Raw genomic sequence first — 228,792 nt, forward strand, 5'->3', positions numbered from 1 at the left:
GACTCCCTGGGGCCACCCTGCCACCAGCTCGATTTCGACACGGAGCTGGCTCACTACGAGCACGCGCTGGCGAAGCTCGCCGACCATCCCTGGATCGACGGGGAGCGGATCGTGCTTCTCAGCAACAGCCTGGGGACCAAGCTGGTAGCCCTGCTGGCCAGTCGCAGTGAGCCGGCCGGGGTGATCACCACCTCGGGGGGAGGCCTCAGCTACTTTGAACGCATGCTCAACTTTGACCGCCACGCGCTCTCTCATCCCGACCGGGATCCAGAAGCGGCGCACGACATACTCATGGCGCAGATACCGTTCCAGGTGGCCTACCTGCTAGAGGGGCTCGAGCCGGAAGCAATCGTTGTCGAGCAACCGCAACTGGACGGCGTCTGGGAGACGATCGCCCACACCGGCAACGGTCACCATTACGGGCGGCCTTACAGCTACCATCAGCAGGCCGCGAACAAGAACTTTCTCGGTGCCTGGGCTCGCGTGGATGCACCGATCCTGGTTAATTTCAACGAATTCGACCAGTTCGAGGTGCTGCGTGGCGCCGAACTCATTGTCGCGACCGTGAATCGCCTGCGCCCCGGGACGGCCACCCTGGCCGTTCATCCACGACTCGGCCACAGCTTCTACCGCTATGCCTCCCAGGCCGATGCCTACCGGTGGAAGGGGGGCGAGGACGGACACGCGGTGGCCCTCGCTACCATCCTGGACTGGCTTGGCGCCCTGTGGCTGAGCGCGGCGGAGCCGTCGGCGTTTCGGGAATAGAGCACCCCGCAGAGGTTGACCTGCAGCCCGGCTTTCCTGCGCGGACACCAATAACCCGGCTTCGTTGAGGCAGGCTCCCGGTCTGGGAGGGCGCACTCGCGACAGCCACAGCCTGTACTATGGCGCAGGGTAGTGGCGATAGGTTGACCTCGGGTGCGCCGCAGGCCATCTTTCACGAGTCGAACGACCCGATGGAGAGGAGTGCCTGTCATTATGTGCGTCTTGCTGATGCGTTTTCGGCACTGAGGCCGTGGATGCCCATACCCAGGTGGCACTCCTCCGGGAGCGCATGCAGGCATCCATCGTTGGCCAGGAAACGGTCGTCGAGCGGCTCATCATCGGCCTGCTGGCCAACGGCAACCTGCTCGTGGAAGGATTGCCGGGCCTTGCCAAGACCCGCGCGATCAAGGCCCTGGCAAGGAATATCGAGGCGGATTTCAGCCGTATCCAGTTCACGCCGGATCTCCTGCCCTCGGATGTGACCGGTACCGAGGTCTACTACCAGGCAGATGGCGGCGGCAGCTTCCGTTTCGAGCCCGGCCCGATCTTTGCCAACATCGTCCTCGGTGACGAGATCAACCGCGCCCCCGCGAAGGTGCAGGCGGCGATGCTCGAGGCCATGGAAGAGCGGCAGGTCACGGTGGCGGGCACCACGCACCGTATGCCGCGGCTGTTCATGGTGATGGCGACGCAGAACCCCGTCGAGCAGGAGGGCACCTACCCGCTGCCGGAAGCGCAGCTGGACCGCTTCCTCATGCACGTGAACATCGGCTACCCGCCGGTCGAGGACGAGGTCGCCATCGTCGACCTCGTGCGCCGCGAGGAGGCCGAGGCGCAGCGTGCCTCGGACGCAGCGGCCGCAACGGAGGGCCGGGCGGCCGACGGGGCAGCGGACCCCGCAGGGCGAATCCCCCAGCAGGCCGTGTTCGACGCGCGGCGCGAAATCGCGGCGATTCGGGTTCCCGATGCCATCAAGCGCTACGTTGCCGATCTCGTTTACGCCACGAGAACCCCGGCAAGATTCAGCGAAGACCTGGCCAAGTGGATTGACGTCGGCGGCAGCCCGCGCGCGTCCATCGCCCTCGATCGCTGCAGCCGCGTGCATGCCTGGCTCCAGGCCCGGGACTACGTCGACCCGGAAGACGTGCGCGCCGTCGTGCACGACTGCCTCCGCCACCGGTTGGGCCTGTCCTATGCCGCCGAGGGTGAGGGGGTGCTGGCCGACCAGGTCATCGACGAAGTGATTGCCAGGGTGGCACTCCCCTGAGTTTTCACCCGTCGTGAGCACCGAGCAGCGCCCGGCCATGGAACAAGACCACCGCATCCACGTCTCCCTGGCGCACCTGCGCAGCCTGGAAGCTGCCGCGGCGGGCCTCAGTTTTCTTCCCCGCCAGCCTGCGGGCAGCGTGCTCAGCGGCCGCCACGCGTCGCGCTTGCGCGGGCGCGGTCTCAACTTCGAAGAGATGCGCAACTATCTACCCGGTGACGACGTGCGTTCCATCGACTGGAAGGCCACTGCCCGCACCGGGTCCGCCCACGTTCGAGTGTTCACCGAGGAGCGCGACCGGCCCGCGCTGCTGGTGGTGGATCAGCGCATGGCCATGTTCTTCGGCTCACAGCTGAACATGAAGTCCGTGACCGCGGCGGAGGCGGCGGCAATCAGTGCCTTCCGCATCCTCGGCGCCGGGGACCGCGTGGGCGGTATCGTGTTCAATGACGAGGCGGTGCGGGTCGTGGCGCCACGGCGCAGCCGTCGCTCGGTCTTCGCGTTGCTCGAGGCGATCAGTGCGATGAACAACGAGCTGCACGCGGAGCGGCAGGTGAGGCATCGCCCCGGTCAGCTCAACGCCGCCCTGGACCGCGCCGCGCGCACCGCGGGGCACGACCACCTGGTCCTGGTGTTCTCCGATTTCGACGGTATCGATGACGACACGGAGCGCCGCCTGCGCTCCCTGGCCGCGCACAACGACGTGCTGCTGCTGCTCGTTCATGATCCGCAGGCCCTGCGCGAGTTCCCCGCCGTGAAGCAGGTCGTGGGCAACGTGCGGGCCCAGGCCGAGGTGGATTTTTCCACGCCGGGTGTTCGCGAAGCCGTCAGCGGCTATACCCGCCGGCGGCTGGCGGACATTCACCGCTGGCAGGACCACATCGACCTCTCCGTGCTGCCGCTCAGCGCCGGCGAAGACACGCTGCAGCAGCTGCGCCAGCAGCTCCGGCAGCACGCGCCGCGACGGCGTTCGCGGTGAACGGGCGTTTCGAGGGGCTCAGCCTGCCGCAGCTGGCGCAGCTCCTCAGCGGGCTCGCAGAGCCGCCCGCCGTCAGCATGCTACCGGCGACCGTCGGCTGGCGCATCGTGGCGCTCTGGGCGCTTGCCATTGCCTTCCTCGCCGCCGTCCATGGCGTCCTGCGCTGGCGCCGCAACCGCTACCGGCGCGAGGCGGAGGCCGCGCTCGACCGCATCGCCCGGCGGCTGCCCTCGGACCCGGACGCCATCGCCGCCGTCGGCGTCGTGTTGAAACGCACCGCGATGACGGCTTACGCGCGGGACGAGGTCGCGTCCCTGCATGGCAGTGCCTGGGCGGACTTTCTCTGCCGGCGGGCGCCCGGTGACCCGGTGGTGGCCGCTTCGGCGGCGCAGCTTGCGGTCGTGTCCTACCAGCCCGTCGAGGACAGCGCAGCGGTCATGGAAGCCGCCCGCCGCTGGGTCAGGCACCACCATGCTTGAGCTGGCGCAGCCCTGGGCGCTCCTCTGCCTGCCGCTCCCGCTACTGGTGTTACTGCTGGTGCCGCCGAAGCGCAACCGCGTTGCAGCGCTGCGTATTCCTTTCTTTGAGCAGGTCGTCCGCGTCGCCGGTGCCACAGCGGGGGAGGGTTCCGTGATACTCAGGCGCAATCGCTGGCAGCTGCTGCTGGCCGTGCTGTGCTGGTTGCTGCTCGTGCTGGCGCTTGCCCGCCCGGAACGTATCGGCGAGCCGATCACCCGGACGGAGGCGGCGCGTGACATCATGCTGGCCATCGACCTCTCCGGCTCCATGGACTACCGCGACTTCCCCGACGGCCGCGATGCGGCCGTCTCCCGCTTCGAGGCCGTGCAGCGTGTCGTTAGCGAGTTCATCGCCGCCCGCGAGCACGACCGCATCGGCCTCATCGTGTTCGGGGACCGGGCCTATATCCAACTGCCCTTCACCCGGGACCTGTCCACGGCGCTGCAGCTCGTGAAGCTCATGGAAGTCGGCATGGCCGGCGTGCAGACGGCACTCGGCGACGCGATCGGACTCGCCATCCACGCTTTTGAAAGCAGCGAGGTCGACCACCGCCTGCTGATCCTGCTGACCGACGGCAACGACACGGTCAGCAAGATGACACCGGTGAACGCAGCCGGCATCGCTGCTGCCGAAGCGATCACCATCTACACCATCGGTATCGGCGACAGCGAGGCCAGCGGCGAAGACCGCGTCGATTTCGGGGTGCTTACGGAGCTGGCCGAGCGCACCGGTGGCCGCTTCTTCAATGCCGAGGATGAAACCGCACTGGGCTCCGTCTATGCGCGCATCGACGAGCTCGCCGTGGCGGACGTGCGCAGCGAGAGCTGGCGTCCGCGCACGTCCGTGGGGCACTGGCTCACGGGTCTCGCGCTTCTTCTCCTGCTTGCCGGCTATGGGATGCTCCTGCTGCGCGGTCCGCACCGGGAGACTGCACGGTGATCGAGGCGTTCCACTTCCTGAGACCGCTCTGGCTGCTCTCGCTGCCGCTGATCCTGCTTGTCTGGTGGCTCGTGCGGCGGCGGGATGGACGTTCCACGCGCGGCGCAGCGTTTCTCGCGCCGCACCTGCGGGAAGCGTTGACCATCGACCGCGATGCAACCGCTCGCCTGCGTGCTATCGACGGCGTCGCGCTGGTCATGCTCTGTCTCGCGGTGGCGACTGCAGGGCCAAGCTGGACGCAGCAGCTGAGCCCCTGGTTCCGGGAGGCCGCGCCCCTCGTGGTTGCCGTCGAAGTATCGGATAGCATGCGCAGCAATGAGCTGTTGCCCACCCGGCTCGACCGGGCGCGCTACGAGGTGCTCGACGTGGTCGAGGCGAGGACCGGGTCGCGCACCGCGCTGATCGTCTACGCGGGCAGTGCCCACGTGGTCATGCCACCCACCAACGACGCGGCGGTGCTCAAGACCTTCCTCGAAAGCCTGGACCCGGCCATCATGCCGGTACCCGGCAACAGCGCCGCCGCGGTGCTGCCGGTCGCCGCCCGTCTGCTCGGCGAGGACGGCGCCCGCTCCACCATCCTCTTCGTGAACGATGGCTTCGATAACAGCGCGATTCCTGCGCTGGCGCGTTTCTCCGAAGCGGCGGGTGCACCGGGCCTGGTGACGCTCGTCGTCGGCCGGGACGAGGGCGGAGTCGCGCTGCTCCCGGACGGGTCCCCGGCACTGGGGCCGACCGGCGCGAGGGTGGATACCCGTATCGATCCGGGCCCGCTGCGGCGCGCCGAACGTGAGGCACGTGTCCCGGTAGTGCGGGCGACGGCGGACGCTGCAGACACGCGGGCGCTGCTCAGGCACATCGCATCGCAGCAGCTGGCGGCCAGGGACCCGGATGCGCGCTGGGAAGACCGGGGATGGCTTGCCCTGTGGCCGGCGCTGCTGCTGTCCCTGCTCTGGTTTCGCCGTGGCTGGACCATGCGATGGTGACCGGAGCGCGTGCCAGTTCCCTGCTGCGCAGGCCCGCCGCGCAGGTCGGGCTGCTGAGCCTGCTTGCCTTGTTGGCCTTGCTTCGCGAGGCGAGCGGTGTCCAGGCCTTCGCTGATCTCTGGCTGACGCGGGACCAGCAGGGCGCCCTGGCCTTTACCGGTCGCGAGTACCTGGCAGCCCTCGAGCGTTTCGAGGACCCGGCCTGGCAGGGTGTAGCGGCCTATCGCGCGGGCAAGTACGAGGCCGCGGCGGCGGCCTTCGGCAGGCTGCCCACGGCAGAGGGTTTCTACAACCGCGGCGATGCGCTCTTCAAGGGACGTGACTACCGCGGGGCGGTAATGGCTTTCGAACAGGCGGTGGCCATGGCACCGGCGTGGCAAGAGGCCGGCGAGAACCTCGCCCTGGCCCGCTGGACCGTGGACTATATCGAGCGTCAGCGGGAGCAGAGCGACACCGGCGACGAGTCGGAGCTGAGTGCCGATGACCTCGCCTTCGATAACGAGGAGGATCGCGGCAAGACCATCGAGATCACCCGCGACAGCACCATCGAGCAGCAGTCTGCCGAGAAGTGGATGCGAACGGTGGACACGCGTACCGCAGACTTCCTGCGCACCCGCTTCCGGATCGAGCTTGCGCGCCGGGAGCTAGAGCAATGAGCCGGCCCCTGGCGCTGCTAGTCCTGCTATGTGCGTCCCCCCTGGCAGCCCAGGTCGACCCGATCGTGCGTCTCGAGGTCAGGCCCGATGCCGTACGCGTGGGTGAGGCCCTGGCGCTGCGGGTTACCGTGCTGGTGCCGACCTGGTTCCCCCGGCCGCCGCTCTACCCGGATTTCGAAGTGGCCAACGCCATTACCCGTCTGCCGCCGGACAGCTCCTACCCGACCAGCGAACGTATCGACGGCGAGAGCTGGTCGGGGATCGTAAGGGAGTACCGGATCTATCCGCTGGCCGCCGGCAGCTACCGGATCGATGGCGCGAGCATGCGGGTCACCTATGCCAGCCCGGGGGCCGAGCCGCTGGTGCGCGACGTGGCGCTGCCACCGGTTGTTTTTCGCGGCACCGTACCGGCGGGCGCAGAAGCCCTGGATCCCTACCTGGCGGGACGGGAGCTGAAACTCTCGCTGGACGTGCAGCGCGAGGAGGGCGCGGAGGGAGACCTGGCGGTGGGTGATGCGGTCGTCCTCAGCTACACGGCGGCCCTGGACGGCCTGCCATCGATGTTCCTGCCGCCCCTCGCGCCGGCCCTCGATGCCCCGGTCGGTGCGGGCACGGTCTCGGTCTACGCGGATGCCGCGCGCTTCGAGGATGGCGATCCACTCGCGACCCGTAGCGAGCGGGTCACGATCGTGTTCCAGGCAGGTGGTGAGTTCACCGTGCCCGCGGTGGCTATCGACTACTGGGATACGCAGGCGGGGGCAGTGCGCACCGCGAGGACCGAAGCGCTTAAGTTCACGGTCTCGGGGCCGGCTCAGCCCGCAGCCGCCGTCGGGGACGCGGTGGCGGATCGGCGGCCCTGGCAGGCCGTGGTGCTGGCTGCTGTTCTGGTTGCCCTGCTTGCGATCACGGGCCGTGTCCTGCTGCCGCGCTCTCGCCAGTGGGCCCTGGCGTGGCGGGAACCCGAGCCGCGCGCTTTCCGGGAACTCCGTCGCACCCTGCGTTCCGACGATGAAGAACAGCACTACGCCGCCCTGCAGCGATGGCTTGCCAGTCTCGACCCGGGCTTATCCCCGAGGGCCTTCGCCCGGGCCTGGGGTGACCAGGGGCTTGGCGAAGCGGTCGATGCGCTGAGCGCTCACTGTTTCGGTGGAGCGGGAGATGCGCCGGATCCGCGCCGCCTCGCCCACGGCCTCGGAAAGGCGCGGCGGCGCTACCACCACGCCCGCCGCCGCCGACGCGGCGGAGCGATCGTGCCGCTTAATCCCTGAATGCGAAGCGCGCGTAGTTAGATTGGCATGTCACCAGCCGATACCGCACGCTTGCTCCTGCTGTCCTCGCTCTGGGGCTTTTCCTTCATCTTCATGCGTGTGGCGGTGCCGGAGTTCGGGCCGGTCAGCCTCATCGGTGTGCGCATGGGGCTGGGCGCGCTGCTGCTCCTGCCGCTCCTGGCCAGTCGCGAGCATCTTCGCCTGCTTCGCGCCAACGCGCGGCCGCTGGTGATTCTCGGCCTGGCTACCGCCGCGCTGCCGTACTCGCTGCTGGCCTTCGCCACCGTGGGCCTGGAAGCGGGCTTCACGTCGTTGATCAACGCCGCCACCCCGATTGCGACGGCGCTCATCGGCATGGCGTTCTTTGCCACGCCGATACTGCGCGCGCAGATCATCGGCCTCACGCTGGCGCTGGCGGGCGTCGGTGTCCTGTCGTTCGGGCGACTCGACTTCGAGGCGGGGGGTGACGGCTGGTTCATCCTCGCCGCCCTGGCCGCCACGGTCTGCTACGGCTTCGGCGGCAATTACTCGCGCACGCACCTGGCTCACCTGCCCAGCCGCGTGCTCGCTGCGGGGAGTTGTGCCGTCGCGGCGTTAGCGCTGCTGGTCCCGAGTATCCTGCTCTGGCCCGCCGCGCCGGTGAGTCCGCTGGCGTGGGGCTCGGCGCTGGGGCTGGCAGCCCTCAGCACGGCGGCGGCGCTGCTGCTCTACTTCAGCCTGCTTTCCAGCGCTGGTGCAACGGCAACGTTGACGGTGACCATGCTGGTGCCGGTCAGCGCACTCGCCTGGGGGGTGCTGCTGCTCGGGGAGACACTCTCCGTGCAGGTGATTGCCGGCATGATCGCGACGCTCCTGGGCACGGCGATCGCGACCGGTGTGCTGCGGCTGCGGCGGCGACGGACCCTCTCATCCTGAGGCCGGCCGCTCCCAGTTAATCAACCGGTGAGGCTGTCCACGAGTTCGCGGGCCATCCACGGCGCGGTAGAGTACTTCCCGGTATCCACCGAGAGGTAGGTGTCGTGGCGCTCGATGCCGTAGCGCCAGCGCTGGTGAAGGGTGGCAGAGGGGTCGGACAGCTTGCCCTTTCCGCCGGCAAACACCCAACCGCCGGCTACTTCGAACGATTCCGTCGCAGCGGGAAGCGACTGGGTCCAGGGCACCAGCGCGCCGAGTTGCCGGAAGACTTCGGCGGCGAGGTCCTTTTCGGCGGGCAACGATTCCGCGGTGATGGCCGGTGGTTCCAGGCCTGAGCCCTCGGCCACCAGGCCGGCGGGATACCAGGACAGGTAGAAATCGCGCCCGTTGTAGTTCTTTACATCGCCGAAGGGACCGGTCGCGATCACCGCGCAGGGCCCGCTGACAGGTAATCGCGTGCGCAGGAAGAGGGCCAGGCGATAGCGGTGCGTCCAGGGTGGAACCGGTTCCAGGCCGACCGTGCGGTCGATGACCGGCCTGCCTTCCCACAGCGCGTTGACGACGTGGCTGAAGGGGCCGAGCACGCCGTCCGCCGTGCTCACCTTCCAGGGCCCCTGCAGTGAGCCTCCGGTGGGCTCGACGGCAAGCACGCGGGTGTTCGTCAGCATCTCCAGTGCGTCTTCGGCGGCAACGGCAGCGGTGAAGCGGTCCGCGACCCAGCGCGTCTGCACGGAGCGCTCCGGGACACGAAAGCCTGCGAGAATCTCGCCGGCACCGCTCACCTCGGCCAGTTCCCCCGGCTGCAGGCGCTCCGCACCGGTCCGGGAGACATCGACGAGGTAGCGAACGGCCGCCGGGTGGCTGCGCACGAGGTCGCTGACCCGATGCAGGTAGGCTTCCATGGCCGGCGCATCGACGACCGAGTCGCGGTGGCAGAGATAGATGTCGTCGCCCGTCGAGATCACGGGCTCCAGGCTGCAGTCGAGCATTTCCTCGACCAGCGGCCGAAACCAGAGGCCGCCTTCGATCATGTGTGCCGCCGTGCGCAGCCCCGGATCCGCGCTGTACATGTAGCCGAGGTGGATCTTGCCTTCGTTCCACCGGCTCGCAGCGCTGAACGGACCCGGGGCGGCATCGACCAGTGTCACAGCGACCCCGCGGCGGGCGAGCCGCAGCGCGACGCTGCAGCCCATGATCCCGGCACCCAGCACGGCGATCCGCTTCCTTCGACTCACGGCCCGCCGTTCTCGTCGGAGAAGTAGGACGCCGGATCATACGGTTCGCTGGCGACGACCAGCAGAACCGACCCGGGCACGGCGTAGCGTTGCTCGGCCCAGATGCCCGGGCCGATCAGCAGGGCCGGTCCGTCTGCTTGCAGTGTCAGTGACGCGGAGCGACCCGTCGCGGCAAGCCGCACGGCAATACGGCCCGCGATGCAAAGCAGCAACTGCTCCCCACGACGGTGCCCGTGCCCGCCACGGCGCGCCCCCGCGGGGACGCCGGCTACGGTGAACAGGCGCCGGGGCGTGAACGGTAGCGCCGGGAAATCGAGCGGTGTGAGTGTGCCACGCTCATCAACCGAGCGAACGATATCGAGCAGGCGGGCTCTGCCGTCGAACCACTCCGTGACCGGTCCGGTGTTGTGCCCTGTCATGGGCGAAATGGCGCCTTAACGGGTGTCGGCGGAGAAGACGGGGGGGCTTCCACGGGCTTACCTCGGCAAGTTCGCCCGCGAGTATAGCGTTGCACCGCAGCGCGGGCGAACCGCCCCGGCGTTGCGTTGCGCAACGACCGGGGGCTGGTTTTGTTTCTAGCGCCGGCGGCGGTGCCGGACAGACGGTCAGCCCGCGCGCTTCTCGAATTCGAGCTCCGGGAAGCCCTCGTTCGCGGACTCGTCCAGCTTGTCGTAGTAGTAGTTGGCACCGCCGAAGTAGATGAGCACGCGCGGCGGCTTGGTCTCGAGGTTCGCGCCCATCATCCACGAGTGCACCTTGTCGCCCTCGTTCATGAGCGTGGCCATGTGCACCTCGGCCACGTGCTTCGACCACTCTTCCTCGGCCTCGGGCTTCGGGATGCAGACGTCGTAACCCTCGCTTTCCATCTTTTTGATGCAGTTCGTGATCCAGATCGCGTTCTGCTCGATGGAGGTCGGCAGGTTGGCGAAGGGGGCCTGCGGGCCGGTAATGACAAACATGTTCGGGAAGTCCGCCACGCAGACGCCCATGATCGACTTCGAGGTCTCCTGCCACTTCTCGGCCAGGGTCTGGCCGCTCACGCCGCGAATCGGGAAGGCCTCGAGGGCACCGGTGTAGGCGCTGAAGCCGGTGGCGAGGACGATGATGTCGAACTCGTACTCGTTCTTCGTGGTGCGCACGCCCTTCTCGGTGATCTCGACGATCGGCTCGCCCTCGTCGCGGATGTCCACCAGGTGCACGTCGTCGCGGTCAAAGCACTCGAGGTAGCCGTGGTCCAGCGGCGGGCGCTTGGCGAACAGCGGGTAGTCGTCGATCTTCGGCACCAGGATGTCGGCGACCTTCGGATCCTTGATGCGCTCGCGCATCTTGCGGATGATGAACTCGGAGGCCATGCGGTTTGCCTCCGGGTCGGCGAGCAGGTCCTCGAAGGTTTCGAAAACCCAGCGGAAGCTGCCTTTCCACTTCTCCTCGAAGATACGCTCGCGCTCCTCCGGCGGGGTCTCCACGGCGAGACGGCCCTCGGCGGTGTCGAAGGCCATGCCGAAGACGTGGTTACGGCACTTGGCGACGATCTCGTCGTAGTTCGCCTTGATCTCTTTCTCCCATTCTTCCGTCATCGGGGCCTGCATGGCCGGCATGATGAAATTCGGCGTGCGATGGAAGACGGTCAGGCTCTCGGCCCTGTCGCACATGGCCGGGACCATCTGCACGGTGGTCGCGCCGGCGCCGATGATGCCGATGCGCTTGCCTTCCCACTCGAGGTCTTCGGGCCAGCGCGCAGAGTGGAAGAGGGGGCCCTGGAAGCGGTCCATGCCGTCGATCTTCGGGATCACCGGCTGGGAGATCATGCCCATGGCGCTGATGAAGTACTTGCAGGTGTAGGTCTTGCCGTCAGCGGTGGTGAGCTTCCACAGGTTGCTGTCCTGCTGGTAGGACGCGTCGACGATCTCCGTGTTGAGCTGGATGTCCGGCCACATGTCGCACTTGTCGCAGACGAAACGGAAGTAGCTCTGGGTTTCCTTCCAGTCCGGGTAGCGGCGGGTCCACTTCCACTCCTGCAGCAGTTCCGGGGAGAAGGTCAGGCAGTAGTAGTAGCTCTCGCTGTCGGTCATGGCGCCGGGGTAGCGGTTCCAGGTCCAGGTTCCACCAACGTCGTCGGCCTTGTCGAAGACACGGATGGACAGCCCGGCCTCCCGGATGTAGTGAATTAGCGCAAGGCCGGCGAAGCCAGCGCCGATGGCGATGACATCGAAGTCGGGTTTCTGCGGGGTCGTCATGGCTGTGTTCCTCGTCTTATAGCTATTCGTGACGGCCTTCGTGATGGCCGTTGTGATGATCGCTTGCTGTGTCGCCGCTGCGCGCCCGCTGCGGGCTCCCGAGACCTTCGGGAGTATACTTGCTAGACACAAACAAGCAAGTTTTCAGCCGCTCCCGGGGGCCGGTGCAGCGGCCCTGTGCGACCGCCTCGGTCAATTCTTAACTTTATTCAAAAACAAGCGCAAGGCATTGCACCAGATCATTAAACCAGCCCTGTCATCCGGACGGCACGCCAGACGCTGTTGAGCTCCCGGGCAGTTCCGCCAGTGCCTCGAGGACCCGCCGCATGTCCGCGGCGCTGCCGATGGTGAAGCGGATCGCGTCGGCGAGCCGGGGGTGCGGCAGGCGCCGGGCCACGATGCCGTCCGCGAGCAGCGCCGCCCAGGCTTCGTCCACGGAGTGGAAGGTCGCGGTGACGAAGTTGGTCGCGCTCGGCCTGACGCGCGCAACGCACGGCAGCCCCGCCAGCGCCGTGGCGAACCCGTCGCGCTCTGCCGCCAGCTGGTCCACCTCGCGGCGCATGCGGGCGATGCCTTCGTCCGAGAGGGCATGCAACGCAAGCTGCGCGCAGGGGTCGGCGAGCGGGTAGGGCGCGACAATCTTGCGCATGGTGTCCATGACGGCGGCGCCCGCGAGCAGGAAACCCACGTGAACACCCGCGAGCCCGAAGGCCTTGGACAGCGTGCGCACGACCACGAGGTGCTCGTTCCCGGCCAGGAGCGGTATCGCGCTGCGGTCGGGGCAGAACTCGATGTAGGCCTCGTCGACCACGACCAGGGCGCGACCGGCGAAGTGGGCGATGACGGCCTCCAGGTCCTCGGGGTCCAGGGCGTTGCCGGTGGGGTTATTCGGGTGGCAGAGGAATACCACGCGGACGTCGTCCACGGCGCGGATGGCGTCGACGTCGAGGCGGTCGTCAGCGGCCAGGGGGACATCGACGACGCCCGCCTCCTGCACCTGCGCGCAGATCTCGTACATGCCGTAGGTCGGGCCGCAGAGGAGGATGCGGTCGCGGCCGGCCCGGCAGTAGCCGCGCACGAGCAGGTCGATGGCCTCGTCGGCACCGCGCAGGGCGAGCACCTGGTCCGGCGCAAGGCCGGCATAGCGCGCATAGGCCGCGTGTACCTCGCCGGGACCCCGGTCGGGGTAGCGGTGGTACTCCGACACGTCCATGGCCATGGGCTCGCGCGGGAACGGGGACTCGTTGGCATTGAGCCACACGTCACCGCTGCCGCCGATGCGGCGTGCCGACTGGTAGGGCGTGAGGTCCGCGAGGTGCGGGCAGGCGAGATCGTGCTTGGGCATGGGTCAATCCGGGAGCAGGTGGCCGAGGATAATGAAATGAGGCAGGGCGAGCACCGTGCGCACCGGTAAGGCGCCGGGGAGCTGCGCGATGCGGGTCTCGCTAGTCGAGCGCAGGAGCGGGGCGCCGATCTCCGACGGGTAGATCACCCGGGTAACGGAGATACCCGCGATGCCGTCAGTCATGGGCTGCGATGGCGCGGCGGATGGCGTCGGCGGTGAAGCGGGCGCGGAAGTCGAGCATTGCCCGGCCGAGCGCCACGGTGTCGGCGAGCGGTTCGAGGGAAACGCCGTTGATGCTGGCAAGCCCCGCGTCCACGCGCTCGTCGAAGCGCACCTGCGCCGGGTCCGTGACCATCATCATGGCCGTCACCCAGATGTCGTCGTGGTAGCCATCGTGCCGCGTCTCGCGCACGCCGAGGGTCTCGCGGGTGTACTCCTCGGTGGCCGTCCAGCCCGGGTCGTAGTACTCGCGTACGAAGTGGATCGCGGTGCCGCTGCCGGCCCAGGCGGCGCCGAGCCGTTTGGCGACGGCGGCCATGCCGGCCTGGTTGCCGCCGCTGTCGCCGATGAGCACGATGTGCCGGAAGCCCGCCTGTTTCAGGCTGCGCGCGATGTCTGTCAGCAGCGCCTCGTAGGTGGCCGGCGCCAGGCTGATGGTGCCCGGGAAGCGCATGGCGCCCTCCGGCGGTTCGATGCGGCCCTCGGGAACGAACTTCACGATGGGTGCGCAGAGGGTATTGCCGAGAGCTTCGGCGATTGCCGGGCAGCTGGCCTCGAGGATGAGGTTGTGCTTCCCCGTGGCGAGGTAGGGACCGTTCTCCTCGATGCCGCCGGTGGGGATGATCACTGTGTCCGTACCCGCGGCAATGCGGTCGCGGATCTCCATCCAGGTCAGTTCTTCCAGCCACGGCGAGTCGCCCGCGGCGATGGGGCGCGGCGCTGCCAGGGCCGCTGCCAGGGCGTCGCGCTGGCCCGCCTCGGCTGCGGCCGTGGCTGCTGCGACGGCCAGGCCGGCGGCGAGCGCCAGCACGCCGGCCATGGCGGTGGTCAAGCGGGCAGCAAAGCGCGCAGCGAGGGGGCGGGGTGGCGGGTGAAGACGGTGCAAGGTCGAAGGCTCATCGCGGTACGGTCGGGAGCGCGCAGCATACTACTGATCGGTGGCGCCTCGCCAAGCGGCACCGGCCGGTGCGTATTGACAGGCGGGGGCTGACGAAGCCTAATGCGGCAACTCCCGCAGCACCCGCGATGAACTGACGTCGTGCCGGTGTCAGTCAACCGGTTTGTTCGAAGAGGTCAGTCCAAGCCCGTGTTTCCAAGCCTTCTCCGCTTCCTTTTCCGCTCCGTCTGCCGTTTTCTCCGCCCGCTGGTCATGGTCTCCATCCCCGCGCTCGCGGGCGCGGCCACGGCGGCGCCCGATGCAGTGGAGCGGGGGCGCTACCTTGTCACCGCGGGGAACTGCGCGAGCTGTCACACGGCCGTCGCCGGTGCCTTCATGGCCGGCGGAGTGGCCTTCGAGACACCGTTCGGCACGCTGTATTCCACCAACATCACGCCGGACCCGGCAACGGGTATCGGCAGCTGGAGTGAGGCGGACTTCCGCGCCGCCATGCGCCACGGCGTGCGACCGGACGGCGAGCATCTCTACCCCGCCTTTCCGTACACGGCCTACACCCGGCTCACCGACGACGACCTCGCGGCAATCTGGGCCTACCTGCGCGCGGTACCACCGGTAGCGAGTGCGCCGCCGCAGAATGCTCTTGCCTTTCCCTTCGACCAGCGGCCGCTGCTCGCGGCCTGGAAGCTGCTCTACCACGAGCCGGGGCCCCTCGAGCCCGACCCGGGCCGCTCCGACGCGTGGAACCGGGGCGCCTACCTCGTCGAGGCCCTGGGCCACTGCAGCGCCTGCCACTCGCCGCGCAACCGGCTCGGCGCCGAGCAGGCCGAACTGCGCCACGCGGGTGGCGAATACCTCGACCGGGTGCCGGGCGGCGACTTCCGGCCCTGGTATGCGCCCAACCTCACCGCGCACCCCCGGGGTCTCGCGCTCTGGGACCACGCGGACCTGGTCGATTACCTCGCCACCGGGCGCAATGCGTTCCTCGAGGCCTTCGGCCCGATGAACGAGGTCATCATGAACAGTACCCGCTACCTCGACGCCGCGGACATCGACGCCATGGCCACCTACCTGAAAGCGTTGCCCGAAGCGGGCGGCGGTGCAGCTGCAGAAGCACCCGGCGAGGAACTCATGGGGCGCGGCCGTTCGCTCTACAACCTGCATTGCGGCACATGCCACCTGCCCTCCGGCGAGGGCGACCCCGAGATGGCGCCGCGCCTGAACCGCGGCAGCCTGGTGGTGCAGGCGGAGAACCCCGCGTCGCTGATCAACGTCGTGCTTTACGGTCCGGAGGTGGCCGGTGCGGATCCCGCCCGGCAATGGCTGAAGCCCATGAAGGCCTATCGCTATCTCCTCGACGACGAGGAAGTGGCGGCGGTGGCGACCTACATCCGCAATGCCTGGGACAATACCGCCGGCGTTGTCTCCCCGGCACGGGTTGAGCGACAGCGCCTGGTGAGTGCAGGAGGGCGATGATGGCAATGACAGGCAGGAGAAAGCGGGGCGGCTGTGGCCGCGGCTTGCATGCCGCGGTACTGGGCCTGCTCGGGGCGCTGGTACTGCTCGCCGGCTGCAGCGAGGGCGGCGACAGGGCGATGCCGGACAGCGGCTCCGCCCAGCGCGCGCGGCTGCTGACCGCCGAGCAGTACCGGAACAGCATCGCCACGGTGTTCGGCGCGGATATCGCCGACAGCGTGCTCTCGCCGATGCCCCCGCTGTCGCGAACCGCGGGGCTGCGCGCAAACGGCGCCGCCGCCGTCGGGCTCACCTCTGACCAGCTTTCGCAGATCCAGCGTTCCGCGGCCGCCATCGCCGCGAGGGTCGTTGACGAGACACACCGCGGCTTCCTCCTGCCCTGTCGCCCGGCGGATGCGGGCGCCGCCGATGCGGCCTGCGCCCGGATGTTCCTGCGCGAGGCCGGGCGGCTGCTGCAGCGCCGTCCCCTGGCGGACGAGCGCCTCGCGGCGCTGGTCGACGGTGCCGGTCGCGCGGCGGAGGAAACCGGGGAGTTCTACACCGGGCTTGCCCTCGCCCTCGAGGCTTTGCTGATCAGCCCGGAATTCCTTTTCATCGCCGATCGCAGCGAGCCTGACCCGGCGCGGCCGGGCGGGCAGCGCCTGGACGGCTATGCGCTCGCGTCGCGGCTCAGCTTCTTCCTGTGGAATGGCCCGCCGGATGATGCGCTCCTGCAGGCCGCGGCCAGCGGTGCGCTGCACAGCGAGGAAGGCCTGAGGCAGGCGGTGGAGCGCATGCTGGCCAGCAGTCGCCTCGAGACCGGCATGCGTGCCTTCTTCGACGACATGCTCGCCTTTGACGCCTTCGACAGCCTGGCCAAGGATCCGATGGTCTACCCGCGGGTGACCGGTTCCACGCTGGCGCAGGCCCGGGAGCAGACGCTGCGCACGATCATCGACCACGTACTGGTGCGCGACCTCGACTACCGCGACCTGTTCACCACCCGGCGCACCTTCCTGTCGCCGGCGCTGGCCGTGGTCTACGGCCTGCCGGCGCAGCCCGGCTGGACGCCCCACGAGTTCAGCGCGGACAGCCCGCGCATCGGCCTGCTCACCCAGGTGAGCTTCCTCGCCGTGCACTCCCACGCGGTCCGCTCCTCGCCGACGCAGCGCGGCAAGGCGCTGCGCGAGGAGCTGCTGTGCCAGAAGGTGCCCGATCCGCCGCCGAACGTGGACTTCTCCGCGCTGGAGGAAAATGAGCACGCGAAGACCGCGCGGGAGCGGCTCGACGCCCACAACAGCAACCCCTCCTGCGCCGGCTGCCACCTGGTCACCGATCCAATGGGCCTGGCCCTCGAGCACTTCGACGGCGCCGGCCAGTACCGGGCAACGGAGAACGGCGCGGCGCTGGATACGGCGGGCGAACTCGACGGCGTGTTCTACGACGGGGTCGAGGGTCTGGCCGAAGCGCTGCGCAACCATCCCAAGCTGCCGGCCTGCCTGGTGGACCGGGTCTACGCCTGGGGCACCGGGGGCCCGGCTTCGCCGGTCCACGACCGCGCAACGCTGGCCTGGCTCGAGGACCGTTTCGCCGAGGGCGGCTACCGGCTGCGCGGGCTCCTCGAGACGCTGGCGACCAGCCCGGCTTTCCGCACGCTCCGGCCCGCTGCGGAACCTGTTAAGCTGCCGCGTGAGCCGCCGCCGACGGCACCGGCGCGGATCACCGAGGCACAGCTGGCATTGAGGGATACGGGGGCAACCCGATGAGCAAATTCACGCGGCGGCGCTTCCTGCGCGGCGTACTGGGCGGCGGTGCGGTCACCGTGGGCCTGCCGCTCCTCAACTGTTTCCTCAACGAGAACGGTTCGGCGCTGGCCAGCGGGCTGCCGGTCCCGCAGCGCTTCGGCACCTGGTCCTGGGGCCTTGGCATGAGCGCACCGGTGTTCGTACCGAAGCGCACCGGTCCCTCCTTCGACCTGCCGGAAGAGATTGCCGCGCTGGCACCGGTGCAGCAGCACATCAACCTGTACACGAATTTCCACGTGTTCCGCGACGACGCGCCGAACCTCTGCCACCACTCGGGCTGGGTCGTCCTGCGCTCCGGCAGCGCCCCCATGACCCGGGAAAACCGTCCCGGGGAGACCCTGGACGTGACCATCGCGCGCAAGCTCGGCAACGCCACGCGCTTTCGCAGCCTGAGCGCGACGGCGACCGGCGACGTCCGCGACAGCTTCAGCTACGAGGGCGGCAACTCGGTGAATGCCCCCGAGTGGTCGCCGCTGCGCTTCTACGAGCGCCTCTTCGGCACGGGCTTCCAGGACCCGAACGCCGAGACGTTCACGCCGGACCCGAGAGTGCTGGTACGCAAGAGTGTGCTCTCGGCCGTACGCGAGGACGCGAAGGCCCTGGAGAAGTCCCTCGGCGCGGAAGACCGGGTCCGCCTCGACCAGTATTTCACCGGCCTGCGCGACCTCGAGCGCCGCTTCGATCTGCAGCTGACCCGGCCGGAACCGCGGGAGGCCTGCGTGGTCGTGGACCCGCCGCCGGAGCTGCCCGCCGGTCTCGACGCGGACCTGGTCGCGCGACGGCACCGCATGCTCGGCGAGCTGATGCTCATGGCCGTGGCCTGCGACCAGACGCGGGTATTCAACATGTTCTACGCGTCGGCCTTCTCGGCTACCACGCGGCCTGGCTATGACAAGCCCCACCACACGGCGACGCACGAAGAGGCGGTCGACCCGGCCCTCGGCTACCAGCCGAACACCTCCTGGTTTACCCGCCGGGCGATGGAGGAGTGGGCCTGGTTCGTCGACGCCCTGGCCAGCTTCCGCGAGGGCGATGGCACGCTGCTCGACAACACCTTCGTCTACGCGACCACGGACCAGTCCTACGCCAAGATCCACTCCATCGAGGGCATCCCGATGTTCAGCGCGGGCACCGCCGGCGGCCGCGTGCGCACGGGCCTGCACATCGACGGCGGCGGCACCCCCGGCTGCCGCCTCGGCTACACTGCGCAGCGCCTTATGGGCGTCGACATCGACAGCTGGGGCACCAAGAGCAACACGACGGCCAGCGAGATCGGTGACATCCTTGTCTGAGTGGGGTTCCCGCGGCCGTCGGGCCGCGCTCTCCCTGGTCGCCGCGTTCGCTTTCGGCGCCAGCCTGCCCGGTGTCGCGGGTGAGGAGAATGCCCGGTCCTGGCGCGAAGTGCCGATGCCGCCGGGCTTCCAGGTCATCGTCAGCGAACTGGAGGGGCCGGTGTTCGCCGACGCCGACGGCCGCACGCTCTATGAGTGGCCTCAGCACGTGCTGCGCAACGGTTATAGCGGCGAGGCGCCGGGGACACCCGGCTGCTACGACGAGCCCACCACGGTGACGGCGGGCCTGATGAGCCCCTACCCGGCGGGCATTCCGCTGCCCGAGCTCGATACGCGCCCCGCCTGCACGGACCTCTGGCCACCGGTGCTGGCTGAAGAGGATGCCGAGCCCGTGGGCGAGTGGACGATCCTCGAACGCCGCGACGGCGCGCTTCAGTGGGCCTACGAGGAGCAGCCGCTGTATACGTCCGCCCGCGATCGCCGTCCGGGCGATGTGCTCGGCGGCACCCGCCGGCGCTACCAGCGCGACGACCCGGCCTACCGCGTCCCCGTGGGGCCGCCGCCGGCGCTGCCGCCGGGCTTCGCCGTCAAGGCCACCAGCGTGGGCCGCATGTTGACCACGGCGAGCAACGACGCCGTCTACGCCTACGCGGAGGACGACGCGGAAGCCTCGGCCTGCCGGGGCGCCTGCCTGCAGCGCTGGGCGCCGGTGACGGCCCCCGCGCTCGCCGCCGCGCAGGGCGACTGGACGCTCCTCGAGCGCTCACCCGGGGTGCGCCAGTGGGTGTTCCGCGGCCAGCCGCTGTACACCCACCGCCTCGACCGCCATTCCTGGTCCCAGCAGGGTAGTGACGTGCCCGGCTGGAGCAATGTCTTCCTGCAGCCCGCACCGGCCTGGCCGGCGGGCTTCACGGTGCAGGCGACGCTCGCCGGCAACGTCCTCGCCGATCGCGAGGGCAGGACGATCTATGTCTACTACTGCGCCGACGACTCGGCGGACCAGCTCGCCTGCGACCACCCGGTGGACACGCAGGTGTACCGCCTCGCCATGTGCGGTGGCGGCGATCCGCAGCGCTGCCTCGCGCACTGGCCCTACGTGCTCGCAGGCGAGGGACAAGAGAGCCCCAACCGCACCTGGACCATCGTCACCATCGACCCGCGCACGGGCCGCTTTGCCGCGGACGATGCCCCCGGCGCGCTTCGCGTCTGGGCCTACCGCGACCGCCCCGTCTACACCTTCGGCGGCGATGAGCGCCCCGGCGACGTCGCCGGCGGCGGGACCGGGGAATGGCGCGGCATGCGCAACGGCCTGCGCGCCTTCTGGCTGAGGGACGATTACATGCAGGGGATTCTCTGATGCAGCGCACGAGAGCCCTGGCCAGCGCGCTGCTGCTTGCCGCTGGCGGCGCCGCCGCGGAGGCGCCGCCCGGGGGCGAGGTCGGTTACGTCTTCACGGACCTGTTCTGGTCCGTGTACCAGACCGGGGATGCCAGCGAGTGTCCGCAGGGCTTCAACGACGGGCCGCGGGAGCAGTTCGCCGCACTGTACCCCGAGCCCGCCAGGCTCGATGTAGCGACGACGCAGCTCGCCCAGGAGATCGCCACCTGGCACCCGACGACGGAGCCCGAGGGCTTTCCGTTCTATACGGTGGAAGGGCCCTATGCCTACGGCCTCGACCTCGACGGGAAGACCAGTCCCGATGACTTCGAACACCCGGACGGGACTCCCGGTATCGACAACGCCGTCTACCGGGCCGTGGGTTGCATCATCGGCTTTCGCGGCCCCGACGGCGTGGAGCACATTTTCCAGAGCAAGGCCATCAAGGACGAGGCCTACAACCGGATGATGATCAACCTCACCGGCGTCGACAGCCTGGCGGACGACGACAGCGTCACCGTGACCGTCTACCGCGGCCGCGACGAGCTGCTGACCGATGCCACCGGCGAGAACATCATGCCCGGCGGCACGCAGCGCGTGGACCGCCGCTGGGGCGAGCCGCTGATCCGCGAGACATCCGGGCGCATCGAGGGCGGCATACTGACCACCGAACCCATCGGCGAGCTGGTGATCCCCTGGCAGAACCTGCAGGTGCCCTCGATCCACCGCATCCGCGACGCGCGCTTCGAGCTGCGCCTCGACAGCACCGGCGCCGAGGGGCTGCTCGCCGGCTACGCGGACGTCGACACGTGGTACTACCAGCTCATCCGCAATGACTCCACGCACCACCTCGCCAACGGGCAGATTTCGGCTATTTCCCTCTACAAGGCCCTGCGCCGTCTCGCCGACGCCCACCCCGACCCGGGCAGCGGCGAGAACACGGCGATCTCCACGGCGCTGGATGTGCGCATGACGCAGGTTTACATCGTCGACGAGGCGTCGCAGGCGGCATCGCCGTGAAAGCCCTCCTGATGGCTATGGGAATACTGTCCCTGGCATCGATGTTCGGCTCCGCCGCCACGGCGGAGGAGGGACTGGTTACCCTGCAGAGCGTCCATCCCGTCCCGCTGACCGTCGACCGGCTGGAGCGGGCCTTGAAGAACCAGGGCTTCACGATCTTTGCCCGGATCGACCACGGTGCCGGCGCCGAGCGGGTCGCGATGGCCCTGCCGGCGAGCGAGCTGCTCATTTTCGGCAAACCCGCCGCCGGCACGGTGCTGATGCAGGCGACCCCCGCAGCGGGCATCGACCTGCCGCTGAAGTACCTGGTCTGGGCGGACGCGGGCGGCGGCGTCACCGTCGGCTGGAACGACCCGCTGTGGCTCGCCGAATGCCACGGCATCGATCTGACCATGCCGCTCCTCGAAAAGATGCGGGGTAACCTGGAACGTATCGCGAGCGAGGCTGCCCGCTAGCTGGGAAACGGGCGAGTGGTGCCGCGCCTAGCGACCGGGCCGAATTGCCGTTTCCGACGCGAGCGGACGGTCATGGTGGTTAACCTCCAAAAAGTACCGCATGCATTGTCCGCCCAGGAACCAACGTAAAGCCACCAGTGAGCAAGAGCGCCAGTAGATAGAGTCGGAACCATCGATCTCTGGTGCGCGTTAACGTTGCCGCGTCGAACGGCGCTTATCGAATAGGTCAGCGTCGCAAGTACCAGAATCGACAGCACGTGGATGATTGAGAATGGCCCCCACCAGCGGAACTCGTGAACCCAGAAGCTTGAGACGGACACTACAACCATCGCACTGACCCAAGCGTACCCGAGCCACCGATGACATAGGGTGCCCTTTTGCCCCATAAGTTGGATCGCGCCCATTGCCATCGCAAGGATGGCGATGAGCGCATGGAGGGAGATTACAAGACCGTCACTCCACAGTGCCTGCCAGTTCATGTTGCTACTTTCTGTCGATGGTCGATAGCGGACGCGTTGGCTCAGACTGCGTCAGCGTCTGCTTCCCACCCACTACGGTCACTCGCCGCAGCGCTTCCATCCCCGAAATTGAGGAAAGGTCCAGCGGGCTCGCCTATGCCTCGGCGTCAGGTGTCGGTTGCGCTCAAGAGAAGTGCGATATGGATCGATTCAGAATGTGAGGAGAAGGGCCATAGCCAGCGACCTGGAGGATGATGACGAGAGGTGTGAGACGCGGGTGAAGTCTCGCTGTTGCAAAGTAGGATCGGTTCCGCCTATCCGATCATTGCAGACCCGCGCCTCCTCGCTGCGAGACTCGCGCCGAAGATACCAATTGCGAACAGGCCCACCGTAGCAGGGGTGGGTACCGACGAACTTTCTGCAACTATCAGTGAAACCGGTGGGAGGTTTTGCAGAACGCGCAGTCCGTTAGATTCGCTGAGCCCGGTATAGCTTCCCGGCACGAAGTCGGCAAAAGAACTACCTGGTAGAACGTAGTCACCGTTCAGGTCGGACAAATCGAGCTCCCCCATCAGGCCGGTTTCGCATTCCGCCACCGGTGACACAGGGCCTGCCAAGTTGAAGCCGAGCAATGATTGCAGGTTGCTGGGACTAAACGAAGTCGAATCGTCGCGGTAAAAAAAATTATTGGCGGGGCATCCGTCAAGCGACAGGCCCGCCGGTGGAGACCCAGTTATACCTGCGAATTCCGCTGGAAGAAATGAATCCCTACTAGGGTCACCGATGACAAAAAACCAGGGCGGCAGCACAGAATCGGATGCATCCACGGTACCCTCAGCGGAGATATTCATATTCACAACGCCGCCGACCCCCTCGGTCAGCGTGACAATGATGTTTGCTCTCGCGGTTTGGTCATGCGCGCCAAACAAGCAGGCGAGAACCAGGGCAATGATTCGTGTGCTCATGCTCAATCGCTCCTCTAAACCATTGAGCGCATGTCAGGCAAAATGTAGACCCTTAGAAAATTAGAATAGAAAAAACAGCTACCTACAGAAGATTGACCGAGAATGCTTCACCTACACTGTAAAGAAGTCTGACTTTGGCCGAAAACGGTCGTCGTGAAGGTGCAGTCAGCGTTACCGCGGAAACGTTTCTAGAAATCACTTTAGCTCTGCCGCTTTGGAATTGTGGAGTTTTGCTGACTCTAGAAACCCTCTCTGGCTTTTGCCAGCATTTCGTCGCAACGATGGACTACCCCGTATAGCTAGTTTGGCGTGCCAGCCGCGCGCGAAGCGCGAATCCGGTGCCGCTGTGCTGATCCAGGTGTTTCGGGGCGAAGCGAAGATAGCATCGTAGGATAGAGACTGGCGCAGTGATCTGGGCTGGAACTCAACGGCTGCGTGATCGCTCCCGAGCCGAGGCGAAGAGTCGACGGCCCTTGTGCCGGTTATTGACAGGGTGCCGTCACTGGCTATCTTCAAAATAACGTCGAGAGGCGCGTCGCATGCGCAGTCGCCGACGGACGTATAGCGAAAAAGGGCATAGCCATCGAAAGGTGGTGGCGCAAAGTAACCGGCCTAAGGGCGAGACCTACGGCAGCGGTACCACCCGCATATACGGGGGACAGACCATGAAACTTTTTCCAGCGATTTATCCCGGTGCGCGGCTGTTCGCACGCGCCGTAGCCGCGTTCTTTCTTGCCGGCGCTTCAATCCTGGCCACGGCTCCTGTCGCGCACGCCGACGCGGGGCAATGCGCGACGGCTACCGCCTGGTCCGAACTCGAGTTTGGCGCGGCGCGCGACGAGGCCCGGATGCTGCTGGCGCAGGCGACGGAACTTTCGATCACCCCGCGCAAGGCCGTCGCCACGCCGCAGGCCCGGCCTGCGCAAATGCAGCAGCTCTCCAACCCGGCGAAGGCGGAGATCGACGCGGTCCGGCGGCAGGCGTCGTCGATGCTTGCCTCGAGTTCCTCCTTGGAGGCAGCCATGCGCGACGCCCGTGTCGCGCTGCAGAATGTCGCCAGCTACGCGGGCAGTGACGGCGAGGAGATGAACAGGCTGCTCGCCGAGGTGGATGCCGCCGGAGAGGCCCTGTTCAAGTCCATGCAGGTGGCGGGCAACCCGGGTGAGGTGCAATCGACCGAGGCCTTCGAGTGCAACAAGGACCGGCGCCAGTGCAAGGCGGACTGCGAGGCGGAGAAGGGCAAGAAGTGTTGCTGCGGCTGCGGTATGACCTACATCGCCTGCGTCCTGCTTTGACCGCCCGGCTTATGGCGAGAGGACTCATGGCCGGGCTGTGCCCGTGGCGGTCAGAGTTCCAGGATCGCGTGCACCCCGAAGACGTTGCCGCCGTGCCTGTCCCAGCGCTTGAGGGCATAGCGTTCGTAGAACGGTGACAGGCGCAGCGCACCGAGCTGGAACTCGACGCCCACCTGGTCGCGCGCGTCGAACAGTCGCCGGCCACCGGGGAAGGCCAGGCGAGGCTGCAGGCGGATCCAGGCGACCGCGTTGTCGGCCAGCCGGTGCCGGAAACCGGCGATCAGCCGGTAGCGCCAGTGGTCGTCGATGGCAGAGCCGCTGAAGGCGCGGTACTCGAGGCGGTGTGCAAGGGAGAAGCCTTCTCCCTTGAACAGGGACTGCTGGGCGCTGACCCGGTTTTCCCGGGTGAGGCGCAGATCGGCGCGGCGGTAGGCGAGCGTGAATGCGCCGACCCGGCGCGACAGCCGCGCATGCCAGGTGCCTTCGGCGCGGCGGTACATGGCCGTCCAGGGCCCTTTCTCCAGGTAACCGTTGTACTCGTTGACGGTCGGCTCGGCGCTGGCCGGCAGAACGGTGCACAGCAGCAGGCCGCCGATTGCTGTCAGGAAACGTCGCATGCAGGGCCGATCGTACCGGAATGGTGGGCGTCGCTGCCACGACCCCCGGCGGCGTGCGACACTAGCGCCGGAGCAGGGGAGCGGGAGCAGGCGCGTGTCCGCCACGACAGACAGGGAATTCATGAGCCGGGCGCTGGCCCTTGCGGAAGCGGCGGCCGCTGCGGGCGAGGTCCCCATCGGTGCCGTGCTGGTCAGCGGCGGCGAGATCGTCGGCGAGGGCGCCAACAGCGTGATCGGCAGCCGCGACCCGACGGCCCATGCAGAGGTGAATGCGCTGCGCGCCGCCGGGGTGCGCCTCGGCAACTATCGTCTGCCCGGCAGCGTGCTCTACGTGACCCTCGAGCCCTGCACCATGTGCGTGGGCGCGCTCGTGCACGCCCGGGTGGCGGAACTCGTTTTCGCGGCCCTGGAGCCGCGCGCGGGCGCAGTGTGCAGCACCGCGCGACTCCTCGACGCCGGTCACTACAATCATCGCGTGAGCTGGCGCCAGGGCCCCCTGGCCGACGCCAGCGGCGAACTGTTGCGCAGCTTCTTCCGCGCCCGGCGCGCCTAGAGCGCTCGCAGCGCCCGACCGCGCAGCTGCTCGGGCAGCAGGGGGCTCACCTCGAGGGGCGGCGCAGGCCGGTTCTCGGCGATGAAGCGCCACTGCAGCACGCTGTAGTAGTGGCGGATGTTCTGCACGTAGCGCACGGCCTCACGGCCCCGGGCGTAACTGTGGCGCACGGAGCTGTAGAACACGCGCTGCTCCAGCTTGGGCAGGTGGGCCATCACGTCCCGCCACTGGTGCGGGTCGCCGCCCGCGCGCTCCGTGAGCACGCGGGCATCCTCGAGGTGTCCCATGCCGATGTTGTAGGCGGCGAGGGCCAGCCAGGTGCGGTCCGGTTCGGCGATATCGCCGGGCAGCCGGCGGCGCAGGTTCTTGAAGTAGCGCGCGCCGCCGCGCAGGCTCTGTAGCGGGTCCCTGCGGTCGGGCACGCCGAGGTCGCGGGCGGTGGCGCGGGTCAGCATCATCATCCCGCGGACGCCGGTCGGCGAAATGGCCTCCGGGTCCCAGTGCGACTCCTGGTAGGCCATGGCGGCGAGCAGGGCCCAGTCGAGCTGGTGCTCCCGGGCCACCTGTTCGATCGCCTCCCGGTAGGCCGGCAGCCGGCTGGTGATATTGGCAACGAAGGTCTGCGAGCCGGCGCGGGTGAGTGCGTTGACCTGGCCGAGGTGCGCCTCGCGCAGTGCCGCCAGCGTGCCCCCGCGCTCCAGGCGCTCGAAGAACTCGTCCAGCCGCTCGAGGAGCACGTCGTTCTTCGCGCCCGGGGCGAGATACCAGACCATGTCCTGCTCGGCAGCGAGGTCGAAGGCGACGGCCAGCTGCGGCAGCAGGTGCCGCTGGATGGCGAATTCCACCGAGTCCACCACCGCGGCACCGGCATTGCCCCGGTCCACCTGGCGCAGGAGTTCCAGCGGGTCTGCCCCGTCGATGCTGCGGACGCGCAGGCCGGGGAGGTCGTCCGCCTTGCGTCGCGCGAGGAGTCGACCGTGGCTCGAGCCCGCGAGCACCACGACGTCGAGCCCCTCGAGATCCTCGATGCCCTGGGGTCGCGCCGAGCCGGTGCGGTAGATCACCTGGGGACGCTGCTCGTGGTACGGGGCGGAAGTGGGAAAGGCGGCGGCGCGCTCCGGGGTCAGCGTGAGCCCGGCGCCGGCGATGTCGGCCTCGCCCCGGCGCAGGGCGGTGAACAGCCCGTCCAGGCTGAACACGGGTACCACGACCAGCTCCACACCGAGTTCCTGCGCGAAGCGCCGGGCCAGGTCGTACTCGTAACCGGCCGCCTCGCCGCGCTCGCGGTAGTAGGTCGTGGGCCCGTTCCGGGTCACGAAGCGCAGCTCCCCGCGCTCGCGGATTGCCTCCAGGCTGTCCACCGGACGCCCGCAGCCGCCGGCGAGGACGAGCAGGGCGAGGAGGGCGGCGAGGGCGGGGCGCGTCAGCATGGCCCTAGTTTAAACGCACCGGTACACTACGCGCCCCTACTCGTACCCCGGGAGCCCGAGTCCCCATGCTGATCCTGCCCGGCCCGCCGGCCCTGTCCGCCTTCCGACTCGCCAAGCTCGCGGAGCGCCTCGAGGCCGTGGACCCCGCCATCCGGCTGACCGGCGCGCGCTACGTGCACTTTGCGCAGCTGCAGGGTCCCCTCGCCGACGGGCAGCGCGCGGTCCTGGACAGCCTGCTGGCCTACGACGGGGTCGCGCCGGATCCCGCCGGCGACCTGGCGGCGGCACCGGGCGAGACCCTGCTGCTCGCCGTGCCGCGCCCGGGGACGATCTCGCCCTGGGCCAGCAAGGCGACGGACATCGCCCGCCATTGCGGCCTCGAAGCCCTGCACCGGGTGGAGCGCGGTGTCGCCTACACGCTCCTGCTGCCGGCAGAGTTGACGGACGCGCAAGGCGCGGCCGCCCGCGCGCTGCTGTTCGACCGCATGACGCAGACGCTGCTCGACGACCCGGCCGCGGCCACGGCCCTCTTCGCCGAGGCCACGCCGCGACCGATGGCACGGGTCGACGTGCTCGGCGCCGGCCGCGCCGCCCTCGAGGCGGCGGATCGCGAGCTCGGCCTCGCCCTGGCCGAGGACGAGATCGACTACCTTATCGACAGCTTCCGCGACCTCGGCCGCAATCCCAGCGACGTGGAACTGATGATGTTCGCCCAGGCCAACAGCGAGCATTGCCGGCACAAGATCTTCAATGCGAGCTGGACCGTGGACGGCGCGGTGCAGCCGCATTCCCTCTTCGACATGATCCGCAATACCTACCGCCAGGGCGGGGAGAACGTGCTCTCGGCCTACGCGGACAATGCCGCGGTGGTCACCGGCAGCCGCGGCGGCCGCTTCTACCCGGCACCGGACAGCGGTGAATACGGCGCCCACGAGCAGGAGATCCACCTGCTCATGAAGGTCGAGACGCACAACCATCCGACGGCGATCGCGCCGTTTCCCGGTGCGGGCACGGGCGCCGGCGGGGAGATTCGCGACGAGGGCGCCGTGGGCCGCGGTTCGAAGCCCAAGGCGGGCCTCACCGGCTTCACGGTCTCCAACCTCGAGCTGCCGACGCTGCCGCAGCCCTGGGAACATGGCTACGGCCGCCCGGGGCGGATCGCGTCGGCGCTCGACATCATGCTGGAAGGGCCCATCGGCGGCGCCGCCTTCAACAACGAGTTCGGCCGGCCGAACCTCTGCGGCTACTTCCGCAGCTTCGAGCTGGCCGTGGACGGGGGGGTACGCGGCTACCACAAGCCGATCATGATCGCCGGCGGCTACGGGAATATCGCACCGGAGCATGTCGAGAAGGGCAGCTTCGAGCCGGGCGCAAAGCTGGTGGTGCTTGGCGGGCCGGCCATGCTCATCGGTCTCGGCGGCGGGGCGGCCTCGTCAATGGCCTCGGGCACGGGCCAGGAAGACCTGGACTTCGCCTCGGTACAGCGCCAGAACCCGGAGATGGAACGGCGCTGCCAGGAGGTCATCGACCGCTGCTGGCAGCTGGGGGAGGCGAATCCGATTGCCTTCATCCACGATGTGGGCGCCGGCGGCCTGTCCAATGCGCTCCCGGAACTGGTCAAGGACGGCGGCCGCGGCGGTGCCTTCAACCTGCGCGCCGTGCCCTCGGATGAACCCGGCATGTCGCCGCTGGAACTCTGGTGCAACGAGAGCCAGGAGCGCTACGTGCTCGCGGTGGCAAGTGGCGACCTCGACCGCTTCGCCGCTATCTGCGGGCGCGAGCGCTGCCCCTTCGCCGTGGTCGGCGAAGCGACGGCGGCGCAGCACCTGGCGGTGGAAGACCCGCACTTCGGCAACGCGCCCGTGGACCTGCCCATGGCGCTGCTCTTCGGCAAGCCGCCGCGCATGCACCGGGAGACGGCGCGGCCGCCGGCGCGACCGGCGCAGCCGGTACCGGCCGTGTCCCCCGCCGAGGCGCTGGAGCGGGTGCTGCAGCTGCCGACGGTGGCCAGCAAGCAGTTCCTCATCACCATCGGCGACCGCAGCATCACCGGCCTCGTCTGCCGCGACCAGCTCGTCGGCCCCTGGCAGGTGCCGGTGGCGGATTGCGCGGTGACGGCCGTGACCTTCGACGGCGACCGAGGCGAGGCCATGGCCATGGGCGAGCGAACGCCCCTGGCCCTGCTGGACGGTCCGGCCTCCGGGCGCATGGCCGTGGCCGAGGCGATCACCAACATCTGCGCGGCACCGATCAACACGCTCGCCGATGTGAAGCTCTCGGCGAACTGGATGTGTGCCGCGGGTGTCGGCCACGAAGATGCCATCCTGTTCGACACGGTACGGGCTGTCGGCATGGAGTTCTGCCCGGCCCTGGGCCTCACCATCCCGGTGGGCAAAGATTCCATGTCCATGCGCACGGCCTGGGAAGAAGACGGCGAGGCACGCGCGGTCACCGCGCCCGTGTCGCTCATCGTGTCCGCCTTCGCCCCGGTGACGGACGTGCATCGGGTCGCCACGCCGCAGCTCGACCCGGCGGCGGATGCCGTGCTGCTGCTCCTCGATCTCGGCCGCGGCGCCGGCCGCCTCGGCGGCTCCGCGCTGTGCCAGGTCTACGGCGGCCTCGGCGATGCCCCCGCGGACATCGACCGCCCGGGCGACCTGGCCGGCCTCTTTGCCCTGGTGCAGTGGGGCCTCGCCCGCGGTGACCTGCTCGCCTACCACGACCGCTCCGACGGCGGTGTCATTACCACGCTGCTGGAGATGGCCTTTGCCGGCCGCTGCGGCCTCGCCGTCGACCTCCCGGCGGCGCCGTCCGCGCTGGCGGCGCTGTTCAGCGAGGAGGCCGGCGCGGTGCTGCAGGTCCCCCGGGACGCGATCCCTGCCTGGCGGGAGCAGGCCGAGGCGCTGGGGATCGCGCCGTGCCTGGCAGAGATCGGTCACGCGGTGCCCGGCGATGCGATCACCGTGGCGCTGGGCGGCGAGCCGGTGCTCGACGACCGCCGGTCCCGCCTGCAGGCGCTCTGGGCCTCGACCAGCCACGCCCTGCAAAGGCTGCGCGACAATCCCGAGTGCGCCGACGAGGAGTTCGCCCGCATCACCGCCGAGGACCCGGGCCTCCACGCGGAACTCGCTTTCGACCCCGCAGAGGACGTGACGGCGCCCTTCGTGGCGACCGGTGAGCGGCCGCGGGTGGCGGTACTGCGGGAGCAGGGCGTCAACGGCCAGGTGGAGATGGCGGCGGCCTTCCACCGCGCCGGCTTCGCCGCCGTGGACGTGCACATGAGTGACCTCGCGGAAGGGCGTCATGACCTCGCCCGCTTCGATGGCCTCGTGGCCTGCGGGGGGTTCTCCTACGGCGACGTGCTCGGCGCCGGCGAGGGTTGGGCAAAGGGCATCCGCTACAACGACGACCTGCGCGAGGCCTTCGCCACCTTTTTCGCCCGCGGCGACAGTTTCACCCTGGGGGTGTGCAACGGCTGCCAGATGCTGTCGACGCTGCGCGAGCTGGTCCCCGGCGCGGCGCACTGGCCGCGCTTCCTTCGCAACCGCAGTGAACGGTTCGAGGCGCGCCTGGCGCTGGTGCGCGTGGAAGCCTCCCCGTCGCTGTTCCTGGCCGGCATGGCCGGCTCGCGGCTGCCGGTGGCCGTGGCCCACGGTGAGGGCCGCGCGGCCTTTGCCTCCGACGCGGACCGCGAGGCCTGCGAGGCCGAGGGGCTGGTCGCCCTGCGCTACCTCGAGAACGACGGCAGCGTGGCCGAGCGCTACCCGGCGAACCCCAACGGCTCGCCCGCCGGCATCACCGGCCTCAGCAGCGCCGACGGCCGCGCCACGATCATGATGCCGCACCCGGAGCGGGTGCTGCGCGGCGTGAATTTCTCCTGGGCGCCGCGGGAGTGGGGCGACGACGGGCCCTGGCTGCGGCTGTTCCGCAACGCGCGGGCCTGGCTGGGCTGACAGTGCCGCCCTTGTGACTGCGGCGCCGTGCTCTATAATGGCGCCTTTTTTCCGCCGGGCGCGTTTCCCGCGCCCGCGAACCGGGCCCGACGATGCTGAATAAATACCCCCTGTGGAAATACCTCCTGGTGCTGGGCGTCGTGTGCCTCGGGCTGCTCTATGCCGCGCCGAACCTGTACACGCCGGACCCGGCGCTGCAGATCACCGGTGAGAGCAGTGCCCAGGTCATCGACGAGGCGACCCTGCGCCGGGCGACGGACGCGCTTGAAGAGGCGGGCATAGACCACTTTGGGGAAGAAGTCGACGCGGACGGCCGCAACGCCCTGATACGCCTGCGCGACCGCGACGCGCAGCTGCGGGCCCAGGCGCGGGTGGCCCGGGCCCTGGGCGACGGTTTCATTATCGCCCTCAATCTCGCACCGACGACGCCGGACTGGCTGCTCGCCGTTGGCGCGCAGCCCATGAAGCTCGGCCTCGATCTCTCCGGCGGTGTGCACTTCAAGCTCGAGGTCGACGTGGAAGCTGCCGTCGAGCGCCGCATGGAGTACTACTACAGCGCCATTCGCCGCGCCCTCCGCGAAGAGCGCATCCGCGGCCGGGTGACGCTCGCCGGCGACCGCCGCGTGGCACTCGAGTTCCGTAGCGAGGAAGACCGGGAGGCGGCCCGCAGCATCGTCGCCGACAAGCACCCGGAACTGCTCCTCGACCGCATCGACGAGGAGGGCAGCTGGCGCCTCCACGCCGACATGACCGATGTCAGCGTCGACGAGATCATCGACTACGCCGTGAGCCAGAACCTGACCACCCTGCGCAACCGGGTCAACGAGCTCGGCGTTTCCGAACCGCTCGTGCAGCGCCAGGGCCGCGCACGTATCGTCGTGGAACTGCCCGGTATCCAGGACACGGCGGAGGCCAAGCGGATTCTCGGCAAGGTCGCCAACCTCGAGTTCCGCCTGGTGGCCGGCCCGGATGCGCCGGCGGCGGAGAAGCAGCGCTTCGAGTACCGCAGCGAGGCGCGCGCCGGTGCCTACGAGTGGCTGGAGCGCGACATCATCATCACTGGCGAGCGCGTGTCGAACGCCCAGGCCAGCTTTGACCAGAACGGCCAGCCCAACGTGCAGATCAGCCTCGACAGCGAGGGCGGCACGCTCATGAACCGGGCCACGCGCGACAACGTCAAGCGGCGCATGGGCGTGCTGTTCATCGAGCGCAAGTACCGCACCCGCTACGAGGAACAGGCGTACGGCAGCGAGGTGCCGGTGAAGGTCCCCTACGACGAGAAGAAGCTGCTCACCGCCCCGGTGATCCAGCAGGCGCTCGGCGCGCAGTTCCAGATCACCGGGCTCGACAGCCCCATGGAGGCCTCGGAACTGGCGCTCATGCTGCGCGCCGGCGCCCTGGCCGCGCCGATCACCTTCGTGGAGGAGCGCACCGTGGGCCCGTCTCTCGGTGCCGAGAACATCCGCCTGGGCGTGAAGTCCGTGCAGGTGGGCCTGGCACTGGTCGTGGTCTTCATGGTGCTCTACTACCGGGTCTTCGGCCTGTGCGCCGTGGTGGCACTGTCGGCGAACCTCATGCTGCTGGTGGCCTTCATGTCGCTCATCGGTGCCACCCTGACGCTGCCGGGTATCGCCGGTATCGTGCTGACCGTCGGTATGGCGGTGGATGCCAACGTGCTGATCTTCGCGCGCATCCGCGAGGAGTTGCGTGAGGGGAGAGCACCGCAGATGGCGATCCACACGGGCTTCGAGCGCGCGGTGTCGACCATCCTCGACGCCAACATCACCACGCTCATCGTCGCCGTGATCCTCTACGCCGTAGGCACGGGCCCGATCAAGGGCTTCGCGGTGACCCTGTCCATCGGCATCCTGACCTCCATGTTCACGGCGATCATGGGGACCCGGGCGCTGGTCAACCTGATCTACGGGGGGCGGCGGCTGCGCCACCTCGCCATTGGCAAGGACATCGTGCAGGGGGACGCGGCATGAAGGTATTCAACTTCATGGGCTGGCGCCTGGCGGCGGTGGTCTTTTCGGCCGTGCTGCTGGTGACGGCCATCGGTTCGCTGGCGGTGCGCCAGCTCGAGTGGGGTCTCGATTTCACCGGGGGTACGCTGGTCGAGGTGCACTACGGCGACAGCGCCGACCTCGACGCGATCCGTGACACGCTGGACAGCGGTGGTTACGAGGGCGCGACGGTGGTCAGCTTCGGTACCGACCAGGACGTGCTCATCCGCCTGCCCTCGGGCTTCAGCGATGCAGACGGTGCCGCCGTGCTGGCCGTGCTGAACGAGGCCTCGGAGGCGAGCGTGGAACTGCGCCGCACGGAGTTCATCGGCCCGCAGGTGGGCGAGGAACTGCGCGAGCAGGGCGGGCTGGCCATGCTGCTGGCCCTCGGCCTGGTAATGCTCTACATCGGCTTCCGCTTCCAGCTCAAGTTCGCCGTGGGGGCCGTCGCCGCGCTGGTGCACGACGTGCTCATCACCCTGGGCTTCTTCTCCGTGCTGGGGCTGGAGTTCGACCTCACGGTGCTCGCGGCCCTGCTGGCGGTGATCGGCTACTCGCTCAACGACACCATCGTCGTGGCGGATCGCATCCGCGAGAACTTCCGCAAGCTGCGCCGGGCCGAGCCGGTGGAGGTGATCAACATCTCCCTCTCCGAGACCCTGGGCCGGACCCTGGTCACTTCGCTGACGACCCTGCTGGTGCTGGCGTCGCTGGCGATCTTCGGCGGCGAGATGATCCACGGCTTCGCCGTGGCGCTCATCGTCGGGGTGCTCATCGGTACCTATTCGTCGATCTACGTGTCCGCGACCACCCTGCTGCTCATGGGTGTCAGCAAGGAAGACCTGATGATCCCGGTAAAGGAAGGGGCGGAACAGGACGACCTGGTGCCCTGAGGCGGGCAGCCCCGCCGCACACGCCTACCGGCGCGCGCCCGCCAGCGGCCGCGCCGCCTGCAGCACCGCCTTGAAGCATTTCGGGTTGCCGCAGGCGATGTTCCCGCTCTCCAGGTAGTTCTCGGACCCGTCCAGGTCCGCCACCAGGCCGCCGGCCTCGCGCACCAGCAGGCTGCCAGCGGCCATGTCCCAGCGCGCCAGTCCGATCTCCCAGAACGCGTCGAGGCGCCCGGCGGCGACATAGGCGAGGTCCAGCGAGGCGGCGCCGGCGCGGCGGATCCCCGCACACTTCGCGGCGAGCACGGCCAGCGTTTTCGAGTAGGTGGCCAGGTGCTGGTCGCAGTGGCCGCGGAAGGGGATGCCGGTGCCGAGGAGGGCGCCTTCGAGGCTGTCGTACCTGCTCACCCGCATGCGGTGGCCATTGAGCTGTGCCCCGCGGCCGCGGGAAGCGGTGTACTCTTCCCGGCGCACCGGGTCGAGGACCACGGCGTGTTGCACCTTGCCGCGGTGCAGGCAGGCGATGGACACCGCGTAGTGCGGAATGCCGCGAAGGAAGTTGGTCGTGCCGTCCAGCGGATCGATCACCCACTGGTACTCGGCGTCCGGGTCACCAACGAGCCCGGACTCCTCACCGAGGAAGGCGTGGCCCGGGTAGGCCCGCTTGAGCTGCTCGACGATGATCTCCTCCGCGCGCTCGTCCACCTCGGACACGAAGTCGTTGGCGTCCTTGGCGCGCACCTGCAGGCGATCGAGGTCGTCGGAGGCGCGCAGGATGTGCTCGCCGGCCCGGCGCGCGGCGCGCAGGGCGATGTTGATCATGGGTTCCATGGTGCTTCCCGGTGGATGCTGTTTCCCGGCGGGTGCCCGGCCACGGGCGCTTCGCACGGGCCGTCGGGCGCGGAGTATAACAGAGGGCGGCGGCGCTCTGGTAAACTGGCGGGTCAACAGCCGGTCAGCAACGATCACTTACCCACTGCGACTTACCCAGGGAGGCCCCGTGCGGCCCGAGCTCATCGACATCGTCCTCGTGAACACCTCGCATCCCGGCAACATCGGAGCCGTGGCCCGGGCGATGAAGAACATGGGTCTGTCCCGCCTGACCCTGGTGGCGCCGCGACAGTTCCCCCATGACATGGCCACCTCCCGGGCCACGCACGCGGTGGACCTGCTGGAGGCGGCGCGCGTCGTCCCCGACATCGACAGCGCCATCGGTGAGGCCCAGTTCGTGGTGGGCACCAGCGCCCGCGGTCGGCGCATTCCCTGGCCCGTGCAGGATCCGCGGCGCTGCGCCGCTCGCATGGGGGCGGCCTCGGACGCCGGCCAGCGCGTGGCCGTGCTCTTCGGGCGCGAGGACCGCGGGCTCAGCAATGACGAGCTGAACCGCTGCAACCTGCACCTGCACATCCCCTCCGACGAGGCTTACACCTCCCTGAACCTCGCCATGGCGGTGCAGATCGTCTGCTACGAGCTGCGCATGCTCGCCGTGGGCGATGCGCTGCCGGCGGCCGAGACCGCCGAGTGGGATACGCCCTTCAGCACCCAGGTGAACATGGAGCGCTTCTATGCCCACCTCGAGGCGACGCTCGGCGCCATCGGTTTCCTCAACCCGGCGGCGCCGCGGCAGCTCATGCCGCGGCTGCGACGGCTCTTCGGGCGGGTGCGCCTCGACGAGATGGAGCTGAACATTCTCCGCGGTATTCTCACCGCCACCGACGAGCAGGTGGAGCGCGCCGGCGGCCCCGTTTTCGGGGAACCGCGCACCGGGAGCGAGCCGTGAAGAAACCGATCTACTTCGACTACCTGGCGACCACCCCGGTGGACCCGCGCGTGGCGGAGGCCATGGCAGAGTGCCTGACCCTGGACGGCACCTTCGGCAACCCGGCGTCCCGCTCCCACCGCTACGGCTGGGAAGCGGAGATGCGCGTCGAGAACGCCCGCCGAGACGTCGCCGAGCTGATCGGGGCGGACCCCCGGGAAATCGTCTGGACCTCCGGCGCCACCGAGTCCGATAACCTCGCCATCAAGGGGGTGCTGCGTGCCGCCGACGAGCGCGGGCACATCGTCACCTCGGCCATCGAGCACAAGGCCGTGCTCGATACCTGCCGCCACCTCGAGTCCCGCGGCGTGGCGGTCACCTACCTCGCCCCCGGCCCTGACGGGCTCATCGACCCGGCGGCGGTGGCCGCGGCGCTGCGTGACGACACGCGGCTGGTCACGATCATGCACGCCAACAACGAGATCGGCACCGTCAACGACATCGCCGCCATCGGTGCGGTCGCCAGGGAAGCGGGCGTGCCCTTCCACGTCGATGCCGCGCAGAGCGCCGGCAAGCTGCCCCTGGACGTCGGCGAACTGCCCGTGGATCTGCTGTCCCTCTCCGCGCACAAGTTCTACGGCCCGAAGGGCGCCGGCGCCCTCTACGTGCGCCGGCAGGCGCGGCTTGCGCTGGTGCCGCAGATGCACGGCGGCGGCCACGAGCGCGGAATGCGCGCCGGCACCCTGGCCACGCACCAGCTCGTGGGCATGGGCACGGCGGCGGCCCTGGCCCGGGCCGCGCTGGCGGAAGAGGCGGAGCGGCTCACGAGCCTCCGCGAGCGCCTGCGCGAGGGCCTCGAGGCCATCGGCGACGTCACCTTGAACGGCCACCCGACGGACCGCCTGCCGGGCGCCCTCAACGTGGCCATCGGCGGCGTGGAAGGGGAGACCCTGCTCCTGTCCCTCAAGGACCTGGCCCTGTCCACGGGCTCGGCCTGCACCTCTGCCAGCGTGGAACCTTCCTACGTGCTGCGCGCCCTCGGACTCCCGGACGAGCTGGCCCACAGCTCCCTGCGCTTCGGCCTCGGCCGCTTTACCACCGCCGAGGAGGTCGAGCACGCCATCGCGCAGGTCGCGGCGAGCGTCCACGCACTGCGCCCTGCGGCGGCAGTCAATCCCTGAAAGGGCCACAAGTCCGTGAAAGTAGCTCCCTGAAGGTAGCTGAAACGGACAGGCAGGCAGCGTATAATGCGCGCGCCCGGGCGGGCCCTCTGAGAGGCCGCGTCCAAGACCATTCTTTAGCTGGAGAACCCTGATGGCCGTTGAACGCACCCTTTCCATCGTCAAGCCCGATGCTGTCGGCAAGAACGTGATCGGCAAGATCTATAGCCGTTTCGAAGACGCCGGCCTGACGATCGTCGCGGCGAAAATGCTGCGCCTCTCGGAAGCGGTGGCCGGCGGCTTTTACGCCGAGCACAAGGAGCGCCCTTTCTACAAGGATCTCGTCGCCTTCATGACCTCCGGCCCGGTGGTCGTCCAGGTCCTCGAGGGTGAGGACGCCATCGCGAAGAACCGCGAGCTGATGGGCGCCACCAACCCGCAGGAGGCCGACGCCGGCACGATCCGCGCCGATTTCGCCCAGTCCATCGACGCCAACGCGGTGCACGGCTCCGACTCCCCGGCCTCGGCCGAACGCGAGATCGCCTACTTCTTCGCGGCCAGCGAAATCTGCCCGCGGGACTGACCGGGAGCGAGCGGAGATAGCCGTGACCGCCGTCATCGCCAGCAGCGCCAGCGAGCGCGACGCGCAGGCCGGGAAGGTGAACCTTCTCGGCATGCCGCGCCCGTGGCTGGAGTCCTGGTTCGAGGAGATCGGCGAGAAGAAATTCCGCGCCCAGCAGCTCCTCAAGTGGATGCACCACGAGGGTGTGACCGACTTCGATGCGATGACCAACCTGTCGAGGGCGCTGCGCGACAAGCTGGCGGCCATCGCCGAGGTGCGCCCGCCCGAGGTGGCGAGCCAGAGCGACTCCACTGACGGCACCCGCAAGTGGCTGGTGCGCGTCGACGGCGGGGCACTCGTGGAGACCGTGCTCATCCCCGACGGCGACCGGGCGACGCTCTGCGTTTCCTCGCAGGTCGGCTGCAGCCTGGACTGCAAGTTCTGCTCCACCGGCAAGCAGGGGTTCCAGCGCAACCTCTCGGCGGCGGAGATCGTCGGCCAGCTCTGGCTGGCGATTGCCTCCTACGACGCCTTCAAGGCCGGCAAGGACCGCGTGGTCACCAACGTGGTGTTCATGGGCATGGGCGAGCCGCTGCTCAACTTCGAGAACGTCGTCGCGGCCATGAACCTGATGATGGACGATTTCGGCTACGGCATCTCCAAGCGCCGGGTGACCCTGAGCACCTCCGGGGTGCTGCCGGCGCTGGACGAGCTGCACCGCTACACGGATGCGAGCCTGGCCATCTCCCTGCACGCGCCGAACGACGCGCTGCGCAGCCGCATCGTACCGATCAACAAGCGCTACCCGGTGGCCGACCTGCTCGCCAGCGCGAAGCGCTACATCGACGCGCAGACGGACCGCAAGCGCGTGGTCACCATCGAGTACACGCTGCTGGCGGGCGTGAACGACCAGCCCGAGCACGCCCGGGAGCTGGTGGAACTGCTCGCCGACTACCCGTGCAAGGTCAACCTCATTCCCTTCAACCCGTTCCCCAACAGCGGCTTCGAGCGCCCGAGCGGCAATGCCGTGTCGCGCTTCTGGAAGGTGCTGGTGGACGCGGGGCTGCGGGTCACGGTGCGCACGACCCGCGGCGACGATATCGACGCCGCCTGCGGCCAGCTGGTCGGGCAGGTCGCCGACCGCACGCGCCGCAACGAGCGCTACCGCCGTTCCGCGGCGATCGGGAACGCGCTCTGATGGCCCGCCGCGCCCTGCTGGCCCGCCGCGCCCTGCTGGCCCTGGCTCTCGGTGCCCTGCTCGCCGGCTGTATCACCGAGCGCGGGAGCGTCTACACCAATCCGCCGTCGCCGGAGGAGGCGATGCGCCAGCGGGTCGAGCTGGCGCGCTCCTACATCGGCCAGGGTAACTGGGAGGACGCCAAGCGCAATCTCAAGATCGCCGTGGAACTCGACGACCGCGAGCCGGAGATCTACGAGGCCTTCGCGCTCGTCTACCAGAGCACCGGCGAGTTCGAGCTGGCGGAGGAGAACTACCGCGAGGCCATCAGCCTGGACCGGGATTTCTCCCGGGCCCGCAACAACTACGCTGCGTTCCTGTTCGGCCAGGAGCGCTACGCCGAGGCCGAGACACAGCTCGAACGGGTGGTGCTGGACACGCTGTACGAGGCCCGGCCCCAGGCCTTCGTCAACCTCGGGCTGTGCCGCCGGGCCCTCGACAAGCCGGAGCTCGCCGAGCAGGCCTTCGCCCGGGCCCTGGCCATGGACCGGGGCAACCGTATCGCGCTCCTGGAGCTCGCGCAGCTGCGCCTCGACGCGGGGGATTACGCGGGCGCCAGTGACTACTATACTGGGTACCGGGCGGCGGTTCGCCGGCAGAGCGCGCGCGGCCTGTGGCTCGGCATCCGCCTGGCGCAGGCGACGGGTGACCGCGACGCCGAGGGCAGCTACGCCCTGGCGCTGCGAAACCTCTACCCGGACTCGCAGGAATACGCCGCCTGGCAGCGCCAGCAGACCGAGGCGGGCGCACCCTGAGGACCGGCCCCCGGGGCCGATGCAAGGGTAGATGAAGGCAGCAGCAGTCGAGGCAAAGTCATGAGCCACAGTTCCCCGATCAAGCGTCGCAAGAGCCGGCAGATCCACGTCGGCAAGGTAGCCGTCGGAGGCGATGCACCGATCAGCGTGCAGAGCATGACCAACACGGAAACCTGTGACGTCGCCGCCACGGTTGCGCAGGTACAGGCCATTGCCGACGCCGGCGCCGACATCGTCCGCGTCTCCGTACCGAGCATGGAGGCCGCCGAAGCTTTCAAGCAGATCCGCGCCCGGGTCGATGTGCCCCTCGTGGCGGACATCCACTTCGACCACCGCATCGCCCTGAAGGTCGCCGAGTACGGTGTCGACTGCCTGCGCATCAACCCCGGCAACATCGGTCGGGACGACAAGGTGCGCGAGGTGATCGCCTGTGCCCGGGACCGCGGCATCCCCATCCGCATCGGCGTCAACGCGGGCTCGCTCGGCAAGGACCTGCAGCGCAAGTACGGCGAGCCTACGGCCGAGGCGCTGGTCGAGTCGGCGATGCGCCACGTCGACATCCTCGACAAGCACGACTACCCGGACTTCAAGGTCAGCGTGAAGGCCTCGGAAGTCTTCATGGCCGTCGCCGCCTACCGGCTGCTGGCGAAGGAGATCGACCAGCCCCTGCACCTCGGCATTACCGAGGCGGGCGGCCTGCGCGGCGGCACCGTGAAGTCCGCCGTGGGCCTGGGCATGCTGCTCTACGAGGGCATCGGCGACACGATCCGCATTTCCCTGGCGGCGGACCCGGTGGAGGAAGTGAAAGTCGGCTTCGAGATCCTGAAGAGCCTCAAGCTGCGCACCAACGGCATCAACTTCATCGCCTGCCCGAGCTGCTCGCGGCAGAACTTCGACGTCATCGGCACCATGAACTCGCTCGAGCAGCGCCTCGAGGACGTGCGCACGCCGATGGACGTGGCTGTGATCGGCTGCATCGTCAACGGTCCCGGCGAGGCCCGGGAGGCGGATGTGGGTCTCACCGGCGCCACGCCGAACAATCTCATCTACGTCGGCGGCGAGCCGGACCACAAGGTCAGCAACGCCGACTTCATCGACCACCTCGAGCAGGTCATCCGCGAGCGCGCGGCGAAGATCGAGGCGGAGCGTGCCCGGCAGGAAGAGGAAGTCATCCTCAAGAGCACCGGGTGAGCGCCGCCGGCACCACGCAGGACACACCATGAACCCCATTCGCGCGATCCGCGGGATGAACGACATCCTGCCTGACGAGGCTTTGCAGTGGCGGGAGGTCGAGGAGACCGCTGCTCGTCTGCTGGCGAGCTACGGCTACGGCGAGCTGCGGCTGCCGCTGGTGGAGCAGACGGACCTGTTCAGCCGCTCCATCGGCGAGGTCACGGATATCGTCGAGAAGGAGATGTACAGCTTTGAGGACCGCCACGGCGACAGCCTGTCGCTGCGCCCGGAGGGCACTGCCGGCTGCGTGCGCGCGGCGATCCAGCAGAACCTGCTCGGCACCCCCTGCCGGCTCTGGTACGGCGGCCCCATGTTCCGCTATGAGCGGCCGCAGAAGGGGCGCCAGCGCCAGTTTCACCAGGTCGGCGCCGAGGCCTTCGGCTTCGCCGGCCCGGATATCGACGCGGAGCTGATCGCGCTGTGCGCGCGGCTCTGGCGCCTGCTCGGCATCGAAGGTGCGGTGCGCCTCGAGCTCAATTCCATCGGCTCGCCGGCAGCGCGCGGTTCCTACCGGGAAGCCCTCGTCGCCTACCTGGCGGGACACCGCGAGGCGCTCGATGCCGACAGCCAGCGCCGGCTGGAGACCAACCCGCTGCGCATCCTCGACAGCAAGGACCCGGGTACCCGGGCGGTGCTCGACGGCGCCCCCTCCCTGGCCGACCATCTCGACGACGAGTCGGCGGCGGATTTCGACCGCCTGGGGTCCCTGCTGGATGCAGCGGGCATCCCTTTCGTGCACAATCCGCGTCTCGTGCGGGGCCTCGACTACTACAACAAGACCGTTTTCGAGTGGGTCACGGAGGCGCTGGGCGCCCAGGGCACGGTCTGTGCCGGTGGCCGCTACGACGGCCTGGTGGCGCAGCTCGGCGGCAGGGCGACGCCCGGCGTCGGCTTCGCCATGGGCCTCGAGCGGCTCGTGCTGCTGCGCGCGGAGCTCGGTGTGGCCGCGCCCGCCGCCGCGCCGGACGTGTACGTGGTCGCCGTGGGCGACGCCGCGGAACGGACCGCCCTCGCCGAGAGCGAGCGGCTGCGCGATGCGCTGCCGGCAGCCCGCATCCTGCGCCACGCGGGGGGCGGCAGCTTCAAGAGCCAGATGAAGAAGGCCGACAAGAGCGGCGCCCCGGTGGCGCTGGTCTGGGGCGAGGACGAGGTCGCCGCGGGCGAGGTGGTCCTGAAGCCCCTGCGCGGCGGCGAGCAGCGCCGCCTGCCGCTGGCGGCGGTAGCCCCCGCGCTGGCCGAGATAATGACGCAAGGACACTGACGTGGAAAGTTACCGGACGGAAGAAGAACAGCTCGAGGCACTCAAGCGCTGGTGGAAGGAGAACGGCACGAGCACCCTGGTGTCGATCCTCCTCGCCGTGGCCGTCGCCTTCGGCTGGCAGGGCTGGCAGGCCCGGCAGCAGGCCCGGGCCGAGGCCGCCTCGAACCTGTTCCAGCAGTTCCTCGAGACGCTGGGCGCCGCGGAGCAGGGCGGCAGCGCCGCCGAGGCGGAGGAAATCGCGACCCGTATCGCCACCGAGTACGACGGCACCGCCTACGCGCGCTTCGCGGAGCTGCACCTCGCGCGGCTGCACGTGATCCTGGGTGATCTCGGCGCGGCGGAAGCAGCACTGCGCACCGTGCTCGCCGAGACTTCTGCAGGGGAGGACCTGCACCGCGTTGCCAGGCTGCGCCTGGGCCGGGTGCTCGCCGCCCGCGGCGATACCGAGGGCGCGCTCGAACTGCTGGCCGACGATGCCGACAACCCCTACGCGGGGGCCTACGCCATGGCCCGGGGCGACGTGCTCCTCGCCGCCGGCCGCGACAGCGAAGCCGCCGCCGCTTACCGCAAGGCCGAAACCCTCGCCGATCCGGACCGGCCGCTGCCGGGACTCACGGAGAAACTCGACTACCTGGCGCCGCAGCCGCCCACGGCGGGAGTGCAGGGATGAGCGCGACACTGCGCGCCGCCTGGCTGATCGCGCTGCTGCCGTTGTTCGCCGGCTGCAGCACCATCGGCGACTGGTTCGACTGGAGTGAGGAGGAGGACCCGCGCAAGCCCGCCGAGCTTATCGATATCGACACGCGGGTCACGGTCGACCGGCTCTGGTCCGTTTCCGTCGGTGACGGGCAGGGCAAGGGCCTCTACAAGCTGCAGCCGGTGCTCGCGGGCGACATGATCTACGCCGCCTCCGTGGACGGCCAGGTGCGTGCCGTGGAGCGCAACCGCGGCCGAACGCGCTGGAAGGAAAACGTCGAGAACGGCCTTTCCGGAGGCGTGGGCTACTACGATGGCAACCTCTACCTCGGCAGTGCCGACGGCGAGGTGCTGCGCCTCGATGCCGGCGACGGCAGCGTGCGCTGGTCCGCCCGGCTCACCGGCGAGGTGCTCGCCCCGCCGCAGGGCGACGGGCAGGTCGTGGTCGCCCAGACCTACGACGGCAAGCTCCACGGCCTGGATCACGACACCGGGGAGCGGCTCTGGAGCTACGACAGCAACGTGCCGGTGCTGACCATCCGCGGCACCAGCACGCCGATCCTGCGCGACGGCACGGTCTACGCCGGCTTCGCCAACGGCCGGGTACTGGCCTTCGACGCCCTCACCGGGGCGGTCACCTGGGAGGCCCGCGTGGCCATCGCCCAGGGACGCTCCGAGATCGAGCGCATCGTCGACGTGGACGGCACCATGGCGATCCAGGGCACCGAGCTCTACGCCGCCAGCTACCAGGGACGGGTGACCGCGCTCGATATCCGCAGCGGCCGCAAGCTCTGGCAGCGCAACCTGTCTTCTTTCTCCGGTGTGTCCCAGGGCTTCGGCAACGTTTACGTGGCGGATGACGATGGCACCATCACCGCCTACCTCCGCAACGGCCAGGGGGTGCGCTGGGAACAGCCCGCGCTCGGCTTCCGCGAGCTGTCGCGGCCGACGCCGGTCAGCTCCTACCTGGCCGTGACCGATTACCAGGGCTACCTGCACCTCCTCTCCCAGGTCGACGGCGAGTTCGTCGGCCGCACCCGCGTCGATGGTGACGGCGCGCGCGCGGACATGCTCGCCGACGGCAACGTGCTCTACGTGTACGGCAATAGCGGCAAGCTCGTGGCCTACGAGATCACCCCCAGGGACTGATGCCCCATGCTCCCGGTCATCGCCCTGGTCGGCCGCCCGAATGTGGGCAAGTCGACCCTCTTCAACCAGCTCACGCGCAGCCGTGACGCGCTGGTCGCCGACCTGCCGGGGCTGACCCGGGACCGCAAGTACGGCGAGGGGCGCAGCGACGACCACCGCTTCATCGTCATCGACACCGGCGGCATCAGCGGCGACGAGGCCGGCATCGATGTCGCCATGGCCAGCCAGTCCCTGGCGGCCATCGAGGAGGCGGACCGGGTACTCCTCCTGGTCGACGCCCGGGCGGGGCTCGCTGCCGACGACGAGCAGCTGGTGCGTGAACTGCGCCGTCGCGGCAAGCCCTTCGACCTCGTGGTGAACAAGGTCGACGGCCTCGATCCGGAGGTGGCCGCCAGCGACTTCTACCGCCTCGGCCTCGAGCACTTCTATCGCATCGCCGCCAGCCACGGGCGCGGCGTGCGGGCGCTCATCGAGGCCGTCCTCGCCGATTTCCCGCCAGGCGAAGCGCCGGCGGACAGCGAAGAGGACCGCGTGCGTGTCGCCGTCGTGGGGCGGCCGAACGTCGGCAAGAGCACGCTCGTCAACCGGCTCCTCGGCGAGGAGCGGGTCGTGGTCTACGACCAGCCGGGCACAACCCGGGACAGCGTCTTCATCGACTTCGAGCGCGACGGCGCTCCCTACACCCTGATCGATACCGCGGGCGTGCGCCGACGCAAGAACGTGCGCGAGGTCGTGGAAAAGTTCTCCATCGTCAAGACGCTGCAGGCGATCGACCAGGCCAACGTCGTGGTGCTGCTCATGGACGGCAGCGAGGGGCTCGTCGACCAGGACCTTCACCTGCTGGGGCACTGCATCGAGGCCGGACGCGCCCTGGTGCTCGCCGTGAACAAGTGGGACGGGCTCGAGCCCGAGCAGCGCGAGCGGATGAAGAGCGAGCTCGAGCGCCGGCTGCGCTTTGTCGACTATGCCGAGACCCACTTCATCTCGGCGCTGCACGGCTCCGGTGTCGGGCTGCTCTTCGCTTCGATCGACGCCGCCTACGAGGCGGCCACCCGGCCGCTGTCGACGAGCCGGCTCACGCGCATCCTGCAGGATGCGCTCGCGGACCACCCGCCGCCGGTGGTCGCCGGCCGGCGCAGCAAGCTGCGCTACGCCCATGCCGGCGGTCGCAATCCGCCGGTCATCGTCATTCACGGCAACGGTACGGACAACATCCCCGCCAGCTATCGGCGCTACCTCGAGAAGACCTTCGCCCGCGCCCTTTCCCTGAGCGGCACGCCCGTGCGCGTGGAGCTGCGCTCCGGCGAAAACCCCTATGCCGGCCGCCGCAACACGCTGTCGAAACGCCAGGTGGACCGCAAGCGCCGGCTCATGGCCCACGTGAAAAAGGACAAGAAGCGCCGGCAGCGCAAGAAAGACCGCTGAGCCATGGCACGGCCGGATCTCGACAGCCCGGAGCAGATTGCCGCCTTCGTCGACCGCTTCTACCAGCGTCTCCTCGCCGACCCGCAGCTCAGGCCCATCTTCATCGATGCCGCCGGCATTGACCTGCCGACGCACCTGCCGCGGATCCGCGCCTACTGGCGCAAGATGCTCCTCGGCGACCCGGGTTATCGCCGCCATACCATGAACATCCACCGTGTCGTGCATGGGCGCCGGCCCTTCACGCCGGCAGACTTCGAGCGCTGGCTGGCGCTGTTCACGGCGACGCTCGACGGGGGCTTTGCCGGGCCTTTCAGCGAGCGTGCCCGGCGTTTGGCGACCCGCATTGCGGCCAATATGCAGGCCGGCCTCGAAGCGCCCTGCGACGAACGGCGGGCGGTGCGCGACGAGTGACCGCAGGGGGCCTCCGCCAGCCGCAAGCGGGTGCTATAGTCCCCTATAACACCCACGCAGGAAGGATTGCGGACATGTTTTTCCCTCATCGCAACCGCCGCTTCGGCGGCGACAGCGGGCTCCTCGCCGGCGCGGCGCTCTTTGTCGCCTGCGCCCTGGCGAGTGTGCTCTGGGCCCGGGTAGCCCACGCCGGTGACCTGGAAACGCTGCGCGTGGAGAACCTGCCCATGAGCCGGGTCACCGTGCGCGGCGCGGTCGATGTGGAGATCAGCCAGGGTGAACCCGCCCAGCTGCTCATGCGCGGCCCGGCGGAGCAGCTGGCACTGCGCCCCTTCATCGCCCGGGAGAAGCTCCTGGTGCTCGGGGACAGCGAGCAGGGCCGCCGGGCCGACGTGAGCGATGTGCGCTACAAGCTCATCCTGCCGTCGATCGAAGCCCTGCACATGGCCGGCAGCGGCACCGTGTATGTCCGTCCGCTGGTCGTCGATGACCTGCAGGTGCTGCTGGAGGGCTCAGGCGACCTGCGGCTCTACGGCATCGACGCCAGTGGCCACGCGCTGCGGCTCGATCTCAATGGCTCCGGCGATCTCGAGGTCGCGGAACTCTCCGCGGGGTCGTTGAAGCTCTCCCTTGCCGGGTCCGGCGACATGAGCCTCGGCGCGGTCGAGGTGGAAGGCAGCATCGACCTGGTGCTCAAGGGGTCCGGCGACATCACTGCCCGGGAGCGCGGCAGGGCGGGCGACGTGGAGCTGGCCATCGTCGGTTCCGGCGACATCGATTTCCGGCGCATCGACACCGTGGACGCGGAGATGAACATCGTCGGCTCCGGCGATGCGCGCATCGGCGAGGTGCAGACCCTGGATGTGACGGTGCTGGGCAGCGGGGACGTTCACTACCGCGGCAAGCCAGATATCAGCACGACGATCCTCGGCTCGGGCCGGCTGCACGACAGCGACGACTGAGGGCCGACGCAGCCATGGAATGGAACGACGCCCAGCCGATCTACCGCCAGCTTCGCGACCTCGTGATGCAGCGGGTGCTGGACGGGTCGTTCCCCGAAGGCGAGTCGATTCCCTCCGTGCGCCAGGTCGCCGCCGAGTACCGGATCAACCATATCACCGTGAGCAAGGCCTACCAGGAACTGGTCGACATGGGCCTGCTGGAAAAGCGCCGCGGGCTGGGGATGTTCGTCCGCTCCGGGGCCCAGGCGGCGCTTTCCAGCGATGAGAAGCGCCGTTTCCTGGACGAGGAGGTGCCCGCCCTCGCGGCCCGGGCGCGCACCCTGGGCGTGGCCATCAACACCATCGTGGAGCGCCTGCAGGACGCGGGCGGGGAGCAGCATGTCACACATCATTGAAGCAAGAGGCCTCCGGCGGACCTTCGGCGATATCCTCGCCCTCGACGGCGTCGACCTCGCCCTGGACAGCGGCAGCGTCGTCGGGCTTATCGGCCCGAACGGTGCCGGCAAGACCACGCTCCTCCGGGCCCTGCTCGGCCTCACGGGCTGCGACGGGGAACTCCGGGTCCTCGGCAGCGACCCGCTCGCGGAGCACGCCCGGCTCATGCAGAACGTCAGCTTCATCGCCGATACCGCGGTGCTGCCGCGCTGGATGCGCGTGGAGGAGCTCCTCGACTACGTCCGCGGCGTGCACCCGAACTTCGACCGCGACCAGGCGGAACGTTTCCTGGCCACGACGGAGGTGACCCCGCGCCGCCGTGTCCGCGACCTGTCCAAGGGCATGACGGTGCAGCTGCACCTCGCCCTCGTCATGGCCATCGACGCCCGCCTGCTGGTGCTCGACGAACCGACACTGGGGCTGGACATCCTCTACCGGCGCCGCTTCTACGAGCAGTTGCTCAACGACTACTTCGACGAGGAGCGCACGATCATCATCTCGACGCACCAGGTGGAGGAGGTCGAGCACATCCTCACCCACGTGGTGTTCATCAATCACGGCCGCCTGGTGCTCACGGAAGCCACGGCGCGCCTCGAGGAACGTTTCGTGGAGCTGCACGCTGTCGGCGAGGCGGTGGCGCGCGCCGAGGCCATCCCCCACGTGGGCAAGCGCAGCATCCTGGGCGGGAAGGCGTTCATCTACGAGGATGTGGACCGCAGCCTGGTCGCGCCCCTCGGCGAGTGCCGCACCCCTGCCGTGGCAGACCTGTTCATGGCGAAGGTAGGAGGCTGAGCCGGTGACCGCGAGAACACCCCCCAACACCCTGTTCACCCTGCTGCAGCGGGAAATGCGCGAGTACCGCGCCTCGCTGCTGTGGACACCGGTGACCATCGCCGCGAGCCTGGTGGTGCTGCTCAGCGTCAGCGTCTTTCTCGCCGACCGGATCAGCGTGTTCGGCGAGGCTTTCATGCAGGTGCTGGAGCATGAGCGCAGTGACGGTTCCCTGAACATTTCCATCAGCGTGGGCGAGGATGAAGTCACCGTGTACCGGCGCGGCGAGCTGGACGAGCGACTCGGGCCGCCGCTGGATCTGCCGGTGAGCGAGCCCGAGGCGCCGCCACCCCCGGAAGCCTGGAACTTCTCCCGGGACTGGACCTTCAGCCCGCCTCGCGCGGCGGATGCGGAAGCGGCGTCGGCCCCGGTTCCGGAAGACCTGGGCGGCCTGAGCCCGTTGCTGAACGTCGTACATTACATCCTGGTGCTGGTGCTGTTCTTCACCACGGCTAACTACCTGCTGGGCACGCTGTTCGACGACCGCAAGGACCGCAGTATCCTGTTCTGGCGGTCGATGCCGGTCTCCGAGTGGCAGACCGTGCTGTCGAAGTTCGCGGTGGTGGTCGTGGTCGCGCCGGGCGTCGTCTTCATCGTCAGCTTCGTGCTGCAGGTGCTGACCCTCGCGCTGGCCGCGGTGCTCGCCTGGCGCCTGGATCTGCCCACGGAGAAGCTCTTCGAGGGCCTCGCCCTCGGCCGTCTGGCCCTGAACCAGTTCGGCGGCTGGGTGCTCACGGCCCTGTGGCTGGCACCGATCTGGGCCTGGCTGATGCTGGCCTCGGCGGCGGCGCGGCGCTCGCCGTTCCTGCTCGCCGTGACGCCGGTCGTCGCCCTCGCTATCGGTGAGGCGCTGCTCTTCGGCAGCACCTATGTGATCGGCACCGTGGTGGACCACCTGCCCAAGCTGGTGGCCGACGTCGAAGCCGACCCGGGTTCAGCGGGGCTCTACCTGTTCGGGCCGAACTGGCGCGCCGTGGACCTGCCCAGCATGGGCGCCGGCCTGGTCGCCGCCGGTCTGCTGCTGACCGGCGCGGTCTGGCTGCGCCGGCACCGCTGGGAGATCTAGCCTGCCGGGCATGCGCCCTCAGAAGTGCACGCCCTTCATGAGGGCGGCGAGGGCGACCTGCTCGTTGGAGACCCGCACCTCTTCCGGTTTCTTCTCGCCCCGGGCCGCGGCGGAGTCGCCGAACATGCGGAACACCGTGTTCATGATCACCTCGGTCACGTGGGGCATGAGGGCGTTCATCACCTGCAGCGAGATGCCGAGGCGCGTCGCGATGCGCTTCGGCTTCTTGATCACGGCCTCGGCGACCATGTCCGCCGCCTCCTCGGGCGAGATGATGGGCATGGAGTTGTAGACCTCCGTCGCGGCGATCATCGGCGTGCGCACCAGCGGCATATTGATGGTCGTGAAGCGCACGTTGCGGTCCGAGAACTCGACCGCGGCCGCCCGGGTCCAGGCGTCGAGGGCGCTCTTTGAGGCGACGTAGGCGGAGAAGCGCGGCGCCGGCATGAGGGCGCTGATGGAGGAGATGTTGATCACCTGGCCGCTGCGGCGCTCCAGCATGGATGGCGCCAGCCCCATGATCAGCCGGATCGCGCCGAAGTAGTTGAGCTGCATGGTGCGCTCGAAGTCGTGGAAGCGGTCGAAGGACAGCTCCAGGGAGCGGCGGATCGAGCGCCCCGCGTTGTTGATGAGCACGTCGATCGCGCCGTGCGCCTCGAGCACCTCCTGCACCAGCCGGTCCACGTCTTCCATCAGCGACACGTCGGCCGTGTGCATCGATGCCCGCCCGCCGGCCAGCTCGATCTCGGCAACGGTTTCCTCGAGCTTCTCCAGGGTGCGGGCCACCAGGATCACGTGTGCGCCGGCGTCCGCGAGGCGCAGCGCCGTGGCCTTGCCGATGCCCGAGGAGGCGCCGGTGATCAGCACGTTGCGGCCGCTGACGTTGCCTTCCAGCGAATGGTCCACGAACAGGTCCGGGTCCAGGTTGCGCTCCCAGTAATCCCAGATCCTCGGTGCGTAGTCGCGCAGGGACGGCACGCTGATGCCGCTGCCCTTGAGCGCGCGCTCCGCATCCCGGTTGTCGTAGCGCGTGGGGTAGTTGAGGAACAGGGTGATCGACTCGGGCAGGCCCAGGTCGTCGAGGATGGTGCGAGTCACGCGCTTGACCGGCGGCAGGTTGCTGAGCGTGTCGCGCACGGTGCGCGGCACGAAGGCAAACATGCGGCTGTCGAGGCGCATGCTGAAGTTCGGGGCATGCCCGGCCTTGGCGAAAATGTTCATCAGCTCACCGAGGGAGTAGTGCTCCGGATCCGTGAGGTGAAAGCAGCGCTCGTCGAGCCCCTCGCGGTGGGCGATGTGGTCCATGGCGTCGGCCACGTAGTCGACGGGGACGATGTTGAACTTGCCGCCCTCCAGGCCCACCAGCGGAACCCAGGGCGGCAGCGCCCGGCGCAGCTTCTGCAGCAGCTTGAAGACGTAGTAGATACCGTCGATCTTGTCGATCTCGCCGGTGGTCGAGTCGCCGACGACCATGCCGGGCCGGTAGATGCGCCAGGGGATGTCGCAATCCAGGCGCACGATACCCTCGGACTCGTGCTTGGTGGCGAAGTAGGGGTGTTCAATGGCCTCGGCCTCCTCGAACATGTCCTCGCGGAAGGTGCCGCGGTAGAGGCCCCCCGCGGCGATGGAGCTCACGTGCTCGAAACAGCCGGCCTCCAGCGCGCTTGCCAGCTGCACCGCGTTGCGGGTGCCCTCGATGTTGGTGGCCACCTGCGAGGCGGCGTCGGCGGAGAGGTCGTAGATCGCCGCGAGGTGGAAGAAGTGGTCGATGCGCCCGCGGAGCTGAGCGATGAGGTCCTTGTCTACGCCGAGCATGGGCTCGCGCAGGTCGCCGGTTACCGGTACCAGCCGGTCAGCCTGGTCGCCGGCGGCCTCGCGCAGCGCGTCGAAGCGCGCGCGGGAACCTTCCCGGGTTAGAATGTAGAGCGTTCCCTCGCGGCGGAGGAGCCGCTGGACGAGGTGCGTGCCGATGAAGCCGGTACCACCGGTGATGAAGTACGCCATGAGCTTGTCCTTATTCGTTGGCGAGCGTGGAGTTTGCTGACTTTCGAGCAGTCTAGCGGGTCGACGGCGGACCACAAGGCGCCGCGGCAGTCATTTTCCAAATGAATAGCAAAAATCAAAAACATCTATTTCATTTATGAGGGGCCAGTCCCTAGACTGCGTCCATCGAGCCGGCCGACCGGCCACCGATCTTCCATCACAACCAGTCGAGGGTTTCCCATGGCGACTCACCAGGAAAAGACAGCTGACTTTGCCGCTCTCTGCAAGGAGCAGGGGGGCACCTGGCGCAACATCAACCCGGAGTTCGCGGCGCGCATGGCGCTGCAGAACCGCTTCCGCACGGGCCTGGACATCGCGCGTTACACTGCGGGCATCATGCGCCGCGACATGGCCGAGTACGACGCCGACACCAGCCAGTACACGCAGTCCCTGGGCTGCTGGCACGGCTTCATCGGCCAGCAGAAGCTGATCGCCATCAAGAAGCACCACGGCAGCACGAGCAAGCGCTACCTGTACCTCTCCGGCTGGATGATTGCCGCCCTGCGCAGCGAGTTCGGCCCGCTGCCGGACCAGTCCATGCACGAGAAGACTTCCGTGCCCGCCCTGATCGAGGAGCTTTACACCTTCCTCAAGCAGGCGGACGCCCGCGAACTCAACCATCTCTTCCGCGCGCTCGACGAGGCCCGCAACGCCGGTGACCAGGTCGCCGAGCAGCGCGCCCTGGACGCGATCAACAACTTCGAGACGCACGTCGTGCCGATCATCGCCGACATCGACGCCGGTTTCGGCAACGAGGAGGCAACCTACCTGCTGGCCAAGAAGATGATCGAGGCCGGCGCCTGCGCCATCCAGATCGAGAACCAGGTGTCCGACGCCAAGCAGTGCGGCCACCAGGACGGCAAGGTCACGGTTCCCCACGAGGACTTCCTCGCCAAGATCAATGCCGTGCGCTACGCGTTCCTCGAGCTCGGCGTCGATGACGGCGTGATCGTCGCCCGCACCGACTCCCTGGGCGCCGGCCTGACGCAGAAGATCCCGGTATCCCGCGAGCCCGGCGACCTCGCCTCGCAGTACAACGCCTTCCTCGAGACCGAGGAAGTGAGCAGTGCTGACGACGTGAACGAGGGCGACGTGGTCATCAAGCAGGACGGCAGGCTGGTGCGTCCGGTGCGCCTGCCCAACGGCCTGTACCGCTTCAAGCCCGGTACCGGGGAAGCGCGGGTCGTCCTCGACTGCGTGACCAGCCTGCAGAACGGCGCGGACCTGCTCTGGATCGAGACCGAGAAGCCGCACGTCGGCCAGATCGGCGCCATGGTGAACGAGATTCGCCAGCACGTGCCCGATGCCAAGCTCGTCTACAACAACTCGCCGTCCTTCAACTGGACCCTGAACTTCCGCCAGCAGGTCTTCGACGCCTGGCAGGAAGAGGGCCGCGACCTGGCTGCCTATGACCGCGACAAGCTCATGAGCGCCGAGTACGACGACTCCGAGCTGGCGGCACAGGCCGACGAGTGGGTGAAGAACTTCCAGGCCGATGCCTCGCGGGAAGCGGGTATCTTCCACCACCTGATCACCCTGCCGACCTACCACACGGCGGCCCTGTCCACGGACAACCTCGCCCAGGGCTACTTCGGCGAGGAGGGCATGCTGGCCTACGTCCAGGGGGTGCAGCGCAAGGAGATCCGCCAGGGCATCGCGTGCGTCAAGCACCAGGACATGGCCGGCTCCAACATCGGCGACGACCACAAGGAGTACTTCTCCGGCGAGGGCGCGCTCAAGGCCGGTGGCAAGGACAACACCATGAACCAGTTCGGCTGAGGAATACCGCGCGCCGCCCGGCGCGCAGTGTCCCCCGAGGGCGGCTCCGTGCCGCCCTTTTTTTTGGTATACACTGGGCAACTCCCGGTCGAGCCCTGCGCCCATGACGCCGCTGCAGCTCCTCATCGTCCTGCTGCCCACCGTGGGAACGCTGGCCATGCTGTTCGCCGCGGCCTTTGCCTTCAGCGGGCCGCGCGTTCCCGGGCGGCGCACCTTCGGGGTCTTCGCCCTGCTGGTCGGCACCTGGAGCGGCTTCGCCACCCTCGAGCACCTCGCCCCGGGCTTCGAACTGAAGCAGCTGTTCGGCCGCGCCCTCTATCTTGGCTGCGCGACCTGCCCGGTAGCCTGGCTGGTCTTCGCCGCGCGCTACACGGGCTATGACCGCTGGCTCGGGCGCGCGCAGCTCGCTGCCCTGCTGGCGCTGCCCCTGCTGACCATCGCGCTGGCGGCCACGAACCCGCAGCATGGCTGGCTCTGGGCGAAGGTCTGGCTGGAGAGCGGTCCGGTGCCGAACCTTGGCATCGAGCACGGCTGGTGGTTCACCTGGGTACACGTGCCCTACAGCTACCTGCTCTTCGGCCTCGGGCTGGTGCTCCTGGTCAGCCGTTTCTTCAGCGACCTGGCGGCCTACCGCGCCCAGATCATCGGTGTGGTCGCCAGCGCGCTGTGCGTGATGTTCTTCAACGTTGCCTATACCCAGGGCGGTTTTACCCTCTACGGCCTCGAGCCGTCACCGCTCCTGCTCCCGGTGTTCACCGCCGGCATCGGCTGGTCCCTGTTCCGCGGCCTCCTCGGGTCCTCACCGCTGTCCTACCGGGAGATCTTCATGGCCGCGGGGGAGGGGGTGGTGATGCTCGACCGCGAGGACCGCATTATCGATATCAATCCGGCGGCGGAGGCGCTTTCCGCGCTGGCCCGGCCGCTCGAGCAGGGCCTTGCAGCGGCCTTCCCCTTCCTGCCCGTTTCGGAGCTCGAGGTCGGCGGCAGGCCCCTGGACGTGCGCGTGGAAGGGCTGGTGCTGAGCGTGCACCGGGTGCCACTGCGCGGGCCCGGCGACGGCCCCGCGGGTTCCGCCGTACTGCTGCGGGACGTGACCGCCGAGTGGCGTGAGCGCGACAACCTCGAATCCCTCGCCAGCCGCGACGGCCTGACCCAGGTGCTCAACCGCCGCGCCTTCCTGGAGCTGGTGTACGAGCGGCTGGACGGGCGGGAGGGCGAGTGGCCACTGGCGCTCCTGTTCCTCGACCTCGACGCTTTCAAGGCGGTCAACGACCGCCACGGCCACGCGGCGGGCGACGAGGTCCTGCGCGAAACCGCGCGCCGGGTGCAGGCGGTGCTGCGCCCCGGCGACGTGGTGGGGCGCATCGGCGGCGACGAGTTCGCGGTGCTGCTGGATCGCGCCGACGGCGCGGTGGCGCAGCGCCTCGCCGGACGCCTGGAGGGCGTGATGGTCGAACCCTACCGCGGGCCGGACTGGCAGCTCGTCGTGGGGGCGAGTATCGGCTGGGCGGTCTACCCGGCGGATGGCAAGGATGCCGCCGCGCTCCTCGATGCCGCCGACGGTCGCATGTATGCGGTGAAGCGGGAGCGGCGGCAGGGCCGGGAAGCGACGACGCCCGCCTAGCTGGCCAGCGGCGCCTAGAAAGCCCAGTTCAGCTGCAGCGACGGGCCGTAAAGTTCCGCATCGAAGCGTTGCTCCCGGCCGCCGCCGGGCTTGCGGCTGATGTCCACGGCAGTGGCCTGGTAGCCGAGGGAGACGCTGCTGCTTTCGCCGAGGCGGCAGCGCAGCCTGGCATGTGCATAGGCGAAGCTGCCGTCGTAGTCATCCACGTTTGCACTCAGCCAGCCCACCGTCAGGTCCGCACCGAAACGATCGTTGAAGGAATAGCTGCCGCGGGCGCGGAAGTTGGGCACCGGCGCCAGCAGCTCGTCGGACGCGGTGGCGAAGGTCGTCGTTTCGTTGCCGGCGGTCACCAGGCCCTCGAAGGTCGCGCCGAGTTTCAGCGTGTGGATGCCGCCCCCGACCTGCAGTTCCGCCCGCGGCGACTGGTGGACGGCGTAGAGCACGTCGAGGGCGTAGGTATCGATTTGCAGCGTGCTGTCCACAAGCGCGCCGGCGGTGAATTCAACGCCGTCGTAGTTGAAATCCTTCGTCGCGCCCACGCGGCCCGAGTCCTGGTACTGGTAGGCGAAGGCGTTCAGCTGCCAGCGCTCCCGGAAGCGCCAGCTGTACTCGGCGAACCAGGAGTCGTGATCGCCGTCGACGTTCAGATCCTCGAGTTTGATTTCCGAGGGCGGCAGCTGCGCCACGCTGGCCAGCACCCGGGACTCCGCAGACTGCCGCGTGGCACCGATCATGAACTCGTGGGTACCGCGGGGATAGGGGCTTTCCGCAGCGGCGGTTGCGGCGGACGCGAACAGGGCCGCGCCCGTGACCAGCTTGATAACCGTGTTGTGCATGGCTTTTTCCGTCGCCTTCAGGTGCGAACGCTCATTATTGTGCGCGGATTAAAGCACCCCTCCCGGTGTCCGTCTATCCGGAACTTGCCAGCATCGGCTGGCGGACAGTGCGCTTTCTGCAATACTGTAGCGGCGGGCGCTGTTGCCCGCTCACTCCGGAGATTATCGATCATGAATGCTGCCAAGCTGTCCCTCGCTGTAGTCGTTACCGCGCTTGTTGCCCTGCCGGCCGCCGCCCAGGACATGAAAAAAATGATGGACGCGGTCGATGAGAAGAAGGCCATGGAGTCCGTCGATACGGACAAGATGAAGGACGCCGTGAGTACCGACGGCGTGGATTACGAGAAGGCCGCCGAGGCTGTCGATGTCGACAAGGCGAAAGAGTCTGTGGACATGGACAAGATGAAGGACGCGATGACCTCCAAGGGCGACTGAGGTCGTATCAAGCGCCGAAAGGAGCGTCGATGGACGGTGGCGGGGCGGTGAACCACTGCGCCCCCGTCGCCGTCACGTGGAAGTGATCCTCCAGCCGCACCCCGAATTCTCCCGGCACGCAGATCATCGGCTCGTTGCTGAAGCACATGCCGGGGTCCAGCGGCGTCCCGTTGCCGGGGACGAGATAGGGTGACTCGTGGATGTCGAGGCCGATGCCGTGCCCGGTGCGGTGCGGAAGGCCCGGCAGCCGGTAGCCGGGGCCCAGGCCGGCTTCCTCGATGACCGCCCGTGCGGCGGCATCCACCGCGCCACAGGGTGCGCCGGGGCGGGCCGCGTCGAAGGCTGCCTGCTGTGCCGCCTGCTCGAGGTTCCAGATTTCCCTCTGCCGCGCCGAGGGTTCGCCGAAGACGTAGCTGCGGGTGATGTCCGACAGGTAGCCGTGCACCTCGCAGCCCGTGTCGATGAGCACCATGTCACCCTCCTCGAGCACCTTGGGCCGGGCGACGCCGTGCGGAAAGGCGCTGTCGGGCCCGAACAATACGATGCAGAAGGTCGAGCCGCCGGTGCCCGCGGTTCGATGGGCCGCGTGAATGAAGGCCTCGACTTCCGCCGTCGTGATGCCCGGTGTCAGCATGCGGGCGGTGTGCCGGTGCACGTCCAGGGTAATGTCCTTGGCGCGCTGCATGAGCGCGAGCTCAGCGGCACTCTTGCGCTCGCGGCAGCCGGCCACCACCGGTGCGCCGTTGCTGAGCTCGAGGGACGGCGGCAGGGCGCCGCGCACCCCATCGACCAGGAAGAATGGCGCCGCGGGGTCCATGGCGAGCCGGCCCTCGCGCACGCCGCCAGCCTCGAGCACCGTGGCCAGCAACTGGTAGGGACACTCGTGTTCTTCCCAGCCGTGAATCTCCCCCTCGAGTACCAGGTAGCCCGCCAGCGTGCCGCGTTCGAACGCTGGGGCGAGATAGTGGAGCTCGCCGCCCGCCGTTAGCAGGGCGCCGACGAGCCGCTCGCTCGGTGACCAGCGCGTGCCGGTGAAGTAGCGCAGGCTGCTGCCCGCGTTGAGATAGAGGGCCGCGTGGCCCTGCTCGCGGAGCAGAGTGGCTGCCTTCTCGAGCCGGGAGCGGTATTCGGCCTCAGCGATGGGCTCGGCCCCGGCGGTACGGTCGCCGCCTGCCCGCAGCGCCTCGAGTTCCGTTGCCGCGTCGCTGCCGCCCACACCTGCTGTCATGGTTTTCTCCCGGGTTGCCAAAAGGTATCGAAGAATTCGCGAAGGGGCCGATCATAGCATCCGCGGCCGGTTCCCCGCCCTCGCGCACGCACTTATACTGGCGGTTCCAGGGAGGAATCGACATGCGCTGGGATGAAATCGACCGCCAGGTCTGCTCCGTCGCGCGGGCGCTGTCCGTGGTGGGGGAGCGCTGGACTCTGCTGATCCTGCGCGATGCCTTTTTCGGCACGCGCCGCTTCGATCAGTTCCAGGCCAGCCTCGGCATCACGCGACACCGGCTCTCGGAGCGGCTGGGCAAGCTCGTGGACCACGGCGTGCTGCGGCGCGTCCGCTACAGCGAGCGGCCGCCGCGCTACGAGTACCGGCTGACGCGCAAGGGGCTCGCGCTTTACCCCGTCCTGATGACCCTCGGCAACTGGGGCGATGACTGGATGGACCGGGGTGAGGGCGCACCGGTGGTGTACGTGCACAACGCCTGCGGCAAGCAGACCCGGCCGCTGCTCACCTGCAGCGAGTGCGGGGAGCCCCTGCGGCCCGAGGGCGTCCTCCCGGAAGTCGGGCCCGCCCTCGCGCTGCACGTCCCCGAGGCACAGGAGGGAGACCGGGAACTGCCGGCTTTCCCGCTGCTGTCGAGGGAGCCGGCGGTCGACTAGACTTCGTGTTCACGAAAGCGTAAGGGGAGGGGTGATCCCATGGCTGAAGCCGCCAACAACATCGTCATGAACAGCGACAACCCGGAGGCGATGGTTCCCGGTGGAGACCGGGACCCGGCCACGGAGCGCCTGACGCGCAAGCAGCGCCTGGCTGCCGCATTGCGGCTGTTCGGCAAGTTCGGCTTCGACGAGGGCGTTGCCGGCCACATCACGGTGCGTGACCCGGAGCACCTGGACCAGTTCTGGGTGAACCCCATGGGCCGTTCCTTCAAGCAGATGTGTGTTTCGGACCTCCTGCGCGTGGACCACGAGGGCAACGTCGTGGAAGGGGACGGGCTGCTCAACGGGGCGGCGTTCACGATTCACTCGCGCATCCACATGGCCAACCCGCATATCACCGCCGCGGCCCACTCGCACTCGCTCTACGGCAAGGCTTTCGCGACCCTTGGCCGCAAGCTCGAGCCGCTGACCCAGGACGCCTGTGCCTTCTACGAGGACCACGCGGTACTCGAGAGCTTCACCGGCGTGGTGCTCGACAGCGGGGAGGGCGACCGGATCGCCGAGCTGGTGAACCACCACAAGGCGCTGATCCTGCAGAACCACGGCCTGCTAACTGTCGGGGCCTCCGTCGACGAGGCCGCCTGGTGGTACGTCACCATGGAGCGCAGCTGCCAGGCGCAGCTGCTTGCCGAGGCCGCCGGCACACCGAAGCCGATTCCCCACGAGTATGCCGTAAAGACGCGGGAAACCGTGGGCAGCGCGCTGGCCGGCTGGTTCAGCTTCCAGCCGCTTTACGACGTGATCGTGGCGGAGCAGCCGGAGTTGCTGGACTGAGACTGAATTTCATTCAAAGTCAGTCGTTTACGCACGAAAGCTGTTAAATAGTTACAGGGTTTCTACGCACGGCGGCGGGCTCCCATCGCTACACTTGGGGGTAACAACTAGAACCATCTCCATAGAGAGGAGCCCGCAATGAAAAACCTGAAGCTTACGGCGCTGGCCGTGGCCGTTTCCGCAGCGCTGCCGCAGTTCGCCAGCGCCCAGCTCGAGGAAGTCCTGGTCACCGCGACCAAGCGCGAGTCGACGGTGCAGGACCTGCCGTTCTCCATCAACGCCCAGTCCGAGGAGGCCATCGAGCGCAACAACGTGTTCACGCTCGAGGACCTGTCGCGCAACGTCGCCGGCCTGACCATCCAGAACCTCGGCCCGGGCCAGAGCCAGGTCGCCATCCGCGGCGTCTCCGCCGGCCAGATCGTGCGCGACCAGCCGGGCGTGAAGGAGCAGGTCGGCGTCTACCTCGACGAGACCGTGATCTCCCTGTCCCTGTTCACCCCGGACCTGGACCTGTTCGACCTGAATCGCGTCGAGACCCTGCGCGGCCCGCAGGGCACGCTGTTCGGCTCCGGCTCCGTGGGCGGCACCGTGCGCTTCATCACCAACCAGCCCGATATCGAGGGCGGCACCTACGGCAAGATCGAAGCCAACCTGAACACGGTGACCGACGGCGAGGAGGGCGGCCACCTGAAGGGCGCTATCAACCTGCCGATCTCCGACACCGTGGCCATCCGCGCCGTGGCCTACGGCACCGAGTACGCCGGCTTCATCGACGCCTTGCGCGAGGGCCTGCCCAAGCAGGAAGACGTCAACAGCGGTGGCCGCTACGGCGGTCGCATCGCCCTGGCCTGGCAGCCCACGGACAACCTGCGCATCACCCCGCGGGTCGTCTACCAGGAGATCACCGCCGACGGCTTCAACCGCCAGGAGGCGTTCAACCTCTTCGCCAACCCGTATACGACGACGCGGCCGGCCATCCAGCTCGGCGAGCGCGAGCAGTACCTGCTGCTCGAGGAAGAGTTCGAGGACGAGACCCTCATCGCCGACCTGGTGGTCGAGTGGAACCTCGACAACCTCTCGCTGACCTACGCCGGCAGCTACACGGAACGCGACATCCTGGTCAGCCGGGACGCCAGCGCGCTCACCGGCTCGGTCTCCATCGACCTGGGCTTCGGCGAGTCCGCCGCGCTGATTCCCTCGAACCTGCGCGACACGACGGACCTCGAGCAGATCACCCACGAGTTCCGCATCGCATCGAACTACGACGGCCCGCTGAACTGGGTCGGAGGCGTGTTCTATTCGGACATCAAGCGCTTCTATGCCCAGCGCCTGCCCACGCCGGGTTACGACCAGGTCACGGATATCGTGCTCGGCGATGGCACCGCCGAGTCGCTGCGCAACGGCTTCCCGCCGGACTCGCCCTTCAACTCGGACCTGCCCTACGACATCGAGCAGATCGCCCTCTTCGGTGAGGTCGATTACCAGGTCACCGAGCGCCTCAAGCTGACCGCGGGTGCCCGCTGGTACGACTTCGAGGAAGAGCGCGACATCCTCCAGGGCGGCCTGTTCTCGAGCCTCGCGGACCAGACCGACGACACGGCTTCCGACGGCATCAACCCGCGCTTCATGGCGAGCTACGACCTGAACGACACGGTTACCGTGAACGCGCAGGCCTCCCAGGGCTTCCGCCTCGGCGGCGTCAACGACCCGCTGAACGTGCCGCTCTGCGACCCGGGTGACCTCAACACCTTCGGGTCGTTCCAGGCCTACGACGACGAGACCCTGTGGAACTACGAGCTGGGCTTCAAGTCCATGGTCGGCAGCCTGCAGTTCAACGCCGCCGTGTTCTATACGGACATCGAGGACCTGCAGGTGACCCTCGACGCCGGTTCCTGTTCCTCGCGGATCTCCTTCAACGTGCCGGAGGCATACACCATGGGCGCCGAGTGGGAGCTCTCCAGCTACCTCACGGAAAGCTTCCTGTTGACCTTCAATGGCAGCTACATCGAGGCCGAGTTCGACTCCACGGTGACCGACAGCGCCGGCAACATTCTCGGCGGCGTCGAGGAAGGCAACCGGCTGCCGTCGGTCCCCGAGCTGCAGCTCTCGGCCTCGGCGACCTATACCTTCCCCGGCGGCCTGTTCGGCTCGGACGAGTTCTACCTGAACGCGCTGGTACAGCACGTGGGCGAGCGCTACACGCAACCTTCGGACCAGGTGCCCGGTGCCGGCGATTTCGTCTCCGGCCTGCCCTTTGGCGGCGCCACGGGGACGGAAGTGACCAGCCTCGACCTGGAGCTCGACGCCTACGAGATCGTCAACTTCAGCGCCGGCATGGTCTGGGACACGCTGGAAGCAGTGGTCTTCCTGAACAACGCCTTTGACGAGAACGCGGACCTGTCCTTCGACCGCGAGCGCGGCGGCCGCGCCCGCCTCGGCTTCCGCACCAACACGCCGCGCATGCTCGGCGTGACCCTGCGCAAGTCCTTCTAGGACTTCACCGGCGCAGCCAGGAACCGCGGCCCACGGGTCGCGGTTTTTTTTGCCGGGCCCGGGGAGCTTTCCGGCGGTCGGTCCCGAGCCGGGGATTGACGCGGTGATTTTCCTTGCCTATGGTTGCCCCGTTGTTTGAACTTATTTCAAAAACACCATGTTTTTCACAACAACGATAAAGAGGTATCCCATGGCCCGCATTGCCAGAAGCAAGTATTTACAACCCAAGACGCTTGCCGCCGCCCTGTCCGCAGCGCTGCCGGTCCTGGCCGGCCATGCGGGGGCGCAGGTCCTTGAGGAGGTCGTCGTCACTTCCCAGAAACGCGCCACGAGCCTTGATGTTCAGCAGATCCCTACCGCGATATCTGTGTACAGCGGTGCAACACTGGAACAGGCCTTTGCGGTCGACCTCACGGATGTCGGCCGCTACGCCCCCAACGTCCAGCTGAACGACGCGGGCACCTACCCGGGTTTTGCCAACTTCTTCATTCGCGGCGTCGGCGTGAGCAACACGACCCGCTCCCAGGACCCGGCCGTCGGTGCGTTCTTTGACGGCATCTACGTGGGCTTCGGCCCGAGTTCCATTGCTGCGGCGTTTGACTTTGAGTCAGTGGAAGTACTGAGGGGCCCCCAGGGAACCCTGTTCGGCAAGAACGTGACCGGGGGGGCAGTCTCCGTAACCAGCCGCCGGCCCGGCACTGAGTTCGGCGGCTACGCCAGCGCCCAGCTCGCCAACTACGACAGCATCCAGCTCACCGGTGCGGTCGATCTGCCGCTCACCGACGACCTGGCGCTTCGCCTTGCGGGCACGAGCCGCTCCCGGGATGGTTACTGGAAGAACCAGTACACGGACCAGACCAAGCCGGAGCAGGATATCGATATCCTTCGCCCCGTGCTGCGCTGGGATGCCACGGACCGACTCACGCTGAACCTCATCGGTGAGTACTACCGCAGCCGCAGTGGGTCGTCTGCGTCGCAGAATCTCGACAGCCGCATCGATCCGCGGGTAGCGGGGCCGGCTGTCGTGCAGAGCGTGTTCGGCTACACACCGCCCGGTGACAAGTACGACATTCAGCACGACCTGCAGGGCTACCTCGACGCCGAAACGCGTATGCTGGTGCTCGATGCCAGCTACCAGGCCGATCACGGCGTCTTTACGCTGGTGACCGGTGCGCGGGACGTACGTTACGACACGTCGACCGACTTCGACGGCTCGCCCTTCCCGGTCTTCCACTTCCCCGACAACCGCGAGAAGCAGGAGCAGTTTTCCGTCGAGGCGCGCTATGCTTCCAGTTTCTCTGACCGTTTCGAATTCACCGCTGGCCTGTTCTACTTTACCCAGGAATACGACATCGGTGAGCGCCGGGAGTTCTTCATCGGCGGTACCCCGGAGTCGCCAACGCTGCTGCAGCAGGTAGGGCTGGGCCTGACCGACGACGAATCGCTCGCAGCATTCGGTGAGCTCAGCTGGTACCTCAGTGATCGCTGGACCCTGCTGCTCGGCGGTCGTATTACCGATGAGACGAAGGAGGTCACTTTCTGCCCCTTCAGTGCCGATCCGGCGGTCTATGCCAGCCTGGACATGAACGACTGCGCAAACCCCGTCAACGACGACGAGAACTGGACCAGTTTCTCGCCGCGCGTGGGTATCGATGTCGAGCTGTCGGAGGACATCATGGCCTATGCCAGCTGGTCCACCGGGTTCCGTTCCGGGTCCTACAATATCCGCGCCCGGGTCCCCGAGGCGATCGGCCCGGTCGACGAGGAGGAGGTCATCACCTGGGAGGCGGGTATCAAGTCAACGCTGCTCGGTGGCCGGCTGCGGTTCAACGCGGCCGTATTCCTCAGCGAGTACGACGATATCCAGCGCACCATCTCGGACACGGTTATCATCGACGGCAATCCGCAGGTCACCCAGGTACTGCGAAACGCTGCGCAGGCGACCATCTCCGGCGTCGAGATCGAGACGTCGATGCTGCTGAGCGAGTCGCTCACGGCGGACTTCTCGCTGGGTTACCTCGACGCGGAGTACGATGAGTTTCCGGGCATCGATGCCGACCGCAACGGGGTTTACGAGCCGGAAATCGACGATGCGGCCGCGGAGAACCTCGAGTTCGAGCGTGTACCCGAGTTCGAGTTCACCGCGACGCTGCAGCACAGCATGCCGCTGGCGGGCGACAGCATGCTGCGCTCGCGGGTTTCCTACCAGTGGCGCGATGAGCACTTCGTCGACACGCTGAACAGCCCGAGTATCGCCGTGGACGCTTACGGGTTGCTGGACGCCAGCGTAACCTATGAGCGCCTCGCAGCCGGCTGGTCCGTCTCGCTCTTCGGGCGGAACCTGTCCGACGAGGAGTTCCACGACTTCGGCTTCGACGGCGGCACGCACCGGGCCGTGTGGGGCGGTGTGCCGCGCACCTACGGCGTGGAACTGCGGGTCGATTTCTAGCAGGCGACGACCGTTGCAATCCGTTCTCGTCATCGGTGCGACCGGGGACCAGGGCGCGGCACAGGTTGCCGCGCTCCGGTCCGCGGGCTATCGCACCGCCGGCGCCACGAGGGATGCCACCCGCTCGTGCCTGCCCTGCGGAACGCCGGCGGTACCGCTTGATCTTAATGATCCCGCCTCGCTTGGCAGCGCCCTTGCCGGCTTCGATACTGTTTTCCTTAATCTTCCCTCGGCCTCGTTCTCCGATCCGGCCGTCGTTATCGACGGCTTCCGGCATTTCCTCCGGGCGGCCGAGGGGACCGGGGTCGCCCGGGTGCTCTTCAACGCCAGCCTGTATGTCGGCGATGAAGCGAAGGGTTACCCGGCGCATGACACGCGCTATCAGATCGTTGAGGAGTTGCTCGCTTCCCGGGTCGCCGCGTCAGCAGTCTGCCCGGTCATCTTCATCGAGAACCTCATGCGGGGATGGGCCCTGCCGGTGCTCCGGGAGCGTCGCGTGCTGAGCTATCCCCACGCGGAGGAGTTGCCGGTGAGCTGGATCAGTCTGCAGGATGTTGCCCGGCTCATGGTTGCCTTTGCGGAGGACCGGAGCACGATCGGCCGGAAGTTCATCGTCGGCGGCCCGGAGGCTTTGCGGGGGCCTGAGACAGCCGCGGCACTCACTTGTGCCTGGGGGGAGACCGTTCGTTTCGAAAGCCTGCCGGTCGAGGCCTTCGCGCGGGAGATGGGATCGCTGTTCGGTGGCGGAGAGCGCTCTGCCTCGGAGCGGATCACCGCAGACCTCGCCGCGATCTACCGCTGGTATAACGAGGCCCGGCCCTCCCCGTTCACCGTTGATATGGAAGCCCTGCAGGCGCGCTACAGGATCTCCCTCACCACGGTGTATCAGTGGGGGCTTGAGCACCGCCTGCTGGCCTGAACGGCTTACGCCTCGAGCAGTTCCTCCCGCAGCCGCTCGGCCAGCACATGCTTCTGGATCTTGGTCGCTGACATGGGCCACTCAGTGACGAAGCGCACGTGCCTGGGAATCTTGAAGGAGGCGATCTGTCCGCGGCAGTAGTCGATGAGTTCCTCCGCGCTCAGGCTCGCGCCTTCGCGGAGTTGCACGAACGCCGCCGCGACTTCCCCGAGCCGGTCATCGGGGGCGCCGACGACCTGGGCGAGGTGTATGGCCGGGTGGGTGCCCAGCCAGTTCTCGAGTTCAAGCGGCGACACATTCTCGCCACCGATCTTCAATAGGTCCTTCAGGCGGCCGTGGTAGGCGACCTGGCCGGCCTTCGTCAGGCTGCAAAGATCACCGGTGCGGAACCAGTCGTCGTCAGTGAAGGCTTCGGCGGTGCGCACCGGGTCGCGGTAGTAACCCTCGAGCAGTGAGAAGCCACGGACCTGCATCTCGCCTCGCTGTCCCGCTGGCAGCACCGCGCCCGTCTCCGGGTCTACCACGCGCAGCTTTACCCCGGGGTAGGGCCGGCCACAGGTCGTGGCCCGGGTCTCGTCGTCCTCGTCTGCGGCGCCGTGGCAGCAGATGCCCGAGGCCTCGGTCATGCCGTAGGCGCTGATATGAAGGGCGCCGGGGAGCGCGCGCATATTGGCGCGCAGGGCCTCCGGCGGTGCGACGTTATTGATCAGCCGCACAGAGCCGAGGCGCCCGGCGTCAAAGTCCGGGTGCGCGAGCAGGTCCGCCATGATGGCCGGGAACGCCGGGTAGAGAATGGTCGGCCGGTGCCGGTACAGCTGCTCGAGCGCCGGGCCGGCCTCGAAGTGCGCCTCGGCGAGGTAGCCACCGCCGGCGCCGACCATGGCCAGCAGCGGCAGGATCGAGGCCATGTGGAAGAGGGGCAGGGGGTTCCACTGCAGGTCTTCCGCCGTGATCTCCAGCCGGTCGCGCATGGCCAGCGCATTGCGCACGAGCGCCTCGTGGCAGAGCAGGCAGCCCTTGGGCCGCGAGGTGGTGCCGGAGGTATACATCATCAGGCAGGCCTCGCGCAGGCATACCTCCCGCCGGCGCTGGTCTATGGCAGCGCTGTCCACGGCCTCGCCGAGGGCGCCAGCCGTCGCTGAGGGCAGGCATCCGGCGCGTTCACCGTCGCCCAGGAGGATCACGGCGCGCAGGGCCGGCGCGGCATCGGCGGTGAGGGCGCGCGGATCCCGGGCCGCGGTGAGGGCCCCGTCCAGGGCGGCGTCGATCAACGCCGGGAAGTCCGTGGGCGTCCCTTCCGCGCCGGTGTACAGCAGGGTGAGATCAGCATGGCCGAGCACGTAGCGCAGCTCATCGACCCGGTAGCGCGCATTGAGGAGCACGGCCACGGTACCGGCGAGGGCGCAGCCGAACAGCTGCTCGACGACTTCGGGCCGGTTTTGGGCAAGGATGCCGACATGGTCACCGGGCTCGGCGCCGAGAGCGAGCAGGCTCCAGGCCCGGGCCTCACTGCGAGCCAGCAGCTCGCGGTAGGTCACGTCGTAGCCGGGGAAGGCCAGGGCCCGGCGGTCCGGGTGCTGTCTTGCCGCCCGCACCAGGAGGTCGCCGAGAGACGTCGCTTCGATGGTCTGCAGGTTCATGGTCCTGGCCCCCTCAGAAGGAGCGCGGCAGGCCGAGGCCCTCGGCGATCATGTTGCGCGCCATCTCGTTGCTGATCGGGCCGATGCGCAGGAGCCGGGCGTCGCGCCAGTAGCGCTGCATGTCGGTCTCGGCAGAATAGCCCATGCCGCCGAGAATCTGGATGCCGAGGTCCGCGGCGCGCCCTGCGTACTCGGAGCACAGGACCTTGGCCATGTTGGAGGCGTTCGCGCAGGGCTCACCGGCGCTCTGCAGCGTGGCGCCGTCGAGCAGCATGAGCTCGCCCTGCTTCTGCCACATGGCGATGTCGGCGACGTAGTGCTGCAGGGCCTGGAACTCGCCGATCACGTGGCCGAAGGCGCGCCGCGTCTGCAGGTGGTCCACCGCATCCTCCAGCACGCCGTCGAGCATGCCGAGGCAGAAGGCGGCGTTCACCAGGCGCTCGTTGTTTAGCGTGCCCGTGGAATAGCCCCAGCCCTTGCCGGCCTCTCCGAGGAGCAGGTCGTCGGGTACGAACACATCGTCGAGGTGCACGCTGCAGGAGCTGATGCAGCGCATCCCGAGCTTCGGCATTGACGATACCGTGACCCCCTCTGCTTCCCGGGGCACGAAGAACAGGGAGACGCCGTCAGAGCGGCGCTTGACGTCCTTGTCCGAACGGGCCATGAGGAACAGGTAATCCGCCACGCCCGCGCCGGTGCTCCAGATCTTCTCGCCATTCAGCCGCCAGCCGCCGTCGACCTTCGTTGCTGTGGTTTTCATGCCGCCAAGGAGGTCCGTGCCGCCGCCGGCTTCCGTAAAGGCCATGGCAGTCTTCAGGCGCCCGGCCGCGATCTCGGGCAGAAAGCGCTGCTTCTGCTCCTCGCTGCCCGCGCCAAGTACGCCCTTGCCGCCGCTGAAGGAGGTGACACCCCAGACCCAGCCGACGCCCGCCGCGGTGCGCGCGAGCTCCCGGGCGAAGAGCACCTGGGTGACGATGCTGCCGCCCTGGCCGCCGTATCCCTCCGGGATGCCGATGCCGTGGGCGCCGAAGGCCGAAAGCTTGTCCCAGAAGGCGTGGGGGAAGGCGTCTTCCTCACGCTCCAGTGCGCGGCACCAGTTCTTGGGGATCTCTGCATCGACCCAGCTGCGCACCGTGTCGCGGAACAGACGGTCTTCCTCGGAGAGGAAAGCGAGAGACATGCGAGACTCCTTGCATTGCGTTATGCTTTTCTTGAATGGTATTCAAAAATAACGGTGGAGGAAAGCCATGCCCGCAGAAAACAGCCTCGAAACCCGCCTGCGCCGGCTCGAAGATCGCATTGCCATCGAGGAGCTCATCGCCCGCTACGGCCTGGTCATGGACGACCGCGACATGGATGGCATGCCGGGCCTGTTCACGGAAGACGTGCACATCCTGTCCCGCGACGGGGTCATGGATGCCCGCGGCCGGGACGCGGTCATCGAGCTTTACCGGGGCCGCTTCGCGGTGCTCGGGCCGAGCAACCACTTCACCCACGACAGGATCATCCGCTTCGGCGACGATCCCGGCGAGGCTTGGGGCACCGTGCTCTCGCACGCGGAGATGCAGCGCAAGGGTGAACCGATGCTCGCGGCAATCCGCTACTCGGACCGCTACCGGCGCGAGGACGGCGCCTGGCGCTTCGCCGAGCGGCTGTTCGATTTCTTCTATTACGTGCCGACGGCACAGTACCTGGATGCGCTGGGACCGGGCCTTGCGACGCGCATGCGCGCCTATGAGGAACCTGCTGGTGCGGATATACCTGAGAAGCTCGCCACCTGGCGCGCCTATTACGGAGACGCGCCGGGCGGCAGCTGAGCCGGTGCAGGCAGCACCGGGACTTTTCGCGAGTCTACTGCTGGCTGGCGGCGAGCGCCTGCTCGATGTCGGCGATGATATCGTCGGCGTGCTCGATGCCGATGGACAGGCGCACCATGTCCTCGGTGACGCCGGCGGAGGCCAGCTCTTCCGGTGACAGCTGCCGGTGCGTCGTGCTCGCCGGGTGGCAGGCCAGGGACTTGGCGTCGCCGATGTTCACCAGCCGCAGGATCATTTCCAGGGCGTCGATGAAGCGGGCGCCCGCCTCTCGGCCCCCGTTCACGCCGAAGCTGAGAATACCCGAGGCTCGGCCGCCGCAGATCTTCTCGCAGGTGGCGCGGTAGGGACTGTCCGGGAGCGTTGCATAGTTCACGTGGGTGACCGCCGGGTGCGCGGCGAGCCAGGCGGCGATGCGCTCGGCGTTCTCGCAGTGGCGCTCCATGCGCAGGCCCAGCGTCTCCAGCCCCTGCATGATCAGGAAGGCCGAATGCGCGGCCAGCGCGGCGCCCGTGTTGCGCAGCGGTACGACCCGGCAGCGGCCGATGTAGGCGGCCTCGCCCAATGCTTCCGTGTAGACCACGCCGTGGTACGAGGGGTCCGGCTCGTTGAGCACGGCGAAGCGCTCGGCATTGCCTTTCCAGTCGAAGCGGCCGGAGTCGACGATGGCACCGCCAACGGTCGTGCCGTGGCCGCCGATATACTTGGTCAGCGAGTGCACCACGATGTGCGCGCCGTGGTCGAAGGGGCGGCAGAGGAAGGGTGTAGGCACCGTGTTGTCGACGATGAGCGGCACGCCGTGGGCCTCGGCAATCTCCGCCCAGCGCGCCACGTCGACCACGTTGCCGGCGGGGTTGCCGATGGACTCGCAGAACAGGGCGCGGGTCTTGCCGTCGATGAGCTCGGGAATGCGGTCGAAGTCATCGGCGGCGACGAAGCGCGTCTCGATGCCCTGGCGCGGGAAGGTGTGTGCGAACAGGTTGTAGCTGCCGCCGTAAAGCTGCGAGGTGCTGACGATGTTGGTGCCGGTCTCGGCGATCACCTCGATCGCATAGCGGATCGCCGCCATGCCCGAGGCGACGGCGAGCGCGCCGACCCCCCCTTCGAGCTGCGCCAGTCGCTCCTCCAGCACCGCGCAGGTGGGATTCATGATCCGGCTGTAGATATTGCCCGGCACCTTGAGGTCGAAGAGATCGGCCCCGTGCTGCGTGTTGTCGAAGGTGTAGGAGGTGGTCTGGTAGATCGGCGTGGTGGCCGCGTGGCTGCTGGCGGGGTCGCCGTCGTAGCCGGCGTGCAGGGCGATGGTCTCGGGTTTCATGCGGGTGTCCTCTGCCTGGGTCCTTGCGGGGTTCCGCAACTTACCACAGCCGCCGGCGCTCGCGTACACTACGCTCCCTTCCCCCTTTCCCCTGTCAGCCGCCGGAGGTAGCCGATGAATCCACTGCGCTGGGGCCTCGTACCGCAGATCCTCGCAGGGGTCGTGCTCGGTGCGCTCTGCGGTGTCCTGCTGCCCGGTGCCGGGGAGTCCGTGGGCCTGCTCGGGCGGCTCTTCGTCAGCATGCTCAAGGCGGTGGCGCCGCTGCTGGTGCTGCTGCTGGTGATGTCCGCCATCGCCAACCGGCACGAGCGCGGCGGCGATGCCCGACGCACGTTCCTGACCCTGCTGCTTTACCTCGCCGGGACTGTCTGCGCGGCGCTGGTCGGCGTGCTGCTGAGCTTCGCGTTTCCACAGACCCTGGTTCTCGTCGACGCGGCCGAGGGGAGCCCGCCGGCGGCGGTCGGCAGCGTGCTCGCCGATGTGCTGTTCAAGCTCGTGGACAACCCCGTGAACGCGCTGCTGGAGGGCAACTTCCTCGGCTGCCTGACCTGGGCGGTGCTCCTCGGCATCAGCTTCCGCCGCGCGCCGACCAGCTTCCGCGAGCACCTGGAAACGCTCGCCGGCGGTGTGGCCGACGTGGTCCGCTACGTGATCCGCCTCGCCCCCGTGGGTATCTTCGCGCTGGTCGCCTACACGGTGGCAACCACCGGCATCGCGGCCCTGGCCGACTACGCGGCCCTGGCGCTGCTGCTGGTGAGCGCCATGGTGGTGGTGGCACTGCTGGTCAATCCGCTCATCGTCTTCCTGGTGACGCGCCGCAACCCCTACCCGGTGGTGCTGCGCTGCCTGGAGGAGTCGGGGATCACCGCGTTCTTCACGCGCAGTTCCGCGGCCAACATCCCGGTGAACCTCGCGCTGGCGAAGAAGCTCGGCATCAGCGAGGAGCTCTACTCGGTGACCATCCCGGTCGGCGCCACCGTGAACATGGCCGGCGCCGCGATCACCATCACCACGCTCACCCTGGCCGCCGCGAATACGCTCGGCATCGAGGCGAGCTTCGCCACCGCCCTGGTGCTCTGCGTGGTGTCCGCCCTGGCCGCCTGCGGCGCGAGCGGCGTGCCCTCCGGCAGCCTGCTGCTCATCCCCCTGGCCTGCTCGCTCTTCGGTGTTCCCCTGGACGTGGCCATGCAGGTGGTGGCGGTGGGCTTCGTGATCAGCGTGATCCAGGACTCGGCCGAGACCGCGCTCAATTCGAGCACGGACGTCGTTTACACCTGGGCCGTGGACAACGCGCCGCTGCGTCAGTAGCGCGAGCGGGCCTTTTCGAGAAGGGCGCAGACGGCGCGGGCGCCATCCAGGAGCCGCGGCGTCGGCCGCTGGATGAGGTCCGGGTTCAGCCCGTAGAGCGCGTCCGCCGCGACGGCCGACAAGCGCGGAAAGCGGCGCCAGTCCGCGAGCCAGGGCGGCGTCTCCCTGCCTGCGCCGCTGGCGATGATCACCTCCGGGTCGCGCGCGAGTACCGCTTCCCGGCTCACCCGGGGCGCCAGCGACGGCACGTCCGCGAACAGGTTCTTCCCGCCGCAGCGTTCGATGACCGCACTGATCAGGTGGCTGCCGCCCACGGTCTGCATGGGGTCGTGCCAGAGCTGGTAGAACACGCGCAGCCGGCGACTGCCCGCCGGCGGGCCGAGGGCGGCAAAACCCTCGGCCAGCGCGGCGGCAGCCGCCTCACCCCGCGCCGGCGTGCCGGCGAGCCGGCCCAGCTGCACCAGGGTCTCGCCGATCCGGGCCAGGTCGCGCACTTCGTCCACGTAAACGGGTAGGCCGAGGGTCTCGAGCCGTTGAACGATCGCAGCGCCGTTGCCGGAGCCCCAGGCCAGCACCAGGTCCGGCTGCAGGGCGATGATGGCCTCGAGGCTGAGGGCGTTGTAGCCGCCGATCCGCGGCACGTCCCGGGCTTCTTCAGGGTGGTCGCTGTACGCCACCGTGCCGACCAGGCGGCCCCCGCCGCCGGCCGCGAAGAGGTTTTCCGCCAGGTGCGGCGCCAGCGCGACGATGCGCTCGGCCGGGGCGGGCAGACTGACGGTTTTACCGCGGCTGTCGACCACGCTGACCGGCGCGGCCGTGAGCATCGCCGGCAGCAACAGAACGGGGAGCAGCCAGGCCCGCCGTGCGGGTGCAGCGCCGTGGCTGCGATGCTGGCTGCCCCTCCCGCCGGCGCTGGCGCGGCGGGGGCAATGCTCCACCGGGCGATCAGAGCGCCGGGAAAACAAGCGGATAACCCTTCAGGGGATGCGGCTGTACCGCCAGCTCCGTGCCGAAGAGCTCACCGAGGAATGCCCGCGTGAGCAGGGCGGCCGGAGTATCGAGGGCCCGGCATTCGCCGTCGGCGAGCACCAGCAGCCGGTCGGCGAGGCTCGACAGCAGGTTGAGGTCGTGCAGCGACAGCACCACGCTGCAGCCGCGGGCGGCGAGGTTGCGCACCGTGTCCGCCAGCAGCTGCTGGTGGCGAAGGTCCAGGGCTGCGCTCGGCTCGTCGAGGAGCAGGAGCCGGCCGCCCAGGGGCTCATCGGGCGCCCTATGCAATAACTGGCATAGCACCCTCGCGAGCTGCACGCGCTGCTGCTCGCCGCCGGAGAGCAGCGTGTAAAGGCGGCTGGCGAGGTGGTTGGTATCGGTCCAGGCAAGGACCTCGGCGACGATCGCTTCGTCCGCCCGGCGGCCCGCGTCGTGCGGCAGGCGCCCGAGCATGACCACCTCGTGCACCGTGAACGGAAACGCCAGCTTAGATGCCTGCGGCAGGTAGGCCACGCGGCGGGCGCGTTGTTCCGGCGCCCAGTCCGCAAGCGTGCGGCCCTCGAGCGCGAGCGTCCCCGCGAGCGGTGCCAGGTCTCCCGCCATCGCGCGCAGCAGCGTGGACTTGCCGGCCCCGTTGGGCCCCAGCAGGCCCAGCACTTCACCGCTGCCGAGCTGCAGGTCGATACCCGAGAGCACCGGGCAGCCGCCCCAGCCGGCACTCAGGCCGCGGGCCGCGAGGAGCACGCTCATGCTGCCACCATGCCGAAGCGGGCCCGCTGCCGCAGCAGGGAAAGGAAGAAGGGCACCCCCACCAGCGCGGTAAGAATGCCGACGGGGATCTCCGCCGGGGGGGCCAGCAGTCGCGCGGCGGTGTCGGCCAGGAGCAGCAGGATTGCGCCCGCCATGGCCGAACCCGGCAGCAGGTAGCGGTGGTCGGGCCCGATCGCCAGGCGCACCACGTGCGGTACCACCAGGCCGACGAAAGCGATGGTGCCCGCAAGGGCGACGGAGACACCGACGCCGAGGGCGATCCAGGCCACCAGGATCGCCTTCAGGCGGCCCACCCGGATGCCGAGGTGGGCCGCCTCGGATTCGCCGAGGAGCAGGGCGTTCAGTGCGCTGCCGTGCCGGGGCAGGGCCACGCAGAGCACGGCGGTGACCCCCAGGGCCAGGAGCACTTCCGGGCGGCTGCCGGTTTCCAAACCGCCCATCTTCCAAAGGCTGATGCGCCGGAGCAGCGCATTGTCGGCATAGAACTCGAACAGGGAGACGAGGGCGCCGGCGAGCGCGGTGATGGCGATCCCGGCGAGCAGCATGGTCGCCACGGAGGTACCGGTGCTGTCGGTGGCGAGGCGGTAGACGAGTAGCACCGCGGCAACCCCGCCGGCGAAGGCGCCGAGGGAGACAACGGTGAGCACCGGCAGTGCCGGCAGGGCAGCGGCGCCCAGCGCCATGGCCGCCGCCGCGCCGAGGGTGGCGCCCCCGGTGACGCCGATGAGCGACGGGTCAGCCAGCGGGTTGCGGAACAGGCCCTGGCTCACAGCGCCGCAGAGGGCCAGCACCGCGCCCATGGAACCGGCCAGCAGCGTGCGCGGCAGGCGCAGCTGCGCGACGATCGTCGCCGCCGGATCGGTGAAGTCGCCGGCCAGGGCCGCAACCAGGCCGGCCGCGAGTTCGCGCGGGCCGAGGGGAACGGCGCCGAGGGCGAGGCTGGCGAGCGCCGCGGGCAGGAGGAGGGTGGCGAGCAGGGCGATGAAGCGCCGTGCCCGCCCCTGGCGCGCGTCCGTGGCGTTCAGAAATCCACGCCCTTGCGGGCCTTGATGCCCGCCGTGTAGGCGTGCTTGATCTCCCGGACCTCGGACACCGTGTCCATGATGGCCTGCAGGCCGCTGCCGCCGCCGCGGCCTGTCACCACGACACTCTGCTCCCGCGGGCGGTTGACCAGGGCCTCGAGAACTTCCTCCTCGGGCAGGTAGTCGAAGGAGAGCATGTAGGTCAGCTCGTCCAGCACCACCAGGTCGAAGGCGGGGTCGGCTAGCATCGGCTTGGCCTTCTCCCAGGTGCGCTTCGCGGCGGCGATGTCACCGCTGCGGTCCTGCGTGTCCCAGGTGAAGCCCGTGCCCATCTGGTAGAAGTCGACCTCCTGGCACTTGTCGCGCAGGTACAGTTCCTCGCCGGAGAGCTGCTCCCCCTTGATGAACTGTACAACGCCGACTTTCTGGCCATAGCCCAGGGCGCGCATCACCATGCCGAAGGCGGAGCTCGACTTGCCCTTGCCGTTGCCGGTGAGCAGCACGGCCACGCCGCGCTCGAGCTGGGCGGCGCGTATGCTCGCGTCGACCTTTTCCTTCTGTTTCTGCATCGCGCGCTTATGCTTCTCGTCGCGGCTCGTCTCGTCACTCATCGGGTTGTCTCCGGTGTCAGAAGCGGTAGCGCAGGCCGGCGTAGGCGGCGCGCTCGGCGGTGTTGTAGGTCGGGACCTCCTCGTAGTCCTCGTCGAGGGCGTTCTCGATCCGGCCGAAGAGCGTCAGTCCCGGGAACAGCTCGAAGCTGGCGTTCAGGTCCACGACCTCGTAGTCGTCCAGGGGCGTGGCCGCCGTGCTCACCGCGTCCCGGGACAGGCGCAGGTGCGCGCCGAGCTTCAGGCGCTCATCGCGGCCGGTGAAGGTGAAGCCCAGGTTGCCCAGGTGCTCCGGGCGGCGGGCGCGCTGCTCCCCGGTCGCGGTCTCGGCGTCGTTCCAGGTGTAGTTACCGTCCACGGTGAAGCCGGCGGCGAGGGGCCAGCTTGCCGCCAGCTCCACCCCGCGCGACTCGGACTCGCCATCCTCCTGCAGGTAGCCCGAGAAGCCGACCAGGTCGAAGAAGATCTGGTCCTCGACCTGCTGTTCGAACCAGGTCAGCTCCAGGTACTGGCCGCGCTCGCCGGCCCAGGCCACGCCCAGGTCGTAGCCCTCGCTGGTCTCTTCCTCGAGGTCCGCGGTTGCCGCCGGCGGGAAGGCGAAGGGACCGCGGTTGTAGGAAATCTCGTACAGGCTCGGCGCGCGGAAGCCGGTACCCCAGGTGCCGCGCAGCTTGAGCTCGCCGCCGGCCAGGGCCGTCACCCAGGCGCCGCTCACCCGGTAGGAGGTGAAGCTGCCGTAGTCGTCGTTGTCGTCGTTGCGCGCGCCGGCGGTCACGGTGATGCCGTCGGCGAAGCGGCCCTGGACCTCGCCGTAGATGCCGGTCTGGTCGCGGTCCCGGTCGAAGCTGCCATCGTCGATGGCCTGGGTTTCCCGGTCGAGGCCGTAGACGAGGCGCAGCACCTCGCCGCTGCGCCAGCTGCCCACGTAGGACCAGCGGCTGAGCTCGCCGTCGGCGCCGAAGCTGCGCCGGCCCTCGGTGAAGAAGTCTTTCTCGGTGCGGTTCTCGCTGAAAGCCAGCTGGTGGGTGAACTGCTGGCCGTTGTAGTCGGCCGCGACGCGCACGGCGTCCTGGCTGAAGTCATCGGTGCAGTCGTTGCTGGAAGCAAAGGTGTCGACCGTGAAGCAGTTGTCGTATTCGTTCTCGCCCTCGCTGCGGCGACCGGCGACGGACAGGCGCAGCGTGTCCGTGACGTCCCAGCCCAGGCGCCCGTTGTAGGTGCTGTTCTCGTAGCCGTCATCGTCCCGGAGGTCCGTGTCCGTGCTGCGCGAATTGAAGCCGTCCGTCCTGAAATCGGCGATACCGAGCAGGAAGTCCACGGCGCCGAGGTCGCCACCGACGCTGCCGCTGAACTCGCGGGTACCGAAACTGCCGGCCTCCGCGGCAAGCCGGCCGCCGAGGCCGTCCCGCGGTGTCAGCGTGGTGATGTTGATGACGCCGCCGGCATCGGCGCCGTACATGAGGCCCTGCGGCCCGCGGAGGATCTCCACGCGCTGGATACCGGAGGAAAGGAACTGCTCCATGCGCGGGCTGAACTGAGTGCCGGAGGTGTCGGTAATGTCGATGCCGTCCACCAGGACCTTGGTCCGAAAGCCCTCTTCACCGCGGATGCGCAGGGCCGTCGCCTTGCCGGGGCCGCCGGTGTTGGAAGCGGCCACCGAGGGTTGCGTGCGCAGGATCTCTGCGAGGGAATTGAAGCCGCGGCGGGTGATCTCTTCCTCGTCGATGACGCTGATGGCCGTGCCCACCTCGCGCAGCGGCATGGGTACTCGGGACGAGATGACGACGATCTCCTCGAGGGGGTTGTCGCTGGCGGCCTGCGCGAGCGCAGCCACCGGTGCCAGGGCGAGAGCCAGGGCACGGGCCGGGAAGGGGTGTTTCATGCTGAGTCCTCAATAGCCGGTAACGGGCGATTGAGGGAGGGGATCAAGGAGACGGAATGCGCGAACATTCAGCGACCTTTAATGAAGCCCTCCGCTCCATCGGTGCTCATGTCCGGGCAGGTATCGGGCTCGCGGTGTCTCTCGAAGAGAGTCTCTCGCTGGAGGTCGTTCGAAGACAGCCGCATACCGTTGCGGGGGCAGCGCTGGCCTTGGCCCCGGGGGCCGCACCAGTCTTCCCATTTAACCTGCCCAGATGCGGATTGCGCTCCGCACCGGCAGGCACCCTGGACGCCGGAGACTGTAGGGCGCTGTCCGGGTAATGTCAAACCTTGCGGTAGAATGCCGCCCATGGACATCGATGCCCCCACCCTCGCTACCATCACCCGGCGCCTGGGTCGCGAACCGCGCGGTCTGCGCGCCGTTGCGGCGCGGGATGCGGGCGGCGAGCCGGCCGTGATCCGGGTGGCCTCCGTCGTCGACGGCAAGCCCTTCCCGACGCTGTTCTGGCTCATCGACCCGGTGCTCAACTACCGCATTGACCGGGCCGAGGCCGGGGGGCTCATCGCCGAACTGCAGGCACGCGTCGACGCGGAGCCGGAGCTCGCCGCCGCGATGGCCGGCGACCATTACCGGCACATCGCCCTGCGCGAGCGGTACCTCGCGCCGGCCGAGCGGGAGTTGCTCGAGGCCCGGGGCCAGTGGGCAGCGCTCGCCGAGCGGGGTATCGGCGGCATTGCCGATTTCCGCCGCATCCGCTGCCTGCATACCTGGTACGCCGCGCATCTCGTCGAGGCCAACACGATCGGCACGCTGCTCGATGCGCACTGGGCCGCGGAGGCAGCCTGAGCCGGGCGCGGCCCGGCCGCGTAGCAAGGGCCATGACCAGCGACCCCCGGACCAGGAACCCGAACCCGCAGGGCAAGGGCCTCGTGCCCGTCCTCGCGCACTGGCACGCGCTGCGGCCGCGCGCGGCCGCCGCCAAGAGTCCGACGGCACTGCTCCTGGACCTGTTTGCTTCCACCCTCGTGCTGTCGGCACGCTGCGATCTGCGCCCGGTGGTGGGGCAGCGCTACTACCTTTACTGCGATCTCGACCGGGTCCTCGATCTTGACCTGGACCGTGACGATACCGGCTGGCGCCTGTCGCTGATTTCGCCAGCGGAGTGGGGCGAGCGGGCCCCGGGGCACTGCCTGGGCCCCTGCTGGCTGCGCGAGGACATGACCTGGTCCCTCGACGCCGAGGCAGCACTGGCGGCCGATGCCGCGCTGCGTGATCGGGTGGCGGCGCTGGTCCAGGATTTCCTCGAGCGCCTCGACGTGGATGGCCCGCTGGAGGCTCAACTGCCCGGGTACCACCGGGAGCTGCCCTACTACCGCCGCCTCCTCGCCGCCGGCCTCGGCGCCTCGCTGCGCCAGTCTCTCGCGGCGGCGGGGGCGAGTGCGGCACAAGCGCGGGAGACCCTGCGCCTCGGCGCTGCCGGGCTGCGCCGGGCGGCTTTGACAGCACCACAGCCGCCGGGCGAGCATGCAATCCCCCGCGATGCGTCGCTAAGCACCTCGCGCGACGCGTCGGCCAACCAGCCTCTTTGCGAGAAGGATAGACAGCCATGAGCGAGGAATCCGGCTACACACCGCCGCGCGTCTGGACCTGGGATGCGGCCAGCGGTGGCCGTTTTGCCAATATCAACCGCCCGGTGGCCGGCGCCACGCACGAGGCGGAGCTGCCGGTCGGGGACCACCCGCTGCAGCTGTACTCCCTGGCCACGCCGAACGGCGTCAAGGTCACGGTCATGCTGGAAGAGCTCCTCGCCCTCGGTCACAGCGGCGCCGAGTACGATGCCTGGCTCGTGAATATCCTCGAGGGCGACCAGTTCGGGTCGGGCTTTGTCTCCATCAACCCGAACTCCAAGATTCCGGCGCTCCTCGACCGCAGCAGCGATCCGCACATGCGGCTGTTCGAGTCCGGTGCCATCCTTGTTTACCTTGCGGAGAAGTTTGACGCCTTCCTGCCGAAGGAGGGCAGGGCCCGCAGCGAAACGCTCTGCTGGCTGTTCTGGCAGATGGCGAGCGCACCGATTCTCGGCGGCGGCTTCGGCCATTTCTACGCCTACGCCCCGGAAAAGTTCGAGTACCCCATCAACCGCTACGCCATGGAAGTGAAACGCCAGCTCGACGTGCTCGACCGGCACCTCGCCAGCCACGACTACCTGGCCGGCGACGAGTACACCGTCGCCGACATGGCCACCTGGCCCTGGTACGGCGTGCTGGTGACCGGCGATATCTACAACGCCCAGGAGTTCCTCGACGTGAACAGCTACGTGCACGTCAAGCGCTGGGCCGAGGCCATCGAGGCGCGCCCCGCTGTGCAGCGGGGCCGCCGCGTCAACCGGGTCTGGGGCCCGGAAGAGGAGCAGGTCCGCGAGCGCCACGCCGCGGCGGATCTCGACTGAGGGGCGGGCAAAAAAACCCCGCGCCAGGCGGGGTAAGCGGGGCGTCGGGCCCGCCTTGCGGCGGGCACCGAGGAGTTACTGGACCAGTTCCACACCTTCGGCGACGATCTCGCCGGCGATGTTGGAGTCCTGCACGGTGATCGTGCCGGAGCCCTGGTCCTCCTGCACTGCTTCGAGATCTTCCTCACCATCGTCGTTGCCGCTCGTGGTGGCGCCGATCACCAGCACGTTGACGTCGCCGGCATCGGCTTCCTCCCATACCGCCCCCTTGCCGCCATTGTCGATGGCGGTGGAGCCCAGGAACAGGCTGCGCACGCCGGCGGGGCCTTCCTCCGACATCTTGAAGCCGTCGTCCGAGTTCTCCGACGCCACGACGTTGATGTAGTTGGCGTCGATGGCGCCGTTGTCTTCCTCGTCGAAGTCGATACCTTCGTCGAGATTGCGCAGCACCTCGGAGTTGATGATGTTGGCGATCAGCGAACCGTTGCCGGCCTCGTCGATATCGAAGCCGTCGTCGGTGTCGATGGCATATTCATAAGCAGTGACGCCGCCGTCTTCCTCCGCCTCGTACTCGACGCAGGTGGGGTCGGTGAAGGCTTCGGCCGTGGGGGCTCCCGGAAAATCTTCCGGTACCTCGCCGTCGAACTCGCCCTCGTCCTCGTAGCTGCCGAGGAATGCCGCCAGTTCAGCGCCGACCTGGACCGGGTCGCAGTAGCCGCCGTTGTCATTGAAACTCGAGTCGTTGACGCTGGCGACCACGACGCCGTTCTGGCCCTCGTCGAGCTCGACGCCGTCGGCGCCCACGTTCGTGAAGGTGGAGCTGTCGGCACGGAAAACGATGTTGCCGTTGCCACGCTCGTCGACGCGCAGGCCGTCGGCGTCGAACTTGCCGTAACCGACGTTGTCGATGGTGACGTCGTCGAACTCAACGAGAATGGACGCGTTGGAGCCGCCGCCGGCACCGCCGCCGCCGCTGCCGCAATCGTCGGCTAGGTCGCAGTCGGAGATGTGCACGCCGTGGTTGGCAACACCGCTTACCGTGACGTTGTTCAGCACGACCTTGACAGTTCCGCTCTGGTTATCACGCACGTCCACGAAGATGCCTTTGCCGGCCGGTGCGCTGGCGGGGTTGTTGATATCGAAGCCACCGGGGCCCATGAAGTTCAGACCGATGACCTCGAGATCGGCGCCGTTGCTGACTTCCAGCAGCGTGTGGTTGTCCATGGTCATGACTGTTTGGCCAGTGCCGTAGAGCTTCAGCTTCTTCTCGCCGCTGTAGACCAGCGGGCTCATGGTCATGATGTCCTGGTCCGTGGACACCACGATTTCGGTGGCACCGCTCTCGAGGGCGGCACGCAGGGAACCCTCGCCCATATCGTTGCCGTTGGTGACCAGGGCGGGGAGGGCGCTGGCGCCGGTAGCGCCGAGGGCGGCGGCCGCGACCATGGCGGCTGCGAGGGCTTTCTTGCTACGGGTCAAGGGTCGGATCATGACAGGCTGCTCCTTGTTGTTGCCGTTTGACCGAAGTGGCCAAGCTAGCAGCGCGACATGACAGATTTCTTGCGGTTGTGTGACCGTCTGTTGACAGAGTCGTGACACCCGGATAACGGTGGTGTCAGCTCGATGGGGCCGCTGCGCTCCCGGCAAGGATGCCGCCGTCGATGGTCAGTTCCGTGCCGGTGATGTAACCGGCCTCGTCGGAGGCGAGGAGCACGGCGATCGCCGCGACCTCCGCAGGTTCGCCGAAGCGCCTGAGCGGCGTGTCGGCGACGAAGGCGGCCATACGCTCCTCGCGCCCCGGGCCGTCCCCCAGCATCGGCTCCCACATGGGCGTCAGCACCGCCGCCGGATGAATCGAATTGCAGCGGATGGCGAGGCCTTCCGCGGCGCAGTACAGGGCGACGGTCTTGCTGTGGTTGCGCACGGCGGCCTTGGAGGAGGCGTAGGCCGCGGCGGCCGGTATGCCGACCATGCCCGAGCGCGAGGAGATATTGATGATCGAGCCGCGGCCGCCGGCGCGCATGGCGCGGATCGCCGCGCGACAGCCGAGGAAGACGCCGTCGAGGTTGGTGGCGTGCACTGCGTGCCAGTCGGCGAGGCTGGCATGCTCCGGGTCGTGGGCCACGGCACCGCCCTCGAAACCGGTGATGCCGGCATTGTTCACCAGCACGTCGAGGTGACCCGCCTCGGCGAGCAGTTCCCCGATGGCTGCATCCCAGGCCGCTTCATCGCGCACGTCCAGCGTGGCCGCCCGCGCCGCATCGCCGAGTTCCGCGGCGACGGCCGCGGCACTGCCGCCGTCGAGGTCCGTGACCCAGACCTGCGCGCCCTCGTCGACGAAGGCGGCGGCGATCGCCGCGCCGATGCCCCGGCCCGCCCCGGTCACTAGGCAGGACTTGCCCTGCAGTCTTGCCATGTTGTCGCCCCCGGCCCGCAGCCGCCTGTCTTGCTCACGATGAGCGGTAAGGTGAGAGCGTAGTCTGCCCGCCCGGCGCCGCGCTGGCCAGCAATCCGGGGCCAGATGGAGCGGGCGCGCGACGATTGGCGCCTCAGGGCGCGTTGCGCACGGGCATGCTGCGGACGCCGCGCATGATCATGGTGTCCATGTAGTCGTAGCTGTCCGCCGCCAGGGTGAGGTTGGGTAGGCGGCGCAGCACCTCGTCGATGGCGACTTGTCCCTCCAGGCGTGCCAGCGGCGCGCCCATGCAGAAGTGCGGGCCGAAGTTGAAGGTCAGGTGCAGGTTGGGCGAGCGCGTGATGTCGAAGCGGTCCGGGTCGGTGAAGGCGCGCTGGTCGTGGTTCGCGGCATTGATCATCACGAAGACCCGCTCACCCGCTTCGAGATGAACGCCGTGCATGCTGTGGCTGTGCTTGACCAGGCGCACGGAGGCGCCGGTGGGACCGTCGTAGCGCAGGATTTCCTCGATGGCGCTGTCGATGAGCGCCGGGTCATCGAGGAGCTGTTGCTTCTGCGCCGGGTGGGAAAGCAGGGCGCGAACGCCGTTACCGATGAGGTTGGTGGTCGTCTCGTGCCCGCCGAAGAGGAACAGCATGGAGGTGCCGATGACCTCGTCTTCCGTGAGCGCGTCGTCCACCTCCCGCAGCGCCAGCAGGTGGGTGATGAGATCGTTGCCCGGGTGCTGCTCGCGCTCGCGGATGGCCTCGCGGAAGTAGGCGGCCATGGCGATGGCCCCCTCTTCGGCCAGGTCGTACTTCTGCGGCGAGGTAGTCGCGCTGCCGATGAACAGCTGCATCTTGTTCGACCAGTTCTTGAGGTCGTCCATGTCGGCTTCCGGGAGGCCGAGGAGATCGAGGATGACCATGGCCGGCAGGGGAAAGGCGAACTCGCTGATGAAGTCGAACTCGCGCTGATCTTCCAGCCGCGCGATCAGGCGCTGGACGGATTTTTCCACCACGCCGCGCTGGCCGGCGACGGTCTCCGGCGTGAAAACGGTCTTCATGAGCTTGCGCAGGCGGGTGTGCTCCGGCGGGTCCTTGAAGGCGACCCAGGTGTTCAGGTAGCGGATGAGCTGCTGGATCGGCGCCTGCCGTTCGGGGGGCTGTGCCTCGTAGAAAGGCGTAATGCGGTCTGCCGAGAAATCGTCGTTGCGCAGCACCGCCTTGACGTCGTCGTAGCGCGTGATCACCCAGCCGCGCAGGGCCTCGCACCAGTACACCGGCGCATGGTCCTGCAGCGTGCGCAGCACCGGGATCGGGTCGTTGATGGTGGCCTGGTCCCGCGGGTCGTAGTGCACGCCCGCCGGTGCGGAGGCCTTGCCGGTCGCCATGGTTTCCCCTTGCATCACCCGTGTACGCTGGTATGTTAACAGCGCGACGCATACCAACCAAGCGATCACTTGGTTTGCGTAGAGCGGCAACAGAACGACGACAATAACGAGAGGTGTCCGATGGCCCTGGACGATACCCAGGTTTTCCTGCCCGAGCTCTGGGCGAGCCATGCCCGGTTCCGTGCCGGGAAGACAGCACTCGTCTGTGGCAGTGAGCGCCTGAGCTGGAGCGAGCTGAACCGGCGCTGCAACCGGGTGGCGAATGCCCTGCTCGCCGCCGGCGCCGGCAAGCCCGCGAAGGTCGCGGTGCTCATGAACAATAGCGCCGGAACCGCCGTGGTGCTGCTCGGCATCATGAAATCCGGTGCCTGCGTGGTTCCGATCAGCACCATGCTCACGGCCGCCCAGGTCGCCACGCTGCTCGACGACTCCGGCGCGTCCGTGCTCTTCGCGAGCGAAGCGACCCGCTCGCTGGCGGACGAGGCCCTGGCCAGCCTCGACGACGGCCAGGAGCGGCTGCTGCTGGTCGACGGTGCGGCCGGCGCGGGCTGGCAGTCCCTCGCCAGCTGGCTCGACGGCGCAGACGAGGGTGAGCCGCCGGTGCGCTACGACCTCGGCGACGACTTCAACATCATCTACTCCTCGGGCACCACGGGCACGCCCAAGGGCATCGTGCAGACGCACCGGGCGCGGCAGCACTGGTCCTACTCGAACGCCCTGGAGCTGCGCATGGACCACGAGAGCGTTGCCCTGGCGACCACCTCGCTGTACAGCAACGGCACCTGGTTCATGCTGCTGCCGCCGCTTTTCGTCGGCGCCACCGTGGTGGTCATGGACGGCTTCTCTCCCGAGGCTTTCCTCGACCTGGTTGCCCGGGAGCGGGTGACCCATACGTTCATGGTGCCCACGCAGTACATCGGCGTGCTCGAGAGTGCGGCGCTCCCGGGGACCGATCTTTCCAGCCTCCGCTACATGCTCTCGGCCGGTTCGCCGCTGCGCCAGGACACGAAAGAGGCGATTCTCGAGCACCTCGGCTCCGGTCTGTTCGAGCTCTACGGCTTCTCCGAGGGCTTCGCCACGATCTGCCGGCCGGAACAGCAGCACAAGCGCGGCTCCGTGGGGACGCCGGTCATCGGCTTTGACCTGCGCATTGTCGATGACGAGGGGCGGGAGCTGCCCGCGAACGAACCCGGGGAGATCGTCGGTTATGGCGGTGGGCTCATGAAGCACTATCACAACCGGCCGGCGGAAACGGAGGCGGCGATCTGGCGCGACGAGCGTGGTCGCACCTTCCTGCGCAGCGGTGATATCGGCAAGGTCGACGAGGACGGCTTTCTCTACATCCTCGACCGCAAGAAGGACATGATCATCTCCGGCGGCTTCAACGTCTTCCCGAAGGACATCGAGGAGGTGGTCGGCGCCCACCCGGCGGTGTCGGACGTCACCGTGATCGGCATCCCCGACCCGAAGTGGGGGGAGACGCCGCTGGCGCTCGTCATTCCCTTGGCCGGTTCGGATGCAGATCCCGACGCGTTGCTCGCCTGGGCGAACGAGCGCCTGGCCAAGGCGCAGCGACTGAAAGCCGTCGAACTGCGGGAAGACTTCCCGCGCAACGCCCTCGGCAAGGTCATCAAGCGCGAGCTGCGGGCTCCGTACTGGGAGGTCTCGTGAGCGACGTCTACCTCGTCGGTACCTTCAGCACGGCCTTCGGCAAGCGTCCCGATCACACGGTCAAGGACCTCGCGCGCGAGGCCTACCTCGGCGTGCTCGCCGATGCGGGGCTCGCGGACGGCGGCAGTATCGAGAGCTGCTGGTTCGGCAACTGCGGTATGTGGGTCGAGGAGCAGGGCAGTATCCGCGGCCAGGTCTGTCTCACGCCGCTGGTGCGCGAGGGCCTGTTTCCGGAGCGGGTCCCCGTCGTCAACGTGGAGGGCGGCTGTGCCACGGCCTCCATGGCGCTGAACGGCGCCTGGAAGGATATCGCAGCGGGCACGGCGGACATGGTCCTGGCCCTCGGCGTGGAAAAGACTTTCTATCCCGACGACCCGCGGCAGTCATCGCGCCTGTTCGAGGGCGGCATCGACCAGTACGACCCGGACGAGTGGCGCGCCTACTACGCGGCAGCCGGCGAGGTGGCAGGCAAGGCCTTCGAGCCGGGCCCCGACCGCTCCATCTTCATGGACACCTACGCGATGCAGGCGTGTTACCACATGAAGCGCCACGGCACGACGCGGCAGCAGATCGCCGCCGCGGCGGCGAAGAACCACAGCCACGGGGCGCTCAATCCCCGGGCCCAGTACCAGTTCGAGATGACCGTCGAGGAGGTCCTCGCCGACCGGGAGGTGTCATGGCCGCTGACCCGCGCCATGTGCGCGCCGATCGGCGATGGCGCGGCGGGGGCGCTGCTGGTCTCCGCGCGGCGCCTGCGTGCACTCCCGGCGGCGGTGCGCGAGCGCGCGGTGCGCGTGGCGGCCACCGCCCTCTCCGGCGGCAAGTACCGCTCGCTGGAAGAACCGGGGCTGAGCCGGGTGGCGGCGCAGAAGGCCTACGCCCAGGCCGGCCTCGGCCCCGAGGCGATCGATGTCGCCGAGGTTCACGATGCCACCGCTTTCTGCGAGCTCTACCAGGCCGAGATGCTCGGCTTCTGCGAGGAAGGGGAGGGCGGCAGCTTCGTCGAGAGCGGGGCGACCACGCTCGGCGGCCGCCTGCCCATCAACACCTCCGGCGGTCTCGTGTCCAAGGGGCACCCGGTGGGCGCAACGGGGCTCTCGATGATTGCCGAGCTGACCGAGCAATTGCGCGGTGAAGCCGGCGCCCGCCAGGTAGCCGGCGCGCACACCGCGCTGGCGGAGAACGGCGGCGGCGTGGTCGGCTTCGACGAAGCGGCCTGTTCGGTCGTGATCCTGCAGCGGGGCTGACCGGGAAAGCGCGAGCACCGGGCCTGCGCCGGGGATTGCAACGCGGCGCCCAGGGACTAACCTGTTTACATGCAGCGCAGTCGATGGAAGGACAGCGAGGTCGCCAGTGTGCTTCTGCAGCACGGCTGGCTTGCCGGAGAGCCGGAATTGCAGGCCGAGGTGATGGCTCGCGGGCGGGCGGAAGATTTCGCGGCGGGCGAGGTGGTGTTTCGCGTTGGCGACTCCTGCGGTGGCATCTACGGTCTGGTGGACGGGGTACTGGGCGTCAGCACGGCCCCGCGGGACCGGGGCGCACGGCTCGTCCAGTTCGGCATCGTCGGCGCCTGGGCGGGCGAGGGCTGCTTCATCTCGGGCGAGCGTCGCCGCAGCGAACTGCGGGCCATTTCCGATTGCACGCTGTTCCACCTGCCACTCGACGCCATGCGCCAAATCGTCGCCGGGGACCCGGAGGCGCTGCGCGGTTTCGCGAGAATTACCATCGCCCACTACGACGTCATGGCCCGGATCATCGACGACCTGCTGCTGCGCAATGTCGAGTGCAGGATTGCAGCGGTACTCGAGCGCGCGTCGTGGCTGTTCGCCGAGGATGTGCCGGTGAGCCAGGCCGAACTCGGCGCCATGTCGAATGCCTCCCGCAGCCAGGTCAACGCGGCCCTGGCCCGCTTCGAGTCACGCGGGTGGGTCAGCTATGCCTACCGCTCGATCAGGGTGCTCGACCCCGCTGCCCTCTGGCAGTTTGCGCACCCGGAAGAAGCGGACGATAGCGGCGTGGGCTAACCGCCATAGCTCACCGATTCGGCTCTATAGACCGCAATCATAGGATCAATCCAGGCTGACATGCCTATTTGGTTTCTCGCCGGATCTTGCACGCTGCAGAAAGTTTTTCTCCCGTGGCAATAGCTACGGCTATTGCCTTAGTCGGAAAATCTCCCATAGCGCACAATCACTCGACGAGAAATCCAAGTATCGGTGAGCTATGGCGGCTAGCACCACAACGCGTCGGGACTGTATCGACTGTGCGGATCCGGACAGTCGTGTGGCTTTTCTGTGCCTACACTCGTCGGTCGTCGCCGCCGGCGCATTCGGCCGCGTCACCCAGGCGCCCGGAACGCACCGATTCAGCCGAGAGCGAAGGCACCGCGCATTGCAATGATCTCTGCACATGTCAATAACCAACGAACCCGAGGGACTGTTCCATGAAACCACTGATTCCCGTCCTGGCATTGCTACCGGGCCTGCTCCTGGCACCGGCTGGCTCAACCCGGGCAAGTGATGCCGCGGCGGTGAGTGCCGAACACCGGGAGCTCTACGATACTGCCTACGATGCCTATCTCTACGCCTACCCGCTCGTGACCATGGACGTCACGATGAAGCAGGCGACAAACGTCAGGGACAGCGCTGGTGTCCCGATGCGCGCTCCGCCCAATCAGTTTGCTCACTATCGCGAGTATCCGGGCGCAGATGCCCGCGACGTGGTGCGCTTCAATTTCGACACACTGTACTCCTTCGCCTGGCTGGATCTGCGCGAGGAGCCGGTGGTCCTTTCGCTGCCAGAGACCCGGGAGCGCTATTACCTCATGCCGATGCTCGACATGTGGACCGATGTCTTTGCGGCCCCCGGTACCAGAACGACGGGCAACGAGGCCGGCGATTATCTCATCGTGGGGCCGTCCTGGGACGGGGACGCCAGTGGCGAGTGGGGCGTCATCACGGCGCCGACTCCGATTGTCTGGCTCATGGGGCGCACGCAGACCAATGGGCCGGACGATTTCGAAAGGGTTCACGCGCTCCAGGACCTGTATTCGCTGACGCCGCTGAGCCGGTGGCGCGGCGGGAAGCGCGGTCCGTTCGAAGGCGACAAGGCCGAAGGGCACGTCGACCCCGAAGTCGATAACGAAACCCCGCCCCTGCTGACGGTCAATGCGCTGAGCGGCGTCGAGATGCTTCGCCGGCTGGTGAGCCTGTCCCGCATCCACCCTCCGCACCATGCGGATTATCCCATCATGCACAGCATGGCGCGGGTACTCGGTCTGAAGCCGGGCGAGTCGTGGGATAGAGCGTCCCTCGACGAGAACTCCCTGGCCATGATCAATGAGGCTGCCCGTGACGCGCAGAATGATCTAAGGCAAATGATCAACGAGGGCGCTATTGGCGACACCGTCAACGGATGGAACTACGCCACCAACCTCGGTTCCTATGGAACCGACTACCTGTTGCGCGCCCTGGTTGCCCTCGGTGGGCTCGGCGCCAACCTGGGGCGCGATGCCGTGTACCCAAACGCTTTCCAGGATGCGGAGGGGCGGCCGACAACCGGTGAGCACGCGTACACCATTCACTTCCCCGCCGGCCAACTGCCGCCGGCAAACGCATTCTGGTCACTCACGATGTACGATCAGGACGGGTTCCAGGTGCCCAACGAGCTTGACCGCTTTGCCATTGGTGACCGCGATGACCTGGACTATCACCCCGATGGCTCGTTGACCCTGTACATTCAGCAGGATAAGCCTGCCGCCGGGGAGGTTTCCAATTGGCTGCCGGCACCGCGTGGACCATTCCAGGTCATGATGCGCATTTACTATCCGGAGCGAGAGGCCTTGAGACAGGGGCTCGAGCTTCCGCCGTTGCGGCAGCGGCCCCGGTAACGCTGGCGCTGTCGGGAGCGCCCGGGGAGCCCCCCCCGAGGGGTTCCCCGGGCGGATCCTGCGTCCCGCCACCGGGGCTCACCAGCGCCTGGCCCGGGCCTGAACGCCTTCGATTGTCCGGATCCGGACAGTCACTGTGCTTTTCGCCGCCTACACTAGACGCGCGACGGTGGGTCGCCAGGCATGAACGAGGTTGTTGATGGCAGTTTGGGATCGATCAGCGCGTCGGAATGGTGTTGCCCCCGCGCCGGGAGTGTTGAGCGACGCAGCGCGTCGGGCCGGTGTCCTTCTCCTGCTCGGCGCGTGCCTTGCAGGTGTGCAGGGTGCCGCGTTTGCCCAAAGTGTGCTGCCTTTCCCGCCGCCGGAGGGGCCCGAAGCGGCGCGGACCATGCAGGCGTCTACCTACCGGGCGAGGGAAACGGTCAGTCCTTTGCCGGCGGATGCGCCCAACATTGTCATCCTGATGATCGACGATGCGGGGCCTGCGCTTCCGGATACTTTCGGAGGGCCCATCCATACGCCCACCATGAGCGAGGTTGCCAGCGCCGGTATTACCTACAACCGTTTTCACAATGCCGCCATGTGCTCTCCGACACGCGCTGCCCTGTTGACCGGTCGCAACCAGCATCGAGTCGGCTTCGGGCAGATAGCGGAGTTCGCCAACGCCTGGGATGGCTATACCGGCCTCTGGCCGGCGACAACGGCGTCCATTGCAAAGGTGCTGGGTTACTATGGCTATACCACCGCCGCCTTTGGTAAATGGCACAACACACCGGCAACCGATATATCGAGGATTGGTCCGTACGACCGCTGGCCTTCCGGGCGCCTGGTCGGGTTCGATTACTTCTACGGTTTCCTGGGCGGCGAGTCGTCGCAGTGGGAAACGGCGGTCGTCGAGAATACGGTGAGGTTGCCGCCGCAGCACCACGACGGGAACTACCACTTCACCGAAGACATGACCGACCAGGCCATTGCCTGGCTCCGGAACCGACGCGCCGTGAGCCCGGAAAAACCCTTCTTCATGTACTGGGCCCCGGGTGCTGTACATGGGCCACACCACATCTTCAAGGAGTGGGCTGACAAGTACGAGGGTCGCTTCGACGAGGGCTGGGACGTGCTCCGGAAGGAGATCTTTGCGAAGCAGAAGGCGCTCGGCTGGGTGCCTGAAGGCACGCAGCTCACGGAGCGGGCCGAGACGATGCCCGCCTGGGAGGACATTCCCGAAGCCGAGCGGGCGTTCCAGGTGCGCCTCATGGAGGTTTTCGCCGGCTTTCTCGAGCACACGGATCGCCAGGCCGGCAGGCTCCTGGACGAACTTGAGCGTCAGCAGATCCTCGACAACACGCTGGTGTTCTACGTCTGGAGCGACAACGGCTCCAGCGCCGAGGGCCAGAATGGGACCATCAGCGAACTCATGGCGCAGAATGGCATCCCCAGCAAGATCGAGGATCATATCGAGGCGCTGGAGGACATCGGCGGGCTCGATGCCCTGGGCGGCCCGAAAACGGACAACATGTACCATGCCGGCTGGGCATGGGCCGGTTCCACCCCCTTCAAGCACACCAAGCTCATTGCGTCGCACTTCGGCGGAACACGGACGCCGCTGGCGGTTTCCTGGCCGAAGCGTATCGCGCCCGACAGCGAGGCGCGCAGCCAGTTCTACCATGTCAACGACATCGTCCCCACAATCTACGACGTACTGGACATCGAGCCTCCCGACATTGTCGACGGCGTCAGTCAGGCGCCCCTCGATGGTGTGTCCATGGTGCCCACCTTCCATGATGCCGACGCGCCGGAGAACAAGGGCCCGCAGTATTTCGAGGTGATGGGAAGCCGTGCCATCTACAAGGACGGCTGGATGGCGTCGGTTTTCGGCCCGCGAATTCCCTGGCGTCCCGGTGTCGATCCGGCGATCAGGACTTGGAACCCAGAAGACGATGAATGGGAGCTCTATAACCTGGAAGCGGATTTCTCGCAGGCGGAGGATCTCGCCGAGGCTGAGCCGGCACAACTGAAAGAGATGAAAAAGGCCTTCGACCGGGAGGCGCGGGAGAACAGCGTCTATCCCGTCGGCGGGGGACTCTGGTCGATGGTGCTGCATCCGGAGGATGGCCCGGCGAACCCGGCGACGGAGTTCCACTATACGAGCGATGTGGTCGGCTTGCCCGAGGGCGCTGCAGCCAGGCTCGGCACGGTCGCCAACCGGGTGGTGCTGGACGTCACCGTGGACGCCGCCAGCCAGGGCGTTCTCTACGCCATGGGCGCCTACTCCGGCGGCCTTTCCCTGTGGATTGACGACGGCAGGCTGGTGTACGAGTACAACACATTCCAGATTGATCGGACGCGGATCACCGCCGACAAGGCGCTCCCGCACGGGGACCTGGAGATCGAGGTGGAGACCCTGAGGGAGCCGGGCGTGGCGCAGCCCGCCGAGATCCGGATCGTCGTCAACGGGGAGCCTTACGCCAGCGGGGTTGTCCCGATGACGGCGTCAGCCGGGTTTACCGTCAACGATACCTTCGACGTCGGCATGGACCAGTACTCTCCGGTGTCCGAGGCCTATTACGACCGGGCCCCCTTCGCTTTTACCGGGAAGATCAGGAAGATGTTCGTCGAGTACCTGTAGGTGCGCGTCAGAATCGCCAGGACAGGCCCAGTGTGACGCCTTCCTGGCGTACGTCGTAGAGGAACGCGCTGTTGTCGTACTCCACGTCAACGATGCGGTAGCCCAGGGTGGTCTCCACGTTATCGCTCCAGCGGTAGCCCAGGTTGAGCACACCATCGAAAAAGACTTCCGAGTTCGCCTCGAAGCCACCGACGGCGGCCGAACCGCCCAGGAAGAATCCGGCGTCCCCCAGCGCCCGGCGCCCCTTGAGCCCCAGCATCGGGTCCAGCCAGCGCTCGCCGTTATCGATGCGCCGGCCGGCGAGCGCACCGGACCCTCCGCTGAACTGGAGCCGGGTATCGACATCCCAGTAGCGCACGCCGGCGAAAGCATCCAGTGTGGAAGCCGCGTTGCCGACCAGCTCATAGCTGTAGGCGAGGGTGTACATCTTGTTCCTGGAAACGCTGTCAAGGGAAAGATTGAGCGCGTCCACGAACGCCAGCCCCGAGCGCACGTCCGTGTAGACAAGGTCTGCGAGCAGCCCGTGGCGCCCCTTCTTCGCCGTCATGACCAGCATGTAGCCGACTTCCGTGTCCTCGAGGGCCTCCTTAGGGCTGATTTCGATCGGTGCCTCTGGCAGTGGCGGGATTGTTGCCGTCTTGCCGTCGACCCCCGCGAGCCAGGCGTAGGGGCTGAGGGCGAATTGCCAGCGCTCTGCGGCCGTTGCGCCTGCCGGCAGTAGCAGCGTGGCCAGGGCACTCGCGACTGCGGTCTTCATTGCTCACTCCTTCCTATAACAGCGTGCAGTGGCTGGTCTGTCGGGGTCTGCCAGAGTCTGCATTCTGGTCACAGGCTAACACGTTCGTTCACTGCGGCCCCGCCGCGCGGCCTTCGCTCCATGAATATCCAGCGTCGGCTGTCCCCTAGTCTTCTTCGATCAACCGGTAAGCTTCGGCAAGGTGCTCGATCAGCGCCCGCACGGCCGGCAGGAGCCCACGCCTGGACGGGAAAACCAGGTGGATGATTTCCCGCGGCGGGTTCCATCCCGGCAGGACCGGCACCAGCGCCCCCGCGCGCAGTTCATTCCCGACCATCAACAACGGCAGCTGCACGATACCTGCCCCGGCTTTCGCTGCGGCGAGCAGGGCGGCCATGTCCGTGGTGACATAGCGGGGCTCGTGCGCCACGCGCTCCTCGCGGCCGTTTCCGTCCTCGAGGACCCATTGGTGCCGAGATTGCGCGGTGCCACGGCTCAGGCTGGGCAGGCTGGACAGCTCCGCGGGGCAGGCGGGCTCACCCACCTGTTGCAGTAACTGCGGACTGGCTACCAGTACCTGGCCCCGGTCGGACAGGCTCCGCATGACGAGATCGCTGTCCTCGATGGGAAGCGGACGGACCCGTAGCGCGATATCGACTCCCTCCGCGACGACGTCGACGCGCCGGTTTGTGGCCTCGAGATCAATGCTGACCCTCGGGTAGCGGGTGAGGAACCCGGCGAGAAGATCCCCGACATGGAAGCCCAGCAGGCCGGTGGGGCAGGTGACGGACAGGTGTCCCCGGGGTTCCCTCTGGTGGGCCGCTATCGCCTGCTCGGCCGCCTCGGCCTCGACTAGCATGGCGCGGCAGTGTTCATAGAACTGCCGCCCGAGCGGCGTGACCGAGAAGCGTCGGCTCGAGCGATGCAGCAGGCGGGTGCCCAGGGCCTGTTCGAGCTGGGCGACCCGGCGGCTGAGCTTGGACTTCGGCAGGTTCAGGGCGCGTCCTGCGGGCGCGAATCCCCCGTGCTCCACGACCTGGGCAAAATAGTACAGATTGTTGAGGTCTTGCATGACCGAAGCTCCATCGTTCTATTGGGGAGACGCTGAGTTGCAGAATCCCAGTCTATTCGCCTCTTCGTTCCGCTACTAGGCTGGTTGCTGAGGGGCGGAACCGTGCTCGCCCCATTTACCCGATGTTTCTACTGACACGTCATAGGAGGTTCAGCATGAACAATGACTATCCAAGGCTCGACAAGGACAACGTGGCGCTGCTCATGGTCGACCACCAGGCCGGCCTGCTGTCGCTGGTACGGGATTTCAGCCCCGATGATTTCAAGAACAATGTCCTCGCCCTCGCAGGGATCGGCCGCTTCTTCGATCTGCCGACGATCCTGACCACCAGCTTCGAGGATGGACCCAACGGGCCGCTGGTGCCGGAACTGAAAGAGATTTTTCCGGAAGCGCCCTATATCGCCCGGCCGGGCCAGATCAATGCCTGGGACAACGAGGAATTCCTGGCGGCGGTCAAGGCGACCGGCAAAAAACAGCTGCTCGTTGCCGGCGTGGTCACCGAGGTCTGCGTATCATTCCCGGTGCTGTCGGCTATCGCCGAGGGCTACGAGGTGTTCGTGGTGACGGATGCGTCGGGGACCTTCAACCAGACTACCCGCGACGCCGCCTGGGATAGGATGTCGCAAGCGGGTGCGCAGCTGATGAGCTGGTTTGCCGTGGGCTGTGAACTGCACCGCGACTGGCGCAACGATATCGAGGGCTTCGGCGGGCTGCTTGCCGGTCACCTGCCCGCGTACGCCAATCTCATACAGAGCTATTCGGCGCCGCGCGGCTGATAGCGATAGCCGCTTTCAGCGCAGGAAACGCAGGCGCGCCACCCGCGGTGTCGCTGCCGGCAGGGACGAGTAGGCGGTCCAGACATCGCCGGTGGCCTCGTCCACCGCCAGGTGACGCGTGTACGCCGGCTCCGTCGGTAGCGGTATCGAGAGGATCGAGCCGTCACCCGGCCGGTAGCGGATCAGCGTGGAGGCCAGGGAGCCGGTCGCCCAGACGTCGTCATTGGCCTGGTTGACCTTCACGTCGTAGAGGCCGAGCGATGACGGGCCAAGGCGGATGCGCTCGAAGCGTTCCGCGTCGGAGTCGAAGAAGGCGAGGTAGCCGGTGTTGAACTCCGGGATCCACAGGCCCTCGTGGCGGTCGAGCCCCGGCCGGCGCGGGCCGCTGTTCGGCGCCGGCATCTCGAACAGCGTACCCTCGCCGCTGCGGCTGTCGTAGCGGACCAGGGTATTGGCCGCGAGCTGCGTGCTGTACAGGCGCCCGACACCATCCACCTGCAGCCCGTAGGGCAGGGGCAGCCCCTCGCTCGCCGGGCGCCGCGCCGGTGGTACGGGCAGCACCGTGACCGCGCTGTCACTGGCAGCGACGCGGGCGATACGCTCCTCCGGGGCGAAGTAGTCGTTGACCCAGATGTCGCCCGCCGGATCGATGTCCAGGCTGTGCGCGTACATGCCGACGGGGATCTCTTCGTAAGTGCCGGTCCCGGGGTCGAAGCGCAGGACCGCCTCGGTCCCCCCGTTGACTACCCACAGCGTGCCGCCGGCGTCGAACTCGAGCGCCCGCGGCTGCGCGTTCACCTCGGGGCGGTCGTCCGCGCTGAAGCGCTCGATGGCGCCGCTGGCGGGGTCCAGGGCCCAGAGCTCGTCAAAAAAGAAGGCCGTGATCCAGATGCGCCCGCCGGGGCCGATCACGAGGTCGTGGGGCAGGGAGTCGCTTTCCGGCAGTTCATACTCGGTGATCTCCACGGCAGCCAGCGCGGCAGCATCGGCCAGCGGCGCGGGCGCGAGGGTGGCAATGCGCTCGGCGGTAAAGCTTTCCGCGAGCCACGCGGCGTAAGTCGCGTCGTCGAAGTCCGGCGGGATGACTTCGTAGGCGTCCATGGCGCGCATCATGGCGATGGCGGCGAGCCATTCCTCCTCGCTGCGCGGACGCCCGTCGATCATGATACGGCCGTAGCCGAGCTCGTGGCAGGTGCCGCAGTTCACGGTGAATTCTCGCTTGCGCTCGCCCTCCGGCAGGAGCGTGAGCCACTGGCTGCTGGGCAGCGTGCGCAGGAAGTCCGGGTCCGGCGCCAGGGTAACGGCCGCTTCGCCAGGCTGCACGGAGCGGGGCTCGAGGCCCGGGTAGCTTACGGTCAGCGGGCCCGCGCCCTCGGTAAGGTCGGCCAGCTCGAGCCTGCCTTGCGCATCCGTGAAGCGGGTGAGACGGCGCTTCGCGTCCAGTGCCACGGTCACCATGGCCCCGGCGAGGGGGGTGCCATCCACGGTGGAAACCGTCAGCATGGGCGTGGCGGGCGGCGGTGCGGCTGCGGGGGCCGCGCCGCTGCTGAGCGCAGCCGGCTCCCGGCTGCAGCCCGAGAGGGCAAGGGCCAGGGCGACGCCGAGGACGGCGCCGTGATGGCCCGGGTGGATGCGTCTTATCATTGTTCGCGTCCTCGGTCCCGGTGGGCTGGGTAGAGGGGCAGGAATATATCAGGTTATACTGAGGCTACCAAGCGATTGGTTGATTTTGAGCCGGCCGCCGGCACCGGTCGCCAGGACACACCGACCGGGAAACACCGACCGGGAAACACCGATAAGAGAGCTAACGAGGTAGAGACCGTGACTGCGATCAACGTACTTGAAGACACCCTGCGCACCAGCTTCGGCGAGATCGAGAACGTCAACAGCAACCTGCTCGACTGGCGGGAGGTCGACGGCCAGCCGGGCAACTACATCAAGGTGCTCACGGTCGATGAAAAACGCCACCGCGTGGATTTCCTCTTCCGCCAGGACCCGCACAAGGAGTTCGCCAAGCACACGCACCGCTGCACCGCCGTGGCGCTGACGCTGGAGGGCCTCTGGGGCTACCGCGAAGGCGAGGAACTGCACTTCCCCGGTACCTTCTCCTACGAGCCGCCGGGCAGCGCCCATACGCCGTTCTCGTCGGAGCAGGGCATGACGGTCTATGCCAGCTTCCAGGGCACGGGCCCGGAGATGCTCGATATCCTCGACGAGGACGACAACGTCATCGACACGCTTACCCTCGACTTCTTCAAGCAGTATTATCAGTCCTGATTCCCGGCCAGGACCGAGCGTGGCGAAAGGCAAGGCAGCACTCAGCGACCGCGGCAACCGGCGGGACGACGTCCTCGAAGCGGCCGCCGGGCTCTTCGCCAGCAAGGGCTACGCGGCGACATCCATCCGCGACATAGCCCAGCAGGTGGGCATTCTCTCGGGCTCCCTCTACTACCACTTCGCCTCCAAGGAGGCCCTCCTGCTGGAGGCGCACGCCCGCGGCGTCTCGCAGGTCACCGAGGCGGTGGAAGCGGCCCTCGCGGAGGCGGGCAAGGCGCCCTGGGACCGCGTGGCAGCGGCCTGCCGCGCGCACCTCGAGGTCCTGCTCGGCCCGAGCCCCTTCTCGCAGGTGATCACGCCGCAGTTCCCGAGCCACTTCGACGGCGAGGTGCGCGCAACGCTGCTGCGCCAGCGCGACGGCTACGAGGCGATCTTCCGGGACCTGGTCGCCGCGCTGCCCCTGCCCGGGGCCGTGAGCCCCGGCATCTTCCGCCTCAGCCTGCTCGGCGCACTCAACTGGACGCCGACCTGGTACCAGCCCGGCGGCAGCGAGACCCCGGTGAGCATTGCCCGCGGGATCGTCGACGCCTTCAGGCTGCAGCTCGATCCGGCTGCCTGACGCTCTACGCAAGCGAACCAAAAAACGCCACCCCGAAAGGTGGCGCCCAGGGGAGGGAACTGCGCCTCAGCTCCCGAAGTTCATGGTGACCGAAAGGCCCCACTCCCGCGGCCGGCTGTAGTAGGCCTCCACGTAGCCGAGGCCGAGCACCGACACGCCGTTGGTCACGAAGATCTCGTCGGTGATGTTGGTGACGAAGCCCGCCACCTCCCAGCGGTCGTCTGACGAGGTCCAGGTCACTCGGCCGTTCCAGAGCGTGTAGGCGTCGGCCTTCAGCTCCGGCGTGTTCACCGCATCGCGGTACTGGTCGTCCCGGTAGATCATGTCGGCGCGGAGCGCGAGGTCGCCGCTGGCGAAGGGGAAGCGGTACTCGCCGGACAGGTTCGCGCTGAGCTCCGGAGCGTTGATGAGCTCGTTGCTCTCGGCGATCCCCGCGCTGGCCGCCGATTCGCCGACGTCGTCGTACTCGGCGTCCAGCAGGCCGATGCCGCCGGAGAAGTTCCAGTTCGCCGTGGGCATCCACTGGAACTCCAGCTCGCCGCCGACGATGGTGGCCTCACCGGCGTTCTCGATGACCGTCTCCACGTTGCCGCCGCCGAGGTCGAGTACCGCGAGCAGCTGGATGTCCGTGTACTCGTTGTAGAAGAGGGCGCCGTTGAGCGTCACGGTGTTGTCCGCCCAGCTGGATTTGAAGCCGACTTCGTAGACGTCCACGAACTCTGGATCAAAGGCCTTCGGTGCAATGCCGGAAAGCGCCCGGGAGTTGTAGCCACCGGCCTTGTAGCCGCGCGAAGCGTTGGCATACCAGAGGAGATCGTCGGACTGCTGGAACTCCAGCCCGACCTTGGGCAGGAACTCCGTCCAGTCATCCGCCAGCCGTTCCGGCGGCAGCGGCACCTGGCCGGATTCGGGGCGCGACAGGCCGTAGATGTATTCCTTGTCGTCGTGGGTAAAGCGTCCGCCGAGCGTCAGCGCCAGCCGGTCCGAAAGCGCGTAGGTCGCCTCGGCGTAGGCCGCGAGGGAGTAGGCCTCGTACTCGGCGGTGATGAACGCGGTGTTGTCGGCGAGGCCGCCGGTAACCTCGAAGAGCCCGGAGAGCAGCGGGGCAAACAGTTCGCTGTCGCCGTCCTCGTACAGCCCGAAGACACCGAGGACATAATCCAGCTTGCCGTCCATGGCGGTGCCGTTCCACTGGAACTCCTGCGTGTACTGGGTGAAGGTCTCGGGGTTGTCCACCTGCACGATGTCGAAGGGCGTGTGCTCCGAGTCCCGGCGGATATCGATGTCGTAGTCGCGCACCGCGGTGATGGAGCGGAACAGGCTGTCGCCCACCGTCTTGTTGACGGTAAGCGACGCGCCCCAGATCTCGCCGTCATCGCGGGTTTCTACCGTGCCGCCCGAGTCATAGACGCACTTGTCGCAGTCGTCGAGGGTTTTTACCCACGCCGCGCCGTAGCGATCGAAGGGCGGCTGCAGGTTGAATTCCTCGACCACCGGCGGCGCGAGCAGATCGTTGATGAGGCTGTCGGTGCCCGGGTCGAGGGGGTCGAAGCGCACCATGGAGCCCGCTGGCCCCGCCTGTTCCTGCTTCATGTAATCAGCGGTGAACAGGACTTCGAGGGTGTCGCTGGCTTCCCAGCGGAAGCTCGCGCGCGCGTCGATCTCGTCGTCCTCGCCGAGGTCCTGGCCGATGAGGTTCGTGCCCAGCCCGTCGCGGTTGAAGGTGGCGACGGCGAACTTTGCCGCCAGGTTTTCCGTGAGCGGCATGTCGTAGTTGGCGTAGACGTCGAGACGGTCGTAGCGACCCACGGTCACGCCGACCTCACCGCTGTTGCTGCCCTCCGGCTTGCGGGTGACGATCTTGACCGCGCCGCCGATGGTATTGCGCCCGTAGAGCGTGCCCTGCGGGCCGCGGAGGATCTCGATGCGCTCGATGTCCATGAAGCCGAAGTCGGCCGCGGCGCTGCGCGAGATGTAGACGTCGTCGATGTACAGGCCGACCCCCGGTTCGTTGGGTAAGGAGTAATCGTCCTGGCCGATGCCGCGGATGAAGATCTGCGTGGCGCTGCCGCCGCCGTTGGGAATACCCCCGTTGATCTCGATGTTCGGCGCGACTTCACCGAGGCGCCCGAAGCTGTCGACGGAACGCGCCTTCAGCCCCTCGGCGCCGACGGCGACCATGGACACGGGTGTGTTCTGGACACTTTCCTCGCGCTTCCGCGCGGTGACGATCACTTCCTCGATGCCGGCAAAGCCTGCGTCCCCGGTGGGAACCTGGGCCGTGGCGACGGCGGGGGTGGCGGTGAGCGAGGCGAGGAGAATCGCCTGGCACAGCAGACGACGGTCAGGGTAGGGGGTCTTCATCGTGTTTCTCCTGGCTTTCGCATTATGGTTATCAGCCGTGGTGCTTAAGGCACCCCGCGCGCGGCCGGGCCGCGCGATTTCAACCTACCAAGCAGTTGTTTGATTTGCAAGTGCATGGCACGATTGCGAAGCATTTGCGCAGCGAGGCGCCGGGAGGAATGGCCATGACAGACGCAGTGAGGGCCGGGGATCGGCCGATCCCCGTCGAGGTAGAGGCGGGCAAGGACTACTTCTGGTGTGCCTGCGGGCGCAGTGCGTCACAGCCCTTCTGTGACGGCTCGCACCGCGGTACGGACATCACCCCGGTCAGGTACACGGCGACGGAAGCGGGGAAGGTGTTCTTCTGCGCCTGCAAGGGTACGGGGGATGCACCGCGCTGCGACGGCAGTCACAGCGCGTGAGGGTCCCGGGGTACTGCGCGCTCGTTACTCGCGCAGCGCCCCGTTCATGAAGGCGCGCACGTCCCCGAGCAATGCCTGCCGCGACGGTTCGTGCACGTACATCATGTGGCCGCCGTGGTAGAAGTGGAAATCCACGCGGTCCGCGCCGATGCGGTGGCGGCGCAGCGTGAACTCGGCGTCGAAGAACGGGGTCACCAGGTCGTGGTAGCCGCCGGCGACGAAGACGCGCAGGGCCGGGTTTGCCTCCAGGGCGCGGGCGAGGTCCCGCGCCGTATTCACCCAGTGCGGTTCCCAGGTTTCGCCCGGCGCCTCGCGGCTCCAGTTCCAGTGGTCGGACAGCTCCGGGTCGGCGGGAGATAGATAGGGGCGTTCCCAGTCCACGCCGAGATCCCCGTGGAGATAACTCAGGAGGGATCCGGTAAAAGCGGCAGAAAACGCGTCGCCCGCCGCGTCGTTTTCCGGGCGGGCAGCGAGGTTGTCCACGGGTTCCGCGCTATAGCGCGCGTCATTGAGGCCCACCGAAAGACCCTCGTCGCGCAGCAACTCCCCGGCAAAGCGGAAGCCGTTGATACGCAGGTCCGCGCGCTCCACGTAGGTCGGCGACAGGCCAGTGAAGCGGACCAGGCCGTCGCGGACCCGCGCCCGCGTTTCCGCGTCCAGGGTGTTGCCGCGGAACAGCGCCGGCAGCAGCTCGTCCACGGCGAAGTCCCGGGCTTCCTGCAGGAACGTTTCCAGGTCCGTGCCCTCGCGGTCCACCTTGCCGTGGTGCCAGGCGGTGGCGGCCATGGTGGGCACATAGGTCACGTAGGAGATCAGGTTGTCGCGCACGTAGGGCGAGGACCCGGCGTAGTCGAGTGCCTGCGAGATCAGGACCAGGCCGTTCAGGGCTACGCGGTACTCGTCTTCGAGAAGCTTCGCGACCAGGGCTGCCCGCGTGGTGCCGAAGCTCTCGCCGAGGAGGAACTTCGGCGAGTTCCAGCGGCCGTTGGCGCTCAGCCAGCGCCTGATGAACTCGGCCATGGCGCCGGCGTCCTCGGTCAGCCCCCAGAACTCCGTGCTCTCGTGGTCACCGAGCGCGCGCGAGTAGCCGGTGCCCACCGGGTCGACGAAGACGAGATCGGTGACGTCGAGGATCGTCTCGGCCGCATCGACGATGGGGTAGGGCGGCAAGCCGGGGTGGCTCGCGTCGCTCGGCACCACCACGCGCTTGGGTCCGAAGGTGCCCATGTGCAGCCACAGGGAGGCCGAGCCCGGGCCGCCGTTCCAGACGAAGGTGACCGGCCGGTCTTCGCCGCCGTCCTTCGCCACGTAGGCAAAGCTGAAGATGCTGGCCGTGGGCTCGCCGTCGGCGTCGCGCAGGTAGGTCTCGCCGGCACGGGCCTCGTAGCTCACCGCCTTGCCATTGAAGGTGCCGCGGTGCTCGCTGACGAAAGCGGTCGGCTCGGGGATCGGGGGCGTGGGTGCGTCCGCCTCGGCATGGGCCAGCAGGGGCAGGCCGAGCGCGAGGCAAAGGGGGGCGAGAAAGCGTTGGCGCATAAGGGGTTCCTTCAGCGGGTTTGCAGGCGTTCGGGCAGGGCTGTCGCGGCGGTCAGCCGGTCGTACCAGGTACCGTAGCCAGCCCCCGACAGGTGCAGTCCGTCGCGGGCATAGTAGCGGTCGGTCTCCTGCCGGAAGCCATTGTCGCCCGACCCGGTGAAGAGGTCCACGTAGTCGACGCCATGGTCGCGCGCAGCCGCGAGGAAGCGGTCACGCACCGCGCGGGAGCGGGCGCTGTAAACCGGGGCAACGGGCCAGGGCAGGGCGGGGGCGGCACCGAGGTCGCCGGTGCTCATGAGCGCCGTGTAGGGCGCGCGCTCCCCGGCGCGGCTGAGAACGGCAGCGATATCGGTTTCCAGCCGGTCGAGCGGCGTGAAGCGCAGGGCGTCGTTGCCTCCCACCTGGACAAGGATCGCGTCGTAGCGCGGCAGCGGCGCATCGCGAAGCTGCTCGAGCACGTCTTCCGTGAGCGCGCCGTTGACGGCGAGGTTGTCGATGCGCGTGCCGGGCAGCGCACTCCCCAGCCGGCCGGCGACGCTGTCCGCCGGGTCCTCGGCACCGGTGCCCACGCCGGTGCTGTCGCCCACGACCAGCAGAGTGGTTGTCGCGTCGGCCGGCTGCTGGCTGTAGGCGCTGCTTTCCCGGGCGAGCTGACCGCCGACGTAGAGCGCCCGGCCGATCACCACGCCATCGTAGGCGGCGAGGGCAAGGACCGCGGCGCCGAGGAGCGAAGCGAGCATGCGGAGACTCCGGGGGCGCTGGGCCCGTCGTTGACCTGGGGGTTTCACTCCCTGACGATAACTGTCGCTCGTGACGCTGTCGAACCGGCCCCGCCCGGAGGAGGAGATCCATGCCATTGCCCCGCTTCCGCTTCCTGCACCTTTCACGCAGCGCCCGCCTTGTCCTGGCCATCCTGCCGGCGCTCGCCGGGCAACCCGCGGCGGCGGACGACCTGCCACCCGGGCCGGGCAGGCACCTGGTCGAGAGCCTCTGCAGCAGCTGCCACGGCACGGCGTACATCCCGCGCAGTGGCGGCTTCGACAGTGCCGCCGAGTGGCGGGCCCTGTTCGAGACGATGATCGACCTCGCGGATCCTCAGGCCGACACCATCGCCGCGTACCTCGCCGGGCACTTTCCCGCCCGCGAGGAGCGGCGGCCGACGCTCGTCTCCGGCAGCACGCAGATCACCATCGAAGAGTGGCAGGTGCCCACCCTGGGCCAGCGCCCGCGGGACCCGGTGGAGGCGCCGGACGGCAGCATCTGGTGGACGGGCATGTGGGCCAGCCTGGTCGGCCGCTTCGACCCGGGGAGGGGGGCCATGGCCGAGTACCGCCTGCCACCGGCGGCGCGGCCGCACAGCATCGTGCCCGACCGTGACGGGAGTATCTGGTACACGGGTAACAGCAATGCCACCATCGGCCGCCTGGACCCGGCCACGGGCCGTATCACCGAGTACCCCACGCAGGCCGGGGACCCGCACACGGCCGTTTTCCACCCCAATGGGAAGCTCTATTTCACGGCACAGCACGCCGGCATGCTGGGCCGCCTGGATCCGGCGACGGGCGAGGTCGACGAGATCGAAACCCGGCGCCGCCCCTATGGCATCAAGGTCGGGCCGGAGGGGCGTCTATGGGTGGCCTACAACGGTACCAACGCGATCGGCGCCATGGACCCGGATACGCTCGAGGTCACCTATTTCCCCATACCCGACGAACGCACACGCATCCGCCGCCTCGACATCGCCAGCGACGGCACGATCTGGTACGTGAACTCCAGCCTCGGCCGCATCGGCCGGCTGGACCCGGAGAGCGGCGAGACCCGCGAATGGCCCTCGCCGAGCGGGCCATCGTCCCACCCCTATTCCCTGGCGGTGATCGACGACGTGGTCTGGTACAACGAGTCGGGCATGCGTCCCGATGCGCTGGTGCGCTTCGACCCGGCAACGGAGCGCTTCCAGAGCTGGGTGATCCCGTCGGGCGTGGGCATCATCCGCAACGGCTGGGTGACCCGGGATGGGGACCTGCTCATTCACCAGAGCAGCAGCAACCGGATCGGGCGCGTGCGCATCCCGCCGGTGGTGCGGGCTCAGTAACGGAAGCGTTCCGTGGGCCCCATGCCTGTCTCCCGTCCAGGGTGTACATCGCGGATCGGGAGACAGGTGTTTACTTTGCGTCAGTGGAAGCTGGCGATCTCTTCCAGGGGCTTCTTGCTTGTCGCCGCGCGTGGAATCTTCGCGTCCGGCGCCGGGTGACCGACGACCAGCAGCAGGAAGGGCCGCTCGCGGGCGGAGCGGCCGAGGATGCGGTTCAGGAACTTCATTGGGTTCGGCGTGTGCGTCAGCGTCGCCAGGCCTGCCTCGTGGCAGGCGTTGATGAGAAAGCCGGTAGCGATGCCGACGGACTCGGACATGTAGTAGTTCTTGCGTTTCTCGCCATGCTCGTCGAGACCGTAGCGCTCGGCGAAGATCGCGATCAGCCAGGGCGCTGTTTCCAGGAAGGGCTTCTCTGCATCTGTACCGATCTTCCTGAGGTCCTTCAGCCATTCTTCGCCGGCGCGTCCACCGTAGAAAGCGCGCTCCTCTTCCTCCGCCGCAAGGCGGATTTCCCGTTTTACCCCCGGGTCGCTGATGCAGGCGAAATGCCAGGGCTGGTGGTTGGCGCCGGACGGCGCCGTGCCCGCCGCGCGGACGCAGGCCTCAATCACCGTCCGCCCCACAGGCCGGTCGGTGAAGTCGCGGACCGTATGCCGCGTCCGAATTGATGCGTAGTAGGCCTGAGCGCGGGCCAATGATTCTTCCGCTGAGAGGGCCTCGCGCTTCGGCAGGGGTATCGGGTCGTAACGGAAGTCCATCGCTTACGCTCCACCGGTGGTGAGCAGGTCAAAGCGGCGCAGCAGTGCGCCCCAGTCGGGCGGGCCGCCACGGAAGGCCTCGTAGGCCTCGGCGGCGGGAACCGTGTTGCCGCGCTCGAGGACCTCTTTCCGCCAGCGCCGCGCAACGTCCTTATCGTAGAGCCCGCCGGGGGCTTCGAGAAAGGCCTCGGCGGCATCGGCGGCATAGCTGTCGGACCAGAGGTAGGTGTACATGCCGGCGGCATACTCCCGCGAGAACGTGTGGAACGCGTGCGGCGCGTAGAGCGTCAGGTCGAAGGAGGGCGGCAGGCCGATGTCCTCGAGGATCGCCCGTTCTTCGGCCACCGCATCGAGTGCCCGGCCGTCGGCGAGCAGGTGCAGGCGCAGGTCGACCAGGGCGCTGGCCAGGTAGGGATAACCGACGCTGAAGACGCGCGCGTCCTGCTGCGCTGCCATCAGCCTGTCGACCAGCGCCCCGGGCATGGGCTCGCCGGTCTCGTGGTGCGTCATGATGCGTTGCAGCAGGTCCCGGTCGGGGAGCCAGCGCTCGTTGAGCAGGGAGGGCACTTCGATGAAGTCCCAGGGCATGGCGAGGGCGCCGAGAGAGGGGTAGCGCGCGCGGTTCTGCAGCGTGTGCAGGGTGTGCCCGAACTCGTGGAATATCACGTTCGCGCGTTCCCAGGGCACGAGAGTGGCCTTCCCGGGCGCCGGTGGCTGTACGGCCGAGTGCAGGGCGACCAGCGGCAGCTGGCGCTGCGCGTAGTCTGCATAGGGCCGGTACTGGCTGGCCCAGGAGGAGGGACCCTTGCCGTCGCGCTGATAGAGGTCCAGGTAGATCAACCCGAGCACCTCGCCGTCACGGCTGGCCTCGAGAACCCGGATCGTTTCGGAGACCGTCGGAATCCCCTCGATCTCCCGGAAGGTCAGTTCGAAGACCTCCTCGGCAGCAAACGTCATGGCGCTGACGACGTTTTCGAGCGCGAGATACGGAAGCACCGCGTCGCTGTCGTAGGCCAGCCGCTGTTGCCGGGAGCGCTCCTCGTAGTAGCGACGGTCCCAGGGCGCCAGCGGCGTGTCCCCGGCCAGGGCCTGCAGCGCCTTTGTCTCGGCGGCCATGGGCGCTGCCAGCGCGTCCCAGGTGCGCGTCAGCAGCGCCAGCGCACGTTCGGGGGTGCCGGCCATGCGCGCCGCCGTCTGGTAGTGGGCGAAGCTCTCGTAGCCGAGGAGGGCGGCTTTTTCGCCGCGGAGGCGCAGGATCTCGTTGATGACGGGGCGGTTGTCGTGCTCGCCGGCGTTCGCGCCGCGGCCGACCCAGCTGCGCCAGACGCGCTCGCGCAGCACCCGGTTCTCGCCGCGGGTGAGGACGGGCCAGACCGTGGGCCGCCGGATGGGGATAGCCCAGGCTTGCGGCTGACCGCGGCGCTCCGCCTCGCTGCGGGCGGCGGCGATCTGCTCCGCGGTGAGCCCCGCCAGTTCCGCCTCGCGCTCGGCGAATACCACCAGCGCCGCCTCCTCTGCCATCACGTTCTGCTGAAAGCGCGTGCGCAGCTCGGCGAGGCGGCCATTGATCGTGCGCAACCGCGCCTTTGCGTCGGCATCCAGCGCGCCGCCGCGATGGACGAAGTCCTCGTAGCGGACGGTCAGAAGGCGAGCCTGCGTGGCATCGAGCTTGAGGCTGTTACGGCTCTCGTAGAGCGCCTGCAGGCGCCGAAACAGCTGCGGGTCGTGCGCAAGCTCGTCGTTGAAAGCGGCACCGAGCGGCGCCAGCTCAGCGGTCAGCGCTCGCCACCGATCGTTGCTTGCCGTGGTGGTGAAAATCCTGAGCAGGGCCTGCACGCGGTCCAGGGGCTGCCGGCTCTTTTCGAGCGCGAGTACCGTGTTGGCGAAAGAGGGCGGGGCGGGATTATCTGTGATGCTGAGCACGCTCTGCCGTGCAGACGCAAGCGCGCGCCGATAGGCGGTCGCGAGGTTTTCCGGTGTGGCCAGTTGTACCGGGGGCACGCCGCCGTAGGGGCCCGGCCAGGCGCTGGTCAACTGCCGGTAACGCCAGTCCGCGGCGCTCTCTTCGGCAATGCGGCGAAGCTGAGCGATAAGCCAGTCCGGCGCCTGATCCGGGAAGTTGTGGCCGGTTCCCGCGGGGGCGACGATGCGTTGGCTGTTGCTGGACAGCGCCAGGTAGCGTTCCCGCGCTTCCTTGAGAAAAGCGACGAAGCGCGCGGCCTCTGCGCCATCGTCGGCAACCTGCTGTGCGTAGGGGGCCGTCGTGGGGTCCTCGTCCGGGGCGATGAGGTACACCGGCAGGTCGCCGAGCTCGCCGTCGTAGACCACCGTATCGAAGGCGCGCGGAATCAGGCTGTCCGCCGCCAGTTCCTCGAAGATCGATGCACCGGCGAGCGGGCTGCGGGGACGCGTCGAAAGCTGCCGCCAGAGCGCCAGGGGCTGGGCGATGGTCACGAGGCCCGAGTCATCGGTCGTCGGTGCCGGCGCGGGCGGCGGCATGCGATAGAAACCGAAAGCCCGGAGGAGGCCCTGCTTCAGGAGCAGGTCCTTCATGCCTCCCAGGCCCCGACGATCGATGCCGTAGAAAACGACATCCAGCGGTGTCGGGTCGAGAAGCACAAGGGACGCTGTTCTCCCGGGGTAGCGTCGCGCGATATTGGCCGCCAGCAGACCGCCGAAAGAGTGTCCCGCAAAGATGTAGGGGCCGCTCTCCCCAGCAGCCTCCAGCGCTGCCATGATCTCGCGCGCCTCCCGCGCGGTAGTGCGTGGGAACGGCCCGGGGTCGCTCCAGCCGGTTCCCGGCCGGTCGATGAGTACGGAGCGCATGCTGTCACGCAGGGCAGTGTGGAAACGCCAGACGGGCAGGCCATCGACGTGGCCACCGGCAAAAAGCACGAGCGTCGGTCCAGCCTGCGGCCCCTCGGCCAGCACGTGCATGCGATGGCCACCCACGTCCACGAGCTGTCCCGGCGGTGGGTAGTCCTCGGCGACACCCTTGCTGCGCCAGAGCTGGCTGGCTGCCCCCCCGGTGAGCACGAGCGCGCCGAGTGCAATGAACGCGCAGGCCAGTCGCAGCCCCCGCCGGCGCAGCCGCCAGGCGCCGAGGGCGGCGACGAGAAGCAGCGCGAGCGCCAGCACGAGCGCGCCATAGTCCTGGCTCAACAGGGTCAGCAGCATTGCTTTCATGATCGTCGCTCCTTACGTCGCGGGCCGCGCGCTGGCGCCCGCGCGCTGCGCTGTCACCCAGCGGTCGCCGACGCTCTCGAGCAGCGGCAGGGTCAACGGGCCTGCGGCGAGCACGGCGTCGTGGAAGCTCCTCAGGTCGAGGTCCTCGCCCAACGCTGCTTCGGCGCGCTGACGCACCCGCCGGAACGCAAGGTTGCCGAGCTGGTAGCCGAGGGCCTGTCCCGGCAGCGCCATGTAGCGGTCAACCTCGGCGTCGATCATTTCGGGTGTCAGCGCCACGTGCTCCGCGAGGTAGGCCACCGCGTCCTCACGGCGCCAGCCGCGGCTGTGCAGCCCCGTGTCCACCACCAGCCGTGCGGCCCGCCACTGTTCCATGTTGAGCCGGCCGAAATGTTCGTGCGGCGTCTCGTAGAGACCCATCTCCACGCCGAGCTGTTCGCAGTACATGGCCCAGCCCTCGATGCAGGCAGTGTATTTCACGGCGCCGTGACGGCGGAACGCGGGCAGCACGGCCTGCTCCTGCACCAGGGCGATGTGCATCAGGTGTCCCGGCCAGGCCTCGTGCAGCGCCAGGGACGGGAACAGGTACAGCGGGCACTTGTCCAGGCGGCTGCTCAGCCAGAAAATCCCGGCGGCCGTGCGGTCCGCAGGCCCTGGCTGGGCGTAGGCCGGTGGCAGGCCGTCTGCCAGGCGCTCGGGAATCAGCTCGACGCCGTAGCTGATCCGGGGCAGGCGCCCGAACCAACCGGGCAGCATCCCGTCGATGGTCTTGCACAACGCCCGCATCCGTTCGAGCTGCGCACCCGGTGAGGATGCACGCTGCGCCGGATCGGAGGCCAGGAAGGCGCGGTAGCCCGCGACGTCGTCTTTGAAGCCCGCGGTGTCCGCCACCGCGGCTATCTCCGCTTCCAGCCGTGCGACTTCCTCGAGGCCGATGACATGAATCTCCCCGGGGCCCAGGTCGCTGGTCGTGAAGCGGCGGGCCAGGTGCGCGTAGAAGGCCTCGCCCTCCACGTCGTCGCAACAGCCGATGCTGTCGCGGGCAAGGCGCCCCTGTTCGTCGCGAAGACGCGTGACGTAATGCCCCAGCGCCGGCAGGAGAGACCCCTCGATGAGCCGTTTGCCGCGCTCCGCGAGGCGTGCCATGGATGCGCCCTCCATCGGGCTGCGATGGAACGGGTTGAAGAAAGGGGTGTCCTCCGCCCGCTCCGCGAGGTTGGCCGCCGCGGCGTCGGCGGCGCGGGCCACCACCGGCGCCGGGTAACGAAAGCCCCGTGCATTGCCGGCGGCCAGGCAGGCGAGCAGATCCTCGAAGAGGGCCGGAACGGTTTCCAGCCGCGCCAGGTAGCGCTCGGCATCGGCCGGCGTAGCGAGCGAGGTGCTGTTGGCGAGGAAGACCAGGTTGAAGTCAGGCCCGGCCGGGAACAGGGACGGGCGCAGGTGTGCGCCGAGCGCGTGTGCCTCGACGATTTCCTCGGTTTCCCGCAGCAGCAGGGCATGGGTGAGCCGGTCATCGGGCGCAAGCCGGTCCGCATCGATCTGCCCGGCAGCGGCGTGCAGTTCCCGGGCATCAGCGGCCAGCCCGTCATACGCGGTTTCGGATTCGCGAAACAGCGTGTCGTCTGCCGGCTCTTCGCCGGCCAGCAGTGCGGTCATCGGGGACTGCCGGCAGATGGCCTGCCAGTGGGCTTCGGCGAGGCGGGCCAGGGCACCGCCCGGGCTGTGGTCGTTCATGGTCTGGTCTCCCTGCGGTCGAGGCGTCGGGCGATGGCCCGCTGGCGGCGCTCGGTAATTGGAAAGCGCCAGATCAGGGGCACGGAAATCAGGGTCAGGGCGGCGGGCAGGAGCGGGAAGGCGATGAGGAGGCCCAGGCGTCCACCCTCGCCGGGCGCCTCGGCGTTGAAGCCCATCCAGCCGGCGACCGCGAGCCCGATGGCGGCGCCCAGGCCCTCGAGGCCCTTCTCCATCATCGTCTGCAGCGCGTTGTAGCTGCCCGCGTAGTCGGCGCGGAATTTCCAGCGTCCGTAGTCGACAATGTCAGCGAGCATGGCGGCGGGGATCACCAGCCCTGCAGGGGACACAAGAAAGATGCCCAGGTTGACGGCGACGAGCAATGGTTCACCGCCGGGACCCGGTGGCACGAGAAGGTGCGCCAGCATGAACCCGGCAGACGCCAGGTAGCCGTACGCCCAGGTGCGCTGCTTGCCGATTCGCCTTGCCAGCCAGCCCCACGCCGGCATCGCCAGCGCGCCGGCCGGCGCGCCCAGCACGAAGAGCAGAGCCAGGGTCTCGGGCATCCCCAGGTAGCCACCGACAAAGAAGAACAGCATGCCGTAGGCCATGCCGTTTGCCGTTCCGGTAAGTGCATAGATGACCAGGAAGTACAGCAGCGGTTTGTTGGCCATTGCAGCCGGCAGGGCCTGGCGCAGCGTGACCGCGTGCTCGCTACGGCGTGTTCTGCCGCGCGGCACGAACCACGCGGCGGTCACCGCGGTCAGTGGCAGGGCTACCGCGGCGAGGACTGCCGTGACCCGTAGCGTCTCCGCTGTGAATTCAGTGCTGTCGAAAAGCGGCAGAAAAGGAATGCCGTAGAAAGCGATGAAGCCGAGGTAACGGGCGAAGGTTCGCCAGGTAGCGATGCGGGTGCGCTCGTTGTAATCCTCGGAAAGCTCCGCCAGCCAGGCCCGGTAAGGGATCTCCGAGATCGTCCAGCCGAGGTACGCCAGCAGAAACCAGAGCAGGAAATAGCCGACCTCAAGGTCCGCTGGAGGCACGTAGAGCTTCCAGCAGGCGACCACCGCGATGAGAGAGCCGCCGATAAGCCACGGCTTGCGGTGGCCCCAGCGGGTTTCCACCCGGTCGGAAAGAAAGCCGATGACCGGGTCCGTGAACGCGTCGAAGATGCGTGCCACCAGGAGCACCGCACCAATGGCCGCCAGCGGCAGGCCAAACTGGGTGCCGTAGATGCCCTGGATGACGGTGCCGACCGGCCCGTGTATCAAGGCTTGAGAAAATGCCGGCGCCGCATAGGCGGCGAGTACGCCCCGTGAGAGCCCGCGGGATTCATCGGCCACGTGGCGTGTCTCCTCTCACCTTCTCCACCCCGTTGCGCCCGCGCCGTTCGGACCCCCGTCATTGTGCCAGCCCTTGAACGGGTTGCGTCGGGCCGACGTCAACGTGCTTGGCGGCTTTGTCATCGGCTGCAGCGGTGCCGGTCGTCGGCTGGTGATTCGCTGCGCCGGGCAATTGCCGGTAAACTGCCAGCCTTGGCAGGTTTCTGGCGGTGTTGCTGTGACGGCAAAGGTAACCCGGATCTCCCGGAGCAAGGGACGCTTATCCCGGTCTGACTGGGTGGCGGCCGCGCGGCGGGTCTTCGTGCGCACGGGTATCGACGAGGTCAAGATCGACGGCCTGGCAAGAGAGCTAAAGGTCACGCGCGGCAGTTTCTATTGGCATTTCAAGGACCTCGAGGACCTGCGCTCGGCCCTGATCGAGGACTGGCGCGAACAGAACCTCCGGGAGATTGCGGCGATCGAGGATCGGTGGGCGGAAGAACCACCGAGCCTCGTGGACGTCGGGGTCGCGTGGCTCGCCGAGCGGCAGGGCGATAGGTCCGTGTTCAGCAGCGCGATGCGTGACTGGGCCCGGAAGGACAACCGGATAGCACCGCTGGTGCACGAGATCGACCGCTCCTGGATTGCGCTGATCGCGCGCGTTTTCGCGACCATGGGCCACGGCGTGGAAGACAGCACGGTCCGCGCGAGAATCGTCTACTACCACCGTATCGGCTATCACGCGCTGCCGCTCGACGAGACTCTCGAAGAACTGTGCGCGTTGCAGTCGCACTTCACGCGGGCCTTTACGGGACGCGAACTCGACCGCAAGGAAGAGCAGAGGCTCCGCGAGCGGCTTGAGCACCTGCATCCGGCGTACCGCCGGCGCAACTGAGAAATTCCCGGGGCATTCACGCGCAATAACTGGCGCCTCCAACGAAATTGTGCTTTAAACATACAATACTGTATTGTATGTTACCAGAGCGGTGCAGGCACCGTCGCAGTCGCTCTGCGGGGAGCTGGATAACAAGACACGTTGCGGGGTAGGTCGTATGAACGCAGGAAGAACGTCTTTGGGCCTCGCCATCCTGGCTGCCAGCGTGGGCGCTGGTCTGCCGGCGCTGGCGCAGGAAGGCACGGGCGCCGGCGCCAGAGGCAAGGCACTGCTTGAGGAAGTGATCGTAACTGCCCAGCGGCGCGAGCAGCGGCTGCTCGACGTACCCGTGGCCGTGTCGGCCATCGGTGCGAAGGAGATCGAGAATCGCAATATCACCAGCCTGGACGAGATGCAGGCCGCCGTACCCGCGCTTCGCATGGTTGATATCGGCCCGGGCTCGCAGCGGATCCAGCTCCGCGGCATTTCCCAGTACCTCGGCCTGCCGACGGTCGGTAACTACGTCGACGAGTTCTCCATCGTCAATTTCGGCGCTGCCGGTGTCCCGGAGGTCCAGCTGCTCGACATGCAGCGCGTGGAGGTCCTGCGCGGGCCCCAGCCGGTGCTTTACGGCGAGAGCTCCATGGGCGGCACGATCCGCTATATCACGGCGGACCCGGATCTCGAGAGCGGCCCGGGCGGCTCCCTGTTCGCCGAAGCGAGCAATGTCGATGGAGGAGAGTGGGGTCACCGCGTAGAGGGTGTCGTCAACGTGCCGGTGTCATCGACGACGGCGTTGCGCCTGTCCGCTGCGCAGCGCGAAATCGGCGGATGGATCGATGGCCCTGCCGGCGACGATATCAACGGGAGGGAGATCAATACGCTGCGCGGCAAGCTGCTGTTCGCGCCCACGGATCACCTGGAAGTGACCGTGATGGGCCTCTACAACAAGTCCGAGCAGGACAGCATAGGCTACACGGTCGACGGCGAGATCACGGAGCAGCAATTCCTGCAGCCCTCGGAGCAGGAATACACCCTGGGAACCCTCGAGATCGCCTACGACTTCGACAGCTTCCAGTTCCTCAGCGTGACCGGCATGGTCGACATGGACAACACGGCGTCGCGCGAATCATCGGCGTTCTACAACACCCTGCTCGGTGCCCCCCTTTTCACCAAGGTCACCGATGACTCCGCGGGCAACACCAAGCGGTGGTCCCAGGAATTCCGCCTGACCTCTACCGGTGACGGGCCTTTCCGCTGGCTCGGTGGCATTTCCTACACCGACGGTGAGACCGAGGGCAGGGCCTCGACCACGACGGAGCCGTTCCTGTTTCCCGGCTTCGACCTGATCTCGGACCAGGAATTCAGCTCCGAGATCTGGGCCGCCTTCGCCGACTTCGAGTACGACGTCAATGACTGGCTCACGCTGCAGGCGGGCGGTCGCTACTTCGAGGATGATCGCAGCGTCTTCACGGTGAACGACCTTCCCGGAATCGGTGTTTCCTCGCAGGGGGGAGAAGGCACCTTTGACACCTTCAACCCGCGTTTCGGCATCACCCTCAAGACCGGCGACAGCGGTATCGTTTATGCCAGTGCCGCGAAGGGTTTCCGCTCCGGCGGATTCAACACGGCGCCGGGGGCGCCGAATCCCGAGTTCGATGAAGAAGTACTCTGGACCTACGAGCTGGGCACGAAGCAGACGCTGCTCGACGGGTTGCTGTTCGTCGAGGTCGCGGTTTACCAGCAGGAGTACGAGGACATCCAGGCCACCAACGTCACGCCGACCGGCCAGACTGCCGTTTTCAACGCTGGCGAGGCCAGCGGGCCCGGGGCCGACCTCGTCCTCCAGCTGACGCCTGGCGAGGATCTCAGCTTCAGCTTTGCCGGGGGCTGGAACGACGTCACCTTCGACAAGGTCGGCCTGGACAAATTCGAGGGTGACCCGCTCGACCTCGTGCCGGAGCTCAACTGGTCCCTCGCCGCGGACTGGACTCCGACGCTCGGCAACGGGATGCAGCTGATTGCACACGTCGACGTGAACTACACGGACGAAGCGGCAATCATTCTGCGTCAGATCGGGGCGCTAGGCTTCGATACGGTCACTCCGAACGAGGAACGCACGCTCATCAATGCCCGCGTCGGGCTGGTACGCAATGGCCTCGAGGGCTACGTCGCGGTGAGCAATCTCGGTGACACCCGGCGCGAGGTGAATCCCGCCTTCGGTGCGTTCGTCGAGCCGATTCATACGCAACCGCGGACGATCGCGGTGGGCATTCGCAAGCAGTTCTGATCGATGCGCGGCGGGCCAGCGACCCCGGCGGCCCCTGGCTCGCCCCCCGCCGTGCCCGCCATGCTCAGCCGCGCCCGGCCGGGGTTGCGAACCAGCCCCTGCCGACAAGCGCCTGCGAGGTCTCGATGCCAGCCCTTCGTTCTCTGCCGCTGTGTCTTGCAGCCATTTTCCTGGTGACTGAGCTTCCCATGGCCGGAGAAGAGCAGACGGTGCGTTCTTTTTTCACCGATGAACTGAGCGTCCATATGGACGTTCCGCCCGACGTGCTTTGGGAAGAGATCAAGTCCATGTACGTCGACGCGGACAAATTCCGCAGGCTCGGTTTCGCCGTTGAAGCCGTGGACGACCCCGTTGCCTACCTCGGTGGTACGAAGATCTCCCGTACCGATGAGTCCACCGGGGAAGTGGATATTCGTACCGCCCACTTTTCCGCTATCGATGATGCGAAACGTTTTCTGGCGCTGCGTGCGGTCTATTCCAGCGGGATCAGCGCGTTTGCCAGCTACCAGGTTCGGCCCGAGGGTGAGGGTTCGAACTTCCAGCTGATCGCCCACGGGCAGGTCCCGGTGACCTTGCCGGCCGGCGTGGTGCCGACCCAGGCCAGCGTGCGCGCCGCCATGGCGCCGGTGATTGCCGAGCACGAGCGCGCGTTGCGCGAAGCCTGGGCGGTAGAGAAGAAGCGGATCGAAGCCATGGTGAACAGTCGCTGAGGGCGGACGCGAATGGCGTCGTCGTTTTCCTTCCTGCGTGCCGTGGCGGGCGTTGCCTGTTCCGCCCTGCTTTGTTGCCCGGCGCAAGCCGTCGCCGCCGGGAACCCCGTTGAAGCCTCGTCGGTACCGGTTTTGTCCTCGCTGGAGGCAGAGGCGTGGGATTTCACTGTCGCGAGGAATCCGTCCCTGCAACTTCGCGAAGCACTGCCCGAGGTCCGTCTTCGAACGGTGAATCGCTCACAGCTCGAGCATGATCGAAGCTGGGCGCAGGAGCGACTCGCGCTGTTGAGGCAGGTCGAAGTCGAAGCGCTCGACGCGCGTGATCGCCTTCGCTGGCACTACCTGGAGAACTGGTTTGAGGATACCGGGGAGGCGGTAGATCGCTATCGCTTCGCTTTCCCCGTCACCCCCTACCAAACCGGTTTCTCGACCATTGCCTATCGGGACCTCGCGCTTTCCCTGCCACTACAGGCGGCCAGCGATTGTGCGGCCTACCTTACCTACCTGGAAGACTTCGCGGCTCACCTTGCCGGTGTTCGTGGCAGGCTGGCAGAGCAGGCGGCAGCCGGTATCCGCGTGCCGAAGCCGGCGCTGCAGGGCGTACGGGGGGTATGGCATAGGCTCCTTGACGGCGCAGGCCTGCTGATACCCGGAAGGGACCGGACTCAGTGCCTCGCGGGTGACCAGCAGGACGGGCTGGTGGCCGATGCCTTCCGGGAGGCGGCGTCCTCCGTGGTCACGGAGCGTCTCGAGCCCGCCTATCGGGCTGTGCTCGCGGACCTGGGGCCGGACTACGAGGCGGCGGCCCCGGCACGGGTCGGGCTCTGGCAATACCCCGGTGGCCCCGAGCATTACCACGAGCTTGTGCGACGCTACACGGGATCCGATGAGTCGCCCGCGGCCCTTCATCGGCGCGGCCTGGCACTCATGACGGAGCTGGAGGCGGGGATGGCCGCCATCAGGCGCTCGCTCGGGGAGGACGACCGCGAGGCGTTTCACCGGTTCCTGCAGACGGACGCCCGTTTCCGGGCCGACAGTGTCGAGGAGGTCGAGGACACCTACCGCCGCCACCTCGCTGCGATCGAGCCGCTGATTTCGCGCCACTTCCGGCTCGTGCCCGAGTCTCCTTATGCGGTCAAGCGTGCGGATCCCGAAGTCGAAGCCGGCATGACCTATGGCTACTACCAGGCGCCCTCTGCCTCGGACCCCCGCGGCTACTATCGCTACAACGGTTCCGGTCTCCAGGAGCGCAGCCTTTACTGGGCCCGCCCGCTGATCTATCACGAACTGATCCCCGGGCATCATTTCCAGATAGCCCTGCAGCAGGAGAACGACGATCTGCCCAAGGTGCGCAGGCTCGGCGGCGGCCTGCGTCTCACTGCGTTCACGGAGGGCTGGGCTGAGTACGCCGCGTGGCTGGGATTCGAGATGAGCCTCTATGACGATCCCTACATCCGCTACGGGCGTCTCGCCATGGAGTTGTTCGCGGTAGCGCGGCTGGTGGTCGATACGGGCATGCACAGCGAGCGCTGGACCTTGGAGCGGGCGCGTGACTACCTCCGCGAACACACGCTGGCGAGCGAGGGCGAGATAACCTCCGAGACACTGCGTTACTCAACCGATATACCCGGCCAGGCGCTCGCCTATGCCCTGGGCGCTCTCAAGCTGCGGGAACTCCGGGCAGAAGCCGAGGCAGCGCTCGGCGAGCGCTTCGATCTGCGCGCCTTTCATGCCGCCGTGCTCGAGCCCGGTGCCTTGCCGTTGCCGGTACTCGAGGCTCACATTGGCGACTGGATCCGGGCGCAGCGCGATGGGGGTCTGCCCCCTGCCGGGTCAGCTTCCGCGGAACTCTGAACGGCGCTGCTTCAGCGGTCTCCGCCGCGGCCCTCCCAGACCGTGGCCGCGACCCGCAGCCAGTTGCCGCCGAGGATGGCCCCGAGGGCGCCGCGGTCATAGCCCAGCCCGAGCAGCCGGTCGACGAAGGCCGGCAGGATCTCCGGCGGAGCCATGCGAATCGCTTCCTCGATGGCGCCCATGCTGCCAAAGGTCTCCGGCTGTCCCTGCAGGTAGTCGATCAGTTCCTGCTGGTCGTAGACGTAGTCCAGGGAGAGGCCGACGTGTGCCGGCCCGAGCAGTTGCACAAAATGGTCGACGTGGCGTGCCAGCAGCTCCGCGTAGTCGGTCCCCTCGCCGAGGAAGGCACCGATGCCGGTGACGCCCACGACACCACCTCCCGCAGCGCAGGCGCGGGCCAGCTCGTCGGGAATGTTGCGCGGATGGGCGTGTACGGCGGCGGCGTTCGAATGGGAGAAAATCACCGGGTTGCCGGCGTTCTCGATCACATCCCGGGCGGTGCGATGCCCGGTGTGGGAGCAGCAGGCGATCATCCCGACTTCGCGCATACGGGAGAGCACGCGCCGGCCGTGCTCGCGGAGGCCGGGATCCTCATCGTCCATGCAGCCACCGCCCGCTGCGTTGGCGCGGTTGTAGGCGACGAGCATCCAGCCCACACCCTGGCCGCGCAGTTCGTCGATGAGATCGAGGTCGCCGTCGTCGAGCAGGGCCATACCCTCGATATCGAAGAGCACGGCGAGCCGTCCCTCCCCGGCTGCACGCTCGATATCGGCCACCGAGTTCGCCAGGCAGTACTGCTCGGGTCTTGCCTCGATCCAGCGGCGGAAAGCCCGGAGCACGGCCAGATGCTGCTCCCGGCTGCACTGGCCGAAGCCGATGTTGAGCGTGATCGCATTGACGCCGACCCGGTGCGCGCGTTCCAGCTGTGGCAGGAAGCTGTCGTCATCGGGCCGGAGGGGCATGCAGGCATGGTTGTCCCACACCAGGGCGTCGCGGAGCAAAGCCTCGCTCTCAGTGGTCATCGATCAGGGCTCTCTCGAGGAAGGGCATCACCACGGGAAGCACCGCGTCCGGATCGAGGCCCGTTTCATGGGTGCAGCCCGGCAGCAGCTCGACCTGCCAGCCGAGCGACGCCAGCGCCGGTTGCTGCTCGCGCAGGATGCTGGCATTGCGAATGGCGTAAGAGCCGGCCGTGGTGTCGCCGTCTGCACCGGCATAGCAGAGCCGCGGGCATTGCAGTTGCCGTGCGGCCTCCGCTTCAGGCCATTGCTGGACGCTCTCGTAGAACGTCGCCCACTGCGCGTACTGCGCCGGTGAGCGCAGGATGACCTGCACTTCCGGGGGCGGGTCCGCCTGCTGCTCACGGCTTGCGGCCAGCATGTCGGCGTACTGACCGCCGAGCGCCGGCCAGCCACCGGCCACCAGCGCCGTCAGGCGGTCGCTGCGCCAGCCGAGCTGCAGGCCGACGGCACCGCCCCAGGAGTAGCCCCACCAGGCAGAACGATCGAAGCCGGCCGCATCGGCGACGGAAAGCATATCGCTGCAGACTCGGTCGGCGGTGAGCGCGGCGGGGTCGATGGCATCGCTGCGGCCGATAGACGGGTAGTCGAGGCAGAGCACCCGGAAGCACGGCGCAAGGGCGGCGAGGTAGCGCTGGCGCAGCGCCTCGAAGTCGGGACCCAGGACCGCGCCGGCACTGGCAAGGAAAGGAAAAGCGAGCACGAGGTTCGGACCCTCGCCCGCTACCTCGAAGTAGACACCGCTGTGTTTATCTTTTGGCATGGCCACATTATACGGGTCGGGCGCTTGCTGTGCCGGTCGCTCAGGGGGTTTTCGCCAGCGTGAATGCGCTGCCCGTCATGTCATGGCCGGCCGCAGCGCAGAGATACCGCCGGCTGGCACGAGGGCGGTCCGGTAGTCTTCCGGCAGCATCGGGTTGATTCCGAAGTAGAAAACAGAGCTCGTCAGCGCGGCGTGGGCGGTGTAGACATAGCCGTCTTCCGCGAGTACGACGGCGGCTTCACTGGTGTCCGGGAGGTCGGTGGCGCCGAGCAAGCTGCCGTCATCGCGGTTGATGGTTGCCAGCACTGCAAGGTGCGGCTGGGTCAGCGCGGCAGCGCCGGGCGCGGTAAAGGTGTAGCCGAGGACGAGTACCACCAGCAGGTGATCCCGGCCGATGGTCTGTACGCTGTTGATGACGGCGTGAGGTTGCGGGTCCTCAAAGAAGGGTGTCAGCGGTGCCCTGGTCGGGAGGCGCGCCGCCGCCAGCTCGTCGTAGCTTCGGCACCAGCGCGCCTCGCCCGTCGCCGGATCGATGGCGCTGAGGCAGGACGGGTGGTCGACACTCGTAGTGGAGCCGGTGTACACGGTGCCGTCACGGCCTACCGTCGGCGACGCAGCGGTGCCCGCCGGCTGGTAGCGCCAGCGCAGCGCACCGCTGCGGCCGTCGAAGGCGAGCAGGGAACCGCGGTGATTCCCGGTGTACACCGTCTCACCGTCGGGAGACAGGCTGGGGGTCACGGAGCACCGGCCCTCGAAGGCCGTGCTCAGGGCGAGTTCCAGGCCGTCGGCGCTTTCCGTGAACGCGAGGAGCCGGCTGCTGGACTTGTCGGCGCCCGCCGCCGGCAGGTAGATCCGGCCTTGCTCGAGGGACACCGCCGGTGAATTGGTCACCGGGAAGGCGGTGCCGAAGAAACCCGGGAAGAGCACCGCGGCGGTCGCCGGGTCCATGAGCCCCTGCCAGATACCGGGGGGCAGGGTGGCTGCGTCGGGCGCCACGGCCTGGGGCAGGCGAAGGGGCGCATAGGCCGGCTCGCCGCTGGCGCGCTCGAGGAACAGCGCGGTGCCGTCGAGGGAGATGCCGCCGACATGGCCGGCCGGCGAGAACACGGCGGACGGGAAGCCTTCATGGATCCCCAGCGGCGCCAGGGCCGTGCGCCAGCGCACGGTGCCGGTGCCGGCCTCGAAGCACCAGAACGCCTTTTCGTCAGCGACATAGACGCCGCCCTCGCTGTCCAGCAACGGCGCAAAGGGACAGGCGCGGGGGCCGAGGGCGTCGCCACCCTTACGCCAGGGTTCGCTTTCCCACAGCGTGGCGCCGTCCGCGTTCAGGCAGTGAAGGTGCGGGCTGCCCTCGCCGCGCCCGCTGCAGCTGAAGAGGCGGCCGTCGCCGTCGAGGCTTGGCCCGAAGAGCACGGCGGACCCGGTGAGAGACCGCCGGCTCAAGCTGTAACGGGCGGCCGTGGGATAGGGCGGGGCATCGGCGTTATGGCTGTCGCCATGAATGCTGTTCCAGGGCACGCTGTGCCAGGGATGGTCCGCTCCCTTCACAGGTCCAGTCCCGCGCATTCATAGACCGCCCGGCACAGACTGCTTGAGCGCGGGTCGCCGACAAGGTCCGAACCCATGCGGTTGCAGACGTAGGCGAAGGCGATCCCCGCACCGGGATCGGCACAGGCAAAGGAGCCGCCCCAGCCGCTGTGGCCGTAGACCTCCGGGCGCGGGCCGTAGAGCCCGGCCGTATTGCGTAGCAGGCCTGCGCACCAGGCGAGCGGCAGCTGCAGCAGGCGGTCGGGCCGCTCTGAGCGCACCCTGCATAGACCGGCAAGCGTCTCCTCCCCGAGAAGCGGCTCGCCGTCAAGCCGGCCACCGCTGGCGACGATGGCGAGCAGCCGGGCGAGGCCGGCGGCACTGGCGTGGCCATTGGCCGCCGGCAGGGAGGCCCCCCGCCACGCCTTTGTCGCTGCGGCCTCGGCGGTGACCGCGGGGTTGGTGAGGGCTGCCAGGGCATCCGGCGGCGCGTTCGCCAGCGCGCTGAGATCAGCGGCCGGCGGTGGCACCAGGGTCGCAACGCGTCCCGCTTCCGTCCGCGGGCAGCCCAGGTAGCAGTCTGCCTCGCCGCTGCGGTGAAACAGCTCGCTCATCCAGCTGCGCAGATCCCGACCGGTGGCGGCCCGGACGAGCCCGTCGGCGAGAAAGCCGAAGGTCATGGGGTGGTAGCAGGTGTCGGCGCCGGGCGCGTGCCAGGGTGTCTGCGCTGCGAGCTGTGCTGCCCTTGCCTCGCTGTCGTACAGCGCCTCCAGCGACACCGGTTCGCGGAACCCGGCGAGGCCGGCCTGGTGTGACAGCAGCTGCCCCACGGTGACTGAATCCTTCCCCGCGGCGGCGAAGGCGGGCCAGAGGTCGGCAACGGCCGTGTCATAGGCGATGTGGCCCCGTTCGACCAGGGCCGCAATCGCCAGTGCCGTCACGGCCTTGGTCGTGGAGTAGACGTTGACCAGGGTGTCCCGGGTCCACGGGTCCTGCCGGGCCGGGTCGCGGTAACCCCCGACCAGGTCGACGACCGCCTCCCCGTCGCGCAGCAGGACGAAGGCTGCACCGAGATCGGGGGGTTCCCGTTCGGCGGCGAAGTTCTGGCGGAACGCGGCCGCCACGGGCTCAAACCCCGGCGCAACATGCCCGCTGACTGTCTCTGGGGGCTCGATCACAGCGCGTTGAACTGCACCGTTGCACCCCAGGTGCGGGGTGCGCCGTAGGTGCTGCCGCCATTGCCGATGCCGTTGTCGAAGGCGTGCAGGCGGTAGGTCTCGTCGCTGAGGTTCTTGCCCCAGAGAGCCACTTCCCAGCGGTCATCGCTGCTGCGAAGGGCCAGCCGCGCCCCCCAGAGACCGTAGTCTTCCGTGGCCAGGAAGGGGATATTCACCGCCTCGCGGAAGGCTTCGTCGGTATAGGCATAGTCCAGCTGCGCGGACAGGAGCCCGAGGGTTCCTGCCTGCCATTCGTAGCGGGCGAACAGGTTGTAGCTCCACTCCGGGGCATTGGGGAGCTCATTACCCTTGGGGATGTCGCCGCCGCCGGGCGCGCTGAAGGCACCGAGCTCCGTGTCGAGGTAGCCGACATTTGCCTGCAGCGTGAAGCCCGCCGTCGGCTGCCAGAGCAGGTCGGCCTCGAAACCGGAAATGTCCGCTTCATCCACGTTTGACAGCTTCAGCACGGATAGCTGGCCCGCGTCCACCTGGGTAAAGGTCTGTACATCGCTGTAGTCGTAGTAGAACACGGCGCCGTTGAGTCGCAGCGTGTCCGCCAGCCACTGCGACTTGAACCCCAGCTCCCAGGCGACCAGGGTCTCCGGCTCGAAGGACTCGAGCTGGGTGGAGCTTGTGACGAAGCCACCGCCGAAGAAGCCCCCGGACTTGAATCCGCGGGCCACGCTGCCATAGGCCATGAAGGCGTCCGTGGCCTGCCAGCTGAGGGCCAGCCGGGCCGATGGCTCCTGCTCGCTGATCGTTTCATCGTTGAAGGCAACGGGTACCGGTCCGGTTGGCCCCGGGTTGCAGGTCGGGCTGAGCAGGCAGGAACTTCCGAAGGGGTTCAGATCCTGCATACCGCCTGTGAATTCGCGTTCCTCGTCCGTCATACGCAGGCCGAGCGTCAGCGTCCAGTCCGGCCGGAAGTGCCAGTCGCCCTGGGCGAAGAGAGCGGCGGAGCGCGTCTCCTGCTCCGATGCGATCAGCACGCGCGTCGCGAACAGGTCGTCCAGGGACCCCGGCACGTCGATTTCCACCTCGTCCCAGGCGAAGAAGCCGCCGACGATCAGCTCGAGATCGGCGCCCGGGGAGAATGCATAGCGCAGCTCCTGGCTGAACTGCTCAACACTGTCCAGAACATCGAATTCTGCCTGTACAAAGGGGCTGGCATCGGTGTCGTTGAATGCCTTGCGTTCGAAGTCCACCCATCCGCTGACCGACGACAGCGTGCCCGGTCCCACATCCCAGTTCAGGCGCAGGGTCGCAGCGCGACCGTCGCTGTCAAAGCGGGCATCGTTGTTCCAGTCACCCTCGAAGGGATCGCCGTCGTCGTCGCGGTAGCCGAAGGCGTCGGCGCACTGCCCCGGGTCTCTGCGACCGGCGAGAATGGCAGAGCAGGGCTGGGGCGGGAAGGTACCGGCCTGCAGCGTGCCGAAGTGTTCGAACTGCCCGACTTCCGAGCGCGAACGGCTCGCCTCGAGCTTCAGGTTGATATCGAGGTTATCGCTGGCGAGCCAGGTCGTCTGCAGGCGTGCGGCATACTCCCGGCGCTCACCGATATCCTCACCATCGAGGGTTCTGCTCTCGTAGAAGCCCTCGCCCTGGTCCACGACTTTACCGGCGATGCGGACAGCGAGACGGTCCGAGAGTGCCTTGTTGCCCATGAACTCCGCCTCGAGCAGGTCATAGGCGCCTCCGCCAAGGCTGACCCGCCAGTCGTCCTCGAAAGCGGGAGCCGCGGTCACGAAGCTGATGGCGCCGCCCGTGGTGTTGCGGCCGTAAAGGGTGCCCTGGGGGCCCTTCAGCACTTCCACGCGCTCGATATCGTAGAGCTGGAAAGTCAGCTGCGTGGTCGAGGTGAGGAAGACCTCGTCGAGGTAAACGCCGACGGTCGGATTGTTGTTGGCGCTGAAATCGTTGAGACCGACGCCGCGGATAGTGAACACGGGAAACAGGCCGGGCGAAATCTCCTTGACGTTGATGTTGGGGCTGATGGCCTGGAGGTCCAGCGGGGTTTCGATGCGGCGCTCCTCCAGCGCCAGGCCATCGAGACTGCTGATCGCCATGCCGATGTCCTGCTGCGACTGCTCGCGCTTCTGCGCGGTCACGATCACTTCTTCCAGCTGTGCAGCGCTGGTCGCGCTGCCCAGCGCGGAAAAGAAACTGATGGCGGATACAAGGGCTTTCCGTTGTGTCTGCGGGCTCATAGCTGGCCTCCTGTTATAGCTATGAACCGACTGTGGCGAATGCTCCGCTGTCGGGAAAGGACGTTGCGGAGCAAGCCCGGGGGGACCTTTTCGCTCAGTCCTGCTGTGTCAGCCTGGCCCGGAACTGGCCCGGGGACAGGCCCAGGACACGTTGAAATGCGCGTCGGAAACTGCGCGCGTCGGAGAACCCCAGCTTTTCGGCGATGCCTTCAGTCGTGTAGCCCGCGTGCAGGAGCTGCACCGCGTCTTCCGCGATAACCCGGTCCCGCAGCCTCCTGAAGTCCGTGTCCCGTCGCGCCAGCTGGCGACGCAGGGTTGCCACACTCATGCCGATGGACGACGCGATGGCTGCCTGGCTCTGCACTCCCTGGCGCAGGGCTCGCTGCACGTAGTCGACGAGCTCGTCATCGTGAAACTGGCTCGGGCGTTCCCGCAGCTGCTCCAGCAGGACCTCATAAATACCACGGCGCCAGGCGGCGAGGGGTGGCTGCCTGGACGGCAGGTCGGCTACCACCTCCGGGTAGACGAGGGTCACGCCGTTTCCGTGGTAGCGGATGGGACAGCCCATCATCGCCATCAGCTGGGTACCTGCACCGCGCCGGCTCGGGTGGGTGACAAAGCGTCGAAGCGGTAGCTGTGAGCCTGACAGCCAGCGAAACGTGCAGTGCCACGGGAGGCAGGCAATCTCGAGGTAGAGTTGATGACGCCGATCGAGCTGCTTCGGAAACATGGCCGACAACAGCAATTCTCCATGGCGGCTGCGCAGCGTCACGCGCAGTTCGTCCTGAAGCAGGTTCGCGGTGGCACAGAAGACTTGCATGGCCTCTCCGAGCGTGGCGGCATGCAGTGCTCTCGCGACGATGATCTCCGTCAGACCCGCAGGATGCGCACGCTTGCCGAGCCCGAGGAGCTCGTCGCCGGTAACGGCGATCTGTGCAGAAAAGAGACGCCAGACCGCATCCACACCGAGAAAGCCGCGCGGGTCTGCCAGCTGGTCCTGCGCCAGGTCAGCACCCTCTGCAGCCGCCGCACTGATCGTGCCGAGGACCTCCCGAAGCTCGCCGATGCGCAGGAGCGGGATAGCCATAGCGAAGCGGGCAGTGCCGACGCTCGGGGAGAGAGCTAGGTCGCCCGAAGACGACGCCCCGCCTCAGCCCTCACGCTCAAACAGGCTCCGGAACGCATCCTCGTCCGGGTTGCCGATCTTCATGACGTCCTCGAGGACGGCGGTGCCGCGGGCCGTGGCAGGCCGCGCGGTACAGGCCGCCTCCCAGCGCCTGATGTTCGGCCACTCGTCGATGTCCATGCGGTGCAGCTCGCGGATCTTCGGCATCATCCAGGGGTAAGTGGCCATGTCGGCGATGCTGAAGTCGCCGCAGAGGAACTCCCGGTCCGCCAGGCGCTGCTCGAGCACGCCGTAGAGGCGCTTCGTCTCGCGGTGGTAACGCTCGCGGGCGTAGGGCACGTCTTCCGGCGCATAGCCCATGAAGTGACCGCACTGACCGAGCATGGGGCCCATGCTTGCGACCTGGAAGTAGAGCCAGGTCAGCACCTCGTAGCGCGCGGCGCCGGAGGCAGGCAGGAACTGCCCGGTCTTGTCCGCGAGGTACTCGAGGATAGCGCCGGACTCGAACAGCGTGATCGGTTCGCCGCCCGGGCCGTCCTCGTCCACGATCGTCGGGATCTTGTGATTCGGGTTCAGGGCGAGGAAGTCCGGCTCGAACTGCTCGCTGCGAAGGATGTTTACGGGTTCGACCGTGTAGGGCAGGCCCATTTCCTCGAGCGCGATGGATGCCTTGTGGCCGTTCGGCGTGGGCCAGTAATAGAGCGTGATCACACCGGCTCCTTGCCCTGCGCCGCCAGAACCTCGTTCACCTGGGTGCGGAAGAAGTCGGCGCTCTTGTCGCCTTCGAAGTCCTTGTTGAAGAACCAGGTCACGGAGGGGCGCAGGATGGCTTCGTCGTACCACGCCGCCAGGGCGTCGTGGCCCGCGCGCCAGTCGAAGCCCGGGTGTACCGGGTCTCCCTCGCCGTAGAACGCGTTGCGGAAGTCGGTGTAGCTGATCATCTGCAGCATGCCGACGTGACCGATGTCGAACCGGGTCCAGCCTTTCTCTGCCCGCGCGTCGAGTTCGGCCAGCCCGCGCTCGATCTTCGGCCAGACCCAGGTGAAGGTCTTCAGGTGCTGTTCCTCTTTCGGGTACCAGCCTTCCATGACCATCTGTACCGTGAGCTCGAACATCATGTCCGAGAGGGCGAGGCGCGTGATGGCATCGAAGCGCTCCGGGCCGGCGGCCGGGAACAGCGGCTCCCCATCCGTGCGCTGGCTGTCGAAGTACTCGATGACCGCCTGGCTGCCGAAGATCACCTGGCCCGAGTCCAGCGCCAGCGTCGGCACCTTGTCCAGCGGGTTGATCGGCGCCAGGGAATACTGTCCGGAGACGTCTTCACCGTCGTTGTTGAAGAACGGGTAGGTCGGCACGTAGGTCACCTGTTCGTGCACGCCGGCCTCGTGGGCGGCGACCAGGGACTTGTGAATGAAGGTGTGGAACGGCGAGTAAAAGAGTTTCACGGTGGCGGCCTCCTGTTGTTCTTCCGCGTCCGGATAGTGGCACGGTGCGGGGAGGCCGGCAACCGAGGGCCGGCCTGTTGGCCCCGGTCAGCGGCCCGGTGCGATCACGCCCTCGCTGTTCAGGCGCAGCGCACGCAGCGCGCCGCCGAGCGAGAGCTTGGTTTCCAGCCGGTAGGGCAGGCCGCTGTCGACCGGCTGGTCCATGAGGTCTCGCAGGAGCGCCAGGGAGCCGAGAACGCCGACTCCCGCTTCCAGTTCGACGATCTCCTCGCCATAGGCCGGCACCGTGACCGCCTGGCTGCTCACGCCCGAGAGCACCTTCTTCTCTCTCAGGTAGACCTGGTAGGCCAGGCCCTCGATGGCGAGGGCTTTCGTATTCGGGTTCTGCACCCGCAGGCGCAGTCCGAAGCGTGCCTCCAGCCCCTCCGCGGGGAGCGGCCGGAGCCCAACGAGTTCCACCGTGGGCTCGTCGAAGTCGACCACCGGTGTTGCGCAGGCCGTTGCCAGCAACAGGAGCCCGGTGGCGAGGAAGGCGCGCAGCATCGACGGGCACTCAGCCCATGCGGTGAAGAGCGCAGAGCTTGTTGCCGGAGGGATCACGCAGGTAGGCGAGGTACAGCTTGCCGAGCCCGCCCTCGCGCACGCCGGGCGGATCCTCACAGCTGGTACCGCCATTGGCGATTCCGGCCGCGTGCCAGGCGTCGGCGGCTTCCGGGCTGGCGGCGGCAAACCCGATGGTGCTGCCGTTGCCGCAGCTGGCCGGCTGGCCATCGATGGGTGCGGTGAGCGCGAGGATGCCGGTGTCCGTCATGTAGAACACGCGGCCCTTGTCGTCGGTCACACCGGGGCCGTGGCCGAGGGCGCCAAGGATCGCGTCGTAGAAGGCCTTGGACGCTTCGAGGTCGTTGGCGCCGAGCATGATGTGGCTGAACATGCGGTGTCTCCTTATCCGTATCGGTTATGGGCTGTGCGAGTCGCTGCGCGAGTATAGCCCGGCGGTGGCCGTTGTGGGAGCCGGTGGCGCCAGTGCCGTACACCGTGCCGTTCAACCCCCATGACCGTCTAGAGCGCCGGCATCAGGTAGATCTCGCGCACGCAATTGCGGGGCTCGGCGGCCAGGGCGTGGAGTACTGCAGCGGCCACGTCCTCCGGGTCGAGCTTGTCCGGCTTCGGCTCGTCGAAGAACGGGGTGTTGACCATGCCTGGTGCGATGACGGTGCAGCGACCCTGCCAGGCCTTCATCTCCTCGGCGAGGTTCTGCGCGAACCCGTGCACGAACCACTTGCTCGCGCCGTAGACCGAGCCCTTGATCGTGTTGCGTCCCGCTGCGGAGCCGGTCATGAGGAAGTGGCCGGTCGTCTTGCGCAGGTGGGGTAGGGTGAGGCGCGCGGTGTACAAGAGGCCATTGATGTTCACGGCGAGCATACGGTCCCATTCTTCCGGGTCGCCGCCCTCGACGCCCGGTGTGTCGAGGCCGGTGCCGGCGTTGGCAAAGGCGGCGTCGAGGCGGCCGAAGCGCTCGATGCCGGCGTCGACCACGCGGGTCAGGCTCGCGTAGTCCCCGGCGTCGGCGGCCACGCCGAGGGCCTGTGCATCGCCGATCTCGGCAACCAGGTCATGAAGGAGTGTTTCCCGCCGGGCGGTCAGGATGAGCTTGCAGCCGGCCCGGGCTGCCGCGTGGGCCGTGGCGCGGCCAATGCCGCTGGACGCGCCGGTGATGAGCATTACCTTGTCCATGGGGTGTCTCCGTTTCAGCAATGGTTGCCCACTCTACGGCCCGGGCGCCGGTACGGGTCAAGGGACGGATTCTCCGCTACCCTAGCAGGACCATCCTGCATTCCGAGGTGCGACACCCATGCCCGCAGGCAACACTGCCATCCTGGCCGTGCTCGGCGTCTATTTCGGCCTGATGCTCGCCATCGGTGCCTGGGCGCGGCGCAGCCACGACTCGGCAGCGGGTTATTTCCTGGCGGGGCGGAAGCTGCCGTACTGGGTGGCCGCCTTCAGCATGAACGCCACGGGCGAGAGCGCCTGGCTGATTCTCGGCCTTTCCGGCGTTGCCTATCTCACCGGCCTGCAGGCGCTCTGGGTGGTGGCGGGGGAGGCCCTCGGCGTCGCCGGCGCCTGGCTGCTGGTGGCGCGGCGGCTGAATGCCGCGTCGCGCGACTCGGACACGATCACCGTGCCGGACTTTCTCGCCGAGCGGTTCCGGCGGCAGGCAGTGATGATCCGCGGCCTGGCGGTCGGGATCATCCTCATCATGGCCTGTGCCTACATCGCCGCGCAGATGCTGGCGACGGGCAAGGCCTTCAGCGTGTTCCTCGGCTGGGAGTACGCCACCGGCGTCTGGGTCGGCGGCCTGGTGACTGTTGCCTACACCGCCTTCGGCGGTTTCAAGGCGGTGGCCTACACGGACGCGGTGCAGGCGATGCTCATGCTGTTCGCGCTTATCGCCGTGCCGCTCGTCGGCGTGGCGGCGATCGGCGGGCTGGACGCCCTGTGGGCCGGCCTCGACAGGGCGGCCCCGGCCCTGCTGCTGCCCTGGTCGACCGGGGAAGGCACACTGGTCACCCTCGTGGTGATCGCCAGCGGCCTCGCCGTGGGCCTGCCGTTTCTCGGCGTGCCGCAGCTGCTGGTGCGCTTCATGGCCATCCGCGACAGCGCCGAGGTGCCCCGGGCGGCGGCGGTATCGATCATCGTCGTGCTGCTCTTCGACCTGGGCGCCGTGGGCACCGGGCTGGTCGGCCGTGTGCTCTTCCCGGGCCTCGAGGATGCCGAGACCGTGATGCCGGAACTGGCCCGGGCGCTGTTTCCGCCCCTGGTGACCGGTGTACTGGTGGTCGCCGTGCTTTCCGCGGTGATGTCGACGGTGAGCTCGCTCCTGAACCTCGCCTCCTCTGCCATCGTGCACGATTTCTATCGTCAGCTCGCCCCGGCGCAGGAAGCCTCGCGGCGCGAGGCGGCGATCGGCGCCTGGGTGACCCTCGCCCTCGGCGTCGCGGGCTGCCTGGTGGCACTCTTCGGCGGCGGCGTGATCTTCTCGCTGGTACTCTTCGCCTGGAGCGGTCTCGGCGCCGCCTTCGGACCGGTGGTACTGTGTGTGCTGCACTGGCGCGGCACCAGCGGCCGCGGTGTTGTCGCCGGCATGGCCGCCGGCTTTGCCACGAGCATCGGCTGGGTCCTCCTCGCCAAGGAGGCCAGCTACGGCCTTTACGAGATGGTGCCGGCCTTCATCGCCGGCCTGCTGGTCACCGTGGTGGTGAGCCGGCTCGACCGTTCACGACACCCGGGAGGAAAACACGTTGATGGAAATCCAGAGCCAGGCCTTTGAAGTCCGCCGCGACCAGCTCGCCGAGACCCGCATCGTCAGCGAGGCCATGCCGCCGGCCGAGCCCGGGGAGGCGCTGCTGCGCATCGATGCCTTTGCGCTGACGGCGAACAACATCACCTATGGCGTCACCGGTGACATGATCGGCTACTGGCAGTTCTTTCCGGCGGCGGAGTCGGGCTGGGGCCGCATTCCCGTCTGGGGTTTCGCCGACGTAGTTTCGAGCGGTATCGACGAGGTAGCGGAGGGTGAACGCTTCTACGGCTACTTTCCCATGGCCGGCCACCTGCTGGTGCAGCCGACGGCGGTCGGCGATCGCAGCTTTACCGACGGCGCCGCGCACCGTGCGCAGCTGCCGGCGGTATACAACCAGTACCAGCGCTGCGCGGCCGACCCGCTGTACCGTTCCGAGCACGAGGCGCTGCTGATGCTCTTCCGCCCGCTCTTCACCACCGGCTTCTTCATCGACGATTTTCTTGCCGAGAACGATTTTTTCGGCGCGGGCACCGTGCTCCTGTCCAGCGCCTCCAGCAAGACCGCAGTGGGTCTCGCCTGGCTCCTGCACCGGGCGCGCAAGGGTCGGGTCCGCGTGGTCGGCCTCACCTCGCCGGGCAACAGGGACTTTGTCGAGTCGCTGGGCTGCTACGACGCCGCCGTGACCTACGACAAGCTCGGCGCATTGCCCGAGGGCCCGGTCGTCTTCGTGGACATGGCCGGGAGCGGTGAGCTGCGCGCGTCGATCCACCGCCACTACGCTGACGACCTGGCCTACAGCTGTTCCGTGGGCGTGACGCACTGGGAATCGGCAGCGCTCGGCGGCAACGACGACCTGCCGGGCCCCAAGCCGGAGCTCTTTTTCGCGCCGACGCAGGTCGCCCGGCGCAATGAAGACTGGGGACCTGCCGGCGTGGCCGAGCGCCTCGCCGCCGCGTGGACGCCCTTCGCGGATGAAGCCGCGGGCTGGCTCACGGTGCGGCGGGAGCAGGGCCCCGATGGCGTCAGCGCAGCCTACCGGTGTCTGCTCGAAAACCGCGCCGACCCCGCTGAAGGACTCATCCTGTCACTCTAGGAGACTCTCCCATGAAGCCGTTCGATCGCCGCACCTTTACCAGGGGGCTTGCCGCCGCCGGCGTTACCGCTGCGGCCGGGCCGGGTTTTGCCGCTGCCAGCTGGGGCAAGGCCGACCTCGTCGTCCTCGGCGGCACCATCTACAGCATGGACCCGGTGCAGCCGAAGCCGGAAGCCTTTGCCGTGCGCGGCAATCGCATCCTGGCCGTGGGCAGCGCCGACGCTATCCGCGACCTGGCGGGCCCCGCAACGGAGGTGGTCGATGCCCGGGGTCTCACGGTCACCCCCGGGTTCATCGACGCGCACAGTCACCCGCTGGCTGCCAACGAGGTGGTGAGCGCCAACGTGGACCTGCGCAGCATCGCCGCAATCCAGCAGGCCCTGCGCGCGCGGGCGGCTCGCACCAAGACGGGTACCTGGGTACTCGGGCATATGTATGACGACACCAAGCTTGCCGAGGGACGCCCCCTCAGCCGCCGCGATCTGGATGCGGTCTCCACGGAACACCCGATCTTCGTGAGGCACCGCGGTGGGCACACCGCCGTGGTGAACAGCCGCGCTTTGGACATCGCCGGTATCACGCTGGACACGCCGGACCCGGAAGGGGGCAAGTTCTACCGCGAGGACGGGGCCTTCACCGGCAAGGTCGCCGAGCACGCCGTGGATGTCTTTGAAGCGGCAGGTGACTGGCCCGCGGTGGACCGGGCGGGTCACGCCGAGAACGCCGCCCTGATTACCCGGCGCATGGCCGAGTCCGGGCTCACGTCCACCACCGATGCCTGGGGCGACGCGACGGGCTGGCAGGCTTACAACGATGCTTATCGCGACGGCCGGCTCGCGCTGCGGGTGAGCTTCATGCCCGGCGGCAGGAACGAGATCTACACCGCCATGAAGGCCGCGCGGCTGCACTCGGGCTTCGGCGACGCCATGCTGCGGGTGGGCGCCGTAAAGTACGGCGCCGACGGCTCGGCTTCGGAGCGCACCATGGCCATGAGCACGCCCTACCAGGGGCGGCCGGACGACTACGGTATCCTCACCATGCGGATGGAAGAGATCGACGCCGCGGTGGACGACGCCGTGGCCCACGGCTTTCGCATCGGCATCCACGCCAACGGCGATGTCGCGATCGACCGGGTGCTCAGCGCCTACGAGCGCGTGCTGGCGGGCTGGGAGGGGCGGAACCCGCGCTTTCGCATCGAGCACTGCTCCCTGGTCAATCCGTCCCTGCTCGAGCGCATCAAGGCGACCGGCGCGGTGCCGACGCCGTTCTATACCTACGCCCACTACCACGGCAACAAGTGGGGCGACTACGGCGAGGAGAAGATGCAGCGCATGTTCGCACACCGCTCCTTCCTGGATTACGACATTCCCGTTGCACCGGCCTCGGACTTCACGCCCGGGCCGTACCAGCCGCTCATGGCGATCCAGAGCATGGTGACGCGCAAGGACTTCCAGGGCCGCGTGTGGGGACCGAAGCAGCGCATCTCCGTGGCCGAGGCGCTGCGTATCTGCACCGTGCATGGCGCTTACGCGTCCTTCGAGGAAGAGCTCAAAGGCTCGATCACCCCCGGCAAGCTCGCGGACTTCGTGCTCCTCGGCGACGACCCGCACACGGCGGAGCCGGACCGGATCAAGGACATCCCCGTCCTGCGCACGGTGATGGATGGCCGCACCACCTTCGAGGCCTGACCTCGAGGAGGCTCCTCACTCGCCCAGGCGGCTCCGCGCAAGGGCGCCCATCAGCCGCCGGCGCAGCCAGCGGGGCAGGTTGTCCGCCAACAGCGTGCTGGCCCGGTTGAAGACACCGGGCACGACGATCGGCTCGCCGCGAAGCAGGCCGCGCACGCCGGCGCGGGCGACGTCTTCCGGGCTGCCGATAATCACCCGCGGCAACTCGCCGAAGCCCGGCGCGTCGTCGGCCGCGTGGGCGATCATGCTGGTGTCCGTGATGCCCGGGCAGAGGGTGGTGACAGTCACGCCGGAGCCGCGCAGCTCCTCGCCGAGGGCCTCGCCGAGAGAAAGCACGTAGGCCTTGGTAGCAGCGTAGGCCGCCAGGCCGACCACCGGCTGGAACGCGGCGATAGAGGCCACGTTCATTACGCGGCCGCTGCCGCGCCCCTGCATCGCTGGCACGAACTGCGCGAGCAGGTCGGTCAGCGTGCCGGTATTCAGCTGCACCATGCGCTTCAGGTCTTCGGCGTCCATCGCCGTGAAGTAGCCGGCCTCGAGCAGCCCGGCGTTGTTCACGAGCACATCCACGACGAGCCCTTCGCGCTCGAGACGGCGCGCGAGGCGTCCGGCCGCGCCGGGTTCCAGCAGGTCCGTGGTGCGCACGTGGGCCTCGATGCCGTACTTGTCCTGCAGCCGCTTTGCCACGCTGCGCAGCTTGCCGGTACGCCGGGAGACCAGCACCAGGTCATAGCCGCTGGCGGCGAGCTCGGTGGCCAGGGCTTCGCCGATGCCGGCGGAGGCGCCGGTGACCAGCGCGAGGTGTCGTTCCTTGCTCATGGGCTTGTCTCCCGTTGCCGGCCCCGCTCAGGGCGAGGGGGCGAGGTACTCCACGTCGATGCGCCTGCCTTCATCCGGGTCGAAACGGAAGAGGCCGCGAACGGCCAGGCGCCGGCCGAGGTAGGGTGCGAGGTCGTCGCCCCAGGCGAGCTCGACGCGGTTGTAGCCGTCGTCCTCGATCCAGTAGTGCTCCGGGTCCGGGTGGCTGCGCAGCGTGCCCACGGCGACGACCGTGCGTCCATCGTAGGCGGCCTGTTGCGCCACGAGCTGGTCTAGGGTGACCTCGACGGCCTCCCGGCCGTTGCAGGCGGCCAGGGCGGCCAGGGTCAGAACAAGCAGCAGCCGATGCATGCGTCGCTCCCGGAAAAAGTTGGCTTAATTGTAGGAGGTCTGCGCTCGCAAGTCCCGGGGGCGTCACCTATGATGCAGTACCGGGGTGCATCGTGCCCCGACGCATCACAGCATGGATTCGCAGACGACAGACTACCTCGCCACCGTTCGCGCGCTCTCGGATCGCATCGTCGAGGCGCAGCGGCCCATTCGTATCCTCGACGCCATCAAGTGGCACAGCGACGTTCGCGAACGCTTTTTCGCCAGCGGTTGCCGCGAGCTGCCCGCGGTGGACGCTGCCTTCTACGAAACGCGTAACCCCCTCGACTTCGAGCCCCGGGAAAAACGCATGGAGCTCCACGAGATCGAGCGCGATATTGCCCGGCAGCTCGGCCAGCTGAACCCGCTCTCCGGTATCATGCGACGCATCTGCCGCGAGTACACCACGGTGGTGCGCATGCTCGAGGTTCGCGGCACCGAGGACTTCGGCCGCTATGCGGAGGACCTTTATGGCGCCGCTTCCGACGTCTTCCACGCCGGAGACCCGACGCTCGCAGACCTCGGCACCGTGATGGAAGAAACCGTTGCCAACCTGCTCCGCAACGACTCCATGGCCGAGGCGGAGAAGACCATCGATGCGCCGACCGCCGTCGAGCACCTCAACGCGCGCTTCTCGGCGACCTTCCCGGATGCCGGCATCCGCGTACTGCTCAACGACCAGATGACCGCCGATGCCGCGGCGGGCTCCGATTACCTGAAGATCCGCAGCGATGCGCGCTTCAATGCCCAGGACCTCGACGTGCTCGAGGTGCACGAAGGCTGGATCCACCTCGGTACCACCCTCAATGGGGCCGCGCAGCCCTACTGCACGTTCCTCTCCAAGGGCCCGCCCTCGGCCACCACCACCCAGGAAGGCCTGGCGGTGCTCACCGAGATTCTCACCCTGAAGTCCAGCCCCGGCCGGCTGCAGCGCCTGGTCAACCGGGTGCGGGCGGTGACCCTGGCAGAGCAGGGGGCGGACTTCGTCGAGGTGTTCCGCTACCTGTGCGATGCCGGCATCGGCGAGGACGAGAGCTACGGCACGGCGGTGCGGGTGTTTCGTGGCAGCCTGCCCTCGGGTCCGCCGTTCACCAAGGACCTCGCCTACATGCGCGGTTTCGTGCAGACCTTCAACTTCCTGCGCCTGGCGATGACCGAGGGCAAGCTCGACACGCTGCCGGTCCTGTTCTGCGGCAAGATCACGCTCGAGGACATCAAGACGCTGCAGCTGCTCATGGAAGAGGGCGTGGTCGCGCCCCCGCAGTTCGTGCCCCCGCACTTCGCCGACCTCCGCGGCCTCGCCACCTGGATGAGCTTCTCCCGCTTCATCGCCAGCCTGAGCTTCGACCAGCTGCATGCCGACTACGGGGCTTTGCTTTAGGCGGGGCTCGCGACGCTCAGGAAGACCAGTCCTCGAGAACCAGCCCCGGAACCCGTGCATACTCGCGCAGGTTGTTGGTCACAACCGTCAGGCCCTGGCTCCTGGCATGGCCGGCAATCATCTGGTCGTAGGCACCGATTTGCGTACCACCGGCTGCCTGCTCAGCGCGCAACTGTGCCGTGCAGGCAGCGGCCGCGTTGTCGTAGGCAAGGACAATAAGCCGCGCCGCAAAACCCTCGATTACTTCGAGGTTCCCCCTGGGGGACGAACTCTTCTCCGCACCGTAGAAAAGCTCCATTAGCGTGACAGCGCTGATGGCGACCTGTCCACGATGCGCGTTCAGGGCCCGGCGCACCTGGACCGGCTTGCGCTTGATCGCATAGATGCAGATGTTGGTATCAAGCAGGTACTTGAGCATCAGGAATCGGGGCGTTCCTGTGCAGGTGGCTGGTCCCGGTCCGTGAGGAAATCCTCGGAAACGTCAGGACCGTCGAACCAGCTGTCCCAGGCTTCACCCGCCGGTACGATCAGCCGCGCCCGTCCGATAGCAAAGACCTCTACGTGTTTCACGTCATCCGGCAATGCGACTGCCTTGGGGAGCCTGACGGCCTGCGTGCGATTGTTCATAAAGACTGTGCTCTGCATGGTTGAGCCCTCGGGATATACCTGATGTGTATACAAGCTTATGCCGGGGCGTGGCGTGCGGCAAGGGCAGGGCTATAGTCTGTAGTCGCGCCGATGCCCTGTCAGCACCACAAGTGCTCCGCTTTCACCATAGTCGCCCAATTCGGCATGGCGTAAAGTCATGCCGGTGAATTACTACGACCGCAACGCCGATAACCTCAGCGAGCGCTACCTAGCCCTGACGCCGGGTGAGGTTCATGCCGGTTGGACAGACGCTGTGCTGGGCGGACGGACGCCGGGGCTTGCCTGTGATGTCGGTGCGGGTAGCGGCAGGGACGCAAACTGGCTGGCCGAGCAAGGCTGGGAGGTTATCGCTGTAGAGCCCAGCCGGGGTATGCGGGAACGCGCCCGGCAGCACAGCCCCGCCCGGGTCAGCTGGCTCGATGATCGTCTGCCTGCACTTGCTCGCGTGCGCAGCCTGGGCCACCGCTTCGACCTCGTTCTTGTTTCGGCGGTCTGGATGCATTTGCCGCCGACGGCCCGTGAGCGGGCCTTCCGCGTGCTCAGCGAATGCCTGCGCCCGGGCGGCGCACTGGTGATCACGCTGCGCCATGGCGAAGACGAGGCGGAGAACCGGGAGCGCGGCTTTCACGAGGTTTCCGGCGAGGAACTGCTGGCCTTCGCGCGCAATCGTGCGCTGGTCCTCTCACGGCGGACCCGGGACGCAGACAAGACCCGCTCGGGTATCGAGTGGGAAACGCTTGTCTTTACTTTGGCGGATGACGGTACCGGTAGCCTGCCGCTGCTGCGGCACATCATCGTCAACGACAACAAGGCAGCTTCCTACAAGCTCGGGTTGCTCAGGGTACTGACCCGGCTTGCCGAGGGCGCCTCTGGTCTGGCGTCCAGGCCGAACGATGACTGGGTAGAGATACCTCTTGGGGCGGTAGGGCTCTTCTGGATAAAACAATACAAAGCGCTGCTACTTGACCATAGCCTGCGCCAGCACCCCGCCCGGAAAGTCGGTTACGGTTTCGCCAAGGATGCTTTCTACGCGCTTGCCAAGACTTCCGGCTACGACCTTCGCGTTGGTTCAGGTTTCTCGGGCGAGCGAGCCAAACTGGTAAACAAGGCTGTCGCTGATGCCTGCCTGAACATCACGACAATGCCTGTCCGGTTCATTACCTGGCCGGGGCGGAGTGATCCTGTGTTTGAGTTCGATCGCCTGCGGCGGCCGCGCGTAGACGAGCATTTGCTGATTACCCCGGAATACTTGGCTACCTTCGGGAAGCTCCGGATTCCGGCTCAGATCTGGCAGACCCTCGGTCAATACGCCTGTTGGCTCGAGCCCGCGATCCTCCATGAATGGCGGGACTTGAACATGGCGTGGAACGTCGGTGAGCCGCGTGCTGCTGATTTCGGGGTATTTCAGTGGGAGGAAGCCCATCGGGATACGCGAATTGCCTGGGATCGGTACATCGACCTGAAGGAGGGTGGGCACCCGGTTCGCTGTACCTGGACCGGGCAGCGGATTGGACGAGCCAACATGGATCACTGCTTTCCCTGGGCCAGGTGGTTCAACAATGACTTGTGGAACCTTTTGCCGACCGGAGCTTCGGTCAACCGGAAAAAGCGAGATCGCCTACCAGCCGCTCAGGTGTTGAGCGATGCAGAGAGCCGCGTGATCTGCTGGTGGCAGGAGGCCTACCTGGCATCACCCTACCAAGCGCGCTTCTGGCTGGAGGCCAGGACATCGCTGCCCCTCGTGACTGAATCTTCCAGCCTCGCGGATCTGTTTGGCGCTGTACAGCTGCAACGTTCGCGTCTCAAGGCCGACCAGCAGCTTGCCGAGTGGACGCTGAATCAGTAGTCCCTCACTGAGGCCAGGTATCGGCCACCCGGTACCCGGTGGGCCAGGGGTCGTCGTCGGCGAGCAGCAGTTGCCTTGTCTCGGTGATCCAGGCGCGGCCGCTGATTTCCGGGATGACGGCCGGTTGATCGCCCACGGTGGTCTCCGAGAGAAGGCGCCCCTCGAAAACGGAGCCAAGGATCGACTCGAAGCGGATCGGCGCTTCCAGGCCGATTTCGCCGCGGGCGTGCATGACCGCGAGGCGGGCGGACACGCCGGTGCCGGTGGGTGAGCGGTCCAGCTTGCCGGGGCGGATGGTGACCGCGTGGCGGCTGACGGGGATGCCATCCTCAGCGGTGCTTACCGGGCCGCGCAGCAGGCAGAAGGTGATCCCGGTCATGCCGTCCAGCACCGGGTGGCGGAAGCCGAGCTGCGCTTCGGCCGCGCGGGCGATGGTCATGCCGGCATCGCGCAGGCGCGGTGCCTCTTCGGGTACCAGCCGGAACCCCAGGGCGGTGGCGTCCGCGATCACGAAGCTGTCGCCGCCGAAGGCGATATCGACGCTGAGGGAGCCGAGGCCGGGCACCTCGAGCGGGGCGTCCAGCCTGGCGGCGAAAGAGGGGAGGTTGGCGAAGCGGACCGCCGTGACCCGGCCATCCCGGCACTCCGCCGTTACCTCGACCAGGCCGCCCGGCATCTTCAGCAGCAGTTGTGTCTCCGGCCCCGTCATCCCGATGATGCCGGTCTCCAGGAGCACGGTAGCGACGCAGATGGTGTTGGACCCGGACATGGGCGGCACCGTCTCCGGCTCCAGGATGATATTGCCCATGTGCGCGCGCGGGTCCCGCGGGGGCACCAGCAGGTTTGCGTGCCGGAATACGCCGCCCCGCGGTTCGTTCAGCAGGAAGTCTTTCAGGCGCGTATCCCGGGCGAGGTGGCGCGACTGCTCCCAGAGGGTGTCTCCGGGCGGCGGCGCCACGCCGCCGACGACCACGTCCCCGACCTCGCCGCCTGCATGGCAGCCCACTACGTGGATGACGCGCCTGCTGTGCATGTTGTGGTGCCCTGCGTGCTTTCCCGGCGGTTTATCCCACAGTGATTACTCGGCCGGCTTCGACGTCATCTCCGGGTGGAAGATCAGCGAGTCGCCCGCCCGCTCCTTGCCGGCCAGGGCCGCGATGCGGGGCAGGGCGGCGAGCACGATATCGACGCTCAGGGGGTTGATGCGCCGGTAGAGCGGTGGCATCCCGGCAAAATCCCACGGGGCGACTCCCTCCGCCGGGTTCGAGATGTTGATGAGGCAGGCGTAGTTCATGCCGAGCATGCGCGCGTAGGCGATCTCGGTGCCCACGTTCATGGTGACCACGTCGCCGCCCCACTGGGCGAACATTTGAATCTCCGCCGCGGTCTCGAAGCGGCCGCCGCGGGCCTGCACGATCACGCCCGCCTCGTGCAGGTCGATATCGTTATAGTCGTCGGTAGCGCGGATGCGCCTGCGCGTCTCCTCGATAAGGATGGCGCGGAGATCCGGATCCATCGCCGGCAGCACGCGAGGCAGGGGGATGTTGTCCGGATCGCGGTAGATCTCGCGCGGGAAGGAGAGCGGACGGTCGACGTTCATGTCGATGAAGTCGTGCGGAACCACGTAGTCGTAGGGCTGCATCGATGGCGTAATGCCGCCGGCGGTGGCGCCGCCGATCACCTCGGTGACGCCCAGGTCGTAGAGCGCCACCCAGGCCGCCTGCAGGGCGGGGCTGCCGTGGGAATGCACGTAGTAGAAATCGACCCCGCCGGCCGACGCCGGGTAGATCGGTGGTGACTCCCCCAGCTTCGTCTGCACGGTGAAAGGTTCACCGAGTACGTCCTCGCGCAGCAGCAGGGCGTCGTTGACGAACGTTCCGCCGACGATGGCGATGTGGGGTTTTTCCTCCGCTGCCGCGGCCCGGCAGGGGACGGCCAGCAGCAGGAATAGCTGGCAAAGCACCAGTATGGTGCGCAGAGACGGCAGGAATTGCATGGTTTGGCCCTCCTGGGCGGTTGAACGACGGTGCCTCTCAAGGAAGCACCATGCGTGCCACTGCGCCACCGGCTCCGCGTCACCGCCGGTAGATCACCCGATCTTCCTTGATCGTCTGCTCGATGACGATCCCGTCGAGTGCGTCTTCCGGCACTTCGAGCGGGTTGGCCGAGAGAATCACGAAATCCGCCAGCTTGCCCGGCTCGATGCTGCCCTTCGTATCCTCTTCGAAGTGTTGCCAGGCGGGCCAGATCGTGAGCGCCTTCAGAGCCGTGGCCACCGGCACACGGTGTTCAGGGCCAAGGATATCGCCGCTGCGGGAGCGGCGCGTGACCGTCGCCGAGAGCACGCGCATGGAATCCGGCAGGGCGACCGGCGCGTCGTGGTGGCTGCCGAACATCATGTCGCGCTCGAGGAGCCAGCCGGTGGGCGAGATGTTGTCGGCGCGCACAGGCCCGAGCACGGATTCCCGGTGCCAGTCGCCCCAGTAGAAGGTGTGCATGGGGAACAGGGACGGGAAGATCTTCAGCGCCTTGAGGTCGTCGACCTGGTCGAGGCGCAGCGTCTGGCCGTGGATCAGCACCGGGCGTACCTCGACATCGGGGTACTTTGCCCGCGCGGCGCGCACGGCCTCGATGAACTGGTCGATGGCCGCGTCGCCGTTCGCGTGGCAGAGGATCTGCCAGCCGTTGGCGAAGGCTTTCTCCACGGCGGCCATCGCGGTGGCCTCATCGATGGCGCCATAGCCGCGGTAGTCGGCAGGCAGGCCGTGAGGCGGGTGGAAATAGGGCTGGCTCAGGTAGGCCGTCTTGCCCTGCGGTGAGCCGTCGATGGTCAGCTTCACCCCGCCGACGCGAAAGCGGTTCTGATAGGCCAGGGAGGGCGCGATGTCCTGCACGGCGAGCATGTCCGGGTAGGCCACGAGATCTACGGCGAGATCACCGCGTTCGGCGACCCGGCGCATGGCATCGAGGCCCATCTGCATCGCGCGCCCTTCCTGCACGGTGGTGTAGCCAAAGCTGGCGGCGAAGCGCGTTCCCGCTACGACCAGGCTGTCCTGAAGCTCATCGCTCAGCCCGCCGATGAAGGGCAGCAGCAGCTGGAAGAACCCGGTTTCCTCGAGAACCCCGTTGGGCTCGCTGGAGCCCGCCTCGCGGCGGATAACCCCACCGGGCGGGTCGTCGCTCTCCGCGGTGATGCCAGCGAGGGCAAGGGCCTTGCTGTTGCCGACCCCGAGGTGCCCGGACTGGTGAATGATGACCACCGGGTACTCCGTGGAGACGGCGTCCAGCTCCTGCCGCGTGGGATGACGCTGCTCGGCGAGCTGGGAGTCGTCGTAGCCGAAGCCGACGATCCAGCCGAACTGCTCGAGGGTCTCCGGGTTTTCCTCCACCCAGTTTGTCAGCAGGGTTTGCAGGTTAGGGATGTCGCGGCCGTTTCCGTCCGGCGGCGGCAGCAGGTTCGCGCTGACGGCCTGCAGGCCGATGAGATAGGCATGGCCATGGGAGTCCACGAAGCCCGGCAGCAGCGTTCGGCCCTCCAGATCGACCCGCCGCGTGTCGCCGTCCGCCGTGGCCAGCACGGCGGCCTCGGCGCCCAGGCTGAGGATGCGGCCATCCGCCACCGCGACGGCCTCGACGACCGGGTTGTCATCGTCGATGGTGAGTATCGTGCCGCCGTGGTAGATGGTGTCTGCGGTCTCTGCCGCGAGCTGGGTGGAGGCAAAAACCGCGGCAGCGCAGAGAAGGCTGGCGCGGCGACGCAGCGGGAGGTAGGCCATGGGCTGAATCCTGTTCCTGTTCGAGATCCCGATCATAGTGCCAGGCGCGCTCCTTGGCGATGCCAGGGTGGGAGCGCCGGCCGCGGGCTGTCACAATAAGCGGCTATGTTCAGCTGAAGACGGAGAGCCACCACATGGCACAGCAACGGGACTTCGACATTGTCATCTACGGCGCTACCGGCTTTACCGGCCGCCTCGTGGCCGAATACCTCGCGCAGCAGGATGGTCACGGCCTGCGCTGGGCCATGGCCGGCCGCAACGCCGACAAGCTCGCCGCCGTGCGCGACGAGATCGGCGCGCCGGCTGCTACGCCGCTGGTCACCGCCGACGCCAGTGACCCGACCTCGCTGGAGGCCCTGGCCGGCAGCACGCGATGCATCATCAGCACGGTGGGCCCCTACCAGCTCTACGGCAGCGACCTGGTGGCCGCCTGCGCCGAGCTCGGCACCGACTACGTCGACCTCTGCGGTGAGCCGCTGTGGATGCGCGACATGATCACAACGTACGGCAGGGCAGCGAAAGCAAGCGGCGCGCGCATCGTCTTCAGCTGTGGTTTCGATTCCATCCCCTTCGACCTCGGCGTGCTCTACCTGCAGGACGCCGCGCAGGAAAAGTTCGGCGCCGCCTGCCCGCGGGTGCGCGGCCGGGTGCGGGCCATGAACGGTGAGTTCTCCGGCGGTACGGCGGCGTCCCTGGGCGCCACCATGGAGCGCATCAAGGGCGAGCCGGAACTGCTGCAGGCCCTGGTTGATCCCTTCTGCCTGGCGGACGGCTTCCGCGGTCCCGAGCAGCCGGCGGACAACAAGCCCTTCGAGGATGAGGTGCTGGGCCAGTGGGTAGCGCCGTTCATCATGGCGACCATCAACAGCAAGAACATCCATCGGTCCAACGCGCTCATGGGTCACCCCTACGGCAAGGACTTCCGCTACGACGAGATGATGCTCACGGGCCCGGGCGAGCAGGGCAAGGCCGCCGCCGAGTACGTGGCCAAGGCCGATCCCCTCGGCGGCGACAACGCGCCAAAGCCCGGTGAGGGCCCGTCGAAGGAAGCCCGCGAGGCGGGCAACTACGATGTGCTCTTCGTCGGCACCAGCGCGGGCGGCGCGGAGATCCGCGCCTCGGTCAGCGGCGACATGGACCCGGGCTACGGCTCTACATCGAAGATGATCAGTGAGAGTGCCGTGTGCCTGGTCAGCGAGTGCGGCGACCTGCCCGGCGGCATCTACACGCCGGCGCCGGCCATGGGACAGAAGCTGATCAAGCGTCTCGAGGCCCACGCCGGCCTCACCTTCCGCATGGAATGAGCGACAGCCACCCCGGAGCCCTGGTCATGAAACTGCGCGCTTTGCTCGTCCTCGTCTCCCTGCTGCCGACGCTTGCGCTGGCGGAGCCCGGCGGGCTGGCGGTCACCACCGTCGACGCCGAATCGGGCCGCGCCCTCTCGGGCGTGCAGGTGACCGTGACCGACCGCGAGGGGCGCGCCGAGGCGGGGCGCTCGGACGCCGATGGCGAGGTCCGCTTCGAGGCGCTGGAGGAGGGTTTCTACCGCGTGGAGGCGCGGGCTGACGGCCGGGCGGTGATCGAGGAGCCGGTGTTCCGCGTGATTGCCCGGCGCGTCTCTGCCCTGGAGCTGCAGCTTCCCGAGCTGGCGGCAACGGCCGCCCCGGTCCTCGAAGAAGTGCTGGTGGTCGCCCGGGCGCGGCAGGCGGACAAGCTGGACGGGGTGAGCAGCAGCTACCGCAACCGGGATGAATTGTTCAACGCCGTGGGCGCGGGCCCGGACGTCATGCGCGCCCTCGACGGCCTGCCCGGGCTCGCCTCCGACGGCGCCTTTGCCGGCTTCACGGTGCGCGGCCGCGGGCCGCGCAACAACCTGATCTTCGTCGACGACTTCCCCCTCGACAAGGTCGTGCATTTCGACCAGACCATCGGTGAAGAGGACGACATCGCCGGTGGCGGCCGTTTCTCCATCTTCGCGCCCAACTCCGTGGCCGGTGCGGAGTTCTCCCCCGGCGGCTGGGGGGCCGCCTACGGCGGCCGCGCCGGGTCGCTGCTGCGCCTGGAACTGGCGGAAGGCGGCCTGACCCCGGTCACCAGCCTGCGCCTGGATATCGCCGGCGCGGAGTTCACCTACGACGGCCCTTCGGGCATCGACGACGATACCTCCGTGTTCTTCACGGCGCGCCGCTTCGACTTCGGCAACGTCTTCGAGCTCATCGGCGAGGAAGACATCGGTACCCCGAAGGTGACCGACATCATCCTTAAGACGACCACGCAACTCACGGACCGCGACGAGCTGCAGTTTCTCGTCATCCACGCGCCGGAGGACTACACGCGCGACCTCGGTAACGTCGCCGAGGACGAGGACTTCGACGACACCTCGCTGATCCGCGCAGAGCAGGACCTCTCGCTCTTCGGCGTGACCTGGCGCCGCCTGGTCGGCGACAGCGGTGAGTGGACGAACCGGCTTTACCTGCGCACGAGCGACAAGGAATCCTCCCAGGGCGAGGCCTTCCCGGACCTTCCGCCTACCGGTGATGATCCGGGTATCTTCCCTGTCCGGGAGGACATCTTTGCCATCTTCGAGAAGGAAGAAGAACTCGGCTGGCGCAGCGACTTCACCACCTTCAACCGCTTCGGCGAGTTCTCTGCCGGCCTGCGCGTGGTGCGCCAGGACGCGGACTTCGAAACGAAACTCGACGGCCCCTGGGTGCGCTACGTCTACGAGAGCGACGACCCGCGCCCGCCCGGGCAGCAGTACATCGTGTGGCTGCCAGAGTTCATCGAGGCCCGCTTCGCTGAAACCGGCACCAACCTCTCGGCCTACGTGGAGCAGGTGTTCGACGTGGGTGCCTTCGAGTTCCGCCCCGGCCTGCGCGTGGACCGCGATGACTTCTCGGAGGAGACCTACACGGCGCCGCGCTTCTCGGCGGGCTACAACGCGACGCCGGACCTGCGCTTTTCTTTCACCAGTGGTCTGTTCTATGAATCCCCGCGCTTCCTCACCCGCGCGGCGGACCCGGTGAACTTCGACCTCGCGAACGAGGAGATCGCCCACGTCAGCCTGGGCTTCGACTACGACCTGGGCGACAGCTGGCACCTGATGATCGAGGCCTACTACCAGGAGCTCGACGACCTGGTGGTGGACCAGAGCCGCGCCACCGCCGTGGCGCTGAACGCTGGGGAGGGCGATAACCGCGGCGTCGACCTAGTGTTGCAGCGGGCCTTCGGCAATGGCTGGTCCGCCGACTTTACCTACTCCTGGAACGACGCCAGCCAGGACGACAACGACGGCCGGGGCAGCTACACGCCGGACTTCAGCCGCGAACACTTCGCCACGCTGGGCGCACGCTGGGAAGTGACGGACCACATGCAGTTAGCCGCGCGCTGGAAGTGGGGCAGCGGCCGCCCCGGGGACCGCTTCATCATCCACCGCGACGTGCTGCCGCCGGAATTCGGCCTCACCCGCGCCTCGAAGGAAATCACCCAGACGAACGCCACCACCCTCGGCGACTACCAGTCCCTCAACGTGCGCGTCGACTACCGGCGCCGCTTTGCCGGCACGGACGTGGTGTTCTTCCTGGACGTGATCAACGTCTACGGCGCAGACCGAGGGGCGCCGCTGGAATTCAACCCGATCAGCGGCGAGCAGATCGACGAGGACGCCAGCCCCTTCCCGCAGTTCGGACTGATCCTGGAGCGGGCCTGGTAGCGCTTGCTAGCGGCTCTGCTCGCCTTCCAGCTGGTCGATCTTTGCGCGTACGGCCTCGGCCTCTGCGGTGAGCGTGGAATACCCGCGGATATCACCGTTGCGCTGTGCATGAAAGGCTTTTTCAAGGAGTGCCTTGTGTTCTTCTTTGAGCTTCTTTGTGGGGGATTGCTTGAACAGACCGAACACGGTGCCACCTCGAAAGCAGGTTATTCGCCATTCTCTACGCACGCCCGGGGCAACGGGATTGCCGTTTTGCTGGCACCCTGCAGGCATCGCTGCGATGATGAGACTGCCCGCCACCTCGCCGTCCTCCGGAGCGCGACCATGTTGAAAGCCCTGACCCTGCTTGCCACACTGCTCGTGCCGTTTGCCGTTACAGCAGAGGAAGCACCGCTGAAACCCGACTATCCCTACGTGTACCACCTCGTCCAGGCCCGGCTCTGGGAACCGGTGGTAGAGAGCGATGGCACCTATTATCCGCCGACCTACGAGGCGGACGGCTTCACCCACGCCACGGCGAACCCGGCGGCACTGATGAACGTCGCCAACCATTTCTACAAGTACGTGAAAGGGCAGTGGTACTGCCTGCGCATGACCGAGGAGAGCCTGGCCGATACCGACGTCGAGACCATCTGGGAGGGCACCGCCCCGGTCGGCGACATCGAGCCCGAGTTCGAGGGCTCCGACGACGAACTCTTCCCGCACATTCTCGGCGGCATCCGCCCGGCTGCGGTAGTGGAAGTGCTCCCGGTCGAGCGCGCCGACGACGGCACCTTCCTGGCCGTCCCGGGCGTTACTGACTGATAGCCCTCACCGCTGAAGCGCCGCCCATGGGAACAGCGCCCTGTGGGAGCGGCGTCCTCGCCGCGACTGACTCTAGGAAGAACCACCACCGAGACAAAACCACCCACTCCCCGCGACACCCCGACAAAACCCGCGCGAAAATGCGACGTGTGTACCCATCCAGCATTTACCCACCGGCCGCACCCACTACGCTATGCATGTGACCGTACCCCCGTAATTCGAGCCATGCAGGATGTGGGATTTCCGTCTATCGTATCGATAAGGAGATCCCGATATGAAGCGCAAGCGCTACACCGAAGAACAGATCATCTCGATCCTGAAGCAGCATGAGGCCGGGCGCACCATGGTCGATGTGGCCCGCGAATACGGCATTGCCGAGAACACGCTCTACCGCTGGAAGTTTAAGTACGGCGGCATGGAGGTCTCAGAGGCCAAGCGCCTCCGAGAGCTGGAACAAGAGAACGCCCGTCTGAAGCGCCTCCTGGCTGAAGCCGAACTGGATAAATCGGCGATGAAGGAAGTCATCGAGGGAAAGTGGTAACGGCTCGCCAGCGGCGACGAGCTGTGGAACATCTCAAGAGCCGTAATGTGAGCGAGCGACGCCCTTGCCGCATTGTTGGCTTCAGCCGTTCAGAGATATGGCGACCGCTACAAGGCCGCGATGATGTCTCCCTGCGCCGCGAGCTCAAGGAGCTTGCCGAGAAGTACCCCAAGTCTGGCTGTCCGACCTTACACGGCATGCTCAGGCCCGATGGACACGTGAAGAACCACAAGCGCACGTACCGAATCTACTGTGACTAGCAAACAGCCGCCGATTTCGCGTCTTCAACATCGTCGATGACTACAGCCGCGAGCTGGTTCATCAGGTTGTCGAGTTCTCGATCAGCGGCGCCAGATTGGCACGCGAGCTTGATCAGCTGGCAGAGCGTCGACGGCTGCCCGCGCGCATCGTCATGGACAATGGGCCGGAGCTGACCAGCAAGGCCATGTTCTTCTGGTCGCAACGCACCGGCGTTAAGCTGCACTTCATTCAGCCTCGTAAGCCGACTCAGAACGCGTTCGTTGAATCGTTAAACGGCAAGTTCCGTGAGTACTGCCTGAACCTGAACTGGTTCACCAGTCTGGAAGATGCCAACTTAACAATCGACGCCTAGCGTCATCACTACAACTACGAGAGACCGCATCGGTCACTGGGCAAGAAACCTCCAGCGGTGTTCGCCACGGAGGCTGCCTGATATCTTCAACTTCCCAGATTCAGCCCTGCTCAAATGCAGGGGTACGGTCACCTACAGCAACCAATCGGCGAACAACCCCACGCCACCCAGGCCCCGAAGCTGTACGACGGCCAGGGCAACTACCGCGGGCGCCTGAGCAGTAAGGGGATGGTGCGCAACAAGGCGGTCTACCTCGCTATCGGTGTCTCCTGCGACGGCCGCAAGGTCGTCAGCCCACCTCTTCACTCTACATCGAAGGCGCGCTACATTCGCACCCTCAAGCGCACTCCCCAAATCGACGGGTCCCCTATTGTTGCAAAGGGAGGCAGTGTCGCACTCACAGACCCACCCGTCAGATACTCCTCATCGGTAACGTTAGTGCCAAACAGGCCAAGTTCATATCGCTCATTCTGTATGCCGAGGTAGAGATCCAAAAGAGAATAGGAGTCTGCAATAAAGATATTTGTGGAATCAAAGGCTTGCTCGCCAACATGAGCAAAGTCAGCTCTGAACCTGAGGTCCCACCCGCTATCTCCCACCGGGGCAACATATTGTGCGCTTGCACTCATTGAAAAGTCCGGCGCATAGGGAAGATCGTTGCCTGAAAGGTCGGGGTTAAGTGCAAAGGGCAAAGCATCAATAGGGTTGAAGAACTCCTCATACTCCGCATTGAGATAAGACAATGCAGCGGTAAGGGAAAGATACTGTGTCAGTTGAACTCTTGAAGAGGCTTCAATGCCATAGATCGAAGACTCACCCGCGTTGACGACAAATCGGTTGGCAAAAACATCAAACTCGGTAAACAGTTGTTGATCTTCCCAATCCATAAAGAAGAGGGCCATTTCGTAACTAACTGAGTTGGAACGTGATGTGCCTTTGAGCCCTATTTCGTAATTGGTAACAAATTCGGGTTCAAATGAGTCCGGCGCACCAACCGCTACTGCGTCCAAGGGGTTGGGCCCACCCGCGTGATAACCGCGCGAAACCGTCCCGTAAAACGTCATTTCATAATTGGGCTGGTAGGTCATTGATATGCTTGGAAGTACTTCGTCAACACTCGATGAAACCGAAGTACCTGCAAACAAGTCTGACTGAGTCCTGTCCTCGGTGTCATAACGCAACCCCAACATAACGGATATATCATCAGTAATCGCGTATTCCAGATTACCAAAAAGGGCACGATTCTCTACTTCGTCCAGGGAATTCGCCCAGTCGACAAAACCTTCGCCATCGTCAAAGTCAAGCAGCAGGAAGCGCTCCCTTTCATTGTCAAAGTAGTAGGCACCTATCATCCATTGCAAGCTTCCATCCGAGTCGGATGCAAGACGTAACTCCTGACTAACTGTCTCGATATTCCAGATCACATCAAAATCGAAAGCTGATGTCTGGAGTCTCGATATACCGGTCCGAACACTTGTTTCTTGATTCGAAGCGCCGGTAATGCTCGTTAACGTCGCCCAGCCAAGATCGTATTCAATGTTCAACACCGCTGTAGTTTCTTCACGGTCGAAACCGCCAAGAAAATCCTGGCTAATCGTCTGGCCGAAGTCATTCAAATTAACTTTCCCGGCGCCCAGATCGAACGCTGAGGGAGGGGCACCCGAAGCGTACAGCTCATGATATGCGTAACGAGGATCTCCAGCGGCATCTTCCGCTTCGTTATAATCAAGCGAGAAATTTATATTCAAAAGATCTGAAGGTGTAAATCTAAGACTCAGGCGGCCGTTCAAATCCTTCTCATCATTTACGTCGCTCTCGCCTGTGAAGGCATTGTCGAGAAAACCTCCAGAGTCACGATATCCTGCCGCCAACCCGCCGTAAACTATACCCTCCAGAATGGGGCCACTGACATAGCCTTGCCCTGTATAATTGTTTCGCGTAGCCGCATCAACTCGAAGGCTAGCACGAAGTTCATCGTCAGGCTTGCGTGTAATGTAGTTTATCACACCGCCAATAGCATTCCTGCCATACAAGGTCGCCTGAGGTCCACGCAGTATCTCGATCCGTTCAAGCTCCACCAGGGTTGCATTATTGCCCTGTCGCTGAAACCCGCTTGTATAGCCATCAATCATTACAGCGACCGTAGGATCCGCAAAGGAAGCGGGAGCAACACCACGGATTGATGGCGTCGTAGTCTGACGCCCTACCGACTCTGCAAAAATAAGGCCTGGGGCCATTTGCGCCAGATCCTGAATGCCGGTCAGTCCCGAGTCCTCAATGGTCTTCATGTCCAGTGCCGTAATACTCACTGGGACGTCCTTCAAGTTCTGCTCCCGCTTCTGCGCGGTAACTACTACCTCCTCCAACTGCCTTTGAGACTCTCCCTGCGCCTCAGCGGCAAGCGCTTCAATGCTCCCGACGCTGGCCATCATTAATGCAGGGACTAGTTGCGCCCTCGAAGCATGCGGCCTCCCTGAACGACGGTTGGCTTTTTTCGAACTACCCTTGACTATTAAATATTGCATCTCCCGCCCTCCAATGGTTTGCGATAATCATCGCTGCCTCGATTCTAGAGGCGTCTGGAATTGACTAGCGGCGGATTAGGTCTCCCTAAACTCTACCCCTGGTCCAAAGACATGCGTCAATAAACATTTACCTTCGCATCACAGCAGAGTGGTGACGTCGAAGAAAACATAACCTCCATTAAAGCAGCCTGATCTTTCACCCTGATCGCCCTGACCCCATCGCCAAGCCTTTGCTCATAAAACAACATTCACTCCGGCTAATCCCGACGGCGCGAAGTTAAGCACATTGCCATCAAAAAACTAGCACAACGGCGTGCGATCCTATCAATTCACGCCGTCGCAGACGCAATGCAGAGAGGCGGAACACCTCGGGTCAGATTTTAGAGGCACCATTCTGAACTAGCATGTATGCGCGGGCATGGTGACAAAAACAACGTTAGAGAGGCTGTGTACAAACCGTTCACCCGGGCGTTTATTAGATGAACTCAACAAGCACAGCATCTAGACGGCAAGATCGCGGAAGCAACGCCCGCGCTGGTATTGGGGCATTCACCATGGTCCTAGCCGCTGCAACAGAAAGTAGCGGAGCCACCAGAAACTCGTAGGCTGGCTAATAACTGCCGAAATCACAGTATTTGGTGACCTAACACTGACTTTCCCTAACGGCGATGCAAGCTGGACCAAAAAGAGAAAGCACTCTTACTAAGGAGTCATGCCATGAAACGGGTTCGCATAATCTATTGCTTTGTAATTTTTTTCTTCATCCCATTCGACGCACGCGCAGGATCTGTCGTTCTATCGAATGTTAATGTCATTGATGTTGTCATTGGCCGTGTACAGGAACAACAGGACATATTTATCCTAGACGGCGAGATTCAGAAGATCACCGACCATGGCACCTCGATGCAAAAGAGGGATGCGATAGCCCCAGAAGAAATAATTGACTATAGCGGCAAGTTCATTATTCCAGGCCTTTGGGACATGCATGTCCATCCTGAGACAGCGCGGGACCTGGAACTCATGGTGCTTAACGGCGTACTTGGTGCCCGAAGCCTCATGGGCGAGCCGGTTCACCTGAAGTGGCGGGCCGATATAGAATTGGGAAAGCGTCTGGGGCCCAGACTTTTCCTCGCCGGACCCATTGTCGAAGGACATCCACCCCCGGGGATGGAAGGGCTAATGACCACGAAGGGACGGCGGCTTATATCCACGAAAGAAGAGGGAGTAAAGGAAGCCAGAGCACAATTCCAGGCTGGCTTTGACTATTTAAAGGTTTATAACAACTTGCCGGTACCCGCCTATCGCGGGCTCATCGAAGAGGGGCGGCGTCTGGGCATACCCGTGCTTGGGCACATTCCCATCGAAGTCGGGTTGGAGAACGCCCTCGCCTGGGGCCAGATCGGAGTAGAACACCTGCGAGGTTCGATCCAACTTCTGGTGCAAAATGACGCACCGGTACAACCGGGCAAAGACCTACGTTCCCGGATGCTAGCGTGGCAGTACATCGACGAGGCCCGCATGAGCGAGCTGGCCAAGCTGAACGCAAGCTTCGACGTTTACCATTGCCCAACGGTGGTCGCACGGCTGTTCTTTTCCCCGTCAGCGCGTGTACAGGCCTACCTGGCGCGACCGGAGTCTCTCTTCATACAACCCCGATGGCGCGATATTCTGAAAGACCGTGCGGGTACACCGTGGCTGAGTAACTTCAGCGAAGAGGACTTTGAATTCGCTGCAACTGGCTTCGAGATGATGGACGCCTATATCCGCGCTCTCCACGAGGCCGGGGTTCCCCTCCTCGCGGGAACCGATATGGGACCTTGGGGTTTCTCGTTGCACGACGAGCTCATCGGTCTGGTGGAGGCTGGGTTGAGCATTCCCGATGTGCTGCGCACCGCGACGCTGAATCCAGCGCGCTTCTCGGGCGTAGAGGCGGAACTGGGCGTCGTCAGTCAAGGCTTCAGGGCGGATCTCGTCATCCTGGATGCAAACCCGCTAACTGACATTAGCAACACACGCAAGATTCACGCCGTCATACAAGGTGGTCGAATCATGAACAGAGCGGAGCTGGACGAGCGCCTCGAGGCTCTCGAATCAACGCAGCGGCGCTGAGTCTAGGCTCACATTGCGTCACCCCACTCGATCGTTGCCGGCGGACTCGAGCTGATGTCGTAGATGTCCCGGGAGACGCCGCTGATCTCCTTGATGATGCGGTTGCAGACGGTCACCAGCAGCTCGTAGGGCGGTTACGCCCATCGCGCGGAGGCCGGTAGAAATTTCTGGGTATGAGCCGCTCCATTCCAGCCTGGATATTGCACGAGTGAGGGTGTTTGGGAGATAGAAGAATGGCGGAGAGAACTTGAAAATAAGGGTGTCGAGAGCTTAACCATCAAGAACTTCCGCCGTGACAGAATGCCACCAAACTCCGCTCCGATTTCCATTCGTTTAAACGCCGTGTTGTTGAAGCCGATTTCACCGGCGGCGATATCACCAGCAACGCGGGCATTGGCCTCATTGCTGAGTTAGATTACCAACTGGGCGTGTCCAAGAACTTGGGGCATTCCATAGAGTAGGCAAAATGTGTCCACAGAACCCGGGGCATTCCAAAAAGCTTAGGGCGGTGAACGCAAGACCTGGGGCACGTCACGGAGGATCCCTTCCGCAGACCACCGCCCTTCGAGAAATTGGTGGGCGACCTTTCGGGGGCCTACTCGCGGCGGATCAACATCCAGCACCGGCTGGTCTACCAGGTGCCCAAAGAAGAGCGCACGGTGAAGATTTTGCGCCTCTGGAGCCACTACGAATAAGCCGGCAGTGAGTAAGCCGACATAGCACGTACCGTTCAGGCATTGAGATAGTGATGCCAGTACAACTGCGTCGCCACACTCCGGTACGGCCGGTAGCGCTCCCCCAGTTCCTCAAGACGCGCCGGCCCCGGCCGTTCCGCCAGCCCCTTCACCGCCTGCACCGCCTTCACCAGCGCCAGGTCGCCCACGGGCCAGAGGTCCGGGCGCTTGAGGGCCAGCATCAGGTAGCAGTCTGCCGTCCAGTGGCCGACCCCGGTGATGGCCGTGAGCAAGGTACGTACTTCGTCGTCCGGCTTGCGCTGGAGCCCGTTGATCGGCAAGTCGCCGGCCTCGATGGCCTCGGCTACCAGGCGGGTGTAGCGAAGCTTCTGCCGGCTGAGGCCAGCGGCACGCAGCGTGTCGTCGCCGAGCGCGAGGTAGGCTGCCGGCGTCAGCTCCTCGACCAGCGCAAGCACCTTGTCGTAGGTGGCTTTCGCCGAGGCCAGGGAGACCTGCTGCTCGAGGATGATGTAGAGCAGGGTGGGGAAGCCCGCCGGCCGGCTGCGAAAGGCCGGCGGGCCGTGGCGATCGACGATGGCGGCGAGGTCTGCATCCTCCGCCGCCAGCGCCTCGATTGCCGCTCGGTGGCGGGCGCGGGTGAGGGCGGTCACTGTCCGTGGTCGCGCTCGAACCAGGCGAGGATGTGCCCCACCTTCTCCACCAGCTGGCTCGGCCGTTTGGCGATGTTGTGCGAGGCGCCGGGAAGCTCCACGAGCACCGTGGGCACCTTGCGGTACTTGAGGGCGTGGTACAGCTGCTTGGCCTGGGAGGGCGGGGTGCGCAGATCGTCTAAGCCCACCATGACCAGCGTCGGCGTGGTGACGTTGCCCACCAGCGAGATGGGCGAGAACTTCAGGTAGTCGTCGGGGTTGGTCCAGGGGGTGCCCGGGTAGCGCACGTGATAGTAGTTGAACCAATTGTCGGCGTTCAGCGTTTTGCTGTACCAGTTCATCACCGGCTTGATGACCGCCGCGCTCTTGAAGCGGTCGCTCTTTCCGATCATCCAGGCGCTCATGATGCCGCCGGCGCTGCCGCCGGTGACGTAGAGTTCCTCCGGGTCGATGTAGCCCTGGGCGATCACGGCGTCGACACCGCTCATGATGTCGTCGTAATCCTCGCCCGGGTAGTTGTGGTAGAGGAGGTTGGCGAATTCTTCACCGTAGCCGGTACTGCCCCGCGGGTTGGGGTAGAACACGACGTAGCCGGCGGCGGCGTAGAGCTGGATCTCCGGCGAGAAGCGCTCACCGTAGTTGCTGATGGGGCCGCCGTGGTTCTCCACCAGCAGCGGGTACTGTTTCTCGGGGTCGAAGTGCGGCGGCTTGACGATCCAGCCCTGGATCTCGCGGTCGTCGTGGGAACTCTTCCACCAGAACTCTTCCACTTCGCCCAGGGTGCGGTGCGGCAGCAGGTCGCCGTTCAGGTCCGTGAGCAGCGTGAGATCGTCGCCGCGCACTACCGCGAGCTCGCCGGGATGTTCGGGCCGGGTGAGGTTGTAGGCCACCACGCCGGTGCGCGAAACGGAGAAGGAGCCACCGCCGTAGGGCCGCCCGATGGTGGCGCCACCGAGGTTGTCGGCCACGGCGGTGAAGTCCCCGGCGAGGGTCGTAAAGCCGATCTTCGTGCGGCCGCGGTCGTCGTACTGCACGTAGAGGCCGCTCGAGTCAGCCGCCCAGGCGATGGCACTGATCGAGCGGTCAAGGCCCGGGAGCAGCTCGACCACGCCGGTGCCGTCGGGCCTGGCCACTCGCAGCCGCGTGACCTGGTAGGCCACTTCCTTGTCCTTAAAGCCTAGCCAGGCAAGGTACTCCCCGTCCGGGGAGGGTGCCGGGTCCACGTCCGGCCCCGGCATGTTGGTGATGGCGGTGGTCTCGCCGGTGGCGACGCCCACGGCGTAGACCTCGCTGTTGCGATAGTCGTATTCCCAGTTGTCGCTGCGGTTGCCCGTAACGAAGAGGGTGCTGCCATCGGCGGACCAGGCCGGAGCGCGGTGATGGTAGTCACCGCTGGTCACCTGTCGCGCGGTGCCGCCATCGGCCGGGACGACGAACACGTGGGAGAAACCGGGCTCGAGGTAACCCTGGCCGTCGCGCTCGTGGTAGAGGCGATCAGTGATACGGGCGGGCTCCGCCCATTCCGCGCCTTCGGGCTTGTTCAGTTTCTGTTTGCTGACGACGGGTGGCTCGGCATCGACCTGCATGGCGAAGGCCAGCTGCCGGCCGTCCGGGCTCCAGCGCAGGTGGTCCGGGCTTGCCGGCAGCTGCGTGATGCGCGCGTCCTGCCCCGTCGCGAGCCAGTGCACGAAGATCTCAGCGCCGTCCCTGTCGCCGGCACTGCGTACGTAGGCGATGCGGCGTCCGTCCGGCGACCAGCGAGCGCCGCTTTCGTTGCCATCAAAGCTGGTGAGCTTTTGCTGGCCGCTGCCATCAGCCCCCGCCAGCCAGAGGTTGCCGCGGCGCTGGTCGGTCATCACGTCGAAGCCCATGCGGCGGTAGACCACCTGCGCGCCGTCGGGCGCGACCTGTGGCTCCGCAGCCCATTCCAGCGCGAACACGTCCATGGACGCGAACGGTGGCTGCTCCGCGGCCTGCACCGCCGCGGCGCCGGCAAGCGCGCCGGCGAAGGCCAGGGTGGTGAAGGCGGAGGCAAGGCGGTAGGGCAGGTGCAACGGCATCTTTCCGCTCCGGTTCAGCATGGAGGGCCGATGCTAGCATGGCGTGGGGGGCGTTTTGACAGCCCCCCCGGCGCGGCTGTTACCGTGGCAGGCTGATTCACTCTACTGGGAGCAATGACACCATGCCCAAGGTAAAACCTGTGCTGACCACTCTTTTGCGCGGCAGCGCCTTCGCCGCTGTCGTGGGCGCCCTCGGCGCCTCCACGGCGCTGGCGCAGCCCATGAAGCCGGGCGGTGCCCCGGGAGCGGCGAGCGGCAGCGAGGCGGCCGTGCTCATGCAGCGGCTGCAGGAGAAGCGCGATCGTCTGGACGAGCTCAACGAGGAGCTCATGGCTTTGCAGCAGCAGGCCATCGACGACAATCCCGACCTCGCCAGCGAGCGCGAGGCGCTGCAGGATTACGTGGAAGCGGGCATGGAGGACGCAGGCTACGACGTGGCCGAGGGCCGTGCGCGCGTGGAGGAACTGCAGGCGGACCTCGAAAACGCGTCGCTCAGCGCCAGCGAGCAGCAGGAGAGCCGCCAGGCGCTGCGCGCCGAACTGGGGGAAATGCGCGAAGCACAGCAGCAGGTCATGGACGGTGACGAGTTCAAGGCGAAGCGCAACGCGCTCAACGAGGGCGTGCTTGCCGCCATGGAAGAGCAGGATCCGGAAGTCCGTACGCTGCTCGCCGAACTCCAGCGTGCCCAGGCCGAGTACCAGCTCATGGCCCAGCAGATCATGCAGCAGCAGCAAGGCGGCGCCGCCGCGCCGCCGCAGTAGGGTCACGCCGGCGGGCGGGCCGTGCTGCCCGCCCGCCTGGCTGAACCATCCGCTTAGTTACTTCAGGGCAACGGCGGGTGGCCCCGGGGCAGGACACGAGGGGCGATCAGGCCCCGCGCGGCGCGTAGGCGTTGCACCAGCCGGTGCGCTTGACCTGCTGACCGTTGAAGAGCGGGCACGCGCCCCATTCGGCGCTACCACCCTGGTAGAGTGCGCAGTTCGCACACTGCTGGCCTTCCGCGTAGCGAGGCTGCGCGCCGGGTGAGACGGTGGACGCGTCGTGCACGTAGGCGAGCTGTTTCGCCTTTGCACTGGCCTCGTCGACCTTCGGCATGCCGTCGCTGGCGATGGTGTCGGACGCGGCATCCTTCGCCTCGTCGCCTCCACTGTCCATGCTGCTGTCCATGTCGCTGGCCTGGCCGCTGTCGGCCATGGCGTCGTCGCTCGACGCCTGTACCGACTCCGCCTCGGCCTGCGTCGGCGGCTTCATGGGCTCGCCGTCCGGCTCGGGCTTGATCAGCTCGGGGCGCGGCGCGTTGTCATCGCCGCCACAGCCATTGAGGCCGAGGATGGAGACGGCCGCCGCGCCGCCGCCAAGAAGAGCCAGCGCACGCCGGCGATCGAGTGTGCTTGTTACCTTGCCGGGTGTCTCCTTACGCATGGTGTTTCCCTCCGTTCTCTTGGGGTATTCCATAAACGTAGTAGACGCAGGCCAGAGTTGCGAGGATGAACGGGCTTTGTCGAGGTGGGTGACAAACGCCTACACTGGTCCGATAGGAGGACTTTATGGCCACCACCCGTGATACGTTCCTGACCTTCGGCGAGCTGCTGGAGGAGCTGGCGGCTAACAGCCGCCGGGCGCTGTCGGCGCTAGAGCACCGCGAGCAGGGAGGCTCAGGCCCGGGCGACGGCGACCGCTACTCGGCCATGGTCGACTGGGCCTGCGAGCGCCAGCGGCATCTTCTCGAGGGGCTAGAGGGGCTGGCCGAGCGCGGCTCCCCGGCGCTGCTCGAGCGCTACCTGCAGTACCGGCCGGAACTCGGGCCGGGGCCGTCAGCCTCAGACCATGAGAGCGTCTTCAACTGGACTCTCGACGCCAACAACCTGGCCCTCGAAGTCCTTTCCGACCTGCAGCACAAGACGCTCGCACCCGAGGCCGAGGCGACCATCGCGGACCTGGTTCGCCAGCTCGAGGCGATCAACCGCAAGATCGCCATGGCGCTGAACACGGCGGGCGACGTGTAGCCGGGTAGTCGGCGCCTTGCCTACAGGTCTGCAGCCATCCAGGTGGAGGGCTCTACCACGAAGCCGTTGCGGGCATAGAAACGTCGCGCCCGAGCGTTGTGCTCCTCCGTTTCCAGGAAGATGCGGGTGATGCCGCGGGCGCGAAGGTCGTCGTAAATGGCGGCGAGCGCCGCGCTGCCCAGGCCCCGGCCGCGCTCACGGAGATAGATCTCGTCGAGGAGGGCGTCCCGGCCGCCGGACTCGAGGCTGTAGCTCCAGGTGAGCACGGCGTAGCCACCGGGCGGGTCGCCGATGAGCCAGATAACGCCCAGGCTGTCATCGGCGAGAAGCGGGCCGACGGCCCGACGGACGCGGGCCTCATCGTAGGGGTGCTCGTCGACGGCGCAGAATTCCTCGACAAGCGGCAGCAACAGGTCGAGGTGTGCCGCCGTTGCCCGGCACAGTGCCGCCCGGTTCACGGCGTCAGGCGCCGAGCAGCCGCAGGTTGATGACCTCGTCGATGGCGTCGAGGGCCGCGAGGGAATCCTCGCCCGGGCACTCAGCGAGGTCGATGATGTTATAGGCCACCGCTTCCCGGCTCTGGTTGAGCATGTCGACGATATTGATCGCGTGCTCGGCGATCACCGCGGTGATCTGGTTCAGCACCCGCGGCACGTTGCGGTTGCTGATGGTCAGGCGCACGGGGGTAGAGCGGGGCAGGGCAATGGCCGGGAAGTTCACCGAATTGCGGATGTTGCCGTTCTCGAGGAAGTCCATGAGCTGGTCCGCGGCCATGACGGCGCAGTTGTCCTCCGCCTCGCCGGTGCTGGCGCCGATGTGCGGAGTGTGCAGTACCTTCGGGTGGCCGAGGGTCTCACTCGAGGGAAAGTCCGTGACGTAGCGGTGAAGCTTGCCCGCATCGAGCCCGCGCAGTACCGCCGCCAGGTCGACGATCTCGCCGCGGGCAAAGTTAAGCAGCACCAGGCCGTCCCGCGCGCCGGCGAGCATGCCCTCGCCGATCAGCCCGCGGGTGCTTTCGAGCACAGGTAGATGCAGGCTCACATAGTCTGCGTGGGCGAAGACGCTGGAGAGGTTGTCCATCTTCTGCACGTCGGAGGAGAGCCGCCAAGCCGCCTCCACGCTGATCGCCGGGTCGTAGCCCACGACCTTCATGCCGAGGGCGAGGCCCATGTTGGCCACCAGCGAGCCGATGTTGCCGAGGCCCACCACGCCGAGGGTCTTGCCCATGAGTTCCGTACCTGCGAAGCGCTTTTTTTCCTTCTCCAGGTAGGCGTCGAGGTCGTCGCGCGGGGCGAGGCCGTCCACGAACTGCATGCCCTGGTAGATGTCCCGGGAACCGAGCAGCATGCCGGCGAGGACGAGTTCCTTCACCGCGTTGGCGTTCGCCCCCGGTGCGTTGAACACCACGATGCCCTGCTCGTTGCAGCGATCCAGCGGAATGTTGTTGACCCCGGCGCCGGCGCGGGCGATGGCCTTCAGGGTGTCCGGGAAGGCCTCTTCATGCAGGTCGTGGCTGCGCAGCAGGAAGGCGTCCGGGTGCGGCAGCTCGCTCGCCACCTCGTAGTGCTCGCGGTCGAAGCGGTTAAGGCCCTTCACCGAGAGCTGGTTGTAGGTGCGGATTTTGAACATCCCTGTCAGCGCTCCTTCTGCACTGCCTTTAAGGCGATCGCGAGTGCGATCACTGCTCGGTTCGCCCGTCCTCGCCCTCGTCGCGCCGCCCCAGGCGTCCCGCCTGCGGCTGCGCCAGGCGCGGGTCCGCCTCGTCGCGGTAGGGCAGCTCGCCGTCGCGCTCCGGCGGGTAGAAGTGCACACCGGACAGGGTGACGTAGGCCGGCTGCGCCTGCTGTGGAGACAGGAAGCTGCGCAGCCAGACGCCGCCTATTCCCGCCAGCAGTGCCGCCGCCAGACTGAGGCCGGCGAGGAGCCAGTAGTCGGGCCCGATGCGCGTGCTCACCGGGGACGGTTCGGCGATGACTGAAACCTCGGGGTACTTGTCGACTCGGCGCACGTCCAGCTGCACCAGCCGCGCCCGCGTCTCGCGCTTCAGCTCTTCGAGGCGCTCGATATCCGCCTGCAGCGCCGCGTGCGTGGCGTAGGTCTCGTTGAACGCGGCCACCGCCGCGCGGTGCTCGGCAAAGCGCGTTTCCAGCTCGCGCACCGCGGCCCGGGCCGTGTCGTAGGCGCGCTGTGCGCTCGCCAGCTCGAGCTGGCGCCCGCGGTCCATGAGCTCGGCGATCTCCGTCTGCACCTGTTCGAGGCGGCGCGGTACCTGGCGCAGGGTGGCGTCGCGCTCGATGTACTCGGGTGTGTAGCGCTTGCGCAGCACCAGCAGCTCGGTACGCAGCTCGTCGCGCTCTTCCTCCAGGGTCTCGAGTTCGGCGCGCTGAGCTTCCGGCATCACCAGGCGGTCCGCCGCGATGGCCTCGCGGACCGTGGCGAGGTAGGCCTTGCTGCGCACCTCCTCGGCCTCGGCTTCCCGAAGCGCTTCGTTGAGGCCGTCGAGGCGGCTCATCACCGCGTTTTCCTCCCGCTCCACCGACACGATGTCGTTGTCGGCGCGGAAGGCGGCGAGGGCGCTCCTCGCCTCGGCGATGCGCTGGTCCAGGGCATCCAGTTCCTCCTCGACGCGGGCCATGCTGCTGGCCTTGCTGTCGCCGACGTCGCGGGCGCGGGCCGCGCTGTACACGTCGATCCAGCTGTCGACGACCTGCGGCAGCAGACCCGGCTCGGAGCCGGTGGCCGCCAGCTCGACCAGGTTTGTCTCCGGCACCGCCTCGACGCTGAGCATGGCGCGCAGCGCCGCGGTACTGACCGCGCTGCCACGGGCCTCGAGCTCCGCGGCCAGCGCCGCCATGATCTCGTCGCCGGTGAGCACCCGGCGCTGGATGGCGACGTTCTGCGCGTCTTCCACCGCCGCCGGCGCGTCGAGGGCGCGGAGGGCGCTCATGAGCACGCTGGCGCTGCTGCGGTAGAGCGACGGCTGCAGGAAGGTATAGCCCAGCCCGGCCAGGAGCACGGCCAGGAAGATGAGCAGGAAAAGCCGTGGCCGTCCCCGGTCGCCGCCGTCCATGCCGCCGGCGGAGAAGCCGCCCGGCCGCTCCAGCCGCTCGACCTGCGCACGCGTCGCTGCCATTGCCTGCTCAATCCTCGAAGGGAACCGTGGCCGCAGCATAACATGCTATATTGCGCCGCTTGTTGTTTTGTCCGATCGAGTCCAGCCATGAAAGCCGCCACCGACGACCTGCGTATCCAGGGCACGACCGAACTGGTTGCGCCGGAGACCCTCGTCAATGAAATCCCCCTCACCGATGCCGCCGCCGACACGGTGGCGTGGGCCCGCCGCGAGATCCACGAGGTGCTCGCGGGCAAGGACGACCGGCTGGTCGTGGTGGTGGGACCGTGCTCCATCCACGACCCGGTGGCCGCGCGGGAGTACGCGGCGGGGCTCAAGGCGCTGGCGGACGAACTGCGCGAGGACTTGTGCATCGTCATGCGCGTGTACTTCGAGAAACCGCGCACCACCGTCGGCTGGAAGGGCCTGATCAACGACCCGGACCTCAACAACACCTTCCAGATCAACAAGGGCCTGCGCCTGGCCCGGCAGCTGCTGGCGGACCTCGCGGAGATGGGCCTGCCGGCGGGCACGGAGTACCTGGACCTGATCAGCCCGCAGTACGTGGCGGACCTGGTGGCCTGGGGGGCGATCGGTGCGCGCACGACGGAGAGCCAGACGCACCGGGAACTGGCTTCCGGCCTGTCCTGCCCCGTGGGCTTCAAGAACGCGACCGACGGCGACGTGCAGGTGGCCGTCGACGCGATCCGCTCGGCCTCGCAGCCACATCATTTTCTCTCCGTGACCAAGCAGGGGCACTCGGCGATCTTCCAGACCGCGGGCAACGCCGACTGCCACGTGATTCTCCGCGGCGGCAAGCACCCCAACTACGACATGTTCTCCGTGGACGACGCGGCCGCGCTGCTCGGCAAGGCGGGCCTGCCCGCGCGGATCATGATCGACGCCAGCCACGCCAACAGCCGCAAGATCCCCGCCCGGCAGGTGGACGTGGCCTGCGATATCGCCACGCAGGTCGCGCGGGGCTCCACGGCGATTTTCGGCGTCATGCTCGAGAGCAACCTCGTCGAGGGCCGCCAGGACGTGCAGCCGGGTCAGCCGCTCACCTACGGCCAGAGCATCACGGACCCATGCATGGCCTGGGAAGACACCGAAAGCGTGCTCCGGGAACTCGCGCAGGCCGTGCAGCTGCGCCGGGGCGGGTTGGAGTAGGGCCCTCACCGGGGCACGAGGCCTGGCGCGGTGACGGCTCCGTCGAACCTCTTAACCCTCGCGCTCCTTTATATCGTCCTCCTGTTCGCCGTCGCCTGGTGGTCGGACCGGCTCGGTGCGCGATCACCCGCTGCGTCCTCGCCGCGGTTGCGGGCGCTGGTCTATGCGCTGACCCTCGGCGTGTTCTGCTCGTCCTGGACCTTCTACGGTGCCGTGGGCAGCGCGGCGGAAACGCCCTGGAGCCATGCGCCGATCTACCTGGGCCCGATGCTGCTGTTCCTGCTTGGCTGGCCCGTGGTGCGCCGGCTGGTGCAGATGGGTGTCGAGCACCGGGTGACCTCCATTGCCGACTATATCGGCGCGCGCTACGGCAAGCGCCAGACCCTGTCCATGCTGGTGACGGCGGTGGCGGCCGCGGCCGTGCTGCCCTACATCGCCCTGCAGTTCCGCGCGCTGGCCCAGGCCTGGGCCACGGTGGTCGGCGGCGAGGCCGGGGCCATGGGCGACACGACGCTGTTCGTCGCGATCATCCTCGCGGTGTTCACGATCCTCTTCGGCACCCGGCGCATGGACGGGCGGGAGCGTCACCTCGGCGTGATGAACGCAGTGGCGGTGGAATCCCTGGTCAAGCTGCTCGCCTTCGTCGCGGTGGCGGCCGTGGCGGTTCTCTACCTGCGCGGGACCGACGTGCGCGGGGCGCTGGCGCCCGACGCGCTGTCGCCGGCCCGGGCCGTCGACAGCGCGGACTTCTACGCGCGCACGCTCATCAGCGCGCTGGCGATCCTCTGCCTGCCGCGGCAGTTTCACGTGTCCGTGGTGGAGGCGCAGAGCCTCGAGGACGCCCGCTATGCGCGCTGGCTGCTGCCCGCGTACCTCGGCGTGTTCTTGCTGCTCGCCATGCCCATCAGCCTCGCCGGTTCCCAGCTCGCCGGGGCCCTCGGCGACAGCGTCGCACCGGATACCTACACCCAGTGGCTGCCGCTCGCCCTCGGCCGCGACTGGGTCGGCATCGCCGCCTTCATCGGCGGCATCTCCGCCGCAACGGGCATGGTGATCGTCGCCACCGTGAGTCTCGCGATCATGGTGACCAACGAGGTCGCCGTGCCCGTCGCCATGCGCCTGCGGGCCGGGTCGCCGCGGCTCATCCTCAACCTCGGTGACAGCCTGCGCCGGGTGCGCCAGGTCACCATTGTTGCCATCCTCCTCGCCGCCTGGGGCGTGTCGCGCACGCTTTCGGGCATCCCCTGGCTGGCCGAGATCGGCTTCATGTCCTTCCTCGCCGCGGCGCAGCTCGCCCCGGCGCTGCTCGCCGGTCTCTACTGGCGCCGGGCCCACGGCGGGGCGGTGACCGTGGGCCTGCTGGCGGGGCTGGGCCTGTGGTTCTACTGCGCCGTGCTGCCCGCGCAGCTGCCAGGCGGTGCAGGGCTCCTCGCCGAGGGGCCCTTCGGCATCGGCTGGTTGTCTCCCGTGAGCCTTTTCGGCACTGCCGACAGCGCGCGCCTCGCCCACGCCACGGGCTGGAGCCTCGGCGTGAACGCGGCCCTGCTGGTGCTCCTCAGCCTTGTGCTCTCACCCTCGGCCGCGGACCGGCGCCAGGCGCGGCTGTTCCTTTCCGGCGAGGGCGAAACGATCGATGACGACTTCGAACTCAGCCCGATCCGGGTCAGCCAGCTGCAGGCGCTGTTGCCGCCGCTGCTCGGTGAAGAGGCGAGCAGCCGGCTCTGGCGCGGCATCGAGGCCACCTACGAGCAGCGGCTGCTGCCCGGGGACCGGGCCCCGGCCTTCGCCCTGCACCGGGTGGAGTCGGCCCTGGCCGGCGTGATCGGGGCGGCTTCCGCGAGCCGGGTCCTCGCGCAGCTGGAGGAGAGCCGGCAACTGGACTTCGCCGACCTCGCGGGCCTCGTCGGCGACCTCAACCAGCAGTACAGCGTGAACCGCAGTCTCCTGGAGTCCACGCTGGAATCCATGCTCCAGGGTGTCTCCGTGGTCGACCGGGAACTGCGCCTGGTGGCATGGAACACGCGCTACGAGAGGATGTTCGATTACCCGGAGCGTTTCCTCTACGTGGGTTCCCCGATCGAGCGCGTTTATCGCTTCAACTGGGAGCGGGGCATCCTCGGCCGCGGCCGGGCGAACAGCGATGCCGAGGTGGAAAAGCGCCTGGCCTGGCTGCGCCAGGGCAGTGCCTACCGGCTGCAGCGGCGCATGCCGAACGGCCGGGTGATCGACATCCGCGGCAACCCCATGCCCCAGGGCGGCTTCGTCACGACCTACATCGACATCACCGACTACCGCGAGGTGGTGGAAGAACTCGAGGATGCGAAGAAGGAACTCGAGGCGCGGGTGGCCTCCGGCTCTGCGAGCCTGTCCGACAGCAACGCGCAGCTGCGCCGGGAAAACCGCCTTCGCGCCGCTGCGGAAGCCAGCCTGCGCGAGGCCAACCGACGCCGCGGGCGCTTCATGTCGGCCACCAGCCACGACCTGCTGCAGCCGATCAACGCCGCGCGGCTGTTCGTCGCGGCGCTGCGCAACCGGGTGCCGGCGGAGGGCGACGTCGGCGAGACGGTCGGACAAATCGACGACGCGCTAAAGCGTGCCGAGCAGCTCATCGCCGAGCTGCGCGAGATGGCGCGTCTCGACTCGGGCCGGCAGAAGGTTACGGCGGCGCCGTTCCCCGCGGCGGAACTGCTGCGCCAGCTGCGCGAGGAGTTCGAGCCGCAGGCACAGCGCGCCGGCGTGGAGCTGCGCTGGGTGTCATCCAGCCTGTGGCTGCACAGCGACCGGGCGCTCGTCTACCGGGTGCTGCAGAACCTCGTTGCCAATGCGATCAAGTACGCGGCCCCGGGCCGGGTCCTCATCGGGCTGCGCCGCCGGCCGGGGCGGGCGGAGATCCAGGTGCTCGACCAGGGTCCGGGCATCGCGCCGGAGGACCGGGCGCGCATCTTCGAGGAGTTCGAGCGCGCCCGCGCCGGGGGTGACGACGAGGGTCTCGGGCTCGGTCTCGCGATCGTACGGCGCTACACGGATCTCCTTGGACTGCCGCTGCGGCTGGAATCGGAGCAGGGGCGCGGCACGCTGTTCTCGGTGCAGCTGTCCCGCGGCAGCGCCGGCGCGGTCGCCGAGCCGGAGGCAACGGCGCCCGCGCCGGAGCTCGAGCTGGCTGGCTGCGAGGTAATCTGCCTGGACAACGACGCGCGGGTGCGCGAGGGCATGCGCGCTCTCCTTTCGTCGCTGGGTTGCGCAGTGCGGGTCTGCGCGGATCGCGGGGCCCTCGCCGACGCCCTCGCGGAGCGCCGGCCGGATGCGATCCTCGCCGACTATCACCTCGACGGGAACGACAACGGCGTGACGGCGGTGGCGACGGTCACGGCGGACCTCCCGGCGGCACCGCCGTGCATCGTGATCAGCGCCGATGACGGCGAGACAGTGCGTGCTGCCGCGCGGGAGGCGGGCTACCGCTTCCTGCCCAAGCCGGTGAACCCGGCGCGGCTGCGCGCGCTATTGCTGGCGCTACGCTGAGCCCGGTGGCTGCGCGATGGCGTCCGGCTCCGGCACGTTGAGGTTGCCGAGAGCGAGTACCGCCTGCGTTCGCGACTGCACGCCGAGCTTGCGGAAAATCTCTGTCATGTGTGCCTTCACCGTGGCCTCCTTCACCCCAAGCTCCCAGGCGATCTGCTTGTTGAGCAGGCCCTCGGCGAGCATGGCAACCACGCGGAACTGCTGCGGCGTGAGCGTGCCGATGGCCTCGGCCACGTCCAGGGCCTTCAGCCCCGTGCCCTCGCTGCCGATGGCGAGGTCCGGGTGCAGGCCCCGCTCACCGGCGAGCACGCGGCGCAGGCAGCCGCCGATGCTATCGGTGCTCGCGGACTTTGACAGGAAAGCCGCGGCGCCGAGGTCGATGGCCCGGCGCACGGTATCCGGGTGGGTGTTGGCGGAGATCATGACCACCGGGTTACCGGCATAGGCGCCCGTATACCAGCCAAGAGCGGAGAAGCCGCTCGCCCCGGGCATGTGCAGGTCCAGTAGCAGCAGCTCCGGCGCGCCCTCGGCGTCGATCTGTGCCTGCAGCGCCGCCACATCGGCAACGGTTTCCACGCGGCTCGCCAGGCCGCTGTCGCTGAGAAGCGCGGCCAGGGCGCTGCGAAAGAGGGGATGGTCGTCGGCGATGACGCAGCGCACGGTTGAACCTCCGGCTCCTTATTGTTTGCGCGTCATTGTGCGGGATTTACCCGTGCTGTAAAACCAAAAAAGGCCACACGATTCCCAGTGTGGCCAGGGGCGTCATGCTTGCAGAACGACGCTTAGTTAAAGCGGTAGTTGACCCGCCCGAAGAACCGCTGCCCCAGCACATCATAGGTATTGGGGTCGGTGTTGTAGTCCAGGGGGGACGTGTAGATCGGCGGTTCCTCGTCCGTTAGGTTGAGCACACCGATCGTTGCGGTGAGCTGGTCCGTGATGTTCCAGACACCCGTCAGGTCGAAATAGTCCATGCTGGGCGTGCCGACGGAGGACGTGTCCGCGGGGTTGTCGACGCTGCGCCGGTTTTCCATGCCGTCGATGTAGCGCCAGCGCAGGTTGAGGCCCAGGTTGTCGCGGCGCCAGTTGAGGGTGACGTTGCTCTGGTACTCCGGCAGGGTCTGGAAGATGCGCCTGCCGATCGACCCCGCGTAGTCCGTGACTTCCTCGCCGACGAACTCCTGCTCGTTAGCCTCGGCGAGGTTGGATAGCAGAACGTTTACCCCGAGGTCGCCCATTCCCTCCGGCAGAAGCAGGCTGTAGTTCAGCTGGAAATCCCAGCCCACCCGCTCCACGAGCGCGACGTTCTGGTAGGTACGCTGGATATCGACGATGCCGCCGGTCTGCGGGTTGCGGCTGAAGGACTGGCAGAAGTTACTGCCGGGGTCGTAGCCCGGGTTGCCGCCGAAGGCGTTGTAGCAGCGCTCGAGGAGCGGGTTGAACGCGGAGAAGTTGATGAAATCCTCGACTTCGATCTCATAGTAGTCGAGGGACATCGACAGGTTGTCCAGCGGTGTCCACACGATGCCTGCCGTGAAGGTGTCCGCGCTCTCCTCGGAGAGGTTCGGGTTGCCCTCGAACACACCGGAAACCGACGTCGGTCCTTCGAAGCTGTCGATCGCTACGGCAGGCACGCCCTGTGCGAGGCAGAGGTCGGCGACCTGTGACGGATTGACGCCCGGTACCTGGCCAGTGCGGTAGGGGGAATTGGCACTGCAGGGGTCGACGGGGATGTTTTCGTTGGCATCGCCGGCCGTGAACAGCACCTCGGTCAGGTTCGGCGCGCGGTTTGCGCGCTGGAAAGAAGCCCGGAGTCGGACGCTTTCAACGGGCAGGTAGTTGAGCTCCGCCTTGTAGGAGTCGACGTCGCCGGCAGTGGACCAGTCCGAGATCCGGTAGCCCAGGGTGGCCTCGAGGAGCTCTGCGCCGGGCATGTCGGCGAGAATCGGGATAACTGCTTCGGCGAAGACTTCGCTCACGTCCACGGAGCCGTCGTTGAAATCCTGTGCCCGGAAGCCGATGGTGTTTCCTGCCGTGGCGAACGCGTCACCCTCGTAGTCAAGTCCATTTTCCCGGTAACTGGCGCCGAGCGCTATCAGCAACGGGCCCGCGGGCAGTTCGAAGACGGGGCCAGACAATACGGCTTCCACCACTGTCTGGTCGAAGGTGCTGTTGTACTCGGGAATATAGGTGAGAAACTCCGCGCACTCGGTGGAGATGCTGTTTCGTCCGAACAGCTCGAAGCCATCGCCGCAGCTCCCCTCGCCAGTGAGCAGCTGCGTCAGGGCGGGAATGCTCAGCGTGCCCGGCTGCGTTTCCTCACGGTCCAGTTCCCCGTAGGAGGCATGAACATTCAGGTTCCAGGATTCCCCGAGGCGCATGCGCAGGCCGCCGAGGAACTGGTAGTGGTCGTCCTTGAATACTGCGCCGCGACCGCCCAGCTCATTAAAGGCGCGCTCCACGAAGAAGGGGGCATTCGGGTCGGGGCGCGAGGCCAGGAGTGTCGCAAGGTCTTCGGGAATCGGTACGCTGTTGTTGGGTGCCGGTAAGACCGGTAAGGAGCCGCCACCGCCAACGGAAGGGGGTCCGATCCGGCGCTCCACCTTGCGGTGGGAATAGATGAAGCGGCCATAGAGTTCTACCCGGTCGTTCACGGCAAAGTCTCCCAGGGCACCAATGCTCCAACGCTCGAGGGGAATCTGCAGCAACCCGGGATCATCGAAGTTGCCACCGTAGGGGTCGGTCAACACGGACGGCTGCGGGTCACGGAAGTTCTCGAGCGGCGACAGGCTGAACAGTGTGCCGTCCTGGTTGAAGCCCACGCTGCAGTTGCCCCCTGAGCAGAGGTCGAGGCCCGGTGCGACGCCATAGCCGCCGAAGACCTGGTCCACCGCCTCCTGGCTGGGTGGGTTCCCGAACAGCTGGGCCCGGCCCTCTTCGAGGCGACCGTTGATGAAGCTGTCGACGATCTCGCCGGACTCGTTGCGGGTACGTCTGATCGGCCAGGCGGTATTGCCGCGGTCCTGGGCGCTGACGGACTCGCGGTCCACGTAGCTGCCGAAGAGCACTATCCCGGAACGGTCGTCGGCGCTGCGCGTGCCCCAGACGAGTTCCAGCGCCGTCTCCTCGCCGTCGTCCTCGGCGGTCGTGCCGAACTGGCCGGCAATGTTGAAGCCCTCGAACTTGTGATCGAGGCTGAAGTTGACGACACCGGCCAGCGCATCGGAGCCGTAGGTCGCGGAGGCGCCGCCGCTGATGATTTCCACCTGCCGAATCAGCGCGGAGGGAATCAGGCTGACATCGATGAGGTTGGTGCCGTCCGATGGCATGGCCCGGGTACCGTCGATGAGCACGAGGGTGCGGTTGGGGCCGAGGCCGCGCAGGTTGACGGAGGCGATCCCCGCGTTTGCGGGGTTGTTCGAGCGAGCGCTGTAGGAGCCCAGGGACTGGGGCAGGGTGTCCAGCAGCTGGTCCGGCGTGGTGACGCCGAAATTCTCGAACAGCTCTTCGCCGAGGGTGACCACCGGGCTGGCCGCGACGTAGTCGTCGCGCTGGATCAGCGAACCGGTCACCATCACCTCCTCGATGACGTCCGGTGCGGTCTCCTGCCCGTGTGCCTGCACCGCACCGAGAGCGAGGGCAGCAATGCAGGCCGCCAGTGGTTTGCGCTGGAGCCTGGTATACAGCTTCGGGTGCGTGTCGCTGTGGCGTGAGCCGTTTCGTGCGTTCGCGCTGCTCTTCATGCTGCTGCCCTCTCGGTTTTCGCTGTTATGGAGCGTCCTGCGCAGGCCGTAGGACGCCCCGGGAGCTTAGCAAGCAGCCCTGGAAAAACCCTTATGGTGCCTGCCGCATTGTCATTGCGGTACGCCGCGCCTCAGACGGCGCTACTGCTCCGGCCGTCGTCGAAGCGGGTTGCGAGCGCGCGCTTGTCGACTTTCAGCGTCGTGCCCATGGGCAGGGCCTCGCAGAAGAGGATCTGCCGGGGATGCGCATAGGCCGGCCCGTGGGCGATGGACCAGGCCTTCAGTTCCTCGGCGGAAAGGGGTGAGCCGGGTGCGCGTACCACGCAGGCTACGGGTACCTGTCCCTTGGTTTCATGCGCAAGCGGCAGCACGGCGGCCTGTTCGACGCCCGGGCACCGCTCGAGGAGCGACTCGACCGCTGCCGGGTAGATGTTCTCGCCGCCGCAGACGAACATGTCATCGGCGCGCCCCACGAAGCTGTAAACGCCCTCGGCGTCGCGGCGCATGATGTCGCCTGTGACCAGCCAGCCATCGCGAAGCGTTTGCGCGGTCTGGCCGGGCAGGTTGAGGTATCCGCGCATCAGGGACGGGGCCCGCACCGAGAGGATGCCCTCGTCGACCCCGACAGCGGTGTCGCCGTCGCCGAGCCGGAGCTCGATACCGGGAACCGGCTTGCCGAGTGCGCGGGGGCAGGCGTCGGGGCCCAGGCCGGCACGGGTAAAGATGGCGGGGCCGGCTTCCGTAGTGCCGTAGCCGTTGGTGATGCTGGCCGCCGGGAACATGCGCCGCATCGTTTCGAGCAGCGAGTCGCTCAACGGTGCTGAGCCGACATTGATGCGCGTGACGTGATCGAACTCACGCCTCTGCCAGTCCTCCCTGGCGAGCAGCGCGAACATTGTGGGGACACCGGTGAGCCAGCTGCAGCGCTGCGTGACGATCGCGTCGAGGTAGGCGCTGGCACTGAAGCGCGGCAGGGTCACGATGCGATTACCACTCGCCAGCAGCAGCGAAGAAAAATAAAGGCCGTTCTTGTGATAGAAGGGTGCTACCACGAGCCCCGTCTCGCCCCGCACGCCCACCAGGTCCTCCAGGCCCCGCGCCAGCGCCCAGCGCATGCCCTCGTGTGCGAGGAGGACACCTTTGGGCCGGCCAGTAGAGCCCGAGGTGTAGAGGATCTTGCAGAGCCCGGCGAAGCTCGCGTTGTCGGCAGCGTGCCGGACAGCGGTGGCCGATAGCTGGTCGAGAAGCTCGCCTGCCGGCGCGTCCAGGCCGATGGTGGGCACCTGCCGGGGCACGCGTGCCGCGAAGGGGCGGTCCCGGGCCACCAGGCTCACCTCGGCATCATCGAGGATGAAATGCAGTGTTTCGTCGGGAAGGCGATGATTCAGGGGGACGGCCACATGGCCGGCGCGCATGATCGCGAAGTAAAGCGCCAGGTAGCCAGTGCTGTTCTCACCGAGCAGCGCGATCCGGCTGGCCGGCTCGAGCGGCAGGGCCGCCAGTCCTCGGGCCAGCTCATCGATCCATCGATCGAGCGCACTGGCGGTGACCAGCCGGAACTGCCGGCTTCCATCGATAACCGCACCGGAGCCAGCGCTGAGCAGGCTGCCGAAGTTGCTGTTCATGTTCGCGCTACCGACCATGGTGAGCTCAGGGTCGTAGCAGGAGTTTGCCGACTACCCGGCGGTCTTCCAGCCTGGCCTCGGCATCAGCCGCTTGCTCCAGGGGGAGGGTACTGTCGATGAGCGGGTCCAACTGACCCTCGGCGATCATCGCCAGCAGGTCAAGCAGATCCTGCCGGGTCCAGCCGTTCGAGCCGATCATCCGGTGTTCGTAGGTCCACCAGTAGCGTGCATCGAGGGCGAGATCGAAGCCGGCGGTAGCGCCGCAGCAGAGGATCCGGCCTCCTTTCTCGACACAGCGCTGGGTGTCGGGCAGTGTGTCTCCGCCGGTAAAATTGACTGCCACGCTGACACCACCGCCACCGGCGACCCGAGGCTTGCCGTAGATCCGTCGCACCGCATCGAGGAATGGTTCCTCGCGGTAGTTGACGAGGTGCGTCGCCCCCGCATCGCCAAGGCGGGCCAGCTTCTCGTCCGTGCTCGCGCAGGCGATGACCTCCGCTCCCACGGCGCCTGCCAGCTGTACGCAGGCAGCGCCGACGCCGCCGCTCGCACCGAGCACCAGAACCCGATCTCCCGCCGCCACGCCGCCCTGGGTGAACAGCATGCGATAGGCGGTCCCGTAGGCAAGCGGCAGGGCCGCCGCCTGTTCCAGGCTCACCGTGTCGGGCACCGGAATGCACAGTGCGGCTTTCACGGCCACGTATTCGGCGCGTCCTCCATCCAGTACTTCGCCATACATGCACGGCTTGCCAGTGCTGAAATCCACGGGGTCGACCAGTACCCGGTCGCCAATGCCCGGTGTCTCGACCGCACTTCCCCGGGCGACGACCTCACCGGCGAAGTCGGAACCCACCACCACCGGCAGTGGCAGCTTGATCCCCGGCATTCCGCGGCGCGTGAACAGGTCATGAAAGTTGACCGCGGTGGCGGCGACACGCAGCAGGACGTCCTCCGGTCCGGGCGTCGGTACCGGGTAATCTGTTTTCAGGACCAGTTGATCCAGCCCGCCATGGCTGACGGTCAAGACAGCGCGCATCTGCTCGGGAAGCGGTCCGGACATGCTGTAATCCCTTACTGAGGTTGTCTTCGCCGTCATGGTAAGAGCCGCGGGCGTTACCTACCCATGCGTCCAGTCACGTTACTTGTTGGGGCCGTTGTCGACATCCGGCGACAGGGCCGGACCGGCACGATCCAGCAACGAGCCTGCGCTGACGGTGCTGCCATCCAGCTCGTCGGTCGCAGTGGCAGGGTCCGCAGCGACCAGGGCGTTGTAGATTGCCTCTTCCACGGCTTCGATGGCGGCGAGGAACAGCCCGGACATGGCCTCGTTGGTCACCTCGGTCCGCTGCTCGGTCAGCCCGGCACCCTGGCGGCGCCGGACCGCCGGATGGGTGGCGAAGGCGAGGGCGTAGTCGCCGGATCCGTTTTGGAAGTTCGCGCCCGTGCGCGCCAGGCCGGCCAGGGCGCGGCGCGCCAGCCGCGTGAGATTGCGGTCCGAGACCGGGGCATCGGTCGCCACAACGATCATGATCGAGCCAGCCGCCTCGTCGCGCGTGTAGCCGGTGCGCTCCGGGTGCCAGTAGTGATCCAGCCGCTTGCCGAGGGGCAGGCCCTCGATCTGCAGCGTGCCGCCGAAGTTTGCCTGCACCAGCGCGCCCACCTGCCAGCCGCCGGCCGCCGCCGGCAGCACGCGCGAGCTTGAGCCGATGCCGCCCTTGAAGCCGAAGGCCATGGTCCCGGTGCCAGCGCCCACGGCGCCCTGGGCCACGGGTTCCCCCGAGGCTGCGGCGAGGGCGGCATGGATGTCTTCCGCGTCCAGGCCCCGGCGGCGGATCGCGTTGAGGGGGCTGTCGTTGGTCTCGCCCACCACTGCGTTGACTGAGCGAACTGACTCGCAGCCGGGCTGCGCGAGGGTCCAGTCGACCAGGGCCTCTACGGCTCTGCCGACGGAGAGGGTGTTAACGAGGACGATGGGGGTTTCCAGTTCGCCCAGTTCCTTGAGCTGGGTGGCGCCGGCCAGCTTGCCGTGCCCGTTGCCCACCGCCAGCCCGGCGGGCACGCGCTCCAGGTAGGGATTCCCGCCGTGGGGGAGGATGGCGGTGACGCCGGTACGCCGGTGCTCGCCGTCTTCCCGGGTGACCTGCCCGACGCGGACGCCGGCGATGTCGGAGAGGTCGTTGCGCGTCCCCGGCGTCAGTACGCCGGGGCTGAAGCCGTAATCCCTGATGCGACGCGAGGAAGCTGCCATCGCCTGCGGTCCCGGAAGAGTGATAAGCGTCAGTCTACGTGCCCACGGTCCGCTCGCAAGCAGCCGCGTCGTGCGGCAGTCCTGTTATGGCGCGCCGGATAGTTCACACGCTGTGCAGGCCGCGCCCTAGCTGCTTTACTGGGGCGGCTTCGGAGACCGAAATAGCGGGAGAAAGCCAGTGCGAAACAGACGAACCTGGGCGCCCCCGGGCTTACTCGTCGTCCTGCTGCTGGCCGTCGCGCCGTGCGTTCACGCGGCGCTTTCGACCGAGTTGGCCGCTGCACTTGACGCGCAGGTCGTGCAGTTCGAGTCCGATGCGGTAGTGGTGTATTGCAGACAGGAGCGCGCCTACGGGAGTGGCGCGCTGTCTGAAGAGTACAACGTGGCCTCGGTGCGGAAGAGCCTGGTGAGCGCCCTCTACGGCGTTGCCGCGGAGCGCGGCCTGGTCGACCTAGACGCCAGCCTCGGCCAGCTGGGTTTCGATGACGCGCTGCACCCGCTGTCAACAAGCGAGCGGAAGGCGACACTGCGCCAGCTGCTCGAGGCCCGGTCCGGCATCTACCTGCCCGCGCATGGCGAGAGCCCTTCCATGCGTCGGCGCAAGCCGGAACGCGGCAGCTATCCACCGGGCGCTCATTTTTACTACAACAACTGGGATTTCAATGCGCTGGGGCTGCTTTTCGAGCAGGTCACGGGTATGGCGCTCGGTGAGGCTTTCCAGGCCTGGATCGCCGAACCCGTCGGCATGGAGGACTTCGAGCCCGGTGACGTTGTCTGGCAGCCCGCAGACGAGCGCGCGGGGCTTGCGATGTACCGCTTTTTCATGAGCGCGCGGGATCTCGCCCGCTTTGGGGCGCTTTATGCCAATGGTGGACGCTGGCGGCAGCAGCAGGTGATACCGGCCGGCTGGGTCGGGGAGACGCTGAGCGTTTACTCGACGGTCCCCTACGGCATCTGGGACGGTTACGGACTGCTGTGGTGGTACAAGGCCAACTCGGACAGCTGGTGGGCGCTGGGTTCCGGCGGGCAGCGCATCGTCGTCGACCGCGGGCGACGGACGGCCATCGTCACCCTCAATAACACCGGCCAGGGTCCTGCAAGCCGTTGGTGGTATCGCCACTTCGGACGTGCCGCCCCCGAGTGGGAGGCCTTCTCGGTGCTCGAGCTTGCTACCGCGCCCGGAGGGTGCAGCTAGGCAGCGGAGTCCTCCGCGTCATCTTCTGACTGCCGCACCTGCGTCGGCAGGTAGTTGAAGTGGCGCTTGAAGGCGTGGGTGAAGTTTGCCGGGTAGCGATAGCCGACCTCGTAGGCGATCTCCGAGATACTCTTGTCAGTGCCCAGGAGCAGTTCCAGGCCGCGCTCCATCTGTCGTGCCCGGATGTACTCGAAGACGGTGGCACCGAAAATGGCCTTGAAGCCCGCCTTGAGCTTGGTCTGGCAGACGCCGACGGCCCGGGACAGCTCCGCGAGTGAAGGCGGGGTTTCCAGGTTCGCAAGGACGATGTCCCGCGCTTCGTAGATACGGTTCACATCGCGGCTGCGCAGCCCGTGAGCGGTGCTGTCCGCGGTCGGCGCGGCGAGCTGCCTGAGCACCGAGCAGAGAATCTCCTGCGCCTTGGCGCGAAGGAACGGCGGCAGCAGCGGCTCGGGGTACTGGTGTATCGCGGCAAAGATGTCCGTGGCTGCACGCATCACCTCGGCGCCGATGCGCACCGCGTTGCCGCTGGGCAGCGGTGAGCGGGAGCCGGTGAAGAGCTGCGAGATCGGCTCCGGCATCGGCATGGTATCGAGACCGAGGCCCTCGGTGAGTTCGCCAACGCGGCAGTGCAGGACGATCATCTGGATCTTGCCGCCGAGGATTTCGTAGCTGTCCGCGCTCTTGCCGGGGTAGGCCTCGACATAGACGAAGGGCGCCTGCAGTGGCGTGCCGCCCGCGCCGTCACGAATGCGACCGCGAAGGACGACGCGGACCTTGAAGGTATCGTCGCCCTCGATGTCGATGCGGGCATCCCGATGGTATTCCGCATCCGTGAGCGAGAGGATCAGGTGAGGGGAGAGCTGGATGTACTGCCAGCTGCCGACGCCGATTCCCGGCGGCAGCCGGCTGGTCAGGCCGACGAGGTGTGGCTCCCGGGTGACCTTGCCGCCGCGGCTGGCGCTCTTCGCCAGGGCGTTAAGCAGTGCCTCGAGGTCCCTGTGGGTTCCACCCACGACCTTCTCCGAGACGTCGGGAAGTGCGATTTCTTCCGGCATTTATCTTGTGCCCGGTGACGTTTCCAGCGAAGCTAGCAGCTTGCCGGCGACAGGGCAAGCTGGCGTCTTGCAGTAGCCCCGGTTGGCGCCCGCCCCGGGGCCGGATCATCCCGCGTCGGAGATGAATGACATTGCGGCCACGGCAACAAGCCGGCCGCCCCTCGCGGGTTTATGCTCTCATCGGAGTCCGCTCATCCGTAAAACGAGGAACCCGGTCAATGAAAATCACCCGAATCGTCGCCTACCAGGTCGACCTGCCGCTCAAGGAGGGTCGCTACGCGTGGTCCGGGGGCAAGGCCGTCGATGTCTTCGACAGCACCGTCGTGGCCGTGGAGACCGATAGCGGCATCACCGGATACGGCGAAGTCTGCCCGCTCGGACCCTTCTACCTGCCGGCCTACGCGGCAGGGGCCCGTGCCGGTATTGTCGAGCTTGGCCCGCAGCTGATCGGCTGCGACCCGCGTGAACTCGGGCAGCTCAATGACCGGATGGACCGCTGCCTGCGCGGGCATGCCTACGTGAAATCGGCCGTCGACATGGCCTGCTGGGATATCCTCGGCAAGGTGGCCGGGCTGCCCGTCTGCCAGCTGCTGGGCGGTCGCTTCGGGGAAGATGTGTTGCTCTACCGCGCCATCTCCCAGCGCTCCCCGGCGGAGATGGCCGAAAACGTCCGCCAGTACCGTGACGAAGGCTACCGTCGCTTCCAGCTCAAGGTTGGCGGCGACCCGGACGAGGATATCGAGCGCATCCGCGCGGCAGCCGGGGTGCTGCAGCCGGGCGACCGGCTGGTTGCGGACGCCAATACCGGCTGGACGCGTCACGAAGCGGTGCGCGTGGTGAATGCCGTACGCGACATCGACGTGTACATCGAGCAACCCTGCCTGAGCTACGAGGAGTGTCTTTCCGTGCGCCGGCTGACCCCGCACCCGTTCGTGCTCGATGAGAGTATCGACGGGCTGCAGCCCCTGCTTCGCGGTCATACGGATCTCGCCATGGACGTCGTCAACATCAAGATCAGCAAGTTCGGCGGCCTCACCCACGCGCGCCAGGCCCGGGACCTCTGCGTGAGCCTCGGCATCGCCATGACTCTTGAAGACAGCTGGGGTGGCGACATCGTGACCGCCGCGATCGCCCATCTCGCCCACAGCACGCCGGAGCCGCTGCGCTTTACCTCAACGGACTTCAACAGTTACGTCACGGTGGCGAATGCCACAGGCGCGCCGCAGCGGGAAGGCGGCCGTTTCTCCGCGTCCGGCGAGCCCGGGCTCGGTGTCACCCCGACCGATGCCGTGCTCGCCAATCCCGTGCTGGAGGTCGCGTAATGCCGAGGCTCGTTCTGCTCCTCGGGCTTTGCCTGCTCGCGACGCCGGCTCACACGGAAGCGCTGCACGACGTGGTGATCCGTGGCGGCCGGGTCATCGATCCGGCGTCCGGGACGGACCGCAAGCTCGATCTTGCCATCGATGACGGGGTGATCAGTGCGCTGGCGGAGAGCGGTCTGTCCGGCGCTCGCGAGCTCGATGGGTCGGGCCTGGTGGTCGCGCCGGGCTTCATCGACCTGCACCAGCACGGTCAGCATCGGCAGGCCTACCGGCTCTCCGCGCAGGACGGCGTCACCACGTCCTTCGAGATCGAGGTCGGCGTCACCGACATCGCGCCCTGGTACGCGGCCAGGTCCGACGGCCAGCCGATCAACTACGGCGTCGGTGCGGGTCACATCCAGGCCCGGATGGACGTGCTTCCCGACCCGTCAGCCAGCAACCTGCCCAGCGGCGCCGCGGCCTTTGAGCAGGCGGGTGACGACCAGCGAGCGGCGATCGTCGAACGGGTGCGCGCCGCGCTCGCCGCCGGCGCGGTCGCGGTCGGCATGGGTCCGGAGTACACCCCCGGCGCCGACGACGCGGAGCTTCGCGCCGTGCTGTTGACGGCCGCGGCTTTCGATGCCAGCGTCCACGTGCATCTGCCTGCCGGCGTGGCCGGCCTCGAGCGCATGCTGCGCCTTGCCCGGGAGACCGGGGCGCGGCTGCATGTGGTGCACGTCAATTCGGCGGCGGGCGAGGCGCTGCCCGCGTACCTGTCCGCGCTTCGCGCGGCGCGAGAGCAGGGGCAGGCAGTGACGGTGGAGGCTTACCCCTACGGCGCCAGCATGACGCGCATCGAGGCGGCCAAGTTCGCGGACTGGCAGCTATGGCCCGAGGAGAAATTCGGCCGCTTTCAATGGGCGGCCACCGGCGAGTGGCTCACCCGCGACAGTTTCGCAGGTTATCGCAAGCAGGGCGGGATTATCATCTACCACGCGCGCAGCGCAGCGCTGACGGCGGCAGCGCTGGCCGACCCCATGGTCATGGTCGCCAGCGACGGTTTCATCGATGGCGACGTGGGGCATCCGCGTGCGTCAGGCAGCTTCAGTCGCGTGCTCGGCCGCTACGTCCGTGAGGACGGTGTGCTCGACCTCATGGCGGCGCTGCGCAAGATGACCATCGAGCCGGCGCGCGTGCTGGAGCGGCGCGTACCCGACATGGCCCGGAAGGGGCGCCTCTGCGTCGGCTGCGATGCGGACCTCGTGCTCTTCGATCCCGGCACGGTGCGCGATCGGGCGACCTTTGATGCTCCCGGGCAGCCGTCGACCGGGATCGCGTACGTGCTGGTGGGTGGACAGCCGGTCGTCTCCGGCGGCGCACTCGTCCCGGATTCGCTCCCCGGACGCCCGGTGCGCGCCCCGGCGGGAGGAACCGCGGATGAATGAAGACCGTTCCCACCTCTGGAAATGGAACAAGCTGGAAACGCGCGCAGCGGGTTTCGACCCGGCCGCCGTCGCGAGCGCGGATCTGCTGGTCACCGTGGCCTCGCCTTGGACCAATGCGCACCGCTGCAATAACCGGGTGCGGCGCATTGCGGACCTGCTGCTGGAGGAACTGACGGCGAGCGGCGCCCGGGGCCTGGTCGTCGGCGCGCCCGCTGTCTCCGACGCCATCACCCAGGGCACGCCCAGTGCCGGCTACAGCCTGCCTTCCCGGGACCTGATGGCCGACTGTTTCGAGACCGGCCACCGGGCGCATCACGGCAACGCGATGCTGGTGATCTCCGGTTGCGACAAGTCCGGCGCCGCGGCGCTGATGCCCCTGGCGCGCTGCAATGACCCCGGCCTGGTGATCTATCCCGGCACGAGTTCTCCCGGCGCGGTCGCCGTGGAGCCCTGGGCGGCCAAGGGGCCCAATCTCACGATCATGGACTACGCCGAGGCCTTCGCGGCGCAGCAGGCCGGGCGGATCAGCGAGGAGGACCTGCTCGCGGTCGAGCGCAGCATCATGCCGAGCAGCGGCACCTGCGGCGCCATGTTCACGGCCAACACCATGAGCGTGATTGCCGAAGCCATGGGCATGATGGTGCCCCGCGGTGCATCGCAGCCGGCTGACGTGCGCGCCGACGGCGATGTGCACGATGATGTGAAGCGGCATATCCGGGAGTCCGTGCTGGCGCTGCGCGCCATGGCCGGGGCGGGAATCCGGCCGCGGGACATCATGACCCGGCAGGCCGTCGAGAATGCGATCACCGTGGCCTATGCGCTCGGTGGTTCCACCAACCTCTACCTGCACCTGCTGGCCGTTGCCCGCGAGGCGGAACTGCCGCTGGCCATCGACGATATCCAGGCCGTCGGCGAGGGTGTACCGCTCATCGGCAACCTGCAGCCCCACGGCCCCTATGCGATGAAGGCCCTGCATGATCTTGGCGGTGTGCCCGTGGTCATGCGCGAGTTGCTCGATGCCGGCCTTCTCCATGGCGACGCCCTGACGGTCACGGGGCGGACGGTCGCTGAAAACCTTGAAGGCGTGCCCTCTCTGGCTGCGCTGGGCCAGCAGGACCTGGTCTTTCCGGTCACCGCGCCGCTGGCACCGTCGAACCAGCACATCAGTGTGCTCCGCGGCAACCTCGCGCCGCAGAGCTGTGTCCTCAAGCTGTCCGGCAAGACGCTCGAGCGCGGGCGTTTCCGCGGGCCTGCACGGGTGTTCGACAGCGAGTCCGAGGCCATGGAAGCGATCACGGGCGACCGGATTATCGCCGGCGACGTGGTCGTGGTGCGCAACGTGGGGCCGGTGGGCGGGCCCGGTATGCCGGAAATGGTCATGCTGACCATCCAGCTCCAGGGCCGCGGGCTGGGCGCCGATGTCGCGCTGATCACGGACGGGCGCTTTTCCGGCGTCTCCCACGGTATCCTCATCGGGCACGTCTCGCCGGAGGCCGCCCGGGGGGGTCCCCTCGCTGCGCTGGCCGATGGCGACATGGTGGTCATCGACCCGGTCGGCCGGACCGTGGACGTCGAACTGGATGACGAGACGCTCGGGGATCGTCTGGCAGCCTGGACGCCACCGGAATCCACTGTGCAGGCCGGCAGCGTGCTGGACAAGTTCTGCCGCCTTGTCTCCTCCGCGCACTACGGTTGCGTGCAGTAGCCGCGGTGTTCCGAGGGCGCTAGTCGCCGCGATCCCAGCGCCGCAGACCGGCGCTTTCCACGGGCAGCGCCAGTAGCGAGGGCTCGTCCGGGCCGCTATGGATGTGAAGGGGCGCGCCCGCGCCGCTGGTAAGCGGCAGGAAGTTGTCGGCGTCGGCGCGGGTCAGCAGCAGCCGGATACGGTGCCCTGCGCGAAAGCGGTAGGAGACGGGGTAGAGTCCGAGCTCGATGCGATAGCGCGTGTCCGGTTGCAGCGGCGCTGCGTCGTCCCGGAAAAAGCTGCGCACGGGGATGTAGTCCGCGTAGAGGTCCTCGCGCGTCGCCCGATGCAGGAGGCGGAGCTGGCCCTCGGTGACGTAGGTTACTGTCCCGTCGGGGGCAACGTCCTCCAGGTAGACGAAGAGGGCGGCGTCGCGTGCGCTGCTCGACACGGTGACCGTCACCGTGGGGTGCCCCGTCACCACCAGCTCCTGGTCCAGCGGCTCGCCGGTCCAGGCGAGGCCATGCGCTGCCTGGTCGCTGCGGTCCGGATAGCGGGTCGGGGTCTGCCACGCAACCAGGGACCGCCAGCGCGTCGTCTTTCCGGTGGTCGCAGCCCGATCGTCTTCGAGGCGGTGGCGCTGTGTGCCTTCCGGGGGCTCCGCAGCGAGCGTATCGCCGTCGAAAAACAGCATGCGCTGCTGATCAGCGGGCGGCCAGTCCTCAGCGTAGCTCCAGCGATCGGCGCAGTAAGTGAAGTAGCGGATGGCCGGCTGTCCATCGAAGCCGTTGTCGACCCCCTTGAGGTAGTGGTCGAAGAAGGGCAGCGTCAGGTCGCTGCGGCGCCCGCGGTAGGCGAGGTCGCCGCCGCAGGGATCGGTTACGGCGCCGGGGCCGTGATTCCAGGGCCCGATGACCAAGTGGGTGGCCGGTGCTTTGCGATTGCGGAACTTGCGCAGGGCCCCGAGCTGGTAAGCCCCGTCGGCCCAACCGCTGACGAGCAGCAGCGGTGTCCCGCTATCGCGGTAGCGCTCGAGCCGGCCGGCGGGCGCGTAAAGGAAACCCGCGCGCCCGTCGACGCGCGCATCGCGGTACTCGATGGCACCGGCGGCGAGATCGATGTAGCGGTTGGCCTCGTGTTCCTCGAGGGCCCGCTGCAGCAGCTTCTCCTGGCCGTTCACCGGCGCTACGCCTTTCCAGGCCCGGGCCGAGATGCCCGCGAGGCCGGGTATGGGATCGTTGCGATCCAGGGCCTGGAGCATGGACTGCCAGCCGGCGGCGATGCTCAGGTTCACCAGGCCGCCGGGGAGGGCGGCTTCGGAGTAACTGTCGAAGAGCGCGTACTGGGCGGCAATGGCGCGCACCGCCGGATGGGCCTCCAGCATGAGCAGTTCCGCTGCCGTGGCCGAGTAGGACACCCCCTCGGCGCCGACCACGCCGTTGGACCAGGGCTGGCGGAGGATCCAGTCGACGATGGCGACCGAATCGCTGACTTCTTCCGGGGAGAACTCCGCCTCACGGTGACCGGTGGAGGCGCCGGCCCCGCGCACATCCACGACCACGCTGGCGTAGCCCGCTGCCGCGAGGCGCTCGCGATTGCCGCTGGAGCGTGAGAACAGCACATTGAACGGGAAGCGGAAAGCCGTGGCCCGGTGGTAGCGGGTGAAGGTCACGATCGTCGGCAGCGCCTCACCGTCGGGCAATCCCCGCGGCAGGTACCAGTCGACCGCAAGCTGCGTGCCGTCTGCCATGGGAACGTAGACGGAGGACCGGGTGATCGGATGGAATGCGTGCCGCTGTCCGGTCAGGGCAAGGAGGAGGGCGCAGCCGGCGAGCAGTACCGCGGGCAGGACGAGCGAGCGCTGCTGCGCCACCGCGAGGCGGGGCAGGAGCGTTGCGCCGGCCGCCAGCAGGGCCCAGCCGGCCAGCAGTGAGAGTTCCTCGGCGCTGAAGGCAGGGCCACCGGCCCGCTCCACGCCGGCAAAGAGGTGCGCGATGAGCACCGCGGCCAGCGCCAGCAGCGCGGGGCCCGGGCGCAACAGTGCGGCCGCCGCGGCCAGCAGCAGCGCAGCGCCGGTGTAGCGCGCCAGTTCACCCGTCGGCACGGCCGTCGCCGCCATCCAGGCGGCGAGGGCGATCGCCACGACGGCGGCGAGCGTTCGGACGCCCGATGCGTTCACCTGCATAGTTCCTGCCCCTGGCCGGCAAACCCGTGAGCCTAGCCGAGTAGACCATAGCGACGTGATGGGTGCCGCCGCAAACCTGTTGCACCCCGACGCTGCCCGACGAGCGCCGCTGGCCGGGGCCCGCTGCTTCGGTACACTCGGGGCTCGCTACGCGATGCCGGGAGCGCGTCTTGCAGCAGGCAGAAAGACAGGGATGGAGTCGTTTGCGGTGGCCGCTGACCGCCTGGCAGGGCATCGCCTGGCTCAGCATCGCCTGGCTGGGTGCCGTGACCCCGGCGACGGCGGCCGCGCCGGCAGGGGAGGCCGGGCCCGGGCGACCCTACCAGGTGCACTTTGGCAAGCGCATACCCATGGTCGACGGTGTGTCACTCAATGCGACCATCGTCACGCCCTATCCGCTGGACGAGCCGCGGCCGGTAATCCTGACGCTGACGCCCTATGGCGCGGACCGCTACTATCCCATCGCCACGCGCTTTGCCCGCGAGGGCTATGTCGCGGCGATCGTGGAGGTCCGCGGCCGCGGTGACTCCGGGGGCGAGTTCGTGCCCTACGAGCGCGACCTGGACGATGGCATGGCGGTGATCGCCTGGCTTGCAAGGCAGCCCTTCAGCAACGGCGCCGTGGGCATGCGGGGGGGGTCCTATACCGGCTTCCTGCAGTGGGGCCTCGCCGCCCGCGGCGCGCCGGCACTGAAAACGATCATCCCGGGCGCGCCGCCGTATTTCGGGGTCGATTCGCCCACCTACCGCGGTGTCCAGATTCCCTACCGGCTGCGCTGGTATGCGCTGGTTGCCGGCCGCCAGCGCAACGGTAACTTCAACGGTGACCGGGACTACTGGCAGGGGCTCTACCGGGAGCTGGCCCGCGGCGAGGTGGCGCTGGCCGACCTCGCGCGGGAGGCGGGGCTGCCCGGCAGCTACTGGCGCGAGTCCTTTACCCGGTCCTATGTAAAACGCCTCGCACGCCTGTTGCCGAGCGAGGAACAGCTGGCCCGGCTGAAGATCCCGGTGCTGTCCATCACCGGCTTTCACGATGGCGCACAGCTCGGAACGCTGACGCACTTCCGCCGTGCCGCGGCCGAGGCTCCGCCGGACAGCCGCCTGTTCCAGGTGATCGGCCCCTGGGACCACCACGGCGTTTCCAACCCGCAGGATGCGGTGGGCGGTATCGCCTTTCCCGCGGCCGCCAGCACGCCGACCGAGTGGCATCTTGCCTGGTTTGACTGGGTGCTGCGGGATGGACCGAAACCGGCCTTCCTGAAGGACCGGGTGACCTACTTCTCCCAGGGCGAGGACCGCTGGCGGGGTCGCGCTGCGCTCGATGCGGGCACCGGTGAGCTGGTGCTGTACCCGACGTCTCCGCGGCGGCCGGCAGCTGATGCCGCGTCCGGCGGCAGTCTCGGCACCGCACCGGCATCGTCACCTGCGCCGGAGCCCGAGGATTGCTGGCGCTATGACCCGCGTGATCCGCCCATCAGCTGGGGGCCCTACTTCGGCAAGCTGGCCGCCGGCGACGAGCACCTTCTCGACGACCCGCTGCCCGCGACGCTCGGCGGCCGCGGCCTGGTTTACGACAGCGAACCCCTGCGCGCTCCGGTGTCCGTCGCGGGCAACCCGACGCTGTCCGCGCGACTGAAACTCGATGTGCCCGATACGGACCTGGCGGCGGTGCTCTACCTGCTCCGCCCCGACGGCAGGATGGAGCTGCTGGCCTGGGACATGCTGCGCGCGCGTTACCGCCGGGGCTTCCAGCAGCCCGCAGCCCTGCTCGAACCGGGGCGCTATGCCGACTACCGCTTCGAGCTGACCTGGTTCGCCCGGGAGCTGCCCGCCGGTTCGCGACTGCGCCTCATGCTTACCTCGCCGGGGATCAGCTATTTCTTCCACCGTAACCGCAACTCCGGGCGCCCCGTTGCCGAGGAGACGCTTGCGGACAGCCGCGTGGCGACGATCTGCCTGCAGCCCGGTGCGCAAGAGAACCGGCTGTCGCTGGTGCTGGACCGGTGACGGCACTCTGGGACGCGCACTCGAACCTGCCCCTGGAAACCGGGCGGGTCCTGGACGATCTCGTCCGGCACCGGGACGCGGGGTTCGGCTTCGTGTCACTGAACGTCGGCTACGACCCTGCTCCCCTGGAACAGATGATCCGTGCGCTGGCGTGGTACCGCGAGGCCCTGCGCGCGGATCCCCGCTTTGCGCTGGTCGGGTCCGTTGCAGAGCTCGACCGGGCCCGGGCCGACGGGCAGCTCGCCGTGGCTTTCGATCTCGAGGGCGCGCTGCCGCTGCTCGAGGAGGCGAGCATGGTCGGGCTCTGGGCGACGCTAGGGGTGCGCCAGATGCATCTCGCCTACAACCGCAACAACTGGGCCGCGGACGGCTGTTATGACGAACCCCGGGGCCTGACGGCCGCCGGGAGGGAGATGGTGCGAGCGCTGAATGCCGCGGGCATCGTGGTCGACTGCAGCCACGGCGGGGAGCGATCGACGCTCGAGATCATGGCGGCTTCCGAGCGCCCCGTGGTGTTCAGCCACGCCTGCGTGGCGGGTCTCCATCCCCATCCCCGCAACGTCTCCGATCGCCAGATCGACGCCTGCGCCGCGACCGGCGGCGTCATCGGCATCGTCGGCTATTCGCGCTTCCTGGGCCGTACGCCGTCGACCGCCGAGGACATGGTGCGTCACATCACCTACATCGCCGAGCGGGTCGGCCCGCGCCACGTGGGTATCGGCTGGGATTACGGCTACCCGGCCCACGGGTCCGACCCCATGGCGGTTGTCGACCGTTTCGACTGGTGGTTCCCCGATGCGAGCCGGAACCGGGCCGAGGGGCTGACTCCCGAGGAAGTGTTCACGCCCCTGGCCGAGGCGCGGCGTCTCGGGCCATTGCTGTCGGACGCCGGCCTGGGCGCGGCAGAGATCGACGGTATTCTCGGCGGTAACTTCCGCCGGGTCGCCGAGCAGTGCTGGCCGCGGTCGTGAGCGAGGCGAGGCACACGCTGCCCGTGGCGCGGCCGGTTCACCCGGGACGCTACGTACCCGATGCGGTGACGATCATCCTGGGCCTCTGCCTGCTGGTGGTGCTGGCCAGTGTCGCTGCGGCAGCTGCGGGGCTGGCCGTGACCCTGCCCGGCGGTGAGGCGGTCCACGCGCAGAACCTCCTCAGCCGGGAGAATCTCTCGCGGCTGCTGGTGGATATGCCCGAGACGTTTTCGAGCTTTGCCCCCCTGGGCATGGTGCTGGTCGTCATGTTCGGCGCCGGGCTGGCCGAGAAGGTGGGGCTCTTCGATGCCGCGCTGGCCGACGCCCTGCACAAGGTCCCGCGACGGGCGCTCATTCCCTGTACCGTGGTCATCGGCATCTGTGCCCACGTGACCGTGGACGCCTCCTATTTCGTGTTTATTCCCCTCGCCGGGGTGGCGTTCCGCGCCGCCGGGCGCAGTCCCTTCACCGGTATCTGTGCCGCTTTCGCCGGCGTATCCGGCGGCTACGGCGCCAACATCCTGGTGACACCGACGGACGCCGTGCTCTACGGCCTCAGCGAAGCCGCGGCAAAGAGCCTGGACCCGTCGATCGAGATCGACCTGCTGGCCAACTACTTCCTGCTCCTGGCCTACGCGGTGCTGGTCACCCTGGTGGTCACCGTGGTGACGGAGCGCTACGTCGAGCCGAACTTCCGGCCCGAGGAGGACCGGGACCCGGGCCAGGTCGACGAGGTCGACGCGGTGACCGCGGGCCGCGCGCTGCGCCGGGCCGGTATCGCCGCGGCCGTGGTCATCGGCCTGGTCTGCCTCGCGACGGTACCCGGGGACGGACTCCTGCGCGGCAGCGACGGCAGCCTCGCCCCGTTCTACGAGTCTCTCATCGCCATCATCTGCGGCTTCTTCGTCGTTACCGGCACCGTGTTCGGCATTGCCACGGGCCGGATCCGCAACGACGGCGATTTCATGGAACTCCTGCGCGCCGCCATGCGCGATGTCGCGCCTTTCCTGGTGCTGGTTTTCGCGGCGGCGCATTTCGCTGCCTTCCTGACCTGGTCGAACCTCGCGGTGATCAGCGCAACGCTCGGCGCGGAGTTTCTCCGCGAGACGGGTATCAGTGGTATTCCCCTGGTGTTCGGGTTCACTGTCGTGAGCAGTCTGCTCAACCTCCTGATGGCTTCCGCCAGCGGCAAGTGGGCGCTGATGGCGCCGACGATCGTGCCCATGCTGATGGCTGCGGGGCTGTCCCCGGAAATGATCACGGCGGCCTACCGCATCGGTGACAGCGCGACAAACATCATTACGCCCACGTCGCTCCTGCCGGTGGTGCTGGTCTACGCGCAGCGCTATCGCCCGGAGGTCGGCCTCGGTGCCTTTATCCGCATCATGTTCCCCTATGCCGTCGGGATGTTCTTCGCCGGCCTCGCGCTGCTCACGGGCTGGTTGTGGCTGGACCTGCCCCTCGGCCCCAGTGGCGCACAGATCTACTACCAGCCTTGAACCGTTGGAGACACCAGCAAGCATGACCGCCGAAGTCGACATCATCTGGGATGCCCACTCCTGCCTGCCGATCGCCGCGGGGGTGGATATTGCCGCGCTCGCGGCGCACCGTGCCGCGGGTTTCCACCATGTCGCCATCAATATCGCCATGGACATGACCCCGCTCGAGGATATTCTCCGGGCGCTGGCCTGGTTCCGGGCGCGCATCGGTGACACGGAGGGTTTCGTGCTCGCCAGCTCGCTCGCCGATGTCGACCGGGCCGCGGCCAGCGGGCAGCTGGCGGTGAGCTTTGATATCGAGGGTGCCGTCTGCCTGCTGGAGGAGCCGGCGATGGTCCAGCTGTACGCGGATCTCGGCGTGCGCATGATGCATCTCGCGTACAACCTCGATAATGCCTACGCGGGTGGTTGCCACGGCAACGATACCGGGCTGACACCGCTGGGGCGTGAGGTTGTGCAGGCGGCGAATCGCGCGGGCATCGTCATGGACTGCAGCCACTCGAGCGTCCGCAGCAGCCTCGACATCATGGCGCTGTCGGAACGCCCCGTGGTCTTCAGCCACGCCAACGCCCACGCCCTGGTCCCCGACACCCCGCGCAATATCACCGACGAGCAGATCCGGGCCTGCGCGGCCACCGGCGGCGTGGTCGGCATCTGCGGCTACAACCTGTTCCTGGGACGCTTCCCGGCGGGGGCAGAGGACATGGCGGCCCACATCGACCACGTGGCGGCGCTGGTCGGCGTCGACCACGTGGGTATCGGCTGGGACTTTGCCTATGCCGCAGGCGGGGTCCCCCTCGCCGCAAACCGCGAGGAGTACGAAAAGTACTTTATCGACGGGGTGCGCTCCGACGCGCAGGTCCAGTCTGCGGAGGAGGCCTACGTGCCATTGTCAGCGCGGCCTGCGATCGCGGAGCGGCTGCGGGGCCTGGGCTACGACGCAGCGGCGATCGGCAAGGTCATGGGCGGCAATTTCTACCGCGTTGCCGCCGCCTGCTGGCCGAAGTCCGGGGGGGAGTCCGATGCGGACTGATGCCTGTCTGCTCACGGGTGGTTCCCTCCGGCCCCTGGACGCGGCGGATGACGCGCACTTCGGCCGCGGGGCAGCAGCTGTACTGGGGGCGCTCGCGCGCTGCCCTGCGTACCGCGCGACACCGCTGCGCGATCTCCCGGGGGCGGCGCGCGCCTGTGGTGTCGGTGCCCTGTGGGTCAAGGACGAGACGGCACGCTTCGGTCTCGACAGCTTCAAGGCCCTGGGCGGCGTGTTTGCCGTGCTGACGCTCGCGGCAGAGCGGGCGGGGCTTCGCCTGGCAGATCTCGACTCGCTCGAGCCCCTGCGCGAGGCGAGCCGCGAGCTCGTTTTCTGCGCCGCCACCGATGGTAACCACGGCCGCTCGGTGGCGGCGGGTGCGCGACTGGTCGGCGCCCGCTGCGTCATCTTCGTCCACGAGCACGTCGCCGAAGGGCGCCGCGCCCTGCTGGCAGAGAGCGGGGCGGAGCTGGCGGTGATCGCGGGACACTACGACGACGCGGTGGCCGCCTGCCGCAGAGAGGCTGAGCGGAACGGCTGGCAGCTGGTGGCGGACGTGGCCGGTCCCGGGGAGGATGGCAGCGTCCCCACCCTGGTGAGCCGAGGCTACCTCGCGCTGGCCCACGAACTGCGCGGGCAGCTCGGGGACGCGGTGCCCACCCACGTCTTCGTGCAGGCCGGCGTGGGTGGCCTCGCCGCTGCCATGGCAGCGGCGTTCAGCGCCTTCGACTGGGAGCAGACGCGCCTGGTCATCGTCGAGCCCGCCGTCGCCGCCTGCCTGCGGCTGGCGGCGGAGCGGGGCGAGCCAGCGCCGGTTACCGGCGATATCGACAGCGTGATGGGCATGCTGAGCTGCGGCATGGCGTCCTCGGCCGCCTGGCCGCTGCTGCAGGACCGCGTCTCTGCCTACCTCTCGCTGCCGGAGGACAGCGCGGAGTCGGCGGCGCGCTGGCTCGCGCAGCACAGTGATCCGCCGATCCTAGCCGGCCTGTCCGGTGCCGCGGGTGTGGCGGGTCTCCGCCTGGCCCTGGCGACGCCCGGGCTGGCCGGAAAGCTCGCCCTGGGCCCGGAGGCCCGGGTGCTGCTGCTCGCTACCGAGGGCGACGTCGACGGCTTTCTGCAGGGAGGGGTTGCGTAATGCGGGTATTTATCTGCGCCGACATGGAAGGGGTCGCCGGGGTCGTCAGCCGCCGGCAGACCGATGATTACGACTCGCCCGACTACGCGCGCGCCTGTGTACTGTTCCAGGAGGACGCGCTCTGCGCCGTTACCGCGGCTTTTACTGCCGGGGCGGAGGAGGTGGTCGTCGCTGACAGCCACGGGCCGGCGACCAATCTCGATCCGGCTGCGTTCCCGGCGAAGGTGCGCCTCGTCCAGGGCTGGCCGCGGCCCCTGAACATGATGCAGGGCATCGACGCCGGCAGCTACCACGGTGCCGTGCTCCTGGGCCACCACGCCGCGATCACCAGTATCGACGGCGGCTTCCCGCATTCCTTCAGCTCCAGCCGCTACGCGGCGGTGCTGATCAACGGAGCGCCGGTCTCCGAGGGGCAGGTCAATGCCTGGCTGGCCGGCCACTACAACGTGCCGATCGTGGCTGCCACGGGTGATGACGTCTGCATGGCGGCTCTCGAAGCACTGCTGCCCGGCCTGCCTGTCGCAGTGACCAAGACGAGTCACGGCATGTACAGTGCCACGCAGCTGTCGCGCGACGCGGCGCTCGCCCGCATCGACGCCGCTGTGAGGGCAGGGCTCGAGCGTGCCGCAGAGTCCCCGACGCTGCGCCTGGAAGGCCCGGTAGAGCTCGAACTCCGTTTGCGCAACCGCTATGCCGCTGAGCTGATCAGCTACCTGCCGGGCTTCGAGCGCAGGGCGGCCTACGCCGTGGCGATCGAAGTTTCCGATATCATCGAGGCCGTGAGAGTCATCGGAGCCCTGGTGCACATCGACGTGGATTGCTTCTGACGATGGAACGTATCGAGACCGGCGCCGTACCACGACCCAACGGCCACTATGCGCAGGCTATCCGCCATGGCGGGGTGCTCTATGTCAGTGGCCTGCTGCCCATGGATCCGGAGACCGGTACACCCGTCCCCGGCTTCGAGGCGCAGGTGACGCTGGTGCTGGATCGACTGGCGGCCTTACTGGCGGCGGGTGGCAGTGCGCTTGACCAGCTGCTGCAGCTACGTATCTACGTGGTCGGTGTGGAGCACTGGCCGTCCCTCGACGGCCTTGTCGCTGAGCGACTCGGTGAGCATCGGCCGGCCCGTGCGGCCGTCCCCGTCCCGGGACTGCACTACGGCTGTCTCGTCGAACTCGAGGCGGTCGCCATCGCGCCGGACTAGAGTCCTGTCCGCTCCATACACTGGCTACCAGCCGTTGCAGCGCTCCCAAAAGGCTCCGATCTCGCCGCTTTCCCCTAGAACGTGATAGCCGCCGTGCGCCGCGGCGGTCATGCAGGCATGGTTCGGCAGGATGCGCAGGCGGCTGCCGATGGGGAAGGCCCCGAGCTCGTAGTCTGTGGGCAGGGTGATGATGCCGTGTTCCTGGTTGGCGGCGTCGACGCGCAGGCCCGGGTAGGGTCTGCTGCCGTCCACCGCCATCACCAGGCCGAAGCCGCAGTCGCGCTGCTGGCCGGCGGTACCCCGGTCCTTCGACAGGGCGAGCCCGCCCGCATCGATGATCAGGCGGCGGTGCGAGGCCTTGTGGCTGATCACTGTCGTGAGGACTGAGAGGGCGAGCTCTTCCTCCCTGCAGGCCCCGATCCCGGCCATGACCAGGTCGTAGAAGACAAAGACACCGGGACGCGCCTCCGTAACGCCGGTGAGATCCCGGGCGTAGCGTGCCGTGGGCGTGGAGCCGACACTGGCCACGGGAACCTCGATACCTCTTGACCGCAAGGCTGCGGCTGCTGCGACGGCCCCGGCGCGCTCGCGTTCTGCGTGCGCGGCGATCGCGTCGACACCCTCGCAGAAGTAGGACTCGCCGGCGTGGACCATGATGCCCGTGAACCTGCAGCTGGCGGAGGCGGCGAGGTGCTTGCCCAGTAGCTGCAGCGCCGGGTCGTCCGGCTCCAGGCCGGCGCGATGGCCATCCACGTCAACCTCGATCATGACCGGCGCGTGCAACCCCTGCTGCTCAAGCCAGTGGATGAGCAGGTCCGTCACCTCCAGCGTATCAACGACGAGGGTCAGCGAAACGCCGCGGGCCAGCAGCCGTCCCGCGCGTTCGAACTTGTCGGGCGAGATCGAGACACCGTAGAGCAGGTCGTCGAAACCGGCGTCTGCGAAGAACTCGGCTTCACGCAACGTCGAGACCGTCAGGCCTGCAAAGCCCGGTGCGCGCGCTACGCGGCGCGCGATCTGCGCGCACTTGTGCGTTTTCGCGTGGGGCCGAAAGGCGACACCGTGGCCGGCGAGGCGACGGCTCATGTCGTCGATGTTGGCCTGCAGCCTGCTCCCGTCGAGGAGCAGGCACGGTGTCGGCAGGTTCGCGAGTGTCGGCACGTTCATACAGCCCGCAAAGAGCTGCCAAGGCGATCGAAAACGAGGCCTCCGCGAATGACAGCGGCATAGTCCGACATCGGCTTTACCCGAGGCACAAGGGCGTCGAAGTCTAGCATTCCGTCGTTGACCCCGGTGCAGCATCGACCGGCGCCAACAAGGGTTGCAACGTTTTGCAATGGCCCCGGGGCTGAACTCCCGCCGCGCGCCCGTTATGCTCACCCACGGGTAATGGGAGGATCGTGCTGTCTTGGATTGGCTGGACCGGCCCCTGGGGCCTCTGCGCGTACGGGCCTGGGGCTTGATCGGGAACTTCCTGGCAAACGCCGTGGCGCTCTACGGCCTGGCGAGGTATCTCCGGTCGGGTGAGGGTGCCATCGTTATGACAGTGGGCATCGGCTTTACCCTCGTGTTCATTTTTCTCCTGGCCACGCCCTCCCGCTGATGGCTTCCCGCGACCACGGCTACCCGATCGCCGATGCGATTCCGCAGGCCCGGCTGGATGCGGAGGCGGACTACCTCGACAGTCTCGGGGCCCGCCCCTGGCCGTCGCGCCTGCTCGGCTACCTGCGCCTCGGTGGCCCCGGTTTCATGACCGCTGCGGCAACGCTGGGCGCGGGCACGCTGACCGCCGCCATGCTCTCGGGTGCCACCTTCGGCTATCGCCTGCTCTGGATCAGCTGGTTCTCCATCGGCTCGGGGCTGTTCATGATGGCCGCGATGGCGCGCTTCACCTGCCGGGGAGAGTTTCGACTGCTCCAGGTGCAGCGCGAGCGGCACGGCTGGTTCCTGCCCCGGGTGCTGACCGGCTTCGTCGGTCTCGTTGCCGTGGCCGTCGTGTTCAACTTCGGGCAGGTTGCGCTCGGTACGCACCTGCTGGAGTCACTCGGCGACAGCCTCGGTGTCCCGCTGCCCCAGTCCTGGAACTGGGTGCTCTACGGTGCGCTGACGGCCTGGCTCTCCCTGAGCTACGGGCGCGGCAGCAACGGTGTGCGCCGTGTCGAGCAGGTCATGAAAGCGGCCCTCCTGGGCATGTTCTTCTGCTTTGGCGCCTGCTTGCTGGTCGTCGGCGTCGATTGGCCGGCAGCGCTGCGGGGCCTGTTCGTGCCCTGGCTTCCCCGCGGCCAGGCCGGGATCGACATCTTCATAGCCTCCTCGGCTGCAGCCATCGGCGTCGCGGACTGGGTATTCTTCCATTACGCCGGGCTGGCCAAGGGCTGGGGCCCGCGGCATGAAAAACTTGCGCGCGCCGATACGGTCCTGGGCCTTGCTGTACCGTTTGTGCTCGTGTCTTTCGTTGTCGTCTCGCTCTTTGCCGGCACACTCCACGGCACCGGTTCGGCGCCCGACAGTGCGGCCGAGCTGGCAGCCGCGCTTGCGCCCCTGCTCGGCGAGGAGCTGGCAACGACGGTGTTCACCCTTGGCTTCCTCGTGGTACCGCTCACCAGTTCCGTGGTCCTCGGCATTATCTGCGCCATGGGGCTTCACGAGGTCTTCGGCTGGGAGCCGGATGTGCGCAGCAACCGATGGCGCGCCTGTGTGCTGGTGCCGCAGGTGGCGCTGCTCGCCGTCTTCTTCCCGAGCCCGGTGCTGCTGATTATCGTGATCGCGGCGCTGCTCTCGCTGACTAACAATATCGTCGGCTGGTCGTTCTTCCTGTTGCTCAATGACCGCGAAGTCCTCGGCGACAACCGCTGTCGCTCCTACCTGTGGAACCTCGGTATCCTCGTGCAGCTCACGCTCCTGAACGGGGTGGCGATCCTCTGGGTGTTCAATCGCCTGGGCTGGTGGTAGAGCCCGGGGTCGGGCTCAGGCCACCGGCGGCAGCGCCGGGCTAGCCAGGGTGGTGCGTCGCTGCCCTGCACGCAAGATGACGGACATGGTCTGCTCGGGCGCCTCGCTGACCGTCAGCGCAGGCTCACGGAGTTCCAAAGCCTCGAGTGCCGCGACCAGTTTATTCGGTTTCGCAGTACTCAGCTCGAGACGCTCGAGCTGCAGGGTTGCCGTCAGCGCCAGGCCGGGGTGTGCGTCTGCCTGCTGCCACTCGATGACAAACGGCAGGAGTGCTCCCAAGTCCTCGCATTGCGGGTAGCAGAGGCGCCAACGCAGGCGCTCGCCGTCGGGTGTTTCCCGCTCCCCGGCGACGATCTCTCCGCAGGGAATGCCCAGGCTCGCCAGCCCGCTGCGGGCACGCTCCAGATCCTGCGAAGCGACGGCCCACCAGCAGAAAGCCGGGCTGTCGATGCTGGAAAGCAGCTCGCTGGCCCGGGAACGCCCTCCGGCGGCTGCGGATTCTGCAATGAATTCGAGGTAGCGGGTGTCCCCCAGGCCCAGCAAGGCGTTTTCGGTACCGCGACCCGGGTGGTACCCCCCGGGCGTCGGGGTGACCTCGAGTGCGTGCGAGGCCCAGCGGGTGCAAGACGCCAGCGACCTGGCACCGATGAGCAGGTGATCCAGACGACAGGTCATGATCAGCCGGCGGCAGTGGCGTAGGTACCGCGACCGAGCGCCAGAAGCTTGCCGTCCTCGCCGCGGACCTCGATATCGCAGACCGCCACGGTGCGGCCGCGGCGGCGCACGCTCGCGGTGGCGAGCAGGTCCGTGTTACTCGCCGGCCGCAGGTAATCGGTGCGGAAGTTGATCGTGGGCACGCCGTGACCCAGCTGCCATATGAGGGCGAAGTCCCCGGCGATATCGATGAGGCTGGCGATGACACCGCCGTGGTGCTGGCCCGCTCCCGGGCTGCGCTCGATAGTCGAAGAGAAGGGTAGACGCAGGGTGAGCTGGTCGGCTTCGCTATCGATGTTCTCCACCTGTATGCCGAGGACGGCGTGGAACGGGCTCTCACCCAGCATCTGCTCCAGATCGGTCCTTCCGAGGCGGGCCGGTTCGCTCATGATTCTGTGCTCCGCTTTGTTGAGGTTGCGGGGATATTAGCCCTCCTGGCGTTGTCTTGCTTATGCAAACCGTTGTTGTCGTTGTGGCGGCGATGACGCCGACCTTGGTCGAGAGTCGCAGCTTTTCACGACCAAGGTCCAATGGTCCGCGGTGCGACCGGCCTCTAAAACGATACCCCGAGGTACGCAAGGAAATACCCGGGGGAAGGATAATGAACAAGACCACCATCAAGGGCCTCGCGGCCGCGGTGCTCCTGGCCAGCGGCCAGCTGGCCGGCGCAGCGGACCTGGAGGCGCGCATCGCCGCCCTGGAGGCGCAGCTGGCGGAACTCAAGGCGTCCGTGGCCGAAGAGCGGGAAAGGTCGGGCCCGCCGGTGTCGCAGGCGGCGGCCGCAACCCCGGCAGTCGAGGCGCAGCTCGAAACACTCACCATCGGCCAGAACTCCATCGAGGAGACGCTGGCGCTCTCGCACATCACGAAGCGCGATGACACCTGGTTCCGCTACGGCGGCTACATGCAGCTGGACACGCTGGTGAGCAGCTACAGCGACGGCAAGCCCGCGGCGCTCCTAGAGGACTTCCTGGTGCCCTCGCTCATCCCGGTCGAGCCGGTATCCGGCGAGAGCGACAGCTACCAGAGCACGAACATGCACGCCAAGAGCTCGCGTTTCTGGTTCGGCACGGAAACGGAGACCGACGTCGGCCGCATCCGTTCGCACATCGAGCTCGACTTCATCCTCAGCGCCCAGGGGGACGAGCGCGTCTCCAACAGCTTCAGCGCCCGGATCCGCCATGCCTACGTGGATTGGCAGTACGCCCCGGGCCAGTCGCTCATGGCCGGCCAGAACTGGTCGACCTTCTTCGATGTCGGTGCGCTGCCGGATCTGCTTGACTTCGTCGGCCCGGTCGGCACGGTCTTCGAGCGCCAGCCGCAGATCCGCTGGACCAGCGGCGGCCTCCAGCTCGCGGTGGAGAACGCGACCACGCGCCTGAGCCTGCCCGGTGGCGGCAGCCGCATCGATGACGGAGAGACCCTGCCGGATCTTGTTGCTCGCTACAACGGCAAGAGCGGCGACCTGCGCTGGTCCGTCGCCGGCATCGCCCGGCAGCTCGATTACGAGGCGCGCGAGGGCGCGCTGGAGACGGGCTCCGACAGCACTCTTGGCTACGGCGCCAGCCTCTCCGGCAAGTGGCAGTTCGGCAGCGATGACCTGCGCTTCATGGCGAGCTACGGCAACGCGCTCGGCCGCTACCTCGGTCTCAATTCTTTCAACGACGGCTACATCGCCGCCGACGGCGACATCGAGACCATTGACCAGTACGGCCTCGTGCTGGCCTACCGGCACTTCTGGACACCGGCGTGGCGCAGTTCCTTCTCGCTGTCGATGTCCGAGGCGAGCAACCCCTCGGAGAGTGAGCTCGCCGGTGCCGGCCTGCTCGCCAAGGCGTACCGCTCGGCGCATGCCAACCTGTGGTACACGCCGGCGCCGGGCCTGCAGCTCGGCGGCGAGCTCATCTACGGCACCAAGGAACTGGAAGACGGCCGCGACGGCAGCCTCAGCCGGCTGCAGCTGGCGGTCAAGTACGCCTTCTGAACCCGATAGACCAAAGTCCAACAGTGCCCCGCCGCATCCTGGGCTACAGTGGCGGCAGGGCATAACGATAAGCAAGGGAGACCTGGCATGGCGACAAAAATGACCGAGGAACAGGCCCGGGCCTACTGGCGCCGCAACCTGTCCCTCATGGTGAAGCTGCTGGTGGTGTGGTTCATCGTCAGCTACGGCTGCGGCATCCTGCTGGTGGACGTGCTCAACCAGTTCCGCATCGGCGGCTACAAGCTCGGTTTCTGGTTTGCCCAGCAGGGCTCGATCTACACCTTCGTGGTGCTGATCTTCATCTACCGCTGGCGCATGGCGGCCCTCGACCGCGAATTCGACGTGGAGGAGGACTGACCCATGGACCTGCAAACCCTCACCTACATCGTCGTCGGCGCGACCTTCACGCTGTACATCGGGATCGCCATCTGGTCCCGGGCCGGCTCCACCAAGGACTTCTACGTCGCCGGCGGCGGCGTGCACCCGGTGGCCAATGGCATGGCCACGGCGGCGGACTGGATGTCCGCGGCTTCCTTCATCGGCATGGCCGGACTCATCGCCTACATGGGCTACGGCGGTTCCGTGTTCCTCATGGGCTGGACCGGCGGTTTCGTGATCCTGGCCATGCTCCTCGCTCCCTACCTACGCAAGTACGGCAAGTTCACGGTGCCCGAGTTCATCGGCGACCGCTTCTACTCGCGTACCGCACGGGCGGTGGCGGTCGTCTGTCTCATCATCTGTTCCACGACCTACGTGATCGGCCAGATGAAGGGCATCGGCGTCGCCTTCTCGCGCTTCCTCGAGGTGGACTACAACGTGGGCCTGCTGGTGGGCATGTGCATCGTGTTCTTCTACGCGGTCCTCGGCGGCATGAAGGGCATCACCTACACGCAGATCGCGCAGTACTGCGTGCTCATCCTGGCCTATACCATCCCGGCGATCTTCATCAGCCTGCAGCTCACCGGCAACCCGCTGCCGCAGGTCGGCCTGGGCAGCACCCTGGTGGGCACCGATACCTTCCTGCTCGACAAGCTCGACCAGATGGTGATGGAGCTGGGCTTCAAGGAGTACACGACGGACGTGCGCCTCTCGGGGCTCAACATGTTTGCCTACACGGCCTCGCTGATGATCGGCACCGCGGGCCTGCCGCACGTGATCATCCGCTTCTTCACGGTGCCGAAGGTGCGCGATGCGCGTTCCTCCGCCGGCTGGGCGCTGGTCTTCATCGCCATTCTCTACACCACCGCGCCGGCCGTTGCCGGCATGGCGCGCCTCAACCTCATGCAGACCATCGAGCCGGAGCCCGGCCAGTACCTGCAGTACGACGAGCGCCCGCAGTGGTTCAGGAACTGGGAGACCACGGGCCTCCTGGAGTTCGAGGACAAGAACGGTGACGGCGCCATGCTGTACACGGCGGACCCGGAGACCAACGAGCTGGTCAAGGTCGACCGCGACATCATCGTGCTCGCCAACCCGGAGATCGCGCGCCTGCCGAACTGGGTCATCGCCCTGGTGGCGGCCGGTGGCCTGGCGGCGGCCCTGTCGACGGCGGCGGGGCTGCTGCTGGCGATCGCCTCGGCCATTTCCCACGACCTGCTGAAGGGCATGATCGCCCCGCAGATCAGCGAAAAGCAGGAGCTCATGGCCAGCCGCATCGCCATGGCGGCGGCGATCGCCGGTGCCGGCTACCTCGGTTTCAACCCGCCGGACTTCGCGGCCGGCACCGTGGCCCTGGCCTTCGGCCTCGCGGCGTCGTCGATCTTCCCGGCCCTGATGATGGGGATCTTCTCCAGCCGGGTGAACAAGGAGGGCGCCGTTGCCGGCATGATCGCGGGGATCGGGGTCACCCTGTTCTACGTGTTCCAGCACAAGGGCATCATGTTCGTGGCCTCTACGGCCTTCCTCGGTGACATGCCGGAAAACTGGTTCCTCGGCATCGAGCCGAACGCCTTCGGGGCCATCGGCGCGCTCGTGAACTTCGCCGTCGCTCTCGGCGTCTCGGCCGTTACCAAGGCGCCGCCGGCGGAAGTGCAGGAGCTTGTCGAGCACATCCGCGTGCCGGCGGGCGCCGAGGCGGCGCTGGATCACTAGTGCGCAATCGGCACGTCATCATCGCGCTGCTGGTGACCCCGGTCCTCGCCGTCCTGGCGTGGATCGGGGTCGGCCAGCTCGCTGGCGAGAAGCCCGCCCCGGCCGACCCGGGGCGGGCTTACCCCCTGGTGGAGCAGCCGAACTGCCGCTATGCCAGCGGCGCCTGCGATCTGCGCAATGCCGAACTGGAGCTGCGCATTATCCTTTCCGAGGGCAGCGAGCCGGAGGTCACGGTCACCAGTTCCCACTCCCTGGAGCGAGTTCAGCTGGCGCTGGCCGTCGGCGGAGGCAACGACCTGCCCGGCGACCTGGTGCCGGCTGGGGAAGGTCGCTGGGAGGGCCGGCTGCGCGCGCGCCCGGCAGCGGGGGACAGGCTCCGGCTGGTAGCACGGGGCGCCGGCGCCTTCTACTATGGCGAGGTGGCCACGGCGTTCGCACGGCCCGGAGATTCCTGAAGCGGAGGGCACGATGACCCCCCTGTCACCACCGGTGGAGCTGGCGAGCGTCGCCGACTTCATCGCCCAGTCCCTGCCCTTCGATCTGCTCGAGCCGGCGGAGCTGGACCGCGCAGTCAACGCCCTGCGCGTGTCCTATCATCCGCACGGTGAGCGCTTTGACGCGGCCAGTGAACCGCCTGGCCTGCGCATCCTGCGCAGCGGGGCGGTGGACCTCCGGGACAGCGACAACAAGCTCCTCGACCGGCTCGGGGAGGGCGAGAACTTCCATATCGGCAACCTGAACGCCGGCGGCGACACCGTGGTCGCCACGGTGATCGAGGATGCGCTGCTCTACCTGCTGCCCGACGCGGCCTACCGGGACCTGCGGGCCAGCAACCGCGCCTTTGACCGCTATTTCAGCCGTCAGCGCAGCCGGCGTCTGCGCCGCGCCGCCCGCTACATGCCCGAGGCCAACCCGTTGCTGTCGCCGCTGCGCGAGATCATGAGCACGGAACTTCTCTGCATGCCGCCGGATGCGCCGGTGCAGGCGGTGGCCGCCGCCATGGCCGAGCGGCGGGTCTCCTCGGCCTTCATCAGCGAACGCGGTCCCGAGGGCGATCAGCTCCTCGGCATCGTCACGGACCGGGACCTGCGTACCCGCTGCCTCGCCGCCGGGCTGCCGGCGTCGACGGCGGTGCGCGAGATCATGACCCCGGAGCCGGAGGGCATCGGTCCGGACGATACGATCTTCAATGCCACGCTGCTCATGACGCAGCGCGGCTATCACCACCTGCCGGTGCTCGATGCGGGTTGCCTTGTCGGCGTGATTACGACCTCGGACCTCATCCTTGCCCGGGGCAACGACCCGGTCTACCTCGTGCAGCACCTGTCGCGGCAGGAGAGTGTCGACGGCATGGTGGAGCTGCTCGCCGGTCTGTCGGACCAGCTCCAGCAGTGGGTGCAGGCGGGGATGCGGGCCGAGCAGGTGTCCCGCCTGCTCACGGCAATTTCCGACGCGGTGACGATTCGCCTGATCCAGCTGGCGGAGCAGGCGCACGGTCCGGCGCCGGGCCCCTGGGCCTGGCTGGGCTTCGGCTCGCAGGCGAGGGGGGAGCAGCTCCTCGGCGCCGACCAGGACAACGGGATCGTCATCGACGACGAAGTGCCTGCGGCAGAGCGGGGCTGGTACGCCGCGGTGGCAAAGTCCGTGTGCGATGGGCTGGCCGCCTGCGGCTACAAGTACTGCCCCGGTGGCATCATGGCGACCACCGACGAATGGCGCCAGCCTTTGGCCACCTGGCAGGACACGGTCGCCGGCTGGACGCGCACGCCGACCCCGGCGGCGGTGATGCGGGTGAGCATCTTCTTCGACCTGCGCGCCGTCTACGGCGACGAGAGCCTGTGCGCGCGGCTGCAGCAGGCAATGCTCGAGCGCGCCTCGAGCAACACGATTTTCCTCGCGGCCCTGGCGGCCAATGCCCTGGCGAGCACGCCGCCGCTGGGCATCTTCCGCCGCTTCGTGGTCGACCGGGACGGCGAGCACCGGGACAACCTCGATCTGAAAAAGCGCGGCGTGCTGCCGATTACCGAGATCGTCCGCCTGCATGCGCTTGCGCACAAGGTGGTTGCCGTGAATACCAATGAACGCCTGCAGGCGCTGACGGCGGCACGACACCTGACCATCGGCGACAGCCGCAACCTCGCCGATGCGCTGCACTGTATCCAGCAGCAGCGCATCCGCCACCAGTGCGAGGAGATGGCCGCGGGCGAGCCCGTGGACAACTTTATCAACCCGCGCAAGCTGCCGCGGCTGGCGCGCGAGCAGCTGCGGGATGCCTTCACGATCATCGACGAGGCCCAGGGCGCGGTGCGCCAGACCTACCGCGCCGGCATGGGGTGATGGGGCCGGGCCTGCGCTTGAAGCGCCTGCGCTACCGGGGCCTGGTCGTGCACGGCCCCCTCGCCGCCTGCTGGGAGGCGCCATTACCGAAGCCGGGAGCGGACTGGCGCCGGGTGGCATTCCTTGCCTGCGACGGCGAGATGTCATCGCTGGAGGTGGCGGCAGGCGAGCTGCTGAGCCTCGGCTGGCTGCCGGTGGTGGACGGCGCGGCGCAGCTGGCCGGCGCGCAGCACCGGGTCGTGTGCCCGAGCGGCGGCGTCGGCCAGAGCGCCGTGGTGCACCAGCTCCGCGATGTCGATCTTGCCGGCGGCGAGGAGGCCGGCGCTGTGCTGGACGCCTTCCTCGCTGCGGCCCGCGGCCGCGTGCTCGTCTTCCACAACGCCCGCCTCGACCTCGCCTTCCTCGACCGGCTGTGCGCGGCGCGCTACGGTGCGCCGCTGCTGCTGCCGGTGGTCGATACGCTCCGCCTGGAGCAGCGCCTGCTCGCCCGGCGCGACCAGGCGGTCAAGGCCGGTGAACTCACCCTCGCCGGCTGCCGCGCCCGCTACGGGCTGCCGGAACACGCCGCGCACAACGCGCTCACCGACTCGCTGGCGACGGCGGAGCTGCTGCTGGCCCACGCGGCGGTCCGCGGTCCGGGGTTGCGCCTCAAAGATCTTCTCTAGCGCGCGTCCCCGCGGGCTGCGCTATGCTCGTGGGTCCCGCACAGCGACAGAGGCACCAGCCGATGAGTATTTGCCTGTATGAAGCGAGCATCCCCGGTTACCTGCAGGTGCTCGACGCCCTCGGCGTCGTCATGACGAAAGGGGCGGAACACTACGCGGCTCGGGACGAGGACGTAGACACGGTCCTGGAAACGCGGCTCCACGAAACCATGCTGCCCTTCAGCTACCAGGTGCATTTCGTGGTGGCGCACAGCCTCGGCGCCTTTGAGGGTATGAAAGCCGGTCTGTTCACGCCACCGAAGAATCTGCCGGAGCTGGACTACGCCGGGCTGCAGGCCAGGGTCGCCGATGCGGCGGACACCCTGCGAGCGGTCAGCGAGGAAGAGGTCAATGCGTTGGCGGGCAAGCCACTGGTATTCCGTCTTTCCTCCGGTGAATTCCCCTTCACCACCGAGGGGTTTCTGTTGTCTTTCTCCCTGCCTAACCTGCACTTCCACGCGACCACTGCCTACGCCTTGCTGCGCATGCAGGGCGTGGCAATCGGCAAGCTGGACTATCTCGGCCCGCTGCGAACCAGCAGCTGAGTCGGGTGAGAGCAGGCACGGACAAGCAGGGGGTGCAGTCCATGGCAGCGAGGAAAGGTCTGACGGCCGCGGCCGCCTTCATACTCCCGGTCGCTCTGGGAGCGGCCCGTGTGTCGTTTGCCGAGGAATCGGATCCTGCCGCAGCGCCGCCGCCCGCGGTCGTCGAGCTCACCATCGACAGCAGCGGTGATCGGCTGCCCGGGCATGCCTACCTGGCGGCTGGCGCCGGGCCGCACCCGACGGTAGTGCTGCTGCACGGCTTTCCCGGGAACGAGCGCAACCTCGACCTCGCGCAGCGCTTCCGCCGCGCGGGTTTCAACAGCGTGTTCTTCCATTACCGCGGTGCCTGGGGTGCAGAGGGCAATTACTCGATCGGTGGCCAGCAGGAGGACGTGGCCGCGGTGCTGCGCCATCTTCGGGCGAGGGCGGCGGCGCTGCGCGTGGATCCCGACCGGCTGACCCTGCTCGGCCACTCCCTGGGCGGCTTTACCGCGCTGGCGGCGGGGCGCCGGGAGGCCGTTGTCTGTGTCGGGGCCATGGCACCGGCTAACCCGGCGCTGTACCGGGTATTCGACGCCGGCGGTCGCGTGACCCTCGAGCCGCGCATCGGCGCCTACGCCGACAGCCTGTTCATGCTCGCGGGTTTCGACGCCGGCGTGATGCAGGCGGAACTCGTCGCCGCGCCGGCCGAGGCTGTAGACACGCGCGTCTTCGGCCCTGCGCTGGCTGGTAAGTCGGTCATGCTCGTGGGCGGCGAGCGCGACCAGGCGACGCCCCTGGACACGGTGTTCCGGCCCATCAGCGAACGCTTCGCCGCCGTGCCCGGGCTGACGCTACGCTCGGTGGTGCTCGACGACGACCACAGTTTCTCCGCGAGCCGGGTCCGGCTGGGACGGCTGTTGCTGGACTGGCTGGAGGCGGATTGCTCCTAGCGTGCCCGGGTCGCGGCGACCGGTCGCGACCGGTAACCCGCGGTCCCGCTAGCCGCCAAAGCGTTCCTCTGCCAGCGCCAGGCTTGCCTTCGGGTTGAGCAGGCGGATGGTGCGGCTGTCCAGTGCCTTCTCGTCAGCAGCGTCGAGGATCAAGGCCTTGAGCTCCGCCACGGTCAGCTGCGGGTAGAGCGCGAGCAGCTTGCCCGCGAGATTCATGACCTGGGGCGAGGACATGGAGGTACCGTTGTAGGCGATGCGGTTGCCGCCGGGTACGTAGCTCTCGACCTCGAAGCCGTTGCCGTAGATGTCCACCTTGCCCAGGCTGGTAAAGCTGGTCTCGTCGCCGGCCTTGTCCACTGCACCCACGGTGAGCAGGTTCGGATAGTCATAGCTGCTCGGGTAGAACTCGTCGAAGCGCACGTCGTTGTCCGAGTTGCCGGCGCTGGTGACGAAGAGGATCTCCGGCGCGTCGGTGATGGCGCGGCGCAGGGCGTCGTTGGTGATGTCGAAGAGTTCGCGGGCAAGGGCCTTGCGCGCCTCGGGGCTGTCGCCGGCGCCGTTGGCCTCGAGCGCATCCTCGATGCCGCGCAGGGAGCCGCCCCAGCTCATGTTCACGACGCGCACGCCGTTGTCGCGGAAGTACTGCACCGTCTCCAGCATCATGGCGGCTTCCCGGTGCGCCTGGGGCAGCGTGGGTTCTTCGGGGATCAGCTCGTGGCCGTAGGTCATGCGGGCGGCGAGCAGGCGGGCGAAGGGGTTGCCCGCGGCGGCGATGCCGCCCACGTGGGTGCCGTGGGAATAGTTGCCGTAGGCGCCGAGGGACTCGAGGAAGTCCTTGACCTCGGCCTGGTCGAGGGCCGCCATGCGCTGGCGCACGGCGCTGGCCGCCTCGCTGTCGACATTGAACTGGATGTCGCCGAGACCCTTCACCAGCCGCTGCAGGGAAGCCTCGTCCTCGGCGATCTCGCCGATGGGGTAGAGCAGCTCGGTCACCCGATTGGCGTCGAGGTCATAGGCGATGCCGTGACGGTCGTCGATGTGACCGTTGTCGTCATCGTCGCGGCCGTTCCCGGGCACCTCGTCCGGGTTCTCCCAGAGCTGGCCCGTTTCCGCGAAGATGGCCGTGTCCAGGCCGCTGTCCCACACGGCGAGGGTTACCGGCGTGCCGTCCACCTTGTCGCCCAGCGCCACCTGGCGCTGCGCCCAGATGTCCGCCTTCTCGACGCGGTTGGCGGCGATGGTGGCGGCGAGAACGCCGTTCATGGCCTCGGCGCTGGGGATGAAGTAGTCAAGGGAGAACACCGCCCCGACCAGGCTGGCGGCGATGTCCAGGCTGACCTCGCCGCCGGTGCGGTCGAGCACCGGCTGGTAGTTCGACTCGAGGCTGCCGAGCACCAGCGCGCGGCTGAGAATCTCCGTGCGGCCCTTCAGGCTCTCGAGGTTCGCCTCGACGGTGGCGTAGGGCAGCGGATCGACCAGGGCGGCGAGCTGCTCGGCGACGGCCGCGGGCGTCGGATCACCGGCGAGCGCGGCCCGGGCGACGGCGCGCCCGGCGAGGCCGAGGGTCAGGCGGTTGGCGTCCTTGCTCTCCAGCGCCTGGCGTTTCTCCACCGTTTCCAGGTAGCGTGCCCAGTCCCCCTCGGCGATGGCCACCGAGCCGAGCATGCCGTAGTAGTCCTGCACGGTGCTGTCGTCGCGGATAGCGAAACGCTCGAGGTCGCCGGCCACGTCCTCGCGCACGGCGGCGGCGAGGGCGAGGAGGGCGTCGCGGTTCTCCGGGGCGTAGAGATCGGTGACCGGGAGGTCGACCCGGTAGCTGTGCCGGGGCAGGTCGTCCTTCTTTTCGATCACTGTCTTCTCCGTCGCCGTGGGCTCGGCAGCGGCGCCGAGGGGGAGGAGGGCGGCGAGGGCGGTGATAGCCAGGCGGCGCAGGGTCATGGGGCGTCTCCGGTACGTCGAAAAGTGGAGATTATAGCGACGCCTGCGCCCGCGCCGGGGGCCGCTCGTCGCATATACCGATCGCTTCGCCGCTTGCGTACACTGCCGCGATGCTGAACATGGACTCTCTCGCCGCCTGGAGCTGGTTCTTTCTCTGCCTGTACGTCGGGCTGATGGTGCTGTTTGGCTTCGTCGGCCTGTCGCGGGTGCGCGGCAGCGACGATTTCGCCACCGCCAGGGGCAGCTACGGCCCGGTGTTCCTCGCCTTCGCCATGACCGCCACGGCGGCCAGCGGTGCCACCTTCCTCGGCCTGCCGGGGCTCGCCTACCGGGCCGGCCTGTCGGTGCTCTGGTACGCCCTCATCTACCCGCTCGGCGTCTACACCGGCGTACTCCTGTGCCTGCACGCGGTGCGCCGGGCCGGCGAGCGCTTCGGCAGCCGCTCCATGCCCGAGTACCTCGGCGACCGCTACGATTCGGAGGCGCTGCGCATTCTCGCGGCGCTGTTCTCCCTCGCCCTGCTGTTCTACCTGGCCGGGCAGCTGCTCTCCGGCGCGGTGATGTTCACGCAGCTCCTGGGCCTCGATACGTTTACCGCCCTCTGCGTCACCGCCCTGGTGCTCATGTTCTACGTGGCCCTGGGCGGCGCTCACGCCGACATTCTCACGGACGGCGTGCAGGGCGCGCTCATGCTGCTGCTCGCGCTGCTGCTGCTATGGATGTTCCTGGTCGGGTTCGGCGTGGAGGGTGGGTTCAGCGGCATGCTCGACGCCCTCGAGGCCCGGGACCCGGCGCTGGTCGCGCCGCTGAACCCCGGCTTTAGCCTGTTCGATTCGCGCTGGGACCTGTTCGCGGTGTTCGTCGCCCACCTGCCCCTCGGCCTGTTGCCGCACGTGGGCAACAAGCTGTGGGCGCTGAAGAGCGACCGGGACCAGCGGCGCTTCATCGTGCTCTCGTTCCTCTTCGGGCTCATCCTGCCCGCCATCACCTGCGGCGGGATCCTCGCCCGGGTGCTGCTCGGGGATGCCCTGCTGGAACCGGGCAACCACCCGAACAACGCCATCCCCGCCCTGTTCATCGCCACGCTGCCGACCTGGGTGGCCGCGCTCATCGGTGCCGGCGTTCTGGCCGCGGTCATGTCGACCGCGGACGGCCTCGTGGTCTCCACGGGACAGATCTTCGCCAATGACATCTTCCGCCTGAGCATCGCGCCGCGCTTCCCGGGGCGCTTCAGCGAGGACGCCGTGGACCGCATCGGCCTCGCCATCGGGCGCGTAGCGACAGTGCTCGTACTCGTGGCGGCTATTGCCCTGGCCTGGAGTACCCGGGACATGAATATCGCCCTGCTGGTATGGGTAGGGATCGGCGGCATGATGGCGGCGACGGCAGCGCCGATGTTCCTCGGCGTGCTCTGGCAGCGGGCCACCCGGGCCGGGGCGATCAGCGGCTTCGTGGCCGGCGGGGTGACTTTCGCGGTGCTGCACCTCGCGTTGATCGACGCGGCGTGGTTTGCGGGCACGGCGCTGGCGCCGGTGGCGGACTGGCTCGCGGTGCAGGCGGTGAGTCCCTACGCCTGCGCCACCCTGGGCACGGGCGTTTCACTCGTCACGATGGTGGCGGTGTCGCTGGCGACGCGGCCGCTGGAGGCCGCGTACCTCGAGAAGGTATTCGGGGAGTGAGTACCGGGCCCGGTCGCGTTGCGGCTCAGGCCACGCGGGCCCTGGCCGCCTCGTATTCGCGGGCCAGGCGCGCGACGAGGTCCCCGGCCGGGCCGACGGACTTCACGGCGCTGATCCCCTGGCCGCAGCCCCAGATGTCCTTCCAGGCCTTGGCGTCGGTGTTGCCGCCGGAGCCGAAGTCCATCTTGGTGGGGTCCCCCTCGGGCAGGTTGTCCGGGTCCAGCCCCGCGTCGCGGATCGACGGCTTCAGGTAGTTGCCGTTCACGCCCGTGAACAGGCTGGAGTAGACGATGTCCGAAGAGTCGTAGTCGACGATCGCCTGCTTGTAGGCGTCGTTGGCGTTCGCCTCGTCGGTAGCGATGAACGCCGAGCCCACGTAGGCGAGGTCCGCGCCCATGGCCCGGGCCGCGAGCACGGCGTCACCGGTAGCGATGGAACCGGAGAGGAGCAGCGGGCCGTCGAACCACTCGCGGATCTCCTGGATGAGGGCGAAGGGGGACGTGGTACCCGCGTGCCCGCCGGCACCGGCGGCGACGGCGATAAGGCCGTCGGCTCCTTTCTCGATGGCCTTCTTCGCGAAGCGGTTGTTGATCACGTCGTGCAGCACGATGCCGCCGTAGCTGTGGATGGCCTCGTTGACGAACTCCTTGGCACCGAGGGAGGTGATGACGATCGGCGCCTTGTATTTCACGCACAGCTCGAGATCTTCCTGCAACCGGTTGTTGGAGCCGTGGACGATGAGGTTCACCGCGAACGGCGCAGACGGCTGCGACGGGTGCGCCTCGTCCCAGGCGGCGAGCTCGCCGGTGATGCGCTCGAGCCAGCGCTCCAGTTCCTCCACCGGGCGGGCATTCAGCGACGGGAAGGAACCGACCACCCCGGCCTTGCACTGGGCGATGACCAGGTCGGGGTTGGAGATGATGAAGAGGGGGGCGCCGACGACGGGCAGGCGCAGCCGGTCGGCAAGGATCGGGGGCAGGGCCATGGAGAGTCCTCGTAGTGGTTGTTGATCGCTGCCGCCGGAGGATAGTGCCTCACGGCCGGGTATGCAATATTTTGCATACCCGGGATTTTCGGTGCATCATCCAGCTTCGTGCGTTCACGGAGAGGACCCATGGCCCTGTCCCACGCCATCATGACGGCGCTGATCGAGGACGACATGTCCGGCTACGAGCTGGCCAAGGCCTTCGATGCGTCCCTCGGCCTGTTCTGGAACGCCTCCCACCAGCAGATCTACCAGGAGCTGCGCAAGCTGGCCGAGAAGGGCTGGTTGAACCGGCGCGAGGTGGCGCAGCGCGGCAAGCCCGACAAGATCCTCTACGGCCTCACGCTGGCCGGGCACGAGGCGCTGGGCGAGTGGGTGTACCGGGAAAGCCGCGTGCAGGAGAGCAAGGACGACCTGCTGGTCAAGCTCTACAACCTGTCGGCGGAGAACATCGGCCACCTCCGCCTGGAGATCGGCGGGCGGCGGGAAGCGATGATGCAGCGCCTGTACCTCTACGAGCGCATCCGCCGCGTTCACTATGCCAATCCGCAGGCGCTGCCGCTGCGCCGCCAGGGCGTGTTCCTCGCCCTGCGCCTGGGCATCCTCGCCGGGGAGCAGTACCTCGCCTGGTGCGACGAGGCGCTGGACCTGCTCGCCCGGGAGCAGGAGAAGCTCGCTACCCGCTGAGGGTCAATCGCCCTTGAACAGGGACTTGAGGGCGCCCTCGGCGCTGTCCATGTCCTCGTCCGAGAGGTCGAGCTTGTCCTTGAGCTTGTCCTTTGCCGCCTCGGTGGCGGCATCCTTTGCCCGGTCTGCCAGCGCGCCGCCGACGGCATCCTGGGCCTCCTTGAGCACGGCCTCCAGCAGCTGGCGCGCGAGCTCCGCGGGGGTAAGTCCCGTGGCGGGATCGCCGATGCCCGTGCGCACCACGTCGGGCACGCGCAGGGACGCCTCGCCGTACTGCTCGGTCGTCAGCGTCGCCTTCGTGCCCGTGAAGGCGAAGCGTGACAGGGACAGGCGGACGTCCGTGGGGTCTTCCGGGTCCGCCGGTGGCGCCTCCTCACCCGATGCGGCGCGGACGTTCTTCAGGATCGTCGACAGGTTGGTTGCCGCACCTTTCTGCTCGGCGTGAAGGCTGGCGCCGGCAACGGCGACCTCGTCGAGGCGCACGACACTGCCGGTGACGCTGGCCGGGTCGAGGTCGACGGTTACCGTGTCCAGCGCAAAGGCGTAGTCCGTGCTGTAACCGGGGGGATTGTCGATGACCAGGCCCTTCAGCGTGGCGCTGCCGGCGGCAAGGTCGATCGCGACGCTGTCCAGGGTCACGGCGGTGCCGGTGAGGCGGCTGCCGGTATCCTCGATGGTGCCGAGGACCAGGTCGTCGAGATTCCTGAGCAGCCAAACGACTCCGACCGCGAGGACGACGAGTAGCAGGGCCAGGATTATCAGCGTGGTCTTGAGTGCTTTCACGGGGGCCTCCGGGGGGTTCTGTCGCAGTCGCTAGCGTATACTCCGCACCCATGTACTACCAGTATTTCGGCCTGCGCGAGGCGCCGTTCTCCATAGCGGTCAACCCGCGTTACCTGTTCATGAGCCACCGGCACCGTGATGCGCTGGCGCACCTGCTCTACGGGGTCGGCGCGGGCGGTGCGTTCATTGTTCTCACCGGCGAGGTCGGCACCGGCAAGACGACGATCAACCGGGCGCTGCTCGAGCAGCTGCCGGATGACGCGGATATCGCCATCGTCTTGAACCCGGCCCTCGATGCCGCGGAGCTGCTGGCCACGGTCTGCGACGAGCTGGGCATTGCCTACGAGCGCGAGGACGCGGCCAGCCTCAAGGCGCTGACAGACCGGCTGCACCGCTTCCTTCTCGACAACCACGCCCGTGGCCGCAGGACCGTGCTGCTCATCGACGAGGCGCAGCACCTGTCGTTCCCGGTGCTGGAGCAGATCCGCCTGCTCACCAACCTGGAGACCGACAGCGAGAAATTGCTGCACATCATTCTCATCGGCCAGCCGGAGCTGGCCGCGATGCTGCAGCGGCCGGAACTCCGGCAGCTGAACCAGCGCATCACCGCGCGCTACAACCTGGAGCCGCTGTCCCGCGGGGAGACCGGTGCCTACATCCGCCACCGGCTGCAGGTGGCAGGGCTCGGGCCGGGCACGGAGCTGTTTCCGCCCCGGGTGGTGAGCGCCATTCACCGGCACAGCCGCGGTATCCCGCGGCTGATCAACCTGCTCTGTGACCGCATGCTGCTCGGCGCCTACGGCCAGGAGGCGCCGCGGGTCGACCGGCGCATGCTGCGCAAGGCCGTGCGCGAGGTGACCGGCGAGGTGGTGTCGCCGCGTGACGGCCGCGGGCTGCGCTACGCCGCCCTCGCACTCACCGGGCTCGCGCTCGTCGCCCTCGCCTGGTGGGCATTGCTGCGCGGCCCGGTCGAGGAGCCGGCGCTCGCCGCGCCTGCGGCCGCGCCGGCCGCTGCAGGCGCCGCGGGTTCGGAGCTGTCGGGACCAGCGGGCGCTGCATCGGCGGTGGAGCCGGCGAAGGAGACCGGGACGGCCGAGGCCGCCCCGGCCGCGGGCGCAGAGCCGTTGGCGCCGCCCGCCTGGCTGCTGCCGCCCGGCGGCGCGCTGCGCGGTCTCTACGCGCTGCAGGGCGGAACCCCCGTGCCGGCCGACCCCTGCCAGGGCGCCCTGCGCTGCGAAGAAGGTCGCGCCGACACCTGGCAGGACCTCGGCCCCCTCGCGCGGCCGCTGCTGCTCGAACTGGTTACGCCGGATCGCTTCGCGGCGGCCGCGCTGCTCCTCGAGCTGGGCGAACGCACGGCGACCGTGGCAATCCGCGACGGTGTCGCCGCCGTGCCCCTGGCCGACCTCGCCGACTACTGGCGGGGCGGCTACCGCTACCTGTGGGATGCCCCCGCCGGCTTCGGCAGCGGCCTCGCCGTGGGCGACGAGGGGCCGGCGGTGGCCGCCGTCGCCGGCCGTTTCGCGCGCCTCGACGGGCAGGCGCAGCCCCTGACCGGTGACCGGTTCACGCCGCGCCTGGCCGAGCGCGTGCGCCTGTTCCAGCGCGCCGAGGGCCTGGCAGAGGACGGCATCGTCGGCACGCAGACCCTGCGCCGGCTGAATGTCGCCGCCGGACTGGTAACGCCGCCCGCGGAGCGGGCGGCGGCGTGGGAAGAGCTGCTGGCCGCGGGCTTCCGGCCATGAACGGGGAGGGGCGGGCGTGTCACTGATTCTCGATGCCCTGAACCGGGCGCGGCAGGAGCGCGGCGAGACCGGGCCGGCAGCGCTGCCGACCACCGTCGTGGAAGCGACCACGCCCGGACCGCTGGTGCCGGTGCTGGCCCTGGCGCTGGTCCTCGCCGCCGTGATCATCGCCTGGCTGGCGTGGGAGCGCTGGGGTGCCGAGGACGACGCGCCGGGGGCAGCCGCAGTCCGGCGGGCGGGTCCAGCGCCCGCGGCCAGGGTCGTACCGCCCCCGGAAGTGGCCGCCGCCGCGCCCGCGCCGCGCCGCACCATCGCCCCGGGCGGCGACAGCCGGCAGGCAGCCGCGGCGACCGCGAAGGAGCGCTCCGGCACGGTCGAGACCGCCTCGGATCCCGCCGTGGCAGCCCTCTACGCCGACCCGCCGGGGAAGAAGGCTGCGGCGGCGCCCGAGACGGCACTGCGGGCGGCAGCTACGCGGGCGGCGGGCGGCGGAGCGCAGGCCGCCGGGCAGGCGGAAGCGCAACGGGAAAGCGCCCCCAGCGAGGTCCCCGGGAGGAAGGCAGCCCCGGCTGAAGAGGCCATCGACATCGAGGCCGTGGTGGCCCGGGCCCGGAAGGAGCTGGGGGAGCCGGCGCTTGCGCCGCACCCGGCACCGCTGCTCGCCGACCTGTCGCAGCAGCAGAAGGATGCGATCCCGACGCTCATGTACCTGCGCCACGACTACGTGGAGAACGGCACCAGTACTGTACTGATCAACGGCGAGACCCGCCGCGTCGGCGACCGCATCGGCGCGGTGCAGGTCGAGGAGATCCTACGTGACTCCGTGGTGCTCCGGCACCGTGATACCCTGTTCCGCCTACGGGCCCTCAACAGCTGGGTCAATCTCTGATAACAATCAGAACGTCAACAAAGGGGGAAGCCGTGCTTCTACGCAGCCTGATCGCCATTCACCTGTTCATGCTCGCTGCTGCCGGGGTTCACGCCGTGCCGGACACGGTTATCCACGCCGGCCGGCTCGTCGACGTGGAGGCCGAGCGCATCCGCGCCGAGGTCTCCGTCCTGATCGACGGCGACCGCATCTCCGCCGTCGAGGAGGGCTTTGTCACCCCCGACGGTGCTGCGGTCATCGATCTTTCCGGCCACACGGTCCTGCCGGGCTTCATGGACATGCACGTGCACCTCGACGGTGAACTGGACCCGCCCGCCAGCTACGCCGAGGATTACTACATGAACTCCGCGGACATCGCGCTGCGAGCCACCATCTACGCGCGGCGCACGCTGGAGGCGGGTTTCACCACCGTGCGCGACCTCGGCACCGGCGACGTGCCGGCGCTCCTCGGCCTGCGCGACGCGATCGACAAGGGCTACGTCGTCGGGCCGCGCATCTTCGCGGCGGGCAAGGCCATCGGTACCACGGGCGGCCACGCGGACCCGACCAACGGCATCCGCTTCGACCTGCGCGGCGACCCCGGTCCGAAGGAGGGCGTGGTGAACGGTGCCGAGGACGCGCGCAAGGCCGTGCGCCAGCGCTACAAGGACGGCGCCGATGTGATCAAGCTCACGGTTACCGGCGGCGTGCTGTCGCTGGCCAAGAGCGGCGACAACCCGCAGTTCATGGCCGACGAGGTCGAGGCCATCGTCGCCACCGCGAGGGACTACAACTTCGTGGTCGCCGTGCACGCCCACGGCGCCGAGGGGATGAAGCGCGCCATCCGCGCCGGGGTCGACTCCGTGGAGCACGGCACCTACATGGATGACGAGGCGCGCAAGCTCATGAAGCGCAAGGGCACCTGGTACGTGCCGACGATCTCCGCCGGCAAGTGGGTCGCCGAGCTCGCAGCGCAGGACGGCAAGCTGCCGGCGGTGGTGCGCCCGAAAGCGGCAGCGATCGGCCCGCAGATCCAGGACACCTTTGCAAAGGCCTGGGATGCCGGCGTGAAAATCGCCTTCGGCACCGATGCCGGTGTGTCGCCGCACGGTACCAATGCGCGTGAGTTCCGCTACATGGTGGAGGCGGGCATGCCGCCCATGGAGGCCATCAAGGCCGCCACGGTCAACGCCGCTGCGCTGCTGCGGGTGAGCGACGAACTGGGCAGCATCGCGCCCGGCCGCTACGCGGACATCGTGGCCGTGGCCGGCGACCCGCTCGAGGACATCACGGTCCTGGAGACCGTGGCGTTCGTGATGAAGGGCGGCGAGGTGTACCGCGCCGTCCCCTAGCAGCGAAGCTGCGCGCCGGGGAAGGCCTAGCTGAAGCTAAGCGCCAGCCCCAGGCGCTCGAAGGCCCGCTGTTCCTGCTGCAGTTCCTGCCAGGTCAGCGGGTGCTGTTCCAGCCAGCCCGCCGGGAATTCGAGCGCCAGCGCCTCGCGCTGCGCGCCGAGGTGGAAGTCCGGCAACTCCTCCAGCAGTTCCACGTACTTGAACAGCGCCGCCAGGCGCAGGATGCCGATCATCCGGGCCAGGCGCTCGCCCTCGTCCCCATCCAGCTCGTCGAGGAGCTCGCGCTTGAGCTTGCCCCGGTGGCCTGCCACCAGCAGCGCGAGGTGTTCCTGCTCGCCCTGGGAAAAGCCCGGCATGTCGGAGTTGCGCAGCAGGTAGGCGCCGTGGCGATGAAAGTGCTTGTGCGAGATGGCCATGCCGATCTCGTGGGTGAGGGCGGCCCGCTCGACGAGTTCGCCGTCCTCCGCGCCGAGACGCCAGGCCTCGCGGCCGGCCTCGAACAGCATGCGCGCGCGCCGTGCCACCAGGGCGGCCGTCTCCGCGTCGGCGCTGTAGCGCTGCTGCATGGCGTTGATGGAGCGCTCGCGCACGTCCTCGTGGCGCAGCCGGCCGAGGAGGTCGTAGAGCACGCCCTCCCGCAGCGCCCCCTTCGAAGTGCGCATGTGCTCGATCTCGAGCACCTCGAAGATCGCCTCGGTGATGGCAATCCCGGCGCTGATGACCGGGCGACGGGCCTCCGAGAGGCCGCTGAAGGACAGTTCGTCCACGCGCTTGTGGGTCAGAACCTGCTTGCGCAGCCGCGCGAGGCTCTTGCGCGTGATGCCGCCCTCGCTCCAGCCCTCGCCCGTCACCATCGCCTCGATGGCCTGCAGGGTGCCGGAAGAGCCCACGCATTCCTGCCAGTGCTTGCTGCGGAAGGCCTTGCGGATGTGCGAGACCTCGACGCAGGCCCGATCGTAGGCCTTCTCGTACTCGCGCCGGTCCAGGCGTCCGTCGGCGAAGTGGCGCGCGGTGTAGGAGACGCAGCCCATCTGCAGGCTCTCGAGGCGCCGCGGTTCGAAGCGCTCGCCGACGATGAACTCGGTGCTGCCGCCGCCGATGTCCACGACCAGGCGGGCCGCCGTGTCGTCCGCCAGCGTATGCGCGACGCCGAGGTAGACCAGGCGCGCCTCCTCGCGGCCGTAGATTACCTCCACGGGGGCGCCGAGGATCGCCCGGGCCGGCTCGGTGAACTCGCGCCGGTTCTTCGCCTGGCGCAGGGCATTGGTGCCGACCACGCGCAGGCGCCGCGGCTCCACGCTCTGCAGCATCTGCGAGAAGCGCGACAGGCAGTCGAGGCCGCGCTGGATCGCGTCCGGCTCGAGGCGGCCGTTCTGCAGCCCGGCGCCGAGCTGGACTTTTTCGCCGAGCACCTGGCTGGGGCGCAGTTCGCCGTGCTCATAGCGAGCGACGATGAGGTGGAAGGAGTTCGAGCCGATGTCCAGGGCGGCGAGCTGGCTGCCCTCGGGAAGTTCGTCTGGGTCAGTGGCAGGCACGGCTGGTTACGTCTGGCGGTGGTCGAGGGCGCCATGGTAACGGATGGCGATGGCACTGTCGCCGTTACCCGGCGTATTCCCTCGGGGTCCGCGCGGGCATGCCGGCGAGGAGCTCGTAGCCGGTCGTTCCGGAGCCCTCGGCGACCTCGCCGACGGGGAGGTCGTCACCCCAGAGCCGGACCGGGTCGCCGACGTGCACCGGCGGCAGGTCTGTCACGTCCACGGTGATCATGTCCATGGAGACCCGGCCGGCGAGGGGTGCCCGCTGGCCGTTGACGAGCACGGCGGTGCCGCTGGCCGTCGTGCGCGGGTAGCCGTCCGCGTAGCCCGCGGCGACGGTGGCGATGCGCGAGGGCCGCCGGGCAACCCAGCTGCCGCCGTAGCCCACCGCGTCGCCGGCGGGAATCTCGCGCACGGCGATCACCGCGGACTCGAACTGCATGACGGGCAGGAGGCCGTCGCCGGCGGGGTGGCTCCGGGGCAGCGGGGTGTCGCCGTAGAGCAGGTAGCCGGGGCGGATCCAGTCGAGGTGGGTGTCCGGGCGGGCGAGCACCGCCGGGGAATTGGCGGCGGAGAGCGCCAGCGGCAGGCCGCGGGTGGCGGCGAGAAAGCGCTCGAGCTGCTCGCCGGTTTCGGGGCGGTCCAGTTCCTCGGCGCGGGCGAAGTGGGTACAGGCGACCTCGGGCAGGGCGTGCGCGCAGGCGGCGAGGCGCTCATAGGCGTCCCGGGCGTCTGCCGGGTCGAGGCCGAGCCGGTGCATGCCGGTATCGAGCTTCAGCCAGCAGCGCTGCGGGCCGGGGAGGGGCGCCGCCTCGAGCCAGGCGAGCTGCTCCGGGCCGGTGATGTTCACCGTGAGGTCCCGGGCCTGGGCTTCGACGAGGTCTGCCGGCTCGAAGGGGCCCTCGAGCAGGAGCAGCGGGGCGTCGATCCCGGCATCCCGCAGCACCGCGGCCTCGTCCAGGGTTGCCACGGCGAAGGCATCTGCGGCCCCCTCGAGGGCGCGGGCCGCGGCGATCGCCCCGTGGCCGTAGCCGTCGGCCTTGATTACCGCCATCAGTCGCGACCCGGGAGCGCGGGCTGCCGCGAGCGCCGCGTTCCCGCGCAGCCGCGCCAGGTCGATGCGGGCCCGCGTGGGACGCATCAGTAGTCGAACTTGTGCGCCGCGAAGAGTGCCTGCGCGGCGGCCCAGACCGGGCCGACCTCGCCACTGCCCACGGCCCGCCCGTCGATGGCGGTGACCGGGGCTATCTCCTTGCTGGAGCTGGTCAGCCAGACCTCGTCGGCGCTCGCGAGCTCTTCGAAGTGCACCACCCGCTCCTCCACCGGGATGTCGCTGTGCCGGCGGAGGATGTCGAGCACCAGCTCGCGGGTGATACCCGGCAGCTTCTGGTGATCCAGCGGGGGCGTGGCCACGGCGCCGCCGGCGACCAGGAAGACATTGCAGGCGGCGGCCTCGGTCAGCTCGCCGGCCTCGTTGTAGAGGATGGTCTCGTCGTTCCCCGCGGCCTGACCCTGGCGCATGTGCATGACGTTGCCGAGCAGCGCGGTGGACTTGATGTGGCAGCGCTTCCAGCGCAGGTCTTCGGCGGTGCTGACGCGGTAGCGTTTCACGATGGCCGGGTCGCCGCTCGGGGCCGGGGGTATCTCGAAGGTGTAGGCGAAAATCGTCGCCCGTGTTTCTTCCGGGAAGGCGTGATTGCGTTTCTCGTAGGCGCCCCGGCTGACGTGCAGGTAGATGCCGAGGTTGCCGGCCCCGTTGCGCTCGATGAGTTCCTCCACGAGCGCGCGCCATTCGTCTTCGGAGAGCCCGGGGTCGATCTCCAGCGCGGCGAGCCCGTCCCGCATGCGCCGCATGTGCGGCCCGAAGCCCACCAGCCGGCCGTCGTAGGATGGCACGACCTCGTAGATGCCGTCGCCGAAGAGGAAGCCCCGGTCCATGGGTGAGATGCGCGCCTCGGCCATGGGCGTCCAGGCGCCGTTCAGGTAAACGGTAGTCATGCGCTTGCCTCGCGTAGGGCCGCCGCCGCCAGGGCGCGCAGCTCGCTGATGATCGTTTCGCCGGCGGACGGGTCCATGCCGTCCTCGGTCAGGGTGTTTTCCCGGGTCACACCGTCGACGCTGCCGCGGGAGGAGAGAAAGGCGAGCAGCTCCCGCGGCCGCAGGGCGCCCAGGTGGTCCGTCGCCTCCAGCAGATCGAAGTAGGCGAGCAGGCCATAGGCGCCCCAGTTGGAAACGTCGGCCACCAGCAGCTCGTCGCAGCTGGTGGCGGCCGGGGTGATCGCGAGCTTCGCCACCGCCTCGGCGATCTTGCCCATACCGATCTCGTTGCCGCCGTCACCGATGGCGATGGTGGGACACTCGGCGAGTTCCAGGTAGCAGTCAAAGATGCCGCAGTCGGCGGAAATGTCCTCGCCGCGCATGTTGTAGTAGCGGCCGTCGGCGGCCAGGCCCGGGCGCTCGATGGAGATGATGGCGTCCGGGGTGACCTGTGCCAGGCGCAGGGTGGCCTCCTCCCGCGCCGCGTCGCGGTCCGTCGCCTGCAGCGGCAGCACGCGGAACGCGTTTTCCAGCTCGGCCGCGAGCGGCGTCGCGCAGGCGATCCAGCACTGCGCGCCGCGCTGCTCGAGGGCGCGGTAGAGCGCCATCGCGCCGACCGGGCCGTCGGTCTCGAAGGTGCCGGCCACGGGGAAGCCCGTGCCGATCAGTAGCCGGCGCGCGTCGGCGAGCAGCGCGCTGGCGCGACGGTAGTAGCCCGGTTGCAGCGCCGCGCGCAGGGACTGCATGCCGCGGGGGTTGCGCGCCACCAGGAGCTCCTCGAGGGCATCGTCAAAGCGCTTGCCGGCGGTCACGGGGTGCGCTCCCGGATGGTCCTGGAGGCTTCGAAGGCGCGGGCCAGGTGCAGCGCGTTGTGCGCGGCGTGCTGGGTAATGGGCGTGAACACCACCTCCCCACCGGGGACCTGCTGCGCGAGCGCGGCGAGATCCAGGGACAGCGCGGCGCCGATCTTCGGGTAGCCCCCGATGGTCTGGCGATCATTGAGGAGCACGATGGGCTGGCCGTCCGCCGGCAGCTGGATGGCGCCGAGGCAGATGCCCTCGGAGAGGATGCCGTCGATGTCGGCGCGGACCGCGGGGCCCTCGAGACGATAGCCCATGCGGTCCGCGCGGTCGGTGACGGCGTAGCGGCTGCCGTAGAAGCGGCGCTGGGCGAGCCGCGGGAAATGGTGCTGCTGGTAGCCGGGCACCACGCGCAGCGTGACCTGGCGCGTATAGCGCGGCCGCGCTGTTTCCGGCAGGTAGAGGCGCCGCCGCTCCCGCACCGGCTCGCAGGGGAGCAGGTCTCCCGGCGCCAGCTTGCCGCTGCCGAGCCCCCCGAGACCCTCGCGCAGTACCGTCGCCACGCTGCCGAAGGCGGGTGCCGCGCGGAAGCCCCCCGCGACGCCCAGGTAGGCGCGGCAGCCGGTGGGCGGGTGGCCTAGCTCGATGCGGTCGCCGGCACGCACCCGGTGCACTTCCCAGCCCGGTCGCTCGTCGCCGTTGATCGCCAGCGGCATGGGCGCGCCGGTAACGCAGAGGAAGGTGTCGGTCTCCGCCGTGAGGCGGGCACCGCCGAAGCTCAGCTCCACCGCGGCAGCGCCGGCGGGGTTCTCGAGGAGGCGGTTGCACAGGTCGAAGGCCTGCCGGTCCAGGGGGCCGCCATCGGTCAGGCCGAGGCGGTAGTGGCCCCGGCGCCCGGCGTCCTGGAGCAGGGCGAGGAGGCCCGGATCGTCGACGCGCAGCCCGCTCACGGCTCGCCCCCGAGAGCGAGGTATTCGTCGCGGTCGATGGGCCGGAAGCGGACCCGGTCGCCCACGGCCACCGGCATGCAGGGATCCGTGGCGGGGTCGAAGAGGCGTACCGGGCAGCGCCCCACGAGGTTCCAGCCGCCAGGGGAGGCGGCGGGATAGACCGCCGTCTGCCGGTCCGCGATGGCGATGGCGCCGCGGGGGACGCGCTGCCGCGGCGTCGCCAGCCGGGGCGCCGCGATGCGCGCGTCGACCTCGCCGAGGTAGGCAAAGCCCGGCGCGAAGCCGATGGCGTAGACGCGATACTCGGTGCCGCTGTGCAGGGCGATCACCTCGTCGGTGGTCAGCGCCGCGCGGCGGGCGAGGTCCTCGAGGTCGGCGCCGCTCTCACGGCTGTACCAGGCCGGCAGTTCCACCAGCCGACCCTCGCCGGGCTGGCCCCGCTCGAGGTCGTAGCCGATGCGGTGCAGCTCGCGGATGACGGCCATGTGGTCCGTGCGATAGGCATCGAACACCACCAGCAGGGACGCGTAGGACGGCACGAGATCGAGGAGCTGATCGCCGAGCGCGCCGGGCAGGGCGTCGGCGAGCGCCTGCACCCGTGCCGAGACGGCCGGGTCCATGGCCTCGCCGAGGTAGACCATGAGGGCACTTTCCCCCGCGGGCTGGATGACCATGTCAGGCGCCCGCTGTCTGCGCTTGCGCGCGCTCGCCGATGCGCTCGCGGATCTCGCGGATGGCGCGCACGCCTTCCTCGTTGTCGCCGTGGACGCAGAGCGTGTCGGCGGCCAGCGGCAGCCGCCGGCCGCTCGCGGTGGTCACGGCCCGGTCCCGGACCAGCGACTCCACCTGCTCGAGCATGCGCTCTCGATCGTGCACGGCCCCCGGCTCGCGCCGGGAGAGGAGATGGCCGTCATCGTCGTAGCAGCGGTCGGCGAAGGCCTCGAAGAGCAGCTCCACCCCGTGCCGGGCCGCTTCCTCGCGGTGCTCGTCGGCCGCGGCGGTGGCCAGCAGCATGAGCTTGAGGGGACGGTGGAAGCCGGCCAGGGCGGTGAGTACCGCGTCGCGGATCGCCGCGTCGCGCATCATGTCGTTGTAGAGCGCGCCGTGGGGCTTGACGTAGTCCAGGACGAGACCGGCGCAGGCGGCCATGCCGTCGAGGGCGGCGATCTGGTAGCGCAGCGTGGCGATGAGCTCCTCCCGGGACAGGTTCATGGAGCGCCGGCCGAAGCCGACGAGGTCCGGGTAGGCCGGGTGCGCGCCGACGCGAACGCCGTGCTCCCGCGCCAGGGCGAGCGTCTCGGCCAGGGTCAGCGGGTCGCCGCCGTGGAAGCCGCAGGCGATGTTGGCGAGGTCGATGTGGGGCATGACGTGGGCATCCATGCCCATGCGCCAGGGGCCGTAGCTCTCGCCGAGGTCACAGTTGAGCAGCACCGGGCACCTCCTAGAGCACGGCCAGCCGGCTGTTGCGCAGGTCAGTGACCAGCATGCAGCCGGGGCTGTGGGTAATGGCTACGGGGGGCCGGGCGTGCGCCAGCGCCACCTGCGGCGTGACCCCGCAGGCCCAGAACACGGGGAGCTCTTCCGGTGCCACGGGGACCGGGTCGCCGTAGTCCGGTGCGCCGAGGTCGTCGATGCCGATGAGCGCCGGGTCGCCCAGGTGCACCGGCGCGCCGTGCACCGCCGGAAAGCGGGTGCAGACCTGGATCGCCCGGATGGCGTCGGCGGCGCGGAAGGGGCGCATGCTTACCACCATGTCGCCGTGGAAGCGCCCGGCGGGGGCACAGGGCAGGGTCGTACGGTACATGGGCACGTTGCAACCCAGGCTGACGTTGCGCACTTCGAGTCCGTCGGCGAGCAGTGCCTCCTCGAAGGAGAAGGAGCAGCCGAGGGCGAAGGCGACGAAATCGTCCCGCCAGCGGTCGGCGATGCTTACCGGCTCGGCGGTTACCTCGCCATCCTCAAAGACCCGGTAGCGCGGCAGGTCGTCGCGGACATCGATGTCGCCGAGGGCGGGGAGTGCCGGGTCCCCGGGGGCAGGGCTCACGGCAAGGAGGGGGCAGGGTTTGGGGTTGGCCTGGCAGAAGCGAAGGAAGTCGGCCGCGTACGCCTCCGGCAGCACCACCAGGTTGCACTGCACATGTCCCGGGGCGAAACCCGAGGTGTTGTCGGTAAAGGCGCCGCTGCGCATGGCTGCGCGCAGGGCGGCGGGTGTCGCGTGACGATCCATGGTCGACTCCGATCGGTGCCAGCGCCTATAGTATGGCCGCACTATAACGCGACCGGGTATACCGCTACCGGGATAGCCTTTCCCCCAGCCACGGTCCTTAAGTGCCAATAATACGTAGACAACGAGGATCCAGCATGCCCCACCCCAGCGTGACCGCCGAGACCCTGCCGCACAAGCCCGCCATCATCATGGGCGGCAGCGGTGAGATCGTCACCTACCGCGAGCTCGACGAGCGCTCCAACCAGGGCGCGCAGCTGCTGCGCAGTCTCGGTCTCGAGAAGGGGGACCATGTCGCGCTCATGCTCGAGAACTGCCGGCAGTTCCTAGAGATCTGCTTTGCCTGCCAGCGCTCCGGGATCATCTACACGCCCGTGAGCACGCACCTGAAGGCCGACGAAACGCGCTACATCCTCGAGAACTGCGGAGCGAAGCTGTTTATCACCTCGCCGAAGCTGCACGACGTCGCCGGGAAGATGCTCGACGGCGCCGGCGCCGTGCGTCACTTCTACATGGTCGGCGGCATTGCCGACGGCTTCGAGAGCTGGGAGGAGGCCGTGGACCGGCAGCCGTCGGAGCGCATCGCCGACGAGGCCTACGGCGTGGACATGCTCTATTCCTCGGGCACTACCGGCAAGCCCAAGGGCGTTTTCATCACGCCGCCCACGGACGACCCCTACGCCGAGCACCCCATGGCGCCGAGTCTCGGTGCGGCCTTCGGCTTCAGCGACGAGACCGTCTACCTGTCGCCGGCGCCGCTCTACCACGCGGCGCCGCTGCGCTACAACATGATGGTGCTGTCGCTCGGCGGCACGACCGTCGTCATGGAGAAGTTCGAGCCGGAGGCGGCGCTGGCGCTGATCCAGGAGCACCGCTGCACCCACAGCCAGTGGGTGCCTATCATGTTCATCCGCATGCTCAAGCTACCCCGGGAAGCGCGCGAGCAGTACGACGTTTCCAGCATGCAGTTCGCGATCCACGCGGCCGCCCCCTGTCCCATCGAGGTCAAGGAGCAGATGATCGAGTGGTGGGGCCCAGTGATCGTCGAGTACTACGCCGCGAGCGAAGCGATCGGCATCACCATCATCGACTCCGCCGCCTGGCTCACCCACAAGGGCTCCGTGGGCCCGGCGGTGCTGGGCCAGATCCACATGGTCGACGACGACGGCAACGAGCTGCCCGCCGGAGAGATCGGCACGGTGTACTTCTCCGGCGAGCAGGCGAGCTTCCAGTACCACGGCGAGCCGGAGAAGACTGCCGAGGCGTTCGACCACCGCGGCTGGGCCACCACCGGCGACGTGGGCTACGTGGACGAGGACGGCTTCCTGTACCTCACGGACCGCAAGCATTTCACCATCATCTCCGGCGGTGTGAACATCTACCCGCAGGAAATCGAGAACATCCTCATCACCCACGGCAAGGTAGCCGACGTGGCGGTGTTCGGCGTGCCGGACGAGGAGTTCGGGGAGACGGTCACCGCCGTGGTGCAGCCGCTCAACTGGGCCGATGCGACCGACGAGGTGGCCATCGAGCTCATGGAGTGGCTGCGCGAGCGCCTCGCCTCGCTCAAGGTGCCGAAGGCGCTGCACTGGCACCCGAAGTTGCCGCGGATGGATAACGGCAAGCTCTACAAGCGCCATCTCGCCGAGGAGTTCCGCGGCGGGGCGCGGGCCGATGATGGTCCCAGCGTGGATCCGGAGTCGGACGGAAAGGACTGAACAAGCCCTGTGGGAGGTGCGCCCTCGCGCCGAACCTGTTTTTGCTCGGGGAAGGCTGTCGCGGCGAGGGCAACGCTCCCAAAGAGGGCCCACCCCGATGGCGTGGTGACCCGGTCCCAAGCCCGTGACTTTAAGCTTTATTTAGTTCCCGCAGGCTTTCTATGAAATCTATCATTGTTCACTACCATATCTTCAAGAACAGCGGATCAACTTTCGATGAGGTCCTCCGACGTAACTACCGGGATGGGCACGTGGAATTTGATGGACCGTTTGACTTCTTCAAGATAAATCAGGATGAGCTTCTCAAGATTCTACGAAACCTGACGGCGACATCCTGTTCCTCACACCAGATTAACCTTCCTGTACCAACCTCCATCGATATTCGAGCGCTCCCGGTGGTATTCCTCCGCCATCCGATGCTGCGCATTCGTTCGATTTTTAGGTACGGAAAGCGTATCGGCGGTGATTGTGCGGAGCGGGGGGGGGATTTTGCCCGCTGGATTCGTATTGGGCCGCAAAGCCCCGGTCGCATGAGGATCCTCAGCAATGCGCAGACGCAGGCGCTGGCCGGCGTATACGGTCGAGAGGCCGTGTTTCGTCGGACGGAGAGCGGGGGTTTTCGGTTGGATTTCGAGCAGGCAATAAGGAATCTTTCCAGTGTTGAATTGCTAGCCAGAACAGAGCATTTCGACCGTGATGTGGCAGCCTTTGCGAACCCTCTTCAGCAGCATGGTATTGAGTTCAACCATGTGCCTATCGAGCCTGAAAACGTCACCACACACGACTTCGATCGGCCCCTAGCCGATCGCCTGGAGCAGATTCGCGTGCAGATCGGTGACGAGCTTTAGAAAAGGCTGACGTCATGGAATGATCAGGATCTTGCTCTTTACAACTATGCCTGCCAGCGATTGACTTAGGCGGCTCCTCAAATGGCTGAGAGCGGGCTCGCTCAGGATGCCGAGTCCGCCCCAGGGGGCAGCGCGCCCCCGCACGGGCTGCTATGCGGTGAGCAAATCCCTCCTGCCCTGACTGCTCACCGGGTGACGGATCGCTTCTTTAGCAATGTTCACTTCCAGCGCCATGCGCGCGACTTCCAATAGTCCCGGGTCGATCTGGTAGTTCCTGTAAGCCTTCAGCCAATCAAGCACCTCCGCCAGATGCCAGATTGAGGCACTGCCGTCATGAACCGGCAATGGGAACGTTGCCCGGTGAGCAAGCATGAGTTTACGCATTGCCTGACGGGAAACCCCCACGAAATCGGCGACATCCGTCAGGCCGACAAGATCCGGCGAGGCTTCGATCAGCGTCGCCGAAGGAACCGCGTGCTTAACATCGGCGAGAGCCGTGCGAACCGCTTCTTCGGCACTGTCGGCTTCGCGGGAAAATTCCAGCGCCAGGCGTCCCGGTTGCCCCACACCAACCAGGCCATCATCACAACCGGCGGCTCCGAGGCGCTCCACCAGGGCATCCTGATCGCAATCCTGTTCAGCCAGTTGGTACTTCAGCGTAAAGATGTACTCCACGGCTCACTCCTTCGGTTCCGGTTTGCCCCGGCGCTGATGAGCGGTGCACTTTTCCACCACCCTGCGCAGCGCCCGCGCGTGGCTGCCAGGGTTTCTCGGCGTGCTCCACACACTTGCGATGCAGAACTCGCCACAGCGGCATTGGTCATCGTTGTATGGGCAGTAAATTCTGCCCCAGGCGTGACTGCCGCCGGCTACGACTCGCCATCCCTCCGTTTCAAGGTGGCTGAGCGCAGCCTCAACTTCCTTTTTCGGATGCGCTGGCCGCGTCATTTCCTGACTCGCATAGTGGGGGTGATAGGCGGGGTTGTCAAGTGACAACCGCCAGTGTCGAACCAGTGTCGAAAGAGCCGAGGCTCGCGCATGAGCCCCACCCTGATTGAAAGACAAAGTCCTGTGCACAGCTACCATCGGGAAAGCGACACCTCTACCCGTAACAGACGCGACGAGGAGCTCAACGTCATCACCGATTTCATGGAGAACGCGCAACCCGGTCGTGACCGTACCAACGTGACTCGCGCTGCGCAGGATGCAGGATGTCTTACAAAAAGCCTTGGGCCAACAATCCAATGAAGCGGACTATGGGTGAGATCCCTTGACGGACGAGAGTCGTTGGCGAAGTTCCACGGGGGCAGCGTGCCGGCGGAACGGCAGGTAGAACACCGGCAGGACGAACAGCGTGAACAGCGTGCCCACGAGCATGCCCGCGGCGATCATGAGGCCGATACCGAAGCGCGCGTTGGCGCCGGCGCCGGAGGCGAGCAGCAGCGGCAGCACACCGAGGACCGTCGCGAAAGTGGTCATGAGAATCGGCCGCAGGCGCAGGGCCGCGGCTTCCAGCACCGCGGCGCGCCGGTCAGCGCCCCGCGCCGTGAGCTGGTTGGCGAACTCCACGATGAGGATCCCGTGCTTGCTGATGAGGCCGATGAGCGTCAGCAGGCCGATCTGCGTGTAGATATTCAGGGTCACCACGCCGAGGGCAATGGGGACCACCGCGCCGAAGATCGACAGGGGCACGGCGACGAGCACCACCAGCGGGTCGCGGAAGCTGTTGAACTGTGCCGCGAGCACCAGGAAGATCAGGATCAGGGACAGGGCGAAGAGCACCGGGAAGCTGCCGCTCTCCTGCACGAAGCGTCGCGACTCGCCGGTGTAGCCGGCGCGGAAGGACGGTGGCGCGAGCTCGGCGAGGGTCTCCTCGAGGAAGGCAAGGCCGGTGCCGAGGGTGTTCGGCGGCATGACCAGGCCCTGGATCGTCGTGCTGTTGAGCTGCTGGTACTGGCTCAGCTGGTTCGGCTGCACCCGGTGCTCCAGGCGGATCACGCTAGACAGCGGGACCAGCTCGTTGCTGGCGGTGCGTAGGTAGTACTTCTCGAGCTCCTCTTCGGTAAGCCGGAAATCCCGCCCCGCCTGGGGAATCACCTTGTAGCTGCGGTCCGCGGCCGAGAAGCGGTTGACCTCCGCCTCGCCGAGCATCACCGCGAGGGTCTGGCCGATATCGCGCATGGCGATGCCCAGGCGCGCGGCGCGCTCGCGGTCGATGCGCACCTCCACTTCCGGGCGATTGAAGTCCAGGGTCTGGTTTACGAAGATGAACAGGCCCGATTCCCGGGCGCGCTGCAGCAACTCCTCGCCGACCCGGTAGACCTCCTCCTGCGGCGCCGTCGAGGCGACCACGAAGGCCAGCGGCAGGCCGCCGTCGGCGCCGGGCAGGGACGGCGTGCCGAAGGAGAACAGTTCCATGCCGGCGATGCCCGCGAGGCGCCGCTGGAACTGGGCCTGCACCTGCTGCTGCGTGCGCTTCCGCTCGTCCCAGTGGGTGAGCGTCAGCCCGCCGAAGTTGCTTGAGGGCTCGATCACCTGCCAGGACGATGCCACTTCCGGCATGTCCTGCCAGAGGTCGACCACCTGGTCGAGGTAGCGGTTGATGTAGTCGAGGTTGGCATAGCTCGGCGCGACCCCGACGTAGAAGACGCCGCCGGTGTCCTCCTCCGGGGCGAGCTCGTTCTGCGCCAGCAGGAACAGCACGGGCAGGGCGGCGAGGATGGCCGCCGCGAACAGCAGCACCGCGCCGCGGTTGGCGAGGCAGCTATCGAGGAGGCGCTGGTAGCGCCCGGTGAGCAGGCCGAAACGCTCGTCGAGCCAGTCGGCAAAGCGGCCCTGTTCGCCGTGGCTCTTCAGTACGCGGGACGACATGACCGGGCTCAGGGTGAGGGCGATGAGCCCCGAGACGAGCACGGCGCCGGCGAGGGTCAGCGCAAACTCGCTGAACAGCGCGCCGGTGAGGCCGCCGATAAAGGCGATGGGCGCGTAGACCGCCGCCAGGGTCAGGGTCATGGCGACCACCGGCATGGCCACCTCGCGGGCGCCGGTAATTGCCGCCTGCAGGGGCGTGGCGCCTTCCTCCACGTGCCGGTGCACGTTCTCCACCACCACGATGGCGTCATCGACGACGAGGCCGATGGCGATAACCATGGCCAGCAGCGTGAGCAGGTTGAGGGAAAAGCCCATGGCGAGCACGAGCGCGACCACGCCGATGAGCGACAGCGGGATGGTCACCAGCGGCACCAGCACCACGCGGAACGAGCCCAGGAACAGGTAGATCACGGCGATGACGATGAGCGCGGCCTCGACCAGGGTGCTCGCGACCTCGCGCAGCGCGGCATCGACGGCGATGCTGCCGTCCCAGTCAAGGCGGAGTTCCAGGTCCGCCGGGAGCGAGGCACGGATCTTCGGCAGCTGCGCGTGCAGCGCCGCGGACACCTCCAGCGGGTTGGCGTCCGGCGTCGGTTCGATGGCCATGAACACCGCCGGCTTGCCGCTCGAAAAAGCGCGCGACTGGTTGTTTTCCGCAGCCAGTTCCACCTCCGCGACATCGAGCAGGCGCACCTGCCGGTCGCCCTCCTGGCGGACCACCAGGCGTTCGAAATCCTCCACCGTCTGCATGTCGGTGCGGGCGTCGACGTTGATGCGCACGAGGTTGCCCTCGGTGGCGCCCGCGGTGCTGATGAAATTGTCCCGGCGCACCGCCTCGGCGACATCCGCGGCAGTGACGCCTAGGGCCGCCATGCGCACCGGGTCGAGCCAGATGCGCATGGCCAGGGGTCGGCCGAAGATGGCTGCCTTGCCGACGCCGTCGAGGGTCGCAATTTCCGGCTGCACGCTGCGCAGCAGGTAGTCGTTGATCTGGAACGGCGTCATCTGCTGGCTGGTGAAGGCCAGGTACATGAGCGCATCTTCGCCGGTCCCGGTGGCGATGACCGGGTCCTCCACGTCCCGGGGAATCTCGTCCCGGGCCTGGGCCACCTTGGCGACGACCTCCGTGAGCACCTGGTCCGTGTCCTCGCCCAGCCGGACGTGGACGTCGATGGTGGAAACCCCCGCGCTGCTGGTAGCCGAGAGGTAGTCAATGCCGGCGGCACCGGCGATATTGACCTGCAGCGGGGTGGTCACGAAGCCCTGCACCGTGCGTGCGCTGGCGCCCGGGTAGACGGTGGTAACGGAAATGACCGAGCGTTCGAGGCCGGGAAACTCGCGGATGCCGACGCGGGAGAGGGAGGCGAGGCCGAACAGGAGGACCAGGGCGCTGACCACGATGGCCAGCACCGGCCGCTCGATGAAGCGGTCCGTGAAGCGCATCAGGCGCCGGGCCCCGCGTCGCCCTCGAGGACGACCCGGGCGCCACGGTAAAGCTTGTTCTGGCCCACGCTGACCACGCGGTCACCGGCGCGCAGCCCGGCGAGAATGGCCACGCGGCCGTCGCGCACCGCACCGGTGGTGACCACCCGCGGTTCCACGCTGAGGCCCTCGGCGTCTTCGTGTACGAGGTACACGAGGTTGCCCTGGAGCGAAAAGGTGACGGACGTTTCCGGCACGGTAACGTGGGTCGCGGTCTCACCGAGGTCCACGCGCAGGCTCGCGAACATCCCGGGCAGCAGGCCGTCCGTCTCCTCCAGCTGCGCGCGAACGAGCAGGTTGCGCGTGCCCGGGTCCGCGGCGGCGTCCAGCGCCTCGAGGCGCGCGGCGTAACGCCGGCCCGGGAAGGCCGCGGTACTGACGCTCATCTCGAGGCCGGGGCGCAGCCGCGGTGCGTAGCGGGCCGGGACAGTGAAATCGACCTCGAGGGCAGAGCGGTCCTGCAGGGTCGCGATGGCGGTGCCGGACTCGAGGTAATCGCCAACGCGGACGCGGATGATGCCGAGGGTGCCGGCAAAGGGCGCGCGGATGCGCTTGTTGTCGATGCGCGCCTCGAGCTCTGCAAGTTGCGCCGTGGCTGCCTGCAGGTCCGCGCGGGAGCGGTCGTACTGGCTCTGGGGGATGGATTTCTGTTTCACCAGGCTCTGGTCGCGCTCGAAGAGGAGCCGCGCGAGCTCGAGGTTGGCCTGCTGGCGTTCCCGGGCCGCCTGCTCGACGCTGTCGTTGAGCACCAGGAGCAGGTCGCCTGCGGCCACGTTCTGGCCGGAACGGACCGCGATTTCCGTGATCTCGCCGCTGGTCTCGGCGGCGAGTTCGACGCCGCGCACGGCGCGGATGGTACCGACCGCATCGAGGACGTTGCGCCACGGGGCCAGCTCGGCCGTCGTGGCGCTCACGGTGATCAGCGGCTGCGGCGGCGGGTTGGCGAGGGCGGTGAAGCGTTGCGCCAGGTAAAGGCCGATGGCGCCGAAGATGGCCAGCAGGAGGGCGAGGGCAATGAGGTAGGCGCGCAAGGCAGCTCCTTTGTTTTGCTGTTGTTCTTCCGCTGTCGATGTCAGGGCTGCTGTTGTTCGCGGCCTGTGCTGTCGCGAGCCGGGTGGTCGGCCCCCCGCCGAGTTTACGGCCCCCCCGGCCCCTTGACAAAGATCAAGAGACGCCGGTTTACGCCGGCGGGCGCGCTGGGCGGGGCACCGGGGAAACGGTATGCTCAGGGGGATGGTATGAAGGGATCCCTGCATGAGCAAGGCACGCAAGCTGAAGGCGCTGGAACGCGAGATGGACCGCGCCGAGACCTACGCCGCCTGGCGCGAGGCCGCCCTCGCCCACGACGAGCTGAGCGGCGCCCGCCGCTGGCGCGAAATGGACCAGAGCCGCCAGTACGATTACGCCCAGATCCGCCTGCGCCTGGACCGGCTGCGCAGCCTGCGCGCCCGCCACGACAACCACGGGCTGCTCTACACGCTGAACGAGGGCATTCACGGCAACATGGGTGGCATGGGCCGGTCGACCCTCTACCAGCGGGCCAAGTTCGGCACCAAGCAGCTGATCGAGCAGTACATCGAGGAGATCGACGACGCGCTGCGCTATCTCGCGGACCTGCCGGAAAGCGAAATCGGCATCCAGGAGCGGATGGATTTCTTCTACCGCGCCAACATCTGCTTCGGGCGCTCGGCGCTCATGCTCTCCGGTGGCGGTGTGCTGGGGTTCTACCACATGGGCGTGGTCAAGTCCCTGCTCGAGGAGGGCCTGCTGCCGCGCGTGATCTCCGGTTCCAGCGCCGGCTCCCTGGTCGCCGGGGTTCTCGGCACGCACACGGACGCCGAGATGCAGCGCTTCTACGACCCTGCCAACGTGCACTTCGAGGCGGAGCGGGAAGCCAGCGTGTTCACGCGCATGTTCTTCGGCACCAACCCCTCCATCGACGTCAGCGACCTCGAGAAGATCATCGACCGGCTGGTGCCGGACATGACCTTCCAGGAGGCCTACGAGAAGACCGGCCGGCAGATCAGCATCACGGTGGCACCGGCAGAGACGCACCAGCGCTCACGGCTCCTGAACGCGATCACCTCGCCGAACGTGTACATCCGCTCGGCGGTCATGGCCTCCTGCGCGGTGCCCGGCGTCTTCCCGCCGGTGATGCTCATGGCGAAGAACGTGCACGGCGAGCCGCAGCCCTACCTCCCGACCCGCAAGTGGGTGGACGGCTCCATCGCCGACGACCTGCCGGCGAAGCGCCTGTCGCGGCTCTACAGCACCAACCACTACATCGTGAGCATGGTTAACCCTATCGCCACGCCGTTCCTGAACGGGGGCAAGCCGCGCGGCAAGATGGCCTCGGCGCTCGGCGCGCTGGGTATCGGCGTGGGCCGGGAAGTGCTCAACTTCTATCGCGGCGTGGCCCAGCGACGCGGGGACCGCTGGCCGCGGCTCAACCTGCTGCTCAACGGCGTGCACGCGCTGATGGACCAGGAGTACAGCGGCGACATCAACATCGTGCCGAGTTTCCGCTGGTACAACCCGGCGAAGATTCTCTCGCACCTGTCCGAGAAGGAGCTGGTCGCACTCATGCAGGGGGGCGAGCACTCGGCCTTCCCGCAGGTGGAGTCTATCCGTATCTGCACGCGCATCTCGCGGACCATGGAGGAGATCCTATACCGCTTCGAGTACGGGGACCTGCGGCCGCAGGGCGACAAGTACCACCGGCCCCGGGCCTCCCGGCGGCGGCCGGCGCCGACCCGGGCGGATCGCGAGGCGATGCGCGAGACGGGCTCGCAGCGGCTCGCGAAGACGCCGCCGAAGAGCAAACCCCGGGCGAAGAAACGCCCGGCGGGTAGCAGCAGGGGCGGCAGCAAGAACCCCGACAGCGCCGCTGCCTAGCCGTCGATGAGCGCCACGCCGTGGCGGGCCAGCGGTTCCACAAGTGCCCCCTTGGCCTCCGCCTCGGCGCTGCTGGCGTTGCCCTGGAGCGCCCGCTTCTTGACGCCCTGCAGGATCGCCGCGAGGCGGAAAAAGCAGAACACCAGGTAGAAGGTCCAGTGGTCGATGCCGTCGCGGCCCGTGCGTCGGCAGTAGTCGGCCACGTAGACTTCGTCCGAGGGCAGCCCCAGGCTCGCCCGGTCCACGCCCGCCAGCCCGCGCAGCCCCGCGTCCCCCGGCAGCTGCCAGGCCATGACCTGGTAGGCGAGGTCCGCCAGCGGGTGGCCGAGGGTCGACAGCTCCCAGTCGAGCACGGCAATGATGCGCGGCTCCGTCGGGTGGAACATGAGGTTGTCGAGGCGGTAGTCGCCGTGGACCAGGCTGACGGCGCCGTCATCGGGCGGCATGTTCGCCGGCAGCCAGGCGATGAGCGTTTCCATGGCCTCGCTGCGCTCCGTTTCCGACGCGCGGTACTGCTTGGTCCAGCGGCTCACCTGGCGCTCGAAGTAGTTGCCGGGGCGTCCGAAGTCGGCCAGGCCCGCGGCCTCCACGTCGACATTGTGCAGCGCCGCGAGGACCCGGTTCATCTCGTCGTAGATGGCCGTGCGGTCGGCGTTGCCGGTGACCTCCGGCAGGGTCGGATCCCAGAACACCCGGCCGTCTAGGTACTCCATGACGTAGAACATGGAGCCGATGATGCTTTCGTCCTCGCAGAGGAGGTAGGCCTGTGGTACCGGCACCTCGCTGTCCGCCAGGGCACTGAGGACGCGGAACTCCCGGTCCACGGCGTGGGCGGAGGCGAGCAGTTCGCCCGGCGGCTTGCGCCGGAGGACGTACTGGCGGCCGCCGGCGCTCAGGCGGAAGGTCGGGTTCGACTGACCGCCCGCGAACTTCTCGGCAGCCAGGTCGCCGGAGAAGCCGGGAAGGTGCTCGGCGAGGTAAGGGGCCAAACGTTCCGTGTCGAGGGTCTGGGTGCTCATTGCGCTCTCCGTGTGCTGCCCGCGGGGGTCGCAACAATGACACCCCCGGCGAAAAAAATAAACTCGGAAGGGCCACGCTGCGCGTGCCGTTGAGCCGCCCGCGCGGTAACGCTATGCTCCTGCGCCATCAGTAGCGGAATTAGCCATAACATTCGCGGGAGACGCCGATGTACGCAGAGCTGAAGCAGGCCTGGCAGGAACTCACCAGCCCCGGGCAGCTGTTCGAGGTGACCATGGCAGAGGTCGGCGGGGTGCCCATCCGCACTTACGCGCACGCACCGCCCTCCCTGCGCGAGATCTGGCTCGGCGCCGCGGGGCACGGCGACAAGGAGTACCTCGTTTACAACGATGAGCGGCTCAGCTATGCGGAGGCGCAGGTTATCACCGGCTCCATCGCTCACTGGCTGACCCGGGCCGGCGTGGGCCCGGGGGACCGTGTCGCCATCGCCATGCGCAACTACCCCGAGTGGATGCTTGCCTATTGGGCCGTGACCGCCATGGGCGCGGTGGTCGTCGGCATGAACGCCTGGTGGGTACCGCAGGAAATGCACTACGGCCTCGAGGACTCGACCCCGAAGGTCCTGATCGCTGACCAGGAGCGGCTGCAGCGCTTCGCCGACCTGCGCGGCGATTTCCCGGAGCTCACCGTGGTCGGCGTGCGCGTTGCGCACGACCTGCCGGGCTGGGCCACGGACTGGGCCGAACTGGTCAACAGCGAATCCGCCATGCCCGAGGTCACCGTGGCCCCGGAAGACGACGCCTGCATCTTCTACACTTCGGGCACCACCGGGCGCCCGAAGGGCGCGCAGCTCACTCACCGCGGCTGCGTCAACAACATTTTCAACGTGGCTTTCGCCAACGCGGTGCAGCCCCGGGCCCTGGCCCTGGCCCGCGGCGACGAGCCCGGGCAACCGGGCGGCACGGAGATCCGCGCGCTGCTGGCGACGCCGCTCTTCCACGTCACGGCCAACAACTGCGTGGCGCAGGTGGTCACGCTGGTCGGTGGCCGCCTGGTGCACATGTACAAGTGGGACCCCGCGGAAGCCCTGCGACTCATCGAACGGGAAAAGCTCACGACCTTCAACGCCGTGCCCATGATGGCCCGGGAGATCATGATGCACCCGGACTTCAAGATCCGCGACACCTCCTCGCTGAAGACCGTCGGCGGCGGCGGGGCGGCGATGCAGCCGGACCTCGTCGGCAAGGTGAGCGAGACCATGAAGAGCGCCCGCCCCAATACCGGTTACGGCATGACCGAGACCTGCGGCATCATCACCGCGGTCTCCATGGAGTTCTTCATGGACCGGCCGACCAGCGTCGGCCCGGCGATGCCGACCTTCGAGGCGCGTATCGTCGATCCCGCGGGCAGGGAGCTGCCGGTCGGGGATATCGGCGAGCTGGTCGTGCGCGGCGCGCCGGTGATCAAGGGCTACCTGAACCGGCCCGAGGCCACGGCCGAGACGATCGTCGACGGCTGGCTGCATACCGGCGATGTCGCCTACATGGACGGGGACGGCTTCATCTACCTCGTCGACCGCGCCAAGGACATGGTGCTGCGCGGCGGGGAAAACGTCTACTGCGCCGAGGTGGAGAACGCGCTTTTCCATCACGACGCGGTGGCCGAGTGTGTCGTCTTCGC

General features: G+C 67.7%; 193 protein-coding genes, 2 pseudogenes and 2 riboswitches (2 of these 197 running past the window's edge). Of the genes and pseudogenes, 108 read left to right on the forward strand and 87 right to left on the reverse strand.

Translation table 11 applies throughout. The features are described from left to right. From RKE50_RS04530 to RKE50_RS04570, 9 genes are all read left to right on the forward strand, one after another. Window positions 1–765: the 3' portion of an alpha/beta hydrolase family protein gene (locus RKE50_RS04530; RefSeq protein ID WP_350034750.1), read on the forward strand. 642 nt of this gene lie to the left of the window's left edge; 765 of the gene's 1,407 nt are visible here — the last part of the coding sequence; the start codon falls outside the window, past its left edge; its stop codon occupies window positions 763–765. Window positions 766–1,015: 250 nt separating this feature from the next. Then, window positions 1,016–2,032: an AAA family ATPase gene (locus RKE50_RS04535; protein ID WP_502937870.1), complete on the forward strand. Its 1,017-nt coding sequence runs from the start codon at window positions 1,016–1,018 to the stop codon at window positions 2,030–2,032. A 37-nt stretch (window positions 2,033–2,069) separates the two neighbouring features. Continuing rightward, window positions 2,070–3,011, forward strand: a complete 942-nt coding sequence (locus tag RKE50_RS04540) for a DUF58 domain-containing protein (RefSeq protein WP_350034752.1) — start codon at window positions 2,070–2,072, stop codon at window positions 3,009–3,011. Further along, window positions 3,008–3,490: a DUF4381 domain-containing protein gene (locus RKE50_RS04545; protein WP_350034753.1), complete on the forward strand. Its 483-nt coding sequence runs from the start codon at window positions 3,008–3,010 to the stop codon at window positions 3,488–3,490. The genes RKE50_RS04540 and RKE50_RS04545 overlap by 4 nt, the downstream gene beginning before the upstream one ends. Continuing rightward, window positions 3,483–4,469: a VWA domain-containing protein gene (locus tag RKE50_RS04550; RefSeq protein WP_350034755.1), complete on the forward strand. Its 987-nt coding sequence runs from the start codon at window positions 3,483–3,485 to the stop codon at window positions 4,467–4,469. The genes RKE50_RS04545 and RKE50_RS04550 overlap by 8 nt, the downstream gene beginning before the upstream one ends. After that, window positions 4,466–5,452, forward strand: a complete 987-nt coding sequence (locus tag RKE50_RS04555) for a VWA domain-containing protein (protein ID WP_350034756.1) — start codon at window positions 4,466–4,468, stop codon at window positions 5,450–5,452. The genes RKE50_RS04550 and RKE50_RS04555 overlap by 4 nt, the downstream gene beginning before the upstream one ends. Further along, window positions 5,446–6,108, forward strand: a complete 663-nt coding sequence (locus tag RKE50_RS04560) for a tetratricopeptide repeat protein (protein ID WP_350034758.1) — start codon at window positions 5,446–5,448, stop codon at window positions 6,106–6,108. Before RKE50_RS04555 ends, RKE50_RS04560 begins: the two co-directional genes overlap by 7 nt. Continuing rightward, entirely contained in the window at window positions 6,105–7,376 is a 1,272-nt protein-coding gene (locus RKE50_RS04565) for a BatD family protein (protein WP_350034759.1), read from the forward strand. The genes RKE50_RS04560 and RKE50_RS04565 overlap by 4 nt, the downstream gene beginning before the upstream one ends. A gap of 27 nt (window positions 7,377–7,403) precedes the next feature. Continuing rightward, window positions 7,404–8,291 (forward strand): DMT family transporter, encoded by an 888-nt coding sequence (locus RKE50_RS04570; protein WP_350034760.1) that lies wholly within the window; start codon window positions 7,404–7,406, stop codon window positions 8,289–8,291. Between the two features lie 20 nt (window positions 8,292–8,311). Here RKE50_RS04570 and RKE50_RS04575 read toward each other — a convergent pair whose 3' ends face one another. From RKE50_RS04575 to RKE50_RS04600, 6 genes are all read right to left on the reverse strand, one after another. Further along, a complete protein-coding gene (locus RKE50_RS04575; protein ID WP_350034762.1) occupies window positions 8,312–9,526 on the reverse strand; it encodes an NAD(P)/FAD-dependent oxidoreductase in 1,215 nt (404 codons plus the stop codon). Next, entirely contained in the window at window positions 9,523–9,945 is a 423-nt protein-coding gene (locus RKE50_RS04580) for a sugar 3,4-ketoisomerase (RefSeq protein ID WP_350034763.1), read from the reverse strand. The genes RKE50_RS04575 and RKE50_RS04580 overlap by 4 nt, the downstream gene beginning before the upstream one ends. Before the next feature lie 186 nt (window positions 9,946–10,131). After that, a complete protein-coding gene (locus RKE50_RS04585) occupies window positions 10,132–11,763 on the reverse strand; it encodes a flavin-containing monooxygenase (RefSeq protein WP_350034765.1) in 1,632 nt (543 codons plus the stop codon). A gap of 256 nt (window positions 11,764–12,019) precedes the next feature. Continuing rightward, the gene (gene hisC, locus RKE50_RS04590; protein WP_350034766.1) at window positions 12,020–13,108 is read right to left on the reverse strand and encodes a histidinol-phosphate transaminase; all 1,089 of its coding nucleotides are present in this window, start codon (window positions 13,106–13,108) and stop codon (window positions 12,020–12,022) included. 3 nt (window positions 13,109–13,111) lie between these two features. Next, the gene (locus RKE50_RS04595) at window positions 13,112–13,291 is read right to left on the reverse strand and encodes a hypothetical protein (protein WP_350034768.1); all 180 of its coding nucleotides are present in this window, start codon (window positions 13,289–13,291) and stop codon (window positions 13,112–13,114) included. Further along, window positions 13,284–14,159 (reverse strand): creatininase family protein, encoded by an 876-nt coding sequence (locus RKE50_RS04600; RefSeq protein ID WP_350034769.1) that lies wholly within the window; start codon window positions 14,157–14,159, stop codon window positions 13,284–13,286. The genes RKE50_RS04595 and RKE50_RS04600 overlap by 8 nt, the downstream gene beginning before the upstream one ends. A 255-nt stretch (window positions 14,160–14,414) precedes the next feature. Here RKE50_RS04600 and RKE50_RS04605 point away from each other — a divergent pair, with 255 nt between their 5' ends. The 6 genes from RKE50_RS04605 to RKE50_RS04630 are packed head-to-tail and all read left to right on the forward strand — an operon-like array spanning window position 14,415 to window position 21,626. After that, the gene (locus tag RKE50_RS04605) at window positions 14,415–15,698 is read left to right on the forward strand and encodes a cytochrome c (protein ID WP_350034770.1); all 1,284 of its coding nucleotides are present in this window, start codon (window positions 14,415–14,417) and stop codon (window positions 15,696–15,698) included. Next, a complete protein-coding gene (locus RKE50_RS04610; protein ID WP_350034771.1) occupies window positions 15,695–17,443 on the forward strand; it encodes a DUF1592 domain-containing protein in 1,749 nt (582 codons plus the stop codon). Before RKE50_RS04605 ends, RKE50_RS04610 begins: the two co-directional genes overlap by 4 nt. Further along, a complete protein-coding gene (locus RKE50_RS04615; protein ID WP_350034773.1) occupies window positions 17,440–18,774 on the forward strand; it encodes a DUF1552 domain-containing protein in 1,335 nt (444 codons plus the stop codon). The genes RKE50_RS04610 and RKE50_RS04615 overlap by 4 nt, the downstream gene beginning before the upstream one ends. Then, window positions 18,767–20,131 (forward strand): COG4315 family predicted lipoprotein, encoded by a 1,365-nt coding sequence (locus tag RKE50_RS04620; RefSeq protein ID WP_350034775.1) that lies wholly within the window; start codon window positions 18,767–18,769, stop codon window positions 20,129–20,131. Before RKE50_RS04615 ends, RKE50_RS04620 begins: the two co-directional genes overlap by 8 nt. Continuing rightward, the gene (locus tag RKE50_RS04625; protein WP_350034777.1) at window positions 20,131–21,171 is read left to right on the forward strand and encodes a hypothetical protein; all 1,041 of its coding nucleotides are present in this window, start codon (window positions 20,131–20,133) and stop codon (window positions 21,169–21,171) included. The genes RKE50_RS04620 and RKE50_RS04625 overlap by 1 nt, the downstream gene beginning before the upstream one ends. After that, the gene (locus RKE50_RS04630) at window positions 21,168–21,626 is read left to right on the forward strand and encodes a DUF302 domain-containing protein (RefSeq protein ID WP_350034779.1); all 459 of its coding nucleotides are present in this window, start codon (window positions 21,168–21,170) and stop codon (window positions 21,624–21,626) included. Before RKE50_RS04625 ends, RKE50_RS04630 begins: the two co-directional genes overlap by 4 nt. On the opposite strand, the gene RKE50_RS04635 is transcribed toward RKE50_RS04630, so the two are convergent. Beyond that, window positions 21,623–22,105 (reverse strand): DUF2306 domain-containing protein, encoded by a 483-nt coding sequence (locus RKE50_RS04635; protein WP_350034781.1) that lies wholly within the window; start codon window positions 22,103–22,105, stop codon window positions 21,623–21,625. The two genes, RKE50_RS04630 and RKE50_RS04635, sit on opposite strands and share 4 nt — an antisense overlap. 293 nt (window positions 22,106–22,398) lie before the next feature. Further along, window positions 22,399–23,049, reverse strand: coding sequence for a hypothetical protein (locus RKE50_RS04640; RefSeq protein WP_350034783.1), 651 nt, complete (start codon window positions 23,047–23,049; stop codon window positions 22,399–22,401). A 563-nt stretch (window positions 23,050–23,612) separates the two neighbouring features. After that, window positions 23,613–23,696, forward strand: a riboswitch (cyclic di-GMP riboswitch). 18 nt (window positions 23,697–23,714) lie between these two features. Between RKE50_RS04640 and RKE50_RS04645 the strand changes: the two genes are divergently transcribed. Continuing rightward, a complete protein-coding gene (locus tag RKE50_RS04645) occupies window positions 23,715–24,344 on the forward strand; it encodes a hypothetical protein (RefSeq protein WP_350034785.1) in 630 nt (209 codons plus the stop codon). Window positions 24,345–24,394: 50 nt separating this feature from the next. Here the strand turns inward: RKE50_RS04645 and RKE50_RS04650 are convergent, their stop codons facing one another. Continuing rightward, entirely contained in the window at window positions 24,395–24,961 is a 567-nt protein-coding gene (locus tag RKE50_RS04650; protein ID WP_350034787.1) for a hypothetical protein, read from the reverse strand. Window positions 24,962–25,055: 94 nt separating this feature from the next. Here RKE50_RS04650 and tadA point away from each other — a divergent pair, with 94 nt between their 5' ends. Then, window positions 25,056–25,514 carry a tRNA adenosine(34) deaminase TadA gene (gene tadA, locus RKE50_RS04655; RefSeq protein ID WP_350034788.1) on the forward strand — a complete coding sequence of 153 codons (459 nt, stop codon included), beginning with the start codon at window positions 25,056–25,058 and terminating at the stop codon, window positions 25,512–25,514. Here tadA and mltF read toward each other — a convergent pair. Further along, window positions 25,511–26,944 carry a membrane-bound lytic murein transglycosylase MltF gene (gene mltF / locus RKE50_RS04660; RefSeq protein WP_350034790.1) on the reverse strand — a complete coding sequence of 478 codons (1,434 nt, stop codon included), beginning with the start codon at window positions 26,942–26,944 and terminating at the stop codon, window positions 25,511–25,513. The genes tadA and mltF overlap by 4 nt on opposite strands. Before the next feature lie 65 nt (window positions 26,945–27,009). On the opposite strand from mltF, the gene purL reads away from it, so the two are divergent. From purL to secF, 3 genes are all read left to right on the forward strand, one after another. After that, a complete protein-coding gene (gene purL, locus RKE50_RS04665; RefSeq protein WP_350034791.1) occupies window positions 27,010–30,897 on the forward strand; it encodes a phosphoribosylformylglycinamidine synthase in 3,888 nt (1,295 codons plus the stop codon). Between the two features lie 92 nt (window positions 30,898–30,989). Next, entirely contained in the window at window positions 30,990–32,885 is a 1,896-nt protein-coding gene (secD, locus tag RKE50_RS04670; RefSeq protein WP_350034792.1) for a protein translocase subunit SecD, read from the forward strand. After that, window positions 32,882–33,796, forward strand: coding sequence for a protein translocase subunit SecF (gene secF / locus RKE50_RS04675; protein WP_350034793.1), 915 nt, complete (start codon window positions 32,882–32,884; stop codon window positions 33,794–33,796). Before secD ends, secF begins: the two co-directional genes overlap by 4 nt. A gap of 24 nt (window positions 33,797–33,820) precedes the next feature. Here the strand turns inward: secF and RKE50_RS04680 are convergent, their stop codons facing one another. Further along, the gene (locus RKE50_RS04680) at window positions 33,821–34,624 is read right to left on the reverse strand and encodes an inositol monophosphatase family protein (protein WP_350034794.1); all 804 of its coding nucleotides are present in this window, start codon (window positions 34,622–34,624) and stop codon (window positions 33,821–33,823) included. Window positions 34,625–34,793: 169 nt separating this feature from the next. On the opposite strand from RKE50_RS04680, the gene RKE50_RS04685 reads away from it, so the two are divergent. The 15 genes from RKE50_RS04685 to RKE50_RS04755 all read left to right on the forward strand — a co-directional run bounded on the left by RKE50_RS04685 (window position 34,794) and on the right by RKE50_RS04755 (window position 48,735). After that, the gene (locus RKE50_RS04685) at window positions 34,794–35,573 is read left to right on the forward strand and encodes an RNA methyltransferase (protein ID WP_350034795.1); all 780 of its coding nucleotides are present in this window, start codon (window positions 34,794–34,796) and stop codon (window positions 35,571–35,573) included. Continuing rightward, a complete protein-coding gene (locus RKE50_RS04690; protein WP_350034796.1) occupies window positions 35,570–36,733 on the forward strand; it encodes an IscS subfamily cysteine desulfurase in 1,164 nt (387 codons plus the stop codon). The genes RKE50_RS04685 and RKE50_RS04690 overlap by 4 nt, the downstream gene beginning before the upstream one ends. Before the next feature lie 133 nt (window positions 36,734–36,866). Then, entirely contained in the window at window positions 36,867–37,295 is a 429-nt protein-coding gene (ndk, locus tag RKE50_RS04695; RefSeq protein ID WP_350034797.1) for a nucleoside-diphosphate kinase, read from the forward strand. Between the two features lie 22 nt (window positions 37,296–37,317). Next, window positions 37,318–38,472 carry a dual-specificity RNA methyltransferase RlmN gene (gene rlmN, locus RKE50_RS04700; protein ID WP_350034798.1) on the forward strand — a complete coding sequence of 385 codons (1,155 nt, stop codon included), beginning with the start codon at window positions 37,318–37,320 and terminating at the stop codon, window positions 38,470–38,472. Then, on the forward strand, window positions 38,472–39,266 hold the full coding sequence (gene pilW / locus RKE50_RS04705) for a type IV pilus biogenesis/stability protein PilW (protein ID WP_350034799.1): 795 nt from the start codon (window positions 38,472–38,474) through the stop codon (window positions 39,264–39,266). Before rlmN ends, pilW begins: the two co-directional genes overlap by 1 nt. Window positions 39,267–39,326: 60 nt before the next feature. After that, window positions 39,327–40,457, forward strand: a complete 1,131-nt coding sequence (gene ispG / locus RKE50_RS04710) for a flavodoxin-dependent (E)-4-hydroxy-3-methylbut-2-enyl-diphosphate synthase (protein ID WP_350034800.1) — start codon at window positions 39,327–39,329, stop codon at window positions 40,455–40,457. A gap of 28 nt (window positions 40,458–40,485) precedes the next feature. Continuing rightward, complete coding sequence (gene hisS / locus RKE50_RS04715; protein WP_350034801.1) at window positions 40,486–41,760, forward strand: histidine--tRNA ligase; 1,275 nt, start codon at window positions 40,486–40,488, stop codon at window positions 41,758–41,760. 1 nt (window position 41,761) lies between these two features. After that, complete coding sequence (locus RKE50_RS04720) at window positions 41,762–42,430, forward strand: YfgM family protein (protein ID WP_350034802.1); 669 nt, start codon at window positions 41,762–41,764, stop codon at window positions 42,428–42,430. Further along, on the forward strand, window positions 42,427–43,605 hold the full coding sequence (bamB, locus tag RKE50_RS04725) for an outer membrane protein assembly factor BamB (protein WP_350034803.1): 1,179 nt from the start codon (window positions 42,427–42,429) through the stop codon (window positions 43,603–43,605). Before RKE50_RS04720 ends, bamB begins: the two co-directional genes overlap by 4 nt. A 6-nt stretch (window positions 43,606–43,611) precedes the next feature. After that, window positions 43,612–45,030: a ribosome biogenesis GTPase Der gene (gene der / locus RKE50_RS04730; RefSeq protein ID WP_350034804.1), complete on the forward strand. Its 1,419-nt coding sequence runs from the start codon at window positions 43,612–43,614 to the stop codon at window positions 45,028–45,030. Between the two features lie 3 nt (window positions 45,031–45,033). Beyond that, the gene (locus RKE50_RS04735) at window positions 45,034–45,441 is read left to right on the forward strand and encodes a group III truncated hemoglobin (protein WP_350034805.1); all 408 of its coding nucleotides are present in this window, start codon (window positions 45,034–45,036) and stop codon (window positions 45,439–45,441) included. 74 nt (window positions 45,442–45,515) lie between these two features. Further along, window positions 45,516–46,403 (forward strand): GIN domain-containing protein, encoded by an 888-nt coding sequence (locus RKE50_RS04740; protein WP_350034807.1) that lies wholly within the window; start codon window positions 45,516–45,518, stop codon window positions 46,401–46,403. A gap of 14 nt (window positions 46,404–46,417) precedes the next feature. Continuing rightward, window positions 46,418–46,798 carry a GntR family transcriptional regulator gene (locus RKE50_RS04745; RefSeq protein ID WP_350034808.1) on the forward strand — a complete coding sequence of 127 codons (381 nt, stop codon included), beginning with the start codon at window positions 46,418–46,420 and terminating at the stop codon, window positions 46,796–46,798. Next, a complete protein-coding gene (locus tag RKE50_RS04750) occupies window positions 46,782–47,630 on the forward strand; it encodes an ABC transporter ATP-binding protein (protein WP_350034809.1) in 849 nt (282 codons plus the stop codon). The genes RKE50_RS04745 and RKE50_RS04750 overlap by 17 nt, the downstream gene beginning before the upstream one ends. A 4-nt stretch (window positions 47,631–47,634) precedes the next feature. Further along, window positions 47,635–48,735, forward strand: coding sequence for a hypothetical protein (locus RKE50_RS04755; RefSeq protein WP_350034810.1), 1,101 nt, complete (start codon window positions 47,635–47,637; stop codon window positions 48,733–48,735). An 18-nt stretch (window positions 48,736–48,753) separates the two neighbouring features. Here the strand turns inward: RKE50_RS04755 and RKE50_RS04760 are convergent, their stop codons facing one another. Further along, window positions 48,754–50,739 carry an SDR family oxidoreductase gene (locus RKE50_RS04760; protein WP_350034811.1) on the reverse strand — a complete coding sequence of 662 codons (1,986 nt, stop codon included), beginning with the start codon at window positions 50,737–50,739 and terminating at the stop codon, window positions 48,754–48,756. Between the two features lie 219 nt (window positions 50,740–50,958). On the opposite strand from RKE50_RS04760, the gene RKE50_RS04765 reads away from it, so the two are divergent. Continuing rightward, window positions 50,959–52,557: an isocitrate lyase gene (locus RKE50_RS04765; RefSeq protein WP_350034812.1), complete on the forward strand. Its 1,599-nt coding sequence runs from the start codon at window positions 50,959–50,961 to the stop codon at window positions 52,555–52,557. Window positions 52,558–52,660: 103 nt separating this feature from the next. Further along, window positions 52,661–54,181: a histidine kinase N-terminal 7TM domain-containing diguanylate cyclase gene (locus RKE50_RS04770; RefSeq protein WP_350034813.1), complete on the forward strand. Its 1,521-nt coding sequence runs from the start codon at window positions 52,661–52,663 to the stop codon at window positions 54,179–54,181. 14 nt (window positions 54,182–54,195) lie between these two features. Here the strand turns inward: RKE50_RS04770 and RKE50_RS04775 are convergent, their stop codons facing one another. Then, window positions 54,196–55,017, reverse strand: a complete 822-nt coding sequence (locus RKE50_RS04775; protein WP_350034815.1) for a hypothetical protein — start codon at window positions 55,015–55,017, stop codon at window positions 54,196–54,198. Window positions 55,018–55,188: 171 nt separating this feature from the next. On the opposite strand from RKE50_RS04775, the gene RKE50_RS04780 reads away from it, so the two are divergent. Next, on the forward strand, window positions 55,189–55,452 hold the full coding sequence (locus tag RKE50_RS04780) for a hypothetical protein (protein ID WP_350034816.1): 264 nt from the start codon (window positions 55,189–55,191) through the stop codon (window positions 55,450–55,452). 7 nt (window positions 55,453–55,459) lie between these two features. On the opposite strand, the gene RKE50_RS04785 is transcribed toward RKE50_RS04780, so the two are convergent. Then, window positions 55,460–56,680, reverse strand: coding sequence for a M24 family metallopeptidase (locus RKE50_RS04785; protein WP_350034817.1), 1,221 nt, complete (start codon window positions 56,678–56,680; stop codon window positions 55,460–55,462). A 122-nt stretch (window positions 56,681–56,802) separates the two neighbouring features. Here RKE50_RS04785 and RKE50_RS04790 point away from each other — a divergent pair, with 122 nt between their 5' ends. From RKE50_RS04790 to RKE50_RS04810, 5 genes are all read left to right on the forward strand, one after another. Continuing rightward, window positions 56,803–57,333 carry a winged helix-turn-helix transcriptional regulator gene (locus RKE50_RS04790; RefSeq protein ID WP_350034819.1) on the forward strand — a complete coding sequence of 177 codons (531 nt, stop codon included), beginning with the start codon at window positions 56,803–56,805 and terminating at the stop codon, window positions 57,331–57,333. A 39-nt stretch (window positions 57,334–57,372) separates the two neighbouring features. Then, complete coding sequence (locus tag RKE50_RS04795; RefSeq protein WP_350034821.1) at window positions 57,373–58,167, forward strand: class II aldolase/adducin family protein; 795 nt, start codon at window positions 57,373–57,375, stop codon at window positions 58,165–58,167. A 138-nt stretch (window positions 58,168–58,305) separates the two neighbouring features. Beyond that, window positions 58,306–60,660: a TonB-dependent receptor gene (locus RKE50_RS04800; protein WP_350034823.1), complete on the forward strand. Its 2,355-nt coding sequence runs from the start codon at window positions 58,306–58,308 to the stop codon at window positions 60,658–60,660. 190 nt (window positions 60,661–60,850) lie between these two features. Beyond that, window positions 60,851–63,109: a TonB-dependent receptor gene (locus RKE50_RS04805; protein WP_350034825.1), complete on the forward strand. Its 2,259-nt coding sequence runs from the start codon at window positions 60,851–60,853 to the stop codon at window positions 63,107–63,109. 13 nt (window positions 63,110–63,122) lie between these two features. Continuing rightward, window positions 63,123–64,028 carry an SDR family oxidoreductase gene (locus tag RKE50_RS04810; RefSeq protein ID WP_350034827.1) on the forward strand — a complete coding sequence of 302 codons (906 nt, stop codon included), beginning with the start codon at window positions 63,123–63,125 and terminating at the stop codon, window positions 64,026–64,028. A gap of 5 nt (window positions 64,029–64,033) precedes the next feature. Here RKE50_RS04810 and RKE50_RS04815 read toward each other — a convergent pair whose 3' ends face one another. Both RKE50_RS04815 and RKE50_RS04820 read right to left on the reverse strand, forming a co-directional pair. Next, the gene (locus RKE50_RS04815) at window positions 64,034–65,668 is read right to left on the reverse strand and encodes a class I adenylate-forming enzyme family protein (protein ID WP_350034829.1); all 1,635 of its coding nucleotides are present in this window, start codon (window positions 65,666–65,668) and stop codon (window positions 64,034–64,036) included. Window positions 65,669–65,681: 13 nt separating this feature from the next. Further along, complete coding sequence (locus tag RKE50_RS04820; protein WP_350034831.1) at window positions 65,682–66,848, reverse strand: acyl-CoA dehydrogenase family protein; 1,167 nt, start codon at window positions 66,846–66,848, stop codon at window positions 65,682–65,684. Between the two features lie 67 nt (window positions 66,849–66,915). On the opposite strand from RKE50_RS04820, the gene RKE50_RS04825 reads away from it, so the two are divergent. After that, a complete protein-coding gene (locus tag RKE50_RS04825; protein WP_350034833.1) occupies window positions 66,916–67,485 on the forward strand; it encodes a nuclear transport factor 2 family protein in 570 nt (189 codons plus the stop codon). Window positions 67,486–67,519: 34 nt separating this feature from the next. Here the strand turns inward: RKE50_RS04825 and RKE50_RS04830 are convergent, their stop codons facing one another. Continuing rightward, window positions 67,520–68,800, reverse strand: coding sequence for an O-acetylhomoserine aminocarboxypropyltransferase/cysteine synthase family protein (locus tag RKE50_RS04830; RefSeq protein ID WP_350034835.1), 1,281 nt, complete (start codon window positions 68,798–68,800; stop codon window positions 67,520–67,522). A gap of 114 nt (window positions 68,801–68,914) precedes the next feature. On the opposite strand from RKE50_RS04830, the gene sstT reads away from it, so the two are divergent. Then, complete coding sequence (gene sstT / locus RKE50_RS04835; protein WP_350034837.1) at window positions 68,915–70,108, forward strand: serine/threonine transporter SstT; 1,194 nt, start codon at window positions 68,915–68,917, stop codon at window positions 70,106–70,108. On the opposite strand, the gene RKE50_RS04840 is transcribed toward sstT, so the two are convergent. Genes RKE50_RS04840 through RKE50_RS04860 form a run of 5 tightly spaced genes read right to left on the reverse strand, consistent with a single transcriptional unit; the run spans window position 70,102 to window position 75,381 of the window. Beyond that, the gene (locus tag RKE50_RS04840) at window positions 70,102–71,046 is read right to left on the reverse strand and encodes a cobalamin-binding protein (protein ID WP_350034839.1); all 945 of its coding nucleotides are present in this window, start codon (window positions 71,044–71,046) and stop codon (window positions 70,102–70,104) included. The two genes, sstT and RKE50_RS04840, sit on opposite strands and share 7 nt — an antisense overlap. A gap of 7 nt (window positions 71,047–71,053) precedes the next feature. After that, the gene (locus RKE50_RS04845) at window positions 71,054–71,848 is read right to left on the reverse strand and encodes a heme ABC transporter ATP-binding protein (RefSeq protein WP_350034841.1); all 795 of its coding nucleotides are present in this window, start codon (window positions 71,846–71,848) and stop codon (window positions 71,054–71,056) included. Next, on the reverse strand, window positions 71,845–72,894 hold the full coding sequence (locus tag RKE50_RS04850) for a FecCD family ABC transporter permease (RefSeq protein WP_350036479.1): 1,050 nt from the start codon (window positions 72,892–72,894) through the stop codon (window positions 71,845–71,847). Before RKE50_RS04850 ends, RKE50_RS04845 begins: the two co-directional genes overlap by 4 nt. Continuing rightward, window positions 72,891–73,502, reverse strand: coding sequence for a cob(I)yrinic acid a,c-diamide adenosyltransferase (cobO, locus tag RKE50_RS04855; protein WP_350034843.1), 612 nt, complete (start codon window positions 73,500–73,502; stop codon window positions 72,891–72,893). Before cobO ends, RKE50_RS04850 begins: the two co-directional genes overlap by 4 nt. Before the next feature lie 16 nt (window positions 73,503–73,518). Further along, a complete protein-coding gene (locus RKE50_RS04860; RefSeq protein WP_350034845.1) occupies window positions 73,519–75,381 on the reverse strand; it encodes a TonB-dependent receptor plug domain-containing protein in 1,863 nt (620 codons plus the stop codon). 98 nt (window positions 75,382–75,479) lie between these two features. Further along, window positions 75,480–75,684: riboswitch (cobalamin riboswitch) on the reverse strand. Window positions 75,685–75,729: 45 nt separating this feature from the next. Here RKE50_RS04860 and RKE50_RS04865 point away from each other — a divergent pair. The 3 genes from RKE50_RS04865 to yghU are packed head-to-tail and all read left to right on the forward strand — an operon-like array spanning window position 75,730 to window position 77,830. Next, a complete protein-coding gene (locus RKE50_RS04865) occupies window positions 75,730–76,227 on the forward strand; it encodes a DUF501 domain-containing protein (protein WP_350034847.1) in 498 nt (165 codons plus the stop codon). A gap of 32 nt (window positions 76,228–76,259) precedes the next feature. After that, window positions 76,260–76,991: a C1orf50 family protein gene (locus RKE50_RS04870; RefSeq protein WP_350034849.1), complete on the forward strand. Its 732-nt coding sequence runs from the start codon at window positions 76,260–76,262 to the stop codon at window positions 76,989–76,991. Further along, the gene (gene yghU, locus RKE50_RS04875; protein WP_350034851.1) at window positions 76,988–77,830 is read left to right on the forward strand and encodes a glutathione-dependent disulfide-bond oxidoreductase; all 843 of its coding nucleotides are present in this window, start codon (window positions 76,988–76,990) and stop codon (window positions 77,828–77,830) included. The genes RKE50_RS04870 and yghU overlap by 4 nt, the downstream gene beginning before the upstream one ends. Window positions 77,831–77,905: 75 nt before the next feature. Here yghU and RKE50_RS04880 read toward each other — a convergent pair whose 3' ends face one another. The 3 genes from RKE50_RS04880 to RKE50_RS04890 form a co-directional block, all read right to left on the reverse strand. After that, the gene (locus RKE50_RS04880; RefSeq protein ID WP_350034852.1) at window positions 77,906–79,321 is read right to left on the reverse strand and encodes a hypothetical protein; all 1,416 of its coding nucleotides are present in this window, start codon (window positions 79,319–79,321) and stop codon (window positions 77,906–77,908) included. A 124-nt stretch (window positions 79,322–79,445) separates the two neighbouring features. Further along, complete coding sequence (locus tag RKE50_RS04885; protein WP_350034854.1) at window positions 79,446–80,246, reverse strand: glucose 1-dehydrogenase; 801 nt, start codon at window positions 80,244–80,246, stop codon at window positions 79,446–79,448. Between the two features lie 133 nt (window positions 80,247–80,379). Continuing rightward, window positions 80,380–81,618 carry a cytochrome P450 gene (locus tag RKE50_RS04890; RefSeq protein WP_350034855.1) on the reverse strand — a complete coding sequence of 413 codons (1,239 nt, stop codon included), beginning with the start codon at window positions 81,616–81,618 and terminating at the stop codon, window positions 80,380–80,382. A 120-nt stretch (window positions 81,619–81,738) separates the two neighbouring features. Here RKE50_RS04890 and RKE50_RS04895 point away from each other — a divergent pair, with 120 nt between their 5' ends. The 5 genes from RKE50_RS04895 to RKE50_RS04915 all read left to right on the forward strand — a co-directional run bounded on the left by RKE50_RS04895 (window position 81,739) and on the right by RKE50_RS04915 (window position 89,804). Then, window positions 81,739–83,289, forward strand: coding sequence for a class I adenylate-forming enzyme family protein (locus RKE50_RS04895; RefSeq protein ID WP_350034856.1), 1,551 nt, complete (start codon window positions 81,739–81,741; stop codon window positions 83,287–83,289). Continuing rightward, a complete protein-coding gene (locus tag RKE50_RS04900) occupies window positions 83,286–84,536 on the forward strand; it encodes a thiolase family protein (protein WP_350034858.1) in 1,251 nt (416 codons plus the stop codon). The genes RKE50_RS04895 and RKE50_RS04900 overlap by 4 nt, the downstream gene beginning before the upstream one ends. A 69-nt stretch (window positions 84,537–84,605) precedes the next feature. Further along, the gene (locus RKE50_RS04905) at window positions 84,606–85,313 is read left to right on the forward strand and encodes a Crp/Fnr family transcriptional regulator (protein ID WP_350034859.1); all 708 of its coding nucleotides are present in this window, start codon (window positions 84,606–84,608) and stop codon (window positions 85,311–85,313) included. A gap of 419 nt (window positions 85,314–85,732) precedes the next feature. Continuing rightward, complete coding sequence (locus RKE50_RS04910; RefSeq protein WP_350034861.1) at window positions 85,733–87,178, forward strand: DUF1254 domain-containing protein; 1,446 nt, start codon at window positions 85,733–85,735, stop codon at window positions 87,176–87,178. Window positions 87,179–87,566: 388 nt separating this feature from the next. Further along, window positions 87,567–89,804 carry an arylsulfatase gene (locus tag RKE50_RS04915; RefSeq protein ID WP_350034862.1) on the forward strand — a complete coding sequence of 746 codons (2,238 nt, stop codon included), beginning with the start codon at window positions 87,567–87,569 and terminating at the stop codon, window positions 89,802–89,804. A 7-nt stretch (window positions 89,805–89,811) separates the two neighbouring features. Here RKE50_RS04915 and RKE50_RS04920 read toward each other — a convergent pair whose 3' ends face one another. Beyond that, window positions 89,812–90,561 carry a hypothetical protein gene (locus RKE50_RS04920; protein WP_350034863.1) on the reverse strand — a complete coding sequence of 250 codons (750 nt, stop codon included), beginning with the start codon at window positions 90,559–90,561 and terminating at the stop codon, window positions 89,812–89,814. A 145-nt stretch (window positions 90,562–90,706) separates the two neighbouring features. Next, the gene (locus tag RKE50_RS04925; protein WP_350034865.1) at window positions 90,707–91,612 is read right to left on the reverse strand and encodes a LysR family transcriptional regulator; all 906 of its coding nucleotides are present in this window, start codon (window positions 91,610–91,612) and stop codon (window positions 90,707–90,709) included. A 155-nt stretch (window positions 91,613–91,767) separates the two neighbouring features. On the opposite strand from RKE50_RS04925, the gene ycaC reads away from it, so the two are divergent. After that, window positions 91,768–92,388 (forward strand): isochorismate family cysteine hydrolase YcaC, encoded by a 621-nt coding sequence (ycaC, locus tag RKE50_RS04930; RefSeq protein ID WP_350034867.1) that lies wholly within the window; start codon window positions 91,768–91,770, stop codon window positions 92,386–92,388. Between the two features lie 15 nt (window positions 92,389–92,403). Here the strand turns inward: ycaC and RKE50_RS04935 are convergent, their stop codons facing one another. Beyond that, the gene (locus RKE50_RS04935) at window positions 92,404–94,032 is read right to left on the reverse strand and encodes a virginiamycin B lyase family protein (protein WP_350034869.1); all 1,629 of its coding nucleotides are present in this window, start codon (window positions 94,030–94,032) and stop codon (window positions 92,404–92,406) included. Window positions 94,033–94,209: 177 nt separating this feature from the next. Here RKE50_RS04935 and RKE50_RS04940 point away from each other — a divergent pair, with 177 nt between their 5' ends. Further along, window positions 94,210–94,665: a cupin domain-containing protein gene (locus RKE50_RS04940; RefSeq protein WP_350034871.1), complete on the forward strand. Its 456-nt coding sequence runs from the start codon at window positions 94,210–94,212 to the stop codon at window positions 94,663–94,665. Between the two features lie 19 nt (window positions 94,666–94,684). After that, window positions 94,685–95,284, forward strand: a complete 600-nt coding sequence (locus RKE50_RS04945; protein ID WP_350034873.1) for a TetR/AcrR family transcriptional regulator — start codon at window positions 94,685–94,687, stop codon at window positions 95,282–95,284. 66 nt (window positions 95,285–95,350) lie between these two features. On the opposite strand, the gene RKE50_RS04950 is transcribed toward RKE50_RS04945, so the two are convergent. Further along, window positions 95,351–97,648, reverse strand: a complete 2,298-nt coding sequence (locus RKE50_RS04950; RefSeq protein ID WP_350034874.1) for a TonB-dependent receptor — start codon at window positions 97,646–97,648, stop codon at window positions 95,351–95,353. Between the two features lie 164 nt (window positions 97,649–97,812). On the opposite strand from RKE50_RS04950, the gene RKE50_RS04955 reads away from it, so the two are divergent. Beyond that, complete coding sequence (locus RKE50_RS04955) at window positions 97,813–98,049, forward strand: CDGSH iron-sulfur domain-containing protein (RefSeq protein ID WP_350034875.1); 237 nt, start codon at window positions 97,813–97,815, stop codon at window positions 98,047–98,049. 24 nt (window positions 98,050–98,073) lie between these two features. Here RKE50_RS04955 and RKE50_RS04960 read toward each other — a convergent pair whose 3' ends face one another. Both RKE50_RS04960 and RKE50_RS04965 read right to left on the reverse strand, forming a co-directional pair. Next, complete coding sequence (locus tag RKE50_RS04960; RefSeq protein ID WP_350034876.1) at window positions 98,074–99,585, reverse strand: S10 family peptidase; 1,512 nt, start codon at window positions 99,583–99,585, stop codon at window positions 98,074–98,076. Between the two features lie 11 nt (window positions 99,586–99,596). Continuing rightward, complete coding sequence (locus RKE50_RS04965; RefSeq protein WP_350034878.1) at window positions 99,597–100,325, reverse strand: SGNH/GDSL hydrolase family protein; 729 nt, start codon at window positions 100,323–100,325, stop codon at window positions 99,597–99,599. A gap of 110 nt (window positions 100,326–100,435) precedes the next feature. Here RKE50_RS04965 and RKE50_RS04970 point away from each other — a divergent pair, with 110 nt between their 5' ends. Beyond that, window positions 100,436–101,677 carry a Vgb family protein gene (locus RKE50_RS04970; protein ID WP_350034880.1) on the forward strand — a complete coding sequence of 414 codons (1,242 nt, stop codon included), beginning with the start codon at window positions 100,436–100,438 and terminating at the stop codon, window positions 101,675–101,677. Window positions 101,678–101,757: 80 nt separating this feature from the next. On the opposite strand, the gene RKE50_RS04975 is transcribed toward RKE50_RS04970, so the two are convergent. The 4 genes from RKE50_RS04975 to RKE50_RS04990 are packed head-to-tail and all read right to left on the reverse strand — an operon-like array spanning window position 101,758 to window position 108,695. Further along, window positions 101,758–102,435, reverse strand: coding sequence for a nitroreductase family protein (locus tag RKE50_RS04975; RefSeq protein ID WP_350034882.1), 678 nt, complete (start codon window positions 102,433–102,435; stop codon window positions 101,758–101,760). 3 nt (window positions 102,436–102,438) lie between these two features. Further along, a complete protein-coding gene (locus RKE50_RS04980; protein ID WP_350034884.1) occupies window positions 102,439–105,621 on the reverse strand; it encodes an alpha/beta fold hydrolase in 3,183 nt (1,060 codons plus the stop codon). Window positions 105,622–105,633: 12 nt separating this feature from the next. Then, window positions 105,634–107,355, reverse strand: a complete 1,722-nt coding sequence (locus RKE50_RS04985; protein ID WP_350034885.1) for a DUF885 domain-containing protein — start codon at window positions 107,353–107,355, stop codon at window positions 105,634–105,636. Then, a complete protein-coding gene (locus tag RKE50_RS04990) occupies window positions 107,352–108,695 on the reverse strand; it encodes an MFS transporter (protein WP_350034886.1) in 1,344 nt (447 codons plus the stop codon). Before RKE50_RS04990 ends, RKE50_RS04985 begins: the two co-directional genes overlap by 4 nt. A gap of 277 nt (window positions 108,696–108,972) precedes the next feature. Here RKE50_RS04990 and RKE50_RS04995 point away from each other — a divergent pair, with 277 nt between their 5' ends. From RKE50_RS04995 to RKE50_RS05010, 4 genes are all read left to right on the forward strand, one after another. After that, window positions 108,973–109,569, forward strand: a complete 597-nt coding sequence (locus tag RKE50_RS04995) for a TetR/AcrR family transcriptional regulator (RefSeq protein ID WP_350034887.1) — start codon at window positions 108,973–108,975, stop codon at window positions 109,567–109,569. A gap of 178 nt (window positions 109,570–109,747) precedes the next feature. Continuing rightward, window positions 109,748–111,838 carry a TonB-dependent receptor gene (locus RKE50_RS05000; RefSeq protein WP_350034888.1) on the forward strand — a complete coding sequence of 697 codons (2,091 nt, stop codon included), beginning with the start codon at window positions 109,748–109,750 and terminating at the stop codon, window positions 111,836–111,838. Window positions 111,839–112,026: 188 nt separating this feature from the next. Next, window positions 112,027–112,548 (forward strand): hypothetical protein, encoded by a 522-nt coding sequence (locus tag RKE50_RS05005; protein WP_350034889.1) that lies wholly within the window; start codon window positions 112,027–112,029, stop codon window positions 112,546–112,548. Between the two features lie 12 nt (window positions 112,549–112,560). Next, complete coding sequence (locus RKE50_RS05010) at window positions 112,561–114,402, forward strand: DUF885 domain-containing protein (protein WP_350034890.1); 1,842 nt, start codon at window positions 112,561–112,563, stop codon at window positions 114,400–114,402. Between the two features lie 11 nt (window positions 114,403–114,413). On the opposite strand, the gene RKE50_RS05015 is transcribed toward RKE50_RS05010, so the two are convergent. The 11 genes from RKE50_RS05015 to RKE50_RS05065 all read right to left on the reverse strand — a co-directional run bounded on the left by RKE50_RS05015 (window position 114,414) and on the right by RKE50_RS05065 (window position 125,443). Continuing rightward, window positions 114,414–115,424 carry a dipeptidase gene (locus tag RKE50_RS05015; RefSeq protein ID WP_350034892.1) on the reverse strand — a complete coding sequence of 337 codons (1,011 nt, stop codon included), beginning with the start codon at window positions 115,422–115,424 and terminating at the stop codon, window positions 114,414–114,416. Further along, window positions 115,414–116,184 carry an alpha/beta fold hydrolase gene (locus RKE50_RS05020; RefSeq protein WP_350034894.1) on the reverse strand — a complete coding sequence of 257 codons (771 nt, stop codon included), beginning with the start codon at window positions 116,182–116,184 and terminating at the stop codon, window positions 115,414–115,416. Before RKE50_RS05020 ends, RKE50_RS05015 begins: the two co-directional genes overlap by 11 nt. Before the next feature lie 75 nt (window positions 116,185–116,259). Continuing rightward, window positions 116,260–117,732: an outer membrane protein assembly factor BamB family protein gene (locus RKE50_RS05025; protein WP_350034896.1), complete on the reverse strand. Its 1,473-nt coding sequence runs from the start codon at window positions 117,730–117,732 to the stop codon at window positions 116,260–116,262. Next, window positions 117,729–118,835, reverse strand: coding sequence for a serine hydrolase domain-containing protein (locus RKE50_RS05030; protein WP_350034897.1), 1,107 nt, complete (start codon window positions 118,833–118,835; stop codon window positions 117,729–117,731). Before RKE50_RS05030 ends, RKE50_RS05025 begins: the two co-directional genes overlap by 4 nt. A 50-nt stretch (window positions 118,836–118,885) precedes the next feature. Continuing rightward, on the reverse strand, window positions 118,886–121,135 hold the full coding sequence (locus tag RKE50_RS05035) for a TonB-dependent receptor (protein WP_350034899.1): 2,250 nt from the start codon (window positions 121,133–121,135) through the stop codon (window positions 118,886–118,888). Window positions 121,136–121,229: 94 nt separating this feature from the next. Further along, on the reverse strand, window positions 121,230–122,222 hold the full coding sequence (locus RKE50_RS05040) for an AraC family transcriptional regulator (protein WP_350034901.1): 993 nt from the start codon (window positions 122,220–122,222) through the stop codon (window positions 121,230–121,232). 63 nt (window positions 122,223–122,285) lie between these two features. After that, a complete protein-coding gene (locus tag RKE50_RS05045; RefSeq protein WP_350034903.1) occupies window positions 122,286–122,972 on the reverse strand; it encodes a glutathione S-transferase family protein in 687 nt (228 codons plus the stop codon). Further along, window positions 122,969–123,706, reverse strand: coding sequence for a glutathione S-transferase family protein (locus RKE50_RS05050; protein WP_350034905.1), 738 nt, complete (start codon window positions 123,704–123,706; stop codon window positions 122,969–122,971). Before RKE50_RS05050 ends, RKE50_RS05045 begins: the two co-directional genes overlap by 4 nt. Before the next feature lie 87 nt (window positions 123,707–123,793). Beyond that, window positions 123,794–124,249, reverse strand: a complete 456-nt coding sequence (locus RKE50_RS05055; RefSeq protein WP_350034907.1) for an LEA/WHy family protein — start codon at window positions 124,247–124,249, stop codon at window positions 123,794–123,796. Between the two features lie 10 nt (window positions 124,250–124,259). Beyond that, window positions 124,260–124,640 carry a VOC family protein gene (locus tag RKE50_RS05060; RefSeq protein WP_350034908.1) on the reverse strand — a complete coding sequence of 127 codons (381 nt, stop codon included), beginning with the start codon at window positions 124,638–124,640 and terminating at the stop codon, window positions 124,260–124,262. Between the two features lie 128 nt (window positions 124,641–124,768). Next, window positions 124,769–125,443 carry an SDR family oxidoreductase gene (locus tag RKE50_RS05065; protein ID WP_350034910.1) on the reverse strand — a complete coding sequence of 225 codons (675 nt, stop codon included), beginning with the start codon at window positions 125,441–125,443 and terminating at the stop codon, window positions 124,769–124,771. Between the two features lie 118 nt (window positions 125,444–125,561). On the opposite strand from RKE50_RS05065, the gene RKE50_RS05070 reads away from it, so the two are divergent. Genes RKE50_RS05070 through RKE50_RS05080 form a run of 3 tightly spaced genes read left to right on the forward strand, consistent with a single transcriptional unit; the run spans window position 125,562 to window position 129,791 of the window. Next, entirely contained in the window at window positions 125,562–127,037 is a 1,476-nt protein-coding gene (locus RKE50_RS05070; RefSeq protein ID WP_350034912.1) for a sodium/proline symporter, read from the forward strand. Then, window positions 127,012–128,103 (forward strand): DUF2855 family protein, encoded by a 1,092-nt coding sequence (locus tag RKE50_RS05075; protein WP_350034914.1) that lies wholly within the window; start codon window positions 127,012–127,014, stop codon window positions 128,101–128,103. Before RKE50_RS05070 ends, RKE50_RS05075 begins: the two co-directional genes overlap by 26 nt. Before the next feature lie 11 nt (window positions 128,104–128,114). After that, window positions 128,115–129,791, forward strand: coding sequence for an amidohydrolase (locus tag RKE50_RS05080; protein ID WP_350034916.1), 1,677 nt, complete (start codon window positions 128,115–128,117; stop codon window positions 129,789–129,791). Between the two features lie 15 nt (window positions 129,792–129,806). On the opposite strand, the gene RKE50_RS05085 is transcribed toward RKE50_RS05080, so the two are convergent. Both RKE50_RS05085 and RKE50_RS05090 read right to left on the reverse strand, forming a co-directional pair. Then, window positions 129,807–130,610 carry an SDR family NAD(P)-dependent oxidoreductase gene (locus RKE50_RS05085; RefSeq protein ID WP_350034918.1) on the reverse strand — a complete coding sequence of 268 codons (804 nt, stop codon included), beginning with the start codon at window positions 130,608–130,610 and terminating at the stop codon, window positions 129,807–129,809. Window positions 130,611–130,637: 27 nt separating this feature from the next. Continuing rightward, window positions 130,638–130,961, reverse strand: coding sequence for a hypothetical protein (locus RKE50_RS05090; RefSeq protein WP_350034919.1), 324 nt, complete (start codon window positions 130,959–130,961; stop codon window positions 130,638–130,640). 112 nt (window positions 130,962–131,073) lie between these two features. Between RKE50_RS05090 and RKE50_RS05095 the strand changes: the two genes are divergently transcribed. Then, the gene (locus RKE50_RS05095; protein WP_350034921.1) at window positions 131,074–132,360 is read left to right on the forward strand and encodes a flavohemoglobin expression-modulating QEGLA motif protein; all 1,287 of its coding nucleotides are present in this window, start codon (window positions 131,074–131,076) and stop codon (window positions 132,358–132,360) included. 16 nt (window positions 132,361–132,376) lie between these two features. Here RKE50_RS05095 and vapC read toward each other — a convergent pair whose 3' ends face one another. Next, window positions 132,377–132,778: a type II toxin-antitoxin system tRNA(fMet)-specific endonuclease VapC gene (gene vapC / locus RKE50_RS05100; RefSeq protein WP_350034923.1), complete on the reverse strand. Its 402-nt coding sequence runs from the start codon at window positions 132,776–132,778 to the stop codon at window positions 132,377–132,379. Continuing rightward, window positions 132,778–132,987, reverse strand: a complete 210-nt coding sequence (gene vapB, locus RKE50_RS05105; protein WP_350034925.1) for a type II toxin-antitoxin system VapB family antitoxin — start codon at window positions 132,985–132,987, stop codon at window positions 132,778–132,780. The genes vapC and vapB overlap by 1 nt, the downstream gene beginning before the upstream one ends. Before the next feature lie 178 nt (window positions 132,988–133,165). Between vapB and RKE50_RS05110 the strand changes: the two genes are divergently transcribed. Further along, entirely contained in the window at window positions 133,166–134,854 is a 1,689-nt protein-coding gene (locus RKE50_RS05110; protein ID WP_350034927.1) for a class I SAM-dependent methyltransferase, read from the forward strand. A 4-nt stretch (window positions 134,855–134,858) separates the two neighbouring features. Here the strand turns inward: RKE50_RS05110 and RKE50_RS05115 are convergent, their stop codons facing one another. From RKE50_RS05115 to RKE50_RS05125, 3 genes are all read right to left on the reverse strand, one after another. After that, window positions 134,859–135,887 carry a proline racemase family protein gene (locus RKE50_RS05115; RefSeq protein ID WP_350034928.1) on the reverse strand — a complete coding sequence of 343 codons (1,029 nt, stop codon included), beginning with the start codon at window positions 135,885–135,887 and terminating at the stop codon, window positions 134,859–134,861. 45 nt (window positions 135,888–135,932) lie between these two features. After that, complete coding sequence (locus tag RKE50_RS05120) at window positions 135,933–136,850, reverse strand: phosphorylase family protein (RefSeq protein ID WP_350034929.1); 918 nt, start codon at window positions 136,848–136,850, stop codon at window positions 135,933–135,935. Window positions 136,851–136,929: 79 nt separating this feature from the next. Continuing rightward, entirely contained in the window at window positions 136,930–138,630 is a 1,701-nt protein-coding gene (locus tag RKE50_RS05125; RefSeq protein WP_350034930.1) for an amidohydrolase, read from the reverse strand. A 134-nt stretch (window positions 138,631–138,764) separates the two neighbouring features. Between RKE50_RS05125 and RKE50_RS05130 the strand changes: the two genes are divergently transcribed. Together RKE50_RS05130 and RKE50_RS05135 are read left to right on the forward strand one after the other, a co-directional pair. After that, window positions 138,765–139,934 (forward strand): saccharopine dehydrogenase family protein, encoded by a 1,170-nt coding sequence (locus RKE50_RS05130; RefSeq protein ID WP_350034931.1) that lies wholly within the window; start codon window positions 138,765–138,767, stop codon window positions 139,932–139,934. Window positions 139,935–139,960: 26 nt separating this feature from the next. Further along, window positions 139,961–142,342, forward strand: coding sequence for a TonB-dependent receptor (locus tag RKE50_RS05135; RefSeq protein ID WP_350034933.1), 2,382 nt, complete (start codon window positions 139,961–139,963; stop codon window positions 142,340–142,342). 6 nt (window positions 142,343–142,348) lie between these two features. Here the strand turns inward: RKE50_RS05135 and RKE50_RS05140 are convergent, their stop codons facing one another. After that, entirely contained in the window at window positions 142,349–142,642 is a 294-nt protein-coding gene (locus RKE50_RS05140; protein WP_350034935.1) for a DUF6435 family protein, read from the reverse strand. Window positions 142,643–142,666: 24 nt separating this feature from the next. Here RKE50_RS05140 and RKE50_RS05145 point away from each other — a divergent pair, with 24 nt between their 5' ends. Together RKE50_RS05145 and RKE50_RS05150 are read left to right on the forward strand one after the other, a co-directional pair. Next, the gene (locus tag RKE50_RS05145) at window positions 142,667–143,146 is read left to right on the forward strand and encodes a DUF952 domain-containing protein (protein WP_350034936.1); all 480 of its coding nucleotides are present in this window, start codon (window positions 142,667–142,669) and stop codon (window positions 143,144–143,146) included. A gap of 274 nt (window positions 143,147–143,420) precedes the next feature. Beyond that, window positions 143,421–144,381 (forward strand): annotated as a pseudogene (locus RKE50_RS05150) (integrase core domain-containing protein). A 242-nt stretch (window positions 144,382–144,623) separates the two neighbouring features. On the opposite strand, the gene RKE50_RS05155 reads toward RKE50_RS05150, so the two are convergent. Beyond that, complete coding sequence (locus RKE50_RS05155; protein ID WP_350034937.1) at window positions 144,624–146,732, reverse strand: TonB-dependent receptor; 2,109 nt, start codon at window positions 146,730–146,732, stop codon at window positions 144,624–144,626. 810 nt (window positions 146,733–147,542) lie between these two features. Between RKE50_RS05155 and RKE50_RS05160 the strand changes: the two genes are divergently transcribed. Beyond that, a complete protein-coding gene (locus RKE50_RS05160) occupies window positions 147,543–148,934 on the forward strand; it encodes an amidohydrolase family protein (RefSeq protein WP_350034939.1) in 1,392 nt (463 codons plus the stop codon). A gap of 8 nt (window positions 148,935–148,942) precedes the next feature. Here RKE50_RS05160 and RKE50_RS05165 read toward each other — a convergent pair. Beyond that, window positions 148,943–149,086, reverse strand: a pseudogene (locus RKE50_RS05165) (GMP synthase (glutamine-hydrolyzing)); the annotation flags it as partial. Window positions 149,087–149,455: 369 nt separating this feature from the next. Between RKE50_RS05165 and RKE50_RS05170 the strand changes: the two are divergent. Beyond that, window positions 149,456–149,629 carry a Txe/YoeB family addiction module toxin gene (locus tag RKE50_RS05170; RefSeq protein WP_350036480.1) on the forward strand — a complete coding sequence of 58 codons (174 nt, stop codon included), beginning with the start codon at window positions 149,456–149,458 and terminating at the stop codon, window positions 149,627–149,629. Between the two features lie 35 nt (window positions 149,630–149,664). Here the strand turns inward: RKE50_RS05170 and RKE50_RS05175 are convergent, their stop codons facing one another. Continuing rightward, window positions 149,665–150,279, reverse strand: coding sequence for a DNA-3-methyladenine glycosylase family protein (locus RKE50_RS05175; RefSeq protein ID WP_350034941.1), 615 nt, complete (start codon window positions 150,277–150,279; stop codon window positions 149,665–149,667). Then, the gene (locus RKE50_RS05180; RefSeq protein ID WP_350034942.1) at window positions 150,276–152,339 is read right to left on the reverse strand and encodes a S9 family peptidase; all 2,064 of its coding nucleotides are present in this window, start codon (window positions 152,337–152,339) and stop codon (window positions 150,276–150,278) included. The genes RKE50_RS05175 and RKE50_RS05180 overlap by 4 nt, the downstream gene beginning before the upstream one ends. Before the next feature lie 122 nt (window positions 152,340–152,461). Here RKE50_RS05180 and RKE50_RS05185 point away from each other — a divergent pair, with 122 nt between their 5' ends. After that, on the forward strand, window positions 152,462–153,100 hold the full coding sequence (locus tag RKE50_RS05185; protein WP_350034944.1) for a hypothetical protein: 639 nt from the start codon (window positions 152,462–152,464) through the stop codon (window positions 153,098–153,100). A gap of 106 nt (window positions 153,101–153,206) precedes the next feature. Here the strand turns inward: RKE50_RS05185 and RKE50_RS05190 are convergent, their stop codons facing one another. Further along, window positions 153,207–153,761, reverse strand: coding sequence for a high-potential iron-sulfur protein (locus tag RKE50_RS05190; protein WP_350034946.1), 555 nt, complete (start codon window positions 153,759–153,761; stop codon window positions 153,207–153,209). A gap of 125 nt (window positions 153,762–153,886) precedes the next feature. Between RKE50_RS05190 and RKE50_RS05195 the strand changes: the two genes are divergently transcribed. Beyond that, window positions 153,887–154,345 carry a hypothetical protein gene (locus RKE50_RS05195; RefSeq protein ID WP_350034947.1) on the forward strand — a complete coding sequence of 153 codons (459 nt, stop codon included), beginning with the start codon at window positions 153,887–153,889 and terminating at the stop codon, window positions 154,343–154,345. A 20-nt stretch (window positions 154,346–154,365) separates the two neighbouring features. On the opposite strand, the gene RKE50_RS05200 is transcribed toward RKE50_RS05195, so the two are convergent. The 3 genes from RKE50_RS05200 to RKE50_RS05210 are packed head-to-tail and all read right to left on the reverse strand — an operon-like array spanning window position 154,366 to window position 157,478. Further along, window positions 154,366–154,803 carry a GNAT family N-acetyltransferase gene (locus tag RKE50_RS05200; protein ID WP_350034949.1) on the reverse strand — a complete coding sequence of 146 codons (438 nt, stop codon included), beginning with the start codon at window positions 154,801–154,803 and terminating at the stop codon, window positions 154,366–154,368. A 4-nt stretch (window positions 154,804–154,807) separates the two neighbouring features. Further along, the gene (locus tag RKE50_RS05205) at window positions 154,808–155,974 is read right to left on the reverse strand and encodes a phosphoglycerate dehydrogenase (RefSeq protein WP_350034951.1); all 1,167 of its coding nucleotides are present in this window, start codon (window positions 155,972–155,974) and stop codon (window positions 154,808–154,810) included. 49 nt (window positions 155,975–156,023) lie between these two features. Continuing rightward, entirely contained in the window at window positions 156,024–157,478 is a 1,455-nt protein-coding gene (locus tag RKE50_RS05210; RefSeq protein WP_350034952.1) for a GumC family protein, read from the reverse strand. 87 nt (window positions 157,479–157,565) lie between these two features. Between RKE50_RS05210 and RKE50_RS05215 the strand changes: the two genes are divergently transcribed. Then, on the forward strand, window positions 157,566–158,627 hold the full coding sequence (locus RKE50_RS05215; protein ID WP_350034953.1) for a 3-deoxy-7-phosphoheptulonate synthase: 1,062 nt from the start codon (window positions 157,566–157,568) through the stop codon (window positions 158,625–158,627). Between the two features lie 30 nt (window positions 158,628–158,657). After that, entirely contained in the window at window positions 158,658–162,146 is a 3,489-nt protein-coding gene (locus tag RKE50_RS05220; RefSeq protein WP_350034955.1) for a hybrid sensor histidine kinase/response regulator, read from the forward strand. On the opposite strand, the gene RKE50_RS05225 is transcribed toward RKE50_RS05220, so the two are convergent. From RKE50_RS05225 to RKE50_RS05245, 5 genes are all read right to left on the reverse strand, one after another. Continuing rightward, the gene (locus RKE50_RS05225) at window positions 162,138–162,806 is read right to left on the reverse strand and encodes a response regulator transcription factor (RefSeq protein ID WP_350034956.1); all 669 of its coding nucleotides are present in this window, start codon (window positions 162,804–162,806) and stop codon (window positions 162,138–162,140) included. The genes RKE50_RS05220 and RKE50_RS05225 overlap by 9 nt on opposite strands. A gap of 122 nt (window positions 162,807–162,928) precedes the next feature. Continuing rightward, window positions 162,929–165,886: a TonB-dependent receptor domain-containing protein gene (locus tag RKE50_RS05230; RefSeq protein WP_350034957.1), complete on the reverse strand. Its 2,958-nt coding sequence runs from the start codon at window positions 165,884–165,886 to the stop codon at window positions 162,929–162,931. Window positions 165,887–166,017: 131 nt separating this feature from the next. Further along, window positions 166,018–167,511 carry a class I adenylate-forming enzyme family protein gene (locus tag RKE50_RS05235; RefSeq protein WP_350034958.1) on the reverse strand — a complete coding sequence of 498 codons (1,494 nt, stop codon included), beginning with the start codon at window positions 167,509–167,511 and terminating at the stop codon, window positions 166,018–166,020. A 25-nt stretch (window positions 167,512–167,536) separates the two neighbouring features. Next, window positions 167,537–168,571 (reverse strand): quinone oxidoreductase family protein, encoded by a 1,035-nt coding sequence (locus RKE50_RS05240; RefSeq protein ID WP_350034959.1) that lies wholly within the window; start codon window positions 168,569–168,571, stop codon window positions 167,537–167,539. A gap of 78 nt (window positions 168,572–168,649) precedes the next feature. Next, window positions 168,650–169,759: a P1 family peptidase gene (locus RKE50_RS05245; RefSeq protein ID WP_350034960.1), complete on the reverse strand. Its 1,110-nt coding sequence runs from the start codon at window positions 169,757–169,759 to the stop codon at window positions 168,650–168,652. A 178-nt stretch (window positions 169,760–169,937) separates the two neighbouring features. Between RKE50_RS05245 and RKE50_RS05250 the strand changes: the two genes are divergently transcribed. Beyond that, window positions 169,938–170,954 carry a serine hydrolase domain-containing protein gene (locus RKE50_RS05250; protein WP_350034961.1) on the forward strand — a complete coding sequence of 339 codons (1,017 nt, stop codon included), beginning with the start codon at window positions 169,938–169,940 and terminating at the stop codon, window positions 170,952–170,954. Here RKE50_RS05250 and RKE50_RS05255 read toward each other — a convergent pair. Beyond that, window positions 170,951–171,970: a helix-turn-helix transcriptional regulator gene (locus RKE50_RS05255; protein ID WP_350034962.1), complete on the reverse strand. Its 1,020-nt coding sequence runs from the start codon at window positions 171,968–171,970 to the stop codon at window positions 170,951–170,953. The two genes, RKE50_RS05250 and RKE50_RS05255, sit on opposite strands and share 4 nt — an antisense overlap. A gap of 260 nt (window positions 171,971–172,230) precedes the next feature. On the opposite strand from RKE50_RS05255, the gene RKE50_RS05260 reads away from it, so the two are divergent. The 3 genes from RKE50_RS05260 to RKE50_RS05270 are packed head-to-tail and all read left to right on the forward strand — an operon-like array spanning window position 172,231 to window position 176,463. Further along, entirely contained in the window at window positions 172,231–173,334 is a 1,104-nt protein-coding gene (locus RKE50_RS05260; protein WP_350034963.1) for a cis-3-hydroxy-L-proline dehydratase, read from the forward strand. Further along, window positions 173,334–174,758 (forward strand): amidohydrolase family protein, encoded by a 1,425-nt coding sequence (locus RKE50_RS05265; RefSeq protein WP_350034964.1) that lies wholly within the window; start codon window positions 173,334–173,336, stop codon window positions 174,756–174,758. Before RKE50_RS05260 ends, RKE50_RS05265 begins: the two co-directional genes overlap by 1 nt. Beyond that, window positions 174,751–176,463 carry a dihydroxy-acid dehydratase domain-containing protein gene (locus RKE50_RS05270; protein WP_350034965.1) on the forward strand — a complete coding sequence of 571 codons (1,713 nt, stop codon included), beginning with the start codon at window positions 174,751–174,753 and terminating at the stop codon, window positions 176,461–176,463. Before RKE50_RS05265 ends, RKE50_RS05270 begins: the two co-directional genes overlap by 8 nt. 19 nt (window positions 176,464–176,482) lie before the next feature. Here the strand turns inward: RKE50_RS05270 and RKE50_RS05275 are convergent, their stop codons facing one another. Beyond that, the gene (locus RKE50_RS05275; protein WP_350034966.1) at window positions 176,483–178,621 is read right to left on the reverse strand and encodes a CocE/NonD family hydrolase; all 2,139 of its coding nucleotides are present in this window, start codon (window positions 178,619–178,621) and stop codon (window positions 176,483–176,485) included. 209 nt (window positions 178,622–178,830) lie between these two features. On the opposite strand from RKE50_RS05275, the gene RKE50_RS05280 reads away from it, so the two are divergent. Genes RKE50_RS05280 through RKE50_RS05310 form a run of 7 tightly spaced genes read left to right on the forward strand, consistent with a single transcriptional unit; the run spans window position 178,831 to window position 186,478 of the window. After that, complete coding sequence (locus tag RKE50_RS05280; protein WP_350034967.1) at window positions 178,831–180,633, forward strand: CocE/NonD family hydrolase; 1,803 nt, start codon at window positions 178,831–178,833, stop codon at window positions 180,631–180,633. After that, window positions 180,630–181,604, forward strand: a complete 975-nt coding sequence (locus RKE50_RS05285; protein WP_350034968.1) for a dipeptidase — start codon at window positions 180,630–180,632, stop codon at window positions 181,602–181,604. The genes RKE50_RS05280 and RKE50_RS05285 overlap by 4 nt, the downstream gene beginning before the upstream one ends. Continuing rightward, window positions 181,601–183,103, forward strand: coding sequence for an AbgT family transporter (locus RKE50_RS05290; protein WP_350034969.1), 1,503 nt, complete (start codon window positions 181,601–181,603; stop codon window positions 183,101–183,103). Before RKE50_RS05285 ends, RKE50_RS05290 begins: the two co-directional genes overlap by 4 nt. A gap of 22 nt (window positions 183,104–183,125) precedes the next feature. Then, entirely contained in the window at window positions 183,126–184,136 is a 1,011-nt protein-coding gene (locus RKE50_RS05295; RefSeq protein WP_350034970.1) for a dipeptidase, read from the forward strand. Then, window positions 184,126–185,271, forward strand: a complete 1,146-nt coding sequence (locus RKE50_RS05300; RefSeq protein ID WP_350034971.1) for a diaminopropionate ammonia-lyase — start codon at window positions 184,126–184,128, stop codon at window positions 185,269–185,271. The genes RKE50_RS05295 and RKE50_RS05300 overlap by 11 nt, the downstream gene beginning before the upstream one ends. Next, entirely contained in the window at window positions 185,271–186,098 is an 828-nt protein-coding gene (locus RKE50_RS05305; RefSeq protein ID WP_350034972.1) for a M55 family metallopeptidase, read from the forward strand. The genes RKE50_RS05300 and RKE50_RS05305 overlap by 1 nt, the downstream gene beginning before the upstream one ends. Before the next feature lie 2 nt (window positions 186,099–186,100). Then, window positions 186,101–186,478: a RidA family protein gene (locus RKE50_RS05310; RefSeq protein WP_350034973.1), complete on the forward strand. Its 378-nt coding sequence runs from the start codon at window positions 186,101–186,103 to the stop codon at window positions 186,476–186,478. Window positions 186,479–186,502: 24 nt separating this feature from the next. Here the strand turns inward: RKE50_RS05310 and RKE50_RS05315 are convergent, their stop codons facing one another. Beyond that, complete coding sequence (locus RKE50_RS05315) at window positions 186,503–187,639, reverse strand: alanine racemase (RefSeq protein ID WP_350034974.1); 1,137 nt, start codon at window positions 187,637–187,639, stop codon at window positions 186,503–186,505. A gap of 247 nt (window positions 187,640–187,886) precedes the next feature. On the opposite strand from RKE50_RS05315, the gene RKE50_RS05320 reads away from it, so the two are divergent. Next, window positions 187,887–188,081, forward strand: a complete 195-nt coding sequence (locus RKE50_RS05320) for a hypothetical protein (protein ID WP_350034975.1) — start codon at window positions 187,887–187,889, stop codon at window positions 188,079–188,081. Beyond that, window positions 188,081–189,430 (forward strand): NRAMP family divalent metal transporter, encoded by a 1,350-nt coding sequence (locus RKE50_RS05325; protein WP_350034976.1) that lies wholly within the window; start codon window positions 188,081–188,083, stop codon window positions 189,428–189,430. Before RKE50_RS05320 ends, RKE50_RS05325 begins: the two co-directional genes overlap by 1 nt. A gap of 15 nt (window positions 189,431–189,445) precedes the next feature. Here RKE50_RS05325 and RKE50_RS05330 read toward each other — a convergent pair whose 3' ends face one another. Continuing rightward, window positions 189,446–190,105: a VOC family protein gene (locus tag RKE50_RS05330; protein WP_350034978.1), complete on the reverse strand. Its 660-nt coding sequence runs from the start codon at window positions 190,103–190,105 to the stop codon at window positions 189,446–189,448. Between the two features lie 2 nt (window positions 190,106–190,107). After that, entirely contained in the window at window positions 190,108–190,533 is a 426-nt protein-coding gene (locus RKE50_RS05335) for a PaaI family thioesterase (RefSeq protein WP_350034980.1), read from the reverse strand. A gap of 212 nt (window positions 190,534–190,745) precedes the next feature. Between RKE50_RS05335 and RKE50_RS05340 the strand changes: the two genes are divergently transcribed. From RKE50_RS05340 to RKE50_RS05375, 8 genes are all read left to right on the forward strand, one after another. Further along, window positions 190,746–192,128 carry a DcaP family trimeric outer membrane transporter gene (locus RKE50_RS05340; protein ID WP_350034982.1) on the forward strand — a complete coding sequence of 461 codons (1,383 nt, stop codon included), beginning with the start codon at window positions 190,746–190,748 and terminating at the stop codon, window positions 192,126–192,128. 87 nt (window positions 192,129–192,215) lie between these two features. Next, window positions 192,216–192,485, forward strand: coding sequence for a DUF4212 domain-containing protein (locus RKE50_RS05345; protein ID WP_350034984.1), 270 nt, complete (start codon window positions 192,216–192,218; stop codon window positions 192,483–192,485). A gap of 3 nt (window positions 192,486–192,488) precedes the next feature. Next, on the forward strand, window positions 192,489–194,219 hold the full coding sequence (locus RKE50_RS05350; protein WP_350034985.1) for a sodium:solute symporter family protein: 1,731 nt from the start codon (window positions 192,489–192,491) through the stop codon (window positions 194,217–194,219). After that, window positions 194,219–194,674 (forward strand): hypothetical protein, encoded by a 456-nt coding sequence (locus RKE50_RS05355; RefSeq protein ID WP_350034986.1) that lies wholly within the window; start codon window positions 194,219–194,221, stop codon window positions 194,672–194,674. Before RKE50_RS05350 ends, RKE50_RS05355 begins: the two co-directional genes overlap by 1 nt. A 13-nt stretch (window positions 194,675–194,687) precedes the next feature. Next, window positions 194,688–196,556, forward strand: coding sequence for a DUF294 nucleotidyltransferase-like domain-containing protein (locus RKE50_RS05360; RefSeq protein ID WP_350034987.1), 1,869 nt, complete (start codon window positions 194,688–194,690; stop codon window positions 196,554–196,556). Then, on the forward strand, window positions 196,556–197,221 hold the full coding sequence (locus tag RKE50_RS05365; protein ID WP_350034988.1) for an exonuclease domain-containing protein: 666 nt from the start codon (window positions 196,556–196,558) through the stop codon (window positions 197,219–197,221). The genes RKE50_RS05360 and RKE50_RS05365 overlap by 1 nt, the downstream gene beginning before the upstream one ends. A 62-nt stretch (window positions 197,222–197,283) precedes the next feature. Then, window positions 197,284–197,805, forward strand: a complete 522-nt coding sequence (locus RKE50_RS05370; protein WP_350034989.1) for a DUF1993 domain-containing protein — start codon at window positions 197,284–197,286, stop codon at window positions 197,803–197,805. 41 nt (window positions 197,806–197,846) lie between these two features. Further along, window positions 197,847–198,737 carry an alpha/beta hydrolase family protein gene (locus tag RKE50_RS05375; RefSeq protein WP_350034990.1) on the forward strand — a complete coding sequence of 297 codons (891 nt, stop codon included), beginning with the start codon at window positions 197,847–197,849 and terminating at the stop codon, window positions 198,735–198,737. A gap of 48 nt (window positions 198,738–198,785) precedes the next feature. Here the strand turns inward: RKE50_RS05375 and RKE50_RS05380 are convergent, their stop codons facing one another. Further along, window positions 198,786–200,675, reverse strand: a complete 1,890-nt coding sequence (locus tag RKE50_RS05380; RefSeq protein ID WP_350034992.1) for a S8 family serine peptidase — start codon at window positions 200,673–200,675, stop codon at window positions 198,786–198,788. Window positions 200,676–200,794: 119 nt separating this feature from the next. Here RKE50_RS05380 and RKE50_RS05385 point away from each other — a divergent pair, with 119 nt between their 5' ends. Next, window positions 200,795–202,354, forward strand: a complete 1,560-nt coding sequence (locus tag RKE50_RS05385) for a sodium:solute symporter family protein (RefSeq protein ID WP_350034993.1) — start codon at window positions 200,795–200,797, stop codon at window positions 202,352–202,354. Window positions 202,355–202,379: 25 nt separating this feature from the next. Here RKE50_RS05385 and RKE50_RS05390 read toward each other — a convergent pair whose 3' ends face one another. After that, window positions 202,380–203,339 carry an NAD(P)H-dependent flavin oxidoreductase gene (locus tag RKE50_RS05390; protein ID WP_350034994.1) on the reverse strand — a complete coding sequence of 320 codons (960 nt, stop codon included), beginning with the start codon at window positions 203,337–203,339 and terminating at the stop codon, window positions 202,380–202,382. A 129-nt stretch (window positions 203,340–203,468) separates the two neighbouring features. Between RKE50_RS05390 and RKE50_RS05395 the strand changes: the two genes are divergently transcribed. Further along, window positions 203,469–204,026, forward strand: coding sequence for a PadR family transcriptional regulator (locus RKE50_RS05395; protein ID WP_350034995.1), 558 nt, complete (start codon window positions 203,469–203,471; stop codon window positions 204,024–204,026). A gap of 3 nt (window positions 204,027–204,029) precedes the next feature. Here the strand turns inward: RKE50_RS05395 and RKE50_RS05400 are convergent, their stop codons facing one another. Next, window positions 204,030–204,809: a hypothetical protein gene (locus tag RKE50_RS05400; protein ID WP_350034996.1), complete on the reverse strand. Its 780-nt coding sequence runs from the start codon at window positions 204,807–204,809 to the stop codon at window positions 204,030–204,032. Between the two features lie 50 nt (window positions 204,810–204,859). Here RKE50_RS05400 and RKE50_RS05405 point away from each other — a divergent pair, with 50 nt between their 5' ends. Genes RKE50_RS05405 through RKE50_RS05415 form a run of 3 tightly spaced genes read left to right on the forward strand, consistent with a single transcriptional unit; the run spans window position 204,860 to window position 208,774 of the window. Then, window positions 204,860–206,554 (forward strand): ExeA family protein, encoded by a 1,695-nt coding sequence (locus RKE50_RS05405; protein WP_350034997.1) that lies wholly within the window; start codon window positions 204,860–204,862, stop codon window positions 206,552–206,554. Window positions 206,555–206,570: 16 nt separating this feature from the next. Next, window positions 206,571–207,443, forward strand: a complete 873-nt coding sequence (locus RKE50_RS05410; RefSeq protein WP_350034998.1) for a general secretion pathway protein GspB — start codon at window positions 206,571–206,573, stop codon at window positions 207,441–207,443. 32 nt (window positions 207,444–207,475) lie between these two features. Beyond that, entirely contained in the window at window positions 207,476–208,774 is a 1,299-nt protein-coding gene (locus RKE50_RS05415) for a metal-dependent hydrolase family protein (RefSeq protein WP_350035000.1), read from the forward strand. A gap of 26 nt (window positions 208,775–208,800) precedes the next feature. Here the strand turns inward: RKE50_RS05415 and RKE50_RS05420 are convergent, their stop codons facing one another. From RKE50_RS05420 to RKE50_RS05455, 8 genes are all read right to left on the reverse strand, one after another. Beyond that, window positions 208,801–210,309 (reverse strand): Ppx/GppA phosphatase family protein, encoded by a 1,509-nt coding sequence (locus tag RKE50_RS05420; RefSeq protein WP_350035002.1) that lies wholly within the window; start codon window positions 210,307–210,309, stop codon window positions 208,801–208,803. A gap of 64 nt (window positions 210,310–210,373) precedes the next feature. Further along, window positions 210,374–211,450, reverse strand: coding sequence for an alanine racemase (alr, locus tag RKE50_RS05425; RefSeq protein WP_350035003.1), 1,077 nt, complete (start codon window positions 211,448–211,450; stop codon window positions 210,374–210,376). Next, window positions 211,450–212,307 carry an aminotransferase class IV gene (locus tag RKE50_RS05430; protein WP_350035005.1) on the reverse strand — a complete coding sequence of 286 codons (858 nt, stop codon included), beginning with the start codon at window positions 212,305–212,307 and terminating at the stop codon, window positions 211,450–211,452. Before RKE50_RS05430 ends, alr begins: the two co-directional genes overlap by 1 nt. Further along, window positions 212,304–213,158 carry a glutamate cyclase domain-containing protein gene (locus RKE50_RS05435; protein ID WP_350035007.1) on the reverse strand — a complete coding sequence of 285 codons (855 nt, stop codon included), beginning with the start codon at window positions 213,156–213,158 and terminating at the stop codon, window positions 212,304–212,306. Before RKE50_RS05435 ends, RKE50_RS05430 begins: the two co-directional genes overlap by 4 nt. Beyond that, the gene (locus RKE50_RS05440; protein ID WP_350035008.1) at window positions 213,155–214,096 is read right to left on the reverse strand and encodes a 5-oxoprolinase subunit C family protein; all 942 of its coding nucleotides are present in this window, start codon (window positions 214,094–214,096) and stop codon (window positions 213,155–213,157) included. Before RKE50_RS05440 ends, RKE50_RS05435 begins: the two co-directional genes overlap by 4 nt. Then, complete coding sequence (gene pxpB, locus RKE50_RS05445) at window positions 214,093–214,770, reverse strand: 5-oxoprolinase subunit PxpB (RefSeq protein WP_350035009.1); 678 nt, start codon at window positions 214,768–214,770, stop codon at window positions 214,093–214,095. Before pxpB ends, RKE50_RS05440 begins: the two co-directional genes overlap by 4 nt. A 1-nt stretch (window position 214,771) precedes the next feature. After that, window positions 214,772–215,527 (reverse strand): 5-oxoprolinase subunit PxpA, encoded by a 756-nt coding sequence (locus RKE50_RS05450; RefSeq protein ID WP_350035010.1) that lies wholly within the window; start codon window positions 215,525–215,527, stop codon window positions 214,772–214,774. Between the two features lie 10 nt (window positions 215,528–215,537). Next, on the reverse strand, window positions 215,538–216,323 hold the full coding sequence (locus RKE50_RS05455) for a putative hydro-lyase (RefSeq protein ID WP_350035012.1): 786 nt from the start codon (window positions 216,321–216,323) through the stop codon (window positions 215,538–215,540). Window positions 216,324–216,457: 134 nt separating this feature from the next. Between RKE50_RS05455 and RKE50_RS05460 the strand changes: the two genes are divergently transcribed. Both RKE50_RS05460 and RKE50_RS05465 read left to right on the forward strand, forming a co-directional pair. After that, window positions 216,458–218,038 carry an acyl-CoA synthetase gene (locus RKE50_RS05460; RefSeq protein WP_350035013.1) on the forward strand — a complete coding sequence of 527 codons (1,581 nt, stop codon included), beginning with the start codon at window positions 216,458–216,460 and terminating at the stop codon, window positions 218,036–218,038. Between the two features lie 161 nt (window positions 218,039–218,199). Continuing rightward, the gene (locus RKE50_RS05465; RefSeq protein ID WP_350035014.1) at window positions 218,200–218,886 is read left to right on the forward strand and encodes a hypothetical protein; all 687 of its coding nucleotides are present in this window, start codon (window positions 218,200–218,202) and stop codon (window positions 218,884–218,886) included. A 150-nt stretch (window positions 218,887–219,036) separates the two neighbouring features. On the opposite strand, the gene RKE50_RS05470 is transcribed toward RKE50_RS05465, so the two are convergent. Next, window positions 219,037–219,561 carry a helix-turn-helix transcriptional regulator gene (locus RKE50_RS05470; RefSeq protein WP_350035015.1) on the reverse strand — a complete coding sequence of 175 codons (525 nt, stop codon included), beginning with the start codon at window positions 219,559–219,561 and terminating at the stop codon, window positions 219,037–219,039. Window positions 219,562–219,924: 363 nt separating this feature from the next. Here RKE50_RS05470 and RKE50_RS05475 point away from each other — a divergent pair, with 363 nt between their 5' ends. Then, on the forward strand, window positions 219,925–220,134 hold the full coding sequence (locus tag RKE50_RS05475) for a hypothetical protein (RefSeq protein WP_350035017.1): 210 nt from the start codon (window positions 219,925–219,927) through the stop codon (window positions 220,132–220,134). Window positions 220,135–220,140: 6 nt separating this feature from the next. Here the strand turns inward: RKE50_RS05475 and RKE50_RS05480 are convergent, their stop codons facing one another. Together RKE50_RS05480 and RKE50_RS05485 are read right to left on the reverse strand one after the other, a co-directional pair. Continuing rightward, a complete protein-coding gene (locus RKE50_RS05480) occupies window positions 220,141–223,200 on the reverse strand; it encodes an efflux RND transporter permease subunit (RefSeq protein WP_350035018.1) in 3,060 nt (1,019 codons plus the stop codon). Continuing rightward, the gene (locus RKE50_RS05485) at window positions 223,200–224,270 is read right to left on the reverse strand and encodes an efflux RND transporter periplasmic adaptor subunit (protein WP_350035019.1); all 1,071 of its coding nucleotides are present in this window, start codon (window positions 224,268–224,270) and stop codon (window positions 223,200–223,202) included. Before RKE50_RS05485 ends, RKE50_RS05480 begins: the two co-directional genes overlap by 1 nt. 223 nt (window positions 224,271–224,493) lie before the next feature. Here RKE50_RS05485 and RKE50_RS05490 point away from each other — a divergent pair, with 223 nt between their 5' ends. Further along, a complete protein-coding gene (locus RKE50_RS05490; RefSeq protein ID WP_350035021.1) occupies window positions 224,494–226,134 on the forward strand; it encodes a DUF3336 domain-containing protein in 1,641 nt (546 codons plus the stop codon). On the opposite strand, the gene RKE50_RS05495 is transcribed toward RKE50_RS05490, so the two are convergent. Then, window positions 226,131–227,153, reverse strand: coding sequence for a phosphotransferase (locus RKE50_RS05495; RefSeq protein WP_350035022.1), 1,023 nt, complete (start codon window positions 227,151–227,153; stop codon window positions 226,131–226,133). The two genes, RKE50_RS05490 and RKE50_RS05495, sit on opposite strands and share 4 nt — an antisense overlap. Window positions 227,154–227,320: 167 nt before the next feature. Between RKE50_RS05495 and RKE50_RS05500 the strand changes: the two genes are divergently transcribed. Beyond that, a protein-coding gene (locus RKE50_RS05500; protein WP_350035023.1) for a class I adenylate-forming enzyme family protein crosses the window boundary here: on the forward strand, window positions 227,321–228,792 show its 5' portion. It continues 226 nt past the right edge of the window; 1,472 of the gene's 1,698 nt are visible here — the first part of the coding sequence; its start codon is at window positions 227,321–227,323; its stop codon lies off the right edge, out of view.

The organism is Pseudohaliea sp., from assembly GCF_040217025.1.
Taxonomy (GTDB): domain Bacteria; phylum Pseudomonadota; class Gammaproteobacteria; order Pseudomonadales; family Halieaceae; genus Pseudohaliea.

What these genes read in the sequence shown, in the direction of transcription:
- RKE50_RS04540 (WP_350034752.1), top strand. Translation starts at nt 2,070, where the DNA reads ATGGAACAAGACCACCGCATCCACGTCTCCCTGGCGCACCTGCGCAGC.
- RKE50_RS04550 (WP_350034755.1), top strand. Translation starts at nt 3,483, where the DNA reads ATGCTTGAGCTGGCGCAGCCCTGGGCGCTCCTCTGCCTGCCGCTCCCG.
- RKE50_RS04560 (WP_350034758.1), top strand. Translation starts at nt 5,446, where the DNA reads ATGGTGACCGGAGCGCGTGCCAGTTCCCTGCTGCGCAGGCCCGCCGCG.
- RKE50_RS04565 (WP_350034759.1), top strand. Translation starts at nt 6,105, where the DNA reads ATGAGCCGGCCCCTGGCGCTGCTAGTCCTGCTATGTGCGTCCCCCCTG.
- RKE50_RS04570 (WP_350034760.1), top strand. Translation starts at nt 7,404, where the DNA reads ATGTCACCAGCCGATACCGCACGCTTGCTCCTGCTGTCCTCGCTCTGG.
- RKE50_RS04580 (WP_350034763.1), bottom strand. Translation starts at nt 9,945, where the DNA reads ATGACAGGGCACAACACCGGACCGGTCACGGAGTGGTTCGACGGCAGA.
- RKE50_RS04585 (WP_350034765.1), bottom strand. Translation starts at nt 11,763, where the DNA reads ATGACGACCCCGCAGAAACCCGACTTCGATGTCATCGCCATCGGCGCT.
- hisC (WP_350034766.1), bottom strand. Translation starts at nt 13,108, where the DNA reads ATGCCCAAGCACGATCTCGCCTGCCCGCACCTCGCGGACCTCACGCCC.
- RKE50_RS04595 (WP_350034768.1), bottom strand. Translation starts at nt 13,291, where the DNA reads ATGACTGACGGCATCGCGGGTATCTCCGTTACCCGGGTGATCTACCCG.
- RKE50_RS04610 (WP_350034771.1), top strand. Translation starts at nt 15,695, where the DNA reads ATGATGGCAATGACAGGCAGGAGAAAGCGGGGCGGCTGTGGCCGCGGC.
- RKE50_RS04615 (WP_350034773.1), top strand. Translation starts at nt 17,440, where the DNA reads ATGAGCAAATTCACGCGGCGGCGCTTCCTGCGCGGCGTACTGGGCGGC.
- RKE50_RS04625 (WP_350034777.1), top strand. Translation starts at nt 20,131, where the DNA reads ATGCAGCGCACGAGAGCCCTGGCCAGCGCGCTGCTGCTTGCCGCTGGC.
- RKE50_RS04635 (WP_350034781.1), bottom strand. Translation starts at nt 22,105, where the DNA reads ATGAACTGGCAGGCACTGTGGAGTGACGGTCTTGTAATCTCCCTCCAT.
- RKE50_RS04640 (WP_350034783.1), bottom strand. Translation starts at nt 23,049, where the DNA reads ATGAGCACACGAATCATTGCCCTGGTTCTCGCCTGCTTGTTTGGCGCG.
- RKE50_RS04645 (WP_350034785.1), top strand. Translation starts at nt 23,715, where the DNA reads ATGAAACTTTTTCCAGCGATTTATCCCGGTGCGCGGCTGTTCGCACGC.
- RKE50_RS04650 (WP_350034787.1), bottom strand. Translation starts at nt 24,961, where the DNA reads ATGCGACGTTTCCTGACAGCAATCGGCGGCCTGCTGCTGTGCACCGTT.
- mltF (WP_350034790.1), bottom strand. Translation starts at nt 26,944, where the DNA reads ATGCTGACGCGCCCCGCCCTCGCCGCCCTCCTCGCCCTGCTCGTCCTC.
- purL (WP_350034791.1), top strand. Translation starts at nt 27,010, where the DNA reads ATGCTGATCCTGCCCGGCCCGCCGGCCCTGTCCGCCTTCCGACTCGCC.
- secD (WP_350034792.1), top strand. Translation starts at nt 30,990, where the DNA reads ATGCTGAATAAATACCCCCTGTGGAAATACCTCCTGGTGCTGGGCGTC.
- secF (WP_350034793.1), top strand. Translation starts at nt 32,882, where the DNA reads ATGAAGGTATTCAACTTCATGGGCTGGCGCCTGGCGGCGGTGGTCTTT.
- RKE50_RS04680 (WP_350034794.1), bottom strand. Translation starts at nt 34,624, where the DNA reads ATGGAACCCATGATCAACATCGCCCTGCGCGCCGCGCGCCGGGCCGGC.
- ndk (WP_350034797.1), top strand. Translation starts at nt 36,867, where the DNA reads ATGGCCGTTGAACGCACCCTTTCCATCGTCAAGCCCGATGCTGTCGGC.
- pilW (WP_350034799.1), top strand. Translation starts at nt 38,472, where the DNA reads ATGGCCCGCCGCGCCCTGCTGGCCCGCCGCGCCCTGCTGGCCCTGGCT.
- ispG (WP_350034800.1), top strand. Translation starts at nt 39,327, where the DNA reads ATGAGCCACAGTTCCCCGATCAAGCGTCGCAAGAGCCGGCAGATCCAC.
- hisS (WP_350034801.1), top strand. Translation starts at nt 40,486, where the DNA reads ATGAACCCCATTCGCGCGATCCGCGGGATGAACGACATCCTGCCTGAC.
- bamB (WP_350034803.1), top strand. Translation starts at nt 42,427, where the DNA reads ATGAGCGCGACACTGCGCGCCGCCTGGCTGATCGCGCTGCTGCCGTTG.
- der (WP_350034804.1), top strand. Translation starts at nt 43,612, where the DNA reads ATGCTCCCGGTCATCGCCCTGGTCGGCCGCCCGAATGTGGGCAAGTCG.
- RKE50_RS04735 (WP_350034805.1), top strand. Translation starts at nt 45,034, where the DNA reads ATGGCACGGCCGGATCTCGACAGCCCGGAGCAGATTGCCGCCTTCGTC.
- RKE50_RS04740 (WP_350034807.1), top strand. Translation starts at nt 45,516, where the DNA reads ATGTTTTTCCCTCATCGCAACCGCCGCTTCGGCGGCGACAGCGGGCTC.
- RKE50_RS04745 (WP_350034808.1), top strand. Translation starts at nt 46,418, where the DNA reads ATGGAATGGAACGACGCCCAGCCGATCTACCGCCAGCTTCGCGACCTC.
- RKE50_RS04750 (WP_350034809.1), top strand. Translation starts at nt 46,782, where the DNA reads ATGTCACACATCATTGAAGCAAGAGGCCTCCGGCGGACCTTCGGCGAT.
- RKE50_RS04760 (WP_350034811.1), bottom strand. Translation starts at nt 50,739, where the DNA reads ATGGCGTACTTCATCACCGGTGGTACCGGCTTCATCGGCACGCACCTC.
- RKE50_RS04765 (WP_350034812.1), top strand. Translation starts at nt 50,959, where the DNA reads ATGGCGACTCACCAGGAAAAGACAGCTGACTTTGCCGCTCTCTGCAAG.
- RKE50_RS04770 (WP_350034813.1), top strand. Translation starts at nt 52,661, where the DNA reads ATGACGCCGCTGCAGCTCCTCATCGTCCTGCTGCCCACCGTGGGAACG.
- RKE50_RS04775 (WP_350034815.1), bottom strand. Translation starts at nt 55,017, where the DNA reads ATGCACAACACGGTTATCAAGCTGGTCACGGGCGCGGCCCTGTTCGCG.
- RKE50_RS04780 (WP_350034816.1), top strand. Translation starts at nt 55,189, where the DNA reads ATGAATGCTGCCAAGCTGTCCCTCGCTGTAGTCGTTACCGCGCTTGTT.
- RKE50_RS04785 (WP_350034817.1), bottom strand. Translation starts at nt 56,680, where the DNA reads ATGACAGCAGGTGTGGGCGGCAGCGACGCGGCAACGGAACTCGAGGCG.
- RKE50_RS04790 (WP_350034819.1), top strand. Translation starts at nt 56,803, where the DNA reads ATGCGCTGGGATGAAATCGACCGCCAGGTCTGCTCCGTCGCGCGGGCG.
- RKE50_RS04795 (WP_350034821.1), top strand. Translation starts at nt 57,373, where the DNA reads ATGGCTGAAGCCGCCAACAACATCGTCATGAACAGCGACAACCCGGAG.
- RKE50_RS04800 (WP_350034823.1), top strand. Translation starts at nt 58,306, where the DNA reads ATGAAAAACCTGAAGCTTACGGCGCTGGCCGTGGCCGTTTCCGCAGCG.
- RKE50_RS04805 (WP_350034825.1), top strand. Translation starts at nt 60,851, where the DNA reads ATGGCCCGCATTGCCAGAAGCAAGTATTTACAACCCAAGACGCTTGCC.
- RKE50_RS04815 (WP_350034829.1), bottom strand. Translation starts at nt 65,668, where the DNA reads ATGAACCTGCAGACCATCGAAGCGACGTCTCTCGGCGACCTCCTGGTG.
- RKE50_RS04820 (WP_350034831.1), bottom strand. Translation starts at nt 66,848, where the DNA reads ATGTCTCTCGCTTTCCTCTCCGAGGAAGACCGTCTGTTCCGCGACACG.
- RKE50_RS04825 (WP_350034833.1), top strand. Translation starts at nt 66,916, where the DNA reads ATGCCCGCAGAAAACAGCCTCGAAACCCGCCTGCGCCGGCTCGAAGAT.
- RKE50_RS04830 (WP_350034835.1), bottom strand. Translation starts at nt 68,800, where the DNA reads ATGAAACCCGAGACCATCGCCCTGCACGCCGGCTACGACGGCGACCCC.
- sstT (WP_350034837.1), top strand. Translation starts at nt 68,915, where the DNA reads ATGAATCCACTGCGCTGGGGCCTCGTACCGCAGATCCTCGCAGGGGTC.
- RKE50_RS04845 (WP_350034841.1), bottom strand. Translation starts at nt 71,848, where the DNA reads ATGAGCGTGCTCCTCGCGGCCCGCGGCCTGAGTGCCGGCTGGGGCGGC.
- cobO (WP_350034843.1), bottom strand. Translation starts at nt 73,502, where the DNA reads ATGAGTGACGAGACGAGCCGCGACGAGAAGCATAAGCGCGCGATGCAG.
- RKE50_RS04860 (WP_350034845.1), bottom strand. Translation starts at nt 75,381, where the DNA reads ATGAAACACCCCTTCCCGGCCCGTGCCCTGGCTCTCGCCCTGGCACCG.
- RKE50_RS04865 (WP_350034847.1), top strand. Translation starts at nt 75,730, where the DNA reads ATGGACATCGATGCCCCCACCCTCGCTACCATCACCCGGCGCCTGGGT.
- RKE50_RS04870 (WP_350034849.1), top strand. Translation starts at nt 76,260, where the DNA reads ATGACCAGCGACCCCCGGACCAGGAACCCGAACCCGCAGGGCAAGGGC.
- yghU (WP_350034851.1), top strand. Translation starts at nt 76,988, where the DNA reads ATGAGCGAGGAATCCGGCTACACACCGCCGCGCGTCTGGACCTGGGAT.
- RKE50_RS04880 (WP_350034852.1), bottom strand. Translation starts at nt 79,321, where the DNA reads ATGATCCGACCCTTGACCCGTAGCAAGAAAGCCCTCGCAGCCGCCATG.
- RKE50_RS04885 (WP_350034854.1), bottom strand. Translation starts at nt 80,246, where the DNA reads ATGGCAAGACTGCAGGGCAAGTCCTGCCTAGTGACCGGGGCGGGCCGG.
- RKE50_RS04890 (WP_350034855.1), bottom strand. Translation starts at nt 81,618, where the DNA reads ATGGCGACCGGCAAGGCCTCCGCACCGGCGGGCGTGCACTACGACCCG.
- RKE50_RS04895 (WP_350034856.1), top strand. Translation starts at nt 81,739, where the DNA reads ATGGCCCTGGACGATACCCAGGTTTTCCTGCCCGAGCTCTGGGCGAGC.
- RKE50_RS04905 (WP_350034859.1), top strand. Translation starts at nt 84,606, where the DNA reads ATGCAGCGCAGTCGATGGAAGGACAGCGAGGTCGCCAGTGTGCTTCTG.
- RKE50_RS04910 (WP_350034861.1), top strand. Translation starts at nt 85,733, where the DNA reads ATGAAACCACTGATTCCCGTCCTGGCATTGCTACCGGGCCTGCTCCTG.
- RKE50_RS04915 (WP_350034862.1), top strand. Translation starts at nt 87,567, where the DNA reads ATGCAGGCGTCTACCTACCGGGCGAGGGAAACGGTCAGTCCTTTGCCG.
- RKE50_RS04920 (WP_350034863.1), bottom strand. Translation starts at nt 90,561, where the DNA reads ATGAAGACCGCAGTCGCGAGTGCCCTGGCCACGCTGCTACTGCCGGCA.
- RKE50_RS04925 (WP_350034865.1), bottom strand. Translation starts at nt 91,612, where the DNA reads ATGCAAGACCTCAACAATCTGTACTATTTTGCCCAGGTCGTGGAGCAC.
- ycaC (WP_350034867.1), top strand. Translation starts at nt 91,768, where the DNA reads ATGAACAATGACTATCCAAGGCTCGACAAGGACAACGTGGCGCTGCTC.
- RKE50_RS04935 (WP_350034869.1), bottom strand. Translation starts at nt 94,032, where the DNA reads ATGATAAGACGCATCCACCCGGGCCATCACGGCGCCGTCCTCGGCGTC.
- RKE50_RS04950 (WP_350034874.1), bottom strand. Translation starts at nt 97,648, where the DNA reads ATGAAGACCCCCTACCCTGACCGTCGTCTGCTGTGCCAGGCGATTCTC.
- RKE50_RS04955 (WP_350034875.1), top strand. Translation starts at nt 97,813, where the DNA reads ATGACAGACGCAGTGAGGGCCGGGGATCGGCCGATCCCCGTCGAGGTA.
- RKE50_RS04960 (WP_350034876.1), bottom strand. Translation starts at nt 99,585, where the DNA reads ATGCGCCAACGCTTTCTCGCCCCCCTTTGCCTCGCGCTCGGCCTGCCC.
- RKE50_RS04965 (WP_350034878.1), bottom strand. Translation starts at nt 100,325, where the DNA reads ATGCTCGCTTCGCTCCTCGGCGCCGCGGTCCTTGCCCTCGCCGCCTAC.
- RKE50_RS04970 (WP_350034880.1), top strand. Translation starts at nt 100,436, where the DNA reads ATGCCATTGCCCCGCTTCCGCTTCCTGCACCTTTCACGCAGCGCCCGC.
- RKE50_RS04975 (WP_350034882.1), bottom strand. Translation starts at nt 102,435, where the DNA reads ATGGACTTCCGTTACGACCCGATACCCCTGCCGAAGCGCGAGGCCCTC.
- RKE50_RS04980 (WP_350034884.1), bottom strand. Translation starts at nt 105,621, where the DNA reads ATGAAAGCAATGCTGCTGACCCTGTTGAGCCAGGACTATGGCGCGCTC.
- RKE50_RS04985 (WP_350034885.1), bottom strand. Translation starts at nt 107,355, where the DNA reads ATGAACGACCACAGCCCGGGCGGTGCCCTGGCCCGCCTCGCCGAAGCC.
- RKE50_RS05005 (WP_350034889.1), top strand. Translation starts at nt 112,027, where the DNA reads ATGGCCGGAGAAGAGCAGACGGTGCGTTCTTTTTTCACCGATGAACTG.
- RKE50_RS05010 (WP_350034890.1), top strand. Translation starts at nt 112,561, where the DNA reads ATGGCGTCGTCGTTTTCCTTCCTGCGTGCCGTGGCGGGCGTTGCCTGT.
- RKE50_RS05015 (WP_350034892.1), bottom strand. Translation starts at nt 115,424, where the DNA reads ATGACCACTGAGAGCGAGGCTTTGCTCCGCGACGCCCTGGTGTGGGAC.
- RKE50_RS05020 (WP_350034894.1), bottom strand. Translation starts at nt 116,184, where the DNA reads ATGCCAAAAGATAAACACAGCGGTGTCTACTTCGAGGTAGCGGGCGAG.
- RKE50_RS05035 (WP_350034899.1), bottom strand. Translation starts at nt 121,135, where the DNA reads ATGAGCCCGCAGACACAACGGAAAGCCCTTGTATCCGCCATCAGTTTC.
- RKE50_RS05040 (WP_350034901.1), bottom strand. Translation starts at nt 122,222, where the DNA reads ATGGCTATCCCGCTCCTGCGCATCGGCGAGCTTCGGGAGGTCCTCGGC.
- RKE50_RS05055 (WP_350034907.1), bottom strand. Translation starts at nt 124,249, where the DNA reads ATGCTGCGCGCCTTCCTCGCCACCGGGCTCCTGTTGCTGGCAACGGCC.
- RKE50_RS05060 (WP_350034908.1), bottom strand. Translation starts at nt 124,640, where the DNA reads ATGTTCAGCCACATCATGCTCGGCGCCAACGACCTCGAAGCGTCCAAG.
- RKE50_RS05065 (WP_350034910.1), bottom strand. Translation starts at nt 125,443, where the DNA reads ATGGACAAGGTAATGCTCATCACCGGCGCGTCCAGCGGCATTGGCCGC.
- RKE50_RS05070 (WP_350034912.1), top strand. Translation starts at nt 125,562, where the DNA reads ATGCCCGCAGGCAACACTGCCATCCTGGCCGTGCTCGGCGTCTATTTC.
- RKE50_RS05075 (WP_350034914.1), top strand. Translation starts at nt 127,012, where the DNA reads ATGGAAATCCAGAGCCAGGCCTTTGAAGTCCGCCGCGACCAGCTCGCC.
- RKE50_RS05080 (WP_350034916.1), top strand. Translation starts at nt 128,115, where the DNA reads ATGAAGCCGTTCGATCGCCGCACCTTTACCAGGGGGCTTGCCGCCGCC.
- RKE50_RS05085 (WP_350034918.1), bottom strand. Translation starts at nt 130,610, where the DNA reads ATGAGCAAGGAACGACACCTCGCGCTGGTCACCGGCGCCTCCGCCGGC.
- RKE50_RS05090 (WP_350034919.1), bottom strand. Translation starts at nt 130,961, where the DNA reads ATGCATCGGCTGCTGCTTGTTCTGACCCTGGCCGCCCTGGCCGCCTGC.
- RKE50_RS05095 (WP_350034921.1), top strand. Translation starts at nt 131,074, where the DNA reads ATGGATTCGCAGACGACAGACTACCTCGCCACCGTTCGCGCGCTCTCG.
- vapC (WP_350034923.1), bottom strand. Translation starts at nt 132,778, where the DNA reads ATGCTCAAGTACCTGCTTGATACCAACATCTGCATCTATGCGATCAAG.
- vapB (WP_350034925.1), bottom strand. Translation starts at nt 132,987, where the DNA reads ATGAACAATCGCACGCAGGCCGTCAGGCTCCCCAAGGCAGTCGCATTG.
- RKE50_RS05110 (WP_350034927.1), top strand. Translation starts at nt 133,166, where the DNA reads ATGCCGGTGAATTACTACGACCGCAACGCCGATAACCTCAGCGAGCGC.
- RKE50_RS05115 (WP_350034928.1), bottom strand. Translation starts at nt 135,887, where the DNA reads ATGCACAGCAGGCGCGTCATCCACGTAGTGGGCTGCCATGCAGGCGGC.
- RKE50_RS05120 (WP_350034929.1), bottom strand. Translation starts at nt 136,850, where the DNA reads ATGCAATTCCTGCCGTCTCTGCGCACCATACTGGTGCTTTGCCAGCTA.
- RKE50_RS05125 (WP_350034930.1), bottom strand. Translation starts at nt 138,630, where the DNA reads ATGGCCTACCTCCCGCTGCGTCGCCGCGCCAGCCTTCTCTGCGCTGCC.
- RKE50_RS05130 (WP_350034931.1), top strand. Translation starts at nt 138,765, where the DNA reads ATGGCACAGCAACGGGACTTCGACATTGTCATCTACGGCGCTACCGGC.
- RKE50_RS05135 (WP_350034933.1), top strand. Translation starts at nt 139,961, where the DNA reads ATGAAACTGCGCGCTTTGCTCGTCCTCGTCTCCCTGCTGCCGACGCTT.
- RKE50_RS05145 (WP_350034936.1), top strand. Translation starts at nt 142,667, where the DNA reads ATGTTGAAAGCCCTGACCCTGCTTGCCACACTGCTCGTGCCGTTTGCC.
- RKE50_RS05155 (WP_350034937.1), bottom strand. Translation starts at nt 146,732, where the DNA reads ATGATGGCCAGCGTCGGGAGCATTGAAGCGCTTGCCGCTGAGGCGCAG.
- RKE50_RS05160 (WP_350034939.1), top strand. Translation starts at nt 147,543, where the DNA reads ATGAAACGGGTTCGCATAATCTATTGCTTTGTAATTTTTTTCTTCATC.
- RKE50_RS05180 (WP_350034942.1), bottom strand. Translation starts at nt 152,339, where the DNA reads ATGCCGTTGCACCTGCCCTACCGCCTTGCCTCCGCCTTCACCACCCTG.
- RKE50_RS05185 (WP_350034944.1), top strand. Translation starts at nt 152,462, where the DNA reads ATGCCCAAGGTAAAACCTGTGCTGACCACTCTTTTGCGCGGCAGCGCC.
- RKE50_RS05190 (WP_350034946.1), bottom strand. Translation starts at nt 153,761, where the DNA reads ATGCGTAAGGAGACACCCGGCAAGGTAACAAGCACACTCGATCGCCGG.
- RKE50_RS05195 (WP_350034947.1), top strand. Translation starts at nt 153,887, where the DNA reads ATGGCCACCACCCGTGATACGTTCCTGACCTTCGGCGAGCTGCTGGAG.
- RKE50_RS05205 (WP_350034951.1), bottom strand. Translation starts at nt 155,974, where the DNA reads ATGTTCAAAATCCGCACCTACAACCAGCTCTCGGTGAAGGGCCTTAAC.
- RKE50_RS05210 (WP_350034952.1), bottom strand. Translation starts at nt 157,478, where the DNA reads ATGGCAGCGACGCGTGCGCAGGTCGAGCGGCTGGAGCGGCCGGGCGGC.
- RKE50_RS05215 (WP_350034953.1), top strand. Translation starts at nt 157,566, where the DNA reads ATGAAAGCCGCCACCGACGACCTGCGTATCCAGGGCACGACCGAACTG.
- RKE50_RS05230 (WP_350034957.1), bottom strand. Translation starts at nt 165,886, where the DNA reads ATGAAGAGCAGCGCGAACGCACGAAACGGCTCACGCCACAGCGACACG.
- RKE50_RS05235 (WP_350034958.1), bottom strand. Translation starts at nt 167,511, where the DNA reads ATGAACAGCAACTTCGGCAGCCTGCTCAGCGCTGGCTCCGGTGCGGTT.
- RKE50_RS05240 (WP_350034959.1), bottom strand. Translation starts at nt 168,571, where the DNA reads ATGTCCGGACCGCTTCCCGAGCAGATGCGCGCTGTCTTGACCGTCAGC.
- RKE50_RS05245 (WP_350034960.1), bottom strand. Translation starts at nt 169,759, where the DNA reads ATGGCAGCTTCCTCGCGTCGCATCAGGGATTACGGCTTCAGCCCCGGC.
- RKE50_RS05260 (WP_350034963.1), top strand. Translation starts at nt 172,231, where the DNA reads ATGAAAATCACCCGAATCGTCGCCTACCAGGTCGACCTGCCGCTCAAG.
- RKE50_RS05265 (WP_350034964.1), top strand. Translation starts at nt 173,334, where the DNA reads ATGCCGAGGCTCGTTCTGCTCCTCGGGCTTTGCCTGCTCGCGACGCCG.
- RKE50_RS05270 (WP_350034965.1), top strand. Translation starts at nt 174,751, where the DNA reads ATGAATGAAGACCGTTCCCACCTCTGGAAATGGAACAAGCTGGAAACG.
- RKE50_RS05295 (WP_350034970.1), top strand. Translation starts at nt 183,126, where the DNA reads ATGACCGCCGAAGTCGACATCATCTGGGATGCCCACTCCTGCCTGCCG.
- RKE50_RS05300 (WP_350034971.1), top strand. Translation starts at nt 184,126, where the DNA reads ATGCGGACTGATGCCTGTCTGCTCACGGGTGGTTCCCTCCGGCCCCTG.
- RKE50_RS05305 (WP_350034972.1), top strand. Translation starts at nt 185,271, where the DNA reads ATGCGGGTATTTATCTGCGCCGACATGGAAGGGGTCGCCGGGGTCGTC.
- RKE50_RS05310 (WP_350034973.1), top strand. Translation starts at nt 186,101, where the DNA reads ATGGAACGTATCGAGACCGGCGCCGTACCACGACCCAACGGCCACTAT.
- RKE50_RS05325 (WP_350034976.1), top strand. Translation starts at nt 188,081, where the DNA reads ATGGCTTCCCGCGACCACGGCTACCCGATCGCCGATGCGATTCCGCAG.
- RKE50_RS05330 (WP_350034978.1), bottom strand. Translation starts at nt 190,105, where the DNA reads ATGACCTGTCGTCTGGATCACCTGCTCATCGGTGCCAGGTCGCTGGCG.
- RKE50_RS05335 (WP_350034980.1), bottom strand. Translation starts at nt 190,533, where the DNA reads ATGAGCGAACCGGCCCGCCTCGGAAGGACCGATCTGGAGCAGATGCTG.
- RKE50_RS05340 (WP_350034982.1), top strand. Translation starts at nt 190,746, where the DNA reads ATGAACAAGACCACCATCAAGGGCCTCGCGGCCGCGGTGCTCCTGGCC.
- RKE50_RS05345 (WP_350034984.1), top strand. Translation starts at nt 192,216, where the DNA reads ATGGCGACAAAAATGACCGAGGAACAGGCCCGGGCCTACTGGCGCCGC.
- RKE50_RS05350 (WP_350034985.1), top strand. Translation starts at nt 192,489, where the DNA reads ATGGACCTGCAAACCCTCACCTACATCGTCGTCGGCGCGACCTTCACG.
- RKE50_RS05360 (WP_350034987.1), top strand. Translation starts at nt 194,688, where the DNA reads ATGACCCCCCTGTCACCACCGGTGGAGCTGGCGAGCGTCGCCGACTTC.
- RKE50_RS05365 (WP_350034988.1), top strand. Translation starts at nt 196,556, where the DNA reads ATGGGGCCGGGCCTGCGCTTGAAGCGCCTGCGCTACCGGGGCCTGGTC.
- RKE50_RS05370 (WP_350034989.1), top strand. Translation starts at nt 197,284, where the DNA reads ATGAGTATTTGCCTGTATGAAGCGAGCATCCCCGGTTACCTGCAGGTG.
- RKE50_RS05375 (WP_350034990.1), top strand. Translation starts at nt 197,847, where the DNA reads ATGGCAGCGAGGAAAGGTCTGACGGCCGCGGCCGCCTTCATACTCCCG.
- RKE50_RS05380 (WP_350034992.1), bottom strand. Translation starts at nt 200,675, where the DNA reads ATGACCCTGCGCCGCCTGGCTATCACCGCCCTCGCCGCCCTCCTCCCC.
- RKE50_RS05385 (WP_350034993.1), top strand. Translation starts at nt 200,795, where the DNA reads ATGGACTCTCTCGCCGCCTGGAGCTGGTTCTTTCTCTGCCTGTACGTC.
- RKE50_RS05390 (WP_350034994.1), bottom strand. Translation starts at nt 203,339, where the DNA reads ATGGCCCTGCCCCCGATCCTTGCCGACCGGCTGCGCCTGCCCGTCGTC.
- RKE50_RS05395 (WP_350034995.1), top strand. Translation starts at nt 203,469, where the DNA reads ATGGCCCTGTCCCACGCCATCATGACGGCGCTGATCGAGGACGACATG.
- RKE50_RS05405 (WP_350034997.1), top strand. Translation starts at nt 204,860, where the DNA reads ATGTACTACCAGTATTTCGGCCTGCGCGAGGCGCCGTTCTCCATAGCG.
- alr (WP_350035003.1), bottom strand. Translation starts at nt 211,450, where the DNA reads ATGCGTCCCACGCGGGCCCGCATCGACCTGGCGCGGCTGCGCGGGAAC.
- RKE50_RS05430 (WP_350035005.1), bottom strand. Translation starts at nt 212,307, where the DNA reads ATGACTACCGTTTACCTGAACGGCGCCTGGACGCCCATGGCCGAGGCG.
- pxpB (WP_350035009.1), bottom strand. Translation starts at nt 214,770, where the DNA reads ATGGTCATCCAGCCCGCGGGGGAAAGTGCCCTCATGGTCTACCTCGGC.
- RKE50_RS05455 (WP_350035012.1), bottom strand. Translation starts at nt 216,323, where the DNA reads ATGGATCGTCACGCGACACCCGCCGCCCTGCGCGCAGCCATGCGCAGC.
- RKE50_RS05460 (WP_350035013.1), top strand. Translation starts at nt 216,458, where the DNA reads ATGCCCCACCCCAGCGTGACCGCCGAGACCCTGCCGCACAAGCCCGCC.
- RKE50_RS05465 (WP_350035014.1), top strand. Translation starts at nt 218,200, where the DNA reads ATGAAATCTATCATTGTTCACTACCATATCTTCAAGAACAGCGGATCA.
- RKE50_RS05475 (WP_350035017.1), top strand. Translation starts at nt 219,925, where the DNA reads ATGAGCCCCACCCTGATTGAAAGACAAAGTCCTGTGCACAGCTACCAT.
- RKE50_RS05480 (WP_350035018.1), bottom strand. Translation starts at nt 223,200, where the DNA reads ATGCGCTTCACGGACCGCTTCATCGAGCGGCCGGTGCTGGCCATCGTG.
- RKE50_RS05490 (WP_350035021.1), top strand. Translation starts at nt 224,494, where the DNA reads ATGAGCAAGGCACGCAAGCTGAAGGCGCTGGAACGCGAGATGGACCGC.
- RKE50_RS05495 (WP_350035022.1), bottom strand. Translation starts at nt 227,153, where the DNA reads ATGAGCACCCAGACCCTCGACACGGAACGTTTGGCCCCTTACCTCGCC.